The 230,686-nt window shown below is 68.4% G+C and carries 194 protein-coding genes and 10 pseudogenes (2 of these 204 running past the window's edge); 103 read left to right on the plus strand and 101 right to left on the minus strand.

Annotation, left to right across the window (positions count from 1 at the left end):
• The 5 genes from ACLJQF_RS21500 to ACLJQF_RS21520 all read right to left on the minus strand — a co-directional run.
• Positions 1–1,402, minus strand: the 5' portion of a protein-coding gene (locus ACLJQF_RS21500) for a VirB4 family type IV secretion system protein (protein WP_410611057.1). The gene continues 425 nt to the left of window position 1, outside the view; 1,402 of the gene's 1,827 nt are visible here — the first part of the coding sequence; its start codon is at positions 1,400–1,402; its stop codon lies beyond the left edge, outside the window.
• 5 nt (positions 1,403–1,407) lie between these two features.
• On the minus strand, positions 1,408–2,454 hold the full coding sequence (locus ACLJQF_RS21505; RefSeq protein WP_410611058.1) for a PrgI family protein: 1,047 nt from the start codon (positions 2,452–2,454) through the stop codon (positions 1,408–1,410).
• A gap of 12 nt (positions 2,455–2,466) precedes the next feature.
• Positions 2,467–4,242, minus strand: coding sequence for a hypothetical protein (locus ACLJQF_RS21510; RefSeq protein WP_410611060.1), 1,776 nt, complete (start codon positions 4,240–4,242; stop codon positions 2,467–2,469).
• Positions 4,243–4,659: 417 nt separating this feature from the next.
• Complete coding sequence (locus ACLJQF_RS21515) at positions 4,660–4,968, minus strand: pilin (RefSeq protein ID WP_410611062.1); 309 nt, start codon at positions 4,966–4,968, stop codon at positions 4,660–4,662.
• A gap of 176 nt (positions 4,969–5,144) precedes the next feature.
• Positions 5,145–6,029, minus strand: a complete 885-nt coding sequence (locus tag ACLJQF_RS21520) for a sigma-70 family RNA polymerase sigma factor (protein ID WP_410611063.1) — start codon at positions 6,027–6,029, stop codon at positions 5,145–5,147.
• A gap of 386 nt (positions 6,030–6,415) precedes the next feature.
• On the opposite strand from ACLJQF_RS21520, the gene ACLJQF_RS21525 reads away from it, so the two are divergent.
• Entirely contained in the window at positions 6,416–7,294 is an 879-nt protein-coding gene (locus ACLJQF_RS21525) for a hypothetical protein (RefSeq protein ID WP_410611065.1), read from the plus strand.
• Positions 7,291–8,406 (plus strand): TRM11 family SAM-dependent methyltransferase, encoded by a 1,116-nt coding sequence (locus ACLJQF_RS21530; protein WP_410611066.1) that lies wholly within the window; start codon positions 7,291–7,293, stop codon positions 8,404–8,406. Before ACLJQF_RS21525 ends, ACLJQF_RS21530 begins: the two co-directional genes overlap by 4 nt.
• On the opposite strand, the gene ACLJQF_RS21535 is transcribed toward ACLJQF_RS21530, so the two are convergent.
• From ACLJQF_RS21535 to ACLJQF_RS21590, 12 genes are all read right to left on the minus strand, one after another.
• The gene (locus ACLJQF_RS21535) at positions 8,322–10,010 is read right to left on the minus strand and encodes an integrase (protein ID WP_410611068.1); all 1,689 of its coding nucleotides are present in this window, start codon (positions 10,008–10,010) and stop codon (positions 8,322–8,324) included. The genes ACLJQF_RS21530 and ACLJQF_RS21535 overlap by 85 nt on opposite strands.
• 3 nt (positions 10,011–10,013) lie before the next feature.
• Positions 10,014–10,340 carry a helix-turn-helix domain-containing protein gene (locus ACLJQF_RS21540; protein ID WP_410611070.1) on the minus strand — a complete coding sequence of 109 codons (327 nt, stop codon included), beginning with the start codon at positions 10,338–10,340 and terminating at the stop codon, positions 10,014–10,016.
• Positions 10,341–11,294 (minus strand): tyrosine-type recombinase/integrase, encoded by a 954-nt coding sequence (locus ACLJQF_RS21545; protein ID WP_410611072.1) that lies wholly within the window; start codon positions 11,292–11,294, stop codon positions 10,341–10,343.
• 719 nt (positions 11,295–12,013) lie between these two features.
• Positions 12,014–13,531, minus strand: a complete 1,518-nt coding sequence (locus tag ACLJQF_RS21550) for a recombinase family protein (RefSeq protein WP_410611074.1) — start codon at positions 13,529–13,531, stop codon at positions 12,014–12,016.
• Between the two features lie 129 nt (positions 13,532–13,660).
• Positions 13,661–14,893 carry an McrC family protein gene (locus tag ACLJQF_RS21555; RefSeq protein ID WP_410611076.1) on the minus strand — a complete coding sequence of 411 codons (1,233 nt, stop codon included), beginning with the start codon at positions 14,891–14,893 and terminating at the stop codon, positions 13,661–13,663.
• Positions 14,871–17,243: an McrB family protein gene (locus tag ACLJQF_RS21560; protein ID WP_410611077.1), complete on the minus strand. Its 2,373-nt coding sequence runs from the start codon at positions 17,241–17,243 to the stop codon at positions 14,871–14,873. Before ACLJQF_RS21560 ends, ACLJQF_RS21555 begins: the two co-directional genes overlap by 23 nt.
• A gap of 63 nt (positions 17,244–17,306) precedes the next feature.
• Positions 17,307–19,058: a carbamoyltransferase C-terminal domain-containing protein gene (locus ACLJQF_RS21565; RefSeq protein ID WP_410611079.1), complete on the minus strand. Its 1,752-nt coding sequence runs from the start codon at positions 19,056–19,058 to the stop codon at positions 17,307–17,309.
• On the minus strand, positions 19,058–19,846 hold the full coding sequence (locus ACLJQF_RS21570; protein WP_410611081.1) for a hypothetical protein: 789 nt from the start codon (positions 19,844–19,846) through the stop codon (positions 19,058–19,060). Before ACLJQF_RS21570 ends, ACLJQF_RS21565 begins: the two co-directional genes overlap by 1 nt.
• 68 nt (positions 19,847–19,914) lie before the next feature.
• Positions 19,915–21,120 (minus strand): hypothetical protein, encoded by a 1,206-nt coding sequence (locus tag ACLJQF_RS21575; protein WP_410611082.1) that lies wholly within the window; start codon positions 21,118–21,120, stop codon positions 19,915–19,917.
• Positions 21,121–21,133: 13 nt separating this feature from the next.
• The gene (locus ACLJQF_RS21580; RefSeq protein WP_410611084.1) at positions 21,134–22,138 is read right to left on the minus strand and encodes a cytochrome P450; all 1,005 of its coding nucleotides are present in this window, start codon (positions 22,136–22,138) and stop codon (positions 21,134–21,136) included.
• A 3-nt stretch (positions 22,139–22,141) separates the two neighbouring features.
• Positions 22,142–22,282 (minus strand): hypothetical protein, encoded by a 141-nt coding sequence (locus tag ACLJQF_RS21585; RefSeq protein ID WP_410611086.1) that lies wholly within the window; start codon positions 22,280–22,282, stop codon positions 22,142–22,144.
• 186 nt (positions 22,283–22,468) lie between these two features.
• Positions 22,469–23,548 (minus strand): hypothetical protein, encoded by a 1,080-nt coding sequence (locus ACLJQF_RS21590; protein WP_410611087.1) that lies wholly within the window; start codon positions 23,546–23,548, stop codon positions 22,469–22,471.
• 126 nt (positions 23,549–23,674) lie between these two features.
• Here ACLJQF_RS21590 and ACLJQF_RS21595 point away from each other — a divergent pair, with 126 nt between their 5' ends.
• The 4 genes from ACLJQF_RS21595 (at position 23,675) to ACLJQF_RS21610 (ending at position 31,633) form a co-directional block, all read left to right on the plus strand.
• Positions 23,675–24,256 carry a hypothetical protein gene (locus tag ACLJQF_RS21595; RefSeq protein ID WP_410611088.1) on the plus strand — a complete coding sequence of 194 codons (582 nt, stop codon included), beginning with the start codon at positions 23,675–23,677 and terminating at the stop codon, positions 24,254–24,256.
• A gap of 95 nt (positions 24,257–24,351) precedes the next feature.
• Positions 24,352–25,791, plus strand: a complete 1,440-nt coding sequence (locus tag ACLJQF_RS21600; RefSeq protein ID WP_410611089.1) for a hypothetical protein — start codon at positions 24,352–24,354, stop codon at positions 25,789–25,791.
• On the plus strand, positions 25,788–26,915 hold the full coding sequence (locus tag ACLJQF_RS21605; RefSeq protein WP_410611091.1) for a hypothetical protein: 1,128 nt from the start codon (positions 25,788–25,790) through the stop codon (positions 26,913–26,915). Before ACLJQF_RS21600 ends, ACLJQF_RS21605 begins: the two co-directional genes overlap by 4 nt.
• Positions 26,916–27,061: 146 nt before the next feature.
• Entirely contained in the window at positions 27,062–31,633 is a 4,572-nt protein-coding gene (locus tag ACLJQF_RS21610) for a S1 RNA-binding domain-containing protein (RefSeq protein ID WP_410611092.1), read from the plus strand.
• Positions 31,634–31,697: 64 nt separating this feature from the next.
• Here ACLJQF_RS21610 and ACLJQF_RS21615 read toward each other — a convergent pair whose 3' ends face one another.
• A complete protein-coding gene (locus ACLJQF_RS21615) occupies positions 31,698–33,989 on the minus strand; it encodes an ATP-binding cassette domain-containing protein (RefSeq protein WP_410611093.1) in 2,292 nt (763 codons plus the stop codon).
• A gap of 109 nt (positions 33,990–34,098) precedes the next feature.
• Here ACLJQF_RS21615 and ACLJQF_RS21620 point away from each other — a divergent pair, with 109 nt between their 5' ends.
• Positions 34,099–34,239 carry a hypothetical protein gene (locus tag ACLJQF_RS21620; protein ID WP_410611095.1) on the plus strand — a complete coding sequence of 47 codons (141 nt, stop codon included), beginning with the start codon at positions 34,099–34,101 and terminating at the stop codon, positions 34,237–34,239.
• 927 nt (positions 34,240–35,166) lie between these two features.
• Here ACLJQF_RS21620 and ACLJQF_RS21625 read toward each other — a convergent pair.
• Together ACLJQF_RS21625 and ACLJQF_RS21630 are read right to left on the minus strand one after the other, a co-directional pair.
• On the minus strand, positions 35,167–36,174 hold the full coding sequence (locus ACLJQF_RS21625; RefSeq protein ID WP_410611097.1) for a protein phosphatase 2C domain-containing protein: 1,008 nt from the start codon (positions 36,172–36,174) through the stop codon (positions 35,167–35,169).
• Between the two features lie 3 nt (positions 36,175–36,177).
• Entirely contained in the window at positions 36,178–36,876 is a 699-nt protein-coding gene (locus ACLJQF_RS21630; RefSeq protein ID WP_410611098.1) for a vWA domain-containing protein, read from the minus strand.
• A 236-nt stretch (positions 36,877–37,112) separates the two neighbouring features.
• Here ACLJQF_RS21630 and ACLJQF_RS21635 point away from each other — a divergent pair, with 236 nt between their 5' ends.
• Positions 37,113–37,826, plus strand: coding sequence for a hypothetical protein (locus ACLJQF_RS21635; protein WP_410611100.1), 714 nt, complete (start codon positions 37,113–37,115; stop codon positions 37,824–37,826).
• A 41-nt stretch (positions 37,827–37,867) separates the two neighbouring features.
• Here ACLJQF_RS21635 and ACLJQF_RS21640 read toward each other — a convergent pair whose 3' ends face one another.
• Genes ACLJQF_RS21640 through ACLJQF_RS21650 form a run of 3 tightly spaced genes read right to left on the minus strand, consistent with a single transcriptional unit; the run spans position 37,868 to position 39,869 of the window.
• Positions 37,868–39,229: a ThiF family adenylyltransferase gene (locus tag ACLJQF_RS21640; protein ID WP_410611101.1), complete on the minus strand. Its 1,362-nt coding sequence runs from the start codon at positions 39,227–39,229 to the stop codon at positions 37,868–37,870.
• The gene (locus ACLJQF_RS21645) at positions 39,211–39,597 is read right to left on the minus strand and encodes a hypothetical protein (protein ID WP_410611103.1); all 387 of its coding nucleotides are present in this window, start codon (positions 39,595–39,597) and stop codon (positions 39,211–39,213) included. The genes ACLJQF_RS21640 and ACLJQF_RS21645 overlap by 19 nt, the downstream gene beginning before the upstream one ends.
• A complete protein-coding gene (locus ACLJQF_RS21650) occupies positions 39,594–39,869 on the minus strand; it encodes a multiubiquitin domain-containing protein (RefSeq protein WP_410611104.1) in 276 nt (91 codons plus the stop codon). Before ACLJQF_RS21650 ends, ACLJQF_RS21645 begins: the two co-directional genes overlap by 4 nt.
• 167 nt (positions 39,870–40,036) lie before the next feature.
• Here ACLJQF_RS21650 and ACLJQF_RS21655 point away from each other — a divergent pair, with 167 nt between their 5' ends.
• The 3 genes and pseudogenes from ACLJQF_RS21655 to ACLJQF_RS21665 all read left to right on the plus strand — a co-directional run.
• On the plus strand, positions 40,037–40,420 hold the full coding sequence (locus ACLJQF_RS21655; RefSeq protein WP_410611105.1) for a helix-turn-helix domain-containing protein: 384 nt from the start codon (positions 40,037–40,039) through the stop codon (positions 40,418–40,420).
• A 30-nt stretch (positions 40,421–40,450) separates the two neighbouring features.
• Complete coding sequence (locus ACLJQF_RS21660) at positions 40,451–40,996, plus strand: ImmA/IrrE family metallo-endopeptidase (protein WP_410611107.1); 546 nt, start codon at positions 40,451–40,453, stop codon at positions 40,994–40,996.
• A 219-nt stretch (positions 40,997–41,215) separates the two neighbouring features.
• Positions 41,216–41,358 (plus strand): annotated as a pseudogene (locus tag ACLJQF_RS21665) (IS256 family transposase); the annotation flags it as partial.
• A 57-nt stretch (positions 41,359–41,415) separates the two neighbouring features.
• Here the strand turns inward: ACLJQF_RS21665 and ACLJQF_RS21670 are convergent.
• A complete protein-coding gene (locus ACLJQF_RS21670) occupies positions 41,416–42,639 on the minus strand; it encodes a helix-turn-helix domain-containing protein (protein WP_410611108.1) in 1,224 nt (407 codons plus the stop codon).
• Positions 42,640–43,208: 569 nt separating this feature from the next.
• Between ACLJQF_RS21670 and ACLJQF_RS21675 the strand changes: the two genes are divergently transcribed.
• The 3 genes from ACLJQF_RS21675 to ACLJQF_RS21685 all read left to right on the plus strand — a co-directional run bounded on the left by ACLJQF_RS21675 (position 43,209) and on the right by ACLJQF_RS21685 (position 47,907).
• The gene (locus ACLJQF_RS21675; RefSeq protein ID WP_410611109.1) at positions 43,209–43,487 is read left to right on the plus strand and encodes a hypothetical protein; all 279 of its coding nucleotides are present in this window, start codon (positions 43,209–43,211) and stop codon (positions 43,485–43,487) included.
• A gap of 504 nt (positions 43,488–43,991) precedes the next feature.
• Positions 43,992–44,249, plus strand: a complete 258-nt coding sequence (locus ACLJQF_RS21680; protein WP_410611110.1) for a hypothetical protein — start codon at positions 43,992–43,994, stop codon at positions 44,247–44,249.
• An 817-nt stretch (positions 44,250–45,066) separates the two neighbouring features.
• On the plus strand, positions 45,067–47,907 hold the full coding sequence (locus tag ACLJQF_RS21685; RefSeq protein ID WP_410611112.1) for a CHAT domain-containing protein: 2,841 nt from the start codon (positions 45,067–45,069) through the stop codon (positions 47,905–47,907).
• A 284-nt stretch (positions 47,908–48,191) separates the two neighbouring features.
• Here ACLJQF_RS21685 and ACLJQF_RS21690 read toward each other — a convergent pair whose 3' ends face one another.
• Positions 48,192–48,524 carry a CHAT domain-containing protein gene (locus ACLJQF_RS21690; RefSeq protein WP_410611114.1) on the minus strand — a complete coding sequence of 111 codons (333 nt, stop codon included), beginning with the start codon at positions 48,522–48,524 and terminating at the stop codon, positions 48,192–48,194.
• 257 nt (positions 48,525–48,781) lie between these two features.
• Here ACLJQF_RS21690 and ACLJQF_RS21695 point away from each other — a divergent pair, with 257 nt between their 5' ends.
• Positions 48,782–51,514, plus strand: a complete 2,733-nt coding sequence (locus ACLJQF_RS21695; protein ID WP_410611115.1) for a CHAT domain-containing protein — start codon at positions 48,782–48,784, stop codon at positions 51,512–51,514.
• A 23-nt stretch (positions 51,515–51,537) separates the two neighbouring features.
• Here the strand turns inward: ACLJQF_RS21695 and ACLJQF_RS21700 are convergent, their stop codons facing one another.
• Positions 51,538–53,970 carry a CHAT domain-containing protein gene (locus ACLJQF_RS21700; RefSeq protein WP_410611117.1) on the minus strand — a complete coding sequence of 811 codons (2,433 nt, stop codon included), beginning with the start codon at positions 53,968–53,970 and terminating at the stop codon, positions 51,538–51,540.
• Between the two features lie 95 nt (positions 53,971–54,065).
• Entirely contained in the window at positions 54,066–54,983 is a 918-nt protein-coding gene (locus ACLJQF_RS21705) for a hypothetical protein (protein WP_410611118.1), read from the minus strand.
• Between the two features lie 726 nt (positions 54,984–55,709).
• Here ACLJQF_RS21705 and ACLJQF_RS21710 point away from each other — a divergent pair.
• On the plus strand, positions 55,710–58,661 hold the full coding sequence (locus ACLJQF_RS21710; RefSeq protein WP_410611119.1) for a CHAT domain-containing protein: 2,952 nt from the start codon (positions 55,710–55,712) through the stop codon (positions 58,659–58,661).
• 42 nt (positions 58,662–58,703) lie between these two features.
• Here the strand turns inward: ACLJQF_RS21710 and ACLJQF_RS21715 are convergent, their stop codons facing one another.
• From ACLJQF_RS21715 to ACLJQF_RS21725, 3 genes are read right to left on the minus strand one after another with little or no spacing between them, the layout of a single operon-like run.
• Positions 58,704–61,877 (minus strand): CHAT domain-containing protein, encoded by a 3,174-nt coding sequence (locus tag ACLJQF_RS21715; protein WP_410611121.1) that lies wholly within the window; start codon positions 61,875–61,877, stop codon positions 58,704–58,706.
• A gap of 1 nt (position 61,878) precedes the next feature.
• Positions 61,879–62,718 (minus strand): hypothetical protein, encoded by an 840-nt coding sequence (locus tag ACLJQF_RS21720; protein WP_410611123.1) that lies wholly within the window; start codon positions 62,716–62,718, stop codon positions 61,879–61,881.
• Positions 62,715–63,875 carry a hypothetical protein gene (locus ACLJQF_RS21725; RefSeq protein ID WP_410611125.1) on the minus strand — a complete coding sequence of 387 codons (1,161 nt, stop codon included), beginning with the start codon at positions 63,873–63,875 and terminating at the stop codon, positions 62,715–62,717. Before ACLJQF_RS21725 ends, ACLJQF_RS21720 begins: the two co-directional genes overlap by 4 nt.
• 339 nt (positions 63,876–64,214) lie before the next feature.
• On the opposite strand from ACLJQF_RS21725, the gene ACLJQF_RS21730 reads away from it, so the two are divergent.
• The 3 genes from ACLJQF_RS21730 (at position 64,215) to ACLJQF_RS21740 (ending at position 68,820) form a co-directional block, all read left to right on the plus strand.
• The gene (locus tag ACLJQF_RS21730) at positions 64,215–64,610 is read left to right on the plus strand and encodes a CATRA system-associated protein (RefSeq protein ID WP_410611127.1); all 396 of its coding nucleotides are present in this window, start codon (positions 64,215–64,217) and stop codon (positions 64,608–64,610) included.
• Positions 64,594–66,312 (plus strand): CATRA conflict system CASPASE/TPR repeat-associated protein, encoded by a 1,719-nt coding sequence (locus ACLJQF_RS21735; RefSeq protein ID WP_410611128.1) that lies wholly within the window; start codon positions 64,594–64,596, stop codon positions 66,310–66,312. The genes ACLJQF_RS21730 and ACLJQF_RS21735 overlap by 17 nt, the downstream gene beginning before the upstream one ends.
• A gap of 177 nt (positions 66,313–66,489) precedes the next feature.
• Positions 66,490–68,820 carry an ATP-binding protein gene (locus tag ACLJQF_RS21740; protein WP_410611129.1) on the plus strand — a complete coding sequence of 777 codons (2,331 nt, stop codon included), beginning with the start codon at positions 66,490–66,492 and terminating at the stop codon, positions 68,818–68,820.
• Between the two features lie 551 nt (positions 68,821–69,371).
• Here the strand turns inward: ACLJQF_RS21740 and ACLJQF_RS21745 are convergent.
• Positions 69,372–70,007 (minus strand): hypothetical protein, encoded by a 636-nt coding sequence (locus tag ACLJQF_RS21745; protein ID WP_410611130.1) that lies wholly within the window; start codon positions 70,005–70,007, stop codon positions 69,372–69,374.
• 158 nt (positions 70,008–70,165) lie between these two features.
• Entirely contained in the window at positions 70,166–70,741 is a 576-nt protein-coding gene (locus ACLJQF_RS21750; protein ID WP_410611131.1) for a hypothetical protein, read from the minus strand.
• Positions 70,742–70,810: 69 nt separating this feature from the next.
• Between ACLJQF_RS21750 and ACLJQF_RS21755 the strand changes: the two genes are divergently transcribed.
• Complete coding sequence (locus ACLJQF_RS21755; protein ID WP_410611132.1) at positions 70,811–73,969, plus strand: CHAT domain-containing protein; 3,159 nt, start codon at positions 70,811–70,813, stop codon at positions 73,967–73,969.
• Positions 73,970–74,240: 271 nt separating this feature from the next.
• Here the strand turns inward: ACLJQF_RS21755 and ACLJQF_RS21760 are convergent, their stop codons facing one another.
• Positions 74,241–74,612, minus strand: coding sequence for a zinc ribbon domain-containing protein (locus ACLJQF_RS21760; protein ID WP_410611388.1), 372 nt, complete (start codon positions 74,610–74,612; stop codon positions 74,241–74,243).
• Entirely contained in the window at positions 74,552–75,061 is a 510-nt protein-coding gene (locus tag ACLJQF_RS21765; protein ID WP_410611133.1) for a recombinase family protein, read from the minus strand. The genes ACLJQF_RS21760 and ACLJQF_RS21765 overlap by 61 nt, the downstream gene beginning before the upstream one ends.
• On the opposite strand from ACLJQF_RS21765, the pseudogene ACLJQF_RS21770 reads away from it, so the two are divergent.
• The 5 genes and pseudogenes from ACLJQF_RS21770 to ACLJQF_RS21790 all read left to right on the plus strand — a co-directional run.
• Positions 75,021–75,506 (plus strand): annotated as a pseudogene (locus ACLJQF_RS21770) (LLM class flavin-dependent oxidoreductase); the annotation flags it as partial. The gene ACLJQF_RS21765 and the pseudogene ACLJQF_RS21770 sit on opposite strands and share 41 nt — an antisense overlap.
• 568 nt (positions 75,507–76,074) lie before the next feature.
• Complete coding sequence (locus ACLJQF_RS21775; RefSeq protein WP_410611134.1) at positions 76,075–76,704, plus strand: (2Fe-2S)-binding protein; 630 nt, start codon at positions 76,075–76,077, stop codon at positions 76,702–76,704.
• Positions 76,705–76,713: 9 nt separating this feature from the next.
• Entirely contained in the window at positions 76,714–77,694 is a 981-nt protein-coding gene (locus ACLJQF_RS21780; protein WP_410611136.1) for an FAD binding domain-containing protein, read from the plus strand.
• Between the two features lie 32 nt (positions 77,695–77,726).
• Positions 77,727–79,883 carry a xanthine dehydrogenase family protein molybdopterin-binding subunit gene (locus tag ACLJQF_RS21785; RefSeq protein WP_410611138.1) on the plus strand — a complete coding sequence of 719 codons (2,157 nt, stop codon included), beginning with the start codon at positions 77,727–77,729 and terminating at the stop codon, positions 79,881–79,883.
• A gap of 240 nt (positions 79,884–80,123) precedes the next feature.
• Complete coding sequence (locus ACLJQF_RS21790; protein ID WP_410611140.1) at positions 80,124–80,837, plus strand: SDR family NAD(P)-dependent oxidoreductase; 714 nt, start codon at positions 80,124–80,126, stop codon at positions 80,835–80,837.
• Positions 80,838–80,929: 92 nt separating this feature from the next.
• Here the strand turns inward: ACLJQF_RS21790 and ACLJQF_RS21795 are convergent, their stop codons facing one another.
• The 3 genes from ACLJQF_RS21795 to ACLJQF_RS21805 form a co-directional block, all read right to left on the minus strand.
• Entirely contained in the window at positions 80,930–81,817 is an 888-nt protein-coding gene (locus ACLJQF_RS21795; protein ID WP_410611142.1) for a helix-turn-helix transcriptional regulator, read from the minus strand.
• A 28-nt stretch (positions 81,818–81,845) separates the two neighbouring features.
• Positions 81,846–82,853 carry a zinc-dependent alcohol dehydrogenase family protein gene (locus tag ACLJQF_RS21800; protein WP_410611144.1) on the minus strand — a complete coding sequence of 336 codons (1,008 nt, stop codon included), beginning with the start codon at positions 82,851–82,853 and terminating at the stop codon, positions 81,846–81,848.
• Positions 82,854–83,106: 253 nt separating this feature from the next.
• The gene (locus ACLJQF_RS21805) at positions 83,107–84,030 is read right to left on the minus strand and encodes an LLM class flavin-dependent oxidoreductase (protein WP_410611146.1); all 924 of its coding nucleotides are present in this window, start codon (positions 84,028–84,030) and stop codon (positions 83,107–83,109) included.
• 46 nt (positions 84,031–84,076) lie between these two features.
• Between ACLJQF_RS21805 and ACLJQF_RS21810 the strand changes: the two genes are divergently transcribed.
• Positions 84,077–84,907 carry a LysR family transcriptional regulator gene (locus ACLJQF_RS21810; protein WP_410611148.1) on the plus strand — a complete coding sequence of 277 codons (831 nt, stop codon included), beginning with the start codon at positions 84,077–84,079 and terminating at the stop codon, positions 84,905–84,907.
• Here the strand turns inward: ACLJQF_RS21810 and ACLJQF_RS21815 are convergent.
• The 6 genes and pseudogenes from ACLJQF_RS21815 to ACLJQF_RS21840 form a co-directional block, all read right to left on the minus strand.
• Positions 84,890–85,642 (minus strand): SDR family NAD(P)-dependent oxidoreductase, encoded by a 753-nt coding sequence (locus tag ACLJQF_RS21815; RefSeq protein WP_410611150.1) that lies wholly within the window; start codon positions 85,640–85,642, stop codon positions 84,890–84,892. The genes ACLJQF_RS21810 and ACLJQF_RS21815 overlap by 18 nt on opposite strands.
• Positions 85,643–85,787: 145 nt before the next feature.
• A complete protein-coding gene (locus ACLJQF_RS21820) occupies positions 85,788–86,474 on the minus strand; it encodes an SDR family NAD(P)-dependent oxidoreductase (RefSeq protein ID WP_410611152.1) in 687 nt (228 codons plus the stop codon).
• A gap of 42 nt (positions 86,475–86,516) precedes the next feature.
• The gene (locus tag ACLJQF_RS21825; protein WP_410611153.1) at positions 86,517–86,957 is read right to left on the minus strand and encodes a nuclear transport factor 2 family protein; all 441 of its coding nucleotides are present in this window, start codon (positions 86,955–86,957) and stop codon (positions 86,517–86,519) included.
• The gene (locus ACLJQF_RS21830) at positions 86,947–87,849 is read right to left on the minus strand and encodes a hypothetical protein (protein ID WP_410611155.1); all 903 of its coding nucleotides are present in this window, start codon (positions 87,847–87,849) and stop codon (positions 86,947–86,949) included. The genes ACLJQF_RS21825 and ACLJQF_RS21830 overlap by 11 nt, the downstream gene beginning before the upstream one ends.
• 24 nt (positions 87,850–87,873) lie before the next feature.
• Positions 87,874–88,419: a zinc-binding dehydrogenase gene (locus tag ACLJQF_RS21835; protein WP_410611156.1), complete on the minus strand. Its 546-nt coding sequence runs from the start codon at positions 88,417–88,419 to the stop codon at positions 87,874–87,876.
• Between the two features lie 103 nt (positions 88,420–88,522).
• A pseudogene (locus ACLJQF_RS21840) lies at positions 88,523–88,849 on the minus strand (alcohol dehydrogenase catalytic domain-containing protein); the annotation flags it as partial.
• Positions 88,850–88,899: 50 nt separating this feature from the next.
• On the opposite strand from ACLJQF_RS21840, the gene ACLJQF_RS21845 reads away from it, so the two are divergent.
• Positions 88,900–89,562 (plus strand): TetR/AcrR family transcriptional regulator, encoded by a 663-nt coding sequence (locus ACLJQF_RS21845; RefSeq protein WP_410611157.1) that lies wholly within the window; start codon positions 88,900–88,902, stop codon positions 89,560–89,562.
• A gap of 108 nt (positions 89,563–89,670) precedes the next feature.
• Here ACLJQF_RS21845 and ACLJQF_RS21850 read toward each other — a convergent pair whose 3' ends face one another.
• The 3 genes from ACLJQF_RS21850 to ACLJQF_RS21860 all read right to left on the minus strand — a co-directional run bounded on the left by ACLJQF_RS21850 (position 89,671) and on the right by ACLJQF_RS21860 (position 92,391).
• On the minus strand, positions 89,671–90,525 hold the full coding sequence (locus tag ACLJQF_RS21850) for an LLM class flavin-dependent oxidoreductase (protein WP_410611158.1): 855 nt from the start codon (positions 90,523–90,525) through the stop codon (positions 89,671–89,673).
• 466 nt (positions 90,526–90,991) lie between these two features.
• Positions 90,992–91,630 carry a TetR family transcriptional regulator gene (locus ACLJQF_RS21855; RefSeq protein WP_410611160.1) on the minus strand — a complete coding sequence of 213 codons (639 nt, stop codon included), beginning with the start codon at positions 91,628–91,630 and terminating at the stop codon, positions 90,992–90,994.
• Positions 91,631–91,986: 356 nt separating this feature from the next.
• Positions 91,987–92,391, minus strand: coding sequence for a RidA family protein (locus tag ACLJQF_RS21860; protein ID WP_410611162.1), 405 nt, complete (start codon positions 92,389–92,391; stop codon positions 91,987–91,989).
• A gap of 426 nt (positions 92,392–92,817) precedes the next feature.
• Between ACLJQF_RS21860 and ACLJQF_RS21865 the strand changes: the two genes are divergently transcribed.
• The 4 genes from ACLJQF_RS21865 (at position 92,818) to ACLJQF_RS21880 (ending at position 95,277) form a co-directional block, all read left to right on the plus strand.
• Positions 92,818–93,468, plus strand: a complete 651-nt coding sequence (locus tag ACLJQF_RS21865) for a TetR/AcrR family transcriptional regulator (protein WP_410611163.1) — start codon at positions 92,818–92,820, stop codon at positions 93,466–93,468.
• 17 nt (positions 93,469–93,485) lie between these two features.
• Positions 93,486–94,019, plus strand: coding sequence for a pyridoxamine 5'-phosphate oxidase family protein (locus ACLJQF_RS21870; RefSeq protein WP_410611165.1), 534 nt, complete (start codon positions 93,486–93,488; stop codon positions 94,017–94,019).
• The gene (locus tag ACLJQF_RS21875) at positions 94,016–94,510 is read left to right on the plus strand and encodes a nitroreductase family deazaflavin-dependent oxidoreductase (RefSeq protein ID WP_410611166.1); all 495 of its coding nucleotides are present in this window, start codon (positions 94,016–94,018) and stop codon (positions 94,508–94,510) included. Before ACLJQF_RS21870 ends, ACLJQF_RS21875 begins: the two co-directional genes overlap by 4 nt.
• Positions 94,511–94,878: 368 nt before the next feature.
• Positions 94,879–95,277, plus strand: a complete 399-nt coding sequence (locus tag ACLJQF_RS21880) for a TetR/AcrR family transcriptional regulator C-terminal ligand-binding domain-containing protein (protein WP_410611167.1) — start codon at positions 94,879–94,881, stop codon at positions 95,275–95,277.
• On the opposite strand, the gene ACLJQF_RS21885 is transcribed toward ACLJQF_RS21880, so the two are convergent.
• The 3 genes from ACLJQF_RS21885 to ACLJQF_RS21895 are packed head-to-tail and all read right to left on the minus strand — an operon-like array spanning position 95,262 to position 97,168.
• Entirely contained in the window at positions 95,262–96,029 is a 768-nt protein-coding gene (locus tag ACLJQF_RS21885; RefSeq protein ID WP_410611169.1) for an SDR family NAD(P)-dependent oxidoreductase, read from the minus strand. The genes ACLJQF_RS21880 and ACLJQF_RS21885 overlap by 16 nt on opposite strands.
• Before the next feature lie 15 nt (positions 96,030–96,044).
• Positions 96,045–96,512: a cyclophilin-like fold protein gene (locus ACLJQF_RS21890; RefSeq protein ID WP_410611170.1), complete on the minus strand. Its 468-nt coding sequence runs from the start codon at positions 96,510–96,512 to the stop codon at positions 96,045–96,047.
• The gene (locus tag ACLJQF_RS21895) at positions 96,509–97,168 is read right to left on the minus strand and encodes an SDR family oxidoreductase (protein ID WP_410611171.1); all 660 of its coding nucleotides are present in this window, start codon (positions 97,166–97,168) and stop codon (positions 96,509–96,511) included. Before ACLJQF_RS21895 ends, ACLJQF_RS21890 begins: the two co-directional genes overlap by 4 nt.
• A gap of 128 nt (positions 97,169–97,296) precedes the next feature.
• Here ACLJQF_RS21895 and ACLJQF_RS21900 point away from each other — a divergent pair, with 128 nt between their 5' ends.
• Positions 97,297–98,265 (plus strand): helix-turn-helix transcriptional regulator, encoded by a 969-nt coding sequence (locus tag ACLJQF_RS21900; RefSeq protein WP_410611173.1) that lies wholly within the window; start codon positions 97,297–97,299, stop codon positions 98,263–98,265.
• On the opposite strand, the gene ACLJQF_RS21905 is transcribed toward ACLJQF_RS21900, so the two are convergent.
• Positions 98,178–99,047, minus strand: coding sequence for a helix-turn-helix domain-containing protein (locus tag ACLJQF_RS21905; protein ID WP_410611175.1), 870 nt, complete (start codon positions 99,045–99,047; stop codon positions 98,178–98,180). The two genes, ACLJQF_RS21900 and ACLJQF_RS21905, sit on opposite strands and share 88 nt — an antisense overlap.
• A gap of 143 nt (positions 99,048–99,190) precedes the next feature.
• Here ACLJQF_RS21905 and ACLJQF_RS21910 point away from each other — a divergent pair, with 143 nt between their 5' ends.
• The 5 genes from ACLJQF_RS21910 to ACLJQF_RS21930 all read left to right on the plus strand — a co-directional run bounded on the left by ACLJQF_RS21910 (position 99,191) and on the right by ACLJQF_RS21930 (position 105,251).
• Positions 99,191–100,207, plus strand: a complete 1,017-nt coding sequence (locus ACLJQF_RS21910) for a zinc-dependent alcohol dehydrogenase family protein (RefSeq protein ID WP_410611177.1) — start codon at positions 99,191–99,193, stop codon at positions 100,205–100,207.
• Between the two features lie 145 nt (positions 100,208–100,352).
• Positions 100,353–100,976: a (2Fe-2S)-binding protein gene (locus tag ACLJQF_RS21915; protein WP_410611178.1), complete on the plus strand. Its 624-nt coding sequence runs from the start codon at positions 100,353–100,355 to the stop codon at positions 100,974–100,976.
• Positions 100,977–100,981: 5 nt separating this feature from the next.
• A complete protein-coding gene (locus ACLJQF_RS21920; RefSeq protein WP_410611179.1) occupies positions 100,982–101,962 on the plus strand; it encodes an FAD binding domain-containing protein in 981 nt (326 codons plus the stop codon).
• Complete coding sequence (locus ACLJQF_RS21925; RefSeq protein ID WP_410611181.1) at positions 101,959–104,154, plus strand: xanthine dehydrogenase family protein molybdopterin-binding subunit; 2,196 nt, start codon at positions 101,959–101,961, stop codon at positions 104,152–104,154. Before ACLJQF_RS21920 ends, ACLJQF_RS21925 begins: the two co-directional genes overlap by 4 nt.
• Before the next feature lie 143 nt (positions 104,155–104,297).
• Complete coding sequence (locus ACLJQF_RS21930) at positions 104,298–105,251, plus strand: alpha/beta hydrolase (RefSeq protein WP_410611182.1); 954 nt, start codon at positions 104,298–104,300, stop codon at positions 105,249–105,251.
• Between the two features lie 244 nt (positions 105,252–105,495).
• On the opposite strand, the gene ACLJQF_RS21935 is transcribed toward ACLJQF_RS21930, so the two are convergent.
• Positions 105,496–106,389, minus strand: coding sequence for a helix-turn-helix transcriptional regulator (locus ACLJQF_RS21935; protein ID WP_410611184.1), 894 nt, complete (start codon positions 106,387–106,389; stop codon positions 105,496–105,498).
• Between the two features lie 347 nt (positions 106,390–106,736).
• Between ACLJQF_RS21935 and ACLJQF_RS21940 the strand changes: the two genes are divergently transcribed.
• From ACLJQF_RS21940 to ACLJQF_RS21950, 3 genes are all read left to right on the plus strand, one after another.
• A complete protein-coding gene (locus ACLJQF_RS21940) occupies positions 106,737–107,063 on the plus strand; it encodes an MFS transporter (RefSeq protein WP_410611185.1) in 327 nt (108 codons plus the stop codon).
• A 72-nt stretch (positions 107,064–107,135) separates the two neighbouring features.
• Positions 107,136–107,546: a cupin domain-containing protein gene (locus tag ACLJQF_RS21945; protein ID WP_410611187.1), complete on the plus strand. Its 411-nt coding sequence runs from the start codon at positions 107,136–107,138 to the stop codon at positions 107,544–107,546.
• Positions 107,547–107,591: 45 nt separating this feature from the next.
• Positions 107,592–108,359, plus strand: a complete 768-nt coding sequence (locus tag ACLJQF_RS21950; RefSeq protein WP_410611188.1) for an SDR family oxidoreductase — start codon at positions 107,592–107,594, stop codon at positions 108,357–108,359.
• 537 nt (positions 108,360–108,896) lie between these two features.
• Here the strand turns inward: ACLJQF_RS21950 and ACLJQF_RS21955 are convergent.
• The 4 genes from ACLJQF_RS21955 to ACLJQF_RS21970 form a co-directional block, all read right to left on the minus strand.
• Complete coding sequence (locus tag ACLJQF_RS21955; RefSeq protein WP_410611190.1) at positions 108,897–110,345, minus strand: recombinase family protein; 1,449 nt, start codon at positions 110,343–110,345, stop codon at positions 108,897–108,899.
• 610 nt (positions 110,346–110,955) lie between these two features.
• Positions 110,956–112,164: a tetratricopeptide repeat protein gene (locus ACLJQF_RS21960; protein WP_410611191.1), complete on the minus strand. Its 1,209-nt coding sequence runs from the start codon at positions 112,162–112,164 to the stop codon at positions 110,956–110,958.
• Positions 112,165–112,919: 755 nt separating this feature from the next.
• Positions 112,920–113,366, minus strand: coding sequence for a hypothetical protein (locus tag ACLJQF_RS21965; protein WP_410611192.1), 447 nt, complete (start codon positions 113,364–113,366; stop codon positions 112,920–112,922).
• 36 nt (positions 113,367–113,402) lie between these two features.
• Complete coding sequence (locus tag ACLJQF_RS21970; RefSeq protein ID WP_410611194.1) at positions 113,403–113,849, minus strand: DUF2690 domain-containing protein; 447 nt, start codon at positions 113,847–113,849, stop codon at positions 113,403–113,405.
• 291 nt (positions 113,850–114,140) lie between these two features.
• Between ACLJQF_RS21970 and ACLJQF_RS21975 the strand changes: the two genes are divergently transcribed.
• A complete protein-coding gene (locus ACLJQF_RS21975) occupies positions 114,141–116,792 on the plus strand; it encodes a BTAD domain-containing putative transcriptional regulator (RefSeq protein WP_410611196.1) in 2,652 nt (883 codons plus the stop codon).
• Positions 116,793–117,112: 320 nt separating this feature from the next.
• Here ACLJQF_RS21975 and ltrA read toward each other — a convergent pair whose 3' ends face one another.
• Both ltrA and ACLJQF_RS21985 read right to left on the minus strand, forming a co-directional pair.
• The gene (ltrA, locus tag ACLJQF_RS21980) at positions 117,113–118,834 is read right to left on the minus strand and encodes a group II intron reverse transcriptase/maturase (protein WP_410611197.1); all 1,722 of its coding nucleotides are present in this window, start codon (positions 118,832–118,834) and stop codon (positions 117,113–117,115) included.
• Positions 118,835–119,620: 786 nt separating this feature from the next.
• Positions 119,621–120,478, minus strand: coding sequence for a helix-turn-helix domain-containing protein (locus ACLJQF_RS21985; protein WP_410611199.1), 858 nt, complete (start codon positions 120,476–120,478; stop codon positions 119,621–119,623).
• A 145-nt stretch (positions 120,479–120,623) separates the two neighbouring features.
• On the opposite strand from ACLJQF_RS21985, the gene ACLJQF_RS21990 reads away from it, so the two are divergent.
• The 4 genes from ACLJQF_RS21990 to ACLJQF_RS22005 all read left to right on the plus strand — a co-directional run bounded on the left by ACLJQF_RS21990 (position 120,624) and on the right by ACLJQF_RS22005 (position 123,387).
• Positions 120,624–121,220 (plus strand): NADPH-dependent FMN reductase, encoded by a 597-nt coding sequence (locus tag ACLJQF_RS21990; RefSeq protein ID WP_410611201.1) that lies wholly within the window; start codon positions 120,624–120,626, stop codon positions 121,218–121,220.
• The gene (locus ACLJQF_RS21995; protein ID WP_410611202.1) at positions 121,217–122,086 is read left to right on the plus strand and encodes an aldo/keto reductase; all 870 of its coding nucleotides are present in this window, start codon (positions 121,217–121,219) and stop codon (positions 122,084–122,086) included. The genes ACLJQF_RS21990 and ACLJQF_RS21995 overlap by 4 nt, the downstream gene beginning before the upstream one ends.
• A gap of 92 nt (positions 122,087–122,178) precedes the next feature.
• On the plus strand, positions 122,179–123,177 hold the full coding sequence (locus tag ACLJQF_RS22000) for an RHS repeat-associated core domain-containing protein (RefSeq protein ID WP_410611204.1): 999 nt from the start codon (positions 122,179–122,181) through the stop codon (positions 123,175–123,177).
• Positions 123,178–123,180: 3 nt separating this feature from the next.
• Positions 123,181–123,387 carry a hypothetical protein gene (locus ACLJQF_RS22005; RefSeq protein WP_410611205.1) on the plus strand — a complete coding sequence of 69 codons (207 nt, stop codon included), beginning with the start codon at positions 123,181–123,183 and terminating at the stop codon, positions 123,385–123,387.
• A gap of 1,094 nt (positions 123,388–124,481) precedes the next feature.
• On the opposite strand, the gene ACLJQF_RS22010 is transcribed toward ACLJQF_RS22005, so the two are convergent.
• Positions 124,482–125,879: an FAD-dependent monooxygenase gene (locus ACLJQF_RS22010; RefSeq protein ID WP_410611207.1), complete on the minus strand. Its 1,398-nt coding sequence runs from the start codon at positions 125,877–125,879 to the stop codon at positions 124,482–124,484.
• Positions 125,880–126,230: 351 nt separating this feature from the next.
• On the opposite strand from ACLJQF_RS22010, the gene ACLJQF_RS22015 reads away from it, so the two are divergent.
• The 6 genes from ACLJQF_RS22015 to ACLJQF_RS22040 all read left to right on the plus strand — a co-directional run bounded on the left by ACLJQF_RS22015 (position 126,231) and on the right by ACLJQF_RS22040 (position 132,341).
• Positions 126,231–128,339: a LuxR C-terminal-related transcriptional regulator gene (locus ACLJQF_RS22015; protein ID WP_410611209.1), complete on the plus strand. Its 2,109-nt coding sequence runs from the start codon at positions 126,231–126,233 to the stop codon at positions 128,337–128,339.
• 66 nt (positions 128,340–128,405) lie between these two features.
• Positions 128,406–128,624: a hypothetical protein gene (locus tag ACLJQF_RS22020; RefSeq protein WP_410611211.1), complete on the plus strand. Its 219-nt coding sequence runs from the start codon at positions 128,406–128,408 to the stop codon at positions 128,622–128,624.
• Positions 128,625–129,017: 393 nt separating this feature from the next.
• Positions 129,018–130,241, plus strand: coding sequence for an Acg family FMN-binding oxidoreductase (locus ACLJQF_RS22025; RefSeq protein ID WP_410611212.1), 1,224 nt, complete (start codon positions 129,018–129,020; stop codon positions 130,239–130,241).
• Positions 130,238–130,897: a hypothetical protein gene (locus ACLJQF_RS22030; protein ID WP_410611213.1), complete on the plus strand. Its 660-nt coding sequence runs from the start codon at positions 130,238–130,240 to the stop codon at positions 130,895–130,897. The genes ACLJQF_RS22025 and ACLJQF_RS22030 overlap by 4 nt, the downstream gene beginning before the upstream one ends.
• On the plus strand, positions 130,894–131,667 hold the full coding sequence (locus ACLJQF_RS22035; RefSeq protein ID WP_410611215.1) for a CPBP family intramembrane glutamic endopeptidase: 774 nt from the start codon (positions 130,894–130,896) through the stop codon (positions 131,665–131,667). The genes ACLJQF_RS22030 and ACLJQF_RS22035 overlap by 4 nt, the downstream gene beginning before the upstream one ends.
• 11 nt (positions 131,668–131,678) lie before the next feature.
• A complete protein-coding gene (locus tag ACLJQF_RS22040) occupies positions 131,679–132,341 on the plus strand; it encodes a hypothetical protein (protein WP_410611216.1) in 663 nt (220 codons plus the stop codon).
• A 274-nt stretch (positions 132,342–132,615) separates the two neighbouring features.
• On the opposite strand, the gene ACLJQF_RS22045 is transcribed toward ACLJQF_RS22040, so the two are convergent.
• Entirely contained in the window at positions 132,616–133,185 is a 570-nt protein-coding gene (locus ACLJQF_RS22045; protein ID WP_410611217.1) for a hypothetical protein, read from the minus strand.
• 487 nt (positions 133,186–133,672) lie between these two features.
• Between ACLJQF_RS22045 and ACLJQF_RS22050 the strand changes: the two genes are divergently transcribed.
• Positions 133,673–134,461: a maleylpyruvate isomerase family mycothiol-dependent enzyme gene (locus ACLJQF_RS22050; RefSeq protein WP_410611219.1), complete on the plus strand. Its 789-nt coding sequence runs from the start codon at positions 133,673–133,675 to the stop codon at positions 134,459–134,461.
• 204 nt (positions 134,462–134,665) lie between these two features.
• Here the strand turns inward: ACLJQF_RS22050 and ACLJQF_RS22055 are convergent, their stop codons facing one another.
• Positions 134,666–135,427 (minus strand): TSUP family transporter, encoded by a 762-nt coding sequence (locus tag ACLJQF_RS22055; protein ID WP_410611220.1) that lies wholly within the window; start codon positions 135,425–135,427, stop codon positions 134,666–134,668.
• 188 nt (positions 135,428–135,615) lie between these two features.
• Here ACLJQF_RS22055 and ACLJQF_RS22060 point away from each other — a divergent pair, with 188 nt between their 5' ends.
• Both ACLJQF_RS22060 and ACLJQF_RS22065 read left to right on the plus strand, forming a co-directional pair.
• Positions 135,616–135,840: a DUF6545 domain-containing protein gene (locus ACLJQF_RS22060; protein ID WP_410611221.1), complete on the plus strand. Its 225-nt coding sequence runs from the start codon at positions 135,616–135,618 to the stop codon at positions 135,838–135,840.
• Between the two features lie 59 nt (positions 135,841–135,899).
• Positions 135,900–136,097 (plus strand): hypothetical protein, encoded by a 198-nt coding sequence (locus ACLJQF_RS22065; RefSeq protein ID WP_410611223.1) that lies wholly within the window; start codon positions 135,900–135,902, stop codon positions 136,095–136,097.
• Here ACLJQF_RS22065 and ACLJQF_RS22070 read toward each other — a convergent pair.
• The 7 genes and pseudogenes from ACLJQF_RS22070 to ACLJQF_RS22100 form a co-directional block, all read right to left on the minus strand.
• The gene (locus tag ACLJQF_RS22070) at positions 136,078–136,398 is read right to left on the minus strand and encodes a hypothetical protein (protein ID WP_410611224.1); all 321 of its coding nucleotides are present in this window, start codon (positions 136,396–136,398) and stop codon (positions 136,078–136,080) included. The two genes, ACLJQF_RS22065 and ACLJQF_RS22070, sit on opposite strands and share 20 nt — an antisense overlap.
• A gap of 64 nt (positions 136,399–136,462) precedes the next feature.
• Positions 136,463–136,600 carry a hypothetical protein gene (locus ACLJQF_RS22075; protein WP_410611226.1) on the minus strand — a complete coding sequence of 46 codons (138 nt, stop codon included), beginning with the start codon at positions 136,598–136,600 and terminating at the stop codon, positions 136,463–136,465.
• Positions 136,575–136,724, minus strand: a pseudogene (locus ACLJQF_RS22080) (23S rRNA (adenine(2503)-C(2))-methyltransferase RlmN); the annotation flags it as partial. The pseudogene ACLJQF_RS22080 and the gene ACLJQF_RS22075, both read right to left, overlap by 26 nt.
• A gap of 264 nt (positions 136,725–136,988) precedes the next feature.
• Complete coding sequence (locus ACLJQF_RS22085; RefSeq protein WP_410611228.1) at positions 136,989–137,582, minus strand: AAA family ATPase; 594 nt, start codon at positions 137,580–137,582, stop codon at positions 136,989–136,991.
• A gap of 102 nt (positions 137,583–137,684) precedes the next feature.
• A complete protein-coding gene (locus ACLJQF_RS22090; protein ID WP_410611229.1) occupies positions 137,685–138,053 on the minus strand; it encodes an MmcQ/YjbR family DNA-binding protein in 369 nt (122 codons plus the stop codon).
• A complete protein-coding gene (locus ACLJQF_RS22095) occupies positions 138,050–138,445 on the minus strand; it encodes an MmcQ/YjbR family DNA-binding protein (protein WP_410611231.1) in 396 nt (131 codons plus the stop codon). The genes ACLJQF_RS22090 and ACLJQF_RS22095 overlap by 4 nt, the downstream gene beginning before the upstream one ends.
• Before the next feature lie 94 nt (positions 138,446–138,539).
• On the minus strand, positions 138,540–139,007 hold the full coding sequence (locus ACLJQF_RS22100) for a cyclophilin-like fold protein (protein WP_410611233.1): 468 nt from the start codon (positions 139,005–139,007) through the stop codon (positions 138,540–138,542).
• Between the two features lie 53 nt (positions 139,008–139,060).
• Between ACLJQF_RS22100 and ACLJQF_RS22105 the strand changes: the two genes are divergently transcribed.
• Positions 139,061–139,981, plus strand: a complete 921-nt coding sequence (locus tag ACLJQF_RS22105; protein WP_410611234.1) for a helix-turn-helix domain-containing protein — start codon at positions 139,061–139,063, stop codon at positions 139,979–139,981.
• Positions 139,982–140,036: 55 nt separating this feature from the next.
• Here ACLJQF_RS22105 and ACLJQF_RS22110 read toward each other — a convergent pair whose 3' ends face one another.
• The 8 genes and pseudogenes from ACLJQF_RS22110 to ACLJQF_RS22145 all read right to left on the minus strand — a co-directional run bounded on the left by ACLJQF_RS22110 (position 140,037) and on the right by ACLJQF_RS22145 (position 147,529).
• Complete coding sequence (locus ACLJQF_RS22110; RefSeq protein ID WP_410611235.1) at positions 140,037–141,041, minus strand: alpha/beta hydrolase fold domain-containing protein; 1,005 nt, start codon at positions 141,039–141,041, stop codon at positions 140,037–140,039.
• 36 nt (positions 141,042–141,077) lie between these two features.
• Entirely contained in the window at positions 141,078–142,100 is a 1,023-nt protein-coding gene (locus ACLJQF_RS22115; protein WP_410611237.1) for an alcohol dehydrogenase catalytic domain-containing protein, read from the minus strand.
• A gap of 49 nt (positions 142,101–142,149) precedes the next feature.
• Positions 142,150–143,577, minus strand: a complete 1,428-nt coding sequence (locus ACLJQF_RS22120; protein ID WP_410611239.1) for a carboxylesterase family protein — start codon at positions 143,575–143,577, stop codon at positions 142,150–142,152.
• Between the two features lie 256 nt (positions 143,578–143,833).
• Positions 143,834–144,406 (minus strand): TetR/AcrR family transcriptional regulator, encoded by a 573-nt coding sequence (locus tag ACLJQF_RS22125; protein WP_410611241.1) that lies wholly within the window; start codon positions 144,404–144,406, stop codon positions 143,834–143,836.
• Positions 144,403–144,672 (minus strand): annotated as a pseudogene (locus ACLJQF_RS22130) (hypothetical protein); the annotation flags it as partial. The pseudogene ACLJQF_RS22130 and the gene ACLJQF_RS22125, both read right to left, overlap by 4 nt.
• Before the next feature lie 621 nt (positions 144,673–145,293).
• Positions 145,294–145,932 (minus strand): TetR/AcrR family transcriptional regulator, encoded by a 639-nt coding sequence (locus ACLJQF_RS22135; RefSeq protein WP_410611243.1) that lies wholly within the window; start codon positions 145,930–145,932, stop codon positions 145,294–145,296.
• Between the two features lie 76 nt (positions 145,933–146,008).
• Complete coding sequence (locus ACLJQF_RS22140) at positions 146,009–147,022, minus strand: hypothetical protein (protein ID WP_410611244.1); 1,014 nt, start codon at positions 147,020–147,022, stop codon at positions 146,009–146,011.
• 15 nt (positions 147,023–147,037) lie between these two features.
• Positions 147,038–147,529 carry a hypothetical protein gene (locus ACLJQF_RS22145; protein WP_410611245.1) on the minus strand — a complete coding sequence of 164 codons (492 nt, stop codon included), beginning with the start codon at positions 147,527–147,529 and terminating at the stop codon, positions 147,038–147,040.
• 296 nt (positions 147,530–147,825) lie between these two features.
• Here ACLJQF_RS22145 and ACLJQF_RS22150 point away from each other — a divergent pair, with 296 nt between their 5' ends.
• Positions 147,826–148,713 (plus strand): helix-turn-helix transcriptional regulator, encoded by an 888-nt coding sequence (locus ACLJQF_RS22150; protein WP_410611247.1) that lies wholly within the window; start codon positions 147,826–147,828, stop codon positions 148,711–148,713.
• Positions 148,714–148,724: 11 nt separating this feature from the next.
• Here ACLJQF_RS22150 and ACLJQF_RS22155 read toward each other — a convergent pair whose 3' ends face one another.
• Positions 148,725–148,910: a hypothetical protein gene (locus tag ACLJQF_RS22155; RefSeq protein WP_410611248.1), complete on the minus strand. Its 186-nt coding sequence runs from the start codon at positions 148,908–148,910 to the stop codon at positions 148,725–148,727.
• A gap of 281 nt (positions 148,911–149,191) precedes the next feature.
• Here ACLJQF_RS22155 and ACLJQF_RS22160 point away from each other — a divergent pair, with 281 nt between their 5' ends.
• From ACLJQF_RS22160 to ACLJQF_RS22185, 6 genes are all read left to right on the plus strand, one after another.
• Positions 149,192–150,673, plus strand: coding sequence for an MFS transporter (locus tag ACLJQF_RS22160; RefSeq protein WP_410611250.1), 1,482 nt, complete (start codon positions 149,192–149,194; stop codon positions 150,671–150,673).
• A complete protein-coding gene (locus tag ACLJQF_RS22165; protein WP_410611251.1) occupies positions 150,670–151,056 on the plus strand; it encodes a DUF2255 family protein in 387 nt (128 codons plus the stop codon). The genes ACLJQF_RS22160 and ACLJQF_RS22165 overlap by 4 nt, the downstream gene beginning before the upstream one ends.
• A complete protein-coding gene (locus ACLJQF_RS22170) occupies positions 151,053–151,727 on the plus strand; it encodes a flavodoxin (protein ID WP_410611252.1) in 675 nt (224 codons plus the stop codon). The genes ACLJQF_RS22165 and ACLJQF_RS22170 overlap by 4 nt, the downstream gene beginning before the upstream one ends.
• A 97-nt stretch (positions 151,728–151,824) precedes the next feature.
• Positions 151,825–152,025, plus strand: coding sequence for an alcohol dehydrogenase catalytic domain-containing protein (locus tag ACLJQF_RS22175; RefSeq protein ID WP_410611390.1), 201 nt, complete (start codon positions 151,825–151,827; stop codon positions 152,023–152,025).
• 175 nt (positions 152,026–152,200) lie between these two features.
• Positions 152,201–153,235: a zinc-binding dehydrogenase gene (locus ACLJQF_RS22180; protein ID WP_410611253.1), complete on the plus strand. Its 1,035-nt coding sequence runs from the start codon at positions 152,201–152,203 to the stop codon at positions 153,233–153,235.
• Positions 153,236–153,251: 16 nt separating this feature from the next.
• Positions 153,252–154,235: an aldo/keto reductase gene (locus ACLJQF_RS22185; protein WP_410611254.1), complete on the plus strand. Its 984-nt coding sequence runs from the start codon at positions 153,252–153,254 to the stop codon at positions 154,233–154,235.
• A 57-nt stretch (positions 154,236–154,292) separates the two neighbouring features.
• Here ACLJQF_RS22185 and ACLJQF_RS22190 read toward each other — a convergent pair whose 3' ends face one another.
• The 5 genes and pseudogenes from ACLJQF_RS22190 to ACLJQF_RS22210 form a co-directional block, all read right to left on the minus strand.
• Positions 154,293–155,279 carry a quinone oxidoreductase family protein gene (locus ACLJQF_RS22190; RefSeq protein WP_410611256.1) on the minus strand — a complete coding sequence of 329 codons (987 nt, stop codon included), beginning with the start codon at positions 155,277–155,279 and terminating at the stop codon, positions 154,293–154,295.
• A gap of 10 nt (positions 155,280–155,289) precedes the next feature.
• On the minus strand, positions 155,290–155,703 hold the full coding sequence (locus ACLJQF_RS22195) for a cupin domain-containing protein (protein WP_410611257.1): 414 nt from the start codon (positions 155,701–155,703) through the stop codon (positions 155,290–155,292).
• 29 nt (positions 155,704–155,732) lie between these two features.
• On the minus strand, positions 155,733–155,933 hold the full coding sequence (locus ACLJQF_RS22200) for a hypothetical protein (protein WP_410611258.1): 201 nt from the start codon (positions 155,931–155,933) through the stop codon (positions 155,733–155,735).
• A gap of 6 nt (positions 155,934–155,939) precedes the next feature.
• Positions 155,940–156,574: pseudogene (locus ACLJQF_RS22205) on the minus strand (SDR family NAD(P)-dependent oxidoreductase).
• Between the two features lie 64 nt (positions 156,575–156,638).
• Positions 156,639–156,962 carry a carboxymuconolactone decarboxylase family protein gene (locus ACLJQF_RS22210; RefSeq protein WP_410611259.1) on the minus strand — a complete coding sequence of 108 codons (324 nt, stop codon included), beginning with the start codon at positions 156,960–156,962 and terminating at the stop codon, positions 156,639–156,641.
• Positions 156,963–157,148: 186 nt separating this feature from the next.
• Here ACLJQF_RS22210 and ACLJQF_RS22215 point away from each other — a divergent pair, with 186 nt between their 5' ends.
• Complete coding sequence (locus tag ACLJQF_RS22215) at positions 157,149–158,036, plus strand: helix-turn-helix domain-containing protein (protein ID WP_410611260.1); 888 nt, start codon at positions 157,149–157,151, stop codon at positions 158,034–158,036.
• Between the two features lie 171 nt (positions 158,037–158,207).
• Here the strand turns inward: ACLJQF_RS22215 and ACLJQF_RS22220 are convergent, their stop codons facing one another.
• Positions 158,208–158,654, minus strand: a complete 447-nt coding sequence (locus tag ACLJQF_RS22220; protein ID WP_410611392.1) for a substrate-binding domain-containing protein — start codon at positions 158,652–158,654, stop codon at positions 158,208–158,210.
• A gap of 74 nt (positions 158,655–158,728) precedes the next feature.
• Here ACLJQF_RS22220 and ACLJQF_RS22225 point away from each other — a divergent pair, with 74 nt between their 5' ends.
• Positions 158,729–158,932 (plus strand): hypothetical protein, encoded by a 204-nt coding sequence (locus tag ACLJQF_RS22225; protein WP_410611261.1) that lies wholly within the window; start codon positions 158,729–158,731, stop codon positions 158,930–158,932.
• A 43-nt stretch (positions 158,933–158,975) separates the two neighbouring features.
• On the opposite strand, the gene ACLJQF_RS22230 is transcribed toward ACLJQF_RS22225, so the two are convergent.
• The gene (locus tag ACLJQF_RS22230) at positions 158,976–160,202 is read right to left on the minus strand and encodes a TRADD-N-associated membrane domain-containing protein (RefSeq protein ID WP_410611262.1); all 1,227 of its coding nucleotides are present in this window, start codon (positions 160,200–160,202) and stop codon (positions 158,976–158,978) included.
• Between the two features lie 616 nt (positions 160,203–160,818).
• Between ACLJQF_RS22230 and ACLJQF_RS22235 the strand changes: the two genes are divergently transcribed.
• Positions 160,819–161,655: an SDR family oxidoreductase gene (locus tag ACLJQF_RS22235; protein ID WP_410611263.1), complete on the plus strand. Its 837-nt coding sequence runs from the start codon at positions 160,819–160,821 to the stop codon at positions 161,653–161,655.
• Here the strand turns inward: ACLJQF_RS22235 and ACLJQF_RS22240 are convergent, their stop codons facing one another.
• Positions 161,656–162,261, minus strand: coding sequence for a TetR/AcrR family transcriptional regulator (locus ACLJQF_RS22240; RefSeq protein ID WP_410611264.1), 606 nt, complete (start codon positions 162,259–162,261; stop codon positions 161,656–161,658). It lies immediately after the preceding gene.
• Between the two features lie 88 nt (positions 162,262–162,349).
• Between ACLJQF_RS22240 and ACLJQF_RS22245 the strand changes: the two genes are divergently transcribed.
• Both ACLJQF_RS22245 and ACLJQF_RS22250 read left to right on the plus strand, forming a co-directional pair.
• A complete protein-coding gene (locus ACLJQF_RS22245) occupies positions 162,350–163,102 on the plus strand; it encodes an NADPH-dependent F420 reductase (RefSeq protein WP_410611265.1) in 753 nt (250 codons plus the stop codon).
• Between the two features lie 34 nt (positions 163,103–163,136).
• Positions 163,137–164,021: an SDR family NAD(P)-dependent oxidoreductase gene (locus ACLJQF_RS22250; protein ID WP_410611267.1), complete on the plus strand. Its 885-nt coding sequence runs from the start codon at positions 163,137–163,139 to the stop codon at positions 164,019–164,021.
• Between the two features lie 13 nt (positions 164,022–164,034).
• Here the strand turns inward: ACLJQF_RS22250 and ACLJQF_RS22255 are convergent, their stop codons facing one another.
• The 5 genes from ACLJQF_RS22255 to ACLJQF_RS22275 form a co-directional block, all read right to left on the minus strand.
• The gene (locus ACLJQF_RS22255; protein ID WP_410611268.1) at positions 164,035–165,630 is read right to left on the minus strand and encodes a Na+/H+ antiporter; all 1,596 of its coding nucleotides are present in this window, start codon (positions 165,628–165,630) and stop codon (positions 164,035–164,037) included.
• A 47-nt stretch (positions 165,631–165,677) separates the two neighbouring features.
• Complete coding sequence (locus ACLJQF_RS22260; protein WP_410611269.1) at positions 165,678–166,667, minus strand: SMP-30/gluconolactonase/LRE family protein; 990 nt, start codon at positions 166,665–166,667, stop codon at positions 165,678–165,680.
• A 197-nt stretch (positions 166,668–166,864) separates the two neighbouring features.
• Positions 166,865–167,758 (minus strand): helix-turn-helix transcriptional regulator, encoded by an 894-nt coding sequence (locus ACLJQF_RS22265; protein ID WP_410611271.1) that lies wholly within the window; start codon positions 167,756–167,758, stop codon positions 166,865–166,867.
• A gap of 136 nt (positions 167,759–167,894) precedes the next feature.
• Complete coding sequence (locus ACLJQF_RS22270) at positions 167,895–168,776, minus strand: aldo/keto reductase (RefSeq protein ID WP_410611273.1); 882 nt, start codon at positions 168,774–168,776, stop codon at positions 167,895–167,897.
• Positions 168,777–168,881: 105 nt separating this feature from the next.
• Positions 168,882–169,862 carry an aldo/keto reductase gene (locus ACLJQF_RS22275; protein WP_410611274.1) on the minus strand — a complete coding sequence of 327 codons (981 nt, stop codon included), beginning with the start codon at positions 169,860–169,862 and terminating at the stop codon, positions 168,882–168,884.
• Between the two features lie 128 nt (positions 169,863–169,990).
• Between ACLJQF_RS22275 and ACLJQF_RS22280 the strand changes: the two genes are divergently transcribed.
• From ACLJQF_RS22280 to ACLJQF_RS22290, 3 genes are read left to right on the plus strand one after another with little or no spacing between them, the layout of a single operon-like run.
• On the plus strand, positions 169,991–170,887 hold the full coding sequence (locus ACLJQF_RS22280; protein WP_410611276.1) for a helix-turn-helix transcriptional regulator: 897 nt from the start codon (positions 169,991–169,993) through the stop codon (positions 170,885–170,887).
• Positions 170,888–170,890: 3 nt separating this feature from the next.
• On the plus strand, positions 170,891–171,871 hold the full coding sequence (locus ACLJQF_RS22285; protein WP_410611278.1) for an aldo/keto reductase: 981 nt from the start codon (positions 170,891–170,893) through the stop codon (positions 171,869–171,871).
• Between the two features lie 16 nt (positions 171,872–171,887).
• Positions 171,888–172,868: an aldo/keto reductase gene (locus ACLJQF_RS22290; RefSeq protein WP_410611279.1), complete on the plus strand. Its 981-nt coding sequence runs from the start codon at positions 171,888–171,890 to the stop codon at positions 172,866–172,868.
• Here ACLJQF_RS22290 and ACLJQF_RS22295 read toward each other — a convergent pair.
• The 3 genes and pseudogenes from ACLJQF_RS22295 to ACLJQF_RS22305 all read right to left on the minus strand — a co-directional run bounded on the left by ACLJQF_RS22295 (position 172,842) and on the right by ACLJQF_RS22305 (position 176,410).
• Complete coding sequence (locus ACLJQF_RS22295; RefSeq protein WP_410611280.1) at positions 172,842–173,765, minus strand: helix-turn-helix transcriptional regulator; 924 nt, start codon at positions 173,763–173,765, stop codon at positions 172,842–172,844. The two genes, ACLJQF_RS22290 and ACLJQF_RS22295, sit on opposite strands and share 27 nt — an antisense overlap.
• A gap of 82 nt (positions 173,766–173,847) precedes the next feature.
• Positions 173,848–174,892: pseudogene (locus tag ACLJQF_RS22300) on the minus strand (NAD(P)-dependent alcohol dehydrogenase).
• Positions 174,893–174,916: 24 nt separating this feature from the next.
• Positions 174,917–176,410: an MFS transporter gene (locus ACLJQF_RS22305; RefSeq protein ID WP_410611281.1), complete on the minus strand. Its 1,494-nt coding sequence runs from the start codon at positions 176,408–176,410 to the stop codon at positions 174,917–174,919.
• Positions 176,411–176,696: 286 nt separating this feature from the next.
• On the opposite strand from ACLJQF_RS22305, the gene ACLJQF_RS22310 reads away from it, so the two are divergent.
• From ACLJQF_RS22310 to ACLJQF_RS22330, 5 genes are read left to right on the plus strand one after another with little or no spacing between them, the layout of a single operon-like run.
• Positions 176,697–177,302, plus strand: coding sequence for a (2Fe-2S)-binding protein (locus ACLJQF_RS22310; protein WP_410611283.1), 606 nt, complete (start codon positions 176,697–176,699; stop codon positions 177,300–177,302).
• 7 nt (positions 177,303–177,309) lie between these two features.
• Positions 177,310–178,287: an FAD binding domain-containing protein gene (locus tag ACLJQF_RS22315; protein WP_410611284.1), complete on the plus strand. Its 978-nt coding sequence runs from the start codon at positions 177,310–177,312 to the stop codon at positions 178,285–178,287.
• Positions 178,284–180,434 (plus strand): xanthine dehydrogenase family protein molybdopterin-binding subunit, encoded by a 2,151-nt coding sequence (locus ACLJQF_RS22320; RefSeq protein ID WP_410611285.1) that lies wholly within the window; start codon positions 178,284–178,286, stop codon positions 180,432–180,434. The genes ACLJQF_RS22315 and ACLJQF_RS22320 overlap by 4 nt, the downstream gene beginning before the upstream one ends.
• Positions 180,435–180,477: 43 nt before the next feature.
• On the plus strand, positions 180,478–181,257 hold the full coding sequence (locus ACLJQF_RS22325; RefSeq protein ID WP_410611286.1) for an aldo/keto reductase: 780 nt from the start codon (positions 180,478–180,480) through the stop codon (positions 181,255–181,257).
• Between the two features lie 59 nt (positions 181,258–181,316).
• A complete protein-coding gene (locus ACLJQF_RS22330; protein ID WP_410611393.1) occupies positions 181,317–181,475 on the plus strand; it encodes a helix-turn-helix domain-containing protein in 159 nt (52 codons plus the stop codon).
• A 164-nt stretch (positions 181,476–181,639) separates the two neighbouring features.
• Here the strand turns inward: ACLJQF_RS22330 and ACLJQF_RS22335 are convergent, their stop codons facing one another.
• The 3 genes from ACLJQF_RS22335 to larB form a co-directional block, all read right to left on the minus strand.
• Positions 181,640–181,843, minus strand: coding sequence for a hypothetical protein (locus ACLJQF_RS22335; RefSeq protein WP_410611288.1), 204 nt, complete (start codon positions 181,841–181,843; stop codon positions 181,640–181,642).
• A gap of 252 nt (positions 181,844–182,095) precedes the next feature.
• Positions 182,096–183,280 (minus strand): nickel pincer cofactor biosynthesis protein LarC, encoded by a 1,185-nt coding sequence (gene larC / locus ACLJQF_RS22340; RefSeq protein ID WP_410611289.1) that lies wholly within the window; start codon positions 183,278–183,280, stop codon positions 182,096–182,098.
• Positions 183,277–183,969, minus strand: a complete 693-nt coding sequence (gene larB, locus ACLJQF_RS22345; protein ID WP_410611290.1) for a nickel pincer cofactor biosynthesis protein LarB — start codon at positions 183,967–183,969, stop codon at positions 183,277–183,279. The genes larC and larB overlap by 4 nt, the downstream gene beginning before the upstream one ends.
• A 186-nt stretch (positions 183,970–184,155) precedes the next feature.
• On the opposite strand from larB, the gene ACLJQF_RS22350 reads away from it, so the two are divergent.
• From ACLJQF_RS22350 to ACLJQF_RS22425, 16 genes are all read left to right on the plus strand, one after another.
• Complete coding sequence (locus ACLJQF_RS22350) at positions 184,156–184,980, plus strand: asparagine synthase-related protein (protein ID WP_410611292.1); 825 nt, start codon at positions 184,156–184,158, stop codon at positions 184,978–184,980.
• A 275-nt stretch (positions 184,981–185,255) separates the two neighbouring features.
• Complete coding sequence (locus ACLJQF_RS22355; RefSeq protein ID WP_410611293.1) at positions 185,256–187,085, plus strand: BTAD domain-containing putative transcriptional regulator; 1,830 nt, start codon at positions 185,256–185,258, stop codon at positions 187,083–187,085.
• 215 nt (positions 187,086–187,300) lie between these two features.
• Entirely contained in the window at positions 187,301–188,965 is a 1,665-nt protein-coding gene (locus ACLJQF_RS22360; RefSeq protein WP_410611295.1) for a class I adenylate-forming enzyme family protein, read from the plus strand.
• Positions 188,966–188,988: 23 nt separating this feature from the next.
• Positions 188,989–190,041, plus strand: coding sequence for a 3-deoxy-7-phosphoheptulonate synthase (aroF, locus tag ACLJQF_RS22365; RefSeq protein WP_410611296.1), 1,053 nt, complete (start codon positions 188,989–188,991; stop codon positions 190,039–190,041).
• Positions 190,042–190,100: 59 nt separating this feature from the next.
• Positions 190,101–192,032, plus strand: coding sequence for an FAD/NAD(P)-binding protein (locus ACLJQF_RS22370; RefSeq protein WP_410611298.1), 1,932 nt, complete (start codon positions 190,101–190,103; stop codon positions 192,030–192,032).
• Positions 192,029–193,345, plus strand: coding sequence for an adenylosuccinate lyase family protein (locus tag ACLJQF_RS22375; protein WP_410611299.1), 1,317 nt, complete (start codon positions 192,029–192,031; stop codon positions 193,343–193,345). The genes ACLJQF_RS22370 and ACLJQF_RS22375 overlap by 4 nt, the downstream gene beginning before the upstream one ends.
• Positions 193,345–194,436 carry a branched-chain amino acid aminotransferase gene (locus tag ACLJQF_RS22380; protein WP_410611301.1) on the plus strand — a complete coding sequence of 364 codons (1,092 nt, stop codon included), beginning with the start codon at positions 193,345–193,347 and terminating at the stop codon, positions 194,434–194,436. The genes ACLJQF_RS22375 and ACLJQF_RS22380 overlap by 1 nt, the downstream gene beginning before the upstream one ends.
• Complete coding sequence (locus ACLJQF_RS22385) at positions 194,433–195,029, plus strand: disulfide bond formation protein DsbA (protein WP_410611302.1); 597 nt, start codon at positions 194,433–194,435, stop codon at positions 195,027–195,029. Before ACLJQF_RS22380 ends, ACLJQF_RS22385 begins: the two co-directional genes overlap by 4 nt.
• A 10-nt stretch (positions 195,030–195,039) precedes the next feature.
• Complete coding sequence (locus tag ACLJQF_RS22390; protein ID WP_410611304.1) at positions 195,040–196,308, plus strand: ATP-grasp domain-containing protein; 1,269 nt, start codon at positions 195,040–195,042, stop codon at positions 196,306–196,308.
• A gap of 49 nt (positions 196,309–196,357) precedes the next feature.
• A complete protein-coding gene (locus tag ACLJQF_RS22395) occupies positions 196,358–197,575 on the plus strand; it encodes an ATP-grasp domain-containing protein (protein WP_410611306.1) in 1,218 nt (405 codons plus the stop codon).
• Positions 197,572–198,813: an MFS transporter gene (locus tag ACLJQF_RS22400; RefSeq protein WP_410611308.1), complete on the plus strand. Its 1,242-nt coding sequence runs from the start codon at positions 197,572–197,574 to the stop codon at positions 198,811–198,813. Before ACLJQF_RS22395 ends, ACLJQF_RS22400 begins: the two co-directional genes overlap by 4 nt.
• A gap of 16 nt (positions 198,814–198,829) precedes the next feature.
• Complete coding sequence (locus tag ACLJQF_RS22405) at positions 198,830–200,164, plus strand: hypothetical protein (protein WP_410611310.1); 1,335 nt, start codon at positions 198,830–198,832, stop codon at positions 200,162–200,164.
• A 16-nt stretch (positions 200,165–200,180) separates the two neighbouring features.
• Positions 200,181–200,855 (plus strand): cyclase family protein, encoded by a 675-nt coding sequence (locus tag ACLJQF_RS22410; protein WP_410611311.1) that lies wholly within the window; start codon positions 200,181–200,183, stop codon positions 200,853–200,855.
• Positions 200,848–202,005: a DUF362 domain-containing protein gene (locus tag ACLJQF_RS22415; protein WP_410611312.1), complete on the plus strand. Its 1,158-nt coding sequence runs from the start codon at positions 200,848–200,850 to the stop codon at positions 202,003–202,005. Before ACLJQF_RS22410 ends, ACLJQF_RS22415 begins: the two co-directional genes overlap by 8 nt.
• Positions 202,002–203,342, plus strand: a complete 1,341-nt coding sequence (locus ACLJQF_RS22420; RefSeq protein WP_410611314.1) for an anthranilate synthase component I family protein — start codon at positions 202,002–202,004, stop codon at positions 203,340–203,342. Before ACLJQF_RS22415 ends, ACLJQF_RS22420 begins: the two co-directional genes overlap by 4 nt.
• Positions 203,339–203,920, plus strand: a complete 582-nt coding sequence (locus ACLJQF_RS22425) for an anthranilate synthase component II (RefSeq protein WP_410611316.1) — start codon at positions 203,339–203,341, stop codon at positions 203,918–203,920. The genes ACLJQF_RS22420 and ACLJQF_RS22425 overlap by 4 nt, the downstream gene beginning before the upstream one ends.
• Positions 203,921–203,924: 4 nt before the next feature.
• Here ACLJQF_RS22425 and ACLJQF_RS22430 read toward each other — a convergent pair.
• Both ACLJQF_RS22430 and ACLJQF_RS22435 read right to left on the minus strand, forming a co-directional pair.
• Positions 203,925–204,137, minus strand: a pseudogene (locus tag ACLJQF_RS22430) (IS5/IS1182 family transposase); the annotation flags it as partial.
• Positions 204,117–205,556: pseudogene (locus ACLJQF_RS22435) on the minus strand (IS1634 family transposase); the annotation flags it as partial. The pseudogenes ACLJQF_RS22430 and ACLJQF_RS22435, both read right to left, overlap by 21 nt.
• Positions 205,557–205,729: 173 nt before the next feature.
• Between ACLJQF_RS22435 and ACLJQF_RS22440 the strand changes: the two are divergent.
• Positions 205,730–206,086 (plus strand): VOC family protein, encoded by a 357-nt coding sequence (locus tag ACLJQF_RS22440; RefSeq protein WP_410611318.1) that lies wholly within the window; start codon positions 205,730–205,732, stop codon positions 206,084–206,086.
• Between the two features lie 3 nt (positions 206,087–206,089).
• Here ACLJQF_RS22440 and ACLJQF_RS22445 read toward each other — a convergent pair whose 3' ends face one another.
• On the minus strand, positions 206,090–206,923 hold the full coding sequence (locus ACLJQF_RS22445; RefSeq protein ID WP_410611319.1) for an alpha/beta fold hydrolase: 834 nt from the start codon (positions 206,921–206,923) through the stop codon (positions 206,090–206,092).
• 1 nt (position 206,924) lies between these two features.
• The gene (locus ACLJQF_RS22450; RefSeq protein WP_410611320.1) at positions 206,925–207,125 is read right to left on the minus strand and encodes a DNA cytosine methyltransferase; all 201 of its coding nucleotides are present in this window, start codon (positions 207,123–207,125) and stop codon (positions 206,925–206,927) included.
• Here ACLJQF_RS22450 and ACLJQF_RS22455 point away from each other — a divergent pair.
• From ACLJQF_RS22455 to ACLJQF_RS22485, 7 genes are all read left to right on the plus strand, one after another.
• Positions 207,069–207,239 carry a hypothetical protein gene (locus ACLJQF_RS22455; protein ID WP_410611396.1) on the plus strand — a complete coding sequence of 57 codons (171 nt, stop codon included), beginning with the start codon at positions 207,069–207,071 and terminating at the stop codon, positions 207,237–207,239. The genes ACLJQF_RS22450 and ACLJQF_RS22455 overlap by 57 nt on opposite strands.
• Positions 207,240–207,416: 177 nt before the next feature.
• The gene (locus ACLJQF_RS22460) at positions 207,417–208,025 is read left to right on the plus strand and encodes a DUF4436 family protein (protein WP_410611394.1); all 609 of its coding nucleotides are present in this window, start codon (positions 207,417–207,419) and stop codon (positions 208,023–208,025) included.
• Between the two features lie 311 nt (positions 208,026–208,336).
• Positions 208,337–208,642, plus strand: a complete 306-nt coding sequence (locus ACLJQF_RS22465; RefSeq protein ID WP_410611321.1) for a DUF6924 domain-containing protein — start codon at positions 208,337–208,339, stop codon at positions 208,640–208,642.
• A 172-nt stretch (positions 208,643–208,814) separates the two neighbouring features.
• A complete protein-coding gene (locus tag ACLJQF_RS22470) occupies positions 208,815–209,282 on the plus strand; it encodes a YbaB/EbfC family DNA-binding protein (RefSeq protein ID WP_410611323.1) in 468 nt (155 codons plus the stop codon).
• Positions 209,275–209,619 (plus strand): type VII secretion target, encoded by a 345-nt coding sequence (locus ACLJQF_RS22475; protein WP_410611325.1) that lies wholly within the window; start codon positions 209,275–209,277, stop codon positions 209,617–209,619. The genes ACLJQF_RS22470 and ACLJQF_RS22475 overlap by 8 nt, the downstream gene beginning before the upstream one ends.
• 60 nt (positions 209,620–209,679) lie before the next feature.
• Positions 209,680–225,975, plus strand: a complete 16,296-nt coding sequence (locus ACLJQF_RS22480) for a hypothetical protein (RefSeq protein WP_410611326.1) — start codon at positions 209,680–209,682, stop codon at positions 225,973–225,975.
• 34 nt (positions 225,976–226,009) lie between these two features.
• Entirely contained in the window at positions 226,010–226,201 is a 192-nt protein-coding gene (locus ACLJQF_RS22485; RefSeq protein WP_410611328.1) for a hypothetical protein, read from the plus strand.
• A gap of 129 nt (positions 226,202–226,330) precedes the next feature.
• Here ACLJQF_RS22485 and ACLJQF_RS22490 read toward each other — a convergent pair whose 3' ends face one another.
• On the minus strand, positions 226,331–226,966 hold the full coding sequence (locus ACLJQF_RS22490; RefSeq protein WP_410611330.1) for a type VII secretion system-associated protein: 636 nt from the start codon (positions 226,964–226,966) through the stop codon (positions 226,331–226,333).
• 266 nt (positions 226,967–227,232) lie between these two features.
• Here ACLJQF_RS22490 and ACLJQF_RS22495 point away from each other — a divergent pair, with 266 nt between their 5' ends.
• On the plus strand, positions 227,233–227,715 hold the full coding sequence (locus ACLJQF_RS22495; protein WP_410611331.1) for an SMI1/KNR4 family protein: 483 nt from the start codon (positions 227,233–227,235) through the stop codon (positions 227,713–227,715).
• On the opposite strand, the gene ACLJQF_RS22500 is transcribed toward ACLJQF_RS22495, so the two are convergent.
• Positions 227,645–228,268 (minus strand): response regulator transcription factor, encoded by a 624-nt coding sequence (locus ACLJQF_RS22500; protein ID WP_410611333.1) that lies wholly within the window; start codon positions 228,266–228,268, stop codon positions 227,645–227,647. The two genes, ACLJQF_RS22495 and ACLJQF_RS22500, sit on opposite strands and share 71 nt — an antisense overlap.
• Positions 228,269–228,472: 204 nt before the next feature.
• Between ACLJQF_RS22500 and ACLJQF_RS22505 the strand changes: the two genes are divergently transcribed.
• From ACLJQF_RS22505 to ACLJQF_RS22515, 3 genes and pseudogenes are all read left to right on the plus strand, one after another.
• Positions 228,473–228,622 carry a hypothetical protein gene (locus ACLJQF_RS22505; protein ID WP_410611335.1) on the plus strand — a complete coding sequence of 50 codons (150 nt, stop codon included), beginning with the start codon at positions 228,473–228,475 and terminating at the stop codon, positions 228,620–228,622.
• A gap of 199 nt (positions 228,623–228,821) precedes the next feature.
• Positions 228,822–229,506, plus strand: a pseudogene (locus ACLJQF_RS22510) (transposase); the annotation flags it as partial.
• Positions 229,507–229,926: 420 nt separating this feature from the next.
• Positions 229,927–230,686, plus strand: partial view of a BTAD domain-containing putative transcriptional regulator gene (locus ACLJQF_RS22515; protein ID WP_410611336.1) — the start only. 2,408 nt of this gene lie beyond the right edge of the window; only the first 760 of its 3,168 coding nucleotides appear in the window; the start codon lies at positions 229,927–229,929; its stop codon lies beyond the right edge, outside the window.

The following is a 230,686-nucleotide window of genomic DNA, read 5'->3' on the forward strand; positions in this document are numbered from 1 at the left end:
GCATTAGCAGCCACGCCTCGTCGACGACCACCAGCCGCCGGCGCCGGTCGGCCGGATTGGAGACCCGCCGCCAGACCGCGTCGAGGGTCAGCAGCGTTCCGATCGCTTTGAGCTCGTCGGGCAGGTCCCGCAGGGAGAACACGACGAGGTGGCCGTCCGGTGTGGTGGTCGTGGAGCCGGAGAAGAGGTCGGCGAAGGCGCCGTCGACGAACGGGTGCAGCCGAGCGGCGAGGTCCGCGGCCACGGCATCGTCGGCGGCTGCGAGGACGTCGCGCAGGTCTCGCATCAACGGCGCTGGCCGGGTCCAAGTGCGCGGATCGTTCGTGATGCCGGTGTTGGCGTAGGTGGTGATGAGGGCGGTGTCGAGGACGGCGCGTTCGCCGGCGGTCAGCTCGGCGCCGAGGCACACTGCGAGGACGGTGTGCAGGAACAGGGCGCGCCGGGTCAGCGCGTCGTGCGGTGCGGTTCGGCGTCCGGTCGCGGTGGTGTGGATGGGCAGGTCGAAGGGGTTGAGCCGGACGCCTCCGCCGCCGAGGTGGACGTAGGCGCCGCCGACCTGGTCGGCGAGGCGGGCGTATTCGTCTTCGGGGTCGATGACGAATGCCTGGATGTCCCGGTACAGGCTGCGCAGGGTCTCGAGCTTGACCAGGTAGGACTTGCCGGAGCCGGATCGGCCGAGGACGACGGCGTTGTGGTTGTCGCAGGCGAAGCGGTCCCAGTGCACGAGGCCTTGGGAGCCGACGTTGTAGCCGTAGAGCACGCCGCTGGGCGAGGTCGACGTCGGATCGGCGGCGGGCAGGTCAGGTGATGTGAAAGGGAATGCGGCGGACGCGGCGGCAGTGTCGAACGTCCTTTTCAGACCGAGGGAGTCCAGCCCGAGCGGCAGCGTGGTGACCCAGCCTTGCAGCGACCGGTAGGTGGCGGGTTTGGCGTCCAGCAGCAGCGAGGCGCACAGCGACCGCAGGGCGGACACCTCCTCGGCCAGCGCTTGCTCGTCGCGGGCGTGGATGGTCAGGTAGAGGCCGAACTTGAACAGCCGTCCTTCGCCGCGGGCGATGCGGCGGGACAGGTCGGCGGCGTCGTCGGCCGCGGCGTCGAGGTCCGGGTCGTCGAGCTGGTCATGCCGGGCGTGGTGGCGGCGGGAGGACTCCAGCCGGGCCCGTTGCTTCTTCAGGCCGCTGGCGGCGGTGACCGGGTCGACGGGCTGGATGTGGACGGCGACGTCGAGGCGGGCGGGGTAGGTCAGCAGCGGGGCGAGCCAGCCGGGGTAGACCTCCTGCGGGTATCCGGTGACGCCGAAGGAGGCGACCCATTCGTTGCCGACCTCGAGATGCCGTGCGCCGATCGACAGCGAGTCCGGTGTGAACGTCGCCGCGGCCGAGCCGGGGTGCCGACGGGTCATCGTGTTCACCGCCCTTCGAGCTCGTCGTAGAGGTCGGCGGCGGGGGCGGCGGTCACGATGTCGCCGGCCCCGGCGAGAGCGGCCGAGGGCGGGAGGAAGGTGTCGGGGTTGCATGCCGCGGCCAGCACGCCGGTCGCGGTCGCGGCGTCCAGCGCGGTGACGACGATCCCGGCCGCGGTGAGCAGCTCGACCGCCTCGTTGAGCCGCCGAACCAGACGCTGCTCGCCGGCCTGCCGCACGGGTCCGTCAGCCGCGGCTGCTGCGGATCGTCGTCGGAGGTGTCCCAGCGTTGAGCTGACGCTGTCGACGACGGCGGGACGCGTGGGCTCGCGGAGAACGAGCAGCACTTGGCGGCGCAGTAAGTCGGCGTGCTGGCCGAGCTGGGCGAGGTAGTCCGCGTGGTCGAGCGCGGCGGCTTCGAGGGCGGGGTGGGGGAGCCCGCCGGCGCGGTCGCGCAGCTGGTCGACCTGCGGGGCGAGGTCGAGTCGCTCGGCGCGCACGAGGATTTGCACGGGCGCGGTCAGCGAGTGCAGGTAGCGGGCGAACGAGCTGACGAGCGCCTCCTGCTCGGCGGGCGTGCGCAGCGAGAAATTGACCGTCGAGCACGCGGCGATCACCGCGAGACCGTCGTCGCCGAGGTCGACGACCCCAGCTGTGGTTCCGTCGTGGACGCCGCGCGCGGGCAGCTCCAGCGGCGTCGGTGCCACGTCGTCCTCCTTGGACTCGGCGGCCAGCCAGGCCGGCACCGGCCCGACGCCCTCCGGGGCGGAGACTTGGCGGCGGGGGGTGAAGCGCTGACGGACCGCGGCCACCAGCAGCCGGTCGAGGGGGACACCGTCCCGGCGGCCGAGCGCGACCACCGTGACTGCGAGCCCGACGGGGACCGCGACGAGGAGGAACAGCGGCAGCGGTAGGAAGCTGCGGGTGGCGTTGTAGAGGGCGTAGAGCAGCAGGCCGGTGACGCCGAGGATCGTCAGCTGCCGGGCGGTGAGCGGGCCGAGCACGCGGTCGGGGCGGTCGACGTCGGCGGGAATGCGCACGGGACGGGACATGATCTCGCTACCTCACTTCTTGGGACGACGCCGCGGCGGCAGATTCAGCGGCAGGGGCAGCTGGTTCCCGGTGCGCTTGCGCACTGGTGCCGGTGCTGCTGGCGATTCGGGTTTCGGCTGGCGGCGGAGACCGAGGGGGAGTGGGTACTGCCCGGACGCGAGTGGCCGGTTCCCGCTGAAGGCATCGGGCGCAGGACGACGGTGGGCGCGTGCCGCACGGTTGATCTGACCGGAGGGTGTGATCAGGCCGGGCCCGGTCTGCGGTACGCGGTTGGTTCGGCCTGGGTTGCCGAGTTCGTCGGCGAGGCTGCGTCGTGCGGGCCGCGGTGTTTGCGGCGGGAGGTGGATCGGCAGCATGCCCGCGCTCAGTGCGATCAGCGCGTTCGGCAGTTTCGCCGGCGGGCGCGCGTTGCGGCTGATCCGCCCGTCCGGCGTGAGCAGGCCCGGCTGCCGCGCTGGCCGAGCGGTGGGCGTCGGCGCGGCGAGGTCGTCGGCGAGCGTGCGTCGCGGGGTTCGGTCGGGGTCGCGGCGCACGGTGATCGGCAACCCGTGCTGGTCGGCGGGCAGCGCGTTCGGCAGGTCCTTCAGCGGCAGTGCGCGAGGGTTGGTCCGGACCGTCGAGTCGCCGGTGCGCGTCGTGAACAACGACAGCTGACCCGGCCCGGGTACTCCGTCGAGCGCACTGGCGCTGGGCAGTTCGTCCCACCCGCGGCGCGGGTTTAGGCGCGAGCGGGTGGAGCGGCGCAGTTTCATCGGCAGCATGAACTGCCCGGACCGCGTCGCCGGCGGATCCGGCGGCGCGCTCGGTCCGCCGACGCGAGCCCGCGAGGTGGCGCGGCCGGCTGCTGCGCCGGAGAGCAGGCCCATCGTCTTGTAGGCGATGACGCTGCGCGCGATCCGTCCGAGCAGGGAGGGGCGGCCGGAGCGGAGCGGGGCGAGGAACCAGAACGGGATTTTGATGAGCACGTACATCAGCGCGATGCACAGCAGCAGGTTCATCAGCGAGGAGAGCGACGGCCCGAAGATGGTGAACCCGCCGGGTGCGAAGAACACCCGCACGGTGACCACGAGCGTCAACGACTGACCAACTTGGATGGCCAGCACGCCGCCGGAGCCTTTCCACCAGAGGTAGGCGATGCCTTCGGTGTGGGGGAGGGCGTGGAACATCAGCGCGATCGGCGCGGCGGCGACCAGCAGGATCGTCACCATCACCCGCACGACGAAGACGACCAGCAGGACCAGCAGCATGGCCACCAGGACCAGCCCGAGAATGCCGAGGAAGATGCCGCCGCCGTGCAGGGAGCCCTGCACCATCGTGATCAAGCTGCGCGTCATCTGCGCCTGGTCGACGCCCTCGCCGAGCACCGCGGCCGACAACGCGTTGGCGACCTGGACGCCCTTGGTCATCAGGAACAGCGACAGCGTCCCGGCGAGAAAGCCCACGACCAGGCGTGGGGCGAGTTCCTTGACGGTGTAGCGGGCCTGCAGCGTCTGGTAGCCCATGATGATCAGCCCGGCCAGCAGCACGAGGATCACGTAGGCGGTGAGCAGGATGTGCCACGAGCCGACCCATACGGCGCCGAGGCCGGGCAGCTGATCCGGCTCCGGCGTGGTGAGCAGCGTCTTGCCGAGCAGGTCCAGCAGCGGGTTCATCCCCGCGGCGACGACCGCGGCGAGCAACGTGCTCGCGGCGACGACCATGCAGCCGGTGAGGTCGGTCAGGCCGCATTCCGCGGCGTCGCCGCCGGCGCCGTCCGGCGCCGGGGCCGACGGTGGCGTGCTTGGCACGAGCGTGGAGGGCTGCGGGATGCAGTTCGGTCCCTGACACGGCGAGCTGGTGGCCGGCGCGCAGCCGGGATCCAACGCGCCCGGGAAGCACAACGGCGGAGCGGGCAGCGCAGTGATCGGCGGCAGGGGAGTCGCCGGAATCGCCGGGGGCGAACTTGTGCTCGGAAGGTGGCATGCCGGTTCCGCAGAACCTGGCTCGCACCCCGGGTTGGGTGGCAGCGGCAACGGTGGCTGTGCCGGAGCGAGCTGGGCGGTGCCGATGTGCCGTGGGCCGGCGCTGGCTGCGCTGGACGCGATGCCGCCGAGCACGACCGCGAGCAACGCCGCCAGGGCGATGAGCCAGAACGAGCGGCGGCGACGCGACCGGACGGCGTTCCCCGGTGTGACCATGCGGCGGGAGGCGCGGGAAGACATCGTCTACACCCCGCCGACGATCGTCTTGAGGATTTCGACGACGAGCGGCGCGAGGGCGGCGAGACCGAACCCGATCCCGGCGGCCTTGAACGCGCCTTTCGCCTTCTCGATTTCGCCAGGGTCGTTGGACGCCATGAGGTAGCGGAGCCCGCCGATGGTCAGGAAGACCAGCGCGACGCCGGCAAGAATGCCCATGATCCACGACCGGATGTTCGACAGGACCTGATCGACGGACTGGGCGAGCGCGACGTACTGCACGGTCTCCGCATGCGCCGCGGAACCACCGAGGAGCAGCGCGGCGGCGGCCAGCATGCAGCCGAGCACGACGACCGGGCGACGACGCGATCGCGTTGGAGAGGTCGGAGCTTTCGGCACAGAACCGGGCTGACGGCAGCTCGTCGCGCGAGCTGAAACCCGAGCCGTCGTGCGGTGGTCGCGCCAGGTCGGCGGCTGGCGGACGGGTGTGTGGTGACCGGGGCGGTGCGAGATCAGTCGCATGAGGACGCCTCCTGAACGGCGCCCGGTTCCGACGTGGACCGGGATGGGCGAGGGCGGGCGGGCACTCGCGTCCCGCGGTCACCAACTCCGGAATTCGGCGGCCGGGGAGACACCGGACGCCGCGTCTTCTCGGATTCGCGGGCGAGGTTGCGCCGCCGCCTCGGGCGCGTTACCGCGTCGCTCTCGCTCAGGGCGTGCAGGTATTCGGCGAGCTTGCGCTCGGCACGGTGCCGGGCCTGCTGCGTCGCCTTGTACCTCTGGCCGCGGATCTGCGCCGCCTCGGCGAGTGACAGCTCACCGAACCTGGTCTCGCCGATCAGCGCGGCGTCGGCGGCAGTCAGGACACCGGCGTCGACGGCGGCGAGCAGAACGAAATCGGGATGTCCGCCGACGTGCTCCGGCCCGGGCGCGCGTGCGCCGAGGTCGGCGACCGGGGCCGCGGCGTCGAGCGCCTCCCGCAGGGCGCGGTGGCCGGCGCGGTAGGCGGCCCAGCGCAGCCGGACGAGAATGGCGGGCCGGGTGAGGTCGACGTCGACCAGGGCTTCGAGGAAGCCGGTCAGCACCGCGGCGTGGATGTCGTGGACCTCGCCGCGGAACCGGTTGGTCAGCTTGGCCGCGACCGGCAGCAGCACCGGCAGCGCCAGCCCGACGCACGCGACCGTCCACGTGCCACCCTCCGCACGAGACCGCGTCACGAGTGCCGTCCACACCGCGTCCCGCGTCTGCTGTGGACATCCTTTCGCGACGGTCAGCCGCCCGACTTCGTCCAGCGGCACCAGCCGCGGCGGTAGCCCGCGGACTTGGCGGCCGTCGAGGGCGACCGGGTGCGGTCCGGTGACCAGCCAGGCGAACGCGGTGCGGGCGGTGTCGAACACGCCGGGCGCGCCACGCGGACGCGTCGTCGGACTTGCTGCGGGGTGATTTGGTGACGAGGGCTGGTCCATGGCGGCACTCCTGAGCGAGCGGAAAGTGACGTCGCCAGGAAGCACGCCGGGGCGCCTCAAAACCGCTTCAAGCCCAGGTCAGAGGCGTGCCAAAGCCGCCTCAAAGCCGTTTCACGCCTGCACCGCGACCTCGAAATCGCAGAAGCGATCCGGCAGCCGACCAGCTCGAAATCCGCCACGGAGGTTCGGCCCCCGGACGGAAAACGCGGACTCGGCGTGATGGTGTCTCTTGCGGACCTCGTTGCCGGAGTTAGCTGGCGACCGCGCAGAAGCCACCCGACTCGATCGGTCGGTGGCCCGCCCCGGAGGTTCCGCTCGTGACTCGACGCCCGCCGTCCTCGGCCAACCGGCCGTCCAATCGAGACGACTCGACCCGCCCGCAACGCACCCGGCCCGTCAACGGCATCCCGTACCCCGGCGCTCCGGATCCCGTCGGCTCGAGCGCTCGCACTCGCCGGTTCCCGAAGCGAGCGGCCACCAGCCGCGAGCTGGCGCCGATTCCGCCGACGGTGTGGACGGCCGGGCCCGACCCGACCGACCCGGCAGCCGCCTGGCCGGTGCCGATCATCGAAACCATCACGACCAGCGTTTCGGCACCCGGCGCTCGGGTCCTGCTCGCACCATGGCCGACCGCTGAAGAGGCCGCGGACCGCGCCACCGGCCCCGGCGAACTGGACGCCGCGCTCGACGCCGTGCACGCGCTCGGTCGCCACCCCGCGATCACGAAACTCGAACCGCTGACTGCAAACGAGGTGCCCACCAGCGGCGAGGCGGCGTCGGCGTGGTTGCCGACCGACGACCGAGTCGACTTGGTCATCACGTCGCTACCGCCGGAACGCGGAACCGACCGCTCGGTCGAGGCGGTGGCGATCGCAGCAGCTCGTGCGCTCGCGTTCGGCGGAATCCTCGCGGTCTACACCCACAGCGACTGGTCGAGCGGCCGGCTGACCGACCCGTCCGGTCCGATGATCGCGGCCGCGCAAAACGCCGACCTGCTCTACCTCCAGCACATCGTCACCCTCCACACTCCGATCCGGAACGGTCGCCTACAGACGCCGACCGCGACGGATCGAACTGCCCTCGCGCTCGGCGGCCGAGAACTCGCCGCGCCGATGACGCACACGCGGGCGCACGGCGACGTCCTCGTCTTCGCCCAAGCCCACGCCGACGCCGCACAGCCGGAAGACCTCCGATGACCAGCCGACCGAAAGGCAGGTGCACCGCTGTGACCACCACACCGCCGACCACCCCGACGTCAACGGCCGACGAGCCGACCATGCCGCTGTCCCGGGCGTTCATCGACGCCCTCGACACCATCCCGCCCGCCGACGCGCCGACGGACTTCGGTGAGCTGCCGGTGTCGGTGTGGGCGACCGCGCAGACCTCGCCGGCCGCGCAACGCAAGGGCCGGTACGTGCCGGAATCGACCGCGCACCCAGCCAAGATGTTGCCCGCCGTCGCCGCGCACGCCATCGAGCACTACACCAAGCCGGGTGACGTGGTGCTGGACCCGATGTGCGGGATCGGCACCACTCTCGTCGAGGCGATCGACCTCGGCCGCCGCGCAGTCGGCGTCGAGTACGAGCCGCACTGGGCCGACATCGCCCGAGCCAACCTCCGCCTCGCGCGCAAACGCGGCCACGACCACGACGGCCAAATCGTCCGCGGCGACGCCCGCCAGCTCGACACTCTCCTGCCCGCCAAGTACGCCGGCAAGGTCGCACTGGTCGTCACCTCACCGCCGTACGGGCCGTCGGTGCACGGCCTCGTCAGCACGAACCGGGAGACGGGTGTCGACAAGGTCAGCAAGCGCCACTACCGCTACGGCAGCGCACTCGACCGCGGCAACCTCGCCAACATCGGCCACCACCGCCTGCTGGTCGGCTTCATTCGCATCCTCACCGCCTGCGCCCGGTTCTTGCGCCCGGGCGGCCACGTCGTGATCACGGTCCGGCCGTGGCGCGAGCACGCGGAATTGATCGACCTGCCCTCCCAGGTTATTGCCTGCGGCGCCGCGGCTGGCCTCGTGCCGGTCGAGCGATGCGTCGCCCTGCTCGCCCGCGTAGCCAACACCGAGCTGGTCGCGCGCGGCAGCTTCTTCCAGCGCGACTTCATCCGCAAACAACGTGACGGAGGACTGCCGCTGCACCTCATCGCTCATGAGGACGTCGTGGTTCTCCGTGCGCCAGCGTCCCGCTCGAGTTCAGAAAAACTGAAGCAGGTTCAGGCCGAACCCGAGCACGCACCTGGGTCATTGTCAGGGTTGGATGCTCGGGTTCGCAAGGGATCCGAGGGCGTGGCGGCATGATCGTCCTCGAGCAGTCGCAGGGCGTTCACGGCGTAGCGCACCGCGGCGGTGTGGGAGATCCCGAAAACGGTCGCCAGGCGAAGCGGGTCGCCGCCGCTGGCGAGTGCTTCCTCGAGTTGCCGGTCGATGCGCAGCTGTTCCAGGGTTGCGCGAAGGCCGCGAAGGTCGAGGATCCAGGTGGCGCTGACCGGACCGTGGTGCAGGGCGGTTTCCTTGCTGACCAACAGATGCGGGTTGGCGGTGCGCGGCCAACGGCCGCGCCGGTGATCGAGCCAGTCGACCAGGACGCGGTAGGTCAGCTCGTCGAGTGGCCGGGTGGTTCCGGCGATGGTGAGTCGCCGGTCGCCGAGGCGGACGTCGTCGAGTTGCAGTGCGCGGATCTGGCCCGGCCGAGCGGCGTGCACGGCGGCAAGGACAACACACAGCCGTGCGTGTGGTGTCGTGGCCGCCGCGACCGCGTCGGCCAGGTCGGCGTCGGTCAGAGGCTGCCAGATCCGGTGCGCGCGTTTTCGAAGTCGGATGTGGGTGGCGGGATTGCGGAAGATCACCCCGTTTCGCCGCGCCCAGGTGAACACGGAACGGAGTGCGGTCACGGTGCTGTCCCGGGCACTGCCCTGCAGCGGATCAAGGTAGGCGAGCACGTCGTCGTGGGTCACTTCACGCAGGTGGTCGTAGCGGGTGGTCCAGTCCCGCAAGGCGGGCAGCACACTGCGCAGGTAGGCGCACACGGTGCCCGGGTGTCGGGCACGGCTGCGCGGGCCGCCGTCGCGCAGAACGCGCACCCAGTCGCGGACCGGCGCGTCGATCCCCGGGGCGAGGCCCTCGAGTTTCGCCTCCAACCACAGCTCGAAGGTGGGCGTGCGATCCTCGATCAGGATGCCCATGCGGTCGAGGATGTCTGTCGCGTTGTCGACGTTCACGCAAAAGCGCAACGCGATCGCCCGCACCTCGGACGCCTTGACGAGATCACCGTCGTCGTAGTCGGCAAGCAGACGCACCAGCGTGCGCTGCATCGCCCGGCGCGCGATCGGCGACCAGCCGCGCGCCTCGGCGGTGGCATGCGCGAGGTAGAGCGCCCAGGCCAGCCACGGATTATCCGGTGCGGGCGCCGAGCGCAGGTCGAACCGCACGGCCGCAAAGCTGCGCGGAAGGTCCTCGGCGGACACCAGCGCCAGTTGCGTTCCGGTGCTGACCGGACGCACCTGCGGAGTCGGCGGAGGTTTGCGGGGTCGGCCCTTCTCGCCGTAACGGCGGGGCGTGGTGCGCGGGCGGCCGCGGCGTTTGGTCATCCCGGCGAAGAACAGTTGCTGGCAGCGCACGCGGGGGAGGTAAGGGGCGAGTACGACGCGGGAGCGCGCGTCTTCGGCGGCGACGGCGCGATCCTCCCGAGCCTGGAACCAGCACAGCCGGCAGTACCCCTGCTTCAGCGGCACCCGGCGGCCGCACGCGCCGCAATCACCGACGTGGTGCCCGAAGTGCGGCGCGGAGAAGTTGTAGCAGGCCAGGCACACGCCCTGGGCATGGGTTTCGCCCCACGCGAAGCACTCCGCGCAGCTGGTCACCGCACGAGAGATCTTCCGGCCGCAGCCGTCGCGGGCGACCACCGGTCACGTCGGGGGAAGCGATCGGCCATCTCGTCGCCGCGGCACCACACGCGGCGTCGGGCGTTCGCCTGCGACCGACTGATCGGACTCGGCAGTCTCGGGCTGCGGCACGGTTTCCGGTTCCGGGATCAGCAGTTCGCCGACCTCGCAGCCCAGCACCGCGCAGATCACCTCCAGATCGGCGAGCTTGATCGACGCCGGCTGTCCGGACCACAGATTCGACATCTTGCCCAGCGAGACCACCAGGCCGCGTTCGGCCAGCAGGCGTTGCAGGTCGGATGCCTGCCAGATGCCGCGATTCGCGGCGGCCAGCCGCAGGTTCCACCGCATTCACATCAGCCCTTCCAGCCGCGCGGCAGCGCGTTTCTGCCCGGCGATCCAGGCGTCCTCGATCCGGCTGCGCTGCACATGGACGTACTTCATCGTGGTGGCAACCCAAGCGTGGCCGTACATCTCCTGAATGGAGATCAGATCGACGCCGCCCAAGTAGAGCTGCGAAGCGCAATAGTGCCGCAGCACATGTGGCGTCAGCCGCCCCGCCCACGACGGCAGATGCTCGGCGGTTGCCTCGACCAGCCCGACCCGCAGCGCGTTGTAGCTGACCCGGCAACGCGACCGGTCCGTGTGGCGGCGCTCGGAGGGAAACAGCGGCGCGCCGTGACGGGTGTGATCGTCGTCGAACTGGCCCCACACGTCCTCGATGTACCAGCGCAAGGTGCGGCCGGCGTCGTTGAGCAGCGGCACCATCCGCTCCCGCGGCCCGGAACCTCGCGCGCCCTTGCCGACGCGGACGTGCAGCTTCCCGAATCGGCCCAATTCCCACCGAATGTCGTCCAGATCGAGGTGGCGGGCCTCGTTGATGCGCAGCCCGACATCGGCCATCAACCGCGCCGCCGCGTAGTTGCGGGCCGTCGGGGCGTACTTCCGGCAGTCCGCGAGACTTTTTGCCCACCCCGTGAACAAGGTGCGGACTTCGGACTCCAGCGGCGGGATACGCAGCTTCGCGTTCTTGTTGCCGCGGGGCCGGTTCACCTCGTCGAGCGGACACTCCACGACCCGGCCGGTCATCGCGTGCAGCTCGACCTTGTGCCGCAACTCCAGGAACTCGAAGTACAGGGACAGCGCGCTCGCCCGCGCCAGCCGGCTCCCGCTCGGCGCCTTCCGCAGCTCTCGTCCGAAGTAGACGTCCGCATCGGACGGTTCCATCTCCCACAGCGGCCGTCCGAACCAGTCCCGGATCTGCTCCAGGTTGCTCAACTCGCCACGGATGGTCTTGTCCGCCATCCCGGCCGAAGACCGGGCCAGCACCAACCCGGCCATCACGTCGACCTCGAACTGCTCGAGCTCATCTGCCGAGGGCGACGGCCGATGTGACCGCAGGTCCCGCACTGCCGCGACCGCCAACTCACACCACCTGTCTTCACTCAACCTGGAATGAGATCACACGCCATGAAACCACTTCAGAAATCCCGAAGCAACTTCAACACGTCGACAGTCGCGGCGGAGGACGCAAAGTCGCTGATCAGCAGCCGGTCGGCATCAAGGACGCGAACGAACTCGGGTGATGTCGTACTAAATCGTGGGCAGGTCACTGACGTCGGCTTGAGGCGCGAGGTGAACGTGCATGACGAGTATGGCTTGATTGGGCCGGGGCACTGGGCCGCATAACCACGGGAGAAGCTCAATCTACGAATTCCCATGAGGCTGTCTCCGCAGGTCCCGTGATGCTCGCGTAGTGGTGGCAGAGGTCCTTTGTGGCGTCAAGCCCGGTCAGCGGGTGAATGCTCTCCGTCAGTTCGTCGCGTTCTGCGACGTCACCGAACGGGTCCAATGCGTCACCGCTGAGCTGAAAACCGGCCGCACGGCACAGCGCAGACATGGCGCCTTGGTAGTCCGAGGGACGTATGCCGGCTCAGCGACCTGCCTGTCGGCCGCAAGCTCGGCGAGCACCATCAGTTAGCCGGGGCAGCAGGGTGGGACGGACCAGCGTCGTCTCGGATCCGTTACAGCTGTATGCGGTTGTGCAACCACGTACGAACGCCGGGGGGCTGGAGAGACATCGCCAATATCGCGGTGCTGTAGTCGTAAACAAGTACAAGGTGCAAGTCACGGTACGTACTCGCCAGATCGTCGCTGGGCAACAGTGCCCCGCCGACTCGGTCGGATCCCGCCTTACTTGGTGGGCCAGTGGCATCGAGTCCTGCCAGCCACGTGCTGACTGCTCGGTACACGTGATCTTCCCTGACCGAGATCGAGTAGAGATGCGTCACTGACTTGGATGCGTCGCGTGCTATGCAGCGGTAGTAGTGGTGCGGGCCAGTCGTTGAGCTGTCCATCTTGCGGTCACAGGTGGCGCAGCGAATCAGCCCCTGGAACAGATAATTGTGAAGCGTGCGACGACCGTGGCGTTCGGCCCTGCTACGTCCGGCGAGGGTCTTCGCGCGCCGGAGAAGCTGCACCTGCGTGAATTGCTGAACAGTGACGATCTGGGGATGTGCTGGCATCCGGGAGCGGACGACGCGGTCGGGTGATGCTCGCCGGAATCGCACGATGTGGCCGGCGGAGACATCGTCGGGGTCGAGGAGGACTTCGGTCTTGGTCCAGCGGCCGAAGACCGCGTAGCCGGTGTACCGCGGGTTCTGCAGGATCGAGCGGATGGTGCTTCCGAGCCAGCCATCGCCGCGGCGGTGCGGGTTCTGCTCGGGGCGGCGGGCGGAGGGGCAAGGGATGCCGTCGCAGTTGAGGCTGTTGGCGATGGCTTGGTCGCCGTAGCCGCGGAGGTAGTCGGCGAAGATGCGGCGGACGACGGCGGCTGCTTCGTCGTCGATGTGGAGGATGCGGAGCTGGAGGCCGTCGGCGGCTTTGCGGGGGTGTGGGTGTGGCCCGCCGTCGATGACGATGTAGCCGTAGGGTGCTCGTCCGCCTTCGTGGCGTCCTTCGCTGATGACTTGGGCGTCCATGGAGGCGCGGACGCGGGCTTGGACGTGTTGGCGTTCGGATTCGCTGATACCGCCAAGGAGGCTCATCAGCATGGTGTGGGAGGGGTTGCGGGGTTGGTAGGGGCCGCCGAGTTCGGGGACCCAGAGTTCGACGTTGTAGGCGGCCACGCGGGGTGCGGTGAGGGAGAACTGGTTACCGAACCAGCACCGGGTGCCTTCGCCGACGACGACCGCTGTCCATTCGCGGGACGTGGCCTTCAGGGCGTTCAAGAGGCGGCTAGCCTCGGGCCGGCGGTGCCAAGGGACAGATCGTGACTGGCCGATGTCGAAGTACTCCTCGACGACCTGGCCGCCGAGGGGCTCCACGAACCGGGATGCGTTACGCAGCTGCCAGCTACGGGAGGTCGCTGGGTCCTGTTGGTCTTCGGTCGAGCACCTGCCGTAGAACGCGAAGCGTTGAACGCTCGTCTCCGTTGCCGAGGCTTGAGTGGTCCCCCAGAGGGCGTCTAGCTCAGCCCAGGGATCAGCCAAGGCGCACACGTTGCTGCGCCCTTGCAGAGCAGCTACGGCTTTGCCCGCCATAGTTATTAGGGTCCTTGACGCGAGCTCTCCGGGCTAGGAGGCTACCTCGTTCGAGGCGGTAAGCGGTCGAAAGGTCAATTCATACGCAATATCAGCGCTGATCTCGCCATCATGAACGGTTACCGCCAATCAGGTGGAGCGATTGGTTCGGCTCGGGAAATGGCGGAAGTCGTCGGATCGGGTTGCGGTGTGCTTGATGTGTTGGGCAAGTCCGTTGATCTGTCTGAGGATCTCCTCGGTACGTGCGGTGAGGTCGAGGTGTCGCACGTGGATTCTGGTGCCGGCGCCTGGAAGGTTGTGGATGCTGCCGGTCGGTGGGCCGTCGGCGTAGATGAGAGTTGCTTCGGGTAGGCCGGTGGCGGTTGCGTAGGCGAGAGTTTGGTAGAGGTGCTGGGCGTCGCCGGTGCCGGTGTCCATTCGGTATTTGAGTTCGCCGACGAACCGGCACCGGCCGTCTACCCAGTAGCTGAGGTCCGGCTGAACATTCAGTTTCCGCTGGTCGTCCAGGTGCAGCGCTGGCGCGTGCTTGCCGGCGGGGAATTCGTGTTCGGTGAGGCCGAGGGCGCGTCGGGTGGCGGTGCGGACGAACCTCTCGAAGACGTGGTGCATGGCGACGACGAAGCCGGGCGTGTCTACTCGCCTGGCGCCGAGGTCTGCTTCGGTCTCGGTGAGGATGAGTCGGGCGAGTTCGACGGGTGGCCGGTAGTGCTCGTTGAGCCGGGTCCAGCGGATCTCAGGCAGGCGATTCCGCCGCAGCGGGGGAGGGGTGACGCCTTCGAACAGGCGTCGCAGGCGCGCCAAAGACCGCTGAGTCGCGATCCGGTGCACCTGAACTTCGGCGAGCTTCTCCAGTGCGGCCGCCAGCAGCTGGTTCTCGAGGATGTTCTCGTCGTGCGACTGGTAGGACACCGCAAGCGGCAAGTCCCGGCCGGGGGAGTGGCGTAGCTGCCGTGCGAAGTCGATCCGGCCGCGGACGGTGTGGAGCCGGTCGTGGCGGCCGCGGTAGCCGCGCAGGACGCCGGTTCGGGTGGCGCGGTCACACAGCTGGGTGAAAAGGGCGGCGACGGCTTCGGTCAGGGACTCCGTCTCGTCGAGGACAGCATCGTCGGTCCATACGGGGTCGAGGGCGTGGGCGATGAGGAAGAGAACACGAGAAATCGCCAGCTTCGGTGCGACGACGATCGAGGTGTCGTCGACCAGGACGGTGCCGACCCTGTCGGCGGCGCGGACGTTGTAGAGGCCGTCGCCAGTGTCCGCGCGGGTGACGGTGCACTGGAATCTGTCCCTGAGGACTTTGACTTCGGTTTGGGTGAGGCGATGCGCCTCGGCCTGCTCGTATTCACGGAAGTTGAGTATCTTCATCGGTGCTTCCGGTCACCTCCGCCCGGAGCTGCGCCAGGGAAAGTCCCGCGAGTTCACCTTCGCGGCCGTGGAAGTGGTCGCGCAAAGTGGGGAGCACCGCGTGGTCCCAGACCAGCTCGAGCCAGTTGTCGTCGATGGCGGTCGGGCGGAAGAAGTGGCTGGGACCGATGGCGGCGTCCGGGTCGTTGATCTTCTCGTTGGCTTTTGCCACGGCGTCGGCGAGCCACTCGAAGCCCGGCTGGTGCTCGCGGAGGTACTTGCGGAGCACACCGGCGACTGGATCGGTCTGGGGGGTGAAGTCGACGAAGTAGAAGCGTCGCCGCAGCGCGCTGTCGAGGAGGGCTATCGACCGGTCCGCGGTGTTCATCGTCGCGATCAGCAGCAGGTTCGACGGCAACTGCACCGGCTGTTGCCGGTAAAGTAGCTGTACGGACTCTTTGCGGTACTCGAGAAGGAAGTAGAGCTCCCCGAAGACCTGGGCGACGTTCGCCCGGTTCAGCTCGTCGATAACAAGCACGAACTGGAGGTCCGGGTGCGCGGCGGCCTCCTCGGCGATACGCAGCAGCGGTCCTTTCCTGAGATCGAACCCGCTGCCCTCCTGCCGCGGTCGATAGCCGTCGACGAAGTCTTCGTAGGAGTAAGTCGGGTGGAACTGCACGAGGTGAACCCGCTCGGCCGACCCCGCGATCCAGTCGGCCAGCTTCCGGCCGATGTAGGTCTTGCCGGTTCCGGGCGACCCTTGGAAGATCACCTGCTTCTTTTCGTTGAGCAGCTGGATCACGCGCTCGAGGAACAGCTCGTCCAGGTAGAGCTCGCCGGCCAGGTCACTGAGGGACTGTTCGACAGCCTCGGGTACAGAGGAGCCGGCAGTGGTGTCCGCGGGAGCTTCCGGTGCAGATCGCACGGGCAGTGCACCGCTGCCTCGGCGCCACCCGCGGAAGGCGTCGGCTTCGGCCTCGGTCCAGCCGACCGGAGGATCGTACGTCATCAGGGTCCAAAGCAACGACTGCGCTTCAAGCCGGTCGGCGAGGGGCTTGCCGTGCCGGCGGAACGCGTCGATCACTTGGTCGAGGAAAACGAGGAACACCTCGTAGCGTTCGCCCTCGGTCGCGGAGGGCTCCGGCTTCGTGTGACCGGTCAGTCGGTAAGCGAGATCGACCGGGGTTGCCCGCCACGGTGGATAGGCGACCACATCGACGGCGCCGAGCAGCGCCGAGGCGAGACTGAGCCGAGCTCCGATACCGGACACCGCTGTGGTGGGCACTTGGTCGAGGAACCGGTCGATGGAGGCTGGCCCCGCCTCGGTCCAGAGGTCGGCGAGTATCCGCTGGTTGTCCTCAGCTTCGTCTAGCCAGGTGAGGAAGCTATCGACAACGCGCCAGTCGACGAGGTTCGACCGACGCAGCACCTGCAGGTCGGTGCCGAGGCCCGACTCCCGGGCAGCGCGCAGCGCGGCCGCGCCTTCGAGCTTGTACTGCTGCTCGTTCACCGCGAGATCGACGGACTCCCGGATTCGTTCACCCCACTGGATCAGCGAGTTCCAACGGCTGTTCTCCTCTTGCCATTCCCACAGCAAGGGTGCTCGGTAGAAGTTGACGAACTCCTCCGACTCCCATCGGCCGTTCGGCGCCAAGCCGTTCGCCACGGCCGCGATCCGGAACGACGGGTGCTCGTCGGCCCCGCCGGCGAGCACGGGCCAAGTCTTGACGATCTGCTGACGGTGGTCCCGGCTGACGACCGGGGCGAACACATCCGGGAACAACAAGTGCTCGAGCGAAAACCGCTGGATCGCTGCGCCGTTGTCCACCAGCCCGTCCAGAAGTTCGATAAAGGCCTGTGGCTCGGTTAACGCCCGACGCCGTTCGGCCTCAGGAAGGCGCTTCAGGGCTGCGACCGTCTTGATCAAGTACGCGTACTGGCGCCACCGGTAGTTGTTGTAGCCCTGACCGGGGTTGATCAGGCCGGACTCCAGCGCATGGGCCAGCCGCCCGGGAACCTCGTGGTGACCGTCGGCGAACCCGAGCACGGTCCGCACCTGTTGCATCTTCTTCGCTCCGCCGATCGTGCTGCTGCGGGCGATCAGCAGGTGCACGTAGAGCAGTTCGGCCGCCATCTGCACAGCGCCCGGGGACGCGTCCGCCAGCTGACCGCGGAGCTTGCCGAGGAAGGTGCCCTCCCCAAGGTCCGGTTGCTCCACGAAGTCACGCACCAGGACCTCGGCGTTCCCCAGCGTGGAGATCCGGTTGTCGTCGAACAGCCCCAGATCCTCGAGCAGGCAGCGGTCTCGCCACAGCGCGGCCGCCGCGTAGACCGGTTGGGCCGAGGGGTACGGGATTCGGGTACGGGTCATGGGAGCATGACACCAGAAATCGCGCTCGGCTGCGACTGTTGGCGACGTTGTTGCCCTGGATCCTCAGAGATCACAGCCTTCTCCTATGAGCACTCGGTTGCCTACCTGGACGATGCCGAGGCCTGCTTGGCACGCGCTGCGCGCGGCATCCTCAGGTGAACACACGATCGGCTCATCGTGCATATTAAAGGAAGTATTGATGAGCGCCGGCCGTCCCGAAAGCCTGCGGAACTCCCGGAGGAGTGCACCTAAATCGGGACTACGGTGAGGGTCGACCAACTGTGGGCGCGCGGTGCCGTCTTGATGAACTGCCGCGGGAAGGTAGCGTTGAGCCTTATCGTTGCACAGCACCGAAGTCGTCATATATTGGGTCGGACCGACGACCTTGGACAGTCCTGAGAAGAGGTCCGGTCCGTCTTCGGCGAGGACGATTGGGGCGAAAGGCATCACGTGCGAACGGCGAAGTCGCTCATTGAGCTCGCTTGCGGTTCGGACGTCGCTGGCGGGGGCGAGGACTGATCGGTGGCCGAGCGCCCTGGGACCGTACTCGCAGCCACCCACGAATCTCGCCGCAATGTGTCCTTCGGCCAGCGCAGCCGCGATTTGGGACTCAGCGGGAAGGTTACTGTCGCTGAGTCGATAGCCGCGGCCGATGAAAGTGCCTACGGCCTCGTCCTCGGAGTATGCAGGACCGAGAGCGATGTTATGCAGTGGCATGGGGCGACGGTGGTGAACCGCGGCGTATGCCGCCGCGGCGGCACCCATGGCGACTCCCGCGTCGGTCATTCCAGGATGGACGTGCAGTTCGTCGACGCATGGAAGATCGGCAACTCGACGGTTCAGGCTGACATTGGCGAACACGCCGCCCGAAGCGACGAGAACGCCGATTCCTTCCTTGTTGAGATGATGCGTGACCAAGGCCAGGACCGTTTCCTCCAAGACCAGTTGGACTGTCGCCGCAACGTCGTCTCGCTCGATCCCTTCGATCATGGCGGTCATTGCCTCGTTGTGGAACGCGGGAACCCGGTCCGGGTAGGGGCCTTGCACGATTCCACGGCTCAGGGAGCTGTGCAGCCGGCCGTCAGTGCAAGACACCAGCTCCCGCAAACGCGTCAGGAGACGAGCGTGCGGGCGTCCCGTTGCTGCCATCGCAGTCAGCTTGCCTTCGTCGCGTTGGGGGCGCAGGCCACACGCGACTGTGGCGGCGGAATACAGGTGCCCCAGGGATGCTTCGGTCGGGATCTCCAAAATAGAATGCAGCCGGTGCCCGCGGCCATGGTGGACGGAACCACTCAAGTCGTCACCTTTCCCGTCGAGGGTTACGACGACGGCGGTTTCAACGGGGGAGAGCAGAAACGCTGCCGCGTGGCAGGTGTGATGGGGAACGTGCACGGTCTTGGCGCGGACCAGGTCGACCCCAGCTTCCGCGGCGGTGCGCGTCGCCTTCGCGATCCTCGCGCGCTGAGTTTCGAACGGCATCATGAGTAGGCCCGCAGTGTCCATGCCGAGTTCGGCCGCTCGGTCCAATCTTTGTACTTCTCCCGACCGGACGGCATCGAGGAAGCTGTTGATCGATCGTCGATGCAGCGCACCGGGCTCCTCCAACCCGATCGCCACCGTGGTGATCTCCTCGGTGGATGCGGTGACGCACCATTGGGTGGAGTGCACCGGACCTAGTGTGCCGTCGGGGCGACAGTCGTGGTTCTTGACGCGCGAGAAGCGCTCTTCTTCTACCGCGGCGATGACTGCACCGTCGACTTCGGAGATGAGGGCGGCGCCGGCGTTGTGTCCTTCGTAGATACCGAGGATTGCCATCAGGCGACTGCCCTTCCGCCGATTTTGATGCGGAGAAGTTCCCGGCCATAGGAGTGCTCGAGCAACGGCCCACGGTGTAGCACCCGGTGGTTGTCGAACATCACCAACCGTCCGTCGGCGGCGACAGGGCCATACCACTCGAGCTGGTCTGATGCAAGCGCCTCTTCGATGTGCCGCACGCCCCTAGCAAGGGCAGGGGACATTCGGTCTCGGAGTGGGTCGACGGCGGGCAACACCCAGCGAGGGACCGCCGGATCCAGGATCGCGCCCCACAGCTGCGGAAGGTCGGGGAAGTTGTTCCGCCACGGCAGGACTTCGCCCCGGAGCGCTGAGAGGGCTTGTTGGTCGGACACCAGCACATCGTGCAGGTATCTTAGCGGGAGAACGCCGGTCGGCTTCATGTCCACGTCCCGGCTGGAAAGGTTGCCGAGCAGTGTATAGCGGTTCGGCAGGAGCCATGGCGTGCTGTCGGTATGCCATGCTTGGTCGTGTCGGTGCCCCACACCGGACACGACATGGCTGACCGACCCCCCGACGTCGTCATGAACCGTCTCGGGTGCCATCCCGAGCCACACGGCGAACAGCGCACCCGCGAGAGGGGTGGTTATCGTGTCCGGAAATGAGATCGTGGCGTGGGCAGCGTCGCTTGTGAGAGCGGTGAAGAGCTGGTCCTGGAATTCGCGCACCGCGAGTTCGCCCGCGCGTGTGACGACGTCGACCAAGTCCCGCCACTTGGAGGGAGATCGCAGTGCGCTTGTGACATCCCGCACGGAGCGGAGCTCGAACATCGGGCGGCTGAACCACCCTTCCGGCATTGGCACCGTGGCTGGGCTCGTGAGCATCAGGTACTCCCTGGTCAGCGGGACGGCCTGTCCGAGTGGAAATGACGATCGAGGATCTTGCGCACCACCGCCCGGCGTTCGGGCGTGGCTTGCATCGTGACGTGGACGTCCATTGCCTCGTCGTAGAGCAAGTCGCCGAACCGCCCGGCGAACGTTCGGCGGAATCCGTCGAGGAGACTCAATCCGAAGGACGGGTATGTGGAGTCCAGGGAGTGCGCCAGGTAGAAAGCGAGACTGCGCTGGCGCGTGGTGTGCGGATCACGTTCGCGGTAGTTCTCCAGGCTGAAGGCGGGGTGGCATGCATCGAGCAGGAGCTTGGGTACCTGCCAAACCGGCATGACCAGTCTCTGCTCTCCCATGCGGCGAATGGGGTACTCCAGCGGTTGCTGGCCGTTCATCACCATGAACAGCAGTTCTGCGAGCAGATCTTCACGGTTGTACCCGAACGCGAGATCGGTGAAGCCGCGTGCCCGGCCGAGGGTCCGCGCTGTCTTGAGGATGAGGAACGTACCGAAGAAGTGGATCGCTTCATGCCCGAAGGCTCGTTCGAAGTCGGCGAAGAACGCGTCTAGCGAGGTCGTCATTTCCAATAGCGCGGCCAAACGCTGCGGCGTGTAGACGGTGTGCTCGATACCCAGCTCCTGACAGAGCACGGATGCTCGGTCCGCCGCCGCATCGGTCATGACGTCCCGAAATGTCAATGTGAACGCCGTCAGCCGGTCGGCAGGCAAAGAATTATGTAACCCATACGCCAGCGCGTTGCTGTCGCCACCCCCGGAGACGCCGAAGACGCATCCGCTTTCCGCGATGCTGTTCTCACGCACAAAGGACGTCACCTGGTCGCTGACGAGTCGCCGAGCTTGATCGGGGGTCACGGTGCTGCGGTTCAGCTCGGCTAGCCCCGTTCGTTCCGCCACAATGGATTCGAACCCAGCCCCTACCTCGGCGGCGTCCCCACCGGTGGCCCGTGGCGGCGGAAGAATCGTGTCGAACAAGGTATTGCGCAGGGCTCGAATGACGATGCGGTCGGCCGAATTGATGAGAGCTTCGTAGGAGCTCCATGGAGGAATCGGAGTGAGGCCGGTACCGGTGACGGCATAGGCCTGGAACAGCGTCGTGGGCAGCTGCAGTGCTCGAAGAGTGTGGGCGACCGTCGGTCCGATGGGGTCGATCGCCATTTCTCCGGTGACGTGCTCGATCGTCAAAAAGCTTTCTGACATGGGGCTCCTCGGCTCAGGCGGGTAACAAGCACGCGGATCGACTGCCGAGCAAACTCGGTCGAGCGTCGTCGGCGGCCGGCTGATCGGGCAGTCGGGAAAGCGTGGCCTGGAGGAAGGCGCGCGAGTAGAGTTCGGCCGGGCAGCTGCGCTTGCCCAGGCTGAATGGCAAGTACCAAGGGTTGGTGCGAGTCCCACGACGTGCTGGCCCGAACTCGGTGGGTTGCGACCACCCGCGGTGATCGCGATGGAGCAGCCATGGGCTGGTCAATAGCAGGGTGCCCACCGAAACTCGTGTTGCGCCCAAGTCCAGGGAATCGGTGCACTCACGAACGATCAGCCAGGCTGGCGGGGCGATGCGCAGGAGCTCACTGATCGCTGAGCTGCTGACGGTCGGCCCTGTCACGCTGAGGGTTTGCGCTGATCGGATCGCTGCGGCGAGGCTGGACCAGCCCGCGAAGGACAGCGCGACGATTTCCGAGGCGATCGCCTCCCCCGGCCAGCCGCGAGTGGTGAGTTCGCGCACGAACGGTGAGGTGGAGGACAGGGTCGCGGTAAGTTGGTCGACCAGGTCTCTCCGCTGGTCTGTCTCGACATGCGGGCGCACGGTCAGCTCGTGTACTACTGCGCTGAGCAACTCGGCGAACGCTTCGTCGGGAAGCGTGCCCGCGAGGTGTGCCACCAGAGCGAGGCAGGTGTCCGGATACGCCTGACTGCTGATCAGGCCCTCCTGGTCACTTGCGCTCCGGCGCAAAGCAGCCAGTACATCGGTTCTGGCCGGAATGAAACGGTCGCCACCCAGAGACACATAACCACCGACACCCCGAGCCGACGCAGGTGACCGGCCCTTGCGAACGAATGCGGACGATAAGGCCTTCCGCGCGGTCGTCGGCTCGCGAAGCAACAAAGTCGCTCGGCCATCGAGGCTGAGTTCGGGCACGTCGACTTTGGTCTCCAGAGACACCAGGTGGTCGAATAGTGCCGGGCGATCGGTGAACTGGAATCCGGGCAGCGACCGCATTGATCACATCTGGGCAGTCAGCGCCGAGGCGCATAGGACGAACTCGACGCCGCCCTCGGTCATCGTCTCGAATCCGGTCTCGGGCAGGGTTGAGAAGACGATCGACTCGGCGACGGTGACATCATCGGCAAGTTGTGTGGACATTTGTCTACCTCCATCGAAACGGGTGAGAACGGATCGTAAGCTGAACCGTCATGATTGAGCAATGGGCCAACTGGTCGGAGAAGACTTGCCTTGTGTGGGGTTGACAAAAACAGGGCATTTTCGGGCGAATGACATCGCCCATCGGTATGCGGCGTGTCCACCTGAGTTTCCATTGAGGGACTGCTACTAGTGTCGGATGTTCCAGTAGATTTCCGGGTAGCATACGCCGGTGGTGCTGCCTCGTTGGCCGGCAGCTGTGAACTCGACCGCGGTGACATTCTCGAGTGGGAGATCGATGTCGACGTACTGACTGCTTTCACCACCGGGATTCGGTATCGCACCGGACTTCCAAGGGTGCCCGTTTACGGAAATCGTCCACATAATCGACAGGTCGCACAGTGGGAACACCCCGATCCGGCTGTGAAAGACGTCGTATGCAGAGTTGTTCACGGTGAAGGTGGCGTGAACATTTTCCAGCTTCCAATAGAACCCGTGATCGACTTCGCATGATGCGGCGGTGCATGGTTTGTCGTCGGGCATGTCGCCGCTCTCATAGCGAAGTGGCGCCTTTGGTATGACGAATGCCGCGACTGTGTAAAAGGCGAGGTGGAGACAGATGCTGAGAACGATAGGTGACCATCGGAAGGCGTTTCGCTCGGCTGGCAGGAAGGCGATGAGCGATAAGGTGAGTGAGCTTCCGGCACCGATCCATAAGGCAGTGGACAGCCAGTGGCTCCGTTCGATGTTCGCGAATGTACCGATCATCGCGAACAGGGCTAAGCTGACGGCGAAGGTGATGACCAGGTAGACGGCGAAGAATATGACCGGCGAGCTGCTGGTCGGCTGGGTCGCATCGGGAAGGGGAAAGCTCAGCTCCTCGTAATCGCGGGTAGGACGTGGGAGCCGCGGTGCAGCGGGCAGTGGCGCGGGCGTCCTGTAGGCCGGCGGTGAAGGTGTTGCGACGATGGGGGGTGGAGTTTCCACGGCCGACCAAACCGGAGTGCCGGCGACCGGCGGGACCGGGGAAGATGGATAAGGGTCCGGGGGCAGCAGAGGTGGCGGCATCGGCGGAGCCGGCGGCTGGAACATCGCCCGCGCGACCGGATCGTAAGCGGGATCGAACCGGTGAGCGATTCCTTCACGGATCTCCCACGCTCCGTGGTAGTTCTGGACGTCGCCGAACGGCAGCCCTGTGACATGGTCGGGTGTGAAAGCACCGCGTGGGTCCTCGGGAAACCCGTTCCCTCCGGGAATGAAGTTCTCCATCGATCTCCCCCTTGGATGGAACGCCGAATCCAGGGCTGGCATGGTTTAGTCGGAAACCACTCGCGGTCTGTTACGTGTGTCGGTGTGCGTAACGGCGACAGGTCCCTACGCGACCACAGGGTGTTCATGGCAACAGCGGCAACGCTCGCGCAACGGCAGCGGACGATCGGCGAAGGAAGTTCGATGGGCTGCAACAACCTTGTCGAGCAACTCGACGAAGTCCGCACCAACCCCGGCAACCGAGCGATGCTCGGTGAGTTCGGTGAAGCGGTGGCCGAAGTCTTCTTGAACGAGGTGCTCGGCCACGAGGTCGTGTTCGACGCCGCGACCCGCTCAGGTCCGCAGGGAATCGACCTGGTGACGTTCGACGGCGAGCGCATCGTGGTCGTGGAGGTAAAGGCGACAGCCAGTGGCCGAAGCCTCGGGCCACGAATGACATCGACCACGACGACCCGGCAGATGAGCGATGAGTGGGCAGGCGGAGGCGGCCGTCCGGCAGCGGCGAACATCGATCAGGTTACCGTCGCGGACGTGGCCGAGCACTACGTCGACAAGATGGTGGTGCACGTCGACGTCCAGCAGGACCGAGTTGCGATCCATGACGTCGATTCGGCGGGCCGCGTGACGAGGGAAGCGCACACCACGATCGGGCTGTCGGATCTAGTCAGGTTCGTCGATGCGATCAACGCGGATGCGGGGCACCGGTGAGCCCGCGAGCTGTGCATCCCTCATCGGCTGTCGAACGCGGGCCCACCGTGGCGGCGTCGCGGATCGATGACTTCTCTGTTCGGTACGGATTGACCGTGCCCCGGTCATGGCGGCGATGGGCCGGACGACAGGCCTGGGAGCGGCAGCCGGACACCGGCTGGGAGCTCCTGGGCCTGAAGCCGGGGCCTTCCGGGCTCGACGCGGCCGCGGTGCTGGCCGGGACGCGGTTCGCGCGTCCGGACTTTCCGGCCTACCTGCTGCCCGTCGAGCAGTTGCCGGAAAGTCAGCTGGCGTGCGTCCGACTCGATGGCAGTGACGACCCGCCGGTCGTCATCGTCGATCTCGAAGACTCCGCCACTTGGCACGAGACCCGGTTCCCCGTGTTCGAGCGGTTTTCGCACTACGTGACGGACTTCGAGGATCAGGCCCACGCGTGGCGCCGGATCAGCAACTTCCTGCGCGCTCTGCAGACCGGCTCGGCTCACGGGCGCAGGACGCCTGGACAGGCGCCCCGTCCTGATGACTGGCGGGTGTACCGCTTCTGTTCGCAGAACGTAGTCGTGGCCATGGTGCTGCTGCGCTTCAACCGCGACGACAATATTCTGGACGTCGGCGCTTGTCTCATCACGGCCTTGTCGTCCCTCGATCCGGACGCGCCCGCCCGCGCGTTATGCACGCTCCTGCTCGCCGAAGCTCACCGATCAGGTGGCGACCTTACGGTGCGCTTTGTGCGCGGTACTGGCAACAACGCCGCTTCGGTTCCGATACCCGGGGCCGTGTGCCGCTGGTCCGATCGCGTGGGCGTCGTACTCGACCGCCGCGGTGGTCTCGTCGACAGGGATGCCGGCTGCCGCCTGTTCGTCGAGTCGGTGAACATCGGCGAAGCTCTGCGAACGCTTTTGCGCGAAGCTGACGCAGCAACCGCCGCGGCAACGTGTTACGGGGTCGCCAGCGGGTTGTGGGCCGCCTCGGAGGTGGAAACGCTGCTCGCCTGGTCACCCAGTGCGGGATTCGTTTTGCGCGGTCTGACCGACCCAATGGACCGGGCACACTATGCATGTGACGTCTCGGACGTCCGGGTCGCGATGCTGGTCGCGGCGGCACACCGCAAGATGAGCGCCGGCGTCGGAGATGCGCTGCTCGATGCCGAAGACGTCGGGCAGCGAATCGGGTTCACTGCGAACAACGACCTGACCTGTGATTTCACCGCTGACCGGATCGATCTCACCGAATGGATGTTCGGTGGCTACCCGGCATTCGCCGTGACCGAGCTGCGGCTCGCGGTCGCAGACGCCGAACCGGATCAGCTCGCCTCCGCAGTCTACGCCTCGATCCACCGGGTGAGCGGAGCCGATGGATCCGCAGCTGTTCTGTGCCCCCGCGACATCGTGAGTCTCGCCGAGGCCGACCGCGAGCGGCTCGTGGTGGCGGCCGAGGAGGCCGGCGTGGTGATCCTTGCCGCGCCGGAGTACACGCCCGGGCTCACGATCCAGGCTGTCGACAAGCTGACGCGAGCCAGAACGGCCCGCCAATGAACGACCACTTCCTGGTGATCTGGACCGTGCCGGGGCCCTGGCCCGGGACGACCATGCCCGATCCCGACGGTTTTGCCGACTTGGTGCGGTCGGCGATGACCATTGAACGTCGGGTCGCGGGTGGACACGCCGGCCAGGAGGACTCCCGCAGGTTCACCGCGACGAGTGCGGCCATCGAGCGCATCGCCAGGCGCCGGGGAACTCCGATCGCCACGATCACCAGAGCGACCCTGCGGCGGTGGGCGGCAGCTGAGACGTCGGCCAGGGCGCTCGCCGGCTTCCACCTGCCGCAGGACGCCGAGGCATGGCTGCGCGAGCTCGCGAACGAGGTCGGCCTGGATGAGAATGGTGTGCTCACGAGTGCTCTCGGCCCGGTGCGGGACGAAAGGCGTGGCATCGTCCTGTCCACCGCGCCGGCGCCGGTCGGTCCACTGCTGCACGGTCCTCAGGTGGTGGAACCCCCTCCGGCAAGTCCCCGGAAGCCGGACCCGTCGACCGCGAGCCGTCTTGCCGCGGCTGAGCCGATCTGGAAGCCGTTCAGCGATTCACCGCCGAGGCTTCGGTCCGCCGCGCGGCTTTGGAGCCAGCTCGTCCGTGCAGTAGCGGAGGGTGAGGTGGTGCAAATCGGCGCCGGTGCTCGGCACGACGTCCTCACCGAAGCACTGCGTCACATGGCGTCGGTGATCGGACGACCACACGACCTACGGCTGACGTATGTCGACGGCTCCGAGGCAGAACCGTTTCCGATCATCGCCCTTCCACATCGGCCGGCGAATACGGGCCGGACCGTGCGGGTCGGCCTGATGTCCATGCGGCACACTCAGCTAGACTCGAAGGTAGAGGGTTACTGGTTCCGCAATCGGCTGGTTTCGACCAGCCGGACGTTATCCGACACAGACCGCTTCTGTGCCGCCGCCACGACAGCGAAGCTGACCGAACTGAGCAGCGCCGGCATCACGCAGGTCGAGCTGATACAAACCGGTTTCGAGCCGGCAGTGATCGGATTCTACCGGGGACTGTCGACATGGCTGGCCAAAGGCGGTCGGATCGAAGTACGTCCCCTGTACCTCATCCATGACCTCGTCCAAGGGAGCCCGTGGGTGACGGAAGGTGACGGCCGGTGATCCGTGACTGGACAGTGCGCTGCAAAGACTGTGGCGAGAGCTTTTCTTATTCTGATCGATCGGTGCAAGAGGCCGTAGAACGTGGCGAATCACGTCCTGAGCGTTGCACCGCGTGTCGGTCAAAGCACAATCGAGATACCTCGCGCATGGGCGCCGCGTACGTCGACCTGGACCCCGGGCTTCGGCCCGTTGAGGCCGGCCGACTCAAGGCCGGCCGGCTCGGACGGCTCGATCGCGGCGAGCGCCCACACGTAGCCGGCGACGACGACCCTCCGTCGATCGAAGCGACGACCTTCGGTATCACCGACGATCATATCAGGCAGCTCCTCGTGGCCATGGACAATCATCAGGTGATCGTGGTGGCGGCGCCGACCGGCTCGGGGAAGTCGACGTTCCTGCCTTGGCGGCTCCTGAATCCACCGGCGCCACATCCGAAGGACGCCGTCACGCGGCACGGAACGATCGTAGTGACGCAGCCGAGAATCGAGGCTACTCAGGGGATCCCGCGCTACATCGGGGAGAAGCTCCACGGCGCTCGGGTAGGAGCGGGACTCGACATCGGGTTCCGACACTCGTCGGCCCGCGACCAAGCCGACTCCCGCAACCGGCTGGTCTACGCAACCGACGGGACCTTGGTGAATATGGTCCGTCGAGGTGAATTGGCGGGCTGCTCGGTGATCATCATCGACGAGGCGCACGAGCGCAGCCTGAACATCGACCTCATCTTGGCGCTGATGCGACGGGAACTGATCGCATTGCCGCAGCTGCGGCTGCTGATCGTCTCCGCGACAATCGACGCCGCAGCATTCGCCCGCTTCTTCCAGCCGGAAATCCGCACGACGGCCATGGCCTTCCCGGGCAAGGAAGGAATGCCCGTCCACGATCGGTGGCGCCCAGACTCGCCCCTCCCCGAAAGCCAATGGCCTGCCCGCATGCCGGGCGAGGTTGCGCGGGTGACACACGAGGTGCTTCGGTGGATGGCGAGTGGCGAACGACCGGGAGACATTCCCGGCGACGTTCCGCTCCACGACGGGGACATCCTGGCCTTCCTGCCGGGGAAACGGGCGATCAACGCCGCGATCGACGAACTCGACAGCCTGGTAGATGAGGACAGCGACCTGGCCGGTCAGGTCGAGGTCCTGCCGCTGTACGCGGAGCTCTCGGAGACCGAGCGGGCCCGCGCGCTGAAGCGCGCCCGGAAACGCAAGGGCACCCGATGGAGGGTGATCGTCGCGACCAACATCGCGGAGACATCCCTGACCGTTGACGGCGTGCGGCACGTGATCGATTCCGGCTTGATCAACACCACCGAATGGGACGTGTCGACCTTGACGACGGTGGTGCGTCCCCGGCCGCACTCGAAGTCCGGCCTCAGGCAACGTCGAGGACGTGCAGGGCGGACCGCTCCGGGTGTGTGGCACTGCTTGTTTACCAAAGCGCAGTTCGACGCGCTCGAGTTCGAGACGCCGCCCGAGATCGTACGCGCACCACTGGAGAACATCGTCCTCGCCGCTGCGGCCGCCGGCGTAAGCGACCCGGCGTCCCTGCGCTGGATGCCGCCTGGTCCGCCGGAGGAGGAGATGCGTCGTGCCGCCGCAACCCTGCGTGGCATGGGCGCGCTGACCGAGCACGGCGACCCGACCGTGCTGGGGAACGAGCTGGCTTCGTCTCGCGAGTCGTTCAGCGCCGCGAGCGTCCTCTTGTGCGCCGATGAGGCCGGCGTCGCCATCGAAGCCGCGACGGTACTCGCGGCGATGCAGGACCAACGCTGGACTAAGCTGTTGCGCTGGAGTTCGGCCTGGTCGGCAGCCACCCGAGTGCGCGCCGACCGCTTGCTGGCCGCCCTTTGCGCCGGCTGCGCCGACGACCTGGACGTCACCCTGCTGCTCGTGCACGAGTGGGAGGCCGCCGAGGCGCGACGACGCCCTGCGTTGGCCGATCGGTATCTGCTGTCCGGGGTCGTCCTGGACTCCATTCTGCGCCGGCGGGCTGAACTGCTGCAGTCGCTGCAGTCGCGAACCAAGACGTGCGAAGTGCGGGACATCGATCTCCGATTGGGCGATCGGCTGCGGCGGGTCATCGCGTGGACCAGTCCCAACGCCATCTACCGGGATGCCGAAGGGGAATGGCAGCCCGCCTTGGTGCCCCGAGCAGATCCGGATGTCGTTGCTCGCCTGCACGATGGCGCCCGGCCGGCGATCGGATCCGGAAGTCTGCTGTCCCGGCGTCCTTCGCCTCCCTTCGTCGTCGCTCCTGTGCGGGACCGCAGGCGACACTGGGTTTCACCCTTGCAGGAGCCAGTCGACCGCGTGACCTTGGCATTCTGCGTCGCCCTCGAGGAACATCATCTCGCAGGCAACGTTCCCCTGCTTGCTCATGTCGCCGGTCACCAGCACGGGGCGGTGATTCGTACTCCGGTTGTCCTACCCGGCGATCGTCTGCTGGTCGAGCCGGTCGGGCCGAGAAAAGATGGCCTTCAAGTACGGGCGCTGACCGCACAGCCTCCATTGCGACTGTCCGACGTCGACTTTGTCGACGAAGGACCGCGCGGTGACGAGAGTGGCGACCTGGCTCAGCGAGAAGCGTCGGGGAAGGACACGACCGGCTTGGAAGAGGATCCGGTGAATCCTGGGGACTTTCTGCTCCCCGAAGAACCGGCCTCTTGGTTGGTGCGCCCCGACGATGAGGGAGAACCCGGTCATCCGGTGAACCCGTATGCCGAGGTGGAGATCGTGACACAGGACTACGATCCGGACCACCCGGTGGTCATGGTCACTGAATTCGCCAGGGGGACGGTGTTCGCCCAAGCGGATCCCGCGGCAGTCGCTGAACACTTCGCCCGACGTTTCGGCCCCGGAGATCGGTGCACTGTAGAGGTACGCGATATACGTGTCCTGCACCGTGACCGTCGCAGCGTCCTCATCGCCCGGGAGCAGGAGACCGGGGCCGAGATAGCGTTGACCGCCCGGGACCTTGGATTCGGGATGCGCGATGTTTCCTTGGGGAAGATTCCTCCAGGGATGAGCCGGAACCTAGGTGTTCTCGTGGTCGACGCCGATACCGGCCTGATCCAACTTTCGGCGTTGCCGGACATCGCGGCGACGCTCACCAGGCTGGCGAACACGACACCAGAGCCGTTCACCGGGACAGTGGTCGATGCCTACAGCGAGTCCCTGCACGTCACGCTGACCCCCGACGGAAGCCGTCTGAGGGACGACGACCCGCCGATAACGCTGGAGATACGGGCAAGTGACCTACCTCGCAGACCGGTCGAAATGGCAGTCGGTCGTCAAGTGCGGGTCCGCCTTAACAACCGGGCACGGCCAGAGGTCTCCGTGGACTTGGATGCGCCGAACCTGAAGGTCCCGACAGGACCATTCCAACAGGTCGGTGCCACCCTGGTCCTGCGTGACACGGTGACCGCTCAAGACGTTCTTGGGCTCTACCGCGCGGCGCGCGACCTACCGGTGGCGGAGCTCGTGGCGCTCCATCGGGCGGTGGAGACGCTTCTGATCAGAAAGCTCAGGCCACGAGGCCGGATTATCGACGTCACCGGGTATGCAGGGCTGCAGGACCAGAAGCGGGTCAGCGCACGGGTGGCCAACGTGAAGGAACGAAGCGTCACCATCGAAATCGAAGGCGGGATATGGGCGACCATCCCGCGAAGCCAGCTTGCCTGGCCTGGACAACAGCCTCCGAGCCTGTCCGCCGACGACCGAATTGACGTGGTGGTCACCGAGGTGGTACCCGAGCAAGGCAAGGTCTCTGTGACGTTGCGTGATCCACGGACGGATCCGCTCGCCCGGCTGGCCGTCGGTGATGTTCTGAGCGGGGCAGTCATCCGGAGCGACCGGAATGGTGTGATCATGACCGTCGCCGATCCAGGGATTGACGTTTTTGTGCCCGCTCGTGAAATCGAGCTCAGCGGGGATGAGATCGGGGAGACGTTCGGTCACGGATCCACGCTGATGGCGCGAGTGATCGAAGTGCACCGCGACCAACGGCGCGTGATCGGGAGCCGGTGGCTTCGCCGGGTACGGCTGGAGCTGCCGGCCGAAGTCTCCACGATAGTGGATGGCCCCCGGGGCCCGGCGGGGAAGCGGCTCGTTCACCTGGTCGGTGGAGGTGCGAATCTCCGGTTGGAGGGCGGTTCGCTGGAAGTCCGGTGGACCGATGAGCTGAGCGACTTCGAGATCCACCAGGCGCTCCGTCCGCTTCGAGAGGTACTGCACGGAAGCGTCGCGAAGATCCGGGTGCCGTACGCCGGCCCGCTCGGCGCCCAGGGCCGTGACGATCTTGCGGTGCGGTTCGGGAGTCTCGCCCGACTCGATCGCGAAGAAGAGGACGGACGATCGGCCTGGCTGCTGACGATCATCCACCCGCAGGCGCTACCGGTCGAGGAAATCATCTCCGACATCGCCCGGAGGTTTCCGAATCGTGTTCGCGCGACAGGTCTTCACGCGGTCGACGGGGTTCGGTTCCAGGATGCACGGAGGGCCTTCGTGCAGGGAGAACGAGAGCGCCGCGGGCGAAATGAGTCGGCCTCGGTTCTGTCGTTCGTGCGTCCCTGGAACTATCTGGACATCGGAGCCGGGGATACGTTCGATGACGTAGCGCGCCGGCTTTGGGAGTGCGGGCTCTGGCTGCAAGAACCCGTCTGGATAGCTGAAGACCGGGTGGTCGAGGTGTCGCGCCGAGGAGTCGGCATGGCGCCGTGACGTAACTCGTAACCTTTCCGACAGTAGCGGGCGCCGCCGTCATGTCGAGGTAGCAGCCGAGTAGCTATTGGCTGATGCGCTTCGACAAGAAGAGCGTTGCGGCCATGGAGTAGACGACCATCAGAACGGCGAGCGATCCGACGTCCAGAAGGAGGTGAGAAGGTGTGGACGACCAAAGCCATTCTCGGGCAGGGCTGGCCGGGGGCAGTTTGATCGAACTGGCCAGCGCCGCCAGTCCCCACCGGGTCGGCAGGATCATGCTGATTACGTTCAGCGCGTCCATGCCCGGCAGACTGAAGGTGGCACCATTGAGCGCCACGGCCAGGACGGCGGTGGCCGTGGCCCAGCCGACAGACTGCTCGATCTTGACCGCGGCGGCGGAGATGACCAGACCGAGCACCATCGCAGCGGCCGCAGTCGCGGCTACGGCCAGCCAAAGTTCGACAAACGGCGGCAATCCCGTTAGCGAAATGTCCAAGCCCGGACGAAACACGAGATAGCCACCGACGAGGATGACTGATTGCAGGAGAGAAATTATACCGAAGAACAGGAGCTTCGACAAGATAACCGCGGCGGGCGCCACGCCGGCCAGAAAGTCGCGACGGAGTATATCCACAGTGGGAACTATGTCGTTATAGGTGAGTGCCTGGCCCGTGAGCATGGCAACCGTGATCAGGAGGCTGCACACACTGATGGCCTCGAGATTTTCGGTTTGAGCAGTGTATAAACCCGCAGAATTCGAGACGGCCGCCGCTAAGACTGCGCCGCCCAGTGGGACTACGAGCAGCTGAAGCAAGCCGATGAACCCGCGTGCGTGTAGCAGAAGCTGCTGCCGGTACATGAGCAAGCGGATTTGCTGGCCCAGGCTCGGGCGATGGCGCCGGGGTTGCAGCGTGGGCGTCTCCGAATTGGACACGTGCGGTTGTGGCCTGGCGTCGGGAAGGGACGGAGCTGGGGCGAGAGCCGCAGGATCAGCCAGCTTGTTCATCAGCTCCGGAGAATTCTTACTACCAGTCGCGGTTAGGATCGCCTGTGGCCTGCCGTCGAAACACAACCGGCCGCCGCTGCCGAGTGCGACAACCCGGTCCACCTGCTCGAGTGCATTCGTCGAATGCGTGACGACCAGAACTGTTCGGCCTTCGCCGGCGATCGCGCCGAGTTGGTCGAAGATTGCTGCCTCCCAGCCCGGGTCGAGCGCCGACGTCGGTTCGTCGAGAAGTAGGAGCAAGGGCCCGGCGAGCAGCTCAACAGCCAGCGAGACGCGCTTGCGCTCACCGCCCGAAAGCGAGTGTAGCGGCTTGTCGAGCACCCCGACGATGCCGAGACTAGCGGCGAGCTCGCCGATCTTCTTTCCGCGCTGGTCTGCGGTGAGCCCGCGGGGGAGTCGAAGTCGCGCTGTGAATGTGAGAGTCTGCCGCGCGGTCAGCGAGAGATAGAGGTGGTCGTCTTGCGGTACATAGCCGAGCAGGTGACGGAATTCGGAGCCGCGGGTCACCAGGTCCAAATCGCGGAACCGCACGCTGCCGTGGGTGATCAAGCGACGGTCGAGGAGCGTGCGCAGCAGCGAAGACTTTCCGGAACCGGACGGACCGATGATGGCCGTAACGTGACCGCTTTCGGCGGTGAAGCCTACGTTCCTGATGGCTTGGCCACCCGCTCCGTTGCGTGCACTAACGCCGTCGACGACAAGGCCGGGTATGCGAGGGGTGAGCCGCGTCACCGATCCGCCGTCGACTTTGAACTCTTCTTCACCAATGGTGAACCTGTCGCCGCTTCGTAACATCGCCCAGAGAATGGCGTGGCCGTTGACGAACGTGCCGTCGCCGTGACCGTGGTCAAGCAGCCGGAACTTGTCTCTGATGGGCGACAGTACGGCGTGCTCGGGCGCGACACCGTCACCCCGGACCACGACGCGGCCGTCTCCTTCGTCAGTGCCGAAGATCAGCCGGTCCCGAATTTGGTAACCCGCCTCTGCGGCAACGGAGAATTGCCCTGGCCTTGCAGGGAGCGAGGCGACCGACTGGACCGTGTGGACCTCCGGGGTCGCCTTCCCATGGACCTCTAGAACGATTTGTGTGCCGTGTGTGGCGAAGCGCACCACGCCGGAAGTGGGGACGTCCCCGAGATAGACATACCGGTTCGCGTCCACGATCGCGCCGGTCGCTGTGACTTGCACGTCCGGAAGCAGCACGCGGATCAGCCATTGGCCCTGGTAGAGAACTTCCGCGAGGGGCAGGATGCCAAGCTCGGAGATTGTGACCCCGTCGCTGCCTGTGCCACCTAGCCGAAACCGCTCGCCCGGTGCCAAGCGCCAGCGGCGATCCAGAAGGCTGAACTCGAGTTCGTGGACGGTCAAGGATTCCTCCATTATCAATTGAAGAGAACCAAGAGCACGACTGCCAGCACCGGCACGGCCAGGAACAGCAGCACAGCCCACGGCCAAACTCTGCGAGGTGACGGCCGCGGTGGCTGTGAAGGTGGCAACGGCGGCCGGGGGCCCGGTGTCCGAGACGGCGGCGGCCGGCGGCGTGACCGTGCGGAAGAAGGAAGTCCGCCAAGCGTGGGAACCGGAGCAGGAGCAGGAGCAGGAGCGGCAGCGGAAGTAGGAGAGGGGGTCAGAGGCCACGGCACGTACAAGCTTCCGTCAACGCGCACGTAATCTCGGTTCTCGCGCACTAAGGACTGCCAAGTCGTTGCGAGTTCGTCCCATCGGGCACTCCGGTCGCCCGACACATCCGGACCTGACCAGCTCTCGCGCAGGAGGTTGATCGCTGCCGTGTGGATGAAACTCTTCAGCTGGGGGTTGTCGAAGTCCACCGGTTGCGTAGTTTCTAGCAGACTCTGAGTGGTGATTAAGGAAAGCTTGGCGTAGTCCGTCGAGGGAGTAAAGCTGTCCGCCCACGCTACTCGGTAGTCCAATGGGTCGGCCGGGCGGAAGGGGCTGGGCCCGGTCAGGCATGCGAAGGAATCACAGTCGAGGAAATATACGTGGCCTGCGCGGGAGAGCTCGAATACAGTGTTCCGTGGTTGAAGATCGCCGATGGCGTAGCCATGCGTATGCATCCAGAGCATGACCTTGGCGACGTCGGCGAGAATCGCCAGTTTTCGAGGTATTGAGACATACTCTTCGGCTGGTTCACATCGATGCTCGCGCACCATGAGTCGATCGATGAAACGCAACTTTCGCGGCATTGTCGCCGACTGGGGCCGCCACATTACTCGCTCTGCGGGCTGCATGATGAATCCACGCGTTCGGTTCTCTTCGGTCACCAAGCTGATTGGCCAGGCGCACACCGAGTCAAGCTTAACCCGTTCTTCAGGCGGCAACTCACGGCGCCAGCAGACGTAGTCGGCCAGCGCGCTACCATCGACCTTGCCTCTATTGTCTTCGTCATAGGACTTGAAGACGTACTGTGTGTTCGCATCGTTCTTAAGAGAGATAAGCCGAACGGAATCCGCCTGCCCTCCCATCCCCAGTGACGGCACGTTCGCCGACACGAGCTCTTCTATCCCGAGCGACTCCGGAGGATCCGTCATCCGAGGTACGTCTGATCGCGCGAGTGGTGCCAGATGCCGATCGCGGTGCTGTCGTCGTCGTAGGTGGAGAGTTCGTACGAGACGTCGCGAAGAAAGCACATTCTGCTCGGCGGCGTTCGCCACTCAGCCGTCAGTGCCGCAGCGAAGGGGCTGGTGCCCCCGCCTAATGCGTCGGCGAACCCGTCGCTGGTGAGGACAATGGCTTCATCTGGACCCCAAGCGAAGTTGCGGTACTGAACGCGTTCCGGATGCTTTGGAAGGCTGTCGACCGCGTTCTCGCCGGTCAGGGTAACCGGGGTGTTCATCGCGCTGGGTAGAAGCTGGTCCCACCGGTCTGAGCGCAGCAGCCAGGCCGGTGAGTCGCCGATCGTGACGACACAGGCCTCGTGACCGTTGCCCGCGTAGCTCGGTACGATGGCGATCGTCAGAGTAGTCGAGGGCGTCCCGTTCGCTGAGACTATACGCTGCTTTGCCTGAGGATGACTGCGCTCCGGCGTATCGATGCTGATGCCCGTCACGATACGGGCCACCTCGGTCATGACGGCTGTCCAATCAATGCGCAAGGTCCCCTGTCTCAGGTGGTCTTGGCAGATTTCGGTGCCGGCTCGCACTGCTGCTGCGGCGGCTTGGCGCGCGTGCGGCGAGCCGCCGACACCGTCGGCGAGCGCGGCAATCACCCAGGCGCCGTCTTCGGTCGCAGTGACAGCGAACGCGTCCTCCCGTTGCTTGGCCACGTGTGCGTGAGCACGTCCCTGGCGGCTGGCGGCCACGACGACGACCTCAGCGAATACGCCGCCGTCCGCGATTAACGAGCCGGTCGCCGAGCTGGCGCCCAGCGGCAGGAGCGGGCACGTCTGCTTTGGCGGCATCCCGATGACCCGGGGGGAGGGGTCGAGCTGATCCCGTTGATTATCTCGGCGGCGGTGCCTACCGCCGCCTGCGTGCTGCGGTTCGTATTTGACAGATCCGCGACCCTTGGTGAGGTTCTTCTTTCCGCGGGACACGACTCACGCCTTTCGTTGTAGTTGACGCATTCCCTCGGGCGCGCGGACGACAAGTTCATCTTTCTGGACAGACTGGGAAACGGTGAAGACGATGACCTTGAATAGACTGTCGAGCATCGTGCTGACTGGCGCAGACGAGTTGGAGGCAAAGGCAAGCGGCCTATCATGATAGGCGGTAGCCGCCGCGGTGAGAGTGTCTTCGTCGATGTCGCCGAAGCCGAACGCGATGATGTTTACTTGGTGGTCGAGGCCCTCAGTTAGCTGGTTACGCGCCGGAAGCCAGGTAGTCTTTGGTTGTCGCTGGTTTCCCACAAATGGTTCGCCGTCGGTCAGGATGAAGATGTTGACCGGTCGTACTTCGTATGTCTCCTTTAGTCTCTTGATGTCGTTTCTTATTACTTCACCAAGAAAGGAGAACAGCTTTAAGTAATCTGTCTGGATTCCCTTGTTTAAATGACTGACTGTCAGGTCGTAGGCGCGGGTAAGTGGACGTGCCACGGCGGCTCGATCTGCGAACTCAATTATCGCGATATGCGCTTTCTCGCTGGTGGGCTCATCGGATAGCTCCAATGTGAGCGCTGATAACGAATTTGTCACGAGGTCGTGCGGGGTCGGACTGGGCAGGTTGTCCGACCACATTGATTTGGATATGTCGCAGGCTATGTAGAAGGGGTAAGCGCGAGGTTGTCCCGTGCTGGTCAAGGTTGCCTGCTTTCTGCTGCGCTATCGCGACCGTGACAGTTGGGTTGGCTGTGCCACCTTGATCCCGCTCGGGCCGGGCGCTGTTACGCGCCTTAGCCAGTTTTCACCCTGGGTTCACTCGAAAGGAGTAGTTGGCGATTTGCCTCCTGAATGCGACGTATGGTTATCGCTTGCGAAGCCAGGCGTGATCCGCGAAACCGGTGGCGAGTCAGTCTTTCTTGCAGGACACTCTTGGCGTGATCGAACGCGACCGCGAGTCCAAGGGGTGGACCGGCCTAGGGCGTACTGCTGATATCCTGGGGATACTGGGGTTTTTCGGTATCTCGATGGCGGCTATCGTCGGCTGGCTAAGTGGCGGAGAGGATGGTCCAGTGACTCCGTCGACGTCGAGTTCGCCATCTTCGGTCGATGTGACAGCCTCACCTGGTCCTTCTCCGTCGGGTACGCCGACGCTCACCGCGACCACACCCTTGCCTACGCCGCCTCCGGAGGCCCTGCGTACTCCGCTGTCTGAGTTTGCTCCGGTTTCCGGAAGCAACAACATTGACCTAAAGTTTGACGATGTCACAATGCGTGGAGCGGCTTTCGGGCAAAGCTTGCACTACTCTTGCAGTCTGTACTGCAACAGTCAGTCTCCGGCGACGTATGTGGCCGATCTAGGTGGAAAGTACACGAAGTTCGAGGCGACCGCGGGAATTCCTTCGACAGGAAGAGACGTGCCAACCAAGATAGAGATTGACATGGACGGTCGGCTTAAAGGGACGTATGTCGTGTCCGTGGCGAAGCCCACGGCAATATCGATCAGTGTAGCGAAGGTGCAGCGTTTGCGTATCACCTTTTATCCGCCCGAGAAGCTACGCACTCCGCTGCAGTCGGGCGCCGACATCGCCGGCGGTGACGAACATGTTCTGCCCGACGTTGCTTTGGGTACGCCGACCTTGCAACCATGAGGTTGTAGCGCGTCATCGAGGAACTGTCGGAGGACCGAGGGCTATGCTGCCGTGCCTCGCGCGAGGACGCCGTGGTCGGAGCACGTGCCACACGTCGGGTCACGGCGCGACTGTTGGCATATTTGCCGGCCGCTGCGGGGGAAGCGCAGGAGGGAGTGCTCGCCGCTGTCGGTGTGGAGGTTGGTGACGGCGAGCATGAAGTGGTTGACGGCTTCGCTGGCGGCGAGGCTGTTGAGCGCGATGACGCTGGGCGCCGGGATGTCGTCGACGTAGCGGGCTTGCTGGCGGACGTGGCTCGGCAGCATGTCGAGTGCGAGCTCGGTCGGGTTGATCAGGCCGTTGCACCACATGCAGCCGCTGCCGGGGATGAGCTGGCGGATTGCGACGTGGATGCGGCCGATCACGCCCGCTTCGTCGACGGGGATCTTCACGCCAGCCTGGGTGGCCGGGATCAGGTATTGGTGGACGGTGCGGTCGACCCAGTGTCGGGCGGCGTTGGTGTCGGCGGCGAGAAAGATCCAGTCGCACGTTGCGATCGCCTGTCGGGCGTCCGGGTGCTGCGCTTCTTCGTTGATGACGGTGAGTTTAGTGCCGGGGTTGGCCCGGCGGGCGTTTCGGACGGCGAGCTCGGTCTTGCGCGCGTCGACATCGTCCAGGTCCGCCGCGATGAGCCGCGGTAGGTTGGTCTCGTCGATGGTGTCGGCGTCGATGAGGACGAGGTGGCCGACGCCGAGCCGCGCGAGCAACTCGGTGACGATGGATCCGACGCCGCCGAGTCCGACGACGGCGACCCGCATTCGCGTGAACGCCTGCTGGCCTCGGTCGCCGAACAGTCGGGCCTGGCGGTCGTGCCGGGCGTCGCTAGCCTCGACCGGGACCGGTGACGGGGCGAGTCGGAGGAGGTTCCCGCCGGGGATGACGACCTCCGCGAGGGTGTCGCGGGTGCCGTCGGGTAGCCACAGGTCACCGGCCCCGGCCCGGGGAGTGAAGACCAGCCCGCCGACGATTTGCTTGGTGATCTTGCGCAGGGCGGGGTAGCCGCGTTCGTGGCTGGCGAGGTCGATGGGGGAGAAGCTGACCGAGGTGGTGCCGAAGTGGCTGTGCACCGCGAGGTACGCGAGTTGCTCGGCCCGGGCGCGCAGAGCCGCGTCGCGCACGAACTCGGGTCGGAGGGCGCGGTAGCCGATGGTGCCGGCCACGTAGTCGACGTTGTCTTCGGCGATCAGGAGCTCGCGGGCGAGCAGGCGGTGCCCGCGAGGGCCATCGGCCTGTCCGGCGAGGATGACAGCGCCGTGTTCGTCACGGTCGTCTTGGAACAGGTGCTGCTGGAGGTCGGCCCAGAGCCGGGGTGGGGCAGTGACGCTCCATCCCGACGCGCGCGGATTCACGCCTTGGTGAACCACGAGATCACCTTCTCCGCTTTGAGGGCGGCGCTGTCGAGGCGCGGCGCCACGGTAGGAGAGCGGCGTGAGAGCTGGAGGGCCTGTCGGCCGTTCCAGTCGACCGGCTGGACGGCTTGTCCGTGGGGCTGGCCGTCCGTGCGGCTGACCCGTGCGATGTAGTGCGGGTAGATGTCGGCTTGGGGGTAGGCCGAGCTGACGTGGAAGCCGAGCCAGCTGGTGCGGGGTGTGTAGCGGTCGCCGAGGTGGACGTCGGATACGACGAGGGTGGCGCCGCCGGCGCCGTCCGGAAGGACCTCGACCGGTTTCCCGGCGAAGTGTGCTCGGACGGCGGCGACGGCGGCCTCGACTTCGCGAGTCAGTGCGGTCACGAGTTGTCGTCCGCGGCGACGGCGACGAACTCGTCGTCCTCGTGGACGGTGATCACCTCGTCGTCGTCGACGACGTGGAAGTGGTCACCGCGCTTGACCGACAGCTGGAAGCCGATCCGCAGGTCGGCACCCTGCTCGACGGCGGCGGTCTTGATCTGCGCGCCGTTGAGTCGGTGTTCGGTGAGGATCACCCGGTCGTCGTTGACGATGACGGAGATCCGAACCGGGGGCCGGTCGTGCTGGTCGGAAGCGCGCTCGGTGGTGGCGGACATGGCGTCTCCTTCGGGTCGGGGCCTGTGTTCACACCTTCGGGGTCAGGTGTGCCTAACGTCTCGCAGTGTTCGACATGTCAAACACTACGAATGGAGGGTACCATGGATGCTCGACTTGTCGAACAATGAGCGACGGACGAATTCGAACGGCAGGAAGGTGAGTGCGGGTGGCCAACGCGAGCATCGACGTGATCGCTCTACACGGGGCGTTGGATGCTGCCCGAGAGGCCAGGGAGCTGTCATGGCGCCAGCTGGCCAAGCTGCTCGATGTCAGTCCGTCGACGATGTCAAGGTTGGCGAATGGGAAGAACCCGGATGTCGACGCCTTCGCGGCGATGGTCCGGTGGCTCGATGTGCCCGCCGAGAAGTTCATGATCGACGCCGCCGAGCTTGAAAGGCGCACCGCGGAGCCGCCTGACTTGGTGGCCGAGCTGGCGCCTCTGCTGCGTGCTCGCCCGGACCTGCAGCCGGAGGACGTCGAACATCTGGAGGTGCTCATCGGCTCCGCGGTGCGCCGCTTCAACGCCGACCGGCAGGCGAAGGCGGACTGAGCCATGGGGACGCGGTGGACCCAAGTAGAGATGCGCAAGGTCGCCGCGGAAGAACGAGCGGGCCTGGGGTTGTCCCGGTTCGCGCCTTTGAACCCGTACCTGCTCGCCGAGGAGCACGGCATTCGCGTGTACCCCATCGACGAGCTCGCCGACTGCCCTCAGGCTGACATTGCTGTCCGCTACTTCACGTGCCTGCGCTCGCCCGTCTGGTCAGCCGCCATCATCCCCGTCGGCACCAGCCGTCTCATCGAGAACACCGCCCATTCCGAGGTCCGGCGACGAGCCAGCCTGGCTCACGAGCTCGGACACCACTTGCTCGAGCATGAGTTCACCGAGCTGTTGATGGGAGAGGACGGCTGTCGGCGCTTCGACCTCGCGAAGGAGAAAGAGGCCAAGTTCATCTCGGCGCAGTTGCTGATTCCTGACGACGCTGCCAAGCGCGCCGCGTTCGACGGCAAGACCAACGGCGAGGTCGCTGCCGCCTACGGGGTGAGCGAGCAGTTCGCCCAGATGTGCATGGCCGGCCCGCGCGTGATGGCCCAGCGTGCCTTGGCCAAGCAGACACGCGCTCGATGAGGGGTGTGTGGCGGGCTCGCTGTCCTGGCAGCGTTGAGCTGGTGGCCGCGAAGTCGTCGACTTTGGATACTGCCGGCGTCGGCTGTGCTGGCTAACTTGCACCGTTCACTCACTTGACGGAAACGAGGCTCGAAATGCCTGCCTCGCTCACGACATCCAGGGCTACGCGCCGGACCTGGTCGAGGGTAACCTTCGTCAGGTGCAGAGGTCGTGATGGTGGCGATGAAGTGCCTGTACCTTGTTACCCGCAGCCTGGACCCGACCGGCGCAGGCCGCGCCCGATGGACGATGCGCTGGAAACTGTGATCAACGCCTTCGCCTTCGCCATCGGTGAATGCTGGCCGGGAGCCGAGACCTACTGATCAACAACGCCGGAAACATCGATCACGGGATATACTCGCATACTGCCGATTCGACCTTCATCTGGGCTGCCGGATGATCATGACGAGCTCGTCAATTCCGGCCTGGTTGAGTACATCCAGGGCGATCTGGCGGAGTTGTGCCAGGAAGTTTTCTTGTGAAACGTCGGCTTGCACTGTTGCATCGACCGGTATGAAGCGGCGGATGGGAAGGACGTGGTCCTCGCCATAGCCGAAGCTGTCCACGCTGGTCACGCTGAGCGGTCCGACCGCCGAGTGTTCGATCCCGACCCTGAGCTCGTACTCGGAGATGCCGAAGTTCGTACCTGTCGTTCTCACTAGAGCGAGCAGGTCGGCGACAAACCACTCGATGCGGTTCGAGTTGGCGACGTTGGGTCCAGCGACGCTCTCCCTTGTCCGGGCGCCGCCGACGGCGGCGCGGAGAGAGACCGAGCCGTCGTGGTGGACACTTACCCAAGTTTCTTTCCATGGCTGGGCAGGGTTTCTCGGCGGGACGACCCAGCGACGGAGGCCCGGCCGTGGGTTGCTGTCGATCGATGCAAGGGGATGCGCCGATTGTGGTTTGGTGAGCTTTTGGCTCAGCTTGGACGCCTCGGTGATGACCTGCCGGGCGTCGTACGTTGACATGGGCTCGGTGACCGGGGGAAGCAGCCGGGGGCGCGCAACCCCGATGATCCACGCGAGATCGGGTTCGAACTGTTGGCTCTCGTAGTCGTACTCGTCCTGCAGGCGTGAGGCCGCGTTCCGGCGGTCGTCGAGTCGTGCTCGGTACAGGCGTTCGAGCTGTGGCTCCCGCATCCAGACGGTGTCAGCGTTGTTGCGGATGGGCGCGCCGAAGTAGTCGTTCCGGTAGATTAGGTGTGGCACGTCGATGCTCGGCGGGACCACGACCGCCAGGGCGCGCGGGGAGTTGCCGAGCTGGTGGAAGCGTACGTTGAACACAGGTGGGTGAATGCCACTGATCGCGACTTGGCTGAACGTGCGCTCGTACCGTTCGTCCACGTCTCCGACGTCGAATCGCTCGGTCGCTTTTTTCTCCTGCTCGCTGACTCCGTAGACGATCATGCCGCCGCCGTTGTTGGCCATCGCCGCGATGTCCTTCAGCGCGTCGCTGGTTGAGAGGTCCTTGGCGTTGGGAACCGACCTCTTCCAGTCCAAGTCGTCCGTTTCGGCGACGCCTTCCGCCACGGCGACGTCCACCATCTCGTCGGTCAGCGGGCCTCGCGGACGACCGAGTTCCCGGTGCAGCGCGGTGAACAACATGACGCAAATGTACGCGGCCAGGAACCGCTTCGCTCGTCGATTTTGACCCGCCCCACTAAGGATTGAGTTCCTGACGAGGCAGGGCCTGTACCCGGCGGGCGGCCCGGACGAGGCCGCCGAGGCTGTCCGGTCGGCCTGACCGCCTCGGCCTGCCTCGCGATAGACTTTGCTCGGGATCGATCCGCGCTCAGGTGCGCATGACGAACGGATCGGGGATCCGGTCTTCGCTGATGTTGACCCAGACGCTCTTGAGATGCGTGGACTCCTCGATCGCGCTCAGGGCGCCGAAGACGTTGGTCTCGATCTGCGCGGGCCTCTGCCGGTGATCTCCTCGACGAGGCCGAAGGGGGCATAGTCGGCGTTGTTCACCACGACGTCGAGGCGGCCGAAGTGGCTTGCGCTACCTCGGCGCCGGCACGGCGCTCGCTGCGGCTCGCGGACGCGGATGAGCTCTATGCCCGATACGGCATCCTGGTACTGCAGGCGTACGGCGCCACCGAGTTTGCGCGCGGGATCAGCAGCTTTACCGCGATGGACTTCCGCAAGTGGGCGACGCGAAGCACGGCAGCGTGGGACGCGTACACCCCGGCGTCGACCTCAAGGTCGTCGACCTGGAGAGCTGCGAGGAGCTGCAGGTGCGGGAGCAGGGCAGGCTGCTGGCCCGCGCCAGCCACTCGGTCACGGGCGACGCGACGGCGTGGATCTCGACGAACGACATCGCGAGCATCGACGCGGACGGCTACTTGTTCATCCACAGCCGCCTGGACGACGTGATCGTCCGTGGCGGCTTCGCGATCAACCCGGCCGAGGTCCGCGGAGCGCTGCTCGAGTGGCCCGGCGGCGAGTGAGCACCAGGGACGTCGCAGCGGCCGCCTGACCTCCGGTCAGCTACTTGCAGCTCGGCGACTTCTCGCCGTCAGGCTGCCGGTCGAGAGGACAGCAGACGTGGAAGAGCGTCTTCGAGACCACTCAGGCGACTCAGTACGACCGTGCGGTGCCTGGTGACCGCAGGCGACTTCGTCAGTGGGCGGCGACGTACTTGTCCGTCATCAGCACGTCGCAGTACGGGATTGCAGCTGACACGGCATCGGCGTGCTTTCGTATCATCGGATTCTGTCGCTGGCCGCTCAAATAGGGGACGACATTCGGTCGGGCGCGGCAGCCGAACCCCGTCGGCTTCCGACGTGCCCGCCGAACAGGTGCACTGCGACTGAGTGTGGCCCGGGCGGAGACCGGCGTCGACCTAGCGTGCTCGATGCGGTCTCTAGATTCAGGGGCCCCCAACAGTGTGAAGCTCGTGGATGCGGCCCGGCAGACACAGGATGCGCCTGTGAAGAGGCTAGGTTGTCCAGATGAATGCTGATCGCGCAGCGGAATGGTCGGCGATCGCGGGCATCGCGGGCGCTGTCGCCGCGATCGCCGGCGTCGTCGTCGCGTTGCTGGCGTACCTCATCGGTCGGCACGCCCGGGACGCGAGCCGAACTTCGGCGGTTGCATCGAAGGACGCCGCTGCTGCGGCTGACGCGATGCTGAAAATTGAACAGAGCCGCCGCTACGGCGAACTCGCGCCGCAGCTGTCAGTTGCTCCTGACGGCGTATTCGCCAGATGAAGCCAACGACCTCTCGAGATTGACTTTGACGGTCACAGGCACGATCGAACTGCCGATGTTGGACAGCATCGAAATCCGGGTCCGCGACGATTACCCGCACGCGGCAGGCATCGCAGGCGGTCCCACTGAGGAAGAGTTGGCATCGGTGATCTGGGGACCGCTGCGATTCCGCCCGCACATAGACGACGCCGACTCCCTCGGGCGGGCAACTCCGGGTGTGCCAGCCGTCAAAGGCACTCCAATCGTCCGGATACTTGAGCCGTCTCTGCCACCGCGCTGGACCGACCTCAGGTCATGGCGTCAGCGGTACCGAACGAGCCCCTTGCAGCTGTCTGTCATCTGTCGGTTTGGGACATACACCTGGACCCACGTCATCGATCTTGACCTGCCCGCGACAGTCGCAGACAGACCGGAGATCTGACAGCAACGTTCCCTCAACAGACGATCGCCGGAGACGACCGCCCACAGTTTCACTCAGTCGTAGGTTGCGACAGCTGCAGGTCGGTGGCGAATCTCAGGTTGGGGTTGTACATCAACTCGGTCCTCGGACGCTGGGTTCGTGTCCCCTAGGGACACGAACCTTAGCGTTCAGCTGAAGGGTGATCACTTCCCGCGATGTCAGTACCCTCTGGTATGCCTTGAGCATGTTTGTCCATAGGGGGACTGTCACCGAACTGGCTGATCAGCTTGAGGTTGCGCCGCCAGGGTTCGTCGCTCGTTGCGCTGAGCGTTTCATCCAGTTGTACGGTCGGCCACCTGGTGACTCTGAGAAGGTGAGCTGGCACAACAGCCCAGCTGATTCTGCTTGTGTTGTACGGTGCTGTTCGTGTTTTGTTCTGAGCGGGAAAAAGTGCGACTTCTGGACCTGGTATGCGCGCGGTTGCAGGAGGTGATGCGAGCCAACAGCTACGCACCGGTACTCGATCCGGATGCGGTCGCAGAAGCGCACCTTCTTGCGCGGCACATGACCGCCTTCGACCCGGACATGTCGGCGTGGCATGCGCTCGGCTGGTTCCACTGGCTCCGCTACGAGGCACTCGGTGAGGAGCGCGGTGGGACGGACCGGGTCACCGCTGTGGAGAATTTCCTGCCCTGCTTCCTCTTTGGTGAGGACAACATTCCGGGGTCTTTGTTGACCGAACTGGCCGAGCAAGCCGCGCCGGGGGCTGCCCGATCGCTCGGTCGGGCGATCGACTCCGATGACGCCGAACTCGTCGCGCGATGCGTCGTGCTGTGGGGCGCCATCGCTGACGCCCTCCCGGACGGGCATCGGCTGCGTGGAATCGCGTGGTCCAGCCTCGGCCACTCCTTGCTGCTTAGACACGGCCACACGCGCGAGCCCGGAGACCTGGATGAAGCGATCGCGTCAGGTCGGAAAGCTCTGATGTGTCAGGCCGGCGCCGAGGAGCGCAGTGGGTTTCTCCACAACCTCGGCCTGGCCTTCCAGGTGCGGTTCGAGGAGACCCGCGATGTGGCGAGCCTGGTCGAAGCCGTCACCGCCCATCTGGACGCGGTGGCCGTCGCGCCGCCCGACAGTCCGATCCTGACCACACTGATTTCCGGACTCGCCACGGCACAGATGGTGGCCCATGACCGCGCCGGGGAAAACCCCGCTCACCTGGACGCAACGATCGACGTGCTGCGCGCCGTGCTCGACCGCACCGCACCGGACGACCCGCACCGCGCGGGACGGCTGTCCAACTTGTCGACGATGCTGCAGCTGCGCTATGACCTCCTGGCGAAGCTTGCGGACCTCGACGAGGCGGTCGTCACAGCGTCCACCGCAGTGGAGATCACGCCCCAAGATCACGCCAGGCTTCCGGTGTACTTGACGAGGCTGGCCGACGTCCTGCATGCCAGGTTCGAGCACGCGCGGGACGCTGCGGATCTCGGCGACTCCATTCGCACCGGCCGGCGCGCTGTGGAGCTCACCCCGGCGGATCACCCGCATTCGGTCGTGCGCGTCCTCAGCCTCGCCGCCGCGCTGCGCTGCGAGGGCAGCTCCTCGGGGAGCGAAGAAGCGGTGATGGAAGCGGCGCGGCTGTACGCCTCCGCGGCGCGGGATGAGATCGGACGTCCGGCAGACCGCGTTGCGGCCGCACGTTGCGGCGCGGCGCTGCTGGCCCGATCGGACCCGTCACAGGCCAGAGAGCTGCTGGAAGCCGCCGTGCACCTCCTTCCGGAGGTTGTGCCGCTCGAGTTGACGCGAGCCGACCACGTGCACGTCTTCGGCGGCCTCACGAACTTGGCGGGCGACGCCGCCGCGTTGACCCTCGCCGATCACAGCATCCCGGAGGAATTCCGCGGGTTGAGGGCTCTCGGCTTGCTGGATGAGGGCCGCGCAGTTGTGTCAGGCGCGCGATTTGACCTCCGGGGTGGGTTGGTCGACCTGCGCCGTCGCCATCCGGAGCTTGCGGCCCGGTTCACCGCGGCACGGGATTCGCTGGACCGTCAGGATCGGCCGTCCGTCACGGTCGATCGGCACCAGCTCGTCGACGAGCTGAGGGCCGCGTTGACCGCAATCCGCGCGCAAACCGGCTTCGAGTCGTTCGGTCGTCCTCCGGAGCTGTCTGAGTTGGTGCACGAGGGCGCTGAGGGGCCGGTCGTGGTCTTCAACGTGAGCAAGTACCGCTGCGATGCGCTGGTCGTGACGGCCGGCGGAGTGCGCGTCGTGGCTCTCCCGGAGGTGACACTCGAGGCGCTGATCCGGGAATTCAAGGCCTTCTACGAAGCCCTGCACACCCCTGAAGAGCCGGTAGTGCTACCCGAGGTACTGGAGTGGCTGTGGGACAAGGTGGTCGAGCCTGTTTTCACCGCCTTGGGGTACAGCAGTGGCTCGGAAGAGGCGAGACGCGTGTGGTGGGCGCCGGGCGGGGTGCTCGGTTTGCTGCCGCTGCACGCGGCGGGACACCACGACGATCCGCTGGACGCCCCGGACAGACGCACGACGCTCGATCGCGTGGTGTCGTCTTACACGCCCAGTGTCCGCGCTCTGCGCCATGCGCGCAGGCGAACCGCTGCACGCCCTCCGGTCGAGCGAGCGTTGATCGTGGCCATGCCCACGACGCCGGGAAAGCTCGGTGATCCGCTTCCGTCCGCCGCAGCCGAAGCAGAACTGGTGCGGCGGTTGGTGCCGGGATCCGTTCTCCTTTCCGGGGATCTCGGCAGCGGGATCTCGTCGGGGCCGCCGACGAAGGCCGCCGTACTCGAGAACCTGGCGGAGTGCTCTATCGCCCACTTCATCTGCCACGCCAGACCCGACCCGGTCGAGCCTTCCCGCAGCTTGTTGGTGCTCTACGACAGTCCGGTCGACCCGCTCACGGTGGCAGCCCTGGACGAGGTCGAGTTCGACCACGCCCACCTCGCCTACCTATCGGCGTGCACCACAGCGTCCACGCACAACGTCGCGTTGATCGAGGAGTCGACGCACCTGGCCGCAGCCTTCCAGTTGGCGGGGTTCCCAAACGTGATCGGCACCCTCTGGGGGGTGGGAGACCGCGTCGGCGTGCGGATAGCCGAGCAGTTCTACGAGGCGCTGATGGCGCAGCCGGACCGCGCCGATCCGGCCCTCGCGCTGCACCGAGCCGTGCACCTGGCCCGCGCGCGGTATCCGGGGCGTCCTTCGGCGTGGGCTCCTCACCAGCATTTCGGCGCGTGACACGACAACGCCGAGCAGAACGCGCCCGTGGGGCAGGAGACGTGCTGACCTGTCACGTGGGAGGGCAGGTGAAGGCACGGTGACGGCTGCCGTCGCGGGCGTCACTCGTACTGCATGGTGAAGGGTGGAGCGGCCGATCTGGGATGAGCACCGGGACGCCCGCGGCGGTGGACATGGCGGTGAAGGAATACACCGCGTCCGCGTGGCTGTGGTCAGCGATGCGGGACGGGGGACACGCTCAGGCGAACGTGCCGATGAGGAAGAACGGCGCCCATGTGGCGGGGTCAGCAAGGCAACCGGCCCATCTCGAACACCTGGAGCAGGTCGGCGTCCTCGTCGTCGGCCGGGGCGGCCAGCACGAGCCCGCCGAACAGCGGCTCCTCGTCGTCGAGCACCAGGTGCGTGGTCAGGTGGACCACGTCCCGGCCGCGCACGGCCTCGGCCAGGTTCGCCTCGGTCGCGTCCGCACCGAACAGCACGGTCGCGCCCGCCGCGAAGCAGGCCGCTGCAGAGAGCACCTCGCGACGGGTGGCGGGCAGCGGCGGTGGCTCGCCTCCATACCAGGCCGCCGCGGTGAGCCGATCAGCTGTGCCCGAAGGGGGCGAACGCGGGGTCACTCAACCCGAGAAAGGCGCGCAACGGCGATGCGGCGGACGGTAACTGAGCGAACACGGTCGCCGAGGGACAGTGCACGATCGTTCCAGTTGACCGGCTTTGACTCAGCAGCACGAAGATTCCTTTCGAAATCCGGAGGTTGTCAGTGAAATACCCGCAACTTGAACCGATCGGCACCGGATCGTCCCATCCGGCCTGGCGGTCAGCGGGCACGGACCTCGCGAGCGCCGAGCGATTGTCCCGAGGGCCGGATGACGTCGTGTCGGTGGTCCGGTACGTCGAGATCCTGCGGCGGATCGGTGAGAGCACGCGGGCACGCGAGGTGCTGCGTTCGCTGCTCCCCGAGAGTTGGGACGAGCCTCTGGCCGCGCTGGCCGTAGGCAATACGTACTGGACGCAGGGCTACACCTCCGAAGCGGATGACCACTACGAGAACGCCGAACGCGGCTATGCTGTCGCGGACGACCGCGACGGTGTCTTCGCCGCGCGGATCGGCTTGGCGCGCTCGGCCCGGATCGCCTACACCGCCGGCAAACAGGCCGTGCTCGAGGCGGCGATCGCGGCCGGGGCGGATAGCACGGACACCCATCTGCACGCCGATCTGGACCGCGAACGCTCGGGGTGGTGCCTGCTCGTCGGCGACCACGAGACGGCGGCGGCGCTGGCCAGCCGGGCCGCGGACGTGCACCGCGACGCCGGGGATCGGTACCTGCTCAGCCTCGCCGACGTGCTCAGGGCGCGGGCGCTCAACGCTGCCGGCGACCGGACGGCGGCCGTCGACCTCGTCCAGGCCCAGGTCGCCATCGCCACCGAGATCGGCTCGAACGAGCTCAAGATGGTCGCCGTCGTCTTCTTGGCCCAATTCCTGCAGCGCGGAGTGGCCGTCGGCGGGCCCGAATGGGAGGCCGCCAAGGGCACCATCGCCGACGCCCTCGAAGTGGCGGATGATCCGTTCACGGTGGCTGAGCTCAGCCTGCCGCTGGCCCACCTGCACACCACTGCCGGCGAATTCGCCGAAGCCGAACGCTATCTGGAGTCCTACAGCCGGTACTACGAGTCGGTGGGCGGCAACGCCGTCGGTGAGGCGAACCTGCTGAAGGCCAGAGCCAGGGTGGAACTGGCCCGCAACGGCGGCCGGTCCGTCCGAGGGTTTCTCCGCCTGCCTCGGTCGGCTTCCACGCTGTGGCGGGCTCGCAAGGCGTTTCTCGACTCGGCTCGGATCTACGAGGAAGCGGGCCTGACGGCGGGTGCCGAAGGCATCCACCGTCACCTCGAACTGGTCGACATCCTCGGCTCCGGGCACTCCCGAGGCGCCCGGAAGCTGCCGGGCGCCGCCCGCAACGCCCTCGATCGCGCCCGCGAGCACTTGTTCTTCGCGGAGCAGCAGAACATCGTCGGTGATCCCGCTTCGGCTCGGGAGTCCTATCGGCTCGCCGAAACTGAGGCCGTCGAGTCGGGCGCAACGATGTTCGCGATCGCCGCCGCAACCGGGAGCGCGATGATGGCGCACGCCCTCGGCGACAGGACCGGAACCGCGATGCACATCCGTTCCGCGATCCGCTATTCCGAGACGATCCGCGGCGCCGTGGCCTCCGGCAGCGCGCGGCGATACATCGCCGACACCGTCCGCTCGCAATACGAGCACGCGATGTTGCTGGCCGTCGTGATCGGCGACGGCCCTCTGGTCATGGAACTCGCCGAACGCCTGCGCACCGACCGGCTGGCCGGCCTGCTGCGTCGCAGCGCGGCTGATCTACCGGTCCAGCTGGCCGGGTTACTGGCCGAAATCGCCCGCGTGGGGGCGGCCGTGGCCGAGCGCGACCCCAGCCGGCGGGGCGTCCGCGCCGCCGCGGCCATCGACGACCTCGGTGACCTCGACGACCAGAGCCCGGCCGAGCTGCGACGGCGGCTGGACGGGCTCTACACCCGGCTCAGCGAGCAGACCAGTGATTTGTTCGCCGACGTCTATGGCGCCGAGCCGCTCCGGATGGACCGGCTGGCCGACGTGCGGGTCGACGTCCTCATCGCGATACCCGTGCAGTCGGTCGAGGGTGACCAGCACATCGTCTCGGTGTGGCGCTCTCCCGATGGCACCTGTGTGGCCAAGGACGTTCCCGTGACCGGCGAAATCACCCGGCTCAGGGAGTCCCTGACTGGTGATCGCCACGAAGACCGGCTCAGGCTGCGGGCCGGCGACCTGACCACGTTGAGCGCGATCCTGCCGGATCCCTTCGAACGGCGGCTGCGCGCCGCGGCCGGTCCCGTGCCCGTGGTGGTCATCCCGACCGGGTGGTTGTGGGCGGTTCCGTTCGCGGCGCTGCCCCTGTCCCCAACGGACGGCGGTCTGCTCGTGGACCACGCCGACGTGGTCCTGACCCCGTCCCTGCGGTTCCTGACCGCGCTGCAGGACCGGCCCCCTTCTGAAGCGCCACCGCCGGCGGCGGTGTCCTGGCACGATCCGCACTCGGGCATCGCGGCGGCCGAACTCGACGGCCTGGCGGCCCATCCGGCCGGGCACGACCGGATCACCGAACCCGCGCACGTGACGTCGGCCTTCGTCCGCGGCGGTGACCGCTGGCGCACTGCCGTGCTGGCCGCGCACGGCAACCGCGAGCCCGGTCTGGCGCACGCCGTTTTAGCGGGACCGGCGGTGGTGCTCTCGGCCGCCGACTTCCTCGACGGGACGACGACCCCGCCTCCCTACCTGTCCTTCGCCTCTTGCCACAGCGGCTTCCCCAGCGGGGACGACCAGTACGAACCGCTCGGCCTCGCGCTGGCCGCGCTGGCCGCGGGCGCCACCCACGTGGTCTCCACGCACTTCGAGATCGGCAGCCAGGATCGCATCGTGAGCAGTTGCTTGGCCCAGCTCTACCAGGCACTGCACGCGACTCGTTCCCCCGCCGCCGCGCTGGCCACCATCCTGCGGGCGCCTTCGCTCCGGCGGCTTCCCCTGTACCGATGGGCGGCCGTGACGGTCATCGGGACGCTCTGAGCGCGGGCCGCGGACCGCCGCAATCAGCGGCCGGTGTGCACATGCGCGGCCCACCGGAGCACGTGCGCGGGCCGGGATTCCCGGTAGTTGCGCACCGCGTGGTGGAGAGCGAGCGCGGCCAGCGAAGGATCGGGGTCCGTCCTGCCGCCGCGGGTCAGGAAGCCGTAGGTGTCCCGGGCGATGGCCCGCGCGGTGAGATCGCCGACCGGCCAGAGGGTTCCGATGACCGTGCAGTACCCCGCGAGGGAGAACGCCGACGTGAGGTGCGTCGCCTCGTCGACGTGCCGGGGACTCGTGTCTGCGGTGCTGCATGCGGAAAGGTAAGCCATCCGGGCACCAGTCAGGTTCAGGGCGGTAATCTGGGAGACCGTCAACTGCTGCCCGCGGTCGTCCAGTTCGAGGTGGCTCGCCGTGGGATCACGCCAGTCGCTGACCCCGTGGCAGGCGAAGTGGGCGATGGCGTGCGCGGGAAGCGCGTCCAGCACGGCGGCGCGGGCGGCCTCGCCGCCGGGGCCGGGCAGCACGGTGGCCGTGGGTATCAGGCTGCGGAGCAGCTCGATCTCTTTGGCGACGCCCGGTAGCGCTGCGGATTCCGGTGCGCCAGCCGCTGCCACGACGAGCACGTCCTGCGAGCCGGCCGAATCGGTGGCCGCGGCGTGCAGGAGCGCCCGGGCGGTCGGTGTGTAGGAGGAAACAACCCGGTCCAAGACGGTGTCCACGCTGTGCTCGACTTCTGCCCGGGTTCCCGGGTGGTGTCCCGCCGCGTGCAGGGGCAGATAGGTGGCGATGCCGACCGGGCACCACCGGACGCGCGGCCACTGCGTGCCGGGCGGTGGCGGTGCGGTGTGGCCGAGGTGCTCGAGCACCGGCCGGGTCACGGCGTCCCAAGTCCAGGAGAACACCTGCTGTGCCTGCTGCCCGGCGGTTTTCTGTTGTTCTACTGCGCCTTCCTCGCCGGAAGTCGTCCGGATGGCTTCGCGGAACAGATCGGCGTGGTCGTACACCGCGTCCTCGGTGGCATCGGGAAGGGCGATCACGTCCACGCAATCGCGTGTCGAATCGTGCAGCGCCAAGGCGAAGGAGCGGTGCTCGTGGACCACCAGGTAGACCACCGGGCCTTCGGCCGCGGCATGGCGGAGATCCCGGATCGAGAGCGGCGTGAGAAAACCCGTCAACCTCGGTGTGCCCCGGATCCGCGCGAGCAGGTCCTTCCACCGGCTCAGGACGTCGTGCCGGGCCGCCGGGTCGTTCGCGCCGATGCTGTGGTCGATCGTGTCGAGTTCCTCGCGCAGGCGGGCGAATTCGGCGGCCAAGCCAGGTGCTTGACGGCGGATGAGCGTGAGGTCGCCGCGGGTGTCGAGCGTTTCGGAGAACAGCAGACCCCGGCTTTGCTCGAGCAGTTCGACCGCACGCTCAAGGCGGCCGGCGGCGACGGCGGCGGTCGCCGCGGTCGCCGCGATCCCCATCGTGCCGGTGATCCGGTGGCCGCGGTCGTGCCGGGGCAGCTCGCGCGGCGCGAACAGGGGGAGCAGGGCGATAGCACGTTCGGCCATGGTCACGGCGTGCCCGGCGTCACCCGCGGCCAGAGCGGCATCCGCGGCACGGTGCGCGGCGGCGATGCGTAGCTCCGTCGGCGCTGTTTCCGCGGACCACGCTTCCTCGAGCAGCTTGCCGGCCAGTTCGATGTCTTCGCGATCGCTGGTGATGCCGAACCTGCTCTGCAGGGCGCACCCGAGATTGAACAGGTGACTGCCGATGACGGCGTCCTCGGCTGGAGTCCGGCGCAGGGCCTCACGGTACAACTCGATGGCCTCCTGCAGGCAAGCCGGATCGTCCGCCCGATCGAACCTGCCTCGCAGCGCGTTGGCGAGATTGGCCAGATACCTCCCGGCGAAGGGATCGCCGTCGCCGGCGGCCTCCGCCGACCGGCGCAGCACGTCTTCCGCCTCGGCCAAGACGCCGGGGTCCCGGCTTCGCGACGCTTTGAGCCGCAGCGTGATGCCGAGATTGGTCAGGTACATACCGAGCTCGGTGTGCCCGGTCGGCGTGACTTCTACGGCGCGGCGGAAGGTTTCGATTGCCTCGTCGAGCGGCCCCAGGCCCTCGGTGCGCACGAACAGGATCCGGAGTGCGTTGCCCAAGCTCGACAGGTACGCCCCGAGGCTGCTGTCTCCAGCGAGTGCAGCCACCACAGCCCGGCGGCCTGCGCTGACCGCTCCATCGAGGAGAACGGTGTCCCCGTCGTCTTCGAAGCCGGCCAACAGTACGGAGGACAAGTTCGACAGACGCCGGGCGAGGTAGGGACTGCCGGAAGGGGTGGCGTCCACCGCACGGTACAGCAGCCCAATGGCGTCGTTCAGGTACGTTTCGTCACCCGTCTTCTCGAATCCGTCCAGGAGCGCACCGCCGAGGTTCGACAAGTAGTCGCCGAGGTTGGGATCGTCGTCCTCAGCCACTTCCAACGCGTTGCGAAGAGCGGTGGTAGCTTCGTCCAGCGCGGCTGGTTCGCCGGTGTGCTGGAACGATCTCTGCAAGGCCGCGCCGAGATTCGTCAGGTAGGAGGCGAACGAGCATCGTCGATGGCGGCGACGTCGACGGCACGGCGGAAGCATTCGATCGCCTCGACCAGCCGTTCCCTGTCCCCGGACAGGCAGAACTCGACCTCGAGAGCGCTGCCCAGGTGGGAGAGGCAGCGGCTCAGGTCGGCTTCGCCGGCGTAGGACACCGCGCACCGGCACACCTCGATCGACCGGTCGAGTGCGGCTGTGTCTTCGGTGTACTCGAAGGACAGCCTTAGCGCGTCACCGAAGTGGGAAAGGTACACGGCGAATTGCGGGTCGCTTTCCTGCGCGAGCCCGACCGCATGCTCCGCCGCCGCGACAGCCTCCTGGACGTCGGCGACGTTACCGGACCGCCCGAACCGGTCGAGCAGCACATCGCCGAAGCCGTCGAGCACCAGCGGCAACCGGGTGTCTTCGGCGAGCATGGCCCCTGCCGCTTCGCGCAAGGCGCCGACTGCCTCGTCGAGCACCCCGAGGTCGCCGGTCGCCTCGAACCGGCTGCGCAGCGCGATTCCCAGGTTCGCGAGGTATCTCCCGCGGTCGGGATAGCCCTCCGGAGTGTCGCGTACGACGTCGCGAAACAGGTCGATTGCCTCGTCGAGCCCGGCTGGGTCATTGCTGACTTCGTAAGTGGCGGCGAGTTCGAGCGCGTGCCTGCTTACTTGCTCCACTGCGTATGTCTCCAGCAGTGGGAGCACCTCGGACGGCAAGGCTACCGGCGAGTTTTCGGCGACCGGCGCCCACAATTCGAGAGCTGCTCCGAGCTCGGCGTCCTCCTCCGGGGGCTTGGTGAGGAATCGCGCCCAGCGCCACGACCCGAGCACCGATCGCGCTTCCACGTCATGGGCCAGATCGGGGAGCGCGGCCGCCGCCACGGACTCGGCGAGGAGAGTGATGTCGTCGTCCATCACCCGACTGGGCGCGTCGGCACCGAGCGCCGCCAGCGCGTCGCGGAGTGCTGCGATCACCCGCGATCGCGGGCTGGTCGGGCCTGACTCCTCCACCATGCGACCAAACCTCCGCCAGCAGGTTAGCGCCCGAGTCACCTTCGACCGCGCCGAGAGCAGTTTCCCGCGGGCTCGTGGTCGGTGCAGGCCGTGCAGCGTCCGGGAGGCCGGGCGAGAGGCGAGGAGCGCGAACGGTCAGGTTCCGTTGGGTGATCCGGTGCGCAGTCGGCGGGCCTGCCGTGGCGCCGGTAGCGGGTCATGAGGTCGACGCCGAGGTTGTGCTGCAGGTCCGCTCGATAGTGCGAAGCTTCGGAGGCCAAGCCGGTCAAGCCCATCCGGCGGGTGGCGATCGCGCGGTCGAGATCGTTCGCGGCGAGCCACGCCTCCGCCAGCTGGTCGATGGCCAGCGCCGATTCCGTGCTGCCCGCAGCCGCGCGTCGGACCGCGGCCCTGTGACTGCGCCACCCGGTCGTCGTGGTCCGTGGGATTGGGCTGGGAGGTGGTCATCCACAGCCTCGGCTTCGCTGTCGTCCGGTCACCAGTGGCCGACGATACCTGAGCAGCCGGAGGAGACCCCGGCTCCAGCTGGCGGTCTCGGTGGCGGCGGGTGAGGATGGACGACGGGTCCGGGGCGGCGGAAACGGGGGACGGATGCGGCGGCGGTGGCGGCGACACGAGCCTCCGGCAGTGCCCCTGAGCCCGGCCGGTGAGCGGCTGCACTCCAAGGTGGCCGCCTACTTGAAGTCTTCCGATCCGGCGATGCTCGCCGACGCACAGACGGTGCAGGACACCGTCGAGGTCGCGCGCACGGTCACGTCCCGGTTCCGGGACCGTCCGCCGAACTACCGCGACGCCCACGCGGCCGGGCTGTTGCACTGGCTGCGGGCGGACCATGTCGACACGGCCGCCGCGGCTGTCGAACGCGGTCGAGCGTCGGCGTACTTCCTGCTGTTGCTGCGCCCGCACCGCGGCGCGATTCCCGACTCGGCGCTGGCCGAAGTCGCCGGCATGGCCGCCCGGCACGCCGGCAAACGCGACGGGGTGCCGTTCTGGAGCGCGCTCGCGGAACAGGCACTCACGTCGTTCGACGAGCAAGGCGACGACGCCTCGCTGCACTGCGCGATCCTGCTGCTGCGGTTCGTCGTCGAGGCCGTGGATCCGGCCGACCCCGCGTATTCCGTGTACCTGGCGACGTTGATCCTGACGCTGCGCCGGCAGCCGGATTGGGCGGCTGACCCCGGCATCGCCGGCGAAGTACTCGAGCTCGCCCGGCGTACGGTGGATGGGACACCACGGGACGACGCCGACCGCCCCGTGTATGTCGCGCAGCTGGTCGACGTGCTCACGAGCATGTACATGGCGAACGGTGAGCTCGCCCGGATCGACGAGGCCGTGATGACCGGCCTGAACGCTGTCGGTACGGCGGGTCCCGTGCACCAGATCGCGATCCTCACGGCCACGGCGACCGCCCTGCACAACCGTTACCTCGACACCGACGCGCTCCCCGACCTCCGCCAGGCGATCAGCCTGGAGCGTCGCGCGGCCGCGCTGGCCGACGCCATCCCCGGCTCCGAGGCGGCGCTGCTGTCCACACTGGCCGATTCATTGACCTCGCTGTACCTGCGGACAGAAGACGAGTCGGTCGGCCGCGATGCCGTCGACGTCCAGCGTCAGGCTTTGGCCGCGGCGACGCCGGGCAGCGAATTGCACACCGAAATCAGTTATGAACTGGCCTGCACGATGTTCGCGCGGTTCCGGGGAACCCGAGACCGCGGCGACTTCGACGCCGCGGTCCAGGCCGCCGAAGCCGGCATGCGGATCCGTGCCGAGGAGCGCGGCGACATCGCCCGTCGGCACGGTTTGGCCGCCCTCACGCACCAGTTGCGGCACGAACTGACCGCCGACGTGGGCGACCTGCGGCGTGCTGCCGAAGCCTATGAAGCCGGAGCGAGCGCCTGTGCGGACGACGATCCGACCCGGGCGTCCTACCTGCTGAGCTCCGCCGACATGCTGATGCGGCTCTTCGAGGCCACGGCGGATGACACCCTCGCGGACCGCGCCACCGCATTGCACCGCGAGGCCGCGGCGATCACCACTGCTCCCGTCGCCGATCGCCTGCGCGCGACCGTCGGCTGGGCCGAAGGGGAGGCCCGGCGCGGTCGCTACGACGCGGCCGTGGTTGCCTACCGGGCCGCGATCCGGCTTCTGCCGCTGACCGCATGGCACGGCCTGGACCGAGGCGACCGCGAGTACCTGCTGTCGCTGTCGGCCGGAATGGCGTCCGACGCGGCAGCCGTGGCGATCGCGCTGGACGAGCCGGAGCTGGCGCTGGAACTGCTCGAGGAAGGCCGGGGCGTGCTGCTGCGCCAGGCGTTCGACTACCGCCGGGGGCCCGCACAGCTGCGCGAGCGGCACCCCGAGCTGGCGGCCGAACTGGAAACGGTCCGCCGGAGGCTCGACGCGGCGACCGGCCGGGGAGCGGCGGACGGCCTGATCGATCGACGCGTGCTCGCGCAGCGGTGGGATGCGCTGGTTGCCGAAGCTAGGAGTCTGGCGGGTTTCGACGACTTCCTCATGCCTACGCCGTTCGAACGTCTCCGGGCGGCCGCCGGCTGCGGTCCCGTCGTGGTGGTCAACATCAGCGAACTGCGTTGTGACGCGATGGTGCTGACGAAGGCCGGCGTGAGCGTGGTGCCGCTGCCGGACGTGACACCGGAGGCCGTCAACGAGCAGGCCGGGCGGCTCGACAGCGCGCTCGACTCGGCGGCGCACGACCCGCTGGCCCCGCAGACGCAGTTGACATCGGTACTCACCTGGCTGGGCACCCACGTCGTGGCACCGCTGCTCGGCAAGGTGGCGCCGCGGCGGCGCCAGGGCGAGCCGCTTACGCGGGCATGGTGGTGCCCGACCGGCGTGCTCTCGAGCATGCCGCTGCACGCTGCGCTGCTTCCTGGCGGTGAGGTGGTGTTCGAGCGTTGCATCCCGTCCTACACCGCCACCCTGCGGACGCTCTTGAACGGCCGTGAGCCGGCCACGACCGAGGCTGCCCGGCCGCTGGTGGTCGGCGTGGCGTCGTCCGCGGAAGGGAGCACGCTGTTGCCCAGCGCGGGGGCCGAAATCGCGATCGTGGCGCCCAGCCTCGAAGGCGCCGCGGTTCTGCGGGAAGAAGCCGCGACATGCGCCGCCGTGCTGGACGGGTTGCCGGCGGCGTCTTGGTTCCATTTCGCCGGGCACGCCGAACAGCGCAGCTGGCAGGACGGCGGTCCCGTCCTGCACTGCTGGGACGGGCCGCTGGCGGCCACCGACATCGCCATGGTCGCCCTGGACCGCGCGGAAATCGCGGTGCTTTCGGCCTGCGATACGGCGTTCGGCGACGTCGAGCTCCGAGACGAGGCCGCCCATCTGTCCGGGGCGTTCCAAACCGCCGGATTCCGGCACGTCGTCGCCACTCAATGGCCGGTCAACGACCGGCGGGCGCGCGTGGCGGTCCGGACTTTCTACCGTCACGTCACCGGCGACGCGAAGACCTCGGACGCCGCCCACGCGGCAGTGGCCGTGTGGCAGGTCCTGCGGGACGAGCGAGCGGCGTATCCCGACCGGCCGGCGATCTGGGCGCCATTCGTCCACTTTGGCCCGTGAACTCCGACCTGCGCTGACGCCGGTCGGCGCGTGAACGAGCATTCACCCCGGCACGCCGACCCGGCTGAGGCAGGCGAATCCGGCCCACCGAGCCGGGCTCGGTTTTCCCCAGCGATGCAGCTCGGCCAGCTGTGCGGCTCGCAGGGCCACGGCCGGATGCACGCCGTTCGCCACCTGCCGGACGAGCTCCGCGCAGTGCCGTCCGCCGCTCACGCTGTGCACCTCGATGATCCCGCCGACCACCGCCTGGGCTCCGCCGAGCAGACAGCTGACGGGCAGCCCGAGTGGATCCATGCCGAGCTCGACGGGCACCTGCGCCACGAGGCAGGAGGCAAAGATCACCCAAGGTGGCCAAGGCAACGTGAGCGCTGAACCCGCGGAGATGGCGGGTTTGCCTTCGAAGACGACGTGCTGCGCCATACCGACGTCGTCGCCGTGCGCGGCGATGTAGACACCGCCGACCGAGCCGGACCGCATGGCTCGTGCCATCTCGGGTTCCCCGGCAACGGCCAGATGCCCGAGTGCGGTGAGTGATGCGTGTTCTTCCTCGGTGGCCAGCTCGGGATCGAGATAGCTGACGAGTGCTGTTCCCGAGCCGGCCGGCGGCCACGTCAGTTCGGGGGCCATCAGCGCGAGGGACGGTGTCAACTGGATCACCGCCGCCTCCACCAACGCCCGGCCGTCATCGAGGCGGAGCGCCGCCCACGGGAACGCCGCGAGCCGGCCCTGCGGAACGATCACGAGGCTGACCGGCCGGGCGAGGCCGGCCAGCAACGTCCGCAGGGCCGGCGGCAGGAGTCCGGCGCACAGTGTGCGCCACCGGTCGATCTCCGCGCTCGTCAGGCGGCTCCCCATCACCGTCCGGCGCTCACCGGTGCCCGTGGCCCACAGCGCCGCCAGCAACGACGGGTCGGACAGGTCGATCGGGTGAATCGACGGCGTCCCGTCCGGTTTCGACCAGATGACGTGCCCGCGGATGCGTGTGCCACCGAATTCCTGCAACTGGTAGACGAGGCAGTGGGCGCTGCCGGTGGCGGCTCGAAGCCGGTCGAGGTCGACCGGTTCGGGCAGGTACGCCTCCGCGAACTGGGCGGACACCACCTGGGTCAGTTGATCGTGATAGTGGCCGAGCCGGGCCGTCGTCGGTTCGGCCGGCACGCGCTCCTCGAGAACGGTGATCGCCTCGACCGCGGCACGCAGCTGGTCCGACAGGCCGGGGTTACGTTCACGCAGCATCTTCGCGAGCGAGCCGCGCCGCAACGATTCGGCCAGCTCGACGGCCAGGAAGCCGGCGTCCGGGTCGTGCGTGTGCAGCCTCGTCATCGCGTCCAGCGCCGCACCGTAGACGTCCCCGTGACGATTGATCAGCTGGTTGCGGTGCACGCCCGCGGCGAATTGGCCACGCATCGCTTCCAGCTGCCGCACCCCCTCGGTGAGATCGGCAAGGCCTCGGTCGGCCCTGCCGACGTTGAGTGCCGCGCCGAGCAGGATCCGGGCGATCGCCTGGTCGAACTGGTCCTCGGGCCGGACGAGTGTGTTCATGGCCTGTCTCAGGTATGACGACGCCGTCGACGGCTTGCCGTGCCGCAGTTCCATGCGTCCGAGCAGCAGGCGGATCCGCGCCATCGCGATCGCGATCTGGAGCTTGCGTTCCCGGTCGACTTGATCGTAACCGTCGGGGTCGAACTGCAGCAGCTCAAGCAGGCGCTGCTCCAGGGTCGCGAAGTCCGCGCGGCCGTCCAGCACGGACACGACCGCCACTTCGGAGTCGAGCAACTGCTGCATGTTGCCGCCCCGCAGGAGGCCGCCGGCTGCTCTGGTCAGCTCGATCAGCGCGGCGTCCGCTTGGCCGGGTTCCAGCGCCAGTGCCTGCGCACGCGCGGTCGCCACCAGCGGGTCGCGGTACCGGAGCACAGCAGGGAGGTTGAGCAGCTCTTTGGCCTTCGTTGTGTCACCCGCGGCGAGCAACACCCGGCCTGCGGTGCCGTAGACCATCCCGGCGACCGGATCCGTTTCGGTCACCATGCTCCGGGCCTTATGCGCCTGGTCCACCGCAGCCTGAAGCGAACCGGCTCTCAGGTCGACGTAAGCGCTGGCGGCGTACGCCGCCGCACGGGAGGCCGTACTCACGTTCTCGTCGGTCGCGAGGCTCGACCACAGCCGCCTGGCGACGTGGTGCCGATCCTCGTTCATGGCCCGGCGTGCTGCTTTCCAGATCTCTCGCGTCCCGGGCGCACCGATGCCCCAGGGCAGCTTGGGCGCCGATACGGGTGCGCCGAGCAGCCGGTTCTCCACCGGGTTCGCCACGCGTGGTGCCATCAGGCCGAACAGGACCGCGATGGCGAGTAGCGGTAGTGCCGCCCAGCCGTACAGCAGAAAGGACACCACGGCCGACAGAACCGGCCCGACGACAGGCGGTGTGTTGCCTCGTCGCGAAACCGACCACGTGAGCGACGCGGGCGGCAGCAACGCGACCCAGGCCGGCACCGTCCACCCGAACAGCTCACCCGGGTTCACGAGCCCGAGCAGTGCAACGGCCGCCAGGGTGACGCCAGTGGCACCCAGCCTGACCAGAACTCCGAGGACGCTCTCGGCGAACACCATCCGCAGCATCCGGACCTCGACGTTCGGCCCGGCGGTCGAATACGGCCACTCCCACAGAAACAGCCCGCGCGCCAGAATCCGCGTGGTCGCGAGCAGTTTGCGCGCGTCTGCCGTCGCCCACGCGGCGAACCATGTCTCGAACACCCGGTCCAGCAGCTCCAGAGAAAGATCAGGAGTAACCAATTCGCGCTGAAGGGCCCGCTCGGCTTGATACGGCCGGAGGTCACCGAAGAGCGCACGACGACCTCGGCGCACCGCCAACAGCCCGCGCGACCAGGTCCGTCCGGCGAGCCGAACGGCGGCGGAGCCGGCAGCGGCGCGGGCCAGTACGGCGATCCCGGCCAGCGGCGACACCAGATACACCGGCACGGCCACGAAGATTCCGAGCCACTGCCACCGGACCGGTCTCACCAAGACCACGAGGAGGAAGGCGCCCGACGCCGGCAGGAACCCCGCGCCGGTCACCCCGGCCAGCACACAACCGACGAGCGCGACGACCGTCGTGAACGGCTTGAGATACAGCCAGCACGCTTTGGCCGGCGTCGGCCACGCCTGCCGTTGCTTGCGGAGCGCATCGCGCATCGTCCGGGGTTCGGTTCGTGCTTCGGTCATGTCAGCGCCGGGCTTCTCGCATCGGTGCGCCGATGCGTCGCCACTCCTGGTCCGGGAGCGGCTCACTGTTCCGTGAGCCGGTCCGGACGGCCAGTTCCGTTCGTGCGATCAGCAGCTCCCCGCCGGGCTGTTTTCCGGCTTCCAGCAGCATTCGCGTCACCTGCTCGGCCGTCAGCCCGGCCAGCGTCAACAGGGCGTTCCCGCCGGCTCGCTCCTTCCCCAGTGCGATCCGGGCGTGGGAGTGGGGCAGCAACGCACCGACCACAGCGAGCAGGTGAACGTCCGGCGGCGTCGCCTGGTCCGGTCGCTGCGCGGCCACAAGAGCGGCCTCCGCCGCGATCACCGTCCACACCGTGCCTTCGATCAAGCCACCTTCACTGCCGTCCACGGGGAACAATGGCCCGGAATCGGCGGGCCACCGGGATGGTTCGATCCGGAGGGCGGCCGTCACCAACGTCACGGTGTCCACCCGGCCGTCGCCCAGCACCGTCAGATATCGCGTGAGCGCGGGCGGCACGTCGGCAACGGCCGCGGCCAGGGCCCGTTCGGTCAGCGGAGCGATCCGCGGGAACCGCAGCCGGATGTGGAAAGCCAGCCGTACCGCCAGCTCCAGCCCGGCGGCGACCACGGCCGGCCAAGCGCCGATCACCAACGCGCCGATCGCGCCGGCGCCCGTAAGCATCGTCGAGCTCTGCGTTCCGGCCAGCACGACGACGGAAACCACCAGCCAGGACCAGTTGCCGACCACTGCCGCGTGGACGGTGGCGCCGACAGCGATCACCGTGGCCGACAACGCCGGCCAGGCCCAGAGGCGCTTCCCCGACACGAACTGCCCCGTCATGGCTGAGCCCTCGCGACCGTCTTGGCGGCCCTGCTTTGCAGCCGCGCGGCACGCAGTGGTGCCAGGGTGACGTCGAAGCGGGCGCGGGCGGTCACAGTGCCCTTGCCACGTGTGACGAAGGCGCGGTATTCCGCGAGCGTCAGCCGTACACCCGTCCGGGCGGTCAACGCGCCGCGTTCGGCCCGCTCGCGAAGCCAGCTCACGAGCGCCTCGGCGGACAGCACGACGGCGGCGACGGGGTTGAAAACGGCGAGCCCTGCCGCGCAGGCAGCGGGGAACCACGCCGTGACGGCCGGTGGGCCCAGGAAGACGACGAGCAAGAAGCCGAGCTCCCACCAGCTGCCGCCCGACATCGCGTGCCGCACTATCAACACCGCAGTAGCCACCAGCAGAGCCAGGTTGGCGATCGACCAGAAACGGACGTCACCGTGCACGCGTTGCCGAGTCGTCTCGTCGAGCTCGGTCATGGCCCCGGCCGCCAACTGCCGTGGGGTCACACCGGCCACGCTCAGAACGGCCGTGAGCGCAGGTGAGGGGCGGTCGGCGAGAGCGAACACCACCTGGTGCGTGTTCGGAGCCATCACCCCGAACTCCTCCTGCGCAGACTCGACGACCGACGTCGCCGACCGGGTCCCGAACAGCCGCCCCTCGGCCGCGAGTTCCGCATGGGCCTGCGTGAGAAGCCGGTCGTTGCCGGCACGGCCTATCGCGCCGCTGTCGATGAGAACCGCGAGCAGGTCCAGGTCATCCGGCCGGCGGGGGCGGGACAGCCGCTCGGCTCGCTCGACCCAGCCCGCGTCCCGCCCGGGCTCTTCGAGAGGCAGCAAGCTCTCGTGCGGACGCAGCAGATCATGCTCGACGAGCGCCAGCAGCTCGTCGTGCCCGATCTCTCCGCCGGCCAGCAGAGTCCGCGCCGCGCCCGCGTTCTCATCGGCCAGCAGGGCGAACGCGAGCAGCCCGGCGGGTATCGGAGACATGCCGTGTCCGGTGGCGATCTCGGCGGCGAGGGACAACGACCGCGCGAGATCACCGGAGACGCGGACGCCGTGCCAAGTGGTCGCCTGGTGGACTCGGTCCTGGTCCTCCGCGGCCGATAGTGCCGGTGCCGTTGTTCCGGTCCGGCCCCATATGCGGTCCCAGTTTCCGTGGATGTCCATGCGGGAAAGCGTGAAAAGAACACGACCGGTGGAGAGTATTTCGTGCGGACGCAACTCCTCCGCCGCCAGCCGGCAGGCGCCGGTCGCGGTTTCGCCGAGTGGGGTCGTCTTCCACGCCCAGCTCAATGCGCCTGCCAGTCGGTGGTTCGTGCCACTTCGTCACCTGCATGGTACTGCGGATGGATCAGCGGATATTACCCGATGCGACGAGCCGCTCCATTGACAAAAACTGGACACCCCCAGCCTCATTCCGGAATTCGCCGTTGTCTTTCCGCAAGTCCGTGGAGCAGCCGGCACCCGCGCTTTTGATCAGCGTGCGCGGTGTTTAAGGTGGCACCCATGAGCAGTGACATGCCGGGGCGACCGCCGGGTGGCGTGCCGACGATGCCGGATGATCTTCGATCCGACGTTCTGGACATCTTGTCCGACGCTGTGCAGTGGCGGCTTCCGGCGGCCCGGTGGGAAGGCGTCGAGAAGCTGGTGCAGGCGCTCCACGACGCCATCAAGCAGGGGGACTCGGCGAAGCTGGAGGAGATCCTGGGCGATCTGGAGCTCGCCGCGCCCCTGCGCATCACGCCGATCGGTGGTGAGCAGACGACGCCGGCGACGTCGAAGTTGCGCAACATCGCCGCCGGCGTCGTGCACGACCTCGGCCAGGGAATCGGCTCGGATTCCCGCGCACCAGGCGACGACCGGCGCGACGAGGATGACGCGAGCGATGCCACCAGTCGTTGACCAGGAATTCGTCGCACACCTGTTCGCGTTCGAAGACGGACCTCGCGCCGACCGTGCCTATGAGCAGTTGCGTGCCCTGTGGACGGCCTGCGGCGACCAGCTTGGCATGTCGGTCCCGATCGACGGTCTCGGAGTTCCGGATCGCCTGCCCGAGAACAGAGAAGATCTGCGTCCCGGGGACTACATCGCCGCCCGGCAGCGCGCCGGCAAACCGGATCGGCAGTGCGTTCTGCGTCGCGTGGCCGGTGGGGTGCTCGCCCTGTCCGTGATGATGGTTCAGCCGCAACCGGAGCGGACCGGTGCCCGGTGGCGCCGGGGGACCGGCACCCGGCTCGGGTGGACCGACTTCGCCCAGTTGTGGTCACGAGTGACTGCCGGTGGAACGGACGCGCTGCTCGGCGAGACTGTCTTGCTGGTGGCCAGGACCCAGACGAAGCGGAATCCGTCGGCGAAGGCCACCGCACAGCTCGGGAGGTCGCTCGCGGACTTGATGCCCTACGACGAAACCCGAGATCGGGAATGGTGGCGTGCGGGCGGCACGACGGCCGGTGGCCTGGGCGTGTGGGACGTTCGTCGCAGAAACCCGGCCGGTGCGCGGGAATTGGTGGTCGTGGCTCCCCCGGCCGGGGACCGGGAGCTCAGCGAATGGGTATGGCTGAAGCCGGATGCGCTGTTGCCGCCGCTGGCCGAGTACCTCCTCGAGGCAGCAGTCGTCCGGCATCACGTACGGGTGCTCGATAGCTGGCAGGCGGCACCGCGGCTGGCGGACCTGGACAGCCTGGTCGCCGAGATCGGCGCCACGTTTGGCTCGGCACCGCCGTCCGGCGAACGGCCGGGGCTCCTGCGGAAGTACCTGAATCGACTGCAGGAGAGCGAACTGCAGCTCGGCACCCTCATCGACCGCCTGCAGGCGGTCGTCGACCAGACCGACGCGGGCACGCGCCGAATGGCGGAAACCTGGAGTGATCTCGACTCGGTGCTCCCGAACGACCGTTCGCTCGTCGCCTGGCTCGGGGACGAGGCGACGGCCGAGCTGGCACGCCAACGCAACCGGCTGACCCGTGTGACGCACACACGGCAAGTGGTCGCGGACGAACTCGATCGAGCGCCGCGCGCGGCGAACGGCGCCGAGACGACGCGGGCACCGGACGACCCTTCGCGCAAGGTGTTCGTCATACACGGCCGCGACAAGGAGGTGCGGGAAACCTTTTTCTCGTTCTTCCAGGCTCTCGATCTGCGGCCGCAGGACTTCGAACTGCTCGTCAACGCCACCGGGAGCACGTCTCCCAGCCTCTTCGACGTGGTTCGGCTTGCGCCCGAGATCACACAGGCGATCGTTGTGCTGATGACCCCGGACGACACTGTCATGCTGCACCCCGATCTGGCGAATGAGCAGGATCCGAACTCCGAGACCGGGGTGGGGAGCCAGGCGAGACCCAACGTGCTCGTGGAGCTCGGGATGGCGTTGATGGCCTACCCGGAACGTACGATCATCATCGAAATGGGCTCCCTGCGGACCGTCAGCGATCTGGCCGGCCTGCACGTCGTTCGGTTCGACGGATCCGCTCCTGCCATCGCCAAGGTGAAGTCCCGGCTGCGGGAGGCGGGGTGCCCGGTCGACGACAGTGACAGGAGCTGGACGGGTCCCGCCCGGTTCGCCCACCTCGCCGCCTTGAAAAGGAGACCCCACGAACTCGGCTGATCGGCGAAGCTTGCCACGGACTGGCTGCGCAGGCTATGCCGCGAAGGCCGCGCCACGATGCCGACGTTGCCGGAAAGTGCACCTCGGTGCCGTTCCGATCCGCACACTCGGGACTATGGGCGAAATCGGCCTACTCTGGATTACCTGCGCCCGACGACGTGAGAGAGGCAGGCCGAAGTGCCGAAAAGGCCAGGGCGGAACCAGGTTCGGTTAAGTGAGGGGCTGGCCAAAGCGGTAGGTGTGCTCGGCGGGGTTCGCGCGGCCGAGGCGGCGAGCGGTATCGGGAAGTCGACGTGGGACGACGCGCAGAAGGGGCGAGCACTGCCGAACCCGGCCACCACATGGCCGGTCATGCGCGTGGTACTGATGAAGATCCCGGTCACCGTCACCGGAGTCCGGGATTGGGACGAGCTCTACGAGGCTGCGTGCGCCGAGGCCGGCGTACGGGCCCGTCGGACCGCGCCGACGGGGGGCCCGCCCGGCGCCTCGCCCGCTCGCGGTGGCCAGGTGCCACAGCTTCTTCCGCCTGGCGTGGGTGCGTTCACCGCCCGGAGTGGCGAGCTCACCCGTCTGGACGAGTTGTTGCTGGGCGAGGGCAGCAGCTCGGTGCGGATGGTGGTGGTGACGGGTGAGCCGGGCATCGGCAAGACGGCGCTCGCGGTCACCTGGGCCTGGCGGCATGTCGGCGAGTTCGACGGCGGCGTTCTGTACCAGGACCTGCGGGGCTGGGGGCCGGACGAACCGGCGTCCGCCGAGGAGGTGCTCACCAACTGGCTCAATCAGCTGGGGCTGGACACCTCCGCCATGCCGGACGACCTAGCCAGCCGCTCGTCGGCGTTGCGGTCGACACTCGCGGGCAGGCGGGTGCTGGTCCTGCTGGACAACGCCAAGGACGAGGAGCAAGTCCGGCCCCTGCTGCCGGGGACGCCGTTGTGCCCGGTTGTGATCACCAGCCGGGAAACGTTGTCCGGCCTGGTCATTCACTACGACGCGACGGTGGTCAAACTGGACCTGTTGACGACTGCGGAGTCCGTACACCTCCTGCGCGAGCTGGCTGGCCCCCGGGTGGACGAAGAAACGACGGCGGCCGAGCGGCTCGTGGACCTGTGCGGGCGGCTCCCGCTCGCATTGCGGGTGGTCGCGGCGAACGCACGAGTACGCACGGAGGCGTCCCTCGCCTCACTTGTGGAAGAACTGGTCGATGAACACGATCGCCTGGAGGAACTCGACGGACCCGACCCGCGGTCGGCGCCACGCGGCGTGTTCTCGTGGTCGTACCGTCGGCTCCCCGCCGATGTCGCCGCGGTCTTCCGGGCAGTCGGCCTTTTCCCCGGACGGACTTTCGATGCGAACACGATCGCGGCGCTGTCCGCCCTGACACCCCGGACCGCCGCCAGGCACCTGCAGACCCTCGCACGCGTGCACCTCGCCCGGCAGGTCGCGGGACGGTTCGAAATGCACGATCTCATCCGGCTCTACGCAGCGGAGCTGGCGAACGACGACGGTGACACTCACGACGCCCGTCAGCGGGTATTTGACTACTTCGTGCACACCGCCAGGTTCGCGGACGAACTTCTGGAGCCGCAACGGTACCGGGTTCCGCTCTCCGGAGCCGCGCCGGTACCGCCGCCGTTCGACGACTATGAGGGTGCCTTCGCGTGGTTCCATGCCGAGGCCGCCAACGCCGTCGCGTTGTGCAGGCTGGACGATCCGCGGCTGGACACCGCGAGATGGCTGCTGGCGTCCTTCTTCCGCGGGTTCTTCTTCCTCACCAAGCGGACCCATGAGTGGATCGAGACCCACCGGCTCGCGCTGGCAGGAACGATCCGCTCCGGTGACCGGAAGGGCGAAGCCATCACCCGGAGCTATTTGGGAGTCGCCCTGCACGAACGTGGTGACGACGAAGCCGCGCTGGCCCAGTACGAGATCGCCAACCGGCTGTTCCACGAGGTGGGCGACGAGCACGGGGCCAGCAACACGCTCGCCCAGCAGGCAGTGGCCCACCGCCGTCGTGGTGAGTTCGACCAGGCGCTTCGGCTGACCACGAAGGCACTCGCCTTCTACCGGAAAGCGGGGTCGGCCCGCAATGTCGCCATCACGATCCGCTCGCTCGGGTGGATCGAACTGGAGCTGGGGCACCTCGCCGACGCGGAACGGCACCTCACGGAGTCGCTCACGCTCTGCCGACAGCTGGGCCGGGGGATGGTCATGGACATCGCTCGCGCGCACAACGCCCTCGGCCAGGTCCTGCTACGCCAGGGCAGGTACTGCGACGCCGAGCAGTCGCACAGGTCCGCCATGGAGGCGAGCAGCAGCTGCGGCAGCCGGTTCGAAGGGGCGTTGGCCCTGGACGGCTTGGGCAAGGTCGCCCGGGCCACCGGCGATCACACGGCCGCAGACGCGTTCTTCCAGGAGGCCGTGACCCTCTTGGACGAGATCGGATCGCCGCTGGCGAGCGAGCTGCGGGCGGATCTCCGTGCGTTCCGTGCCGGTGATCGCCGGCGATGACCTGGTCAGGCGTCCCTGGCAAAGATCCGGCCGGTTCGGCGGGCGTCGATACCCGTCACACAGAGTCCCGTCCGGTCGGACGGGCCCGCCAAGACTGTGTTCGTCATCGTCGGGCGCGTCCGAACGTCGGTGCGGGACTTGGAGCCGGGGAAGGCGAAGACCTTCAGCCTGACCACGACCGACGATGTCAGCCACCACGACGACTATCGGGTACGGATCGAAACGCTCCGGTGACCTGCCCGAGGCCGGCTTGGATCTGAGCTCGCGCGTCGACGTTCCGCCCGGGGCGAACGGTCGGCCGGCACGACAGCTCCGCGCACATCCATGGCCATGGCCTTGTGGTTCGAAGGCGGGTACTCGATGCCCGGCGAGGTAATCGACCAGGTTGAGGCCGAAGCTCGTGACGCCGCCGAACGAGGACAGGGCGGTGATCAACGCCTGCGGACCGTTTAGCCCACCCCAATGTGCGAGGAACGCTGTTGCCCCGCTGGCCACCACCGCGAGGGACATGGTGAAGACGACCCGCAGCAGTCGCCTCGAACGGTCAGCGCTCACGGTCGGCCTCCGTCGTCCGCATGCTGGCTGACGTAGACCCAACTGGTGATGGGGACGTTGCCGAGCTGATAGCACGACCGCTGGAAAGAGTCGGCGCGCACCGCGCCACGCACGTGCCGGACTACGTTTTCGTACACGTAGCTGGATACCATCGTTGCAAACTCCTGGCCGGAGCCGTCCAGCCGGTACCGAAGTTCATCGGAATCAACCATGCGTGCAGCGTGGATCACGGAGGCGTTCGGGTAGCCGGTGTCACCGAGGGCAACCGGCCCGACGTGTACGGCCGAGCGCAGCTGCAGTCGATCCGTGGCGCCGCGATTGTGCCGGCTGATGCTTTCGCCGAGCAGGGGGAGCAGCGGCTCGATGAGCAGCGACGTGGACAGCGTCGGCGGCACGACCGTGAGCAGGCCGTCACCGCGGTCATGGTGGTGGCACCTGCGCCAGTTCAGCCCGGATTCCGTGAATGCGTCGGTCAAGACACGCCACAGCGTCGTACGCAGAACCGCGCGGTCGTAGTCGTCCCGGCGGGGATCGCTGTACCCGACGATGTCGGTGATGAATATCGAACAATTCAACGGTGGGGTCAGCGCGGCGCGTGGGGGAGGCGTTGACGTCTTCGCTGTGTTGGGCATGCGGCAAGCGTGCCGGGGCGGACACCTGTCCGGCGACCGTTGTCCGGCGCCGGACAACCCCCGGACGACTCGCCGCCTCGGGGGTCCGCGGGCGAACTCGTCCGGCTCCGGACGGCGCACGCGGCCTCGTCAGGTGCGATGTGCGTCAGCTGGGCCGGTCAGCCGTCGTGACTGACCCAGTGCATTTCGTAGCCGGCCTTCTGGAGACCGATCGCGGTCTGCCGAACATCGTCCCGGCGCAGCTCACGCCAGAGTCCCAGCAGATCGGAGATCGGCTGAGGGAGCGGAACGTCCTCGAACCGGCTGGGTTCGCGCCACCGCGGGTTGATCGTCCGGAACTGGTAATCGCCGTGGTGCGCGACACCTGTCAATTCGGCTTCGAACGGATGCCAGCGCAAGGTGTGGCCGTCGGGCCGAGCATCGAGGAGCGAAAAGCCCATGGCAGCGTCGGCGCTTGCCGGCATTTCGAGTGCGGTTCGCAGGTCCCGGTCCTCCCACAGCACCAGCAAGCGGGTCAACGCCATGACCGACGGCAGCAAGCCGAGGCCGGCGATGGCGGTGGCGGCGTCTTCGCCACGGTAGAACGGCCGGCAGACGATGTAACCGATGTACGGACTCGCCATGTCCTCGGCGAACATGTGCACCTGCGGTCGCGGAAAGAAGCCGGTCTGCCGAAGTTCGGCAGCGGCGGCTTCGAGCAGGATTGCGGGTAGGTTCTCGACGATTTCAGGCATAGGGAGAGTATGACCGAGTCCAGGATGAGAGGATCGGGGCCCGCCGCATTGGGAACGAATCGAGGTCGTATGAGGGAGCAGTGGCTGTCGGCTGTCCGATCCAGGCTCGACGGTGACAACGGACCGTACGTCCTGCTCGAGGAAAAGGCGCTAGCCGAGGCTGTCGAGCTGTTCGTCAGTACCGAGCGGGTCCAGGATCTGTGGGAGACCTGCTACTTCGTCGGGTTGCTGCATTTGCGGCGTGCGGTGGCGCTCGGCGACAGGCGGTCCGAAGCCGAGATCACGACGGCGAGACCGTTACTCTCGTTCGCATATGCCGTCCGCTCGGTCAGCCGCCTGCCGGACGCGCTAGACCGCATTGTGCCGAAAGATGTCCCACCCGAGTTGATCGCGATACTCGACCAGCGCGAGACCGATTGGGACCGACTGGCCTTGCTCATGGAAGCCTGGCTGGAGATCGGTGCCGATCCGCACGCGCTCCGGCTGGCGGTCGCTTTCGCACGCAACGCGGTGAAGCCGGAGAATTCGAACCAAGCGGTGCGCGCGCAGCGTATGGCATTTTTCAGCGCGGCGCAGCGGTGTCTCTTCGAACACGGCGGGGACCTGGCGGTACTCGAAGACGCCATCGCCGCGGTGCGTGCGGAGGCAGCGCGGCTACCCTCCGACGATCCGGATCGGTTCCAGTACGACCACAGCCTGGCCGAAAGTTTGAGGATGCTATTCGAGCGCACGGGCGAGCTCGCCGCACTCCGGGAATCACTCGACCTCGGGCGGCGCGTGCTGGACGCCCGGCCGGACGGCTCTGACCAGCGCTACGTTCACCTGCTGAGCTACAGCACTTCGGCCCGTCTCCTGCACCAGTTCACGCCTGACCCGGAACTCCTGGACGAGGCAGGCAAAGCGGGAGCGGCCGCTGTGGAGCTCGTGATGTCGCAGGGAACGGCGGCGGGTTCGCTCGTCGCCGCCACGCTGGGGAACCACGCCCTGCTCCTGCAGGCACAGTTCGACCGTACCGGTGACCAGCCGACCCTCGACGAGGCAATCCTTAGTGCCCGGCGAGCAGCGCAGGCCGCGCACTCGCGCACTCCGCTGTGGATCGCCAGCCGTTACAACCTTTCGGTGCTCCTGCGCAATCAGTTCGACCGCACAGGCGACTTGGTCGCGCTTGACGAGGCGATCGGCATGGTCCGCGAGGTCCTTCAGATGACATCACCGGAGCACCCGGACGCGGTTTCGTACCAATCCGCCTACGTCGGCTATCTGCATGCCCGATTCGGCCGTACCGGCGAGGTCGGGGCTCTGGACGAGGCCATCGAACTCGGCGCGACGGCGGTCGAGGCGACCGCGGAGGACCATCCCAACCGGCCGATGTACCTGAACAATCTCGCCATCGCGATGAAGGCCAAGGCCGAACACGCCGCCGACGCCGTCCTGATCGGCAGAGCAATCGCGATCCAGCGCATGGCCGTGCAGACCACGGTCGACTCCGGTTTCCGCCGCGCCGGAATGCTCAGCACCCTGGGCAGCATGCTCGCCAGGCGATACGACTTGACAGGCGAGGACGCTGCCCTCGACCAGGCAATCGACGTCGGCCGTGAGGCCTTGGCGGCCGCCGGCGTCGACCACCCCGACCGTTCGGCGCTCGAGATGAATCTCGTGGCTTCGCTGAGCGTCCGGGAACCCTCGCACCGTGACGAGATGCTCGATCTGCTGGAAGCCGCCGCGATGCGTGATGGTGCTCGACCTGCGGTCCGAGTGGAGGCCGCAAGCACGTGGGGCCAGGTCGCGATGACCGCCGGGCGACCCGATCGCGCTGTGCGCGGGTTCGAAGTGGCCGTCGAATTATTACCGGTGCTGGCGGCACGGGGACTTACCCGCCCTGATGCGACACACTGGATGGCTCAGCACGCACAGCTGGTGTGTGATGCCGCCGCTTGCGAGCTGGAAGTGGGTCGGACGGATCGCGCCGCCGAACTGCTCGAGTCGGGTCGGGGCGTGCTCATGGCCCAGGCGCTGGAGTCCAGGACGGACCTCTCGGACCTGCGAGACGCGGACCCGACACTGGCGGACGAGTTCGGATACCTGTGCCGGCAACTCGACTCCGAGAATCCACGCGAGGAACGGCGGGTGCTGGCGAGCCGGTTCGCCGAGTTGCTGACACGTATTCGTGCGGTGCCCGGGTTCGACGCGTTCCTCCTGCCTCGAACCGCGGCGCAGCTGGCCACTGAGGCGAGTGGCGGCCCCATAGTCCTGGTCAACGTCAGCCAGTATCGCTGCGACGCCCTCGTCCTGACCGAAGCCGGCGTGACCGTGCAGCCGCTGCCGGAGCTGGAACTGTCCGCGGTGCGCGAGCGGCTGGGCGCGTTGCGCGCAGCAGTTACCGCTGGGTCAGACCCGGCTGCCCAGCACGTCATGCAAGACGTTTTGGCTTGGCTATCGGACACGGTCACCAACCCGGTGCTCCGCGGATTGGCCCCGGACGTCCGCCGGCTTTGGTGGGTGCCGTGTGGTCTGCTGGCCTATTTCCCGCTTCACGCCACTGTGCTCGACCGCGTGATGTCCTCGTACACCCCGACGATCCGGGCACTGGCGCACGCCCGGGCCCGTCAGATCTCCCGGACGGGACCGCGGGTGCCCCGGCTGCTGGCAGTCGGCATGTCGAAGACCCCCGGGGAATCCGACCTACCGGGCGCGCACAAGGAGGTGGGGTTGCTCGGCCGGCTGCTGCCGGGCGTGACCCCACTCGTCAACGAGGAAGCCACCCACGACGCAATCCTGTCGCGATTGGCGACAAGTGAATGGGCACACTTCGCCTGTCACGCCGCCGGCGACCCGGCTGACCCCGGCGAGAGCCGCCTGGTCGTTCACGACCATGTGAGTAAACCGTTGTGCGTAGCGGAGATCTCTCGGCTCGAATTGAGCGAGCCGGAATTCGCGTTCCTGTCGGCCTGTAGCACGGCGACCACGTCGCTCGATCTGGTCGACGAGTCGATTCACATCGCGTCGGCCTTTCAATTGGCCGGCTATCCACACGTCATTGGCACGTTGTGGGAGATCTCCGACTCCATCGCCACGAAGATCGCCACACGGATCTACACGGAGCTGGCCACCTGCCAGTTCGACATCCGCAACGCGGTAGGCAGCCTGCACAAAGCCATCCGCATGGTGCGGGACCTGTACCCGCAGATGCCAACCCTATGGGCCGCGCACATCCACGTCGGCCCGTGAACAACGCCGTTCACGCGCGGGGCGACAGGCGGCTGGGGACGACCATCGATCGAGTATCCCGCCGTAGCGAGGGCCCTTGGTTGTTGGGAGCCCACCACCGCGATCGGCGATGGGTTTCTGCCAGTGCAGTGTAAGTCGCTAACCGGTGCCGTCAGTCAAGCTGCAGGTCGGTGGCAAATTTCAGGTTGGGGTTATAGATCAACTCGGTCCTCGGACACAGTATTACCCCACGGATCGCGAAACGCGATCTTGAAGCTGGGTTGATCGTATCTCAGGTCGAATCGATCTCCTCCAGGCGCCATCCGACGCTGTCGAAGACGATGATCTTTCCCGCGACGCGGAGCGCCGCAGCGACGCGACTGCTTTGCGTTCGATCATGCTCCAGCTTGATGAGGCCGTCGGTTTCTTGGTCGTCGAGTCGGATGTCGATCTGGTCGGTGAGGTGGTCTTCGCGGATGTAGAGCGTCTTCGGACGCGGCGGGCCCGCACATTGGGTACTGGTGTGGTCGTGGCGGCAGCGGTAGGTCGGACGTCCGTGATTCCAGTGCGAGTCCAGTCGTCGGTCGCAGACACCGCAGTGGATCAGGTCGGCGAGCGCGAACCGGCGAGCCCGGCCGTTGCTGGCGGGGCGCGCCGCCCGGATCTACTGTGCGGCGACGAAGTCCTGCTCCGTGACAAGCGCCGGTGCGCAGTCTTGGCGGACAGTGCCGGCGTTGACGCTGGGCCTTCGGACCCGGTGGCCCGGCGATTCGAGATCTGCCGACCCGTGTAGCGCGGATTCGCGAGGATCACCGCGACGGTGCGCAGCGTCCAGGCGCCGCGGGTTCGATGGCGGTTGGGGTCCGGGTCTGCGCTGGGCGGGCAGGGGACACCGCGTTCGTTGAGGTGTCGGGCGATGCTCGCGACGCTGTGTCCGGCCAGGCGTTGCCGGAACATCCAGCTCACGTGCGGCGCGGTGCGGGGGTCGGGAGCCAGCCGTTGCAGCGCCGACTCCAGCCGGCGCCCGCCGGGTTGGGGTGGGGACCGGCGTCGACGAGACGGTAGCCGTAAGGTGGGCGGCCGCCGAGCTGGCCGGTCGGGTGAAGGGTTCATCTGAACCTCGAGCAAGGCATGGACTTCTACACCGAGACCTGATCCCGGCGGTTAAGGAAGGCTCCGAGGCGGCTTCGCGGGATGCCGAGAGCATCGACCGGACGATCGAGATCAAGCTGTCATACGACCGCGACCACGAGAAGGCGCTGGAGAACACCGGTTCTGGGCGCCGCTGTCGCTGACGCCGGAGCAGAAGCACACGGTGTCCTCAGCCGAGGAGATGGAACAGCTCGCCGACGAGCTGCGGATCAAGCAGGTCGCCAAGCGGTGGATCGTGGCGTCGGATCCGAACGAGGCCGTGGCGCAGATCAAGCCGTACCTGGACGCGGGCCGGAACCACCTCGTGTTCCACGGGCCGGGGCATGATCAGGAGCGGTTCCTGACCCAGTTCTCCGAGGACGTGCTCCCGAAACTGCGGGCGCTCGTGACCGAGACGACGACCTGAACCAGCGCGACTTCCGGAGGTACGTCTTTCGTTCTCGAGCACGAGTGAGCGGGCGCGGATCTATGGACGGGTTCGCGGCGATCTTGCCGGCGGTCCGCGCCCGTCGCCGAGGACTTGTTCCAGTTCGATGACATCGAGCCTTCGAAGACGTCGGTCGGCCTCCGAAAGCAGACTCCGCCCTCGGCATCTCGAAGCCGTCACTGCGTTTCCCGGCGACGGCGAAAGCCTCGACTCGCTCGCCGGAAACCCGGGAGGACTGTCAGCCCCCTCGATCGCCCCAGCCGCTATCAGGACATCGCCAGCCGCACGTCGGCTTCGCACACTGACCGACCCTTCTTCGCTGCCGGCCGCCCTGCTGTCGAACTTGTCGGTGCGGAGGGAGCCGTTCCAATCCGGCGACGCGGGCGCGTTCGCGCACGAATTTACCACTGCTATGTCCGTTTGTTCCGCGAAGTCGGGGGGTGCTGACAGCCCCTCCCAGACACCGGGCGAGTGTGGTTTCGTCGATCTTGATCGAAGCAGTCGACTCGCGCCCGTACGCCGCCATCACGCGACAGAGGACCCATTCATGTCGATCGACGATTCCCCTGAAGTGGCCCCATCTCCCGAAGAGGCCACACCCACGACGCTGTCGCGGCGCACGTTCGTCACGGCCACCACCCTCACCGGTGCAGTCGCTGTCGCCGGTGCACCACTCCTCGGCGCCGAGCCGGCTGCCGCCGCCGGTTCCGCCACGAGCAGCCGGGTTTCTTTGATCGTCAACGGAGTCCGCCACACGATCACCGTCGACAACCGCACGTCGCTCCTGGACCTGCTGCGTGAGCACCTCGGCCTCACCGGCTCGAAGAAGGGATGCGACGCGGGCGCCTGCGGGGCATGCACCGTGCTGGTCGACGGCCGCCGGGTGAACGGCTGCCTGACGCTCGCCGTGCGGCTCGAAGGCGCCGAGGTCACCACCATCGAAGGCCTCGCTGAAGGCGACCGGCTGCACCCACTCCAGCAGGCGTTCATCGATCAGGATGCGTTCCAGTGCGGTTATTGCACCCCGGGACAGATCATGTCCGGCGTCGGCTGCATCAAGGAAGGCCACACCGGATCCGCGGCGGAGGTTCGTGAGTGGATGAGCGGCAACATCTGCCGGTGCGGCTGCTACGTAAAGATCGTCGACGCGGTCCAGCAGGCCGCGCCGCGGAAGTGAAGACCTGACGTGGAGCCCTTCACCTACACCAAGGTCGCCGACACCCGTGCGGCCGTGGCCGCGGGGCAATGCGGCGGCCGGTACATCGCCGGCGGGACCACGATGGTCGACCTCATGCGGGAAACCGTGGAACGTCCGGCCGGCCTGGTGGACATCGCCGGGCTCCCGCTGCGCGACATCAGGGTCACACCGGGCGGCGGCCTGCGCATCGGCGCGCTGGTCACCATGGCCGACACTGCCGCCGACCCCCGGGTCCGCAGCACGTACCCGGTGATCTCACAGGCACTGGAGCTCAGCGCGTCGGCGCAGCTGCGCAACATGGCCACCATCGGCGGCAACATCATGCAGCGCACGCGGTGCACCTACTTCCGGGACATCACCGCCGCGTGCAACAAGCGCGCACCCGGCTCCGGATGCGCGGCGCTGCACGGCATCAACCGCGGCCACGCGATCCTCGGCACGTCCGACCACTGCGTCGCCACCCACCCATCGGACGTCGCCGTGGCGTTCGCAGCCCTCGAAGCCACCGTCCGGCTCCTCGGACCGGACGGCGAGCGCACCGTGGCGTTCCGCGACTTCCTGCTCATTCCGGGCACGACGCCCGACCAGGAACACGCCATCCGCCCAGGAGAACTGATCACCGCAGTGGAGGTTCCCGCTTATCCGCGTCCGTTGCGCTCGGGTTACCTCAAGGTCCGCGACCGGCAGTCCTACGAATTCGCCCTGACGTCGGCGGCGGTCGCCCTGCACGTCCAAGGCGGGGTCATCCGGACCGCCAAGGTCGCGGCCGGCGGCGTAGGCACCGTCCCGTGGAACCTGGGCGCCGTCGAGCAGCACCTCACCGGGAAAGCACCATCCGCGCAACTGTGGACAGATGCCGCCGCTCGCGCCGCGGACGGCGCACGAGCGCTGGAACACAACGCATTCAAGATCGAATTGCTCAAACGGACCGTCGAACGTCAGCTTCGCGTCGTAGGAGGAGGCCAGTGACTCCGCAGCCCCAGCGAGCCGTCGGAACCCCGGTGTCCAGGGTGGACGGCCGGCTCAAGGTGACCGGACACGCCACCTACGCCGCCGAACACAAAATCGACGGCGCGCTGCACGCCGTCGTGGTCGACGGCAGCGTCGGCGTGGGACGCATCACCGCGATCGACGACCGCGCTGCACTCGCCCACCCCGGCGTCCGGACGGTGATCAGCCACCTCAACGCCCCCAGGCTCGCCTATCGCGACAGCCCGAACGCGAACAATCCCGAAGGCAGCCGGCTGCGCGTCTTCCAGGACGACCGCATCCGGTTCTTCGGCCAGCCCGTCGCGGTCGTGGTCGCCGACACCCTCGAGGCCGCGCAGCACGCCGCCCGGCTGGTCGAAGTGCGCTACGACGCCCACCAGCCGGCCACCGACCTGCACTCGGCCCCGGCCGGCGAACCCACCACCTACGCGCGCGGCAACGCCGACACCGCGTTCGCCGGTGCCGCGGTCAAGCTGGACGTCACCTACGACGCCGCGCGCAACCACCACAACCCGATGGAACCGCACGCGACCATCGCACGCTGGGACGGCGACCGTCTCACTGTCTGGGACAAGACCCAGTGGGTCGGCGGCACCCAGCGGGAACTCGCCGCGGTGTTCGGCATTCCGGACGACCAGGTGCGCGTCCTCTCCCCGTTCGTCGGCGGCGCCTTCGGCAGCGGCCTGCGGGCCTGGCCGCACGTCACCATCGCCGCGGTCGCGGCACGCCACACCGGACGGCCGGTCAAGCTCGTGCTGGCCCGGCGCCAGCTGTACTTCGGCACCGGCTTCCGGCCCCGCTACGGCTATCGCCTGAGGATCGGCGCGGATCGACGCGGACGGTTGAGCGCGATGATCCACGACATCACGGCCGAGACGTCGTCCTACGAGAAATTCGTCGAGGCCGCAATGGCTCCCGGGCAGATGCTGTACAGCATGCCGCACGTCCGGCAGGCCTACAGCTCTGTGCCGCTCGACGTCAACACGCCCATCTGGATGCGCGGCCCCGGGTACGCCAGCGCGTCGTTCGCGATCGAATCCGCGGTCGACGAGCTCGCGCACGCGCTGAACCTGGACCCCATCGAACTGCGTCAGCGCAACGAACCCGCGAAAGACGAATCCACGGGCTTGCCGTTCTCCACGCGGCGGCTGCGTGAGTGCTACACCGTCGGCGCCCGGGAGTTCGGCTGGCACCGCCGCAATCCGGCGCCACGCTCGTCTCGCGACGGCGACTGGCTGATCGGCACCGGGATGGCCACCTCCGTCTACGACACCGCACGCGGCGCGGCCCAGGCATACGTCCGGCTCGACGCGAACGGCGCGGCACTGGTCCAGTCCGCGACCAGCGACATGGGCCCCGGCACCTACACTTCGATGACCCAGGTCGCCGCCGACGCCCTCGGCCTGACCATGGACACCGTCCGGTTCGAACTCGGCGACTCTCGCATGCCGCCCACCCCGCCGCACGGCGGTTCGCAAACGATGGCCAGCGTCGGATCCGCCGTCTTGAACGGCTGCGATCTGGTCCGGCAACAGGCCATCACCCTCGCCGTCAACGACACCCGGTCCCCGCTGCACGGAGCCGACCCCGCAGACGTCATCGTCCGCAACGGACGAATGGCGCTCAAGAACAGCCCGGCTCGCGGCGAGAGTTACCGGCAGCTGCTGTCGCGCAACGGACGAGCGCACCTGGAGGCCATCGGCGGGTTCGCCCCGCCGGAACAGGACCGGTCGTCGTTCTACACCTACGGCGCCGTCTTCGCCGAAGTCGCCGTCGACGCCCAGTTGGGGCTGGTGCGGGTGCGCCGCGTGCTCGGCGTCTACGACGCGGGCCGCATCGTCAGCCCGAAGCTCGCCGACAGCCAAGCCCTCGGCGGCATCGTCGGCGGGATCGGCTCGGCGCTGCTGGAGCACACGGTCACCGATCCGCGGGACGGCCGGGTCGTCAACGCCAATCTCGCGGACTACCTGGTCCCCGTCAACGCGGACATCCCCGTACTGCGCGCGATCTACCTCGACGGCTCCGATCCTCAGGCTGATCCCCTCGGCGTCAAAGGCGTCGGAGAGGTCGTGCACGTCGGCGTCGCGCCGGCCATCGCCAATGCTGTCTTCCACGCCACCGGAAAACGGATCAGGAACCTGCCCATCACCGCCGAGTCCCTGCTCTGACGACCACGACCGTCCAACGACACGCCCTTCATGGCGGGCGGACTGCTCGCACCGGCCGACGAGACGAACCAGGCCGCGGCCGAACTTCACGGTCACCCCGCCGCACCGGAAGTTCGCCATGATGCTTACCACTGACGCCGGCATTCAAGGATTTTGAGCCGTCGAGAAGGGACCTCAGCTCGATCGCCCGTTCGCCTGGTCGGCGTACGATCCACCACGAACCGAACGAGGGGCATTGGCGTGGCATTGGTACTCGTCACGGGAGCAGCGGCCGGGCTCGGCCTGGCGACCGCACAGGCGCTGACTTCCGGCGGTCACGACGTTGTCGCGCACGCCCGGCACCCGTCCCGCCTCGCCGAAGGGGACCTGCTCGGCCGGATCCGCGGCGCGATCTGCGGGAACCTCGCCGAGCCCGATGAGGTCATCGCACTCGCGGAGCAGGCCGACGAGTACGGCCGGTTCGACGCGGTCATCCACAATGCCGGTGTCCTCAGGGGCCCGGACGTGCTTGCCGTCAACACGTTGGCGCCGTATGTCCTGACTGCTCGCATGCGCCAACCACACCGGCTCATCTACTTGAGCAGCTCCATGCACCGATCAGGGGCGACCGACCTTCGCGGTCTCACCGCGGCTCGGGCCTCCTACGAGGACAGCAAGCTGTACGTCACAGCTCTCTCTGCGGCCGTCGCGAACCGGTGGCCGGAAGTCGGCTCGCACGCCGTCGACCCAGGCTGGGTACCGACCCGGATGGGCGGCCCCGGCGCGACCGACGACCTTCGCGCCGGGCATGAGACCCAGGTGTGGCTCGCCACCGGCGAGGACATCGAGCCACACACCGGCGGCTACTGGTATCACCGGCGTGTGCAGGAAGCCCACCCCGCCACTCAAGACCCGGCATTCCAGGCCGAGCTCATCGCTCGCCTCGAAGCACGCACCGGGGTATCCCTCGGTTGACCGGTCAGGCGCTGCGCGTTCGCTCGAAGCTCCAATAGGCAATTCCATGCCCTGGCAAGCCAATCACCACCTTGGCGTAGTGGTCTGCGGAGTCACTCTGCCGGTTCCTGACCGCGGGCGGCTCCGGTGCGATGCCGGTTCTCGAATCCTTGGGTCGCCGCCCAAGTGGCGAGGATCGCGAACTTGTCAGCGGAGGCAGAGCCTGTGTCGACGCTGTAGGTGCAGACGGACAGGCCAGGTTCGCCGGGGAGTTCGAACACGTCGAAGGTGACGTCGATCTCGCCGACTTCGGGGTGGCGGTAGACCTTCTGTCCGGTGCGGTGTTCGTGGACCTCGTGCTCGGCCCAGTCCGCGCGGAATTGCGGGCTGAGCGTGGACAGCTCCCCGATGAGTGCGGTGAGGTCGGAGTCGAGCGGGTCGCGTCCGGCTGCGAGCCTCAGCATCGCGGCGGTCATGCTGCGGGCAAGAGGCCAGTCGGCGTAGAAGTCCCGGGCGCGCGGATCGAGGAAGATGAACCGGGCGAGGTTCGGCTTCTCGGCCTCGAACTGCATGGCGAACAGGGCACGGCCCATGAGGTTGGCGGCGATGAGGTCGTGCCGCGCGTTGATCACGACCGCGGGCACGGCCAGGTTGTCGAGGACCCGTCGCACCGAGGCCCGCACCGATGTCCTGGCCGGTCTCCGGCCGCGCGACGCCTTGGCCGTTGTCCGGGCCAGGTCGAACAGGTACTCGCGTTCCACGTCGTCGAGTTGCAGCGCTCGTGCGATCGCGTTGAGCACGCTTTCCGAGGCGCCGCCGATGTCGCCGCGTTCGAGCTGTGTGTAGTAGTCGACGCTGACGCCGGCGAGGACGGCGACCTCTTCGCGACGCAGGCCGGGCACGCGCCGTTCTCCGCCGGAATCGGGCAGGCCCGCCTGTTCGGGGGTGAGGTGTGCCCGGCGGGAGATCAGGAACTCCCGCACCTTGTCCTTCCTGCTCATGTCCTCCTCCGGCTCACTGCGAGTGGCGTCAGAACGTCAGCATGACCTTGACGGCGCGACGCTCATCCATCGCCTGGTAACCCTCCGCGGCTCGATCCAGGGGCAGGGTGAGGTCGAAGACCTTGCCGGGGTCGATCTTGCGGTCCCAGATGAGCTGGATCAGCTCGGGCAGGAACCGGCGCACCGGGGCGGGCCCGCCGTGGAAGTGGATGCCGGCGAAGAACAGGTCGATGCCGGGGATCTTGACGTCGTAGTTGACGCCGACGTAGCCCACGTGGCCGCCGCCGCGGGTGGCGCCGATGGCCTGCATCGTGGCCTGCTGGGTGCCGACGGCTTCGACGACGCTGTGCGCGCCGAGCCCGTTGGTGAGTTCCTTGATCTTCGCGATGCCTTCGTCGCCGCGTTCGGTGACGATGTCGGTCGCGCCGTAGAAGCGGGCCAGCTCCTGGCGATCGGCGTGGCGGGACATCGCGATGATCCGCTCCGCGCCGAGCTGCTTGGCGGCGAGCACGGCCATCAGGCCGACCGCCCCGTCACCCACGACGGCGACGGTCTTGCCCGGGCCGGCCTCGGCCGCGACGGCCCCGAACCAGCCGGTGCCCAGCACGTCGGACGCGGCCAGCAGCGACGGGATCAGCTCCGGTTCCGGCTGTCCGGGGGTGGCGACGAGGGTGCCGTCCGCCTGGGGGATGCGGGCCCGCTCGGCCTGCGTGCCGATGCCGCCGTGCACGAACTCGGCGTGCACGCACTTGGACTGGTAGCCGGCCCGGCAGATCTCGCAGGTGTTGTCGGAGATGACGAACGACCCGACGACGAAGTCGCCGACCTTGATGGTCTTGACGTCCGCGCCGACCTCTTCGACGACGCCGACGTACTCGTGCCCCATCAGCAGGTGGTCGGCCGGTTCGACGCCGCGGTAGGGCCACAGGTCCGATCCGCAGATGCAGGTCGCCGTCAGCCGGATGACGGCGTCCGTCGATTCGATGATCTTCGGATCGTCGCGCTCCTCCACGCGCACGTCACCGGTGCTGTGCATCACCACTCCACGCACGAGATCTTCCTCCTTGGTCTGGATGTCGGCACACGCGCGCCCGAACGGCCTGCCGGCCGCGCACCGCGCACGTCTTTCACGATCCATCGAACCCGGCGAACGCGCTCACTGGGAGGGGCCGTCAGCACCCCCCGGGTGAACGGGCGTGCATACCTCGGCCCGTCCCACCGGGGTGAGCCTCCATCGGTGTAGGGGACACCGTCACCAGCGGCAACTCGGCGGACCGGATCGAGTTCGATCACTCACCCGGCCGCTCCTTGGCGACAGCTTCGCGCACGGCCGGGACGATCTCGTTGGCCCAGCGGCCGAGAATGGCCAGGTCCTCGACGGATCCGCTGGGTTCGCTGAAGTTGAAGCCGGCCGCGCCGTGGTCCAGCACGGCCCCGGTCAGCTCGTCGATCCACTGCGCGACCGACCCACCGATCCAGCGGCCATCGCCGTCGCGGGTCGTGTCCAGCGGGCGGTCGGTGATGCGGCCGGCGATGTTGTAGATCGTGCGGATGTCGCGGGGATCGCGGCCGACGGACGCCGCGGCCTTGTCGATGACCGGCCGGGACGTGCGGTACTTCTCGCTGAGCCAGTCCGCGTAGTAGGGCGGCAGCCAGCCGTCGGCCACGCGGCCGGTCGCGGCCAGGGATTTCGGGCCGCTCGATCCGGTCCAGACGAGCGGCGCGGCCACGGGTGCGGGGTCGATCTGGTTCACCTGATAGTGCTTGCCCGTGAAGGTGACCGGCGGGCCGCCCCCGGACAGTTTCTTCACCAGGACGATCGCTTCTTCGAAGGCGTCGACCGCGTCGCCGGGCGAAACCCGCGGCATGCCCATGTCGGAGATCCGGTCCGACTGCATGCCCACGCCCAGGCCGAGCACCACCCGCCCACCGGAGAGGGCCGACAGCGACGTCACCGCACGTGCCAGCATCGGGGCGGGCCGGGCCGGCAGGTGGGTGACGTTGGCGAAGCCGGCGATCCGCTGCGTCGCGCCCAGGACGAACCCGAGGAGCGCGTAGGCGTCCAGTTGATCACCGGTGTACGGGTGGTCCATCACCGAGACGAGATCGAGCCCGTCACGGTCGGCCTGCCGGACGGCGCGCAGCAGGGCAGGCTCCTTCCCGATCGTGTTGTTCGGGCAGAAACCGAAGTAAATCGTCGGCAGAGATGTCACCGGTGTTACTCCTCTTTTCGGGATAACTGACTGTTACCCTGTGGGTATGGAACGGGTGGAAACGCGTGAGCTCGAGTACTTCGTCGCGGTCGCCGAGGAACTGCATTTCGGGCGGGCCGCGGAGCGGCTGGGGATCGCGCAGCCGCCGTTGTCGAGGGCGATCGGCAAGCTGGAACGCCGGATCGGTGTGCAATTGTTCGAGCGCACCAGCCGCCGGGTCGATCTGACGGCGGCCGGTGCGGTGTTCCTGACCGAAAGCCGGAACGCGCTGGCCGCGGTGGACACCGCGGTGTTGCGCGCCCAGCGCGGCGGCCGCCCGCACCGGCTGGTGGTGGCCGCACTGCCCGGCACCGGATCGGGGTTGCTGGCCAGGGTGGTGAGTGCCTATCGTCGCCAACCCGGTGCGGCCGAGGTCGAAGTGGTGTTCACCCGGGACCACGTCGACGTCGTCCGCGCCGGTTCCGCGGACGTCTCGTTGACGTGCGGCTACGACGATCTGGGCGGGCTGGAATTCACCGATCTCGCCGAAGAAACAACAGTCGCGTTGCTCCCGCGGGACCATCCGCTCGCGAGGAAACCGGCTGTTTCGGCTGCCGATATCGCGCAGGACAGGCATTTCCGGCCGGAGTGGCCGGTGGCCACGCTCGACGAGATCATCGACCAGGTCGCCATGGGCGAACTGATCGTGACAGTCGCGTCGAGCGCGACCGACCGGCTCGGCCCCGGTGTCGTGGCCGTGCCGGTCATCGACGCACCGCCGACGTGGCTGACGCTGACCTGGCAACCGGACGTCCCCGCCGCGACGCGCGAGGCGTTCGTGCGGACCGCCAAGAGCGTGGCGTCCGGGCTCGTGGTGCTCTCAGCCCCAGGGGCCTAGCTGGGTGATGCCGCCGTCGACGACGAGTTCGAAGCCCGTGATGTAGCTGCTCTGGTCCGAGGCGAGGAACAGGATCCCGGCGGCCTGTTCCTCCGGCCGCCCCCACCGGCGCAGCGGGTTGCTCGACGAGTGGTCCGCCATCCACTCGCGCCGGCTCTTCTCGTCGAGCCAGGACCCGACCGAAGGAGTGTCCGTGGTCCCCGGCGCCAGTGCGTTGACCCGGATCATCCGTCCCTTGAGCTCGTTCGCCCACGTGCGGGCAAACGAGCGGACCGCGGCCTTCGACGCGCCGTAGAGGCTCATGCCCGGCGTCCCGGCGCTGCCCGACACCGAGGTGACCAGCACGATCGAGGCGCCGTCGGTGAGCAGTGGGAGGGCTTTCTTGACGGTGTTGAGCGTGCTTCGGACGTTGCTGTCGAAGTGCAGGTCGAAGTGCTCGTCGGTGATGTCTTCGAGCCTGGCGACTTCGGCGGTCCCGACGTTGGCGACCAGCACGTCGATCCGGCGGCCGTCGGCGCGCACGGTGTCGTACAGCCGGTCGAGGTCCGCGTGTTTCGAGGCGTCGCCTTGAACGGGAATCGCGCCGACCTTCGTCGCGGCGGCGGTCAGTTCCTGTTTCTTGCGGCCGGTCACGTAGACCACCGCGCCTTCTTCGATGAATCGCTGCGCCGTGGCGAGTCCGATACCTGAACTGCCGCCGGTGATGACCGCGACTTTGTTTTCGAGTTGACCCATGACATCGATTCCATCACCGCTTTGTCGCGGGAACAATGACAGTTCCTGCATCGCCGCGTTACCCGGCCGGTATCGGTCACGCAAGCATGCTTCAGCGCGCCGCGGCATCGTGAAGCCGCGGCGCGCCGAGGATCGACGAGGAGAGTCAGACGCGGAAAACGCGTTCGGCCTTGTCACGGTCGGTGGTGTGCAGTTCCCAGTAGACCGGCGAGATCTGTTCTGCCGGGGCAGTCGGGAATCCGGCGACGACGGCGTCGGCGTTGCTGCCGATCGCCACGTCGATGCCGACGTGGGCGGCCTGGACGCCGGTGCCGTCGAGTTCCTTGTGGAGGTTGATCACCCAGTTGCGCAGGGCCGCGGCCGCGGCGTTGACGTTGCCGACCTGCGGGACGGGGTCGATCGACCCGGCGCCGGTGGTGTAGAGCAACGTCCCTGCGCCGGCCTCCCGCATCGCGGGCAGCACGGCCCGGGTCGCGGCGATCGCCCCGTAGAGCTGGAACTCGATTTCGTGCTGCACGTGGAACGGTTCGATCTCGGTCGGGACGGTCAACGTGGTCGAGCCGGCCCCGCCGACCGGGGAGTACTCCAGGACATCGATGCCGCCGAAGTGCGTGGCGGCGTCCTTGAGCGCCTGGGTGAGCGCGTCACGGTCGAGCACGTCGGCGGGGAACGCCTCGGCGGTGATGCCCTCGGCCTTCAGCAGGCCTGCCAGCTCGTCGAGCTTGGCGCGGTTGCGGGAAATCAGCGCGACGTCGAAGCCGCGGGAGCCGAAGGTGCGGGCGACGGCCAGGCCCAAACCGGGGCCGGCTCCGACAATGGCGATGCTGGACACAGCAGTCCTTCCGATCGATTAATTCAATAGGGAAACGAAAAATCAGGCGACGGCCGCGGGGGGAACGAGAAGTTCCTCGGCCGTGCGGTGGGCGATCTTCCAGTTGCCGTCGTGCCGGGCATAGCGGTCGGTCAGCTGATGTATGTGGCCTGCGTTCGCTGCCGGGTAGCGGGCCGGGCCCGCACCAGCGGGAGCCGGGCCGGCGAACGCGGTGAGGCAGGAAACGCCGTGGGCGTCGTTGTCTCCGATGGTGTGGAAGTGCAGGTTGGTGACGAGGTGACGGACGGTCAGCTCGGGCCCGGGACGGGCGTCGAGTACCGCCTTGATGGCAGCGTGGCCGTGCAGTACCCGGCCGTGGACCTCGTAGACCGCGTCCGGGGTGAACATCGCCAGGACCTCGTCGTACTCCCGGCGGTCGTAGTGGTGGATGAACGCGGTGTTCAACCGGGCCAGGCGCCAGGCGACTGCGTCTTCAGGCGTCACGTCGCCCCCGCACACGAAAAAGGGCGGTTTCGGGACTCGTGCGGGTCCTGAGGACGAAGTCGAAGACCGCGGTGTTGAACGGGCCGTCGAAGCCGTGGGCGGCGATCTCTTCCGGGTCTTCGTGGTGCACCGTGTCGGCCTGCAGGGACGGCGCGGCGATCTTGGGACCGACGAAGTCCACGGGGATGACCGGGTCGCCGGCGAAGTAGACCTCGCCCCGGTAGGGCTTGAGCAGGTCGGGGTGGTGGATCTCGTAGTGGATGTGGGCCGGCCGGTAGAGGCTGCGGCCCAGCGCCGCGGCCGCCTTCGCCACGGTCTCGACGGCTTGGCTTGGCATGTTCGAATAGGGCACCGGGGTGATGGTGGTGAAGGCGTAGCGGCCTTCGGCGTCGGTGATCTGCCGGCAGCGCAGGTTGTCCTTGGGCTGGCCGTCGTCCCAGATGCCGGAGTAGACGCCGTCGTTGGAGGCGTGGTAGATCACCAGTTCCGCGCCGGCCAGCGGGTTGCCGTGGCCGTCGAGGACGCGGCCGGAAGCGATCAGCGGGACGCCCGGCTCGTCGGGGCGCATCGGCAGCCGCCCGGGATTGTCGATCAACGGCGAGCCGGGTACGTAGGTGGGGCTGTCCACGTCCTCGGAGATCGTGTAACCGAAGCCGCCACCCTGGAAAACTTCGCTGAACAGCGGCATGGCACACAGCGACAGCGGCACGCCGGTGGCGTCGTGCAGATCCGTCAGCAGCGTGGTGACTGTGTGCAGGTCCTCGAAGGTCAGGCCGTGCTCGTCACGCATCCGCGCGAGGGCGTCCTTGAACGCCTCGACCAGCCGCACTGCGCGCGGGTTGACCAGGGCCGGGTCGACGGTGTCCCACGGAGCAGGGGTTGTCGAAGTCATGACGGGATTCCTTCCAGTAGGGATTCAGGAACAGGTGATGGCGACCTTGCCGAGCGTGCCCGCGCCGAACGCGGCGAACGCCTCGTCGACCCGGTCCAGGGGGTAGGCGGCGGTGACCGGGACCCGCAACGTGCCGGAAGCGGCATCGGCGGCCAGCCGGGCCAGGGTCTGCGGGTTCGGATCGGCCATCACCGAGAAGGCGGTGACGCCTTCGGGGGTGACGCCGAGGGTGGAGGCGAAGCGGCCGCCCGGGCGCAGCAGGCGCGCGAGCTGGTCGCCGTCGCCGGCCAGGTGCAGCACGGCGTCCAGGCCGTCCGGGGCGAACGCCTGCACCTGAGCGTCCAGGGAGCCGGTGAAGTCGACGATCTGGACCCCGGCGATGGTGGTGAGACCGGCGATGAAGTCGGCTTCCGCGCCCGGCCGGGCGGTGGCGATGACCCGGGCGCCGCTGGCGGCCGCGAGTTGCACCGCCAGGGCGCCGACACCGCCGGTGGCGCCGGAAATCAAGACTGTCTCGCCCTTGCCCAGCTCCACCGCGTTCAGGGCGTCCAGCGCGGCCGTGCCCGCCAAGCCCAGCGCGCCGGCCTCGCGGATGCTCAGCGAGAGCGGGATGGGGGGCCACGCCGTAGGCCGCGGGGACGGTGACGTATTCGGCCAGCGAACCCGCGCCGAGGTAGGGCTTCATCACCACGCCGAAGACCGCGTCGCCGACGGCGAAGGTGTCGACGCCCTCGCCGAGCGCCTCGACCGTCCCGGCGAAGTCCTTGCCCACCACCAGCGGGAACCGGTGCTCCATCATCCCCTGCAGGTAACCGGCGGCGGTGGCGGCGTCGAAGCCGTTGACCGAGGACGCGGCCACCCGCACCAGCAGTTCTCCCGCTTCCGGACGCGGCTTCTCCACCTCGCTCACGGCCGGGCCGGCGGGGACGGACTCCAGTGTCGCAGCACGCATGGTGATCACCTTCACGATAAGTGGAACGGCCTTCCCGGTTCCTGTCATCACCGTAGCAGATAACCGGGAAGGGTGGACCACTTAGTAGAGTGGGGCGCATGACAGCACCAGAAGCACCCGGTCAGCCCCCCGAGCCGGCCCTGCGCGCCGACGCCGAACGCAACCGTGAGCGCATCATGGAGGCGGCCCGCCGCCTCTACGCCAGCGAGGGCTTAGGGGTGTCGATGGCGTCGGTGGCCCGCGAGGCCGGCGTCGGCAAGGCCACCCTCTCGCGCCGGTTCACCACTCGTGACGAGCTCGTCAACGCCGTCTTCACCGACCGCATGGAGGCCTACGCCGCGGCCACCACAACAGCGCTCGCCGACCCCGACCCCTGGCACGGCTTCACCCACTACGTCGAGACCATTTGCGCAATGCAGGCCGCCGACCGCGGCTTCGCCGCCGTGCTCACCATCAGTTTCCCCGGCGCGGCGGCCCTCGAAGCCCGGCGGGCCGAGTCCTATCAGGGCTTCCTGGAACTCATCAGCCGCGCCAAGGCCACCGGCCACCTCCGGGCCGACTTCGCCTCGGAGGACCTCGTCGTCCTTCTGATGGCCAACGCCGGCGTCATCGCCGCCACCTGCGATGCCGCGCCCGGCGCTTGGCGCCGCCTCGTCGGGCAGATGCTGCGCGCCTTCGCCACGCCCGACGCCCCGCTCCCGCCGATAGCCGACGCGCCGGATTCCGCAGACCTCTACCGGGCCATGGTCCGCATGCCCTGACGCCACCGGAAAGGATGCGCTCGCGGCGGACGCGAAAACGAGGAACTGCGGCGGGCTTTCCGCATCCGCGGGCAATACACCCATGGCCGGTGAGCACTGCCCAGACCGCTACCGCACGGCTTCGGCCAGCAGCTCGACCTCGTCGGGGTCGTCGGTGGGCGCGTTGAAGAACAGCTCGTCGATGCCCAGGTCCTCGTACTGCTTGATGACGTCGCGCACGGCGCCGGTGCCGCCGGCCACGGCTCCCGCGGTGAGCCCGGCGACCTCCGGGCCCAGGCTGCTGTAGTAGTCGTAGACGTTGGCGCGCCCCTTCTCGACGTCACCCAACGCGAAGTAAGCAGTACCGACAAGGTACTGATGATCTTCCCGGCCGGCCTCCGTCCATGCCTGGCGGGCACCATCGAACCAGGAAGCGGCCATCGACACCGGCACCGTGCCGGCGATGTACCCCTTGCCCCACTTGGCCATCCGGTTCAGCGCGGCCGGCGCCGTACCGCCGAACAGCAGCGGAATCTCGACTCGCCCGCCGGGCACGCCCGCGTACTCGCTGCCCTCGACAGGCCTGCCCGCCCAGAAATCACGGAAGACCTCGAGGGCCTCGTCCATCCGCTTGCCCAGCCCGCGTGGCCCCGCACCTTCGACGACGAAGTCCTCCTGCCGGCCGCCGACGCCGAGTCCCAAGGTGAGCCGCCCGCTCGAGACGCCCTGAATGCCGGCGATCTCCTTGGCCAGCAGAACCGGCGGCCAGACCGGCGCCACGAGGACGTTGCTGATCAGGCCGATGGTGCTGGTCGCACCGGCGGCCGCGGCGAGCGTCACGGTGTCCATGACGCCCGGGAACGCGAGCCGGCCGCCCGCACTCAGCGAGAAAAATCCGGCTGCCTCCGCGCGTCGCGCCCACTCCGGCAGTACCTCGGGCCGGACATCGCGGACAAGGTTGGGAAGCCCGATACTGATCTTCATGCTGCTCCTTGGACAATTGGCTGTAGTTCTGAGGAATTCCGTGCGGAAATGCTTCCGAAACGTCGTTCGGCTATCACTACGCAGGAAAAGCGTGACTCGCCGAAACCGACGTCGCAGGGCGCTCGTCACGTATGTTGCGGAGTGTTCTTCGAAGGTGAACGCGACCTCGTTTCCCCATGACATCGAGTACACCACCGCTCACTGACAGGAACAATGACGGCTACGGTATTGCTCCCGTACCCCACCGGTATCGGTGTGCGCGGTCATGTGCGCCTATTGCTTCGGCTTTCTCGTCGTGATCGCGCACGAGTTCGGTGATGCGCAGAATCGCGCCTGATGGCTTGACCGCGTCCGCAGGGGACTGAGTATGAGGAAGTCCCAGTTCCGATTGCCGATGACTGATGGTTCGGTAGTGGTAATCGGACCTTATCGCGATGGGAGGCTGAGGCCGGTTGCGGATGGGCGGTCACCCAGGCGGCAGCCGCCTGCCGCTTCCCGCTGGTTCGAACACGCCGGGTAAGTCGTCGGTGAGGTAGTGGTGGAGGGTGGGTCCGATGGCGGCGATCAGCTTGTCGGGTGCTGCGGAGGCGGATGGTTCGAGCTTGAGGATGTAGCGGATCACCACCAGGCCCATGATTTCGGCGATGACCATGCCAGCGCGCATCGACGTCTGTTCCCGGCCGACCTCGAGACCGGCCATCACGCGGCGAATGAGGGGGATGGCAATGAACTCGCCCGGCTGCTGGGCGTTCCACTCGTTGTTCATGCCGGAACGCAGCTGGGCCAGCACGGCCGTTCCAGCCGGGGAGTCGCAGATGTCGAGGATGACCCGGACCAGGTGGGCGCCGACTTCGGCGCGGGGAGCGTTCAGGATCTCCTGCGTCATGACGTCCAGGTCGACGGGGACGTTCATGACCGCGAGGATGAGTTGTTCCTTGCTGCCGAAGTGGTGGTACACCAGCGCCGGGTCAACCGCCGCAGCCGCGGCGATGGCCCGGATGGTGGCCCGGTCGTAACCCTTGTGGGCGAACGCTTCCCCGGCGGCGGCGAGGATCGCATCGCGGGTGTCAGTAGTGCCGGGGCGGCGCCCTCTGCGTCGCGCCACGAGCGGTTCCTCCGGAATCAGATGATGTCTGGCCTCGCCAGCGGGAAGCGGTGCTCCACCGGTCGAAATGGCGCGTTGGTTAGGAGCAGGTGATGGCGACTTTGCCGAGCGCGCCCGCGCCGAACGCCGTGTGGACCTGGGTAGGGCCGGCCGTCACCGACAAGGCTGTAACACCCTCGGCGCAGCATGCCCGCGAGCTGGACGCTGTCACCGGCCAGGTGCCGTGAAAAGCACGTTCAGGCGGTGTGACCTAAGCGCGCTTTTCACGGCATTTCGACCAAAGCGCCACCCGCGAAGTGGCTCTGTAGTAATTAGGCCTCTTGGGACTGAGCCCCTTGGGTGGCAGAAGAGACGGCCTATTCCGGCAGGTGCGCGATCGCCGCGATGTCGACCAGGGCCCCCTCCATCACCAGCTTCGGCGCCAGGATGATCGCGCTCGCCGGCGGGTTCTCCCTGTTGACGAAGCGATCGCGGATCTCACCGAAGGCGTACATGTGGGAGGTGAAGTCCTCCACCGAGAGCACCGTCAGCTTGACCACCTGGCTGAAGTCTGCGCCCACCGCATCGAGTGCCGTTTCGATGTTCTTGAACGCCTGCTCGATCTGTGCGGGCAGGTCGCCGGGCCCGACGAGGTTCCCCTCGGCGTCGCGAGCCATCTGGCCGGTGATGAAGACGAGTCGTCCACCTGTCACCTCCACGACGTTGGAGTAGCCGTACGGCGTCTGGTTGAGGAAGCGGGTAGACGTGGATTGCGTTGTCACGGGGGATGCACCCTTCGTAAGTGAAACGGTCGATCCGTTTCCTGTCGCACGCTAGCACAGAAGTGGGCAGGGTGTTCCACTTGGAGGGACTGTGGGCATGGACACGCGTAGGGGTCCGGTCGCCGCGGGACGCGAACGCACCTGGAGCCGATCCTCACGGGGGCGCCGGCTGTATGCGACCGAGGGCTTGGCATCTCAATGGCCTCGGCAGTCCAGGACTGCTGCCTCATGGCGAGATCCGGCAAACCGCGCTTCACGCTCCGCGGGGCAAGCAACTGCTGAGGCGCGCGCTGCCAGGGCGCCCAGCGTTGACGCAGCGTGAATTCTTCAGTGGGCTCCTGCCTGTTCGAGTCCAGTGGCGACTCGCGCTGAGATTTACGAGAGTAAATTCTATCGACTGATACAAACACCCGATAGAATCTCACCATGTCCTCCCGAGTGACCCGTGCGGCAGTCCGGGGAAGTCCCACGCTCGACACCGAGCAGCGGCTCATTGCCGCCGCGGAGCGCCTGTTCGCCGAGCAGGGCGTCGGGGCGGTGTCGCTGCGCACCGTGATGCAGGCGGCCGGAACGAACGTGGCGTCGGTTCACTACCACTTCGGGTCGAAAGAGCGTCTGCTCGAGGCCGTGCTGTGCAGTCGCCTTGACCAGGTGGCCGTCGAGCGCGACGCGGTGTTGCTGAAGCTTCCCGAAGGGGAGGTCGTCGCGCACGAATTGGCCCGTGCGTTCGTGCAGCCGGTGGTCGCCGTGCTCGCCTCCGGTGGCGGGCATTGGATCCGCTTGGTCGGGCACCTGCTGGCCACCGGCGACGAGGGCCTGGACACGATCTCCGCATCGTTCTTCCAGCGCAACGCCGCCTTCGTCGAGTTGCTGAGGCGCCTGTGCCCGGGCGTCGCGACCAGGACACTCAACTTCCGCTTGACCCAGGCGATGAACCTGACTCTGAACGTTCTGGGCGATGTCGAACGCGCCCGGCGTCTATTGGGCGAGGACTCGGTCACTTGGAGCGATGACGAGGTTGTCGCCGACCTCGTCGAGGTCGTGACCTCCGTTCTCGCCGGCCTGCCCAAGCGGTGACCAGCGGAGAGGAACCGATGGGGACGAACAGGCGAGCGCAGATCGAGATGACAGCCGAGGAGGTCTCGGCCTACGTGGCGACCCGGCGTACGGCGACGTTGGTCTCGCTCGGGCTGGAGGGGCATCCGCATGCGGTGGCGATGTGGTTCGCGGTCATCGACGGCGTGCTGTGGTTCGAGACGAAGGCCAAGGCGCAGAAAGCGGTCAACATCCGCCGTGACTCACGGGTGACCGTGCTGATAGAGGACGGCTTGACTTACGACGCGCTGCGCGGCGTGTCCATGGAGGGCCGGGCCGAGATCGTCGACGACCCGGCGGCGCTGTGGGCCGTGGGGGTCAATGTCTGGGAGCGCTATCACGGCCCTTACCGCGAAGAGGTCAAGCCGCTGGTGGAGTTCATGCTCCACAAGCGTGTCGCTGTCCGCGTCGACGTCGAGCGCGTTCGTTCGTGGGATCACCGCAAACTCGGCATGGCTCCGATGCCGCTGGGCGGGTCGACAGCTGCCCACTATCCGCAGTCCGCAGCCCACTCATCCGAGGAACTCTCATGACACGGTTCTCGTTGCCTGACGAAGCCCCCAACGGGCTTGGCTCGCCGGTCACCGCCAAGGTCATCAAGTACGCGGCCAAGGCGCAGGTGGCGATCTTCCGGCTGACCAACGGTCGGATCGGCAGCACGTGGCGGGTCGGGGCCGCGTTTCGCAAGCCGGTCCCGACGTTGCTGCTGGAACACCGTGGCCGCAAGTCCGGCCGGCTGTTCACCACTCCGCTGCTTTACCTGCGCTCCGGCGAGGATCTGGTCATTGTTGCCTCCCAGGGCGGCCTGCCGAAGCACCCGCAGTGGTACTTCAACCTGGTCGCGCATCCCGATACGCGGGTCCATCTCAAGGGGCGCCGGTGCGTTCCCGTTCGCGCGCGGGTCGCCTCGGTGGAGGAACGCGACGACCTCTGGCCGCGTCTGGTCGACCTGTATGCCGACTTCGCGAAATACCAGGCCTGGACGGAGCGCGAGATCCCGATCGTCGTGCTCACCCCGCGCTGACCAGGAGCGTCGATACCGGCCGGGTGCCACCGTGATGCCGGAACGGTCATTGGCTCCCGCCGAAACCGCGCTTCATCTCTTCGCCGCCCAGTGCGATCGGTAAAGACTGGGGGCTGTCGGGGAACGAGCTGCTCGCCGAGTTCGCGACCGACCCGCTGGCCGGGACGCCGTACCGCGCCCGCCGCGCTGCGACCGATGCCCGCGGACGAGACCAGGTCGTCCATCTGATCCCCCCTTGTCGATGTGGAGGGGAGAGCAGCTCGCCCTCGGGCGCGAGATCAGGTGGCGGCTGCGGTCGAGGTCGGCAAGTCCACGATCCACTTGCGGGGAAGACCGGAGCGGACCTGGTCACCGCCGCGCTCGTCGGGATGCGCATGGTCGACGTCCCGCCGTCCTCGGGCGACACCTGTGCCGACCTGGTGGCCATCCTGAAGGACTTCGCCGGCAACTTCGAGCGCGTCAACCGCATGGTCTTGATCGGCACCTGCCTGGCCGAGGAGACCCCCCACTCCCGAACTGGTCGCCCTGCTGCGCGAGCGGACCATCCTGCCCCGTGGGGGCTGGTGCGCCAGGTACTCGAAGGGGCCCGGGACACCGGGGAGATTCGCGCCGACGCTGACCTGGAAGCCGCCGTGTCCGCGCTGCTCGGCTCGTTCTTTGCCGACTACCTGGCCCGGAGTGGGCAGAGCAGGCCATGGATCTCACCTTGGCGGCACTCCGCGCATGCAGCCCGGCGACCAGGTGAAGGCGCCTATCGGGCGACGTAGCCGCCGTCGACGGGTAAGGCGACACCGACGACGAAGCCGGCTCCGGGGCTGCACAGCCACAGCACGGCCTGGGCGATCTCCTCGGCCGTTCCGAGCCGGTTGATGGGTTGGTTGGCCTCGGCTTCGGCGCGGTCGAGCTCGCCTTTGTCGATCATGTCGGTGACCATCGGGGTGTCGATGGTGCCGGGGCAGACGGCGTTGATGCGGATGCCGCGCGGGGCGTACTCGAGCGCGGCGCTGGTGGTCAGGCCGATCACCCCGTGCTTGGAAGCGTGGTAGGACGCCCGGCCCGGGATGCCGACGAGGCCGCCCAGGGAGGAGCAGTTGACGATGGCGCCGCTGCCGTGGGCGCGCATGTGGCGCAGTTCGTGCTTCATGCAGGCCCAGATGCCGCGCAGGTTGATCGCGGTGACGCGGTCGAACCGTTCGGCGGGTTCGTCGGCGGCGTCGCTGGGCGGGATCTGGATGCCCGCGTTGTTGTAGGCCAAGTCGAGGCGGCCGAAGGTCTCGACGGTGCGGTCGACAGCGGCGGCGACCTGCTCTTCGTCGGTGACGTCGCAGGTCAGTGCCAAGACGTGGTGGCCCGCGGCGGTGAGGTCCTTCGCCGCCGCGTCGAGCGCCGCTTCGTCGACGTCGGTGAGAGCGACGGCCGCGCCGGACTCGGCGAAGGCGCGGGCGGTGGCCAGGCCCATCCCGGAGCCGGCTCCGGTGACGAAGGCGACCTGGTCGGTGAAGTCGTAGGTGGGGTTCATCTCGTGGCTTCCAGTTCAGAGGGCGGGTTCGATGGTGACCCGGTCGGCAGTGGCGAGTACGTCGGCGCCGCCGTCGGCCAGGTGTCCGAGGACGACCACGCCGTTCGCGCGGGGAGCGTCGCGGTAGTAGATGGCCAGGTTGCCCCACGGGGCGTCGAAGGCGAGGTCACCGGCCTTGGGGTCGGCGCTTTCCGGGGCGCCGGCGGTGGACAGCCGCCGGGGCAGATCGGCGATCCGCTCCGTCTGGTGGAAGTCGCTCAGGTCCAGCGTGAGCGGGAGCAGGGTCGTGAAATCGCGGGCGGCGGCGCTGTCGTTCAGGGTCGCTGTCACGACGCGGCCCTCGACGGCGAGGCGGATGTTCACGGCGGCAGGCCTCCCGGTCGTGGCGGATGCGGGTGGTGGGGGAGCGGGTGAGGGCGGCCCGGCGGTGCAGGCGGTCACGGCCAGCAACGCCGCGGCCGGGATCGCGCGGGCGAGGATCACCGGTCCTCCGCCATGGGTTCGGCGTAGTGACGGAAGCCGTCGCGTCGGGTGTGGATGTCGAACAGGCGCTCGGCCAGGACGTCCGGGCTGCTGTGCTCCGCGTCGGGCCGGATGGCGCCGGGGACGATCAGCTGGGCGATGTGGATGTTCTCCGGAGCGAGCGCGTCGTGCGGTATGCGGGCGTAGGCGCTCTCCGCGGCGAAGGCGATCGACGTACCGGCGCGTTCGGGGTGCGGGCGCACGGCGCTGCCGCCGTTGACGAACAGGACAGTCCCGCGGCCGAGGGCGCGCATGCCGGGCAGCACGGCGTTCACGGCGGTGACCGGACCTTTCACGGAGAAGTTCAGGGGCGCGTCGAGGTCGTCGGCGCTCGTGTCGAGGACCGGCTTCATGAAGTCGGCGCGGGGCACCGGGCTGAACTGCAGGATTTCGACGGGTCCGGCCGCCTGGAGCGCGGTGGTGAGTGACGCGCGATCGAGCACGTCGGCGGGGAAGGCACGAGCCTGGATTCCCTCCCGCGACAGCTCGGCCGTCAGCTCCTGGAGGCGCGAAGCGCTGCGGGCGATCAGGGCGACGTCGTGACCGGCGGCCCCGAAGCGCCGCGCGGTGGCGAGCCCCAAGCCGGGGCCGGCGCCGACGAGTGCGAAGGTCGACATGGTGACTCCTTGGTCGAGATTGCTTCCGGTTCTCAGGGAACCAGCGGCGATCGCGGCCGGGAAGGTTCTCCCGAAAGGTGTACTGGCAGAGCACCCTTCGCCGGTGCTGCCCGACCTAGGCTGGTGGAGTGGACAATCGTCAGGAAGTCCGCGAGTTTCTCGTCTCGCGGAGAGCCAAGATCACCCCCGAGCAGGCCGGGCTCCCCGCCGGAACCAAGCGCCGGGTCCCGGGACTGCGCCGCAGCGAAGTCGCCACGCTGGCCGACGTGAGCGTCGAGTACTACGCCAAGCTCGAACGCGGAAACCTCGCCGGCGTCTCCGCTTCCGTGCTGGACGCCGTTGCCCGCGCACTGCAGCTCGACGACGCGGAACGGGCTCATCTGCTCGCCCTCGCCCGCACCGCGGACGGCACGAGCGCGATCCTGCGGCGGCGGGCGAAGAGCACGCAGTGGACCTCGCGCCGCAGCCTGCAGTGGGTCCTCGACGCGGTCACCGAAGGGCCCGCGTTCGTCCGCAATGGACGGATGGACCTGCTCGCCGCGAACCGCCTCGCCCGAGCCTTCTACTCCGAGGTCTACGTGAGCCCGCAGCAGCCGCCGAACCTCGCCCGGTTCCAGTTCCTCGACCCGGCCGCACACCGGTTCTATCCGGACTGGGGTTTGTTCGCCGATGTCTGCGTCGAGATCCTGCACACCGAGGCCGGGCGCAACCCGCACGACATGGAACTCCACGACCTGGTCGGCGAGCTGTCCACGCGCAGTGACGAGTTCCGCACCCGGTGGGGCGCGCACAACGTCCGCCACCACGGCACCGGCTCGAAGACCTTCCACCACCCCGTCGCCGGGACGCTCACCCTCGCCTACGAAGGCCTCGAACTGGCCGCGGAACCCGGCCTCACGCTCACCATCTACACCGCGGAGCCCGGCTCGCCGTCGGACGAGGCCCTGCGGCTCCTGGCTTCGTGGGCCGCCGGCCAGGAATATTCCACTGTGGACAGCGGACGGCCGGCTCACCCCTCGGCCGTGCGCGGGGACGCGGCCCAGGACGCCAGCAGCTCCAGCCGTTCCGCGGAAGGTGAACCGGGTTCGGCGGTGTAGACCACGAGGGCGAGTCCTGGTGCGGCAGCCATCGCCATCGACTCCCACGTGAGGGTGAGTTCGCCCACGACCGGGTGATGGAAGCGTTTCACGCCCGTGCCGTGCCGGCGGACGTTGTGCGCGCCCCAGCGGCCGCGGAACTCGTCGCTGCGGGTGCTCAGCTCCCCGACCAGGTCGTGCAGGCCCTTGTCGTGCGGGTTGCGGCTGGCCTCGGTGCGCAGGACGTCCACGGTGATGTCCGCGGCCAGGTCCCAATCGACGTAGAAGCGGCGGGCCGCGGGGGTGAGGAACTGGTGACGCGCCATGTTCGGCGGCCGCGAGCCACTGTGGTACATGTCGCTGTAGACAGCACGGGCGAGCTGGTTTTCGGCCAGCAGGTCCAGCCGGCCGTTGGTGACGAACGCGGGCCCGGCGGTGATCGCGTCCAGTGTCCACTGCAGACTCCGGTGCGGCGTCCACTGCTTACCGGAGCGCTGCCGGGGCCGGGTGAGCACGTCGGCTCCCTCGGCGGTCTGGGCCAAGTGGAGCAGGTGGGCGCGTTCGGCGTCATCGAGCTGCAGCGCGTGGGCGACGGCTTCGAGCACCGTGGGCGAGGCGCCGGCCAGGTTCCCGCGTTCCAGCTTGGCGTAGTACTCGACGCTCACGTCGGCCAGCGCGGCCACTTCACTGCGACGCAACCCCGGCACGCGACGCCGGGGGCCGCCCGGCAGCCCGGTCTGTTCGGGGGTGATCTTGGCCCGCCGCGAGACGAGGAACTCGCGGACTTCGTCACGATTGTCCACAGCCCGACCGTACGCGCGGCCACCCCACGTTGGGATGTACTGCCGGTACACCCCTCTCCAGTGACTCGCTCCCTGCGCGCAAAGGCGGTTACCTGGAAGCACAGGGGCCCTCCGGCCCACCACCCTCACGTGAGGAGCGATCCATGCGCGGAGCCGTCATCCACGCGCCCGGCGACGTCCGGTTCGAGCAGCTCGACGACCCGAAGATCGAGCGGCCGACCGACGCGATCATCCGCACCGTCGTCACCTGCGTGTGCGGGTCTGACCTGTGGCCCTACCGCGGCATCGAGCCGGTCGGCAACCCGCACCCGATGGGACACGAGTACGTCGGCGTCGTCGAAGAGGCCGGCAGTGAGGTGACCGCGGTCAAGCCCGGCCAGTTCGTGGTCGGCTCCTTCGCCACCTCGGACAACACGTGCGCGAACTGCCGCAACGGCTGGCAGTCCTCCTGCCTGCACCGCGAGTTCATGAGCACGTGCCAGGCCGACTACGTCCGCATCCCCAACGCCCAGGGCACCCTCGTCGCCACCGCCGATTACCCGGACGAGGAGTTCCTGCCGAGCCTGCTGGCCGTGTCCGACGTCATGGGCACCGGCTGGTACGCCGCCATCGCCGCCGAGGTGAAGGCCGGCTCCACCGCCGTCGTGGTCGGCGACGGCGCGGTCGGGCTGTGCGGCGTCATCGCGGCCAAGGAACTCGGCGCCGAGCGCGTCATCGCCATGAGCCGCCACGAATCCCGGCAGAAGCTCGCCACGCAGTTCGGCGCCACCGACATCGTCACCGAACGCGGCGACGACGGTGTCGCCGCCATCAAGGACCTCACCGGCGGCATCGGTGCCGACGCCGTCCTCGAGTGCGTCGGTACCGCCGAGTCCATGAAGCAGGCCCTGCACGCGACGCGGCCCGGCGGCAACGTCGGGTTCGTCGGCGTCCCGCACGATGTGCAGATCGGCGGAGAGGAGTTGTTCTTCTCCCACGTCGGCCTGCGCGGCGGCCCGGCTCCCGTGCGCCGCTTCCTGCCCGACCTGATCGACCGCGTCCTCGCCGGCCACATCAACCCCGGCCCGGTCTTCGACCTGACACTGCCCCTGGACCAGGTGGCCGAGGGCTACCGGGCCATGGACGAGCGCCGCGCCATCAAGGCTCTGCTCACCCCCTGACCGAGAAGAGGCAAGGACCGGCCCCGCTGTGTTCGCCGAGCAAACCGACCAGAATAGGCGGCATCCGCCCGCTTTACGAGGTACTGGCGGTACACCTCTTGCCAGAGACTCCCATACCGCGCAGACACCTGATGGGGTCGAACCCATGCCCCCCGAGAATCCCCTCTCGCCCGCAAGCACCGAGACGGACTCGCCGACGGCCCTTTCCCGGCGGACGTTCATCGCCGCCTCAGCCGTGAGCGGTGCCGCCGCCGTGGCAGGGCCGGCGCTGCTCGGCGCCGAGCCCGCCGCCGCGGCCGACGCGAACAGCAGCCAGGTTTCGCTGACCGTCAACGGAACCCGGCGCACCGTGACCGTGGACAACCGGACCTCGCTGCTGGACCTGCTGCGTGAGCAGTTCGGGCTGACCGGCACGAAGAAGGGGTGCGACGCCGGCGCGTGTGGTGCCTGCACGGTCCTGGTCGACGACCGCCGCGTCAATGGCTGCCTGACCCTGGCGGTGCGGCTGGACGGCGCGCGGGTCACTACCATCGAGGGGCTGTCCCCGGGCGGCGACAAGCCGTTGCACCCGCTGCAGCAGGCCTTCGTCGACCAGGACGCGTTCCAGTGCGGCTACTGCACACCGGGGCAGATCATGTCCGGCATCGGCTGCCTCAAGGAGGGCCACACCGGATCGCCGGAGGAGATCCGGGAGTGGATGAGCGGCAACATCTGCCGCTGCGGGTGCTACGTCAAGATCGTCAAAGCCATCCAACAGGCGAAGGGCTGACACCGATGGAACCCTTCTCCTACACCAAAGTCCCCGATATCCGCTCGGCCATCGCGGCCGGGCAGCGAGGCGGCCGGTACATCGCGGGCGGCACGACACTGGTCGACCTGATGCGCGAGACCGTGGAACACCCCGGCGCCCTCGTCGACATCGCCACGCTGCCGCTCACCGGCATCACTCCCACCCCGGGCGGCGGCCTGCGGATCGGCGCGCTGGTGCGGATGGCCGAGGCCGCCGCGGATCCCCGGGTCCGCAGCGCCTTCCCGGTCGTCAGCGAGGCCCTGGAGCTGAGCGCGTCCGCGCAGCTGCGGAACATGGCCACCATCGGCGGCAACATCATGCAGCGCACCCGCTGCACCTACTTCCGGGACGTGACCGCGAACTGCAACAAGCGCACCCCGGGTTCGGGCTGTGCCGCTCTCGACGGCTACAACCGCGGCCACGCCATCCTCGGTGGCTCCGAGGCGTGCGTCGCCACGCACCCGTCGGACGTCGCGGTCGCCTTCGCCGCTCTGGAAGCGATCGTGCACCTGCAGGGCCCCGCCGGCGAACGCACCATCCCCTTCGCCGGCTTCCTCCTGCAGCCGGGCAACACCCCCGACCGGGAACAAGCCCTCCGGCCGGGTGAGCTGATCACCGCCGTCGAGATCCCGGCCCTCCCGCGCCCGGCGCGGTCCGGCTACCTGAAGGTGCGGGACCGGCAGAGCTACGAGTTCGCCCTGACCTCCGCGGCCGTGGCGCTGTCGATCCAGGGCGGCGTGATCCGCGCGGCGAAGGTCGCGGCCGGCGGCGTGGGCACCGTCCCCTGGAAGCTGCCCGCCGTCGAGCGGTACCTGCTCGGCAAACGACCGTCGGATTCGCTGTGGACCGAGGCCGCGCGGCGAGCCGCGGACGGTGCCCGCCCGTTGCGGCACAACGGATTCAAGGTCGAATTGCTCAAGCGCACGGTCGAACGCCAGCTGCGCGTCGTGGGAGGCACCCGATGACACAACCCCGCATCGCCGTCGGCACCCCGCAATCCCGGGTGGACGGACGCCTCAAGGTGACCGGGCGCGCGCTCTACGCCGCCGACCACCCGGCCGACGGCGTCCTGTACGCCGCCGTCGTCGACAGCAGCGTCGGCCGCGGCCGCATCACCGGCGTCGACGACCGCGCCGCGCGCGCCCACCCTGGCGTTCAGCGGGTGATCAGCCACCTCAACGCCCCTCGGCTGCCCTATCAGGACAATCCGGGCTCGAACAACCCGGCCCCGAACTCACGCCTGCGCGTCTTCCAGGACGATCGGGTGCGCTTCTTCGGCCAGCCGGTCGCCGTCGTCATCGCCACCACCCACGAAGCCGCCCAACAGGGCGCACGTCTGGTGAAGGTGTACTACACCGCCGAGCAGCCCGTCACCGACCTGGCCACCGCACCCGCCGACGAGCCGACGACCTACGCGCGAGGCGACGCCGACCGCGCACTGGCCGCCGCGCCGGTCCGGCTGGACCTGGCCTACCGGACCGCCCGCAACCACCACAACCCGATGGAGCCGCACGCCACGATCGCCCGCTGGGACGGCGACCGGCTCACCGTGTGGGACAAGACCCAGTGGGTGGTCGGCGGCACCCAGCAGGAACTCGCCGCCGTGTTCGGCATTCCACAGACGTCGATCCGGGTGATCTCGCCGTTCGTCGGCGGCGCGTTCGGCAGCGGCCTGCGCGCCTGGCCGCACACGACCATCGCCGCTTTGGCCGCCCGCGAAACGGGGCGCCCGGTCAAGCTTGTCCTCGCCCGCCGGCAGCTGTACTTCGGGACCGGCTTCCGGCCCGCGTACTCCTACCGGCTCCGGGTGGGCAGCGACCGCACCGGGCGGCTCACCGCGATGACGCACGAGATCCGCGGTGAGACCTCCAGCTACGAGACGTTCACCGAGGCGATGCTGGCGCCGGGGCAGATGCTCTACAGCATGCCGAACGTCCGCCAGGCCTATTCGACCGTGCCGCTGGACGTGAACACCCCGATCTGGATGCGCGGGCCCGGTTACGCTTCCGCTGCGCTCGTCATCGAGTCCGCGATGGACGAGCTTGCGCACCAGCTCGGCCTCGACCCCATCGAACTGCGCAAGCGCAACGAACCCAGCGCCGACGAGTCCACCGGGCAGCCGTTCTCCACCCGCCGCCTGCGCGAGTGCTATGACGTCGGCGCGCGGGAGTTCGGCTGGCAGCGCCGCAACCCGAAGCCGGCGTCCACCAGGGACGGAGACTGGCTGGTCGGCACCGGCATGGCGGCCGCGGTGTACGACACCGCGCGTGCGCCGGCGCAGGCCCATGTCCGGCTGAACGCCGACGGCACCGCGCTGGTGCAGGCCGCGACCAGCGACATGGGCCCCGGCACCTACACCTCCATGCCCCAGGTCGCCGCCGACGCGCTCGGCCTGACCATGGACACCGTGCAGTTCCGGCTCGGCGACTCGCTCATGCCGCCGACCCCGCCGCACGGCGGCTCGATGACCATGGCCAGCGTCGGCTCCGCCGTCCTGGACGGCTGCGACAAGGTCCGCCGCCAAGCCGTCACCCTGGCGGTCAACGATCCGCGATCTCCTCTGCGCGGCGTCAATCCCGACGACGTGATCGTCCGAAAAGGACGGATGCACCTCAAGAGCGATCCGATGCGCGGCGAAACCTACCGGCAGCTGCTGGCGCGCAACGGCCGCGATCACCTCGAGGTGATCGGGTCCTGGGCGCCCTCGCCGGAGAACCGGTTCTCGATGTACGGCTACGGCGCGGTCTTCGCCGAAGTCGCCGTCGACGCGCGCCTCGGCCTGGTCCGGCTCCGGCGCATGCTCGGCGTCTACGACGCGGGCCGGATCGTCAACCCCAAGCTCGCCGACAGCCAGGCCCTCGGCGGCATGGTCGGCGGCATCGGCGCCGCCCTGCTGGAGCACACCGTCACCGACCCGCGCGACGGCCGCATCGTCAACGCCAACCTCGCCGACTACCTCGTCCCGGTCAACGCCGACATCCACGACCTGCGCGCCATCTACCTGGACGGCGAAGACCGCGAAGCCGATCCGCTCGGTGTGAAGGGCCTCGCCGAGCTGGTGCTGGTCGGCGTCGCCCCGGCGATCGCCAACGCGGTCTTCCACGCCACCGGCCGGCGCATCCGCGACTTCCCGATCACCGCCGACGCCCTGCTGTAGCCGCCGTTTCCGCTACCAGCGACGATCCGGCCGCGGGCGTGGGGGTATTGGCGTGGGGTGTACCAACAGGGACTTCTTCGTCACCGGGCCTGGTCGTTGGATGGGTACTGCCAGTGGCAAGAAGTCTTGAAAGGACACCCCTGATGACTGCGCAAGATGACGGCTACACCTTCGACCTCCTTGACGGTGTCACGCGGAGCCATGTCCGCTACACCAACCGGTACGGCATCGAGATCGCCGCGGACCTCTACCGCAGTGCGGATTTCGACGAGACCAGCGCGCACCGGGCGGTCGTCGTCGGCCCGCCGCACGGCGGTGTCAAGGAGCAGGGCCCGGGTGTCTACGCCCAGGAGCTGGCGCGGCGTGGGTTCGTCGCCCTCGGTTTCGACCCCTCCTACAACGGCGAGAGCGGCGGGCAGCCGCGGCACGTCACCTCTCCTGAGATCTTCGCCGAGGACTTCAGCGCCGGCGTGGACTTCCTCGGCAGTCTGTCGTATGTGGACCGGCAGCGGATCGGCGCGATCGGCATCTGCGGCAGCGGCGGGTTCGCCCTGAGCGCCGCTCAGGTCGACCCCCGGATCAAGGCCGTGGCCACCGCCGCCATGTACGACATCAGCCGGGTGAGCCGGCACGGCTGGCAGGACAGTACGAGCGGGGAGGAGCGGCGCCAGACGCTGGTCGACCTCGCGAAGCAGCGCTGGGCCGACGTCGACGCGGGCGAGCCGGCGCTGCAGCCGACTTTTCCGGCGGAGATGCCGGCCGAGGGCCCCGACCCGATCACCCGGGAGTTCTACGAGTACTACGTCACCGACCGGGGGCACCACCCGCGATCGATCGGCGGCTTCACCTTGACGAGCACTCCCGCGCACATCAACTTCGGGGGGCTGCGCCACCTCGAGGACATCGCGCCGCGGCCGATTCTGCTCATCACCGGCGACCAGGCGCACTCTCGCTACTTCAGCGAGACCGTCCACGAGGAGGCACCGGGACCCAAGGAGCTCGTGGTCGTCCCCGGGGCACGCCACATCGACTTCTACGACCGCACCGACCTCATCCCGTTCGACACGCTCGAGGCGTTTTTCCGCGACAACCTCTGATCCGGGGCCTTTACGGGCACCGACGCACCCAGCTGCAGGTCGTGAAATGGGCAGACCTGCTGGTCAGCTCGAGTGCGGCCGCACCAAGTGGTCCCACATCGGGCTGGCCGGCGGCAGCAGGGGAGTGGCTGATCCTCCTCCTTCGCACCAAGCACTTCCCGCCCCGGTAACCGGTGGTCGGCGAGCCCACGTTCGAGTTCGAATGGAGGGGACTGTCCGCTTACATCGGATCGCCCTCGCAAGGTCAGTCGGTCAGGTGCTGCGTGGTGGACTCCCCGTCTCGGGAGGCCGCCCAGGAGCCGAGCAGGCGCAGCGCCTCCTCGGATGGTGAGCCGGGCTCGGCGGTGTAGATGGTGAGGGCGAGGCCGGGTTCTGCGGCCAGTTCCAGGCATTCGTAGGCGATCTTGATGTCGCCGACGACAGGGTGGTGGAAGGTCTTCGAGCCGGTGCTGTGGTGGCGGACGTTGTGGGCGCCCCACCGGGTGCGGAATTCGTCGCTGCGGGTGGACAGTTCGCCGATGAGGTCGTGGAGTTCCTTGTCGTGCGGGTTGCGGCCGGCTTCGGTGCGCAGGATGGCGACGTGGATGTCGGCGAAGAAGTCCCAGTCCGGATAGAACTGGTGTGAGGCGGCGTCGAGGAACTGGAACCGGGCGAAGTTCGGGGGCTGTTGGCGGCTTGTGCAGACCGGCGAATAGAAGGCTCGCGCGAGGTGGTTCGCGGCCAGCAGGTCCATCCGGCCGTTGCTGATGAACGCGGGCGCTTCGGTGATCGCGTCCAGTGTCCACTGCAGACTGTGGCGCGGGGTCCATTGTTTGGCCTTCGGTCCCCGTCTGCGGGGGCGGACGATCGCGCTGGTGCCGTCCGCTGCTTGGGCCAGGTTGAGCAGGTAGGCGCGTTCGGCGTCGTCGAGCTGCAGCGCGCGGGCGATCGCGTCGAGCACGCCGGCCGAGACCCCGGCGAGGCTGCCGCGCTCCAGTTTCGCGTAGTACTCGATGCTGACGTCGGCCAGGGCGGCGACCTCGCTGCGGCGCAGTCCCGGCACCCGACGGGTGCCACCGGCGGGCAGTCCGGCCTGTTTCGGAGTGATCTTGGCTCGCCGCGAGACAAGGAACTCGCGGACTTCCTGGCGATTGTCCACCCCACGACGATAACTGTCTCGACGGGTGTGCGGGGTGCTCTGCCAGTACACCTATCACTGGAAACTCCCTGGTCAACGTCGGTTGCGGTGTTATGGACACGTACCGAGAGGAGACCGTGTGAGTCACTCGCACGGTGCCGCTCGGAGGGGTAGGTGAGCCGCGGTCCGGCGGTTGTGCTGTGCCTGCTGACGGTCTTGGGTTTGATCTTCATGGACCTGTGGGGTTTGGCCGGCGTCGTGGGCATCGTCGTGCGGTACTACAGCGGCTTGACCGTGATCGCCGGACTCGACGCGATCGGCGCACCATGTTGTCGACTTCGTCTACTTATGAGGAGAGCAGTACCCTTATGCCTTCCGCAGCCGCGACCGCGCCGGACAAGCTGCCCTTCGTCGTGTGGGTGCTGGCCGCCGGCACGTTCCTGATGGAGACCACCGAGTTCGTCATCGCCGGACCGCTGCCGGAGATCGCCGGCGACCTCGACGTCAGTGTCTCCCACGCCGGATTGCTGATCAGCGCGTTCGCCACAGGCATGATCGTCGGCGGCCCGGTCATGGCTCTGGCCACCCTGCGCCTGCCTCCGCGCCAGACCCTCGTCTTCGCCCTGGCCGCTTTCGCCCTCGGATCCAGAAGGCCCTGCATTCGACCCGGCCGAGGGCTACCAGGCCATGGATGAGCGCCGCGCCATCAAGGCACTCCTCAAGCCCTGACCCGTCCATTCACTTCATCACCCGCGTAAGGAGTAACCGTGCAGATCACGCGCAGCTCGATCGACACCTTCAAGGGTCCTGCCGACTGGTTCACCGGCGACGTCTACATCGACGCCGTCGCCGCTGCCCCGGCGCCGTCCCGGGTCACCGCATCCCTGGTGCACTTCATGCCTGGCGCTCGCACCCACTGGCACCGTCATCCGCTGGGCCAGACCGTCTTCGTCACCGAGGGCATCGGTCTGTGCCAGCGCCGCGGCGGCCCGGTGGAAGTCATCCGTCCCGGCGACCGCGTCCTGTTCGAGGCCGATGAGGAGCACTGGCACGGCGCCGCACCGAACCGGCTGATGGTCCACGTGGCCATCAACGAGGGCGACGCCGACCACGACGTCGTGCACTGGCTGAGCCCCGTCACCGACGAGGAGTACGCCGCGGCCCCGGCCACCAGCTGAGTCCGGCCACCGACACCAGCACACCCGGCAGGAAGCAGAACCGACGTGAATGTCACCTACGATTTCCGCGGCAGGACCGCATTCGTCACCGGAGCCGCCTCCGGCCTCGGCCGCGCCACCGCGCTCGCCTTCGCCCGCGCTGGAGCGCAGGTCGCTCTCGTCGACCTGTCCGAAGACGGGCTGAAGGAGACCGCGCGGCTGGTCACTGACAGCGGCGGCCAAGCTCTCGTGATCCCCTGCGACGTCACCAGCGAAGACGACGTTCAGGCCGCCGTCGACCACACCGTCGAGCGTTTCGGAAGCCTGGACGCCGCTTTCAACAACGCCGGCATTGAGCAACCCGTCCAGCCTGCCGCCGAGACCGCCAAGGACGACTGGGACCGCATCCTCGGCGTCAGCCTCACCGGAGCGTTCCTGTGCACCCGCGCCCAAATCCGGCACATGCTCCGCCAGGACGGCGGCGGCGCCGTCGTCAACGTCTCCTCCGGCGCCGGTGTGAAGGGCTTCAAGGGCCAAGCCGCCTACGCCGCCGCCAAGCACGGGATCATCGGCTTCACCCGCTCCGCAGCCCTCGACCACGCCGCCGCCGGCATCCGCATCAACGCCGTCTGCCCCGGCATCATCGACACCGAGATGATCCGCCGCTTCGGAGACACCCGCCCCGGCGGACGCGAAGGACTCATCGCCGACGAACCCGTCGGCCGCCTCGGCAAGCCCGAAGAGATCGCCTCCGCCGTCCTGTGGCTGTGCTCCGACGACGCCGCCTTCACCACCGGTACCGCCCTCGTCGTCGACGGCGGACAGACCGTCTGATCAGCGGGGAAACCCTCCGCCCGGCGGAGCGGAGGGCGTACTTCTACGCCGTGATGAACGTAACCGTCGGCGTCATCGCCGGACTCGGCGCCGCTCTGTTTGCTTACATCGCCACCAACGCCATCATCAACTGACGAGCTCGTGGGCTTCGGCCGGGGTGAGGCCGAGTACTCGCAGCACGTCCCCGGTCACCTGATGGTGACCGGGAACCCGGCTGGCTCCGCGCCGCCGAAGGCCGTGGAGAAGATCGCCGCGCTGCTGCCCCGGCGCTCAAGTGGAAGCTGTTCTTCAAGGGGCAGGCTAAGAATCCGAAGTCAGCCGGTTATGGCGTGAACGCGGCGTGGTCTTAGAACTTGTGGCCCTCGGTAGACGCTGACATGAGCCGGCTGGCGTACGGTCGCCGTGCAGCGCTATGGTCGGTCGCATGAACACGCATCCCGCGCAGGGGTGCTACGAACATGTGTTCGAGTCCCCCTTCGGACACAGTATTACCCCACGGATCGCGAAACGCGATCTTGGAACTGGGGTGCTCGGGGCCTAGCTCGAATCGATCTCTTTCAGGCGCCATCCGGTGCCGTTGTAGACGATGATCTTTCCTGAGTCGCGCAGTGTTGCTGCCACGTGTCTGTGTCGTGTTCGGTCAGGCTCGAGCCTGGTGCAGCCGTCGCTGATCTGGCCTCCAAGTCTGATGTTGATCTGATCGATGAGATGGTCTTCGCGGATGTAGAGCGTCTTCGGTCGCTCTTGGCTCGCGCGTTGGGTGCTGGTGTGGCCGTGGCGGCAGCGGTATGTCGGGCGTCCATGGTTCCAGTGCGAGTCCAGCCGCCGGTCGCAGACACCGCAGTGGATCAGGCCGGCCAAGGCGAACCGGCGAGCCCGGCCGTCACTGGCCGGTCGGGCCGCTCGGATCTGCTGGGCGGCGATGAAGTCCTGTTCGGTGACGAGCGCCGGATGGGCGGCCTTCGCTGGCAGGGCCGGCGTTGCGGCTGGGCCTCTGGTGTCGGTGGCGCGGCGGTTCCAGGTCTGGCGGCCGGTGTAGCGCGGGTTCGCCAGGATGACGGCGACGGTGCGCAGTGTCCAGGCGTCGCGGGTCCGATGGCGGTTGCGGTCCGGGTCGGCAATGGACGGGCAGGGGACACCGCGTTCGTTGAGATGCCGGGCGATGCTGGCGACGCTGTGCCCAGCGAGACGTTGCCGGAACATCCAGCTCACGTGCGGCGCGGTTTGGGGATCGGGAGCGAGGCGTTGCAGCCGTCGGCCCCAGCGGGCGTCGGCGGGGTTGGGATGCGGACCGGCGTCGACGAGACGGTAGCCGTAGGGTGGGCGTCCGCCGAGGTAGCGGCCCTGCTGGGTGGCTTGGTTGTGCATCGCCGCCAATACCCGGTGCCGGGCGCGGAGCACTTCGCGCTGCGACTGGGTGGCCAGCAGCGACATCAGCGCCCGATGATCGGAGTTGCCGAGATCGACCGGGCCCCCGGTTTCGGGCAGCCAGAGCTGAATACCGTGCCGGGTGCACCAGGCGTAGAGGGTGCTGAACTGGGTGCCGGTGAAGGCGCGTTCGTATTCGCCGACCACGATCGCATCGATCGCGGACTCCGGACTCGAGGTCTCGGTCATGAGCTGGGCAGCCTGTGGTCGCTGCCGCCATGGGACGCGGCGTGAGGTGCCGGCGTCGAAGTAGGTGGCGACGACCTGGCCGTGGCCCGCGATCAACTCATCGGCCATGTCGCGTTGCCAGCCCTGTGATGAGACGCTGTCTTGATGGCGGGTGGTCGAGGTGCGGCCGTAGAAGGCGAACCGCAAGCCACTGCCGTGGTCGGGGCGGGCAGTAGTGGTTGTCGGCTTCTTGCTTTTCATCCACTGCGCCAGCAGGTCGGCCGTGCCGGCGGGTGGTGCGGTCACGTAACGCGGGGGCGGGTGCGGTGGGATCACGTTGGACGGATGTCGCGGCCGTTGGGTCATGACGGCGCGCTCTGAGCGGTTCATCCGATCAGCGCAGTCAACGCGTCATTTAGCCCGCGGGGCTCCCGACGCACGCGTTTTCCGCAGCTCCGGAGGTGAGGGTGGGTCGTCGTCTCGCAGGCTCGCGGCCAGCCAGTGACAGTGAGCGCTCATGTCGTAACTCAGCTCGGGGCGACGTCCCACGTCTCCTCTTGCTCCGAACGAGTGAACTTGAAGTTTCAATTAAGAGGACAGGATCAGTCTTACCGTCGGCCCCGCCGGCAACGTCTGCTGGACGCCCTGACCACATCCTGACCGACGGCGGCATCATCGGTGGCGAAGAACGCTTCGCACGGTTCCTCGCCGCGCCCCTTCCACACCACAAATAGCCGTCTGCCCCACCGAATGGAGGCAACCCGACCCGGCAGCCTGCTCCTACCGTCGATCGCGAGCAGGCACTGGGCGGTGCCGCAACGTAGGTCCGAGGGGCGGCGGGGATGTTGGTGCGAATGCAACCGGGCACCGGCCAGCCGCGCACGGCCTCACCGGCGCCGAAGCGAAAGTGCACGATCTGTTGGCCGGCTGGGCCCACGGCACCCGCACGCGATCGACGGCCTGGCAGAGAGGCGATGCGCCTTGACTCCGCTGGCGGCATTCACGGATCAGGCCACAACCCGAGCTTGGTGAACTGTTCTCGGACGTAGTTGTTGACCTCGTCCTGGATCTCGTCAAGCAGGTCAAGCGTCCGGCGGGACTCTGCCCAGACTTCGGCTTGTTGTCTGGTTGCGGCGTGTGCTCGCACGATGGTGACGTGCGCGCGGACGGAACTGACGTGGTCTTCGCGCGATCGGCATAGGCCGACGGTTTCCCGGCCCCGCAGCACCGCCTCGGCGTAGTCGCGTCGTTCGAGGCTGACCTCGCTGAGTTCGAGAAGAACCGCCACGGTCTGGCCGTGGTTCGCTGGATGGTGGGTATGCAGCTGCGTGGCTTCCCGCAGGTACGCGGCCGCGTCGTCGGCCTGGCCTTGCCGACGGGCCAGTCGGCCGAGCTGGAGCAGGGTCTGTGCTCTTCGTCGGTGGTCGGGAAGGCGTTGGAAGGTCTGTTCGGCGGCGGTCAGGTGGCTGAGAGCCGGCGTGAGATCGTCGGCTTCGTTCAGGTCGGTTCCGAGTTGCAGGTGTATGCGTGCGGCCAGGGCGGGCTCGTCGATGTCGGTCTGGACGGTCAGCGCTTCACGGGCCCGGGCTACGGCCAGTTCGTGCTCGCCTGTCTTGCTGTATTGGGTGCCCAGAAGCAGCAAGACTTCGGCGAGGCCGCGCCGGTCGGCCGTCGTGCGGAACAGGGTGGTGGCGAGGTGGGCTGACTTCAGGGTCTCGTCGAGATCGCCGAGGTGATGGTGGAGCTGAGCGAGGCCGGCGTGCGCGACGGCTTCGCTGCTGAGGCCGTGAGCGGCGACTGCCGCGGCACGAACCGTCTCGTGGGTGTGGCGCCAGTCGCTCAGGTTATCGCCGACCATCAGATGCGGTTGGAGCGTACGCAGGATGGCGACGGCATGGGGGAGGTGGGTGCGTGCCGCGCGCCGTACGTTCGCAGCGATGCTGGCGCGCTCGCGCTCGAGCAAGGCGGTCGCGTCGGCGTAGGGATCAGCGGGTGTGTCGTCTGGGGTCGATGTGTCGATCTCGGGCCGTGGTCGTGTAGGTGCCAGTGTCTCGGCAATGTCGGTGGCGAGCTCCTGGATCCAGTCCAGCAGGCGGACCTGGGCACGGGCTCGGCTGTCGGGGTTCAGCGGCCTGGCCCCGATCGCCCTGGGCGAAGCCCCGATCAGCGCTCTGACCCGGACGCCGCCGCCCTCACCATCACGCTCCACCCGGGCACGCCCGCCGCCACGATCTGCGTGCTGCCGGTCCCGCCGGCGGCACGGCCGCGGCTGACTCTGCACCGGAGCCGAGCCGTCGCCGGCGCGGGAGGCCACCATGCGTTGGGCGACTTCACGCCCCCAGCGCACCCCCGCGTCGCGCTGGTGGCCGGGACGGAGCACGGCCAGGTCGGCCTGTAGTTGCGTGTCGTAGCCGGCGGTCCAGCCGGACGAGAATGGCGTGTGCCGCGGCGACCTCCGCGGCCTGGGGATCGGCGCCCCGCGGGCCGGGCCCGGGGATCAGCGCGGGGACGCGTGCCGGGCCGGCGAGTCCGTTGACCGCGTCGTAGACGGCAGCGTTGAGCATCGCATAAGTGCGGGCGGGCGTCGGCGTCGGCGGCGCGGGTAGCACGGACCGCGGCCAAGGCGAACTCGTTCCACCCGCACGCTGTCCAGCCGCGGCTTGGCGGCCGCGGGCGCGGGCGCGCTCAACCCGGCTCCAGTCAGACCGAGCACCAGGACCAGGAGAATCTTCTTCACGGCCTCGCCTCCCGAGTCGCCCGAGAAATCCGCAGTCTCGACGGTCCTATCGTGTCGTGATTCCGGCCGCCCTGCGACGGCCACTTGAGGGCGACCTGGCTGGTACGAATGGCTTGCCCGGCTCGGCGGCAACACGTACGTGAACCTCGTGCCCCCAGGTTCACGTACGTGTTGCCGAGCCGCAACCGCTACCTTGGCGTCTTCGGGCCCTCGTCCATCAAGCCGGGCTAGTCTCTGTCCACGCAACCGTTCGCGGTGCAGATGGCGCGGCGCAAGGGGATACCGTTCGTGTCCCACAGTTCGATGTAGACGATGGTGAACCCTCCCGGATAGTTGCACGTCTCGTCGACGACGAATCCCCGAGTCGTGCCGACTGACGCGGTTCGTGTCTGCCAAGCCGTTAAGCAGTCAGGGGACTCGGCCCGGAAGCGGGCCGTCTTTCCCGTGGAGACCGCTTTGACCGAGCCCGTGATGTGAACGTCACGGTAATGCCAGGTGATGGAGCCGGCGAGAAGGCTGGCGCCATAAGGCAAGCGGAACTCAGTAACCGGATAATCTTCCGACGTGCTCGCGTAACCAGCTGCCGGGGTCGAGAGCACTCCCAGTGCCGCGAGCATTGATGCGATCAAGAGAGTCACGAATGATCTCTTTGCGCTGATTGTGTTCTTCTGCATGGTCAGTCTCCTACATTGTATTGCCGGGCGACTCGTTCAAGCGTGGTAAGCGCAGCCGTCGTCCGTGGCCGTGTAGATGCAGAACTGCTCCCAGGGGTAGGCCTGCGAGATCATCGGCGTCCAGTCCGGCTGCCGGGTCACGGGGTTCTTGGCGTAGATGATCTTCCGGACCCGGTTGCCGTTCGCATCCCAGACCCCGCCGGCGATCGTCGGGTACTGCCCGAGACCGCCGTCTTGGGAGGCCCAGGAGATTCTGGTCCAGAAGGAGTGACAGCTCGCCGACCAGCGCAGCTCGCCGCGAATGAGTGAAGCGGTCAGCTCCTTCTTCGTGACCGCGTCCCGGCCGCACCCGGTCGCCTCCGGGTCCTTGCCGTTGCAGGCTGCATAGGTGCATGCCGGTGCCGCGTGGGCCTCGACCGCGAAGAGCCCGGTCAGCGAGACCGCCAGTGCGGCGGCCAAAGCGAAACCCCGGCTGCGTTTCATCAGTGCTTTACTCCTCTACTCGGTTTCCGGCTACCGATGGTTGACGATGCCGTGCCACCGCCAGGGAATGCTCGCAGCGACCGCTTGTCGAACGCTGTATGGCCGGAGCGGATCCACATAGCGCTGATTCACCTGGTCGGCCCTGTCATCGGCCGGTTTTTCTGCTACGGACACGGCGGCTGGTACGGTCGCGTCATGCCAGAGGGGAGCTGGGATATTCGGGTTCTCGGGCCGCTGTGGGTGGGTTGGCAAGGCGTCGAAACAGACCTGGGCTCCCCGCAGGCACGTGCCATGTTCACGGTACTGCTGCTGTCCGCGAATCAGCCGGTGACCTGGGAAAGAATCGCCGAAGAGCTGTGGGAAGAGCGCCCGCCGGCGACGGCGAAGACACAAATCCACGGTTTGATCTCGCGGGTGCGCCGCGCACTGCCGCGACCGTTGATCGCCACCCGGCGCTCGGGCTACGTACTCGAGTTGCCCCCGGAAGCACTGGACTTCCAGCGATTCACGACGCTCATCGCGACGGCGCGCGAGCTGATCGCGGAGGAGCAGCTCGAACAGGGCGCACAGCTGATGAACGAAGCGCTCGGACTGTGGCGCGGCCCGGCGCTGCCGGAGATCCCCGTGCCGTCCGCGCGGGTGGCTGCCGACCGGTGGGACGAGCTGCGGCTGGCCGCGATCGAAGACCGGGTCGAGGCGGACCTGCGGCTGGGTCGCACCCTCGGGCTCGTCGACGAGCTGACGGAGGTGATCGCCGCGCATCCGCTGCGGGAACGGCCACGTGCGCAGTTGATGACGGTGCTGGCGCGTTCCGGCCGGATACCGGAGGCGCTGGAGGTCTACCTGGATCTGCGCCGGACCATGGTCACCGAGCTCGGTGTTGAGCCCTCACCGGCGCTGCGCGCACTGCACGCCGGTGTCCTGCGTGGCGAACCGACGCTGCGGCCCGCGGTCACCGCCCCTCGCGAGGTGAACCGGCCACGGCAGCTGCCGGTGGATCTCGCCGACTTCACCGGCCGAGCCGGCCTGTTGGCCGAGCTGGCGGCCGACCTGCGCGCGCCCGACCGGCGCGAGCCGCTGGTGCTGACCGTCTCCGGCGTCGGCGGGCTGGGCAAGACGACGTTCGCGGTGCGGCTGGCACACCAAGTCCGCGACGCGTATCCCGACGGCCAGCTGTTCGCGACCCTGGGGGACTCCGATGCCGAGACGGTGCTTCCCCGTTTCCTGCGCGCGCTGGGCGTCGCGGTCGACATGGTGCCCGCCGACCAGGACGAATGCTCCGCGCTGCTGCGTGACCTGCTCGTGGACAGCAAGGTGCTGATGGTGCTGGACAACGTTCAGCACGAACGCCAGGTCCGGCCACTGCTGCCCGCCACGCCCGGCTGCGCGGTCCTCGTCACCAGCAGGCACACGCTCAGCGGGCTGGAGCACGGTAGGCGTGTCCGGCTCGACCTGCTCAGTGATGAGGACGCGGCCAGTCTGCTCAGCACGATCACCGGTGAGCGGTACGCGCCCGACGAGCCGCTGCTGGCGCACTGCGGCGGTCTGCCGCTGGCCCTGCGAGTCGCGGGCGCACTGCTCGCCGAACGCCCCCATTGGACCGCCGCGGACCTGGCCGGACGGTTGACGGACGAGCGGACCCGGCTGGACTGGCTGGCGGTCGGCGACCTCGCCGTCCGCGCCAGCTTCGCGATCAGCTATCGCCAGCTGCCCGCCACACACCAGATCCTGTTCCGCAGGCTGGGCTCGCTGTGCGTGCCGACCTTCGGCGCGTGGCTGGCCGCCGCGGTGCTGGGGATCGATGCGCGCGCGGCCGAGCGGATGCTCGAGGATCTTGTCGGCTGTCATCTCGTGGAACCGGTCGGCCGGGTGGCGGGCCTGGCCCGCTATCGGCTGCACGACCTGTTGCGGTGCTTCGCGGCCGAGAAGGCCGAGGAGGAACTGGAGCCCGAACGTCGGCAGACCATCACCAGGGCCCTCGGCGGGTGGCTTTACCTCAGCGAACAGGCGGCGAACCGGCTGCCGCGAAGCGTGCTGACGCCGGCGCCCGGCGACGCGACCCGGTGGCAGGCCGACAGCGAGCCGATCACCGACCCCACGGAGTGGTTCGAGGCCGAACTGCCCGCGTTGCAAGCCGCCATCGAGATCGCCGTAGCCGAGGGGATGACCGACCACAGCTGGGAACTGGCCGTCATGTGCCAGCAGTACTTCGACCACAGCGGCCGCAACGAGGTGTGGTTTCAGTTCACCACCGAAGCGCTCACCGGGGCTCCCGGCGGCCGCGGCCGGGCCGCGCTGCTGCTCGGGCTCGGGCAGTTGCACATTTACTGGGACCGGTTCCCGGAGGCGTTCGCCGCGCTGCGGGAGTCGTTGGCGATCAGCGAAGAGATCGGCGACGTGCCGGGGATCGCGCGTGCGCTCGGCGGCCTGGCCACCACCTACCGCGTGACCGGGCAAGCCGACGCGGCGCTGGAGTTCAATGCGCGCGCGACCGTGTTGGCGATCGAAACCGGCGATCGCCACCTCGAGATCCAGCTCCGTGCGGGCGCGGCGGCGCTGCACCTGGCCGAGGGCAGGCCCGAGCGGGCGTGGACGCTGCTGGACGAGGCGCTGGAGCGAGCTATGACGCTGGGCGACGACCACCGCACGGCCGCCGTGTTGATCCGCTGCGGTGAGTTCAACCTCAAGCAGAACGCGCCGGCCAAGGCGTTGCGGCAGTTGACGCGGGCATTGGAGATCGTGGAAGGCCAGCGCGATCGGCGCTGCACCGCGCGGGTGCGGCTCCAGCTGGGCCGGGCCCACGCGATGCTCGGTGACATCGCGACGGCGACTGACGTGCTGGCCGCCGCCTGCTCATTGTTCGTCGAACTCGGCGACGGGCAGAACGAGGCCAACTGCGCGTTCGAACTGGCTCACGCCGCCCATAGTCAGTCAGCAGGCTGAAGACCTGACCAATGTGACGACGCGACCTTCACCAGGCACGCCCATTTTTCGGAGTGACCTTCGCCCGCGACGTGCTGAGGTCTGGATACGGCGGTTCCCCCGAGTGATACTTCGGGTCAATCACCTTCACGATCATGGCCTGGATCACGTGAGAGGAGGTGATAGGGGCGCGCGAACGGCGCGTGTCCCGGTGGACAGTTCCCGCATCAACTCTGGCGTCGTCGCCGGGTAGGCGGGACGCATTGCTGCGCCCCGCCCCCCTCAGAACCGTGCGTGCATCTCGTCGATGCACACGGCTCAAGCAAGCCCCTTGGGGCGATTCAGGAATACAGAGTTGCTGGTTCCCTGTCGGCACCGGTTGCCCGGCGCTGGCAGTGGAAGTGAACGAGTCGGGTGTCGTCCGGCGTGCCGTGTGTCCCGTGGGCGACGATGTGCTGTCTGGTGATCGCCTTGCGGGTGGTGCGGTGCCACTGTTCCCATTCACGGGGACTTTGTGGTTCGCGGTCGGCGTGCAGGAGCAGGTCCCCGCAGATCGGGCAGCGTCCTTTCTGCTTGCGTAGCAGGAAAAGGGTGCTGCGATCGAGCGGAGGTATGCGCTTGCGTCGCCGTTCGGCCCAGTAGTCGGCGTGAGCGGGGTCGTCCGGGGACGCCTCGCTGCGGACCAACCGGTGCCGGACGATCTTGGTCCAGGCGAACTTGGGCAGGTAGGCGCCGCTGTCGCGGTCGCCGAAAACCCAGCGGTCCTGCCTGGCTTTGTGATACCGGCCGAAGTATCGGGTGATGACCCAGGACTTCGGCTTGTCGGGGTGGGAGTGGCAGGCCCACTTGTAAGTGAGCCGCCACAGATAGGTGTCCAAGGCCGCGAAGACCCTCGACGATGCCACCCCGCGGTAGTAGTTCGCCCATCCTCGCGTGATCGGGTTGATCGTGGCGAGGACCACCGCCGCGTTCGCGCCGCGCAGGGCACGCATTTCCGCGGCAAGGCGTTGTGTGACTCGTGTGATAGCGGCTTTGCTGGGTTTGATGATCAGCTTGCCCTGGTAGCGGCGGGCGGTGAATCCCAGAAAGTCGAATCCTTCGTCGAGGTGGACGATCCTCGTCTTGTCCTCGTTGAAGGACAGACCTCTGGGCACCAGCCAGAGGGCAAGCTTCGCCTTGACCTGTTCGGCCTCCTGCCTGGAATGGCAGAGCACCACCATGTCATCGGCATATCTGACCAGCGCGGGGGAGCCTCGTTTGGTTCGCCGTGTGTCACTGCGTTCCTGGCGGACTCCGGCCGCTTCCTCCAGCCCATGCAACGCGATGTTCAACAGCAGCGGACTGATCACCCCGCCTTGCGGAGTTCCCTGCTCGGTCGGGGTGAATCCCTTGCCCGGTTCGAACACGCCCGCCCGCAACCAGTCACGGATCATTCCCCTGCCGGGAAACGATCCGATCGCGGCAAGCAACCGGTCGTGGTCGATCCTGTCGAACGCGGCGCTGAGGTCCGCGTCCAGCACCCACAGACGTTTCGCGGTCTTGCCGCAGGCCATCACGTGGATCACTGAGATCGCGTCCTGACAGCTGCGGCTCGGCCGGAACCCATACGATCTAGGGTCGAACCGGGCCTCCCACTCGGGCTCCAACGCATTGCGGTGCCGCGCCTGGTGGACGCGGTCGGCGAGCACGGGAATTCCGAGTGGGCGCTGTTTCCCATTGGCTTTCGGTATGAACACCCGCTTCACCGCGCAGGGTTTCCAGGAACGGGCCATGCGATGCGTCCGCATCGCAAGCGCGGCCCTGGCCGGGGAGGTCAGCGCGACCTGCCCGTCGATCCCTGCGGTGTTGCGGCCAGCGTTGCGCTGCGCAACCTGCCGCACGCTCACCAGCGTGTTCGACCAGCTTCGCAGCATCATCTTCTGCAGGTTCCTGACCTTGGGCCAGTCCCCGTCTTTCGTCGCCGTGAAGATCCTGCCCCTTAACCGCCGTACGTTGTCCTCATGGTGGCGCCAGCCAATGACGTCCCAGTTGAGGATGCCGTCCTCAGGTCCGTTCACCGCCATGGGTGTCTAACTTGCCCTTCGGTTCCGGTGGGTTCGGTGCTTCGTCGTCACGGGCTCACCCGCCACATGTCGGCCTGCTTTCGCAGCCGGGCACCAGGCCCGGTATCCGGCCAGTTATGCGGAAGACAACCGGTGGAGGACCGGTCATATCGCTTCCGTTTTCCTGCTGCCTTTCGGCCGCCGGCGTTCGCTTCTTGGGCGTCCTGTTCCCGCCCGGGGACTGGGCTCTCCTTACGGTCGGCTTACCGCGACACCACGGAGGGTGCCGCGGACCTGGACGGGGTTTCCACGTTCCGCGCGTGTGAGATGCGGCCGGGTCGGGTGCCCTCTGTACCCCGGAGGCGACGGTGTTCCCACGGCCGTAGAAGCGTCCTCGGCCGTCGTCTGCCGACTCTCAGCGGCTGGCCTCTTATCTCTCCCGGCACAACAACCCGACCCGGGAGTTTGCCGTAACGAGGCATCAGCGAGGGTTCACTGACGTTCACCCTTCCGGCCTTCCCCTCACCTGTAGTCCCCGGACGGAGCAGGAACCCTTGGGCTTTCCCTGAGCTTCGCACCCAGCCATCACTGGCCACGCACGTCAAGGCGGGGACCGGTCACGAACACTGACCAGGAGCTACGTCTCCGGCACTCGACCGAACCTCCAATCGACAGAACTCACTCACCACGTGCGACCTCGTGTCGCAACGCTCGTCGGCATGTGCGTGCGTCGCGGTAGCGCGGTCGGTGGCAGGACAGTGCTTCCGGAGGATCGGATCGTCGGATCCCTTGCCCCGGCCGGGACCGTCAGCCGTTCACGGCTCGAAGGCCGCCCGGCTGTCGGCCTTCGAGACGGTTGAGCGCGGCCTCGCTGGCGGCGTCGGCCGGGAGGTGGACGATCAGGCGCTGGTCGTCGTCGGCGGACAGTTCCAGGACCTCGTAGCTGAGGCGGAGCCCGCCGGCTTCGGGGTGGTTGAGCCGGGTGATGCCGGTGGCCGCGGTCAGGCCGGGAACCGTCTCCACCCGGCGCACGAAATCCCCGCCCGCGGCGACGGTGAGCTCGTCGGCCAGCGCGGCGATGTCCGGGTCCGCGCGGAACGGGCCCTGCTTCAGTGCGGCGACCACGTCGTCGGCCCGTTCGTCCCAGTCCGGGTAGCAGCCGCGGGCTCGCGGATCGGTCAGGACGAACCGGGCGAGGTTGGCCCAGCCGTCGCCGTCGAGCAGGCCGATCGGTGCCATCAGCCGTCGATATCCACCGGTGCAGGCGAGGATCTCGCTCAGCCCGTTCAGCACGACGGCGGGTGTGGGTTCGAGCTGGTCGAGGATGGCGCGCACGGTGGGACGTACTTCGCGGTTCGGCTGGGCGCCGCCCATGCAGGTGAAGCCGCCGTCGGCGGCCTTGGTGAGACGGTACAGGTGGATGCGCTCGCTCGGCGCGAGATGCAGGGCGTCGGCCAGCGCGGACAGCACCTGCGGTGACGGCCGCCGATCCCGCCCCTGCTCGAGCCGGATGACGTACTCCACGCTTACTCCGGCCAGCGTGGCCAGCTCCGCCCGGCGCAGACGCGGGGTGCGCCGTCGCGCACCGGTGGGCAGGCCGACCTGCGCAGGAGTGACCGCCTCGCGACGGTTCCGCAGGAACAGGCCCAGTTCGTTGCCACTCACCCCGAACACGGTACCGGCGCGCGCGGGCAGCTGGGTGGCCCTGCCACTACCACCCTTCGCGCGGCCTTCCTGGCAGCCGCCCGCTCGATGCAGATTGATCCGGCGGCGGCCGACCGGTCGCCGGAACAGCACGAAGGAGAAGCGCATGCCGGACCCACGGCCGAAGCTCGCAGTGATCGTCGGCAGCGTCCGCGAGGGACGGTTCGGGCCGGTGGTGGCCCGGTGGTTCACCGAGCAGGCAGCCCGGTTCGGCGCATTCGACATCGACGTGATCGACCTGGCGGACACCCCGCTGCCGCTGGAGCTACCCGCCGTCCCCTCGGCGATGGACCCGCACCTGCCGCGCCCCGCGGAGATGACCGGCCTCACCCGGCGGCTCGACGAGGCCGACGCGTTCGTCATCGTCACGCCCGAGTACAACCGCAGCTTCCCCGCCTCGCTCAAGGCCGCCATCGATTGGCACTACACCCAGTGGGAGGCCAAGGCCATCGGCTTCGTCGGCTACAGCGGCGGGAGCGGCGGCCTGCTCGCCATCGAGGCGCTACGGCAAGTGTTCAACGAGCTCAACGCGCACACCGTGCGCAACTACGTCTCGTTCCCCCGCTACTACCTGCTCTTCGACGACGCCGGCAACCTGCACGAGCCGGCCGAGCCCGCTGCCGCCGCCGAAGCCATGCTCGACCAGCTGCACTGGTGGGCCACCGCCCTCGCCACCGCCCGCGCCATCCCCACCGCAGCATGAACCCGCTCGCGATGCGCCTGGGGCGTCAGGGATTCGGTGCGATGAGGTTGCGTGACCAGACCGGCGGCGACGCTGATCGCGACCCGGTGTCAGTGATCCATGCCGCCCTTGATGCCGGAATCACGATGGTGGACACCGCGGATGCTTACCGGAACGAGGAGCTGGTCGGCCGCGCCATCCAGGGACGTCGTGACGAGGTGCTGCTGGCCAGCAAGTTCGGGTTGGTATGGAACGACGAGGTGGCAGGGGGATTCGACGTACGGGCCGATCCGGTATACGTGCGACAGGCGAGCGAGGCGAGCCTGCGCCGGCTCGGCGTGGATGTGATCGACCTCTATTACCTCCATCATCGCAGCTCGGCAATTCCGATCGAGGAAACCGTCGGAGCCATGGCCGAACTGGTCGACCAGGGCAAGGTACGCGGCTTGGGCCTGTCCAATGTGAGCGCGGAGGACCTCCGCCGGGCGCACGCCGTTCACCCGATCGTCGCACTGCAGGAGCAGTGGTCGCTGGTCCAGCGCGACGTCGAGCAGGAACTGCTGCCGGCCGCGGCCGACCTGGGGGTGACCATCGTGGCTCACTCCCCGACGGGCCACGGACTTCTGCACCTGACCCACGCGGCCGGCAAACAGGTAGCCGACGGTCCGCGCGCCATCTTGGACAAGATCGCCCGCGCGCACAAAGCCATGGCCGGACAGGTGGCATTGGCCTGGGTGCAACACCGGCAGCACGCGCACGACTTGCTGGTCGTGCCGCTTCCCGGAACGACTCGGGTGAGCCACCTCCGCTCCAACGTCGCTGCCGGCGGCGTCTGCCTATCCGACGACGAATTGCGGCAACTCGACTCTTTCCGAGCGGCATTATGACGTAAATCGTGTTCGCGCAAACGGATCAACTACCCGAATGCGCACACCGAGAATCTGCCTCCGACGGCCCGCGCTCATCGCGGCATGTGCGGATGTTCGGCAATGTAGGGAGGGTTCGGAGCGCCGCCGACCGGATCGTCCGCCGGACAACCACGCAGGGCGACGCGGGCAGTGACGTCCTGGTCGGCTACACCGCGAGCGGCGACACCGCCGACCTCACGCTCAGCACCGACAAGCGGATCCTGACCAGGACCATCAGCCTCCCCGGCGGTGTTCTCTACACCGTGCCCGGTGGGGCGGGTGGCGCCGCGGTCTGGGATCTGCCGAACGTCCGGGGCGATATCGTGCTCATCTGTGACAGCGCGGGGAAGCAGGCTGGTCCTCTTCGCGCGTACACGCCCTACGGCGAGCCCCTCAACCCCGCCGGGACGGTCGACGTCGACGCCGTGCCGGACAACCAACCGGGCCAGTCGGACTACGGATGGCTCGGCCAGTACCAGCGCCCTTACGAACACGCGGGCGCGCTGTCGCTGGTGCAGATGGGAGCGCGGCCGTACAGCCCGCTGTTGGGGCGGTTCCTCTCGGTCGACCCGGTCGAGGGCGGTTCGGCGAATGACTACGACTACGTCCTGGCCGATCCCATCAACCGGTTGGATCTCAACGGTCAGTGGTGGTCGTGGCTCCCCAAGAAGGTCACCAACTTCGTCGACAACCATGCCTCCACCCTCATTTCGATCGGGGTCGGCATCGGCGCGGGAATCATTGCGGGCGCGGTTTGTGCCGGGACAGCAGGGTTCGGGTGCGTCGTCATCGCCGGCGCGATCATCGGTGCGGTCGGCAACGGCGCAGCCCAGACAGCTCTTGCGTCGGCACGTCACCAGCCGGTGACACCGCGTAAGATCGTCGGCTGGATGGCATCGGGTGCTGCTGGTGGTGCGCGGGCCGGTTTCCTGGGACGGCTGGGGTACTCGGGCCTGGGCGTCGCCGGCAGGCTCTGGCGGTACGGCCTTAACGGCAGCAAGTGGAGGCACCACGCCAAGGTAAGCTGGCACCTGGCCAGGACCCGGCACAACTGGAGGTTCTTCAGGTGAGTGGTGCGTGCGCTGGTGAAGCGAGCTGCGAACGTGGCCAGCGTGCTGGCCATCATCTGGGGTGCCTGTTTTCTGATGACCTTGCCGTTCGGTGTCAGTGATCTCGGGTTTTCCCTGATCTTTGCGACTGTGCTGACGGCGGCGATCGTCGTTCTCGTCGGTGTCGGAAAGCTGTTCAAGCGAGGCTGGGACGCGCTGAAGGGGCGGTAAGCAGCCATTGGGCGTTCGCCGTCGAACGCCTTGAATCGGGCAGGGGTGCCGGGGTATGCCCTGCCCGATTCATCTCGCTTGGCGTCCGGCGTGACCGCGAGGACGCCGAGCAGTGCGGCGAGACTCAGTGAGCGCCGGGAAGCACCTCGCGGATAGGCGGGCTAACGCCGAAACAGCTGGTGGATGAGCGCGCGATGGCGAATCAGCGATTCGCCGTAGCGGGTCGCCGACTGGGAGTTCCAGATTGCGACGTGCAAGAGCGGTCACTCTGCGCTACAGTGAGTGCATGATCTCCCCAAACACGGGAGATATCCCACGTATGGGGGTTCAAGTCTCGGACACAGTATTACCCCACGGATCGCGAAATGTGATCTCGAGGCTGGGTGATCGTAGCTCAGCTCGAATCGATTCCTTGCAGTCGCCATCCCGTGCTGTAGCAGAGGATGTGCATTCCTGAGTCTCTTAGCGCTGTGGCAACGCGTGAGCTTCGTGCGTTGTCGGGCGCGAGCATGACTCGCCGACCACGATCGCATCGATCGTCTTCTATGATCCGGCCAACCCGGCCGTCAGCCGTGCAGCATGCGGCCGTTGCCCCCACGGGATGCCACGCGAGGTGCCGGCATCGAAGTAAGTCTCGACGATCTGGCCATGCCCGGCGATTAGTTGGTCAGCCATGTCTCGCTGCCCTGCGATAACACGCGATCTTGATTTCGGGTGGTTGAGGTACGGCCATGGAACGCGAACCCGCAATCCACTGGTGTGTTCGGCCGGGGGGGATAGGAGGGAGGGGCTTTAGCGGTGTTCATCCACTGGGTGAGCAAGTCCACGGTCTCCGCAGAGGACGGCGCCGACTCCGAAGGTAGTCGAGGTGGGATCACGTTGGACGGATGCACCGGTCGCGAGTGCATGACTCGTGGAGCGGTACAGCGGACTGACCGTACCAGCGGCTTCGTCACCGGGCACCCGTACCGGACGTCTGCCCTCCGGTACGGGTTCGATGCGAGTTGCCTGCCCGCGCTGTGGCGTATGTGGACAAGTGGCACAGCGTCTGGTCGACCTGCTGGTGGTGTGACCGTCGGAGCGCAGAGTGTGGTCTAGCTTGAAAGCCCGTTCTGCCGGAGGGCTGTGTGGAGGGTTGATGCGTCGCCCTGCCAGGCGATGTGGGCATCGGGTCGGACCAGCGTCCACGGTGTGGTGGCGTCCGCGGGCGCGGCCAGCGTCACGCGGTCGTATGCGCCGTCGAGCGCGGGTTTGGCGTCGTCGGGCGCGACCAGGACGAACTTGCCGTCGCGGAGGGTCTCGTACAGGCGCCGGGAGTCGCGCAGAGGCAGGTCCTGCGCTCTCGGCGCTGCGGGGTAGTCGATCCCGATGCCGGAGATGGTGCCGGCGGCCTTGCGCGCCACGGGTGGGAGGCGCAGTGCGGCGCTGCCGAGGATGTCGCGGGCCAGCCGGCCGGCGCGGGACTTGATCTTCGCCATCCGGATGATGGTGCCGCTGCTGCGCAGGACGAGCCGGCCGACCGGGTGTCGCTCAGTCTGGTAGGTGTCGAGGAGTGCGTCCGGTGCCTGGCCACGGACCACGGCGGCGAGTTTCCAGCCGAGGTTGGCGGCATCCTGCAGGCCGGTGTTCATGCCTTGACCGCCGGCCGGGGAGTGCACGTGGGCCGCGTCGCCGGCCAGGAGCACGCGTCCCACCCGGTAGTGCGGGACCTGGCGCTCGTCGCTGTGGAAGCGGGAGGTCCAGCGCGCCTCCTGGAGGCCGAAGTCGGTGCCCAGCGCCCGGCGGGTCACGGCGCGGATCTCCTCGAGTGTCACCGGCGCGGTGTCGGGGACCTGGTGGCGGCGGTCCCAGGCGAAGATGCGGTGCCATCCGTCGCCGAACGGTGCCACGAAGGCGAACGCGTCGCCGACCGCGTTGACGGCGAGTACGTCCTCGGGGGGTTGGGCCAGCCGTACGTCGGCGAGCATGATCGAGGTGAGCACCGATTTTCCCGGGAAGGGCAGCCCCAGCGCGTCCCGCACGACGCTGTGCACACCGTCGGCGCCGACCGCGTAGTCCGCTCGGAGAACGCCATCGGCGAGGGTCAGTTCCACCCCGTCGGCGTTCTCATGCAGGGCGGCGACCTGAGCGTCTCGCGCGATGCGAGCTCCGGCCGCGGTGGCTCTCCGTTCCAGCAGTCGTTCCACGTTGTACTGGGGAGTGATCAGCAGGAACGGGAACCTGGTCGAGAGCCGGGTGAGGTCGATGTGGATGCGCTCGAACAGGCGCAGGCGCTCGACCCGCGCGCCGAGGGTGAGCAGTTCGTCGGCCAGGCCCCGGGCGTCGAGGTGTTCCAGCGTGCGGGCGTGCACGCCGAAGGCTCGGGTCAGGGTGGAGTCGGTGCTGCGTCGTTCGAGCACGGTCACGTCGACGCCGGCTTGCGCGAGGTCGCCGGCGAGCAGTAGCCCGGTGGGTCCGGCGCCGACGATCGCGACAGTGGTCTGTTTCGTCATTTCCCATCACATCCTTGAGGTCACGACGCGGGCTGGGACCCGCTGTGCGTTCGGCTTTGAGCGTGTCGGCGGCCATCGCGCTTTCCTGTTCGCCGGCCGGATATGACAGGAGAATCGCGGGTCAGGGGGTGCCCGCGCACCACCCCGCGGCAGGGTGTACCCGGGGTGTCCCGGCTGGCAGAATGACCATGGAGTCGCGGCGCCGGGCCGCCGGTCGGGAGCGTCATGACGTCGGACAGACCGGCGAGGCCACTGCTCACCGTGAAGCACGCGATTCCGCCACCCCGGCCGGGCATGGTCGCGCGAGAGAGGCTGGTGCGGCAGCTCTGCCGGGCCGAGACCCGGCTGACCGTGGTGGTGGCGCCCGCCGGCTGGGGCAAGACCACCCTCTTGAGCCGCTGGGCGGCCGACCCCGACGAGCAACGCCGCATCGCATGGGTCTCCCTGGACGAAGGCGACGACGAGCCGGTCCGTTTCTGGACGTACGTACTCACCGCGCTGCACGGCACCGGCGACGAGATCAGCGCGGCTGCGCTGCAGGCGCTGGACGGCGTCGGGATCTCCGCGGTCGACGTGGCGCTGCCCGTGCTGCTGAACGAGCTCGGCACGTCCTCCGTGCGGCATGTCCTGGTACTGGACGACTACCACGTGCTCGCCGATCCCCGGATCCACGAGGCCGTCGAGTATCTCGTGACGTACCTGCCCCCCTCGTTGCGGCTGGTGATCGCCGGACGGGTGGATCCGCCACTGCCGATCGCGCGACTCCGGGCCCGCGGCGAACTCACCGAGCTTCGCGCGGCGCAGTTGCGGTTCCGCCCGGACGAGGCGGCTGCCCTGGTGTCGAAGGTGGCTGGCCACGATCTCGACCATGCGGCGGCGTCGGCAGTGTGGGAACGCACCGAAGGATGGGCCGCCGGTCTGCAACTGGCCGCTCTCGCCCTGCGCGCCGACCCGGCGAGGGTCCACGCCGACGAGCGGCACCTGCTGGACTATTTCGCCACCGAGGTCCTGCCTGGGCTCGCCCCGAGCCAGCGCGATCTGCTCACACGCTGCGCCCCGCTGGAACGGCTCTCCGGCCCGCTGTGCGATGCCGCACTCCAGGTGGACGGCTCCGCCCTGGTACTCGACCAGTTGGTGCGCGCGGACCTGTTCGTCGCCGCCCTGGACGAGGAGCAGCGCTGGTACCGATGCCACCACCTGCTCCGCGACGCCATGGCGCGCGAGGCGACTACGGATTCGCGGGATGTCCTGGACCGGGCCGCGGCCTGGTTCACCACTCAGGACCACATCGACGACGCCGTGCGCCATCTGCTGCGTGCCGGCCGCGACACCGCCGCCGCGGACCTGATGGTGCGCAACGCCGAGGCATGGTTCTTCGAACGCGGAGCGGCGGCCACCTACGTTCGGCTGGGCGATGAACTGACCCGTACCGCGGTGAGCCCGGTGCTGGCCTACTCGCTGGCTTTCGCGGCGGCCCTCTGTGGTGAGCAGGCCGGGGTGAACCACTGGCTGGACGCCGCCGAGGAGGCCATCACCCCGGACACCGCCATGCCCGGCTGGCACAGCTTCCGTGCCGCCGTGCTCACCGTGCGCGCGGGTTTCGGCCTGTCGGATGCCGAGGCCGCGCAATCCGTCGCCCTGGCCCGGCAGGCTCTCGAACTGGAAACCGACGGCGGCGCCACCGCGCACCCGCACATACCCGCGACACTCGGCGCCGTGCTGGCCCGCGATGGCCGTTTCGACGAGGCAGCGTCCGTTCAGCTCGACGTGTGGCAGCGCCGCCACCACGACTCCTGGCGGCCGTGGACCGTGATCGCCGTGGCCGGCACACTGGCGGTCAGCCTGGTCGAAGCTGGCCGCGGCGAAGAGTGCGATCGGGTGCTGCGCGAAGCCGGTCCGATAGCCGAAGCCGCCGAGCGCGACGGCCGGGAGGCGAGCGCCCCCGGATTGGCCGCGCTACGCATTGCCGCGGGCCGCCGCAGCTACCTCAACGGCTACGTGGAGAAGGCGGCCGTACTGCTGCGCCGCTCGGTCGCCGTCGCCGAACTCCACCCGCGACCCACGACCCTGTTCCTCGGCCTGCTGTATCTCGCCGACGCGGAACTCGCCTCCGGCAACCGGCCCGCTGCCCGCGACGCCCTGGCACGGGCTCGCGAGGTCGTGGAGGAGGAACCGGTGAGTGCCTTCGCGGTCAAGCACCTTGAGCAAGCCGAAACGCGGTTGGGCCGGGCCGGCACCCGCACCGCCGTACGCTCGGGCGCGCTGGCGGAGGAACTGACCGATCGCGAACTGTCGATTCTGCGGGCATTGCAAGGCACGGCGACGCAGCGGGAGATCGGGTCAGCGCTGTTCCTGTCGATCAACACGGTCAAGGCGTACAACAAGAGCCTCTACCGGAAGCTTGGTGTCGCCTCCCGGCACGACGCGGTCAGGGCCGCGCGGGACCTCGGCCTGATCTGAGCACCCCGGGTGCTTTCCGCGGGTGGGTGATGCACGGGTACCCGGCCGGCGGGTTCGCTGCACGGCATGGCCACCACCCGGCACGAGCTGAGGTTGCGCGCACCGATCGCTCACACGGTTCTGGACGTGATCCGGGCCAGGTTCGACCGGGTGTCGACGCCCGGCCCGGACGGCACCGTACTGATCGTCGGGAACCTCGATCAGGCATCGGTACGCGCGCTGCTCACGCTGCTCTGGGACACCGGCCACGAGGTGCTCGCCTTCGAGGAGACGAGCCATGAGTGACCACCAGCGGCGTTCCGACCGAAAGGCAGGAAGATCATGAAGCAGTCCGATCGCGCCGACGTCCCCCTCACCGCAGGAACGGCAGCTGGGCGACCGCGGAGCCTGTGGCGCCTCCCGACGATCGCAACACTGGCCACCGCGGGACTCATCGTCTTGTCCATTGTTCTGGACGGCGGCAATGAACGCGCCCGTGACCTTGCCCTGCTCGTCGGCGCGCCGACGCTCTACCTCCTGCTCCCTGCCACGGTGGCCTGCCTCGTCGTCGCGCTGATCCGCCAGATCCGCGACAGACGCACCCCGGGTGTATCCGGCCGACGGGTGGTGCGCCGCTACCCAGATGCTGACGAGTCTGCTGTCGGCACACCCGCCTCTTTTCGCAACTGGAGGTTCACCATGCAGACCGTTCCGACCGATGTGGTTGCGGCGATCGAGTCAAATGGTGCCGGCCAAAAGCCCCGATGGAGTCGTCGACGCCTGCTGAGGGCGCTCGGGATCGGCGGGGCCACCGTGGTGGTGGCGGGCACCGGCGCGCTCAGCTACCGCGTCTACGACACCGCCGCGCTGAGCCCGGGACGTGGCGACGCCTACGACCCGTGGCAGCACTGGCGGGACACGCCTGGGCTTCCCGGCGCGGTCGCGGCGGCGGTACTGGCGGCCAGCCCGCACAACACCCAGCCGTGGGCGTTCGGGATCCGCGCCGACGCCGTCGACGTGTTCATCGACCCCACGCGTGGCACCGGCACGGTCGACGGTTTCCGCCGGGAGCAGTACATCGGCATCGGGTGCGCGCTCGAGAACCTCGTCCTGGCCTGCCGAGCACGCGGGCTGCTCCCTGAGGTGACGTTGCTGCCCGACGGCCCGACCGGTCCGCGAATGGCCGAGGTCACCGTCCGGGCGGGCGCACCGGCACCCGGCCCGCTGTACGACGCGATCGGCGATCGGCACACGAACCGCGGGCCCTTCAAGGCGACGCCGATCGCACCGGCGACACTGGCCGGGCTGGTCGACTCCAGCGGGATATCCGGGCTGGACGTCCGCTGGACCGTCGACCCGGCCCCCCGCGCGGCGCTGAGCCGGCTGCTCATCGACGCCGCGAAGGCGCTCTGTGACGACGAGCAGCAGTCGCGGGACAACTTCGCCTGGTTTCGCGGCAGCAACGACGAGATCCAGCGCCATCGCGACGGACTGACCCTGGGCGGTCAGGGGTTCAGCCCGTTGGTGCTCGCGATCTCCAAGCTGCTGCCCGCGTCGTCGCGCGCGCAAGGTGATCAGTTCTGGCTCGAGCAGACGACCACGGTGCACACGGCGACCGCCGCGGCGTACGGCGTGATCACGACGCGAACGCCCGACGACCGGGCCACCCAGCTCACCGCCGGCCGGCTGCTGGAGCGCATCCACCTCACCGCGACCAGCCGCGGCATCGCCCTGCACCACATGAACCAGATCACCGAGCGGATCGACCGTGAAGCCGGCACCGGCCGTGTGCCCACCTTCGCACCGCGGTTCGCCGAACTGCTGCCACCTGGGGAACACCCGCTGCTGACCTTCCGGGTCGGCTACCCCGTCCGCGAGGCAGCCCGCAGCCCACGCCGCGCCGCCGCACAGGTCACCCGATGAACGCCCGGACGGTCCGGCGTCACCGGCTCACGGCCGGCCTCGGCCTGGCCGGGGGCCTGCTCGGCGTCGTCGCCGGAGTGACCCAGGCGACCGTGGGCGACCAGATCCCGCAGTGGACCGGGGCCAAGCAGGCGCCGGTCGCCCTGGGCCTGCTCACGGTGGCGTTGTCACTGGTTGCCGGGATGGCCGCAGGCCGGCAGCACCGCGCCGATCTCTCCGTCGGCGCCCGCGCCGCATGTGCACTCGCGCTGGCCGGCCCGGGGCTGCTGTGCCTCAGCACGGTCGGTCGGCTGTGGTTCCCGTCAGCAGGGTTGCTGATCGTCGCCGGGGTCCTGACCATCGACAGCTGGCGCGACACGGCCGCCGCACTGTCCGCCAATTGGATGCGCGTCCTGCTCGGCGCCCTCGGTGTATGTGAGCTGGTGATGTCGGCCGGCGCCGCACCTGCGCCGATGGTGGCCGGCGCCCTCGGCGGAGCGGCGCTGGTCGCCGCGGCCTGGATGCACCACCGACCCCGGTGGCAGAGCTGGGTGCTGGTCGCCATCGGAACCGTCCCGTTCGCCGCCCTCGCCTGGACGTCGATCGTGCCCTTGCTGGTCACCGTCGAGGCGTTCGCCGTCGCCGCGGCGATCCCCGCTCGGGGGCGGACGACATGAGCACGCCCACGGGTCGAGTGGCCACGGTGCCCTTCCTCCTCGGCTTCCTGGCCCTGTACGCCGTGCTGGTCGGCCTCGCCGAGCTCGATGCCACCGGTCGCTACGGCATCGGCATCCTGACAGCCGTTGCGCTGATGGCGATCGCGGTCGAGTGGCGGCTCGACCGAACCGGACCACTCAGCGCGTTGCGAGGCCTCGGTCTGGGCCGGCCCGACGGCCGGGCCGTGCTCATTGCTGTCGGCGTGGCGGTCCTCATCCAGGGCGTGTACCCGCTGGTCGGCTTCATCACCGGCGCCACCCTCACGCTGAAACCCGGATGGCCATGGCTGCTGCTGGGCATCTTCGCCTTCCACGGCCTCGCCGAGGAACTCGTGTGGCGCGGCTACGCCTTCGGCCGGCTGCGCCGGGGACGCTCGTTCGCCAAGGCCGTAGCCGCGACGATGCCGCTGGTGGCCGCCACCCACCTGCCCGTGATCGTCACCTCGGGGCTCACCGTCGGAGTGGCCGCCATGCTGGTCGCCGCGATCACTTCGCTGCCGCTGGCCCACCTGTTCGAAAAGGGCCGGAACACCCTCTGGGCGCCCGCCATCGTCCACACAGGAATCGACACCTTCAAGCTCGTCACCATCCCCGACGAGGCACGCCAGGTCTTCTCCCTCACCCTCGCCGCCGTCAGCCTGACCATCCCGCTGCTGGCGCTCGCCTACCGCGCCCGTCCACGCCCGAACCCGACGGCCACACCCACCCAGCAACCCAGCGCCAACTCGTAAGGAGCATCGACATGACCGACCGCGATCAGACCAGCCAGACCGTGACTGTTTCGCAGGCTGCCGCCCGGCGACGGCCCGAACGGGTCACCGCAGTCGTCGTCGCGCTGCTGGTGATCGGCTTCTCCACCTGGGTCCTGCTGACCCTGCCGATCCCGGCCGCCGGCATCCTCACGGTGGCCTCGGTGGCCGCGTGGGTGGCCTGGATGAAGACCACCTACGCCTACCCCGTCCGCACTCGCAAAGTGATCGCCACCTACCTGTGCGCCATCGCTTTCCAGTTCATCCACATGTCCGAGGAGTACCTCGGCGGGTTCCCGCACGAGTTCGTCGAACTCTTCCACTCTCCCCGCCAGTGGACCGAGAAGGCGTTCCTGCTCACCTTCGTGTTCGGGTTCGGCGCGCTGTGGGTGCTGGCCGCGGCTGGGGCGCTCTACCAACTCCGGATCGCCAACTACATGCTGTGGTTCTACGCCCTGGGCGCCGGTCTGATCAACGCCATCTCCCACTTTGCCTTCCCCATCATCAAGGGTGGCTACTTCCCAGGTGTCTACACCGCCGGCGGCCATCTCATCATGAGCGTGCTGCTGGTCTACTTCCTCGTGCAGGAATCCCAGCGGCTGCGCGCCGAGTCGCACAGGGGGGTCAAGGCCGCGCCGGACCTCACCGGCCTATAGGGGCCGCAGCGTTGAGGACCTCGGCGAGGAACGACGGGCATCCGGCCCGAATCAACCCGGCTCGGAGCGGCAGCTGAGCCCATTTGGCGTACGTTCCCGGGTCGAGGCCTTTCGCGACGTCGTTCAAGCACACGCAGAGACCGTGTGACCGGTAGCGGACCGGGTGGTACCACGGGACCTTGTCGATGGCGCGATTGGCCCAGCCGGGTGTAGAAGCCGTTCTCGTCGAAGACGTAGGTCACGACGTCGCGGGCGATGTTCGAAGGATTCCGGGTCAGCGATTCTTTGGCGCGTTGACGGCGTTTGTTTTTCCGGTCGGGTTTCGGTTTGACTTCACGCGGCGTCGGCGTGGGCGGAAAGGTTGCCTCAGCTGGCGGGTGGCGTGTACTGCGAACTCGTTGGAGAGGAGGCCAGCCCGGCCGATGGACTTCGACAGGTCCTCACCCAAACGCAGGGGTGACAGGTGTCGGCGCTCTAGTCCCGAGCTTCGGCGCCGGTAGACGACGAGCAGCAGGATCAGGCCGGTGACGCTCAGGGCGTGGGTCGAGATCCGCCCGGTGATCGACAGGCCGCGGAAGAGGTCGCTCACCGAGGCGACGCCGAGCACGACGGTCAAGCCGCAGTAGAACGGCAGCCAGACACTCGACAGCCGGGGGTAAAGGGCCACGCACAGCAACCCGGCGCCCAGCGCGAGATTCCAGGAAACACCGGCGAAGCCCGGCTGGACGGGGTGCGTCATCCCGGGCATGGCCACCATGTCGGCGTGCGGGTCGGCCGACAGGAACAGCGCTCCGAACCCGAGCCCGGCCTGCACGAGGGCGATGAGCGCGAGGGCGGACCGCACTAGCCACCTCTGGGCTGCGGGCCGCCGGGTGTCCTCCGCGAGCAGTGTCGTCACACTGGGGACACGGCTCCCGGGCGGGATCGGTTGAAAGTGATCCCGAACCGCGGCGTCGGACGGCCTGACTCAGTCGCTGACGCGCGACCGCGGCTTCGACACCTCCACGGTCACCTCGGTACCGTTTCGCTGCCGAAAATGGCCGCTGTACTGCAGCGCGGCCAGGTCGACGTCGTCACCGGCAGCAACCTGGACTTCCGGTGACCGGCTACGCCGTCATCCGGTGTGGCGGTGGATTCTCAACCCCAAGTCGACTGCTTGCAGCCGGCGGCCCGAGGAACAGGCCCCCACGCGAGCCGGACGATGATCGGCGATCAGGTCGGAGGCACTGCTCCAGCCGGTTGGCCAGGGCAGGTCGATTCCCGCTACCGCCGTTCGACGCATAGCCGAGAGAGCCGCACCACCGGCCACCGAGAAACCGAGGACGAACCCCATGACCAACCTGAACCCCGAACGCGCCCGGCAAGCGATCGTCGAGCACACCCGGCGCCTGGCGGAAGCAGCCACCGCGGCCGGACCCGGTGCCACTGTGCCGACGACCCCGAAGTGGACCGCCGCCGACCTGGTCGCGCACCTCGGACAGACGCAGCACTGGGTCGCAGAGATCATCGAGCACCGCATCACCGAACCGGCCCAGCTGCCCACGGCGCTCGCCGCCGTCCCCGCCAATCCGGACAAGTGGCAAGGGTGGCTTTCGGCGTCCGCGCAGCGGGTCGCCGACGCGTGTTCCGATGACGCGCTCGACGCCCCGGTGTTCAACGCCGCAGGGGACGAGCGTTCCGGCACGCAGTTCTGGCTGACCACCATGCTGAACGAGGCCGTCGTGCACGGCTTCGACGCCGTCGACGCGGCGGGCCGTCCGGCCGGCATCGACGCTGACGTCGCCGCCGCGCTCATCACCAACCACTTCTCGATGCTGACCTCGCCCACGTGGGAGATGCAGCGCCCGGAGTCCGCGCATGCCCTCCGGGGCACCGGCCAGACCCTGCAGTGGCTGGCCACCGACGGCGCGGGCGCTTGGTTCGTCAAGCGCGGCCCCGAGGGAGCAACGTGGCAGCCCGGGAACCGGGTGGCTGATGTGACCGTGACCGGTCCGGCCGGATCGCTGCTGCTGACGTTGACCCGCCGGCTCCCTCTTGACGACGACGCCACCATCAGCGTCGACGGCGATACCGACCTGGCCCGGCACTGGCTCGACAACACCGCCCACGTCAGCGGCTGACCACCACGAAACTACAGCGCGGATCCCTGGGACGCTCGTCCCCTGCAGCCGGCTTGATGGGGCGTCGCCGACGAGCTGGTGAGCTGCGGCGCTTCCGCCGAACATCGGATGCGACAGCTGTCTGTTCCAGGTGTTCCTCCTCGGTATCCGGCGAACCCCGCCGGTCTGGCTGCCCGGGCCGTCTTGGACATCCGGGTGTGGTGCTCAGCCGCGGGTGAAGTACAGGACGGTCATGGTGATGGCGGTGGTCAGTACGACGCCGCGGAGTGCGCGGGTCGACAGCCGGCGTGCGATCCGCGCACCGGCGAACCCACCTGCGGTCGCGCCGGCGAGCATCGAGCCGACCGGTATCGGTGGTGGCGGACGTCCGATGCGATCAGGAAGAACAATGCCGCGACGGCGTAGATGGCCGTGAGCTGGGTGACCCGGGTCGGGCTCCCGGCGGCGGGGGTCCATCCCGAGTCCGACGCTCCAGAACGCCAGCATCATGATCCCGACCGCGCCGCCGAAGTAGCCACTGTACACGCCGAGCACAATCTGTCCGATCAGGACGGTGCGAGCGCTCTGGTTGACCGGGTGGCCGATCGACTTCGTGAGCAACCGGGACAGCGTCCGGCCAAAGGCCAGCACCAGGTGGCGAACGCCAGCAGCCACGGTACGGCTGCGCTGAACGCCTTCAACGGCAGGAGCAGTAGCAGCTCGGCGCCGAGGATGCCACCAAGCACGCTCGCGGTTGTCAGCAGCCGTCGTGGACGTCGGGCCGACGCGGACCAGTTGTCCACGGAAGGTCCACGCGCTGGCGAGTGCGCCAGGCAGCAGTGCCACCGTGGTCGACGCATTCGCCACCACGGGTGGGAGGCCCGCTGCGACCAGTGCGGGCAGGGCGACGAAGGTGCCGCCACCGCCCGCCGCGTTCAGAGCACCCGCCACGAATCCCACCAGGAACAGGCCGACCGTCACCAGCATCGGCCCAGCATGGGACGGATCGTGGTGGCGGACAACGGATGACGTCGGTGGCCGGCTGCACAGCGGACGGCGTTCCGGGCGGTGGTTCGCACGGCCTCGGCGTTGACCAGCGAGTTCGCCCGGGTTGATCTGTCCGAGAGCTGAATCCCAGCAAAAAGAACTCCTGGACCGAGCGTTGGCGGGGACGAATGCTCGGATTCCCGAGCGCGATCCTGCTGGTGGTCGGCCTGTCGTACCCGGGCGTCGCCACCCGCCTCGCGGCGGCGTGCGTGTGGTGGCAGCACTTGCGCACGTACCACCGCTCACGTCCATTGCGGACAAATCTGCACGAGGCCTTCCCGGAGGACGCCGTGAGCCGGACCCCCTCGGGCCGCCGGGACACGTTGAGCGTGCTGGGCGTCCACCGCCGGTAGTACCGGCGGGTCATCAGTGCCGTGATGGACTGGTCCGGGTCAGCCCGTACGTCGCCCGCTTGGACGGCCCGCTGCCGGACCGGCTGACGGAGGCGTTGCGCGCGCACGCCCGGCGTGAGAAGGTCTCGGAGGAGCCGATGCCGATAGCGATCCCGGACGGCGGCAGCCTGGACGACGACGCCCGTGAGCTGGTGGCATTGTCCGAGTCCCTTGCGAGGACCGCGCCCTCGTCCCCGCTCAGCCGCAGGGCACGGTGAGCTCCATGTCGTTGGCGGTGTAGGTGTTGATCGCCGTACCGCTGCACTGGTACTGCACGAAGCCCTTGCCACTGGCCACGACCTGCGCGGAACCGTCGGTCAGCCGCGAAATCGAGACGGGAAACAGGATAGTGGGCCCGAGCGGGAAGTAGGAATACTTATTGACCGCGGTCAGCGAGGTCCCGCTGAAGGTGAAGGTCCGGGTCGGGCCACCGACGGCGTGCGCGGGAGCAACCCCGGCACCGGTCAGCGAAACGACCCCGACGGCGATCACGGCATACCGAGCCATCCGATGCGACATGACTACCGTTCTAACACCTCGGCCGGGACGTGTCTGCCGCCATTCGTGCCGGTCAGCGGTCAAGTCAAGGAGTGAGCGCAGCGCCGCACATATCCACCAGCTTCAACGATTCCGCAGCCGGATCCAGCAGGCTGGACGCATACATCACGACGATTTCTTCATAACGGGAACGAATCTCAGCGCTCGACAGCAAGCTGCCCACAGGCGGCGGCGCTCTCCTGGCCGCGCGTGTCACGCACCGTGCACGCCAAGCCCTTGGCATCGACCAGTCGCATGAACTCCCGCTCCACCGGCTTCGACGACTCGTCCCGCTTGCTACCTATCGTTCACCGGCACCAGCGTGTCCGCAGCTCAGCCTCCTGTGAAGGGACCGAACCTGGGGGGTTCCAGAAATCGGTTCACGCGTCCGACCTGCGGAAACAGGTGCGTGACGGGCGGGGCATGATTGGCAGCCGTGACGCTGCGTCTGCTCTACCTGATCTTCCTCCGGCTGTTGAGCCTCCTGGTGTTACGCGGTCGCTCGTCGGCGTCCAAGGACATCGAGTTGCTGGTGCTTCGCCATGAGGTTGCTGTGCTGCGAGCCATCGCGATCAGGCTCGGCGGGCGTCGTCGTCCAGGGACAGCCGGTGGCCGGTGAGCTGCTCGGCGCGGTCGAGCAGCGTGGACAGCGCCGCTTCGTCGAGGCGTGCGAGGACGAGGACCTGGGTGCGGGAGAGGAGGGCGCCGTTGAGTTCGAAGCTCGGGTTCTCGGTGGTGGCGCCGATCAGGGTGATCGTGCCGTCTTCGACGTAGGGCAGGAAGCTGTCCTGCTGGCCGCGGTTGAAGCGGTGGATTTCGTCGACGAACAGCAGGGTGCCCTGGCCGATGTCCCGCCGTTTTCGTGCGGTGGTGAAGACTTTCCGCAGGTCGGCGACGCCGGAGAAGGCGGCCGACACCGGTTCGAAGGTCAGGTTGCTGGCGTCCGCGAGGAGCCGGGCGATGGTCGTTTTCCCGACGCCGGGCGGCCCCCACAGGACGGCGGAGCCGAGTCGCTGCTGGGCGACCATGCAGCCCAGCGGGGCGTCCGGGGCCAGGAGGTGGTCCTGCCCGACGACATCGTCCAGCCGCGTGGGGCGCAGGCGGTCGGCAAGGGGCCGCGCGGGCTCCGCGTCGAAGAGCGGCAGGGTCGGTTCGGTCGGTTCCATCGGACTCTCGGATCGGAGGCGGGGAGTGTGCGGGCGTGACGAGCGTTGCACGGGGCCCGGATGAGCGTGGGGCTCAGCGGGCGGCGGGGACGCTCGCGGCGCTCATCGAGCCTTGGGGCGGTCGCGTCGTGGCAGTTGCTCGACGACCAGGTCATAGGAGTTCTCGACCGCGTCGGTGACCAGTCGCTGGGTGATGCCGGGGCCCGGTCCCAGCGAGATCCAGTGCCGTTTGTCGAGATAACGGCCCGGCGTGATCGTGGCGTGGCTGCGTTCTTGTGCGCGGGCGTGTTCGGGTTCGCACTTGACCGTGATGATCGGGTCGTCCGGGTCGTCGGTGACGATCAGGAACACCTTGCCCGCCACCTTGTACACGTCCAGGTGCTCGGTGAAGGGGTAACCGTGGTCCGTCCCGGGTAGCGCGAGGGCCGTGGCGCGCGCGGTGTCGTGGAGCCGGTCGCCGGCGGCACTCACCGGGCCGCCCGTGTGCTGCTGCCGTAGGTGTGCGGGTCGACGGGCTGTTCGGCCTTGGGCAGGCCGGCGATGACGAGCAGGTAGGAGTCGGTGACGAGGTCCTCGACCAGCTTGTAGTCGACGCCTTCCCCGGCCTCCAGGGTGATCCAGTGCTTCTTGTTCATGTGGTAGCCGGGGGTGATGTGGTTGTTGTGCTCTCGCAGGGCGAGGGCCTCGCCGGGGTCCGCCTTGAGGATCACGACGGGGCGCCCCGGAACGTCGGTTATCAGCATGAACACCTTGCCGCGCACTTTGAAGACTTCCCAGTCGGGGCCGAAGGGATGCTCCAGCCGGGCTCCGGGCAGTTCCTCCGCGCGGTCGGCGGCGGTCTTCTGCAGGGTGGTTCCGTTCATGGGTGACGGGCCTTCTCGGAGGGGCGGGTGGCTGCGGACACGTGATGATCGGTACGCGCCGCCAGCCTGGGTGGACAGGCGGACCGGCCGGGCTTCAGTCGACGGCCTCGATGGTGACCTCGACCGTGTCGTCGTACTTCTTGAAGACATCGGCCCCCGAGCCGATCTCGCCGAGGATGACGATGCCGGGGTCGGGAATGGACTCGCCGTCGTGGTCGTAGAAGACAGCGATGTCGGGACCGGGTGACCAGTAGCCGATGGTGCCGATCTCGTAGCTGGACTGCGGCTCACCACCCGCAGCGAGAGACTGCGGCAGGTGACCGTATTTCTCGCGCTGGAAAAGGTCGTTCATGGGCAGCTTGAGCGGCAGCAGCGTGGCGAAGTCATGCGCCGTCGCGTTGTCGGCGAGGGTTGCGTCGAGGGCGGTGTCTGCGGTGGTCAGTCGGATTTTCATGGGTGCCGTGCTCTCTGGGGTGTTGTCGGTGCGGTCGCCGGCCGGCCGCCATGGGATTGCAGTGGCGGCGTAGGCCGCGGAGGCGCGACACTCCGGTCGCGGCGGCACGTCCCATCCTTCCCGCGAATCCGATCAAGAGGGCTGTAGGCTGCGGACACGTGATGGTCGACAAGCGACACGCTGGTCGGGATGAACCGGTCGCGGTTCGGCTGTACGGTTTCCAGCCGCCGGTCGGCACGCCGTACGGCCTCGAGGTGATCACCGTCGAGGACTTCTTCGCCCAGCACGACGCCTGGCCGTGGAACCCGCCCCGTCCGGGCCGTGCCACCTTCCACTACCTCATCCTGGTCACCGAGGGTGAGCTGTGGCACGACGTCGACCACGTCACGCGGACCGTTGCCCCCGGCCAGTGGCTGTGGGTGCGTCCCGGGCACGCGCAGTGCTGGCATCTGCCCGGTGCGGCCCGCGGCCCGTTCATCCTGTTCGAGCCGGACGTGCTGACGCCCGCCACCGCCCGCCTGCTGGCCCCGCTCACCGCGCACGACGCCCCCGCCGTGCTGAGCCCGCACCCCGACGACGTCCGCTGGCTCGAGCAGACGGCGTTCCAGCTCCTGGACGAACACCGCGCGCTCGGGCGCCGCCCGCTCGACGTCCACCACGCCCTGCGCCGCAGCCTGCTCGAATCGCTGCTGCTGCGCCTGGCCAACGCCTCCGGCCTCACACCCGCCGACACGACACGCGGTCCCGCCCGCGCCGACACCTACGGACGGTTCGTGGACGCCCTGGAACTGCACTTCCGCGAGCTGCACCGGGCCGCGGACTACGCCGAGCTGCTCGGCTGCTCGGTCCGCACCCTCAGCCGCGCCGTCCAGGACGCCACCGGCCACGGCGTGCGTGAGCTCATCAACGAGCGGCGGCTGCTCGAAGCCCGGCGCCTGCTGGGAGCCGCCCGGTGGGACGCCCGGGCCGTGGCCGTCCATCTCGGTTTCACCGATCCCGCGAACTTCGGCCGCTTCTTCCGCGACCGCACCGGTCTCACCCCGGCCGCCTTCGCGGCGCGCGAAGCGGGGATTCACCCGTGAGCAGGCGACCCGCGCACCCCTGACTGACCGCGCCCCGAGCCTCGAAGTCCGGTGATCAAGCCTGGAGAGCCCGTCGGATGAACTCCTCTCGGGTCGCATTGGCGGCGCGCGACACAGCCGCATCACCCGCCGCCATGTCGAACGAGTGGAAGCCGCCGCCCCACATGTGGAAATCGACGCTCACGCCCGCCTCGGACAGGCGGCCGGCGTAGCTCAGGATCTCGTCGCGGAACCCCTCCGCCGAGCCGGTGTCGATGTAGGTGCGCGGCAGCCGGCTCAGGTCCTCGGCGCGGGCCGGCGCGGCGTACTGCGACACATCCGGGCCGCCGCGCCGCTCGCCCAGCACGGAGGTCCACGCGTACAGGTTGCTGTAGCGGTCCCACACTCCTTCGCGGTCAACCATGCGACTGCTGTGCGTCTCGAAGCGGTCGTCGAGCATGGGGCAGATCAGAATCTGGTGGCTGAGTTCGGGAAAGGCGCGGTCGCGGGCGAGCAGCGCGGCCCCCGCCGCGAGGCCGCCCCCGCCGCTGACTCCGGCGATCAGGAGCCGCTCGGGGTCGATACCGAGCTCGGCCGCGCTCTTCGCCATCCACACCAGCCCCGCGTAACAGTCCTCGACCGGCGCGGGGTCGGGGTGGTCCGGCGCCAGCCGGTACTCGACCGACACGACGACCGCCCGCCCCTCGATCACATGGAGCAGGAGGTGGTTCACGTGGTCCCGGCGGCCTCCCATGATCATTCCGCCACCGTGGAGGCTGAGGATGCCTCCCTTGGGGCCTCGGTCCTCAACCGGGCTGAGGATCAGCACAGTGATGTCCGGCTCGCCTTCCGGGCCGGGTATCTGGCGCTCCTCCACGCGCACTCTGCCGCCTGCGGTCAGAGCGTCCGAATCCAACTCGGGGGAATACTCGGCGATCTGCCGTCGGATCTCCGGCAGGGTCTCATCCGACAGGGCCGGAAAAACAGCGCCCCGCGCCTCCTCGACCGGCGCGAGCTCCGGGTCCAACGGAGGCCGGGTGGTCAAGGCACCGAAAAAGTCTGCTGCTGTCTGGTCTGTCATCTGTTCTTTCCTTCGGAAACGACGGGGAGCGACTTCTCAGTCGTCCAGGACGACGACGTGCTTGCCCGGCGTGGTGCCGGACTCGACGTCGGCCTGGGCGTCACGGATCTGCTCCAGACCGTGGTAGACCTTCGCGACCGGGACTGTGAGGCGCCCTGCGGCGATGGCCTGGAGCTGGTGGGCGAAGACATCGGCCGGGAGGTCGGCGGCCTCACCGCCGTAGGAGGTCAGCCGCACCCCGGTGGGGATCATGAACGGGGTGAAATCGGGGATCGTCCACTGGCCCGCCAGTGCTCCGGTGAAGCAGACCGTGCCGTGCCGGCGGACGGCGCGCAGGGTGTCGGCGAGGACCGAGCAGCCCACCAGCTCCAGTGCGGCGTCGACACCGCCCGGCACCAGCTCCTTCACCTGGTCCGCGAGGGTGCCGTTGTCGACGAGGGGATGGTCGACGCCCGCGGCCCGCAGTTCCCCGGCCCGCTCCGGGCTGCGGGTCGTGGACAGCACGGTGGCCCCGAGGTCCTTCGCGATCGTGGCCGCGCTCAGCCCGACCGTCGAGGTGCCGCCACGAATCAGCAGCGTCTGCCCCGCCTGCAGGCCGAGGCCGGCAGTGAGGGAGCCGTAGGCGGTCTGGAACATCTCCGGCAGCGCACCGACGACCTCCCACGGCAGGCCGGTCTCGAACGGGATGACCTGCTCCGCGGGGACGGTCACGTACTGGGCGTACGCGCCGTCGTACGAGCGGCCCATGCCGCCCATCATCGTGGCCACCTGCTGTCCCGGCCGCAGCCCGCTGTCCGCGTCGGCCTCATCGACCACGCCGACGCCCTCGATGCCGGGCACGCGCGGGTAGGTGACCACCGCGTCCGACTCGCCCTTGCGGGTGGTGACCTCGGACTCGTTGACGCCGAACGCCTTCACCCTGATCCGCACCCAGCCAGGCTTACGTACCGGCACCGGCACATCCTTGATCTCCAGCGCGTCGAGGCCGCCGGGCCGGGTGACGACGACGGCCCGCATCGTCGCCGGTGCGGCGTCGCCGGCTGCTGTCGATGGGTTCATGCCGAACTCCTTGCTCTGTTCGTCCCCGGGCTGTGTCCAGGTGATCGCGTCAGGGGCGATCGATGTTCGCCCAGAGGTCGAGTGCCGCCTGATAGTGGGCGGCGGCCTCGAAGGGCGGGTTGCCAACGCTTTCCGCGGTGGGCCGGTCGGTGACGGCGGCCCACAGCCGGGTCTGCTCGCTGGTGGCGAAGTCGAGCACGATGTCGCGGATCCGCGTGTCACGCTCGGCCTGATCCGCGCTGCGGCCCGGCTGGTCCTGGCCGACCAGGGCATACATCTCGGTGCCGTGAACGGCGGGTGCACCCTCGGCCGGCCCGATCAGGAGGAGATGGGCGTTGCCGCCCGCAGCGGCGTGGGCCAGGGCGCCACGGGCCGCGGGGAGCGCGAAGAGGTAGTCCGCCATGACCGCGGCACGGACCTCGGCTGGGGTACGGCCGTCCTGGTCGTAGGTGCCGATGATCTTCTGCGCGCGGGAGCGGGGAATGCGCCACCCCGCGACTTCGTCGGTGACGCGGTCGAGCGTGTGCGGGTCGAACCGGTCGAGGTCGTTCGCCACCCACCAGCCCATGTCGTCGCTGGCCATGCTCAGCAGCACGTCGACATCGCGGTGCGAACCCGAGGCCAGGACGTCCATGGGATGGGCGTGCACCGCCGCGCCGGGTTGTCCGGCGTCCAGGACGACGCCGGTGGCCTGGTTGTCCACCCCGCCGCGGACGCCGAGGTCCGTCGGGCAGACCTTGCGCAGGGCGGCCACCAGGGAGGGCGCGTCGAGGTCGATCAGCTTGTCGGGGTTGTCCGCGACGCCGAGTTCGGTGACGAACCGGTGAGCGAGCTCCTCCGCCCACCAGGGTGGGACGATCCGAGCGGGCCCACCGGAGAATCCCGCCAGCCGCCGGTACAGGCCGTCCGCGGAGGACGCGCCGAGCAGCCCGAAGGTGGAGTAGGCGCCGGCGCTGTGGCCGAAGACGGTGACGTTGTCGGGGTCGCCGCCGAAGTGGGTGATGTTCTGCTTGATCCAGGTGAGCGCGGCGATGATGTCCTGCAGGCCGAGGTTGCTGGCCTCGGCGAGCCGCCCGCCGTACTGCGAGAGCGAGACCGCACCCAGCGCACCGAGCCGGTAGTTGACCGACACGCTCACCACGCGCCCCGACGCGGCGAGACCAGAGGCGTTCGAGGTGATCTGCGTGTTCGCGCCGAACTCGAATCCGCCGCCGTGGATGTACACGGCAACCGGAAGCGCCTTCCCGGCCGGCTGCTCGGGAGCCCACACGTTCAGGTTCAGGCAGTCCTCGCCGGTCCCGCTGTCGGCTTCGAGCCAGTCACCGGTGTCGGGCTGGACGGGGGCGACGCCCTTGCGGTCGTAGGGGCGGTCCGGATCGAAATCCGCGAGCACGGGGCGGCGGTATCGCTCGGCGGTGGCGAACGGGATTCCCCACCAGGACCGCACCCCTGGTGCAGTGGGTGCTGTGGCGGTCATGACGTGTCCTTCCGGCGCGGTTCAGGTGTTCCCGCGGCGTGTCGGCGGCTGGTTGCTTGTTCTCGATCATTTCCCGAGATTCGACACATCGCCCGGTGAGCAGCGGTCACCTGGTGGTCATCTGGTGACACTCTTCGCGCTGCTCCTCGTCTTCTCGTGGTCCGAGCTCGGTCGGTTCACCCGTTCGAGCCGGCCTGACCGGGCCGCGCATCGGGTATTCGGGCGGAGAACCGGATTTCTCGGTGACGGATTCCCTTCAAGGTTTCTTGCCCATCCCGCGCCAGAGCAGATCGGTCAGCGCGACGGTCTGCTCCCGCCAGTCCTCCCCGGGGTTGAGGTAGAGCAGCCCGGCCAGCCCCCGCAGGACTGTCTCCGGGTTCAGGTCGTCGCGGACGGTCCCCGCCTCGGCGTTCGCCTTCAGCAGGGTCGAGACCGCGCCGGCCACCGCGCGGGAGGTGCTCGCGGGCAGCCCCTCGCGGGCGGATGTCTCGACGCGCAGGGCGTCGGCCAGGCCGCGCTTGGTCATCACGTAGTGCGCGAGGTGGTCGGTGGTCCAGATCCGGAATGCTGCTTCGGGCGGGTGCGCGGCGAGCAGCTGTGGCACGACGTCCACCAGGTGCCGGACTTCGCGCTGGTAGGCCGCCACGATGAGCGCTTCGGGAGTCGGGAAGTGGCGGTAGACCGTACCGACCCCGACCCCGGCCTGCTTCGCGATGGCGTTGAACGACAGCTCGGCCGAGCCAGACAGTAATTCCGCCGCCACGGCGAGGATGCGTTCGTGGTTGCGCCGGGTGTCCGCCCGCCGTGGGCTGACCGATCCCGTCGTCATCGTGCCTCCGGTCGTCGAGGGAGCTGGAATAGCTCCAGGGGTGCGGAGCGGGGTGTTCGCCCCGCGACTTCGTCGGTGGTGCGGTCGACGGTGTGCGGGTCGAACCGGTACTGCGAGAGCGAGACGGCACGCAGCGCGCCGAGCTGGTAGTTGACCGACACGCTCAGCACACGCCCCGAGGCGGCGAGAACGGCGGCGTTCGAGGTGATCTGCGTGTTCGCGCCGTACTCGAATCCGCCGCCGTGGATGTACACGGCCGCTGGGAGCGCCTTTCCCGCCGGCTGGGAGGGCTGGTTACTCGCTCGCGATCATCTCCCGGGATTCGACACATCGCCCCGCGAACAGCGGTCACCTGGTGGTCACCAGGTGACACTTCTCTGCCCCTCTTCTTCTCGTAGCCCGAACTCGGTTGACAGCGTTGAACTGGCGGTCGCGGCACGTGCGGCCGAGAGCTACTCGAAGATGGTCTTCACGGTCACGCGGCGGTCTCGATCGCCGCGGCGGAGTGGGTCGTGGTCATCGATCCGGTGGGCGGTTCATCTGCGGAAGCCGCGTTGCGGGCGTTGCCTTCGGGCGGTCGGTTCTGCGTGGTCCGGGGTTCGCTTCCGGCAAGATTCCCAGGTTGCCGCCAATATCGTCCTGCTCCGCAACACAGTGTGATCGGCGTGGACGGGGCGACTGGGTGCGCGCTGATGGGGGAACGACAGCAGGTCGGGACCTGCTGACCGACGTCTTGGGTCGGATCCGTGCGGGAACGATCAACCCGCCCCTGCCGGAGCCTGTTCCGTTCACCGGCGCCGACCAGCTCCTGCGCCGCTTCGCTGAGCGACGCGCCACTCGATCGACCGTCCGACCGAGTGAAAGGTCGTGAACTCGTAGTCCGGGGTTCAGGATCGGGCGAGATAGCGGGTGAGCATGAGTTCGACGGCTTCGTCCACGACTGTGCTGTCGACGGGGTCGGGCGGGACGAAGTCGGTCCGGACGAACTGTTCGGCCACGGCGGACGCCGGCTGTGTCTGGCCGTCGGTCGAACGGAAGACGAGGGTGCCGGCGTGCGCTTCGGCCTCCAGGTAGTCGCGGAGCCGCTCGAAGAAGGGCCCGCGATCGATGGCGAAGCCGGTGCCGACGCTGTCGGCGAGTTCCGGCATCTGCGGAAGTTCGGTGACGATGAGGCGGCACAGCGCCGCCGTGCCGGGCCGCGAGAGCAGGCAGGCGTAGTCGCGGCCGATGTGGGTCAGCCCGTACCGGGGATCGCCTGGCGCGGGCGGCTCGGCGTACTGCACGTCCAGCTGCCACTGCTCGGCGGTGACAGCTGCGAACAGCGCGGCCTTGGTGGGGTATCGCTTGAACAAGGTTCCGGTGGAGACGCAGGCCTCCTTGGCGATCTGGGCCAGGGAGGCCTTGTCGTAGCCCCGGGCGAGGAAGAGGTCGCGGGCGGCGCGGATGATGCGGGCGCGGTTCTCCGCTTTGATCTGCGCGTGATACCCCACCTGGCACGTGCCGTCACCAGCTTCCGCTGCCGTCACACCCGCGCCCCCTTTCCCGTCTCCCGGACAGGCCCTCGCAGGTCAGAGCATGGTCTGGCCTCCGTCCAGGATAAGGTCACTGAAGCCCGTTGGTAGAGAGCTTCTCGTGGAGGAGTTCGCGGAACAGGCCAAGTGCTGGCATGGCACCTACGTCTTCCTCCCCGTCCTTGAGGAACCAGTGGGAAAATTCCTCGGTCGTGATGCCGCACCGAGTGGCCGCTTCGGCGAGTTCCCCGCGAGTATCAGCCATGAACTTCGCGTATGTCCGTCGTCGCTTCAGTTCCCTCTCGCTCGGATTGTGAAAGAGAAAATCAGCGAATTCCTGGAAGTGCGTTGCCCAGCGGGGTACTGGGTTCATCATTACGTGGTCGTCGTCCAGCATGGTGTCAACGATGCCGCCGATACATCGAATCGCGTGGACAGCCCACCGCGCTTCCGCCGGCAGGTCCGGAGTCACCTCTCGCAAACCAGTCTCGTGGTCTGAATGCACGGCGTTGGGCTCGAGCGTGACCGCTGCCGGAGGGAGGAGGCAGCGACTGCGGAATCGGGTCATCATGGCTTGCTGAAGCTCGAAGCGACGAAGATCCAGTGGGTCGCGGAGCTGCCAGCCGGCGGAGAGTTGCAGGATCGTCAGTGCGCGCCAGTACCGCTGCTCCAGGTCGACCTGCTTGCACGTCTCAGCCATGTGCGCCGAGGACATCGGTAGCACGACTTGCCGGTCGGACGCTAACGCGATGAGCCGTTTCGCGGCGGCTCGCTCCCGCTCGTTGCTCACGCGGTCTGGCGAGTGCCGCGCTTTGGCAAGCGTGCTCCAGTGGTTCTGGTCGAGGTAGATCGTGGGGCGTCCGTTCACCGGGGAAAGATTGTCTGGTTGAGGCAGTTCGACGACGACGTTGTGACCACGTGTGGTTTGAAGGTGCAGTAGTCGCGAGTGGGGGTGATGCGTGGACGAGGCAATGGCACTGGTGGATTCGAACACCTCGCGTCCGATGGCGGCTGTCACGACTTGGCCGTCCTTGAAGACGATCGACATCGTTCCGTCCCGATCGAGTCGCATCGCCGAGATCCGGTCGAAGAGCGACGAACTCACGGGACTTCGACCCTTTCAGCCTGATCTACGAGGTGTGCAACGTAGCTCAACGTTGCCAGCATCTCGAGCGGCTCGCGCGGGTTCGGATCTGGCCACCCCGGATGGGAGACGAGCAGCAGCTCCCCAGATGATCGGATGCAGCTCGGAGGCCGACAAGCGCGGGCCGACGGGGCCGACGATCTCGGCCAGTTCCTCACGCTGGGTCAGAATAGCGATCGCCTCGACTATCGCGATGCGGGCTCGGGTGAACGGGTGCCCGCCAGCCATTCCTTCTTCGTGCTCGGCCACTTTGGCTGCAAGGCTCGCCTCGCCCATTGCCGCGATCACGTCCTGCGCGAGCTTCGTTCGTGCCCGGACCTTGTCAACGAGTTTGTCGACTTGTGAATCAATTTCAGGTTGCTCTTGATATGGGGGACGGTTTCCCCGTCGGCGGTTGTACAGGTCTCCCCACGTGTCGATGAGTTCTAGGACCTCGTCGAGGCGTTCATGGGCGAGAGCATCGTTCATAGCGGAAACCGTACCTTGGGTCACCGACAATTCCGGGCCACGAAGGTCGAAGGCGACATGTCATCACTACGGGCTACTCGAACCTGAACTCGTTCGCAAGCGTGGTTACGATCGCGGAGCGCGGTGCTTTGCTGGTGGCCTGCGTGCTGATCGTTGTGGCGTAAATGACGTACACCCGGTCCTCGAATCTCAGCGCCTCGGCCATGTGCTGGTCGACGACCGCTGGAAGATGATCGCCCCGATCCAGGGAACGGCAGTACCTCCCACGGTCGTCACGGCCGGTCTAACGTGGGGGTATGGGAGAAATCGACCACCGCGCCGAGGTCCGCGAGTTTCTCAGCTCGCGCCGCGCGCGCATCACTCCTGAGCAGGCGGGGCTGCCGGCCTACGGCGGCAACCGCCGGGTCAAAGGGCTGCGCCGTGAAGAGGTCGCCATGCTCGCCGGCGTCTCCATCGACTACTACGTCCGTATGGAGCGCGGCAATCTCTCCGGTGCCTCCGAAGGCGTGCTGGACGCACTGGCCCAGGCACTGCAGCTGGACGAGGCCGAGCGTGACCACCTCTTCGCGCTCGCCCGGACCGCGGGGGAGCGCCGTTCTCGGCGTCGTACGTCGCCGACCAGCGTGCGCCCCGCCATCCAGGAGGTACTCGACGCCATCACGGACGCGCCGGCCTGGGTCCGCAACGGACGCCACGACATCGTAGCGATGAACTGTCTCGCTCGCGCCCTCTACGCTCCGGTGCTGGCGGATCCACGCCGCCCGGCGAACACCAGCCGGTTCCTTTACCTCAATCCGGATGCTCCCGAATTCTTCGTCGACTGGGAACGAGTCGCCAATGACGCGGCCGCGATGCTTCGCTTGGAGGCGGGCCGCAATCCTCACGATCCTGCGCTGATCAACTTGATTGGTGAACTGTCGACCCAGAGCGAATTCTTCCGCAAGCGCTGGGCATCCCACGACGTGCAGTTCCACCGCGGCGGACGCAAGCGCCTGCGCCACCCGGTCGTCGGCGAACTCGACCTCAACTTCGAAACGATGGAACTGCCGTCCCAGCCGGGCCTGATCCTCAACGTCTACACCGCTCCCGCAGACAGCCCCACCGCCGACGCGCTCAGGATGCTTGCCAGCTGGGCCGCCACCCAGGAGCTGACGGAAGAGTCTCCGGCGGCGAGCCTGACCTGATCCGCGAGTGGTCAACCGCCCGGCAGGAAGTCAGTTGACGCGGCCAGGTCGCGCTGCTCTTCGAATGCGGCAATCCGCTCCTGCAAGGTCGAAATGGTGCTGTCGAGCGCATGCGAACCGAGCATCATCCGCAGCGGCGCTGGCTCGCGGTCGACGCATCTCGATGATGCGGGCGGCCATGCGCGCGGGATCGCCATGGGCCAGGCCGTTCGCCGGATCGATCATCTTGAGGAAGCTGTGCGTCGGCGTCTCGTCATACGCGGGCAAGAGGTCGGCCACTTGGGCGCTGCCGTAGCGGAACTCGGTGCGAGCGCCGCCGCGAGCCGGCGCTCGGGTCCACTGGGGACGGATTTTCGGGTGCGAGGCCGTGCGCCGCTCGGATCGGAGGGAGGTAATGCCAGTCCCTGGAAAGGGCGTGACTCCCAGGCCGGCCCGGGGTGCCGTTGACTCGAGGCATCGACCAACGAAGAGAGGCACGATGAGAACCCTCGAGTCCGGAACCACCGGCAGCGCCGCGCGACCCGCGGCACGCTCGGTCCCCGGCGCCGCGAGCCCGGCCGCGATCCTGGCGATCATCCTGATCAGCTACTTCATGATCTTGCTCGACAACTCGGTCATCTTCACCGGGCTGCCGAGCATCCGCGCCGGCCTGGACCTGAGCCCGGCCACGCTCTCGTGGGTGCAGGACGCCTACACCCTCGTCTTCGGCGGCTTGCTGCTGCTCGGTGCGCGCGCCGGTGACCTCGTGGGCCGGCGGCGGCTGTTCGTCATCGGGTTGGCGATCTTCGGTGCGGCGTCGCTGCTGATCGGACTCGCGCCCACCGGCTGGTGGGTCGTGGCCGCCCGGGCCCTGCAGGGGATCGGTGCCGCCATCGTCGCCCCGACGTCGCTGGCTCTGCTCACTGCCCACTTCGACGGAAAGGCCCGTGCCCGCGCTGTCGCCTGGTACGGCGCCACCGCCGGCATCGGTGCCAGCCTCGGCCTGGTGGTCGGCGGCGCGCTGGCGGCTTGGGTGTCCTGGCGCGCGGCCTTCCTCGTCAACGTGCCGATCGCCGTCGTGATGGTCGTGGCCGCCCGCAAGGTCTTGGCTGGGACCGAGCGGCGCCGCGGACGGTTCGACGCCCTCGGTGCCGTGTGCGCGACGCTCGGCATGGGCGCGCTCGTCTTCGGGATCATCTCCTCCGCCGAGGGCGGCTGGACCTCGCCGGCCACCGTGGCAGGACTGGTCGTCGGCGTGGTGCTGTTGGTGACCCTGGTCATCCACGAGTCGCGGGCCGCACAGCCGATCATGCCGCTGCGTCTGTTCGGCAGCCGTGAGCGGAGCGGCGCGTACGCCACTCGCATGCTCTACATGGGCGCGATGATCGGTTTCTTCTACTTCACCACCCAGTACCTCCAGGATGCGCTCGGTTTCAGTGCGCTGCAGGCCGGCCTGGGCTTTCTCCCGATGACGGCGGTCAACTTCGCCGTCGCGATGCTGATCCCGCGACTGACCACCCGCTTTTCCGGTGCGGTGCTGCTCACGGCAGGCGTCGCGGCGACGCTCGCCGGGATGGCCTGGTTGAGCCGGCTGGCTCCCGGTGACACCTACCTCGTGGCGATCGCGCTGCCGATGCTGCTCATCGGGGCCGGCCAGGGGCTCGCCTTCGCGCCGCTGACCAGCGCGGGGATCGCGCGGGTCCCGCCCGAGGACGCCGGAGCGGCCTCCGGTCTGGTCAACACCGCCCACCAGCTGGGCATGGCGCTCGGCCTGGGCATCCTCGTCACCGTCTCCGTGCATGCCGGGGCAGGCAGCCTCGATGGCGCCGCTGCCGCCACCGCACACGTGGGCGCGGCGCTCACCGGCTCCTCCGTCCTGCTCGTGCTGGCCCTGCTCGTCGTCGCGATCGTCATCGTCCCGGCCGGACGCCCGGCCGCCAAATCCGTCACTGACAACCTCTCCGAGGAGACAGCAGCATGAGCACCACCGAGTGGACCTCCGACGAACTCCGCCGGATCGGCGGCGCGACCGAGCTGCAGATCGCGTCCTACCGTCCGGACGGCACCCTGCGGCCCTACGTCACCATCTGGGCCGTCGCCGCGGCCGGCGGGATCGAGGTCCGGTCCGCGCACGGGGCGGACAACCCGTGGTTCCGGCGCGCGCTGGTCAGCGGTCGTGGCCGCATCCAGGCCGGTGGGGTCGAGCGCGACGTCACCTTCGCCCGCTTGGACGCCGGTGACGCAGCGCAGGCCGACGTCGACGCGGCCTACCACGCGAAGTACGACCGGTACGGGCCGGCCATCGTCGGCGCTGTCACCGGTGAGCATGCAACTCACGTCACGTTGCGGCTGGACCTCGCGTGACCGACCGTCTGGACCGGCGCGGATTCCTCCGAGCCGGAGCTGCGACCGCGTTGGGAGGTGCCTGGCTGATGGGCTGCGGCAGCGAAACCTCGAATCCGGTCGGCTTGAGTCCCACCTCGGCAGCGCGCTCCACCACGCCGGCCGGGCCCGGAGCGCGGGTCCTGCTCGCCTGCTTCTCGCGCGCTGGTGAGAACTACCACTACGGCGGCCGGAAGTTCCTGCAGGTCGGCAACACGGAGGTCCTCGCCGGCTTGATCCGCGAGCGCATCGCCTGCGACGTCCACCGCATCGAAGCCGCCGAGCCCTACTCCGACGGCTACGACGACACGGTGGCCCGCAACGTGCGTGAACAGAACGCCGATGCCCGCCCGGCCATCGCCGGCGCGCTCCCCGCGATCGACGGCTACGACGTCGTAATGCTGGGCAGCGGCCTCTGGAACGTCCGCCCGCCCATGATCATGCGCAGTTTCGCCGAGAAGCTCGACTTCTCCGGCAAGACCGTCCTGCCGGTCGTCACCTATGCCGTGAGCGGACTGGGCCGGGCGGCGGAGGAGTACGCGAGGGCATGCCCTGGCGCGACCGTCGGCGAGGGCCTCGCGGTGCGCGGCGAAGAAGTCGCCCAAGCCGGCGACGCAGTCTCGTCGTGGCTCAAGCGCGTCGCTTTGGTCTGACCAGTCAAGAACACCACGTCGAACCACCAGAGGAGAGGAATCGTGACGACCACGGTCGACGCCTACGGAGTGGTCGAAGCCGCTGGACGCTGGTCCGCTGCCGGTCGGCCCGCTCGTCCCTGGCCACGAGATCGTTGGCGTCGTCATCGAAATCAGCAGCGAGGTGACCGAGCACCGGATCGGCATCGGCTGCATGTTCGACGCCTGCCGCGAATGCTCGAACTGCTGGAAGGGGAGCAGTACTCCCCACGAAAGAGTGAGATCTTCGGCTGCGGAGGCTACGAGCACTCACCCGTAAGTGGGGGGTCTGTCATTACCCCGGTGAGCAGACCCTCCCACGGCTGCAGCGTGCGGTGTTTCCTTGCTAGCACACGGGGTAGGCCGTAGGTCGTCGGCGACGGTATCGGACATGAATGCCGCTCACGAACGGCCGGCCGTTCCGGCTCCGAAACACTCACGAAGGAAGGAAACTCATGCGGGCAACCATCATGTACGGCGCCGGTGACGTGCGGGTGGAGAACGTACCCGACGCCAAGCTGATCGAGGACACCGATGCGGTGGTGCGGGTGCTGCGTTCCTGCGTTTGCGGCAGCGACTTGTGGCCGTACGGATCCATGCCCGCCTCAACCGAAGGCAGGCGCATGGGGCACGAGTTCCTCGGTGTCGTGGAGAGCGTCGGCGCGGACGTGTCCGGACTGAAGTCAGGGGACGTGGTGGTCGCGCCGTTCGTGTGGGCCGACAACACCTGCGACTTCTGCTCCGAGGGCCTGCACACATCCTGCCGCCACGGCGGCCAGTGGGGTGCGTCCGATGTGGATGGTGGCCAGGGCGAAGCGGTGCGGGTGCCGCAGGCCCAGGGCACGCTGGTGAAGCTGCCCGTCGGCGAGGACTCCGAGCTGCTGCCGTCGCTGCTGACGCTGTCGGACGTCTTCTGCACCGGCCACCACGGTGTGGTGACCTCCCGGGTCGGCCCGGGCAAGTCGGTGACGGTGGTCGGTGACGGCGCGGTGGGGCTTTCGGCGGTGCTGGCCGCGAAGCGCCTCGGTGCCGAGCGCATCGTGCTCATGGGCCGCCACAAGGTGCGCACCGACCTCGGCCGTGAGTTCGGTGCCACCGACGTCGTGGCCGAGCGCGGCGAAGAGGGCATCGAGAAGGTGCGAGAGCTGACTCGCGGAGACGGTACGCACGCGGTCGTCGAATGTGTCGGCACCGAACAGTCGCTGGGGATGGCGCTGGGTGTCGTCCGCGACGGCGGCGTCGTCAGCAGGCTCGGCGTGTCGCAGTACACGCACGTCCCGATGGGCTTCGACTCGATGATGAAGAACCTCACCGTGACCGGTGGGGCGGCGCCGGCCCGCGCCTACATCGAGGAGCTGCTGCCCGACATCCTCGACGGCAAGATCGAGCCGGGCAAGGTGTTCGACCGGACCGTGAGCATCGAAGAGGTGCCCGAGGGTTACCGCGCGATGGCCGACCGCGAAGCGCTGAAGGTCCTCATCCGACCCTGAACGCGAAGGAGCAATCGTGAAGCACAGCAAACTGAGGGATCTCGATGTTTCCCGCATCGGCCTGGGCGCGATGGGCATGTCCCACGGGTACACCGGAGCCGGCAGCGACGACGCCGAGTCCATTCGCACGATCCACCGCGCGCTCGAACTGGGTGTCACCCTCATCGACACGGCCGAGATCTACGGGCCCTACGTCAACGAGGAACTCGTCGGACGCGCGCTCAAGGGCCACCGCGACGAGGTGGTGCTGGCCACCAAGTACGGCCTGGTCTCCCACACCGGTGACGGTCCGTGGAAGCTCGACAGCAGCCCGGCCAACATCCGCACCGCCGTCGAAGGATCGCTGCGGCGCTTGGGCACCGACCACATCGACCTGTACTACCAGCACCGCGTCGATCCGAACACGCCCATCGAGGACACCATCGGCGCGGTGGCCGAGCTGGTGGCCGAGGGCAAGGTCCGGCACATCGGGCTCTCCGAGGCCGGGGTCGACACGATCCGCCGGGCCCACGCCGTGCACCCCATCACCGCGCTGCAGTCGGAGTACTCGCTGTGGACCCGTGACCCGGAGCCGGAGCCGGAGGTGCTGCCGCTGCTTCGCGAGCTGCGCATCGGGTTCGTGCCGTATTCGCCGCTGGGACACGGCTTCCTGACCGGGACGATCCGCTCGACCGATCAGTTCGACGCCGACGACTTCCGTGCGACCAACCCGCGTTTCACCGGTGAAAACTTCGAGCGCAACCTGGCTATCGCCGATGAGGTCCAGGCCGTCGCCGCCGAGGTCGGTGCCACGCCGGCACAGGTCGCCCTGGCCTGGCTGCTGGCGCAGGGTGACGACATCGCCCCGATCCCCGGCACGAAACGGGTTTCCCGCGTCGAGGAGAACACTGCCGCCGATCGCGTCGAGCTGACCGCCGGACAGCTCGAAAAGCTCAACAATCTGACCCCGCCCGCGGGGGAGCACCACAACGAAGCCCAGATGCAGATGATCGACCGATGATCCGCGGCTGCTCGCCCGTGCCACCAGGCGCGGGCGAGCGAGCAGGGTCGGTGCCGCTCAGGGCACGGACAGGACGATCTTGCCGTGAGCTCGGTGGGAACGGAGTCGCTCGGCTGCCTCGTCGGCGGCATCGAAGGACAGGGTGGTGTCGATGAGCGGCCGGATGCGGCCGTCGGCGACCGCGGGGAGCAGTTGGTCGCCGGCGTTCGCGATGACCGCGCCGAGTTCCGCGGCCCGGGTGAAGCCGAAGGACACCCCGCGCAGCCGCAGGTGCCGATAGGACAGCGCATCCAGATCGATGGACGACCGCGCGGTATCCAGCCGGCCGATGTTGACCACCGCACCGTCGATGCGCGTGGCGCGCAGGCAATCGGCGAAGGTCTGCCCGCCGACGTGGTCCAGGACCACGTCGGCGCCCTGACCACCGGTCGCGTCCAGCACCGCCGCGGTCAAGTCGTTCCCGCCGGTGATGACGACCGTGTCTGCTCCGGCTCGCTTCAACAGGTCTCGTTTGCCGGTGGACCGCGTCGTGGCGATGATCCCTGCCGCGCCGAGGGTCTTGGCGATCTGGACGCCGATCAAGCCGATGCTGGACGTGGCGCCGGTGATCAGTACCGACATCCCGGGCGTGAAACCGCCGGCCATGAGCGCGCCGTGCTCGGTGAGCAGGCCGGTGGGCAACGCACACGCCTCCTCGAGCGCGAGGCCGTCGGGCACCGGCAGCACGTGCCGGTGGTCGGTGAGAACGTACTGGGCAAAGTTGCCGGGCGTCGTGCCCATCACCCGTTGCCCAGTCACGAGGCCGCGCACGCCCGCACCGACGCCCGCGACCTCGCCGGCGAACTCGAAACCGGCCTGATACGTCTCGCCCGTGCCGCCGGTCGTCGGGTCGGCTGCGGCCAACATCGACGCGTCGGCGTTGTTCAGGGCTCCGGCGCGGGCTCTTACCAGCACCTCACCGGGACCCGGTTCCGGCACGGGCACCTCACGTCGCACCCAGCCGGGGCCGGAACCACCGAACAATGCCGTCATCGTCGCGGGCATGGTGTTCCTCTCAGTGGTTGCGGGTGCGCGGGCCGGTGTACTGCTCGTCGGTCACGTGCTCCAGCCACGTCGTCTCGGGCGCGTCGGTGCCGCTGCCTTCCCACAGGGCCAGGTGCTGCATGAACCGGTCGGGGGTCGCCCCGTGCCAGTGCTCCTCGCCGGGCGGGCAGGTGACCGTCTCGCCCGGGTGGGCCTCGAAGATCGTGCCGTCGCGGGTGCCGATCAGTGCGGTGCCCGACACGACGTGCAGGGTCTGCCCCAGGACGTGGTGGTGCCAGGCGGTCCGCGCGCCGGGGGCGAAGCGGACCATGTTGGTACGCATGCGGGAAGGCTCCTGGCCGGCGTAGATCACGTCGAACCAGACGTCACCGGTGAACCAGTCGGCCGGGGCCTTGGTGGTGCCGGGGGGCCGGACGAACTCCATGCGGATTGCTCCTTGTCGGTAGTGGTGGGTCAGGCGTCGTCGTCGTGCGCCAGGTCCATGCCGAGTTCACGCGAGGCACGAGCCTGTTCGGTGATCTCCTGGCCCTTGGCTTCGGCGGTCGGGATGGCGTCGGAGCCGGCGACGAACCGCCGCGGCGGTTCCGCCTGGTCGGCGACTCTGAGCAGGGCATCGGCCAGCTTGGCCGGGTCGCCCGCCTGCTTGCCGTTCATCGACTGCTACATCTGCCTGGTGGTGGCGGTGCGCTCGGCGTAGTCGTCGATCGAGCTCTCGGCCCAGCTGGTGGACGCTTCCACCAGCAGTTCGGTGCGGAAGAATCCGGGTTCCACGATCGTGGTGCGGATGCCGTAGGGATCGACGTCGTAGCGCAGGGACTCCATCCAGCCTTCGACACCGAACTTGGCGGTGGCGTAGGCGACGCAGAACTCCTGGCCCACCAGCCCGGCGATCGACGAGATCGTCATGACGTGACCGGACCGCTGTGCACGCAGGACGGGCAGGACCGCTCGCGTGACGTTCATCGGACCGAAGAGGTTCGTCTCGATCTGCCGGCGCATCTGCTGAGGGGAGATCTCCTCGAAGTAGCCGGCCTGGAACGTGGAGCGTTGTTGATCAGGACGTCGATGCGGCCGAACCGCGCCACGGCGGCGTCGACGGAGGTGTAGGCGGCGTCCAGGTCGGTGATGTCCAGGGCGGCGGCCAGCAGGTTGTCCTGCTCGCCGCCCAACGCCTCGAGGACGTTCGCCGGATTGCGCCCGGTGGCCACGACCTGGTGGCCGGCGGCCAGCGCCGCTCGGGCGATGTCAGTGCCCAGGCCACGCCCAGCGCCGGTGATGAAGAAGACCTTGCTCATGAAATGTGCAGCTCCTCGGGGTGACAGGCCTTGGTGCGGGCCGGTCGGTGTACGGATTCGGTGGTCAGTCGGTGCCGGCGAGGATGTTCTTGAGCTGACCCGCCGCACCCATCGCGTTGGGCCAGCCCGCGTAGAAGGCCAGGTGGGTGATCGCTTCGCTCAGCTCGTCTTCGGTCAGCCCGTTGTCCAGCGCCAGCTTCAGGTGGAAGCCGAGCTGCTCGCTGCGGTACAGGGCGACCAGAGCGGTCACCGTGATCAGGCTGCGGTCGCGCGGGGAGAGCCCGGGGCGCTCCCAGACGTCACCGAAGAGCACCTGATCGGTGAGGTCGGCGAGCTTGGGCGCCACGTCGCCGATGGCCTTCTGCGCGGCGGACTGTTCTTCGGCCATGACGTGCTCCCTTGTTCATTCACCAGGTAGATGAGGGTGATTCCGGTTTTGCCCTGACCACCACGCTTCGAGCGTGACACTCCTGCGGGTGAGCCGCAAAGGGAGAATTCATTCCCGGGAGAACGACATCCTGGGAGAAAACTCTCCTCCCCTCCTGCGGGCGGCGAAGGGGGGAGAATGAAGCTCATGAGCAGCAACGCCCACATGAATGAACTCGGGGAGTTCCTCAAGGCCCGCCGGGCCGAGCTCAGCCCCCGCGACGTCGGCTTGGCCGAGACGGGCAAGCGGCGTGTCCGGGGGCTGCGGCGGGAGGAAGTCGCCCAGCTCACCTCGATCAGCACCGACTACTACACCCGACTGGAACAAGGTCGCATGCAGGCATCGGCTCCCGTCCTGTCGACCCTCGCGCGAGTCCTGCAGCTGGATGACGACCAGAAGAAGTACCTCTTCAGCCTGGCCGGTAAAACTCCCACCCGATCACCGAGGCGTACCCGGCAGAAAGTCCAGCCGCCGTTGAGGCGGCTCATGGAGGACCTCACCGCCACCCCGGCCATCGTGATGGGGCGCCGGATGGACGTCATCGCCTGGAATTCCCTGGCTGCCGCCCTGGTCACCGATTTCGGCCGGATTCCTGAGAAGCACCGGAATTACGTGCGCATCGTGTTCACCGATCCGGCCATGCGGACGTTGTACCAGCACTGGGAGACCGTTGCCCGCACCTGCGTCGCGCAGCTCCGGATGGAGGCGGCCAAGTACCCCGACGACCCTCGGCTGGCGGCTCTCGTCGGCGAGCTGTCAGTGCAGGACGAGCAGTTCCGCGAGTGGTGGGCCGCCCGCCACGTCGCGACCCTCGGCGTCGGCACCAAGACCCTCCACCACCCCGTTGCGGGCGCGCTGACCCTGGACTGGGACACCCTCACCGCGAGCACCGACCCCGACCAGCAACTCGTCGTCTGGACCGCCGAAGCCGGCACTCCCTCCCACGACGGCTTGCGCCTGCTCGCCTCCTGGGCGGCTGACCAGAAACTGTCGCCCTGGCGAAGTGACGACGCCGGGGCAGACCGGAAGCGGTGACCGCTCACGACTTGCCCGCTTCGGCACCCAGGCCGTCGTCCGCGGCCAGATCGCGGCTGCGGGTCTCCTGGTAGGTGCCGACCGGGACGATGGACAGCACGGTGAGCCCGAAGCTCCGTGTGTCTAGCAGGGCGAAGACGAACGCCCAGGCCGCGACGCCGAATGCGCCGATCAGGGCGGGTGAGGAAGCCGATGGCGGACGTGCCGAAGGGCGGCGTTGTGCAGGAGAGCGGGTCCGCCGCGGTGGTGTGTGCGGGCTGGGCCGGGCTCGCGGCGGTGACCAGGCGCTTTGCCCGACAGGCGGGCCACGACGGCTTCGGCCCGTTGCCGGCCCGCTTCGTCGAGATCGAAGCAGACGGTCGTGAGCGGTGGGGCCGTCAACCGGGCGGTGGGGATGTCGTCGGCGCCGATGATGGCGAGGTTCTCGGGCGCGGTGAGGCCGAGTTCGCGCATGCCTGCCAGCACCGCGATCGCGGTCTCGTCGTTGAAGGCGCACACGGCGGTCACCGACTGCGCCGCCCACTGCGTGACAGCCTTGGCCGCGTGGGCGATCTCCAGGTCCGTGCTGAGAAGCCGGCCCGGGAACGCATTCCTGGCGTTATCCCCTCCCCGCGGGATACGGCAGGCCGGCCGAGCTCACGATGGACACACCGTTGCGGGAGCTTCGCCGTGACCCAGCCGTATGGGCCGCCGTGACCAAGGTGCTGCGGACGTACTTCCCCGGCGTCCCGCTCGACGCCGGGGACGCGCAGCGCGCCGCTATGTCGCTCCACGCCGTCTTGCAGCGCCTCCCCGGCTCGGTCGCCGACCTCGGCCGCGACCTGCGGCACGCGCTCACCCACGTCCGCGAAGCGCCGCCGCGCTCGGGTACGACGTCCGAGGACCCGGGGATGTGACCGAGACCGTGGTCGACCGTCGTCGCCCATGGGTGACCGGGTCTCAACGTTGGGCCGGGACGACGACCTCGGGAGTGCTTCCGTTGCCACTGGTACCGGCGCCGGAGACGTTCCCGGCCAGCACCTCCTGGGCGGCCAGTCGCGAGAGCAGGCTAAGGGCGGCGTCGCGATCGGTGTCGAGTTTGACCTTCGAGATCAGGAAATTGGCGAAATGCAGGTGGTGGGTTGCCACCAAGCGGTCGTGGAAGGTGCCGATCGACTTGATGGTCTCCGTGAACATTCGAAGGTACACCACCGCGATGAAGTTTCCGAGAATCCCGCCGATCGCGCCCAGCGTCGCGATGAGGATCTTCTCCAACGAGCTTGCCGGAGTCGCCGACTTCAGCAAGGCGAACGCGACACCGACCACCGCGAAACCGGCCAAAATGCAGAATATCCCGGTGAGGAAGATGATGCCGCGCTGTCGCAGCGCCTGGTCGTAATAGCGTCTCAGTTGCTGGCTGTGTACCTGGAAGAGCTTCATCGCTCGCCGCTCGAGAACGGCAGTGGACAGCATCTGTTCCAGGTCTTGCTGTCCCCGCACGGCCTCGATGTCCTTGAAGGCATCGACCGCCTCGAACCGCGCCCACGCCCCCATTCCCGCGAAGATCACCGAGTACAACAGGCTCAGCAGCCACGTGCTGTCCAAATGGTACCGAACGAACAGAAGGACGCTGAAAGCGAACGACATGAGACTCGTGAGAGCTAGAATCCCTGCCGCCTTCCGCATCAACTTCCGCCGTTTGTCGAGCCGTCGAACCCGACGGTCGATCGCCGCCACGTCCGTGGAAATCACCGGATCGACCTCGCCCATTTCCAGCCCGGCCCCCGGCTCCCAGCAGGCAGTGGCTCCGATCGGATTCTTCAGCTCCTCCAAGCCGGCCCGCTCGATCTCCTCGACCAGCGAACGCACCAGGTCGAGCATCTTCACCTCGAACTGGCCACCGCTCGGACGCCCCCGCACGGAAGTGAAGTCCAGCCGTCCGTAGGCGTACACCCTCAAAGTCATTTCGCCATCTGCAGCGATGACGTCGATGGTCACGTTCTGGGCTTCTTTCAGTTGATGTCGAGCCAGGGAAACCATCGGCTTCGCCAATGGCCCCCGCAATGCGGCGAGCTTGGCGCGGGATACGGGGGAGCCGTCGGTGTCGCACACCGCCAGCCGGATCTTGGCAATCTCTCCCGACGCGACCAGAAACTCGGTCGCCGCACGCAGTTCCTTGAGCTTCACCGTGAGGCCTCCCTGTTCCGGCTATGGCCGCATAGGACAATGTCAGGGTCGCGGGCACAAAGGTGGGTGTTACGTCCACTGTGTTTCGCAACCCGGCTGTGACCTGCGAAAAGGGGGCGAGAGTGAGACGCTTGCGACGGGGATGACGACCGCGTAACGGTGCCGAAATGAGCTAAACGGCACGCGGTGTCGATCACGAACCGATAGCGCACATCCGGGCGAAGTGACCGATCGCGCATGGGGCGCTGGCCAGTGGGGACGAGGCCGCCCTGATCACCCGCTACGACGACGTCAAGAGCGTCCTGTCCGCTCCGCGGTTCGGCAAGTGGTTCACCGCCAAGCGGAGGAATGCGTTGCGGCCGGGCATGGCGGCGATGGCCGAGCAGCTCGTCGACGAGACGGTGGCGAAGGGTACACCTGGAGATCTGAAGGCGGGACTGAACGCCGATCCGTTTGCCTGGGGTGCCCCGTCACTCCGTGGAACGTTGTGCCCTGGCACAGCTCGTCCTGCCACGTCCGGCACTCTGCCGCGAAGCTGGATTAGCACGGCCTCAATCAGGCTATCCGCCGCGCGTGCAGGTTGCCGGCGCAGTACGTTCGAGATCAGGGAGAACGAATGAACAACGGCGTAACGGTCGTCATCGGCGCGGGCAGCATCGGTTTGGCGATCGCCCGTCACGTGGGCAGCGGCCAGACCGTACTTCTGGCCGATCTCAATGACAAGACACTGGAGACCGCCGCCGAGCAGCTTCGCGACCAGGGCCACGAGGTGGTCACCCGGACCACCGATGTGTCCGACCACGGCTCGGTCGCCGCCCTCGCCGACGGCGCCGCCGAACTCGGTCCGGTCACCCATGTGGTGCACACGGCCGGGGTGTCGCCGGTGCAGGCGAGCACTGAGCGGATCCTGCACGTCGACCTGCTCGGCACCGCGCTGGTGCTGGACGAGTTCGCCCGGGTCGTCGCGCCCGGTGGTGCCGGAGTGGTGATTTCGAGCATGGCGGGACACATGTTCTCCCCGTACGCACCCGATGTCGAGCAGGCGCTCGCGAACACCCCGGCGGGTGACCTGCTGGCACTGCCGGCCCTCGCACCGGAGACGGTGGGTGACAGCGGTGCTGCCTACGGCCTGTCGAAGCGGGCGAACGCGCTGCGGGTGCAGGCGGAAGCGGTGGCGTGGGGCAAGCGCGGCGCCCGGATCAACTGCATCAGCCCCGGCATCATCCTGACTCCGCTGGCCCGGGATGAGATGTCCGGTCCCGCTGCGGAGGGGTATCGGCGGATGGTCGAGACGTGCGCTGCCCAGCGGGTCGGCACTCCCGACGAAGTCGCTCACCTGGCGGCGTTCCTGCTCGGTCCGAATGCCGGTTTCATCACCGGTGCGGATGTCCTGGCCGACGGTGGCGTGATCGCGGCCCTGCGTGCGGGACAGCTCTCGCTCACGGGTGGCTGATCAGCTGGTCCAGCTGCAGGGCCGCGGCGCCTCGTCGAGGGGCCAGGCGGCAGGGAGGGGGCTCGCTCCGACGGGGGACAGGGCGTCCAGGATGAGCGCGACGTAGCGCCGCCAGCTGTCTTCCTCCGGATCCATGCTCCAGAGCACGCCGGAGAGCATTCCCATGATCCGGTGGAGGTCCCCGGGGACGAGATCGTCCCGGATGAGGCCGGCTTGCTGGCCCCGGCTGGCGAGCAAGGTCAACGAGTCGAGGAACGGGACGGCAACTTCGGCGGTGAGGGCGCCGGAGTCCTTGGCCGCGGCCAGGGTGTTGCGCTCGCGGACCATCATGGACAACGTCGTCTCCATGACGACCCGAAGGCCGTTCCTGGGGTCGTCATCGCTGAGCGCCTGCTTGATGGTGGGGCCGAGCTCTTCGGCGAAGCCCTGTTCGAGCGCGGCCCGGACGAGGTCTCCCTTGTTCGGGAAGTGGCGGTAGAGCGTTCTGATGCCGACGTCGGCGCGGCGGGCGATGTCCGTGAGCGGCGCGTCCGGCCCGAGGTCGGCGAAGACCTCGCGCGCGGCACGCAGGATGCGCTCGACGTTGCCCGCGGCGTCTGCGCGCAACTGCCGCTCGTTGTCGTTGGCTACGTTCGCGACCGAACATAAGTGACAGTCAGCTGTCACTTAACGGATGATCAGAAGGAGCGCGTCCATGACCGCAAGCCTGGGCCTGCTCGGCTCCGGCCGGATCGGCGGCACGCTGGCCCGCCTTGCGGTGGCCGCCGGTCTGGAGGTCGTGCTGAGCAATTCCCGCGGCCCGGAAACCCTCGCCGATCTCGTCGCCGAACTCGGTCCGAGGGCCCGTGCGGCAACCCCCGCCGAGGCGGCCGAGGCCGGCGACCTGGTCGTGGCCACCATTCCGCTGCACGCCTACGGCGAGCTTCCCGCGTCCGCGCTGGCGGGAAAGACCGTGCTCGACACGATGAACTACTACCCGCAGCGCGACGGCCGCATCGCCGAGCTGGACACGAACGAGCTGACCTCCAGCGCGTTGGTGCAGCGGCACCTGGCCGGCTCCCGGGTCATCAAGGCGTTCAACAACATCAGCTACTTCCACCTGCTCGACCTGGCCAGGTCCGCCGGGGCTCCGGACCGCAGCGCGCTGCCCATCGCGGGCGACGACCCGGTCGCGAAGGCCGAAGCGACTCGGCTACTGGACGCCCTCGGCTATGACGCGGTGGACATCGGCACCCTCGCCGAGAGCTGGCGGAGCGAACCGGATGCCCCGGGCTACGTCCAGCCGTACTTCCCGGCGGGTCGGCCCGAGGGGATGAGCGGCGAAGAGACCTTCCGCTGGTTGCTGGCAACCCCGGGAACGACGGTGCCCGCCGACCGGGTGCGGGAACTCGTCGACAGCGCTGTCCGTGGCCCCGCGGGCGGATTCGTCGACGCGCCCGGCCTGTGACCCGCGAACCTGACAGAAACGGAGAGAGAAGATCATGACCCACGATTCGGTGCGGGACCTGCGTGGCAAGACAGTGGTGATCACCGGCGCCAGCGCCGGAATCGGCGAAGCGGCAGCACATCGGTTCGCCGAGCTGGGCGCCACCGTGGCGGTGGTGGGCCGCTCGCCCGAGAAGACGGCGGCGGTCGCGGCCGCGGTCGGCGGCCGGGCACACCTGGTGGACTACGGATCGCTGGACGACGTGCGCCGGCTCGCCGCGGACCTGCTGACGGCCTACGAGCGGATCGACGTCCTGGCCAACAACGCGGGCGCCATCTTCGGCAGCCGCAAGACCAGCGCCGACGGCCACGAAATGACGTTCCAGGTCAACCACCTGGCGCCGTTCCTGCTGACCAATCTCCTGCTCGACCGGCTGGCCGAGGCCACGGACGCGCGGGTGATCAACACCGGCAGTTCGCAGTACCGCAAGCGGCACCTCGACCTGGATGATCTGGATAGCGCCGAGGGCAACTATCACAACCTCCGGGTGTACGGGACCTCGAAACTCGCCACTATTCTGTTCACGCGGGAACTCGCGCACCGCGTGCGAGGCACGGCCATCACCACGGCGGCTTTCCATCCCGGAGCAGTCGCCACCGAGGTGACCCGGGACAACGCGTGGCAACAGAAGTTGATGAAGTCCCCGTTGGGCAAGGCTTTCCAGGTTGCCCTGCGAACGCCGGCGCAGGGAGCCGATCCGCTGCTGTGGCTGGCCACCAGCGCCGACCCACGTCCGGCGAACGGTGCCTACTTCCACCGGCTCAAGCACGAGGACCCCCGCAACCCCCAGGCCCGTGACCAGCACCTGGCCCGGCAACTGTGGGAACGTTCGGCCGAGCTGACCGGCCTGGAGGCGTTTTCTCCCCCGTCTCCGCAGTAAGGGCCCGCTCTGTTCACTCGACAGTCTCGCGATGGGACAGGCGAACCTCCTCGATGTCGAGTCTGGTTTGGATCTGGCGGAGCACGGTGTCGTCGATGCGGTTCTCGTCGCGCAGCCGGGTCACGGTGGCCCGCTTGCGGGCGAGCAGTGCGAGGCGAAGCGCGGCGTAGTGCTGGTCGTGCCGCAGCGCCGGCTCGTCCACCATGCCGTCGGCTTCGGGCGCCCGGGCGCGGAGCACCCGCAACCGTTCCTCGAACTCGTCGCGGAGCCGGTCCGTCACCTCCTGGTCGGTGCCCAGCTCGGCGCTGACGTGGGGGAGCGCGGTGAGTGCATCTTCGGTGGCGAGGGTTTCGGCGAGGTGGCGTTCCCGCTCGACCCCGGTGTCGTGGGGGAGCCGTGCCCACCGCAGCACGCCGGGCAGAACCAGCGCCTGCACGACGAGGGTGACCAGGATGACCCCGGACGTGACGAAGATGATCATTTCACGGCCGGGGAACGCCGCACCGGAACCGAGCACCTCCGGCACCGCGAGAGCCAGCGCGAGCGAGACCGCGCCCCGGAAACCGGACAGCGCGCCTGCCACCCGGGCTCGGTGGCTCATCCGCCGCAGGCGCTGCTGGGGTCGCCGGTCGATCAGCCGGATCAGGTACACCGCGGTGAACTGGAACACCAGGCGCACGACGACGAGGACCGCACAGACGACGCCGACGGCGATCAGGGCATCGGTGCGATCGGTACCGGTCAAGCCGCGGAACGCCGACTGGGATTCCAGCCCGACCAGAACGAACAAGGCGCCGTTGAGCAGGAACGTGGCCAGCGACCAGAACGCCTGCGTCTGCTGGCGCGCATGGGCGTTTCCGACGCGCGGGCCGGCCTGGCTCATGATCAGCCCGCACACCACGACCGCCAGCACACCGGAGGCGTGGACGGCCTCGGCGAGCAGGAACGCGCTGAACGGGATCAGCACGATGGCCACGTTCTCCAGCAGTGGGTCGTCCAGGCGGCGGCGTACCCACGCACCCAGCCACGCGATCACCACTCCGGCCAGCGCTCCGGCGCCGTAGGAAAGCAGGAACTGCCCGCCGACGTGCGGCAGGCTGAAGTGTTCGTCGCCGAGGGTGATGCCAACGGCGAGGCTGTAGACGACCAGCGCGGTGCCGTCGTTGATCAGGCTCTCGGCGCGCAGCAGGGTGAGGGCGCGGCGTGGCAGCAGCCGTGCCACCACCCCCACCGCCGTCGCATCGGTCGGCGCGACGGCGGCGCCGAGCACCCACGCCGGTCCCCACGGCATCCCCAGAGCGTGCACGGCCGCGGCCACGGCTCCCGCCGTGACGATCACCAGCACGGTGCTCATGAGGACGACGCCACGCAGGTCCCGGCGCAGCTCCCGTAGCGAGGTGGTCAGGCTCTCCCAGTACAGCAGCGCCGGGAGGAACAGCAGCAGCACCGTCTCGGGCGGCAGGTGCACCTGCCGCAACGCCGGGACCAACCCCAGCAGCACCCCCGCGACCAGCAACAGGACATGCGGCGCGATCCGGAGACGTTGGCCCGCGAGGTGGCACAGCAGCACCGCGGCCCCCAGGATCACGACGAGTTCGAGACCGAGCAAGGGTTCATCTCCTGGAGGTGCGGTGCCGAGGTGTTCACGACGAGCGGTCAGTTCGGTGGGGTGAGCAGGGCGGCGATGTCGATGGTTCCGCGCAGCAGTTTCGCGTCGTGGGGTTCGGCCAGCCCGCCGTTGGTGATGTACAGCGATCGGCCCCTGACCGCGGTGGCGGTGGGCGAGGCGAGGCCGTCCGAAGCGGTCAGCACCGTGCTGCGTGTTCCGTCGGGGTGGACGACGACGATCTGGTTCGGCCCGTTCAACGCAGCGAACACCACGTCAGATCGGCTGTTGAGGAAGTTGAAGTCGTCGATGCCCTCCACGTCGTCGCTGACGACGTGGATCGGTCCGGCTGTCCCGGCCGTGGTGACCGGAATCCGCAGCAAGGTGCCCTGGCTCAGGTTGGCGACCCACACGGCACCTGCGTGGAAGCGGAGCCCGTTGGCACCGAAGGACGTGGACGGCGTCGGCGCGAGCGCCCGATCAGCCAGCCAGCTGCTCGCTGGTCCGCCGCTCGCGGGAGCGGTCCACACAATGGCCTTCGTGCTGTCACTGACGTAGAGGGTGCGTCCGGCGGGATCGATCGCCAGGCCGTTGGGCAGTCCGTCGGCGGGCAGCGCGACGATACGGCGTGGGGGATGGTCGCCCGTGATCCGCCAGATGCCGGTGCGGGACGGGTCCGGGGACCACACGTTGTAGTAGACGGTCCCGTCGTCACCGCGCGTGTTACCGGTGATAGTGTCGCCTTGCTGCCCGGTCACGAGCACCGTGCGCCGGGCACCCGGACCGATCCTCAGCAGCTGCGGCCGTTGACCGGCCGGGCTGCCCAGCATCGAGACGGTCAGTGAGCCGTCCGGATCGACGGTGATGTTCTCGGGGGACTGGCCCGCGCTGAAGTCGAACGCCTGGACAGTCCGGACATCGGTCACGATCGGGCGCTGGACGGCCAGAGCGGTTCCCGGGCCGGCCGTGGATGTCGACGCGATCAGCACTGCTGCGGCGAACACCTTTCCCCATCGGCGTCTCGTGGTCGCGCCAGTCACGACGTTCCTCCTCAGTGGACGATAGGTCGGCGAATCGTTGTGGACCGCCGCTGCGGCCTCGGTGGCCGGGCACACCGAGCCTGGCGGTCCCGCGAGCCGCGTGACAGGCCGCGTTGTACAAGGGAGCGACGTTCAGTTGTGCGACAGGGCACCTCACGGCGAACAAGAAGCAAATCTTGACGTAAAGCCCGGAGCGGTCAGAACCGGTCGGTCGGCGCGGGTGACTCCTGGGCCAGTTCCTGGGTCGCGGCCCAGCTGGCCAGCATCTTCAGCCCGTCCGCCGTCGGGCTGTCCGCGGGTGCGGTGTAGACGTTGAGGCGCAGGCCGGGTTCGGAGGGCAGGTCCATGGATTCGAAGTCCAGGTCGAGCTGGCCCACGACGGGGTGCCGGAGCCGTTTCCGGCCGCTGCGGTGAAACTGGACGTCGTGGGAGGCCCACCGTTGCCGGAACAACTCGCTGCGGGTCGAGAGCTCGCCGATGAGTTCGACCAGCGCCGAGTCGTGCGGGTTGCGGCCCGCTTCCAGGCGGAGCATCGCGGCCGCGTCGGCGGCGACGCGGTCCCAGTCGACGAAGAAGTCCGGTGCCGCGGGGTCGAGGTAGATGAACCGCGTGGTGTTCGCGGGCCGGCGTGGGTCGGCGAGGATGGGCGCGTAAAGCGCGCGGGCGAGGCGGTTCATGGCGATGATGTCGTGGCGTCCATTGCGGACCCAGGCGGGAGCGTCGCCGATCGCGTCGAGGACCTGGTGGATGGCGGGCCGCACGGTGGTCGGCGACCCCCCTCGGCGCCGGCGCCGAGGGGGGTCGGCGGCGCGGGCGAGGGCGTAGAGGTGATCACGTTCGGCCTCGTCGAGCCGCAGCGCGGTGGAGAGCGCGTCGAGCACGCTCTCGGAGGTGCCGGAGAGGTTGCCGCGTTCCATGCGGACGTAGTAGTCCACGGACACGCCGGCGAGCATCGCGACTTCTTCGCGGCGTAGTCCCTTGACCCGGCGGTTCCCGCCGTACGCGGGGAGCCCGGCCTGGTCGGGTGTGATCCGTGCCCGCCGCGAGCTGAGGAACTCGCGGACCTCGGCGCGGTGGTCGAGCTGCGTCATGAGACCAGCGTAAGTGCTTGCGGCGGATGAAGGAGGCCCTGTCATTACCCTGAAGAGCCGGGCCTCCCCGGACGCTCCGGATCGTCGTCGGCGGCGACGACGGTGCTGGGGAGACGCGGCTCCCCAGCACCGTCGCTCAGGCTTCGGGGATGTTCAGCCCGAACGTTTCCAGCGTGACGGCTTCGGGGTCGGGGCCGCCGCGCACCCCCGTGTCGAGGGCGTCGATCGCGGCGAGCTCTTCGGTGGTCAGCTCGAAGTCGAAGACGTCGAAGTTCTCGGCGATCCGCTGGGGGTTCGTCGACTTCGGGATCAGCGAGCGTCCGTGCTGCATGCCCCAGCGGAGCATCACCTGGGCCGGGGACTTGCCGTGTTCCTGGGCGATCCGGGCGATGGTCGCGTCCTCGAGGGTGCTGGTGTGCCCGCTGTCGCGGTAGAAGGTGATGCCGCCGATCGGTGACCACGCCTGCGACAGGATCCCGTGCTCGGCGTCGGCGGCCAGCACGTCGGGCTGGGTGAAGTACGGGTGGATCTCGATCTGGTTGACGGCCGGGACCACCGACGTTTCCTTGCGCAGCTTGTCCAGGTGCTCGCGCATGAAGTTGCTGACGCCGATGGCGCGCACCCGCCCGTCGCCGAGGAGGGTTTCCAGCGCGCGGTACGCGTCGACGGTGAGCTCGAAGCGGCCGGGCAGTGCCTGGTGCAGGATCAGCAGGTCGATCTGCTCGACGCCCAGCTTGCCCGCGCTCTTGTCGAAGGCGTGCAGGGTGGCGTCGTAGCCGTAGTCGCTGATCCAGATCTTGGTTTCGAGGAAGATTTCGGACCGGGCGAGCCCGGACCGGCGGACGGCTTCCCCGACCTGACGTTCGTTGCCGTAGGCGGCAGCGGTGTCGATGTGCCGGTAGCCGGTCCGCAGCGCGGTCTCGACGGCCGCGACCGTTTCGTCGGGCGGGGTCTGGAAGACGCCGAAGCCCAGCGCCGGCATCGTGACCCCGTTGTTCAGCGTGAATGTCATGGCCATGCCTTCAGGCTAGGAAACCGCGGAGCGGGGAGGGAGGGCCTGGCATTACTCCGATGGTCGTCCGATCGAGTGGTCGGCTCGGAATTCCGCCTGGTCGAGTGAATGTCAGCGGTTGATGAGTCGCTGAAGGTGCTCGGGGTACCGGGCACCTTGCACCTCGATCTTCGCCGCGGCGCTCTCGATCTCACGAAGGTCGTCAGCTGTGAGATCGGCCGCCGCCGCGGCGACGTTCTCTTCGACGCGCGCCACCCGCCGGGTGCCTGGGATCGGGACGATCCACGGCTTCTGGGCCAGCAGCCAAGCGAGCGCGACCTGAGCAGGGGTGACGTTCTTGCGCCTCGCAACCGTCTGCAGCAGTTCGACCAGGGCCAGGTTGTTCTCGAGCGCTTCCGGCGCGAAACGCGGGAAGGTGTTGCGGAAGTCCGAGCTGTCCAGCGGCGCGTTGATGCTGCCGGTGAGGAATCCCTTGCCGAGCGGGCTGAACGGGACGAAGCCGATGCCGAGTTCTTCCAGGGTCGGGAGGATCTCGGCTTCCGGCTCGCGCCACCACAGTGAGTACTCGCTCTGCAGGGCCGTGACCGGCTGGACGGCGTGCGCGCGGCGGATCGTGCCGGTTCCTGCTTCGGACAGCCCGAAGTGCTTCACCTTGCCCGCCTGGATGAGGTCCTTGACCGCTCCGGCGACGTCCTCGATCGGCACATCCGGATCGACCCGGTGCTGGTAGAACAGGTCGATAGCGTCGATGCCGAGCCGTCGCAGTGACGCGTCGGCGACCTGCTCGATGTGCTCCGGGCGACTGGACAGGCCCGCGGGTCCGCCGTCCGGGTCGAACCGGAACCCGAATTTGGTGGCGATGACGACGCTCTCCCGCAACGGTGCCAGGGCTTCGCCGACGAGCTCTTCGTTGCTGAAGGGGCCGTACGCCTCGGCGGTGTCGAAGAATGTGACGCCGCGCTCCACCGCCGCACGGATCACCGAGATCATTTCCTGCCGGTCGGCGGATCCACGACGGCCGGTCATGCCCATGCAGCCGAGCCCGACGGCCGAGACTTCCAGTCCACTGTTGCCCAGTATGCGTTTCTCCACGGTCGCCAGCGTGCCGCCCGCCCGCGCCCGGTGGAAGGCCGCGCTGTGGCGGGTATCGGTGTTCAGTGCTGCGATGGGGCACCCCACGTGCCTTCCACGCAGGTCAAAGCGCCGCCACACTCGAAGGTATGAACCCTTCCGAGCGCGTCAGCGGCACTGAGCTGGGGTGCTTCCTGCGCGCCTGCCGTAACCGCCTGACCCCTGCCGAGGTCGGCCTTACCGCGGGCTCGGGCCTGCGCCGCACACCTGGGCTACGCCGTGAGGAACTGGCCACCCTGGCCGGAATCAGTATGGACTACTACAACCGTCTCGAGCGCGGGAAGGAGACCCGGCCCAGTCCGTCCGTTGTGGATGCTCTCGCCGCGGCCCTCCGGCTGGAGGAGACGGAAAGTGAGCACCTGCGCATTCTGGCCGTGCGTGCCGCCCGGACCTCGCCCGAGCCTCCGGCTGCGCCCGGCCGCGTGGTGCGACCCGGTGTCGAGCTCCTGCTGGAGAGCATGCGGCCGCACCCCGCGCACGTCGTCAGCCGTACGGGTGACCTGCTGGCGCACAACCCCGGGGGCCTGCGCTTGCTCGCCGGTATCGAGAGCTGGCCGGTCAAGCAGCGCAACGTCGCCCGCTACCTGTTTCTGCACCCCTCGGCCCGCGAGGTGTTCGCAGACTGGGGCAACCAGCTTCGCGGTTGCGTCGCCTTTCTCCGCGCTCTGGCGGGCACCGACCCCGATGCCCCCGATCTGACCACTCTTGTGGGCGAACTGTTGCTCAAGAGCCCGGAGTTCGCCCGCCTGTGGGCGCGTTACGATGTGAAGGGCCACTCCCACGGCCGCAAGACGTTCCGCCATCCCGACGTCGGCGAATTCACTCTCGGATTCCAGTCCATGCGTCTGCCGGACACCCAGGGCCAGAATGTCGTCGTCTACCACGCCGAGCCCGATACTCCCGAGTACGACGCGATGGTGCTGCTCGACATGGCCGCATCCGAGCCCCCGGCCACTGTCGACAATGGATTCACGAAGAAGGAGTAGTTCATGGAGTACACGCGTCTGGGCACGTCCGGACTGAAAGTCAGCCGGATCGCGCTCGGCTGCATGAGTTTCGGCGTCCCTTCGGAAAGGATGGCCTGGACGCTCGACGACGAGGGCGCCGAGCCGATCTTCCAGCAGGCCGTCGAGCTCGGCGTCACCTTCTGGGACACCGCGAACGTGTACGGCGCGGGTAGTTCGGAGGAGATCGTCGGACGCGCGCTGAAGAAGTACACCCGGCGCGAGGAAGTCGTGCTCGCGACCAAGGTGTTCTGGCCCATGCGCCAGGGACCGGGCGGGTCGGGTCTGTCCCGGAAGGCAATCCTCGAGCAGGTCGACGCATCACTGTCGCGGTTGGATACCGACTACATCGATCTCTACCAGATCCACCGCTTCGATCCCGGAACTCCCATCGAGGAGACGATGGAGACCCTGCACGACGTGGTCAAGGCGGGCAAGGCCCGTTACCTCGGTGCTTCGTCGATGTGGGCGTGGCAGTTCGCCAGGATGCAGCACGTCGCCCAGGCGCGTGGGTGGACCCGGTTCGTGTCCATGCAGGACCAGTACAGCCTGATCCACCGCGAGGAGGAGCGGGAGATGTTCGGCCTGCTCGCCGACCAGGGGGTGGGAAGCATCCCCTGGAGTCCTCTCGGAGCGGGAAGGGTGACCCGGCCGTGGGGGGAGCAGTCGTCCCGCCGTTCCGAGGGCAATCCCAGCGTCGATTTCCAGGGCCGGCCCCTCTTCCTCGACACCGACCAGGGCATCGTCGAGGCCGTGCAGCGGATCGCGGAGGCCCGCGGCGTTCCCATGGCGCGCGTCGCGATGGCATGGGTGCTGAAGAACCCCGTGGTCACCGCGCCGATCGTGGGCTCGACCAAGCCGCACCACTTGGCCGACGCCGTCGCCGCGCTCGACATCCGGCTCACCGACGACGAGGTCCGTTCCCTCGAGGAACCCTACGTGCCGCGCCTGCCCACGTTCTTCTGACAAGAACAGGACTTTCATGGAGTACACGAAACTCGGCTCGAGCGGTCTCACGGTGTCCCGCATCTGCCTCGGCTGCATGAGCTACGGGGACCCGGCCTCCGGCGACGGCCAGCACCCGTGGTCGCTCGACGAAACCGCCAGCCAGCCGTTCTTCCGGCAGGCACTCGACGCGGGTATCACCTTCTTCGACACGGCGAACATGTACTCGGAGGGTACGAGCGAGGAGATCGTCGGCCGCACGCTGCTGTCGATGGTCCCGCGGGACCGGGTCGTCATCGCGACCAAGGTGTTCGCCCGGATGGGCCCCGGCCCCAACGGCAGCGGGCTCTCGCGGGGAGCGATCATGACGCAGGTCGACGCGAGCCTGCGACGGCTGGGCACCGACTACATCGATCTGTACCAGATTCACCGGGTCGATCCGGAGACGCCGTGGGAGGAGACCCTCGAAGCGCTCCACGATCTGGTCAAGGCCGGCAAGGTGCGCTACCTCGGGGCGTCGTCGATGTGGGCCTGGCAGTTCGCCAAGGCGCTCCACCTCGCAGACCTGCACGGCTGGACACGTTTTGTGTCCATGCAGGACCAGTACAACCTTCTCTACCGAGAGGAGGAGCGCGAGATGCTGCCCCTGTGCCGTGATCAGGGCATCGGAGTGGTCCCGTGGAGCCCGCTCGCCCGTGGCAGGCTCACTCGGTCCGCGGACGAGGTGACCGACCGGTCGAGGGCGGACGACATCGCCCGCAAGTGGTACCAGGGCGAGTCCGGCCGGCAGATCATCGATGCGGTGGCGACCATCGCCGAGCAGCGGGGTGTGCCCCGTGCCCAGGTCGCGCTGGCCTGGCTGCTGTCCCGGCCCGGGCTCACGGCCCCCATCGTCGGTGCGACGAAGCCGAATCACCTCGACGATGCCGTCGCGGCGCTCGACGTCCGGCTCTCCGAGGACGAGATCACCGCTCTCGAGAAGCCGTACGTGTCACAGCCCACCGTCGGCTACGCCTGACCCGAGTGTGGACGTGGCCGGTTCGGCAGTCTGTGCCCGTTTTGTGCTGTCGAGCCGGACCATCGCGTCGTAGTCGGGGCTACCCGGCTCGCTGTAGTACACGACCAGGTGCTGACCGGGGGCGCCGCTGAGTGTCATGCCGTGGTACCCGAGGGTGAGATCGCCGGCCTCGGGGTGGTGGAAAGTCTTGTGGCCATGAGTGTTGCCCTTGACGTCGTACCGGTCCCACAAGCGCGCGAACTCGGGGCTCTTGCGCAGGAGTTCCTCGACGAGGACGGTGAGGTCGGGATTGTCCGGCTCGACGCCGGCGAGGGCTCGCAACCACGCGACACTGCCACGGACCTCGTTGTCCCAGTTGTCGAACGCGTCGCGGGCGGCAGGGTGGAGGAAGACGTAGCGGACGATGTTGCGCTGCTCGGCCGGCCAGTCCTCGAGCCCGGGGAAGAGACCCAGGCCGCCGGGGTTGGCGGCCAGCACCGCGAACGTGCCGGTGACGACGTGCGCCGGGTTGGGTCGCAAGCTGTCCAAGAGCAGTTCGATGCCGGGAAGCACGGTCTGGCCGGCGGCGATCGTCGATGTGGTGGCGGGCCGGTCCGCACCGGCGGCGAGGTCCCGCAGGTGCTTGTGCTCGACCTCTCCCAGCCGCAATGCGTGGGCGAGCGCATCGATGACGGAGGAGCTGGGGCGCGTTTCCGTCCCGCGCTCGAGGCGTGCGTAGTAGTCGATGCTGACGCCGGCGAGGGTGGCCAGTTCCTCGCGGCGCAGCCCGGGCGTGCGGCGCAGCCCGGACGCGGCCGGGAGGCCGACGTCCTCCGGTGTCACCTGGGCGCGGCGGGCACGCAGGAAGCGCCCCAGCTCGGTGCGACCGTTGCCGCTGCGGTGCTGCTCAGGTGCCATGCTGTCCAGTGTGACAGGTGGCCGGGAGGAGCGCGGCGCAGCGGCGGCCAGGCCATTTCACTCGTCTGGGTGACGCGTGCGTTCAGGCCAGCGTCGAGGTGTCGAGGACGAACCGATACCGGACGTCGGACGCGACCAGGCGGTCGTAGGCCTCGTTGATCTTCCCAGCGGGGATGACCTCGACCTCGGTACCGACGCCGTGTTCGGCGCAGAAGTCCAGCATTTCCTGCGTCTCCCGGACGCCGCCGAGCGAGTAGGTGTAGACGCGACGGGCCGCGGCGATGGCCGGAACCGGGAACGAGATGGCGGGCTCGCCCGAGGTGCCCACGGTGACGAAGACGCCGTCGAGCCGCAGCAGGTTCAGGAACGCGCCCAAGTCGAGATTCGCACTCACCGTGTTGATGATGAGGTCGAAGGTTCCGGCCAGCTTCTCGAAGGTCGTCGGGTCGCTCGTCGCGTAGTAGTGGTCGGCGCCGAACCGCACGCCGTCGTCCTGCTTGCTCAGGGTCTGCGACAGGACGGTGACTTCGGCGCCCATCGCGTGCGCCAGCTTGACGGCGACGTGGCCGAGCCCGCCGAACCCGACCACGGCGACCTTCTTGCCGGGACCGGTACCCCACCGGTGCAGCGGCGAGTAGGTCGTGATTCCCGCGCACAGCAGGGGCGCTGCCTCCTCGAGCGTGAGCGCCTCGGGAATCCTGAGGACGAAGTCCTCGGTCACGACGACGTGAGTGGCGTCGCCGCCCTGAGTGGTCGTGCCGTCCTTGTCGGTGGCGCCGTAGGTCAGCACGTTGCCGTTGAGGCAGTACCGTTCTTCACCTTTCCGGCAGTTCCCGCATTCCTGGCACGAGTCGACAATGCAGCCGACCCCGACCCGGTCACCGGGAGCGTGCTGGGTGACGGCCGAGCCGACCGCCGTGACGACGCCGGCGATCTCGTGGCCGGGCACCACGGGGTAGGGGCTGAGGTCCCCACTCGCCGCGCACGGCGTGCACGTCGGAGTGGCAGATGCCGCAGTACTGAATCTCGATGAGGACATCACTCGGCCGGAGTTCGCGGCGCTCGATGGTGGCCGGGCCGAGCGGCTCGGTGGCGGACGCGGCGGCGTAGGCGTTGACGGACTGCACGTTCCTCTCCTGGAAGGTGGCTGGTCAGACGTGGACCGCGGGCCGGCCGGGCCTGGCAGCCTGGTTGTCGTCGGAGAGCTTGGCGTTGACGGCGATCGCGGAGATCAGTGCCGCGAGCGCCAGGATGCCGGCGCACCAGGCGAAAGCCACGGTGTAGCCGTGCACGGCCCCCTGCAGGGTGACGCCGGCGGAAGCCGTCGTCCGCCCCGCGAGCCACGCAGTGGTGGCGCCGGCGGCGACGGTGTTCAGCAGCGCGGTGCCGATGGAGCCGCCGACCTGCTGGGAGGTGTTCAGCATCGCCGACGCGACGCCGGCGTCCTGCGGCCGGACACCGCGGGTGGCGAGGTTCATCCCGGGTGCGAAGGCGGTGCCCATCCCGAGGCCGAGCAGGACCTCGGCGGGCAGGATCAGGGCCCAGTAGGACGTGTCCGTGCCGAGCTGGGTGAGCAGCAGCATCGCGACGGTGCTGGCGAGGAAGCCGGTGACCATGAGGACCCGCGCCGGAACGCGCGTCACCAGCCGGGCGCCGATCTGGGTCGACCCGATGATCAGGCACACCGTCAAGGGCAGGAACGCGAACCCGCTCGCCAGCGGCGAGAACCCGATGACGAGCTGCAGCTGGTAGGTCAGGAACAGGAACTGCGCGAACATCGCCATCATCCCGAGCGCCACGGCCAGGTAGGCACCGCCGCGGTTGCGGTCGGCAACCACCCGCAGCGGGAGCAGCGCCGCACGCGTGCGCGACTCGACGAGCACGAACGCGGCCAGGAGCACGGCGGCAACGGCGAAGAGGCCGATCGTGAGCCCGGCACCCCAGCCGCCCTCTTCGGCCTTGGTGAACCCGTAGACCAGTGCGACGATCCCGGCGGAGCCCAGCAAGGTCCCCGGCAGGTCCAGCCGGTCCCGATTGCGCTCGGCCTCACGGTCACGAAGGTAGATCGCCGCCCCGGCGATGGCGACCACGGCGAAGATGATGTTGACGAACAGGCACCACCGCCAGTCGACGAACTGGGTCAGGACGCCCCCGAGAATCAGCCCGACCGCGCCACCGCCGCCGGCGATGGCGCTGAAGATGCCGAACGCCTTGGCGCGTTCCCGTGCTTCGGTGAAGGTCACCGTGACCAGCGACAGTGCCGCGGGCGCGAGCACCGCGCCGAAGACGCCCTGCAGCGCCCGTGCGCCGAGCAGCATGCCGGTGTTAACCGCGGCACCGCCCAGCGCCGAGGCGAGCGCGAAGCCGATCAGGCCGATGATGAACGCCCGTTTGCGCCCCCACAGGTCGGACAGCCGGCCGCCGAGCAGCAGCAGCCCGCCGAAGGCGAGGCTGTAGGCGGTGACCACCCACTGCCGGTTGGCGTCGGAGAAGTGCAGCTCGTCCTGCACGTGGGGGAGCGCGATGTTGACGATGGTGGCGTCCAGGATCACCATCAGCTGGGCGACCCCGACGAACAGCAGTGCCGTCCACCGCCGGGGGTCCGGCGCCGCGGGGCCCGCGGCGTCAGAAATGCGTTGAGTCATCGGATACTTTCGTCGTGAGAATGGCGTGAAGCCCTGCTGGACCACCTTCCCTCGTGACACGTCCGCGCGGGAGACCGCGCTGTTCCAGGGTCGCGCGTTCAGTGCTGTGACAGGGCACCCCACGGGCGGACGAAACGGACAGAGTACTCCTGTTCGCGGAAAGGTGGGGGGCTCTGTCATTACCCTGAACAGCGCGCCCTTCTCGGGCAGTGACGGGGCCGGTTACCTGGGGCCATGCAGACGTATTCCAGCTGCGCCGTCGATCGGGGACAGAATGACTTCCACAGTGGACGATGAAACGGACGAGCCGGGAAACTTGACCCGGCGGCAGTTCGTCGGGACCTCAGCCGCGCTCGGCGGCATCATCGCCGTCGAGCCGTTGCTGGGCGCGAGCGCGGCGACCGCAGCGGGCAGCGAGCAGGTCACCAGGGAGGTCGAAGTCACGCTGAGCGTCAACGGGCGGCGGGAGACCGTCCGGGTGGACAACCGGACTTCCCTCCTGGACATGCTCCGGGAACGAATGCAGCTGACCGGCGCGAAGAAGGGCTGCAACCAAGGTGCCTGCGGGGCCTGCACGATCCTGCTCGACGGCAAGCGGGTGAATTCCTGCTTGACGCTGGCCGTGATGCACGAAGGCGCGGAGATCACCACCATCGAAGGCATCGCCGACCGCGACCGGCTGCACCCGCTGCAGCAGGCGTTCATCGACCACGACGGATTCCAGTGCGGCTACTGCACACCGGGGCAGATCGTGTCCGGAGTGGGGTGCATCAGGGAAGGCCACACCGGCTCGCGCGCCGAAATTCGGGAGTGGATGAGCGGCAACATCTGCCGGTGCGGGGCCTACACCAACATCGTCAGCGCGATCGAGCAAGCGGCCGGGGAAAGGTGATCGTCCCATGTTTCCCTTCGCTTTCAGCAAGGCAGGTTCGGAGCGCGAGGCGTTGACGGCGGGCGCGGCCGGCGGGCGCTACATCGCGGGCGGCACGACGCTGGTCGACCTGATGCGCGAGACCGTCGAGCGTCCCCCCGCTGTCGTCGACATCAATGCGCTGCCCTATCGAGACATCGAGGCCCGGCCTTCGGGGCTGCGGATCGGCGCGCTGGTGCGGATGACCGACCTGGCCGCCCATCCGCACGTCCGCGCCCAGTACCCGGTCATCTCGGAGGCGCTGGAACTCAGTGCGTCGGCGCAGTTGCGCAACATGGCCTCCATCGGCGGCAACCTCATGCAGCGGCCGCGCTGCCTGTACTTCCGCGACGTGACCGCGGCGTGCAACCGGCGTCAGCCCGGGTCGGGGTGCGGCGCGATCGGCGGGGAGAACCGGACGCACGCGATCCTGGGCACCAGTGACGCGTGCGTGGCGACCCATCCCTCCGATCTGGCCGTCGCACTGGTGGCCCTGGACGCCACCGTCCGGCTGCGATCGCACCAGGGCGAGCGAGTGATACCGGCAGCCCGGTTCTTCCGGCAGCCGGGGCAGACCCCGGACCAGGAGCACGACCTGCGGCCGGGCGAGCTGATCGTGTCGCTGGAGGTGCCCGCCGGGACGTACACGCGCAGGTCGGGGTACCTGAAGGTGCGGGACAGGCAGTCGTACGAGTTCGCGTTGGCCTCGGCGGCGGTGGCCCTGGACATCCGGCGCGGCGTGGTCAACGCGGCGAGGGTGGCGGTCGGCGGGGTGGCCACCGTGCCGTGGCGGTTGACGGCGGTGGAACAGGCTCTGGTCGGACGGCGGGCCGGCGAGCAGCTGTGGACGGACGCCGCGTCTCTGGCTGCCGATGGCGCAAAACCCCTGGCGGACAACGGGTTCAAGGTGGAGCTGATCAAGCGCACGGTCGCCCGCCAGCTCGCCGCGATCGGAGGACTGCGATGACCGGCAATTCCGTGGGCACGCCGACGTCCCGGGTGGACGGGCGGCTGAAGGTCACCGGTGGCGCCACCTACGCCGCCGAGCACGCCATTCCCGGCGTGGTGTACGGGGTGATCGTGAACAGCACGGTGGGCCGGGGCGTGATCACGGCGATCGACACGGGCAAAGCGGAAGCCCTGTCCGGTGTGCTGCGGGTGCTGACCGATTTCAGCGGCGTGCAGCTGGGGTTCGACACCAGCCGGGTGAACTTCTTCGGCCAGGCGGTGGCGGTCGTGGTGGCCACCAGCCTGGAGCAGGCGGAGCACGGCGCGTCGCTGGTGGCGGTGAGCTACGCGCCGCAGCCGGTGCTGATCGACATGGAATCACCGGAGACCGTTCCGAAGCCCGCGCCCCGAAGCGCGCCGTACAGCCGAGGCGACGCGGACGGTGCACTGCGCACGGCACACGCCGTGGTGGACAACACCTTCACGATCGAACGGGAACACCACAACCCGATGGAACTGGCGTCGACCATCGCCCGCTGGGACGGCGGCAAGCTCACGCTCTGGGACAAGACCCAGTGGGTGCAGGGCACGGCGCGCTTCGTGGCCACCTCGCTGGGCATCGACGCCGCGGACGTGCGGGTGCTCTCGCCGTTCGTCGGCGGCGCGTTCGGCAACGCCGCCTTCACCTGGGAACACCAGTACCTGGCCGCCTTCGCCGCCCGCGAGCTGCGGCGCCCGGTCAAGATCGTGCTGACCCGCAAGCAGATGTACACCGGCGTCGGATACCGCCCGGCCAGCAGGCAGCGGCTCGCGATCGGCGCCGGCGCCGACGGCCGGATCAGCGCGATCGTGCAAGAAGTGCGCAGCGAGACCGCCCGCTACACCGATTGGGCGGAAGCCATCACCACCCTCGCCCAGTTCATGTACGGCGGCCCGAACGTGCGCACCCGGTACGACATCGTGCCGGTGGACCTGAGTGCTCCGACCGCTATGCGGGGACCGGGCCAGGTCACCGGCGCGTTCGCGCTGGAGTCCAGCATGGACCAGCTGGCACACGAGCTGGGCGTCGATCCGATCGAGCTGCGGCTGCGCAACGAGCCGGCCACCGACCAGGCACTGAACCTGCCGTTCTCCTCCCGCCGGCTGGCGGACTGCTACCGAGCGGGGGCGCAGCGGTTCGGGTGGCAGCACCGCAATCCGGTGCCCCGCTCCCGCAAGGAAGGCAACCTGCTGATCGGCACGGGCATGGCCGCCGCCGGGTACCACGCGCACGGCTCGGCCACGAACGTGCTGGCCCGGATCAACGACGACGGCACCGCCGAGGTGTTCACCGCCACGAGCGACTGCGGTCCGGGTACCTACACCTCGGTCACCCAGGTCGCCGCCGACGCGCTCGGGCTGCCGCTGGAGCGGGTCCGGTTCGCCCTCGGCGACTCGTCCTTCCCGCTGGCGCCCTACCAGGCCGGTTCGATGACCATGGTCAGCGTGGGATCGGCCATGTTCAACGCCTGCAACGCACTGCGGGACAGCTTCGTGCGCACCGCCGTCGTCGATCCGGCTTCGCCGCTGCACGGGCTCCGCCCCGAGGACGTCTCGGCTCGCAACGGCCGCCTGGTCGCGACCGCGGACCCCGCGCGCGGGGAGACCTACCAGCAGATCCTCCGGCGTCGTGGCCGGCGCAGCATGGACACCACCCAGGGTTGGGAACCAGGCGACGCGCCCACCCGGTTCTCCTCCTATTCCTACGGGGCCGTGTTCGCCGAGGTGTCGGTCGACGAGTCGCTGGGCCTGGTGCGCATCCGCCGGTTGTTCGGCGCCTACGACGGCGGCCGGGTGGTCAACCCCAAGCTGGCCCACAGCCAGGCGCTGGGCGGCATGGTCGCGGGCATCGGGATGGCACTGCTCGAAGGAACCACCGTCGACCACCGCGACGGCCGGGTGATGAACGCCAACCTGGCCGACTACCTGGTGCCGGTCAACGCCGACGTGCCCGAGCTCGACGCGATGTTCGTGACGAGCGAGGACACCGAACTGGACCCCATCGGGGTGAAGGGGCTCGGCGAAGTCGTGATCGTCGGCGTGCCCGCGGCGATCGCCAACGCCGTGTTCAACGCCACCGGCCGCCGCGTCACGAGCCTGCCCATCACCTTGGACAAGCTGATGTAGCGCGCGACCTGCCATGACATCGAACGACAAGGGAGTGACTGGAGTGAAGCACGTAAAGCTCGGAGACCTGGAGGTTTCGCGGATCGGCCTGGGCGCGATGGGAATGTCCTTCGGCTACACCGGTGCGGGTCAGGACGACGCCGAGTCCATTCGCACCATTCACCGCGCGCTGGACCTCGGCGTCACCTTCATCGACACCGCGGAGATCTACGGTCCTTACACGAACGAGGAGCTCGTCGGCCGGGCGCTCAAGGGCCGCCGTGACCAGGTGGTGGTGGCGACCAAGTTCGGCTTCGTGTCGCACGTCGGCGCCGGTCCGGGCAGCCTCGACTCGAGCCCGGCGAACGTCCGCGCCGCCGTCGAGGGTTCGTTGCGGCGGCTCGGTACCGACTACATCGACCTGTACTACCAGCACCGCGTCGACCCGGACACGCCGATCGAGGACACGATCGGCGCGGTGGCCGAGCTGGTCGGGCAGGGCAAGGTGCGTCACATCGGGCTGTCCGAGGCATTCTTCCTCCAGCACAGCGTCGTGCTCCTGCTCGCCTACACCGAGAGCCTGCCCGGCGCCACGATCAACGCGGTGAACACCAACGGGCACGCTGAGGGGGGCCCGGCTACCGCTCTGCGCGCGCACGAAAGCAATCCGGCCAGCCTCAACGCCGACCAGGTAGCGGAGTACGTCTGGGCCCTGCTCGACATCAGGTCGGTAAGCGCTGAAAATCAGCGGGAGGCGCTGCGGGCAAACCACAGGCGGGTCGTCAGGCGGGCCTACCCGGAGGCCGCGCGAAAACTGGACGCGGCACGCGGGCCGGACTGGTAGCAGGAAAGGGCCCTCATTCTCAGCGACCTCCGAAGACCGGCCGCGGCATCAAATGCCACCTGGACGAGTCGACGGTCGTTGCCCAGTACGACAGCGGCCTCACAGTGCGCGCGGTCGCCGAGCTGAACGGCGTCTCCTACGGCAAGATTTACCGCCTGCTCCAGGACACTGACGTCCAGCTCCGCCCTCGCGGCGGGAAACCCTCAAGGGAAGCCTGAAGCTGGCACGCTGCCCCAGCGTTGCATGGGTGATACAGAACCGACCTGCGTGTCGGTCAACGAGTGCGCTCCGACGAGGCGCAGGATCTAGCCGCGCCGGGTGCGGGTGCGAGCGCCTCAGCACCTCATGGACGCAACTGTGGCCACGACCTCGACGCTCTACTTCACTTTCCGCCGCCGGCCGCGCCGAACCGACGGGGACTGCCCGCGGTGTAGGCGTCCAGCGCGGCCCCGAGTTGCGGCTCACCGATGACGACGGCGTCGAATCCGCGATCTGCACTGCGCATCGCCGCCAGCAGCCGGGTCGCCTCGGGCCGCCGTTTCCAGGGGATCGAGCGGGACTGCCCGACGTCGAAGTACTCGGTCACGATCTCACGATGCTTGTCGACCGCCTTGTCCGCGCGTCGAGCAGCAGCCGCAGCAGAGCGCCCGCAGCGCCGTGCGACAACTGCGGCGGGGATGCCGGAAGCACGGGCGCAACCCCGAAGAGTAGTACCCGACCGCGAGGTGGACCAGGGTTGTGCAGCACCGACACGTGAACACGCCGAACAGGCGCGCCCCCCCCGGATCCGCATGTCCCGAGCCGGTCGGCTACCCGGCCCGGGGCGTGGACACACCGGTCACGATCCCGCGGCCGCGCGGACCTCCTCCAGCACCCGGCGCAGCGGCTGCCCTGTGGCGACCGCGGCGGCCTTCACTTCCTCGTACTCCGGCTGCGCGGTCACGACGACCCCGTCGAGGTACCCGCGCTTCACGCTCACCGGGCGCCCGCGGTAGTCCACGGTCACGCTGTCGCGCGGCAGCGACCGCCGCTCGACGGGGGACAGCCGCACGCCCAGCGTCGACGTGTGGGCGAACACCGCCGCGCAGACACCGTCGACGCGGTCGTCCGCCGCCAGCGCCGTCAGGACCATGCCCGGCCGGCCCTTCGGCGCGGTCACCGGCGCGCACCACGCGTCGGCCGCGCCCGCGGCGCGCAGGGCCGCCAGGACGTCGGGCCACAGCCGGGGATCGAGGTCGTCCACCGTCGTCTCGACGACGGTCATCTTCGCCCGCACCCATGTCCGGTCCGGCTCCGCGGCCGACCCGACGACCACCCGGACGATGTTCGCGTGCCCCGGCGGATCGGCCGTTCCCGCGCCGACGCCGACCTCGACCGGCACGCAGGCCGGCATCGGGCCGTACGCGTCGGCCAGCGTGACGAGCAGCGCGGCCCCCGTCGGCGTGCACAGCTCCCGTGCGGCGGGGTGCGCGGCGACCGGTGCGCCCGCCGCGGTGAGCAGCGAGAGCACCGCCGGTGGCGGCACGGTGAGCCGGCCGTGCGCCGCGGTCACCGTGCCGCCGCCGACGGCGATCGGCGACACCGTCACGGTCGCCTCGAGCAGGCCCAGCGCGTCCAAGCCGAGCGCACAGCCCACGATGTCGACGATCGCGTCCAGCGCGCCGACTTCGTGGAAGTGCACGTGGTCCCGCTCGATGCCGTGCACGGCGGCTTCCGCGTCGGCCAGCGTGTCGAACACCCGGGTGGCGAAGCGTTCCGCGGCACCGGTCAGCGCGGCGGACGCGATCAGGTCGAGGATCTCCGGGAGGTGGCGGGCGTGCCGCGTCTCGGGCGCCTCGACCACGACCTGCCGCGCCCGCAGCCCGTGCCGCCGCACCACCTGCTCGGTCAGCCGGACGTCGTCGACGCGCAGCCGGGCCAGGCCATCGACGATCCCGGCGAAGTCCGCGCCCGCGTCGACCAGCGCGGCCAGCAGCATGTCGCCGGCGCAGCCGTTCCCGGCGTCGATCCACGCGACGGTCACGGCGTCACCGACTGCCGCGCGACGCGGGCCGCGGCGACGCCCGCGCCGAAGCCGTTGTCGATGTTGACCGTCACCACGCCGGGGGCGCAGCTGTTCAGCATGGTCAGGAACGCGGTCAGGCCGTCGAGGTGCCAGCCGTAGCCGACGCTCGTGGGCACGGCGATCAGCGGCGTGCCGCACAGCCCACCGAGGACAGTGGGCAGCGCCGCCTCCATCCCGGCGATCGCCACTACGGCGTCGGCGCCGGCGATCCGGTCGCGTTCGCCCAGCAGGCGGTGCAGACCGGCCACGCCGACGTCGACGACGAGATCCGGCTCCGCGCCGAACACGGCCACCGTCGTGGCGCATTCGCGGGCGACGGGCAGGTCCGACGTTCCCGCGCAGACCACGGCCACCCGGCCGCGCGGTGCCGGGACGGTCCCGAGCGTCACCGTCCGTCCGGCGTCGTCGACGCCGGCCTCCGGCAGGCGTTCCCGGCACAGCGCCCGCGCTTCCTCCCCGACCCGCGTGGCGAGCACCGCGCGTCCGGGATGGGCCTCGTGCAGCCGAGCCAGCGCGGCCGTGATCTGCTCCGGCGTCTTTCCCGCACCGAACACGACTTCCGGATCCCCCGTGCGGGCGGCCCGGTCGAGATCCAATCGCGCGAAGCCCAGATCGGCGGTTGCCGCCGTAACCCCAGTCGTTACCACCTTCGAGACGTTAGCGTTCCGGCGCGCTGTATGTAAACTGTTTCGGGGGATGCCGTACGAATCCGGCAATGGAGTCGACCTATTGTGATCGGCTCGTCACGCGCAAGGCGCATCGAGTGGGGGGAAAGTGCTGTTCCTTGGTCGAAGAATGATCACCGCGAACGCGCGACCAGCGGGGAAAGAGTAATGGGCGCCGGAATCGAAGATCGGCTGCTGGGCCGCGTCCGCGAGCTCGGGAGCGTCGCGGTGGCGTTCTCCGGCGGCGTCGACTCGGCGCTCGTGCTGGCCGCGGCCGCGCGGGCCCTGCCGGCCGGACGCGCACTGGCGGTGATCGCCGACTCGCCCAGCCTCGCGCGGGCGGAACTCGATGCCGCGCGGGGGATCGCGGCCGGTCTCGGCGTCGAACTGGCCGAGGTCGCGACCGCCGAGCTGGCCGTGCCCGGGTACCGGGACAACGCCGGCGACCGCTGCTACTTCTGCAAACAGGCGGTGCTCGGCGCGGTCGGCGACCTCGCGTTCCGGCGCGGGTTCGCGCACGTCGCGACCGGGACGCACGCCGACGACCACCGCGCCCTGCACCGCCCAGGCCTGCGCGCGGCCCGTGAGCTGCACGTCGTCGAGCCGCTGGCCGAAGCCGGGCTGGGCAAGGACGACGTCCGCGCGCTGGCCGCCGCGTGGTCGCTGCCCGTCGCCGGCAAGTCGTCGACGCCCTGCCTTGCGTCACGTATCTCCGTGGGGGTACCCGTCTCCTTAGGAAGGTTGGGACTGGTGGAACGCGCCGAGATCGCGGTGGGCGCGCGGCTGGCCGAGGCGGGGATCCGCCCTCGGGACCTGCGCGTCCGCCTGCTCGGTGGAGGATTTCGGGTGGAGGTGGATGGTCCTGCGCACGCGGCCGTCGAAGCGCGGCCGGGGCTCGCGGCCGCGGTGATCAGCGAGCTCGGTGGCCTCGGACTGAGCGGCCCGGGTGCGGTCACGGCCTATCGTGCGCCCGCACTCGCACCGCCACCCTAGGTGCTATTCGCCCGCGCATTCGTCGTAGTCATTTGTGCCGTCACCGAACGAGTAGGAAAATCAACCTACCGAATCCGCCGCTATCGTGTTTGGTTCGTTCATTGACTCATTGTTGCGATTCGAGTGCGGTCCGTGTTGATCATTCACCGGCGTACCGTGATGAAAGCACCGTGTCGATTGTCGCGTCTCGCCAAGTGCTTTCTTCGCTAAGTTTTACGGGTTCAGCGTGCGCCGCCGCGTACGGTGGCCGCACGCGTACGGTGGGGGAGGATCGGATGTACTTCGAGTTGCTCGGCACCCTGCGGGTCCAGCGCGACGGGGAGCGGGTGGACCTCGGCGGCCCGCGCCAGCAGCGGCTCCTGGTGATGCTGCTGCTCAGCGCGAACAAGGCGGTCGGCGCCGACCGGCTGCTGGAGGCCATGTGGGACGGTGAGCCGCCGGTGACGGCGCGAAGACAGCTGCACAACGCCGTCGCCGCACTGAGACGCAGCTTCGGGACCGCCAAGCACCTCGTCGTCAAGGACGGTCCCGGCTACCGCATCACCGTCGACCCGCACGGCGTCGACGCGCACCGGTTCACCGCGATGGTCGCGTCGGCCTCCGCGGCGGCCGCCGCCGGGCGTGCCGCCGCGGCCGTCGAGCTCTTGGAGGCGGCGCTCGCGCTCTGGAACGGGCCCGCGCTGTCGGGGCTGGACAACCCCGTGTTCGAGATCGCCGCCGCGCGGTTCGAGGAGAACCGGCTGACCGCGACCGAACGGCTCGCCGCGCTGCGCCTGGACGGCGGAGAGGCGTCGGCGCTCGTGCCGCAGCTGGGCGAGCTCGTCTCGGGACACCCGCTGCGGGAGGAGTCCCGCAAGCTGCTGATGCTGGCCTTGCACCGGTGCGGGCGCACGGCCGACGCGCTCAACGCGTACGAACAGGGCCGCCGGATGCTGCGCGACGAGCTGGGCGTCGACCCGGGCGCGAGCATCCGCGAGCTGTACGAGCGGATCCTGCGCGACGACCGGCCGAAGCGGCGGCCCGAGCCCGCCGCGGGCCGGTCGTTCCTGCCGTACGACAGCGCGCACTTCACCGGTCGCGCCGAGGAGCTGCGGGCCCTGTCGGTGAGCCGGTCGGCGGGAACCTCGCTGAGCATCCTCGCCATCGACGGCATGCCCGGCGTCGGCAAGACGACACTGGCCGTCCGGCTCGCCCACCAGCTGGCGCACCGGTTTCCGGAGGGGCACCTCTACCTCGACCTGCACGGGCACACGGCCGGCCGGGAGCCGCTCGAACCGGAGGCGGCGCTGGAGCGGCTGCTGCTCGACTTCGGGCTCGCGCCGGACCGGATCCCCCGCGGCTGTGGTCAGCGCGCGGCGCGCTGGCGCGCGGAGCTCGCCGAGCGGCGGGTCCTCGTGGTGCTGGACAACGCCCTCGACGCCCGGCAGGTCCGTCCGCTGCTGCCCGGAACGGGAAAGGCGCAGGTGATCGTCACCAGCCGCCGACGGCTGGCCGGCCTCGATGGGGTGACGGCCCGTTCGCTGGACGTGTTCGGTCCGCCCGACGCGGCGGCGCTGTTCACCCGGATCGCCGGCGCGGACCGCACGGCGGGCCGGGCGGACGCGGTCGCGGAGGTGGTGGCGCTCTGCGGGTACCTGCCCCTGGCGGTGGCGATCGCGGCGTGCCGGTTCCACAACCGGCCGGCGTGGTCCCTCGACGATCTGGTGTTCCGGCTGCGCGACCGCGTCACGCGCCTCGCCGAGCTGAGCCTGGAGGATCGCAGCGTGGCGTCGCGGCTCGAGGTGTCCTACGGGAGGCTGCCGGCCGGGCAGCGCCGGCTGTTCCGGGTCCTGGGCGCGACCATGCGCCCGGGCGAGGATTTCGACGCCGCCGACGCGGCGCGGCTGGTGGGCCGGCCGGTGCCGGAGGCGGAGCGGTCGCTGGAGGCGCTGTTCGACGCCCACCTGCTGCGCCAGCGCGCGGCGGGGCGGTACCACTTCCACGACCTGGTCCAGGAGCACGCGCGGACGAAGGTGGACGAACCGGATCTGGGCGACGGGCTGCTGACCACGTTCGGCCGGACGACGCTGGCTTCGGTCGGCGAACTGGAGCGCAGCATCGGCTGAACCGCTTGGGCCACAACGATCCGTCCGTAGCCGACCGGCTCCGGACGGTTTTCTTTTGCCCGCCGGTGATCGGGCGAACTCGCTGTGCGACTCCGATATCTGTTGTCCCGCAACGCCGTCGCCGCCGATGCAGCACTGATGCGTCGCCGATGGACGCACCCGGCATCCTCGGTGGTGGAGTCGAAAGCCGCGGTCCCGCAGCAGAAAGTGATGCCATGGAGTTCACGCACAAGACCGTACTGAGCCCGGAACTGCGGGCTCAGGTCCTCGCCGACCCGACCATCGGCGGCGGCAACCTGCTGCCCGCCATGCTCGAGCTCAACCCCTTCCCGGACGAGCCCTTCATCCACTCGCTCACGCCGATCCCGTACACCGACGGGGACACGAAGCACTGGTTCAGCCTCCGCGACCTCGACCACCTCGTGCAGAGCTGGTCGGTCTGGTACCTCGAACGGGGTGTCCGGCCGCACGACCGGGTCGCCGTCTTCCCGCCCGACTCCCTTCAGTACTTCCTGCACCTTTCGGCGCTCGCGCGGATCGGCGCGATCTCCATGCTCATCAACAGCAACGCGAAGCGCGACAGCGCCGTCGCCCTGATCGAGCGCAGCGGGGCCGTCGGCCTCTACACCGACTCCGAGCGGCTCGCCCGGATCGCCCCGGACCTCGACCGGCTGCACTTGAAGTGGGTCCACACCGAGCATGACGGGCCGCCGTCGGCCGTCCTGCCGGACGCGGACCACTTCCGGCACCACCCGGACGACCCCGTCGGCCTCATGCACTCCTCCGGCACCACCGGTCTGCCGAAGCCCGTCATCCACACGCACAAGACCATTTTGGACGGTCCGAAGTGGCGTGCGGTGAACTACCGGGAAGAGCCCGACGCGCTCATCCTGAACGCGCTTCCGCAGTCGCACCAGGGTTGTGTGTCGTTCAACGCCTACGCGGTGCTGGGCGGCCAGCCGATGGTCGTCTGGCGCGACGTCTCCGGAACCGAACTCGCCGAGGCCGTCGAGACGCACAAGCCGACCATGGTGATGGCGTTCGGCCACGCCTACCCGGAGCTCGCGGCCGTCGAGACGCGGAAGGGCGCGCTCGACTCGGTCAACATCTGGGTGTCCATGGCGGACGCCATCCACGAGCGGCACCTGAAGAACATCCTCGGCCGCCGTTCGCCGGAGCTGCCACCGGCGGCGTTCCTCGACCGGCTCGGCACCACCGAGCTCGGCTGGGGCGTGCTCATGCAGCCGCGCACGCTCGCGACCGAGCGCAACGACCGCTGCGTCGGCAAGCCGGTCGGGTTCGCCGACGTCGCGATCGTGCGGGAGAACGGCACACTCGCCGAGCCCGGCGAGTACGGCTTCCTCGGCGCCAAACCGCCGTCGATGACCGTGGGCTACTGGGGGAACCAGGACACCTACTACCGCAGCAAGCTCGCCGGCTACTGGCTGACCGGCGACATCGCGTACCGCGACGAGGACGGCAACTTCTACCAGGTGGACCGCGCGGTCGACGTCGTGCACACGGCCGCCGGGCCCGGCTACTCGGTGCTGATGGAGGAGCTCATCCTCAACGAGGTCGCCGGGGTCGAGGACTGCACCGTCGTGGCCGGCGGCCACCGCGGGGAACAGGTGGCCGTGGCCGTCGTGACCGGCCGGGACGTGGACGCGGAGAAGGTGCTGTTCGCGGCCAACGAAGCCCTGCGCGCCAACGGGAAACCCGAGCTGTCCGTCGTCGAGGTCGCCACCGGCGACGACGACTTCCCGCTCGGTGTGACCGGCAAGTCGCTCAAGCGCTTCCTCCGGGACAAGTACAAGGACCTCGCCGTCCACGTCCGGGACCGCCGGGGCAAAAACCTCGCGACGAGCGACGCGCTCGCGTGACCTTCCGAGAAGAGACGATCGCCGTGACCCACCAAGACCAACTGCTCGTGTTCGACGAGACCGTGACCCGCGCCCGGGTCGACGGCTGGCTGCGGTACCTGGAGTCCGCCGGCTCGCCGACGCAGGTGTACCGCCTCGGCGCGAGCCACGTCCTCCCGGTGTCCGGAGTGGACAACGCGGAGCTGCTCGCCGCGGCGGCGGACCTGCCCTCGCCGACCCGGCGCGTGCCGCGGGGCGGCGAGGCGTGGCTGGGCCGCCGGGAGCTCCGCCCGGCCGGCACCGCGGTGTCCCTCGGCCCGACCACGATCGGGGACGGCTCGGTGGCGGTGATCGCCGGCCCGTGCGCGGTCGAGACACCGGAGCAGATGCTGGCGACGGCGGCGCTCGTCGCGGAGCACGGCGCCGTCGCGTTGCGGGGCGGGGTCTTCAAGCCACGGACGTCGCCGCATTCGTTCCAGGGGCTCGGGTTCGGCGGTCTCGAGCTGCTCGTCGAGGCGCGGAAGCAGACGGGTTTGCCGTTCGTCACCGAGGTCGTCGACGCGGAGCACGTCAAGCGGCTGGCCGAGGTGGTGGACGGGTTCCAGATCGGTGCGCGGAACATGCAGAACTTCGCGCTGCTGAGCGCGGTGGGTCAGAGCGGCCTGCCGGTGGTGCTCAAACGCGGGTTCGGCTGCACCGTCGAGGAGACGCTCGCCGCCGGGGAGTACCTGCTGCTCGAAGGCAACGACCAGGTGGTGCTGTGCGAGCGCGGCATCCGCACGTTCGAGCCGTCGTCGCGGTTCACGCTCGACCTGACGGCGGTGGCGCTGTGGAAGCAGCGCACCCACCTGCCGGTCATCGTGGACCCGAGCCACTCGGGCGGACGGCCGGAGCTGGTGGAGCCGCTGTCGCTCGCCGCGGTCGCGGCCGGGGCGGACGCGCTGCTGATCGACGTCCACGTCCAGCCGGAAGAGGCCCTGTGCGACGCGAAGCAGGCGCTGCGGCCGGAGCAGTTCGCCGGGCTGATGACCCGGCTCGCCGGCGTCGCGGCCGGCCTGGGCCGGAGCGTGCAGAAAACGCTGACCAAGACGTCGTGAGTGGTAATTCGGGTCAGAACCCCAAATACCACTCACGACCTGTACGGGAGTGGGAGACAGTGTTCGGGGAGACGTCGGAGATCGCGGTGGTCGGACTCGGCCCGCGCGGGTTGTCGGTCGCGGAACGGTTGAGCGCGAACGCCGGCGCGCTCGTGCCACGCGGCCACCGGCTCGTGGTGCACCTCGTCGACCCGCGGCTGGCCGACGGCGGCCAGGTCTGGCGCAGCACGCAGGACCGCCTGCTGCTGATGAACACCGTCGCCGGCCAGGTGACCATGTTCGTCGACGAGACGGTCGACTGCGCGGGCCCGGTCGTGCGCGGTCCCAGCCTGTACGAGTGGGCGCGTTCGATCGCGCTGCTCGGCAGCCCGGACGTGCCGGACGCCGTCCGGGCCGAAGCCGAGGCGCTCGGCCCGGACGACTACCCGTCACGGGCGTTCTACGGCAGCTACCTGCGTTGGACGCGGCGGCGGATCACGCGGACCGCGCCGCCCGCGTTGCGGTTCGTGACCCATCAGGCGCGGGCGGTCGACGTCCGGGACGGCCACGCCGGCCGCCAGGACGTCGTGCTGGACGACGGCACGATTGTCGCCGGTCTGGCCGCCGTCGTGCTCGCGCTGGGGCACCAGCCGCACGAGCTCACCCCGGCCGAAGCGGAGCTGAGCCGGTACGCCGGGCGCTACGGCCTGCGCTACTTCGGGCCGGGCAACCCGGCCGACGAGCCGACGGACGGCGTGCCGGCGGGGGAGCCGGTGCTCCTGCGCGGGATGGGCCTGAACTTCTTCGACCACCTGGCCCTGCTCACGCTCGGGCGCGGCGGCCGATTCACCCGCGAGCCGGGTGGCGCGCTGACGTACGTGCCGTCCGGACGGGAACCGCGGCTGGTCGCCGGATCGCGGCGCGGTGTCCCGTACCAGGCGCGCGCCCGCAACGAGAAGGGCGCATCGGGCCGGCACGAACCGCGGTTCCTCACACCGGCGGTGATCGGGCGGCTGCGGGACGGCGCCGACTTCCGCCGTGATGTCTGGCCGCTGATCGACCAGGAGGTGCGCACGGTCTTCCACGCGGCCCAGGTGCGGCAGCGGGGGTGCGCCTGCGACGTCGAGGAGTTCACGGAAGCCTTCGCCGCGGCCGGCCCCGCCGAGGTGCCGCTCGACGGCGATCCCCTGGCGGTGCGGGAGACCGGGGCGCAGCGGATCGTCCTGGCCAAGTTCGGTCTCGACCGGAGCTGGGACTGGCGGCACGTCGCGGTGCCCTACTCGGCCGCCGACCTCGCCTCGACGGCGACCTTCCGCGCGTGGCTGCGGTCCGCTGTGGACACCGAGCTGGCCGAGGCGCGCACGGGCAACGTGACCGGCCCGCTCAAGGCGGCGACGGACGTCCTGCGCGATCTGCGCAACGAGATCCGGCTGGTCGTCGACCACGGCGGGATCTCCGGCGCCTCCTACCGCGACGACCTGCGGCGCTGGTACATGCCGCTCAACGCGTACCTGTCGATCGGGCCACCCGCCGAACGCGTCGAGCAGTTCGGCGCGCTGCTGGACGCGGGCGTGCTCGAGGTGCTCGGCCCGGACCTGCGGATCGAAGGCGCCGGCGGCCGGTTCGTTGCGCGGTCCGCCGCGTGCCCCGACGTCGTGGTCCGCGCGAAGACGCTGATCGAGGCGCGCCTGCCGGACACCGACGTGCGGCGCACGACGGACCCGCTGCTGCGGACGTTGCTCGCCCGCGGGGAGTGCCGCCCGTACCGCATCGGCGAGTTCGAGACGGGCGGCCTGGCGGTCACGCGGCGGCCGTACCACGTGGTGGACGCGGAAGACCGGCCCCACCCGCGGCGGTTCGCGTTCGGGGTACCGACCGAGGCGGTGCACTGGGTGACCGCGGCGGGGATCCGGCCGGGCGTCAACTCGGTGATCCTCGGCGACTCGGACGCCATTGCGCGGTCGTGCCTGGGGATCGCGGTGGAACACGATGAACTGGGGAGGACCGCATGAGTGAGCTGCTCGCTCCCGCGTGGGCCGCGACCGGCGCCGGCGCGCTCGTCGACGACCACGCGCTGCTGATCGCGATGCTCGACGTCGAGGTCGCCCTCGCCGAGTCCCAAGCCGAACTGGGCGTGATCCCCGAGGAGGCGGCGAAGGCCATCCGGGCCGCCGCGATCCCCGGAAACCTGGACCTCGCGGCCATCGCCGAGGGCGTTCGCGAGACCGCGAACCCCGTGGTCGCCTTCGTCGCCGGGCTCACCGCCGCGGTCGATCCGGCCGCCGCCGAGTACGTGCACCGGGGCAGCACCAGCCAGGACATCCTCGACACCGCCCTGATGCTCCTCTGCGCGGCCACGCTGGGCCGCGTCGAGCGGGACCTGCTGGCCACCGCCGGGACCATGGCCGGGCACGTCCGCGCGCACCGGGACACGCCGATGGCCGGGCGCACCCTGACCCAGCACGCCGTGCCGGTCACGTTCGGGCTCAAGGCCGCGACCTGGCTGCACCTCGTGCTCGACGCCGTCGAGCGGATCCGGCGGGCCCGCGCCGGACTGCCGGTGTCGATCGGCGGTGCGGCGGGAACCCTCGCCGCCTACGCGGAGTACGGTCCCGGCGCGCCGGAGCTGCCGGACCGGGTGGCCCGGAAACTCGGCCTGGCCCGGCAAGTACTGCCGTGGCACGGGATCCGGACGCCGATCGCCGACGTCACGTCGGCTTTGCTCGTCACCACTGGCGCGCTCGGCAAGATCGCCGCGGACGTCCTCGTGCTGTCGCGCACCGAAATCGGCGAGGTCACCGAAGAGCGGGCGCCGGGCCGCGGGGCGTCCTCGGCCATGCCGCAGAAGCACAACCCGGTGTTCGCGACGCTGGTGGCGACCGCGGCCCGGCAGCTGCCGCCGCTCGCCGTCGTCCTCTTCCAGTCGATGACGGCCGAGGACGAACGGTCTTCGGGCGGCTGGCACGCGGAGTGGCAGCCGCTGCGGGACGCCCTGCGCACCACGGCCGGCGCCGCCGCGAACGCCGTCTGCCTGGCCGAGACGCTGCGGGTGCGACCCGAGGCGATGGCGGCGAACCTGCGGCTCACCCGGGGCGCGATCGTCTCCGAACGCGTCAACGCCTTCCTGGCCCCGAAGCTCGGCAAGGCCGTGGCCAAGCGCCTGCTGGCCGAGGCGGCCGCCGAAGCCGAGCGCAGCGGGTCGGACCTGGCCGACGTGCTCGGCGCGGACGTTCCTCCTGGCCTGCTGGACCCGGCGGGCTACACCGGGCTCGCCGGTCCACTGGCCGACCGGGCCCTGGCCCGCTTCGAACGCGAGGAGTACTGATGACCACCCTGGAGTTCGCGCCCGAGCGCGTCGAGCCGATGCCCGCCGAGCAGCGCGAAGAACTGCTGCGCATGCCCGGATTCGGCTCGCTCTACTCCGACCACATGGTGACCGCGCGGTGGACCGCCGTCCGCGGCTGGCACGACGCCCGGACCGGTCCGCTGGCCGCGTTCACCCTGCACCCGGCCACCATGGCGCTCCACTACGGACAGACCGTCTTCGAAGGGCTGAAGGCGTTCTGGCGCCCGGCCGGGCAGCGCGTGCTCTTCCGGCCCCGCGACCACGCCGCCCGGTTCGCGCGCTCGGCCCGCCGGATGGCCATGCCCGAGCTGGCGGAGGCCGACTTCGTCGCGGCGGTGGAGGCGCTGCTGCGCGTCGACGGCGACTGGGTGCCGAGCGCGCGCGGCCACAGCTTCTACCTGCGGCCTTTCCTCATCGCCGCCGAGACGCACCTGTCCAACCGGCCCGCCGAGGAGTACCTGTTCGCCGTCATCGGCAGCCCCGCCCGGCCCGCCACGGCCGAGCCGGCGCCGATCCGGCTGTGGGCGTCCCCCGAATACGTCCGCGCGGCCGACGGCGGCACGGGCACGATCAAGTGCGGCGGCAACTACGGCGGGTCGTACATCGCGCAGCGCGAGGCCGTGGCGCACGGGTGCGACCAGGTCGTCTGGCTGGACGCGCGCGAACGCCGGTACGTCGAAGAGGTCGGCGGCTCCAACCTGTTCTTCGTCGAGGGCGACCGGCTCGTCACCCCGCCGCTGAGCGGAACACTGCTGGCCGGCATCACCCGGGACTCGATCCTGCGGCTGGCCGGGCGGCTCGGCCTGAGCGTCTCCGAAGAGCCGGTCACCCTCGACGGCTGGGAACGCGGCTGCCGGGAGGGACGCATCACGGAGACGTTCGCGTGCGGCACGGCGCGTGCCGTGGCGCCGGTCGGGCACGCGGTGACACCGGACGGCGAGTGGCCGATCGGCGACGGCGCCACGGGCCCGGTCACCCGCCGCTTGCTGAACGCCCTGCTGGACGTCCAGTACGGCCAGGCACCCGACGAGTTCGGCTGGCTGCACGCCGTGACCGGGGGCCGTCCGTGAACGTCGACTTCTACTTCGACCCGGCCTGCCCGTTCGCCTGGATCACTTCGCGGTGGATCCTCGAGGTGGACCGGCACCGCGACCTCACCCTGCGGTTCCGGGTGATGAGCCTCGGCGTCCTCAACGAAGACCGTGAGATCGAGCCGTGGTACCGCGAGTTCTGCGACCGTTCGTGGGGCCCGGTCCGCGTCTGCGTCGCCGCCGCGCAGCACCACGGCGAGGAGGTCCTCCGCGACCTCTACACGGCGCTGGGCACGCGGATCCACAACGGACGGAACAAGGACTTCCCCGACGTCGTCGCGCAGGCGCTGGCCGAGGTCGGCCTGCCGCCCGCACTCGCCGAGGCCGCGGACAGCACCGACTACGACGAAGCTCTGCGCAAAAGCCACGCCGAGGCGCTGGCGCCGGTCGGCGCGGACCTCGGCACGCCGGCGATCCACGTCGACGGCACCGGCTTCTTCGGCCCGGTGCTCAACGCCATCCCGCGCGGCGATGAGGCGGTGAGCCTCTTCGACGGCGTCGTGGCGCTCTCCCGCAACCCGCACTTCTTCGAGCTGAAGCGCGCCCGTACGCCGGGCCTGGACTACGAATGAGGGAACGGACATGAGACGCATCGGGTTCGTCGAGTCGAATCGGTCCGGGTCCGGGTTCGACGCCCTGCGGGCGGCACGCGGGCTGGGTCTGCACGTCACCTTCTTCAGTTGCGGCCTGGACCGCTACCACGCGACGCCGGGCGGCACCGAAGTGCTCGAAACGTGCGTCGACGAGGTCGTGACCTGTCCGACTCACGAGCTGGAACCGCTGCTGGAGGCGGTGAAGGCGGTCGACGCCGCGAAGCCGCTCGACGCGCTGCTCTCGGTGGCCGAATACGAGGTCATCCAGGCCGCCGAAGCGGCCCGCCAACTCGGCCTGCCCGGCCCCGACCCGGCCGCCATCCGGATCGCGCGGGACAAGGCCGCGCAACGGCGGCGGTGGGCCGCGCGCGGCGTGCCCGTCCCGGAGTTCCGCGTCGTCACCACCCTCGAACACGCCGTGCGGGCCGCCGAAGAGATCGGGCTGCCGTGCGTGGTCAAAGCCGTGGACGAGACCAGCGGTGCGCACGTCGTCCGCTGCACCACCCCGGACGAGGTCACCGCGACCTTCACCGCGATCCGGTCCGCCGCGACCAACCGCCGCGGCCAGGCCCGCTCGCCCGAGGTGCTCGTCGAAGAATGCCTCGTCGGGTTCGAGGTCAGCGTGGAGATCCTGGCCGAGGCCGGTGCCGTCCGCGTGCTCGGGGTGACCGACAAGATCCTCGGCGGGCGCAACCGGTTCATCGAGCTCGGGCACGGCTTCCCGACGGCGCTGCCGGACCCGGTCCGGCGCGAGCTGGAGTCGGCCGCCGTGGCCGCGACGACGGCCGTCGGCTTCGACCTCGGCATCGCGCACGTCGAAATCAAGTACACCGGCGCGGGCCCGAAGCTCATCGAGATCAACCCGCGCCCGGCGGGCGACCGGATCACCGAGCTGATGGACCGCAGTTTCGGGCGGTCCACGATGGAGTTGCTGATCCGCCAGTACCTCGGCGAGTCCGTCGGCGACGTCGTCACCGAACCGGGGGGCGGCGCGGCGATCCGTTATCTCACCGCCGATCCCGGCGTCGTGACGGAGGTTACCGGCCTGGCCATCGCCGCCGCGCTGCCCGGGGTCCGCGAGGCCGTCGTGTCCGTCGGGCCCGGTGAGCGGGTGGAGGCGTTGCGGGTGAACGAAGACCGGGTCGGTCACGTCCTGGCGACGGCCGGTGACGCCTACCTGGCGGGCCGGATCGCCGAAGCCGCCGCCCAGCAGATCGTGGTCGGCACCCGCGCCGATGCGTCGCCGATGGTCCGCTGATGGCCGCGTCGGCGAGGCTGGACCCATTGGAGCCCGGACAGGAGAAGAGATGCCGAACCTCGTGATGGTCATGCCGTACAAGGCATACCTCGGCAAGGCGCGGGCGGAGGGTTTCCGGATCACCGCGATCTGGGACCCGGCCGAGGCCGCGCGGCTGTTCGGCGCGGACGCCCCCGGGTACCTGAAGGAGGTCGAGACGCTCGCCGACGGCCTCCGGCTGGTGGACTTCACCGACCGCGTCGCCTACGCCGACGCGATCCGCGCCGCCGTCCGGGAAACCGGCGCCGAGCAGGTCTGGCACGTCGGCAGCGAGGAGAGCATGCAGCTCGCCTACGAAGTCGCCGACGAGCTCGGCAAGGCCGTCAACTCGCCGCACTCGGTGCTCCTGCTCAACGACAAGCTCGCCATGCGCACGCTGCTGCGCGACAAGGGCATCTCGACGGTCCGGTTCGCCACTGCGGACCGCTGGCAGGACGTCGAACCCCTGCTGGCGGGCTTCACGCTGCCGGTCGTGGTGAAGCCGGCCGCGCTGTCGGCCAGCCGGGGGACGCGGCTGCTCACCGATCCCGGCGATCTCCCCGCCTGGGGCGACGAACTGGCCGCACTGGCCTACTCCGGGCCCCTGCTCGTCGAGGAGTACCTGCGCGGCCCGGAGTTCAGCGTCGAGACGATGACCGTGCGCGGGGAGCACCACGTGCTCGGCGTGACGCGCAAGCTGCTCGGCCCGCTGCCGCACTTCGTCGAGCGCGGCCACCTCTTCGGCGAGCCGGAGACGGCCGGGACAAGGCAGGTGGCGGCCCTCGCGGTCGAACTCCTCGACGCCGTCGGCTACCAGTGCGGGCCGGCCCACACGGAGGTCATCCTCACCGCGGACGGCCCGCGGATCGTGGAGTCCCAGGCGCGGCTGGGCGGGGACAAGATCCCGGACATCATCGGGCACGCCCGCGGGTTCGACGTCAAACGGGCGATGTTCGCGGCCCTCGCCGGACGCGTGTCCCTGCCGGAACCCGGCGGAGCAGTGGGCCACATCGCCTACTTCACCTTCCCCACCGGGATCCTCCGGAACGTGTCGGGCCTCGACGAGGCACGGGCGCTGGACTACGTGGACACCCTGAGTTTCCCGTTCGTCCCCGGTGACGTCCTGCCGGAGACGGTCAGCTCGAAGACCCGCCACGGGTTCGTCATCCTCACCGGCTCCGCGGACGCGGCGGAGGCCCAAGCCCGCGCGGACCACGTCCGCGCCCTGATCGAAGTGGAAGTCCGATGAGGGCCTTCTTCGCCCTGCACCGCAACGTCCGGGTCCGGATCGGCCTCGCGTTCGTGCACAAGCTGATCGACGCGATGATCCTCACCTTCATCGCGATCTACCTCGCCGCGCACGTCGGCGTCGCGGTCGCCGGCGCGCTGATCCTGGTGTTCGCCGCGTTCGCGGTGGTCGGCATGCTCGCCGGCGGGCACCTGTCCGAACGCTGGGGACGCCGTCCCGTGCTCATCGTCGGCGACGTCGTCGGTACCGGGTTCCTCGCGCTGATGGCGGTCGCCTATTACTCCGGCTGGGGCGCGCTCGCCGTCTACTTCAGCTACGCCATCGTGAAGTTCGGGTCGAACCTCGCCCTGCCCGCCAACGACGCGACGATCATCGACGTGACTCCGCCGGACGAGCGCAAGTTCGTCTACACGGTCAACTACTGGGTCATCAACCTCGCGCTCGGCACCGGCGCGCTGCTCGGTGCTTTCCTGTACAGCGCCCACTTCGGCGCGGTGATCCTCGGCGGCGCGATCGGCATGGCGGTCGCCCTCACCATCACCGTCACGCTGGTGGCGGAGACCAAGCCGGACACGCCGCGGCCGGCCACCAAGCTCACCGGGGTCGCCCAGTTCGTCCAGGGGTACCGGGTGGTGCTGGCCGACTCGACGTTCCGCCGGTTGATCATCGCCGCCACGCTGATCCTGACGCTCGAAGGCCAGCTGAGCACCGCGATCGGGATCCGGCTGGCGACGGACTTCCCCACGCAGCCCGTGTTCCCGTTCGGCGCGGTGACCGGCGTGGAGATGCTCGGCGTGCTCAAGGCGGTCAACACCGTGCTGGTCGTCGCGTTCGCGCTGGTCGTCAACACCCTCCTGAAGCGGATGCCCGACCGCGCCCGGCTCTACGCGGGCATCACGCTGTACGCGGGCGGGTTCGCGGTGCTCGCCGTCACCGACGACGCGTGGCTGCTCCTCGTCGCCGTCGTGGTGCTGACCGCCGGCGAGCTGATGAACCTGCCGGTGCAGCAGGCACTGCTGGCCGAGCTGGCCCCGGACGACGGCCGGCCGCGGTACCTGGCCGCGTACTACCTGCACATCCGGTTCGGCCAGATCGTCAACTCGATCCTGATCAGCCTGAGCGCGATTGTCAGCACGCAGGGCATGGCCGGGATCTACCTGCTCTTCGGCGTCGTGATCATCCTGCAGTACCGCGTGATCCTGGCCCGCCGCGAGACACCCGTCCCGGTCTCCGCCTGAACCCTGGAAGGTAACCATGTCGGCACGGTCCGATCGGATCACCGAGTCCTACCTCGCCGCGTGCGCGGAACCGGAGAACCCGCTGCGCCACGCCCGGGCGAGCCTGGAGCTGTCGGAGACCAAACGGCTCTCCTGGCCCCGGTTGCTGCCGCGGCCGGTCGTGGTCGACGAGGCGGAGTACCGCGCGTTCGGCCGGGACCTCGTCACGGTCTACGAGCTCGTCGGCACCTTGCCGCGGCGCCTGTTCGACGGCGACTTCACGCGGTTCCGCACCGCGCTGGGGATCGACGACCGGCACGCCGCGCTGATGACCCGGCTGCTCGGCGAGGGGCCGCCGCCGCTCTACGGCCGCGCCGACGTCTACTACGACGGCACGGCGTTCAAGCTGCTGGAGTACAACATCGGCAGCGCGCTCGGCGGCCTGGATATGGTGGGCACGCTGCCCAAGGCGTACCTGCGGGTCCCGGCGGTCGCCGAGTTCGCCGCCGAGCACGGCCTCGGGTTCCTGGACATGGGCTCCGACCTCGCCGAGGCGCTGCGCACCGCGGGCAAGTCGATCGGCGCCGCCGAGCCGGTGGTCGCGATCGTCGAAGGCCCCGGCGGGATGACGACCTACGGCCACCAGCGCCGTGCCATCGCGGAGCTGCTGGCGGAGAACGAAGTCGAGTGCCGCGTCGGGGAGATCGGCGACCTGGCGTACCGCGCCGGAAAGCCGTACCTCGACGACACGCCGGTCGATGTCATCCTGCGGTACTACGGCCTCGAGGAGATGCTGGCGCACCCGGACTGCGACGCGCTGCTGGAGCCGGTCTTCCGCGCCCACGAAGCCGGCCAGGTGGTGGTCTGGACGCCGACGAACGTCTTCGGCAACAAGGGAACCCTGGCGATGCTCTCGGAGTTCGCCCCGCTCTTTTCGGCCGAAGAGCAGGCCGTGATCGAACGCGTGCTGCCGTGGTGCCGGATGCTCGGGCGTCCCGGCGCCGGCCCGGACGCGGGCCGCATCGAAGAGTGCGTCAAGCGACAGCAGCAGCTGGTCTTCAAGCCGACCGGGCTCTACGGCGGCCAAGGTGTCGTCATCGGCCAGGAGGTCGACGCGCGGACCTGGCGCGAGACCCTCGACGCCGGTTCGCGGACCGGCTCGCTCGTCCAGGAGATCGTGCGGCCGAACCTGGAGACCGTGATCGACCCCGACACCGGCGCCCGTTCCGAGTGGTACGCGCTGTGGGCGGCGTTCATGACGCCGGCCGGGTTGTCTGGCGGCGGCGTGCGCGCGATCCCGCCCGGCGGCACCACCGTCATCACCATGATCAACAACCCCGACGTCCGCAACACCTGCCTCTTCACCTGCTGAACAAGGAGAAAACCCGGTGCCCCGACTCGTCGACCTCACCCACGGCTTTTACGACGGAATGCCGTCCTACCCCGCCGACTGGTTCCCGAAGTTCGTCAGCGAACGCTCGATGACGCCGGAGACCGACCCGTACGGCACCAAGCGCACCTTCTCCTACCTGCACGTGTTCCCGCACAACGGCACGCACATGGAGTACAAGCTGCACTTCTTCCCCGGCACCGAAGGCATCGACGAGGTTCCCCTCGAGACGCTGATCGGCCGCGCCTGCGTCGCCGACCTGTCCGACAAAGGCGAACTGGACGAAGTGACCGGCGAAGACCTCGAGAAGGCGCTGCGACCCGTGTGGCAGCCCGGCGACCGGCTCCTCATCCGCACCGACTACCTGCGGCACAACTGGGGCCGGCCCGACTACTGGGACCGCCCGCCCTACCTGACGCCGTCGGCCGCGCGGTGGGCCATCGACAACGGCGCCTGCCTCATCGGCTTCGACTGCCTCACCGAACGGCCCGGCGACGCGGAGTCCCCGGTGCACCACGCGCTGCTCGCCGCCGGCATCCCGCTGCTGGAGTACGTCACCAACATGCACGAGCTGACCCGGCAGGTCGTCCAACTGATCGCGTTGCCGACCAAGGTGGCCGGTGCCGAGGCCGCCCCGGCGCGCGTCATCGCGGTGGAGGACACCGATGACTGAGACGGTCGCCCTCACGGCCGTCGGTGGTGACGCCGACGTGCCGGCCGGCCTGGACCGGCTCCTCGCCCTGCTCGGCGGCCCGCTGTCCGGGCTGCCGGCCGGCGCGGAGGTGCTGATCAAGCCGAACCTGTTCCAGACGGCACCCGGGTTCCACGTGCGACCGGCGCTGCTGGCCGCGATCGCCCGCGTGGTCGCCGAGCACGGGGCGCGTCCGGTGATCGCCGAGCGCACGCACGCCATCTACGAAATCCTGCGCGACCACGAGGCCGCGAAGTACGCCCGGGTCGTCAGCTTCGACGACCTGCCGTTGCGCATCACCGGCATCCCGGAGGCGACGTCGCTGCGGGTGCCGATCGCCGTCCCCGAGCTGATCCTGGACTGCGACTACTTCATCGGCGTCCCGCAGCTGCGCACGCACGCGAGCGTCGTCTACTCGAACGCGATGAAGAACCTGGTGGGGCTGTTGCCCGGGTACACGACCCGGATCGTGCACATGGCGGGCGTCGACGAGTCCACAGTGGACCTGAACCTGATGCGCCCGCAGGACCTGGTGGTGTGCGACGGGACCACGGTGATCGAGGGCAACTACCCGATGGACGGGCAGGCCCGCGAGGCCGGGTTCCTGGCCGCAAGCCGCAACGCCGTCGCGCTCGACGTCGCCGTCGGCACGCTGGCCGGCTTCGACCCGGACACCGTCGCCTACCTGCGGGACGCGCACGAGCGGGGGATGGGACCGCTTTCCCTGGACGACATCGAGCTGTTCGGGACCCCGCTCGAAGACCTGGCGTTCGACATGGTGAAGGCGCCGGTCGAGATCGTCGTGCCGCGCGAGGGGATTCACGTCTACGCCGAGAATGCCTGCCCGGCGTGCAGCCGGTTCGTCGCCGGGGCGATGAAGGCGCTGGCCGGGGAACTGTGCGAGTGGGACGGGGAAATGACGGTCATTTCGGGGCCGCAGGTCGAGGTGCCGCCCCTGCGCGGGGAAGTGGTGCTCGTCGGCAACTGCCTGTACGAAAGCCGAGACCTGGGCATCTTCGTCGAAGGCTGCCCGCCGCGGGCGATCCAGCTCGCCGCGTTCCGCTACGCCATGGGCAAGCCCGTCGGCGCGCACGAGCGGACGCAGTTCCGGGTGCCGGCGGGCGCGCGATGATCGCGTCCGCGCTGTCGCCCGGAGCCCGGCTGCACCGCCACGTAGTCCCGCTGGCCACGGCGGTCGACCCGGTGGCGGCGGCCGCGGCCCTGCGCCCCGCCGGGCGCGTCATGCTCACCGCTGGGCCGGGTGGCCTGGACCCGGTGCTGGCCGCAGGCGAGCTGGCCGTCCTCTCGCACCCCGGCGGCGACGGCCCCGCCCCGCTCACCGCGGCGGTGGACCTGCTGGCCGGGCTGGATCTCCCGCCGGACACCACCGACGCCGAGGCTGCCTGGTACGGGTTCCTCGCATACGATGCCGCGCGCGACTTCGAGCGGCTGCCCAGCCGCCACCCGTCGGGCGGGCGTCCGGTGTACGAGTTCTTCCTGCCGGAGGTCCTGGTCTCCGGCAGTCGAGTGATCGGCCGCGGCCCGACCCCCGCGGCCGCCCGCACGGCAGCCACCCAGGTCGCCCGGACGCTCGACCGGCTCGCCGTCGCACCGCTCGGAACCGTCGCGGTGGGCGCCGGGACGTTCGGCTTCGGCTACGACGAGTACGTCGACGCCCTGCGGCGCGCGCAGCGGCACATTCTCGACGGTGACGTCTTCCAGCTCGTGCTGTCCAACGCCTGGACCGCACCGGCCACCGTGGACGGGTTGCGTGTCTACGACCGGCTGACGGAGATCAACCCGTCGCCGTACCACTTCTGGTACGGCGGCCCCGAGTTCGAGGCCGTCGGAGCGTCTCCGGAGCCGTGCCTGACGCTCTCGGGCGGCCGGGCGCTGATCCGTCCGCTGGCCGGAACCCGGCCGCGGGGCCGCGACGGCCGCGCCGACCGGCTCGCCGAGGACGACCTGCGCTCGTCGGTGAAGGAGCTGGCCGAGCACCGGATGCTGGTCGACCTCGCCCGCAACGACCTCGGCCGGGTCTGCCGCCCCGGCAGCGTGTCGGTGGAGCGGCTGCTGGCCGTCGAGCGGTACTCGCACGTCATGCACTTGACGTCGGACGTGTGGGGCGAGCCGTCGGCGGAGCGGGGCACAGCCGAGCTGATCCGGGCGACGTTCCCGGCGGGGACCATGACCGGGACGCCGAAGGTGCGCGCGATGGAGATCATCGATGCCTTGGAGCCGGCTCGGCGTTGGCTGTATTCGGGTGCGGTCGGCTCGTTCGGGGTGTCCCACGTGGATCTCTACCTGACGATCCGCAGCATGGTGTGGTGCGACGGCGAAATCCGGCTGCAGGCCGGCGGCGGTATCGTCCACGACTCCGACCCGGCCGAGGAGTACGCGGAGTGCCTCGCGAAGCTCGGGTCCGGGGCCCGGGCCCTCGGCGTGACGGTGGAAGGGGCGGCCGCATGATCTGCGTGCTCGACAACTACGACTCGTTCGTCTACAACCTGGTGCAGTACTTGGAAAACCTCGGCGCGAAGTGCAAGGTCTACCGCAACGACGAGGTCTCTATAGCCGATGTCGCCGCGCTCGAGCCGGAGCTGGTGCTGATCTCACCCGGCCCCGGCGACCCGGCGGACGCGGGCATTTCGGTGGACCTGGTCCGCGGCCTGGCCGGGCGTGTGCCGATCCTCGGGGTGTGCTTGGGGCACCAGGCGATCGGCGCGGCGTTCGGTGCCCGGATCGTGCACGCGGCCGAGCCGATGCACGGCAAGTGCTCGCCGCTGACGCACGACGGCCGTGGTGTCTTCGCGGGCCTGCGCAACCCGCTGACCGTGGCGCGGTACCACTCCCTGGTGATCGACCCGGCTTCGCTGCCGGCCGACCTGGTCGTCACGGCCTGGTCGGCGGCAGGGGAGGTCATGGGCATCCGGCACCGCGAGTTCCCGATCGAAGGCGTGCAGTTCCACCCGGAGTCGCTGTTCACCGAGGAGGGCGTGGCGATGGTCGCGAACGCGATGCGCTCGCGGACCCTCGTGGGCGGTTAAGAGGTCAGTTCAGAATGAGTTTGCGGAGGCAGATGATCGAGCAGGCCAGGCTGAGGATGGCTTGGTGGACGTCGCGGGCACGTAGTCGTCGGAAGCCTTTGAGCCAGGCGAAGGTTCGTTCGACCGGCCAGCGGACTGTGCCCAGGCCAGAGCCGTGCTCGACGCCGCGGCGAGCGATGACCGGGGTGATGCGGCGGGCGCGGGCCAAGCGGCGGTACGGGTCGACGGCGGTGAGGGTGTGCTCGCCGGCCTGGATGTTGATGGTGCGGTAGCGGCGGGTGGTGCGCACGAACTTCTTGATCGACCAGCCGGTGGTCTGCTCGATCCACCTGCTGACGGCCAGGGCGGCGAACACGACCGTCAGGTGCGCGTCGATCGACTCGCGCTGGTGGTAGATCGGCCGCGCACGTAGGTCGTGTTTAGACATTCGGAACGACTTCTCGATGTGGAACAGTCGGTGGTAGGCGTCGATCACGAACTCGGCGGTGACGTCCGGGAGGTTGGTGACGTAGCCTTTGAGGCCGGCAAGGGCGCGTGCCTTGGCTTCCAGGGTCCGGTTGACACTCTTGGTGGCGCCGGTGAGCTGGATGAACCGGTTGCGTTTGACCGCGGTCTTGCCGGCGACGGCCTGTTCGGCCTTGGCGACCTGTTCGTCGATGCCGTGCAGGGTGCGCCGAGCCCGGTCCGCCCGGTACTGGTAGTAGATGATCTGGTCGCGGCGCTGGTTCTTGGGGCCGGCAGGCCAGGGCTGGGTGAAGATGTGCCCGTCGGGGATCTGCTCATCCGGGTGCTCGTGGCGCCACGCCTGGACTACGCACGGCACGTCGGGTATCCTCGCGCCGAGGATGAACGACAACCCCGCGGCCTCGATGGCCTGCTGGTTGGCCGCAGAGATCATGCCAGCGTCGGCCACGACCGTGACATCAGCCAGCTGGTGGGCATCCATGAACGCACGGATGGTCCGCAGCATCGTAGTGTTCTCGCCCCGGTTGCCCTCGAACGCGTTAACCATCAACGGAAACCCGCTTGCGTCGGTGAGCAGCCTGATCGTGATCTGCGGCTCCAGGCGGCGTTCTTTGGAGAACCCGGGCTCACGGAACCCGTCCCCGGCATCGGTCTCGAAGTACAAGGTGGACACATCGTAGAGAACCAGTGACGCCGGCCCCAGATCAGCGGTGCGGGCGCACGCCGCGGCCAACTTCTGCCGCCAGGACTCTTTCGCGAACGCGGGCAGACGCCGCTTGAGGGTCGCGTACGCCGGCGGGTCGAAACCTGCCTCCTCGACCACCCGCAGACTGTCCAGCTTGCTGGTCGGCTCGACGATCCGTGCCAGCACCAGTAATCGGAACACCTCGTCACCACCAGCGGCCTCCTCGAACCCCAACAGCTGGTAGGCGTGGCCGAGCGCGTCCCACAGGTACCCCATCCGCGGCGACGTGATCGCAAGCGGCCCACCACCAGCACCGCTGCCGGCCTGCAACGCCGCGAAGTCCGGGCCAAAGTCGAGCTCGGGCTGCCCCACAGCCAGACGCTGCCTCGCCACCGCCTTGAGCGCCTCCAACGCCGCATCGTCATGCGCCGAGCCGATGTGCTCGATGTCCCGCGACTCGCGACGCGAGGAGTGCACGATCTGCACCGCCCTGGCCCCCGACGCCGTCTTCACCGTGCGCACATACGCCACGAGAGACAGCCTAGAACCGGCCGCTTAGTGCGCAGATTTTCGCCGTTCACACGACGAAACCGCAGCTCAACAGCCAGCACCCTGCCCAAGATCAGCGATCTTGAGCCAAAGTCAGGTAAGGTGACGGAATGGTCATGCGAGTGGCGGTTCCCGTGCTGCCGTGCCGAGATGTGCAGGCAGCGCGGTCGTACTTTACGGACGCGCTCGGATTCAACACCATATTCACCTGGGAGACCCCACCTAGCTACGCGGCCGTGATCCGCGACACCGCCGAGTTCCACCTGTACGCCGAAAGCAGCGTCGGCCCGGCCAGGGTGACGGTTGTCGTCGACGACGTCGATTCCTGCCACGACGAGCTGCGCGCCCGCGGCGCCGACATCGTCGAGCCACTGGCTGACCGGCCCTACGGGATGCGCGACTTCAACGTACGGACACCCGATGGGCACTTGTTGATCTTTAGCCAGCCGCTTACCGAATACGGGTGACCATCAGCGGACCAGCCGGAAGAATGACCGGACCTCGTCGACGAACAACGCCGGCTGCTCGAACGCCGCGACGTGGCCGCCCTTGCCGGGCTCGTTCCAGTACCGGATGTTCGGGAACCGGCGCTCCGCCCACCGCCGAGACGGGCGCTGCAGCTCCTTGGGGAAGACCGAACAGCCGGTGGGTACGGTCACCGGCGCGCCGGCCGACCCGGAGATCCATTCGTTGACCTGCCGGAGGCTTTCCCAGTACAGCCGGGCGGATGAGGCACCGGTGCCGGGCAGCCAGTAGAGCATCAGGTTGTCGAGCAGCTCATCCCGGGTAATAACCCGATGCAGGTCGCCACCGGAGTCGGTCCACGACCAGAACTTCTCGACGATCCAGGCGCAGAGGGCGGCCGGCGAGTCGACCAGCCCGTAGCCGACCGTCTGCGGCCGGGTCGACTGCTGCGCCGAGTATCCGGAGCCCCATTCGTCCGCCTCCCGCAGTGTCGCGAGCGCCGTCCGCTCGGCACCGGTGAGGTCGTCCAACGTGGCCGGATCGGGCGGTGCGAGCGGCGGCATGAGATGGATGCCGGCGACCCGATCGGGTTGCCGTTGACCGATGCTCGTGGCGATGCTGGTGCCCCAGTCGCTGCCCTGGGCGCCGAACCGCCGGTAGCCGAGCCGGGCCATCAGCTCGCACCACTCGTCGGATATCCGCTCGATCCCCCACCCCGGCGCGGCCGGCTTGTCGCTGAAGCCGTAACCGGGAAGCGATGGGCAGACCCCTAGAACCGGCCGCTTAGTGCGCAGATTTTCGCCGTTCACACGACGAAACCGCAGCTCAACAGCCAGCACCCTACCCAAGATCAGCGATCTTGAGCCAAGTCAGGGTAGACGGTGTCGAGCGCCGCGCGGCCAGGCCCGCACTCGTCCCCGCCGCGGAGAAGGTCTGGCAGGGCGGGGACGCGATGAAGCCGGGGACGCGTTCGAAGTCGAGCGGGTGATAGTCGCGGACGTCACCCTCGACTGTGAGGAGCCCGGCCGCTCGGCGCGTCATGCACGCGGCGGCGTCCTATTCGACGCCGAGCGCGGCGAGGCCGAGCTGCCGGGCTGCTATGTCCCATCCTCCGGCGCCACCGAAGACGTCGGTGGCGTGGGTTCTTCGCTGTGAAGTCAGGCATTCCCGGGAGGTCTGCGCGACTTCCCGGGAATGCTCATCTCGCGCGTTAAGGCCCAGCGCTCGGCGGCGGGTCCGTGGCGCCATCCTCTAGCTCGCCGGTTGGGGACTCGACAGGCAATCTAGTGTTGGTCGTCTCCGAAGTTTCAACGGAGGGACTGGCGTCGTTGCATCGTCACCGACTACCCGTTCGACAGCTACAAGATCGACGTCGGGGTCTCGGTGCAGACCGCGACGGGGGCCGTGCCCGCGAGTGTGACCCTCGTCAACACCGACGCGTTCTTCAAGCTCGAGACCCACGACGCGAAAGCCGAGGGTAGTGCGCTGATCTTCACCGTGGACGCGGAGCGATCGACCGGCACCTGGGCCTTCGCCCTGTTCATGATGCTGTTCATGTGGCTGCTGAGCCTGGCGGCGGTGACTGCGGCCTGGTTTGTGGTGGGCAACCGCCGTGGCCTGCTCTGGCCGCCGATGAGTTTCATGGGTGCTCTGCTGTTCGCACTCGTCCCCCTGCGCAACGCTGCGCCGGGTCAACCGCCCATCGGCTCGGTCATCGACTTCGGATCGTTCTTCATCGCTGAAGGGCTGATCTCCCTGTCGCTGATCGTCACGGTGATCGTCGGTTACCGGGTCGAGCGGGCGAACGAACGGGAAGAGGCCGCGAAGTCCGCCGCCGAGACGCCGGCCCCACCGCCACCCCCGGCGTCGATCCCGGAGGAGCCCGTTCACCCGCAGGGAGTACCGGTGGGCGCGCGGCCCTGGCAGGACGTTCGACGCTGATCCGAAGCCGCAGACCGGACCGTGCGACCGTTCTCGGTCGCACGGTCTCGGGGGAGGAAGAGGCAGTGGCGAAACACGGCCGAACCACCAGGACTCCGTGCCGGTTCGGGCAGATTCCGCCTCCGGCCTCTGGGAGCCTCGAATGTTCCGTGCCATATTTGTCCCATGCATGGTCGAGTATCCAAATTATTTGAACTCGCGTAAAAATCCTGTCCATGGGTGCCCGGAGACGCTCAAGTGGGCTTTTTGGTTATTTGTTCTTTCCGCGCTAGTCGGCGCGCTGAATATCACACTACTTTTCGTGAGGCGAGGTGGCCTGGGAACAGGTGAAGGTCGGGATCGGCTGGATCACGCCGGATGACTTCATGGCCGACGTGACCTACGTCGACGATCGAGCGTTCACCGGCCTGACGCCCGACGACCTGCTGGAGCGGCGTCCGGCTGGCGACCACCACGCGGTGCTCCTGATCGTCGACCTCACGATCGCCAACACGGACTGGGAGGACTTCGCGGACAACGTCGACTCCGACGGCTGTCTGGCGAGCCCCTGGCCGTCCGAGGCCGGCCCCTGCCCACTCCTGGCGCGCCGGAAGGTCACGCCTCGGGTACGGACTTGAGCGGGGCCTGGCCTCAGCTGGCCGTTCGGGCACTTTCGGCCCGGGAAAGTCTCCGGATTCCCGGCAGCAGGGTGCGACCGGGTAACCCGGTCGCACCCTGGAACCCAGGAATCTTGGAACCTGTGGGTAGCCGTGCGTGGCGGTGCAGGCGGCTGTGAGTGAGGAAACGAAGATGACGAACTCGGACTTTGCCGAATCCGATCCGGCCCGCGCCATGAACAACGCGTGGGCGACGTTCGAGACCGAGATGGGGAAGCTCGACGAGCTGGGCAAGCACTGGGACGAGGCCCGCTCGACCGTGCATCCGAAGGACCGGTCGCTGACCATGACCCTGGACGGCCGTGGTGAGTTGGTGGAGCTGGTTTTCAACGGCTCCAAGTACCGGACCCTGCCGCCGGCCCAGCTCGCCCAGATCATCGTCGAGACCCTGCAGAAGGGGAGAGTCGAAGCTCAGCAGAAGATGTCCGACCTGATGGGCGAGACCAGCGTGCCGGGGCTGGACCTGGCAGGGATGGCCGCCGGCGAGGTCCGGCCGGACGAAATGATCAAGTCGATGTTCGGGCAGATGCTCGATGGCTTCGGCCTTGACATCGACCTGTCGGACCGACGGCCGCGGAAGGACGGTGAGGTCGATGGCTGACAAGCTGTTCATCGACCCGGAGGGGATGAGGTCGGCCACTCAGCAGCTGACGCATCTTGCGGCGGACCTGAAGACCGCGCAGCAGAAGCTCTCGAACGTGCTGGGGCAGTACGAGGGGGCATGGGGGACCGACGAGCCCGGCCAAGCGTTCGAAAAAAATTACTACCAGAAAGCCGAGGAGGACCGGAAGGGTCTCGGCGAAGCTGCAGAGGGAATGTCGGCCTCGTCCGACAACATGCAGAAGAGCGCGGAGTTCATGGAGAGCTTGGATTCATCCGCGGCCCAGGCATTCGATGAGTTGCCGCCACCTCCGCCACCGCCCGACGGCGGTCACTGACGTCCTGTTTTTCAGCGGGTTTCCGGTCTGATCGGCAACAGTCCGGGGGAGGTGTGTTCGGTGGTCACGAAGGAAACGGGCGGTAGCGCACACGGTGGCGGCGAGGCCAGCTCTGCTCACGGCAAGGGTGCGGCGCTCAGTCATCACGTTTCGGAGCAACTGCAGACCTTCTGCAAGGTCATCGTGGGCATGGCTTTTCCGGAAGGTGACCACAACGCGCTGTACGCGATGGCGGACGCGTGGGAGGATTTCCGCCACTCTCTCGAGGCGATCAACGCCGGGATGGAAAAGCTGGTCCCCCAGTTCGAGCGTTCCATGCACGGTGCCACCGCCGAGCGGAACTTGAAATACCTGACGACCGTTCGTGACGGTCTCAGGGCCGAACAGGACAAAGCTCAAGAATACGCGAAGATGTGCCGGACCGCGGCCGCGGACATCGTGAAGACGATCATCATGTTCGCCGTGATGCTGGCGATGGTGCTGGCGACCATCATCGCGCTGGCCATCTCGGTGTTCGGGTCGTTCGCGATCCCCGGCACGGTGGCCGCGGGCCGCGTCGCGCTGACACAGATGTGGAACGCCCTGGTGCGGTCGATCTCCCAGCTGACGCTGCGGCAGGTCGGGATGGCGGTGGGAAAGATCGCCTGGACCATGGGCAAGTACGCGGCCATCAACGCCGGGCTGATGACCGGCTTGGACATCACCATCCAAGGATTCCAGAAGCTCGACCACAAGCGCGACGACATCGACTTGGATTCGCTGAAGAACTCGGCCATCGGCGGGGCGATCGGCGGCGCGGCGTTCGGCGCGGTCCGCGGGGCCGCGAAAGTCGGCCTGGGGATGATCGGTGAGGACGTGGGGAAGCGCGCCCCGGGCTGGGTGCGAGGGACGGGGCAAATCGGCTACGCGGCGACGCAGGTCCTTGGCGTGATGCCGAGCAACGCCCTCGTGAACCTCGCGACCGGCGGCCACGGCGAGTTCTGGGCAGGTGCGTTGGGTGCCGCTGCGCACTACAACACGGTCAAGCCCACCAGCCTGTCGGCCAAGCTTGACGACGCCATGTGGAAGAGCGTGCACGGCGACTTCAGCTGGGTCCCCAGGCCGGGCGACGCCCGGGGCCCGGCGCTGGATGCGGACCTGGCCGGTGGCTCTCATAGTGTGTCTCCGGAGATCTCGGAGGTCGAGCGGACGGGCCTCCAACAGGCGTTCTCCGACGTTCATGCGGCTGTTTCGTCGGCGCTGGACGCACCCTTGTTCCCCGGCGCGAACGCGCGGGCGATGCGCGGCGAAACAGCCGGCGAAGGCTCGGCGGAAATCGGTGGTGAGACCGGCAAGGGCGCCCCGGAGGTCATGACCGGGGACGGAGCCAAGCTGGGACGGCTGTTCGTCGGCCAAGACAAGACCTCCGTCGAACCGAACTCGACGGGCGATCAGCGCTCCGGTACGACGAACTCCGGCGAGTCGCGGTCGTCGGATACCGGGACCAGCTCCGGCCTGAACACCGGCCGGCCCGCTGAAGCGGGACTCACTCAAGACCGCACGGTTGCTGCGTCAGCCGACGACGGTGGCACGGCGTCGTCGTCGGCCGACGGCACAACCTCCGGGCGGCCGCAGCTGTCGGTCGACACTTCCTCGGCCGAACGGTTCCTGACCGGAACGTCCGCAGATTCGACGAGCTCCGTGACGACCTCAAACAGTGGGTCGGCCCGAAGCAGCTGGGCCGGGTCGGCTACGGACACACCCAGCTCGCCGGCCAGTACGGTGGATTCTCTGCAGGACTCGGCGGCCATGCACCCCCTTGCTGGGCACCGGCCAGGTGCCACCACTTTGAATCCGGTCGCCGAAGGTTCGCGGGCGGACAACGGCGCGAGCGCGAGCGTTCCGCCGAAGGCGACGTCGTCCGCGTCGCCGGCGCGGGAAATTCCGGCGACCACGGAGGGCACTCGTACCACGTCGGCGTCACCGTCCGGCGGAGAGCCGACCGGGACCCGGACGCAGCCGAAGATCGACGCGACCGGGCCGGACAGCACGTCGCGAACCGTTCCGGAGCCCGAGGTCCGGCAGCCGGCTACAGCCGCGAAGACGAGTGCCGGTCCTGCCGTCGCGCAGCCGTCGGCGGCTGGTTCCGCGCCCGCACGGCCCTTGTCCGGGGGCGAGCCAGCGAGCCGGACTCCCGCGTCGTCCCGGGTCGACGCGGAGCAGGTGGGCTCCGGTCGCGCCGCTTCACCGGTGGAGCCTCGCCCGGTCTCCGGCCGGCCCCTGCCGGTGTCTGACACGCCCGGTCCACGGCCGGCCGAGACCTCTGCTCCGCGTTCCACGGAGCCCGGACCGGCAAGGTCGGCACCCCAGCCGGACACCGAGGGCAAGTCCGGCGTCCGGGCTCCTGATCCGGCGGCGGTCAAGGCGGCCGCGTCCGGCGTCACCTCGGCTCCAGCACCTCGGGCCGCGACCGGAGAGGGAACACGTGCGAGTGGTACCGATCCGGTGGTTACCGGGGCGCCGGCCGATCGTGGTGGGCCGACATCAGGGCCGCACCGGTCCGGGACGCCCACGCCGCTGCACGACGGTCCGACGCAGAAGCCGGCCGCGGGTGGGCGGCCGGAGAAGCTGATGGTGAGCCCACCGGACCGACTGGCGGGCTCGAGCGGACCGGATCGACCGCAGCCGGAGCAGTCTCCCCGGACGGACAAGTTTTCGCCGAGCCGGTCGCGGACGGCCGACGACGCGGCGGCGGCCACGGTGGCTGCCGCCTACCTTGCCCCGATGCACGAAACCGAAGCTGCGCGGGTCGCCCAGCCGGTGGCCGGGCCGGACGTGCCCGGAATGCTGCCGAAGGACGGGGGATGGCAGCAGCAGCGGGACGCGTCGACGCCGACCAGGTTCAGCAGCCGGCAGCTTGAGCGTGCCCCGGGGAGCGATTCCGCGACGATCGTGCAGGTCCGGTACGACGTGCGGCACTTCGAGGTACGACCGGGGAAGTGGGTGCTGGAGTTCTCCGTGCCGCTGGACGTCGTGTCACGGGGCGAGGCGGTGCCCGCGGCAGCCCGGCGGGACGGTGCCCAGCGGCTGCAGCGTCACCTGGACTCGGAGTTCAACCACCGCTTCCACTGGGAAGCGGCCGGCCGGTGGAACGGCAGCCAGGTCCACTTCACCGTCGAGGCCGACACCCCGAGCAGGGTCGAACCCGGGTGGGACAGCAGCCCGGACCGGAACGTGCCGGTCGAAATGCATGTACCGGATTCGCCAGACCGAGACGGCGGCAAGGGTGGTTCGAAGCCGGCTCAGACCCGGTGGAACCTGTACGACCCCGTCACGGTTCACACCGACCAGTACTTGCGGTTTCTCGGCCTGCCGACGCAGGAGCCCGACGGCTCCCCCCGCAGTCGCCGCGCGGTCGAGCAGCTGGCCGGCCGAGAGGTTGAGCTGGGCGGAGCGGTGCTGTCGCACTCGCTGCACGACACCGGCCGGGACGTGTCCCAGGCCCAGGAGTACGACGGATCCCGGAACTCCGGAACCGACACCTACTCGGATGGGCCGAAGCCGCGAAACCCGACGCCCATCGATCCGCCCCCGGGCGCCGACGGTACACCTCCGAGTCCAGGAGGCAAGGGCAAAGCAATTGCTGACCAGAAGACGCTTCTCGGCGGCTCGGGATCCAAACATGATCGAATTCTATCGACGCCTGAACACGAGATGCTCTATCACAACGTGCGACGCAAGTTGCGTGATCTAACTTACTCAGGAGTTGATCCAGACTTTATTTCTCTTGTTGTCACCAGAGAATCAGTGTTGCGGGCGTACAAACAGCTTGACGGCGGAGGTTGGAATAATCTCCACGATGCCGCCGAGTTGATTGCCGGAATTCTGGCCGGCACAAAAGCAAAACTGCGCGGTGGTGCGGTTGGGTTTGAAGCCGAACTCCACGGCGTGGGCATCCACCTTGACTCGGGGATGACGTCAGGAGAGGCTGGAAACCTGGTAGAACATGCAGTCTTCGACATTGCAGCAGACAATGGCATAAATAATGCAGACATTATTGAGTACGTGAGCAAGCCCATCTATGCTGTCGAGGGTGATGAGGGCCGCGTAGATTTCGATACTGCACTGAACGTCTTCGATCAAGTTCTTCGGCGATTGAAAAAATGGGGTCGACTCGAGTCTGTATTTTCGGACGAAGGCTTACCGGGATCTAAGGTCGATCCTCTTGCTGATGACTATCGTACCTACAGTATTCCTGAGACGGATCACATATATCCACAGTACACCGTAGGCGTTCCGGTGCTCGGATTGCGCCGGTTTCTCGGTGAGCTTGTCGACCGGAATCGTGTAGGTGCAGGCCCGATTCGCGCAGCACATGATCACCTGGTGGCTGCGTTGCGGGTCGCGGACAGTTTCGCCGAGGGTCAACTTTTATCTGAGGTAGATAAAGCCGCCTTTTCGGGAGTTGTGACACTTTCCTTGATTCAAGCCGCAGCGATGGCGCATCAGGTCGCATTCGGTGCAGCTAACGGGATGACAAAAAATAATGTTGCGGCAGCGTCGCGCGTTTCCCTTGATGCGGTAAGGAGGGAGCTGACCAATCAAAGCGCGTTCGTATCCGAGGTGCTGGACCGTGAAGCGGACGCAATAGTGCAAAGGTTTACTGACCTCACCAACCTGGACTTCGACAAGAAGATCCCTCCTCCGTGGCGAGGAGCGGAGCCGGCAGAGGGCAAGATTCTGGATTATGTCAATAGCGGGCTTCAATCCAAGCCAGGGCGTCGCTATAATCAATCTGAAACTTTGGGGGTGCGAACTAATTTTGACGAGCTGGACACGAACCCGGATCCGTCGGGAAGGGCTCGCCTGACACTTCCTTTGGTGCTGCTTGAACTTCGACTCTTCGGCCAAGAAGCACCCGCCGGACCCCGATATATACGCGACCGACTGAAAGAGCTGGTGGACCTTTCCCGTGAAATATACGCCATGGCTCGCAGTCTTGCCGGTATTCCGGAGTCCAGTTCGACGTCTGCCGTCAACAGATCGACCGGTCGAGCAGTAAGTGCGCCAGCGAAGCCCGAACTTACAGCGGGCCGCTTTCAGGAGCTTCCAACTATTCGCGAAGTGGACGAGCCTGCTGGTGATGCGCCGGCTGATGCCGGGCGTGAGCGTGAAGGCCGTGGCGATCTTCGGGAAGAGGGTGACTCCATCGGTCGTGAGTCGAGTGAGCTGGCAACTCCCGATTCGATCATGAAGCGCGCTGCCGATATCCGTGAGTCCGGTATGACTGAGTCCCCCGCCTTTGCCAGGGTTCTGGGTCGAGCTCAGACGATGATCCTCCGTGAGCATGATCCTGTTCTTCTGCACGAGAAATCCGCTCGGTACGCAGATGGTTTGCCGGAGAGCGAGAGACGACTGCCGGGTGTGCGGCGGGGTTTGCTGGACGCGGTAAGTGTGGTGGTGGCCGAGGATTTTCTGCGACATGGTGAGTTGTCTCGGGCACGAGAACTGGTGCGGGACATTGCGGAGGAGCTGGGCACAGCCCGGAGCGAGGCGATGTTGCGTGGGGCTGCGGGGCCGGCGCCGGATTCGCGACCAGGGGTTGGGTACAGCTCCGGGCACACTCCCGGCGATACTGGGGGTGAGGCGCTTACCCGCGACTCGATCATCGAGCGTGCTTCCGGTATTCGTGATGGCGCGGCGCGGGCGCGTGATTCGGGTGCGGAGCGGTCTGATGGCTGGTCTGGAGCGCATTCTCGGGCGGAGGAAATCGCTGTCGTCCGTGGGCGTGCCGCTTTGGTTCGCGCGTCGGCCAGAGAGACGTCGGCGGGTTGGGAACCCGCGGAACTCCGCGTTCGTTCGCTGCTGCGCGAGGCCGGTGGCGAGGTGGCAGCAACTGGAAGTGACCTCTGGGGCGACGTGCTGCTCGTCTTAACCGCGGAACTTTTCGACCACGGTGACCTCGACAGTACGAGGGCGATGGTACGGGGATTCGTCAATACGCTGGGCGTGCAGGGCGCCGAACGAGGGCTATCCACGGATGCGGGACAACGCGGGCTCGTGCCAATCCGGCGTCACGAGGACGCCGCGACCGCGGCAGACGACGCATCGTTAGTGCAGCCTGCGGTCTTTACAGACACTGGAAGTCGTTTATCGGAGATGCCCGACGCCCGCGTCGCCGAACAGCCGCGTCCATCCAATGCCGGAGCGTCTGGGGAACTGGTCGGCCAGGCGAAGACCGGTGACGATGGCGGCACCCCACAGGCACGTGACGACGACCCGGCCCGAGAGCCGAGCCAGGCCACTCCGGACGACCGCGGCGACATCTTGGCCGACCGGGGGGCCGGTTCGCGACCGGGTGCCGCCGGCGAGCTGCCGGAAGTCCCCGTGCTGTCCGAGAGCCTGCTGCCGGAGATGCTGTCGGAGGTCAACGCCCGGCTTTCCGGCCCCGAAGAACAGGTGACGGACGGCGAGGCTCCGCAGACGCAGCCGGAGGTGTATTCCGGTGTAACCCGGACCGGGCGCGGTTCCGCCTGGAAGCCGTCGCTCGCCGCCATTCCGGAAGGCGGGGAGCCCGGCCGGCGGACAGAAGACGAGGGAAACACCCCGGCCACCGACGGCTTGCCGTCCGAGCACCGGGACGGGACATTCGGCGCGGCCAGGCAACTCTACCGCACGCAGGGCTTTGAAGAGATCTGGCGCCGGCTCAGGTCGATGAGCGAGCGCGCGGCCAGCCAGGCCGAACTGGAGAAGTTCAGCTACGAGGTCGGCAACGACCTGCGCTCCTTCCAGGGCGGCAGCAAGGTGGTGGATTTCGCGGGGAAGCAGTTCATCCTCGAACCCGAACTCGACTGGTCGCGCCAGTCGCCGGTCCCCGGCACCGCAGCAGTGCACTCGGCCGAGCACTCGTCCTCGAGCGGGTCGGCGGCCCGGACCCTGGGTGGACGGGCACCGAAGATGACATGGAAGGTCTTCAACCCGATGGTGCCGGGGCTGTTCGGCACCGGCGGGATCACCGTGCCCACCGGACCGGCGACGAGCCGTTCGCACGGTCACGAAGTCTCTCGCACCTCGCAGCTCAAGCTGTCCCTGGACGGAGCGGTGGACGCGGAAGCGGTCAGCGTTCCGGTTTCCGTGCGGATCACCGAGCTCGACGACCACGGGTACCCGACCGGCCGGACCGAACAAGTCGGCGGTGACGTCACCACGGCCAACCCGCTCGCCGTCGTCGTGAGCATGCCCGTCGGCCTGCGTTCCACCGGTGAGGGAGTGCCGGTTCCGCGATCTCTGCCGCCGGCGTTCGTCGAGCAGGCGACGGTCCAGACCACTCCGGGTTACCGCCGGGGTAAGCCGTCTGCCCTCGAGCGAGTGCACGGCTGGGGCGTGTCCGAGCAGGTGCTCGGCCTGGTCGGCAAGCTGGGCACGGAATCGCAGAAAGAGCTACGCGCGTTCGTGTCCGACGCGAACATCGAGGCCAAGCTGCCGGAAATGGCCGTCTCTCCGGAGGACGCGGCCAGGGGCAAGGGCTGGGTCACCTCCGAGGCGCTGAGCCGGGGTGGCAACCCGGTCAAGCACTTGCTTTCCACCCGGGTGCGCAAGGTGGAGATGCGCGCGGTCGCCCGCGAGGTCACCTACCTGGAGCACGTCGGCAAGGCGAAATTCGAAGAAGAACGGAGTGAGTCGGCCGGCCGGAGCGCGTCGGCGACGGTCGACCGGTCGGTGAACGCCGCGTACGCCGCCGGGCCGGGCTACGACGTCGGTGCCATGTCGGCCGGGGCCGGACCGCACGCGGAAGGCGAGCGGGGCCGGAGCCACACCCAGACCTACGAGCGCGCCGATGCCGGGACCTCTTCCCGCACCTACGAAGGCACCGTGGTGCGCTACCGCACCGTCTACGACCTGGAGGTCCGCCCTTCGGGCCAGCCGCCGATGACCTTCTCCCACGCACTCGACGCCGTCCACTGGGCGAAATCCGAGGACGCGGAACGCGCGGGAATCCACCCCGGGAACGAGGGAGCGTCGCCGGCCGGGACCACACCGGAAGTGCTGTCGCCGGTCAAGGCCGCGGAGTCGGCGGCTCCCGGAGCCGCGCTGGCCCTGGCCGACGCCAGTGACCTGCTGAGCGGTGTCCTGCGGGATTCGGCGAAGGAAATCCCGGGCCACCACCGCTGGGCATGGCGCGACAGCACGTTCATCGGCGACTTCGGCGACTCGAAGCTGGCCCGTGGTCTCAGCAGCCGTCACGAGCGGCAGCTCGGCCGCGGCGAGGAGATCGACCGGGCCCTGTCGCCGGAGAGCCTGGCCCAGCGTGCGCCGAACCTGCTCACGGATCAGCCACTGACCGTCGAACTGACCCCGGAACACGGCCGGGCACACGACTACCACGCGGCCTTCCGGATCGACGCGAGCCTGGAAGGCGGTCTCGTCGACCTCGGCCTGGCGGACGGCGAGACCGGGCCGGCGAAGCTCAGCTCGGACGAAGCCGGCGGCCGGCAGCAGGCGACGCACTGGTCGTTGGGCGTCGGCGTGCTGGCGCGGGTTTACACCAGCCTAACTGGCAGTTCCGGGATCCTGACTTCCGCGCACAAGGTGACGCGCTCGCGATCGCGGGGCGCCGGGTACGAAGAGGGCACGACGCTCACAGCGGGCGGGACCCGGGGAACGGGGCTCGACGAAACGGGCAAGGTGCGTCCCGAACGCGTCCGCCGCTACGAGGCGACGGTCAAGCTGACCGTGACCGGCACGCACTGGTCCAGGCACAACGAATTGGTGCGGGGTGTCACCGTCGGCCGCCGGGGGCTGGACGTCCCGCCCGAGCACCAGCTGAAGATCGTGGACGAATCCGCCGAGGCGCAGGGCCGCGAACCGGGCACGGTGCGGGTGAAGGTCGTGCTGGAACTCCCGGAGAGCCATCCGCTGCCCGGCTTCGAAGTCAAGCCGGCTCGCACGACGGAGCTGCCGGAGGTCTCGCCGAACACCATCCGGAACGCCGGCGGTACCAGCTCGCGCGTATCCGACGGTATTCGCCTGGTCGGGATGAGCGGGCTCGGTTTCGTTCGTCAGTCGATCCGGTCGATGCTGGTGAAGGCCTCGGGTGACCCGATCTTCGCCTCCCGTGACGGCAGCAACTCCGCGCTGATCGACCAGACGATCTCGGTGGAGAGCGCGCGGAATGACCTGCGGCTGTTCAACCGCCCGATCCAGGTGAGGGGGCTGCAGTGGAAGGAACGACGGCGGGCCAACGTGGTCGCCAACGTCGTCGTCACCCACCAGTTGCGCGATCCCGTCGTGCTCGCGACGGTGTGGGAGGAACCCGAAATCGGGATCACCAGCAGCAGCCGCGCCTCGCACGACATCTCCAGCTCCTGGACGGTGACGAACAGCGTCGAAGCCGTCTACCTTCCGATCAGCGCGGGCAGCCTGCACGGACCGGGTACCAAGATCCACGGGATGGGTGCGCTCCTGCACGAGCTGAGCTACTGGGTGAGCACGTTCGGCCGCAAGGCCGGGCACAGCACGACCGTGTCGAACACCCAGACCGTCAAGGGCGAGCCTCGCAAGCTGTACCTGGTGCAGGCGAACGTGGAGACGACGGTCGCGGTCGAGACGCGGCGCCACGGCAACATCGACCGCTGGCAGCTGGCCGAGCTCTTCCCGCGGGTCGTCCCGGACCGGTGGCGGTCGGCGGGCGAGGTCCGGCGGGCCGCCGAACGCCTGGAGCTGCCCGAAGCCGCACGAGTCCTGGTGACCGAAGCGCAGCTGCGTGACATCGAGATCCAGCAGGCCAAGGTGGACGCCGAGCGAGCGTCGGCTCCCCCGCACGAACCCGGCCCGGAGGAACCGAGCGGCCCCACGGACCTCGTGCCGATCCCGCCTGGACGGGAACTGGGCGGCGGGCCGTGGAGTGACGGCGTCATCGAGCCCGTCGACCTCATCGACGCGGCTGCCGAGAAGGGGCGCGATCTCTTCGCGGAGCTGCACGCCCGGGTGACCCAAAGGCTGGGCAAAGACGTGGCAGACCGTCTTCTCCCGGACTCGTCCCTGGCCACCGAACACGACAACCTCCAGGAAGTTCAGCGGTACCTGTCCAACTTCCAAGGCTTCCTGCCGGACCTGGCGAACGGGGGCACCAGGACCACGCTCCGGCTGGAAGACCGGCTGCGCGGGAAGACCTACGAGCTGCGGGTGGACGCGAAGGCCCCGGAGACGCCGCGGCCGGCCGGGATCCGGCACGGCGAGCTGACGAAGACCTCGAAGGTCGCGGTGACGACGACCGAGGCCCGGGGGGTCAAGCGGGTACTCGCCGAGTTCACGACGTTGCTCATACCCGCCATCATGCTCCAGTCGGCCGCGGCCGAGGAAACGTCGCACACGCCTGGACAGCGCCACGGCGCACCGTACGCCGCCCTCGGCCTGGGACCGACCCACGTCTTCGAGTGGCTCCAGCAATCCCGGGAGACCGGGAACGCCGAAGCGAACGAACGCGAACACCGCGAGACCGTGCGTGGCGCGCTGGCCGAACGGCACCTCGACGTGGACTTCGACGTGGCGATCGAACGTCACGGTGAGCGCATCGCCGAAACCAAGGTCACGGCCCGGGTGACCGGCACCTCCATCGTCGAAGACCGTGCCGCGGCACCGGAGGGGCCGGTTCGCGGGGAGGTCGTGAAACACGAAGCCGCGGACGCGACCGACGCCGGGATGGCGGACTGGTACGAAGCTCGCGACGCGGAAGCACTCCCGGCCGACCCGGCCCAGTACCGGATCACCGGGTTCGACGGAAGCCGGGACGACCTCGTCGAAGGAGCACGCCAGGCACTCGTCGAAAGCGGCTTCAAACCGGACCACCGAACGCTGGGCTTGCTGCGGGACCTGCTCGCGCCCAGCAGGATCGAGAAACTGGGCGGACTGCCCGGCCGAGCCGGCGTCGAGCTCGAACTGCCGCCGGAACTCGGCGCGAAGCTGAAGCTCCACAGCACGACCCGCGGGACCGGCCAGCTCACCGGCGCGAGCGCGCGGATCGCGCTGGGCGGCGGCACCGAAGCGACCAGATCGACGCACGTCGAAAACGGGCATGACAGTGCCAACACGGTGTTCGCGACGCCGCTGATCGCCGCCGGCGTCCCGCAGGCCCCCGAGCACGCCACCTATGCCCAGGGCCGGGAGCCCTTCGGCACCATCGCGCACTGGGGCATCCCGATGGAGGTGCTCGGCGCCCGGGCCGACGGCCACGAACACGGTCACAGCACGAAGTCGGGAGGCGCGGAACTCCCGGAAGGCAAGAAACCCGAAAGGACGGAAAATGCGGCACCGGCCGAGGCGCTCACCGGCACCTGGTCGTACCCGACCGATTTCCGGTTCGTCGCCGAGCCAACGTCGAAGCTCTCGCTGAAGAGCCCGGCCGTGGTTGACGTCAGCTTCCCGAAGGGTTACCACATCCGCCGGGCGGACCGGACCGACCTGATTCCCGATGAGGTGGCGCACCGGGCCCGCGACCTCGCTCAGCGCGACCGCGAATGGTCGGCCGCCCGTGACCTGGTGCGCGCGGAAGAAGCCGCGGCGAGGAACAAGACCCCGGCGAGCGAGGAAAGTGGCCTCAGCGGGGACCGTCTGGACGAGGTCCGCGACGCCGCCGCGCACGCCGAGGCGAACTGGTGGCGAGCCGCCGAGGCCTACCAGGCCGCGTGGACCGGCGCGGGGCCCAACGTTCGCGTGGTCTTCGGCGCCGACGCGAAAACGGCATCGCCGGCCCAGCGCGTGGACCTGCGCCGATTCGCCAAGAACATCATGCGTGAGCACCTGCGGGGAACGGATCCGAAGATCCGCTACCGGGTGACGGGAAAACACGAGCCGAGCGCCGAGCAGCTGACATCGATCGGCACGGAACTGTCCACCGCACTCAACCGCATTCAGCTCCACGTGCCGGTTCAAGACCGGCTCGACCTGGAGCAGTTCGGTGGTACGCGAGACGCTTCGTTCATCGATTCCGCCGAGCCCACGGTGGTCGACATCTGGCTCGAGAAGTCACTGGACACGCCGGAGCAGCACGGAACACCGGAACCGAGCCGCTCAACCGGTGAACCGGCGGCCGGAAGGGACAGCGGTGCCGGTACTGACACCGGCCGGTCCGGGGAGCCGGCCGCTCAGGCGAGGACCGGCGACGACGGCGGCACCCCGCGTACACGCGACGACAGCCTGAGTACTCCCGACCACCGCGGCGCGCTGGTCGAACGGCATCAGGTGACGCCCGCGCCCCGCCGAGTCGAGGTGCTCAACGATGACGATCCGTCGTCGTCGGCGACGGACGTCGTCCGGACATCCGACGTCGTTTTCGTGCCGCTAACCCACAAAGGGGCCATCAGCGGCGTGTTGTTCCCCCGTCCTGGCGAGGCTTCGGTGGTGCAGAAGGCCTTCAAACGCACTGAGGAAGACCTTGACGCGTACGCCACCGTTCTGCACCACGACGAGAACGGGTTCTCGGTCTGGCTGCGGTCCGGCGAACAGGTGGTGATCTCGGAGAAGAGCGTCTTCCGCCTGATGACCGGTGGTGGGTTGCTGGGAGGAGACCTGTGGCGTCAGTGGCGGCGCCAGCTGCTCCTGGCCTGTCTGGTGGACGATCCGTCGCTCGCGGACTCCGCCGGCCGGACTCCCCTCGACCGGTTCCGGGGGTTGCTACGAGACGATGGTTACGCCGGAGATGTCCAGGGACCATCAGTTCACGTGTCGGTGCGGGAAGACGGCCGGTTCACCCAGCACGTCGGGAAAACGCCGGACTGGGGGAACGACGAACTTCGCCTCGCTGAACTGTTCGACGGCGTGCGGCGGGCTGGAGACGGCCGGGATGCCCGCCACCCGGTAGAACCGGCCACCAAGATCGTCCACCGCGGGGACCGCACCGACACCGCCGGCAAGCTTCGCGACGAGGCCGCCGACCCGGTGCTGAGGTCGGTGACGCTCAGGCCGCCACGACGGGAGGAGGCCGCCGAGTTCACGGAGACGAGCGGAGAAGTACCGGGCGTGGGTCGAACTTCTGAGCCTCGAACGGCACCTGAGTCCCCGCGGCCGGCGACCTCCGGGCTGGTGGACATTGGTGCGCACGAGGGGCGCGAGAGCACCACATCGGGTCCGTTCTTCCTCCGTGAGACGGAGACCTTGGCCGGGGGCATCGTTTTCGCGGATGGCAGCGGAGCCGTCGACATGGAACAGGTGAGCCGCGTTCATGCCGGCATGCCTGCGGGGACGGACGGTGAGAAATCGATGAACGTCTACGTCATGAGCCGATCGGGCCGGTTTCTGGTCGACGGATCACTGATCGATGGTCCTGAGTTGGCGAACCGTGTTCGCGGCCGTTCCGAGTTCGCGGCCTTGCCTGCCGGCACGCTGATGACGCTCGTGCTGCTCGGAAAGGACTCTGACCCGGCGTTCGAGCGCGGTCTGATCGACGAAGCGGGAAAGTTCGCCGGGGAACTTCGCGACGACGGTCCGCGACGATCGGTTCGGATGACGACTACCGCTGTGCTGGACACCGCGAATGAGTCGGACGCCGGTCACGCCCGGGAATTCCGGATGCTGCCGGATGTGATGCCCGAAGATGTCGACTGGATTGCATTGATCGGCAGCAATGGCCGGTTCGGCATGGGTTTCGGCACCCTTAAGCCGTTGGTCACCGATAAGTCGTTCCGGCGGTGGCACAAGCTGATCGACGACCACACCTTGCGTATAGTCGCCGAATCGATGACCTTGGCAAACGGTGAGACAATTCGCCATTATGCGGTCCAGGACTGGGCCGCGGCGACGGATGGGGACCGGACGCGACCGTTCAGGATGATGCTGACCGCGGATGGGAAAGAGTTTCATGTACCTCTCAAGAATGGAAAGTCGATTGCGGTCTCGCCCGAGGAAATGGCGGCACTGATCGCCGGGTCGGCGTCCTTCCGGCATGCGTTCGGCGGTCCGGTCCGGCCGGAACTGATCGTGATCACTCACGACCCGGAAAACCCGGACAAAGAAGCGAACTTGCGAATGCTGACGAAACTGCAGGATTTGATGGGACCATTTGTCTCGTACAGCTACTCTGGAAAGATTTCGTTCGACGAACACGGCGTGCTGGAAATTCCACGTGGCGACCGGTTCGTCGAGGGGCCGTCGCCTCGGCTGGGGTTCATCCGCCACCAGAGGTCGGGGCTGGCTTTCGATTTCACCGCGAAAGGCTCCGATTCGGGGATCCTGACTGCGGCCGGCGCGATACAGGTCGCGACCAGGAGCGGAGACGATCCGCCCACGCTCCGGTTCGCCGACGTGTCCGAGCACCGTGACCCGTTGGTCTTCAAGGTTGATTCGCCGGACGGAAAGCATGTGACGGTTACCGTGTGGGGATTCTCCGACGAGATGTCACCGGCGTTCGAGCAGCGGCTGGAACTCGGGGGGCGGCAACTCGGTGAGATGCTGCTCGCCGATCCGGAGATTCTCCGGCTGCTGCGGGAGGATCCGCAGCGTCCGGTGGTCCTGGTGGCCGCCAAAGGTGGTGAGCGCGTCAACTTCGGCGGTCTTGGCTTCGATGTCGCCGGAGCACTACGCCGGGAAACGATCTTCAACGATGTCTATGCGCAGACCGACGATGGGGGAGTAACAGGTTCGCCGCGTTTTGAACTGGTTTCGGTGCTGCGTGCCGGAGACCTTCAGATAGAGCTGTTGAAAGGCCGCCATGGAATTCCGATCGCGTTGTGGGTCGGACATCACGGGGACGGCGAGCACTTCCTGAACGCCTCTTCCTGGGCCAGGAACGCCGACGAGAGCCAGGAGCGATCGGCCTACGTGTTCGTTAGCCCGGAATATGCGGCGATCCGGAGCGATGGCGTCGACCTGCGGCTCACAGTGCCCGAGCTCGGGCAGGTCCTGCGCAACGAGCCTGCGCTGCAGAGGCTGCTCGGCGACGACCGGGACAGGCCACTGGCGATCTTTCCCACGGACGGGAAGCTGTCCTACGTCTTGAGTGAGATGTCCCCGGAACTGCTGCGCGGTGGGTACTCGAGGCTACTGGCCCAGCCGAAGGGCGTGGTTTCGTTCAAGGGCGGCCGGTTGAACTTCGAGGTTCCCGGTCTCGAGATCAAATCGCCGCCCCTGCCGTCACCCGGACGGGTCTTCAGTTTCGCCTACCGGAACCCCGAACTCGGCGACTTCGGGCAGCTGTTCCCGCGAGACCTCGCCGACAGTGTGGGACGCTCCGCGTTCGGGCGCAATCTGACCCCGATCTCCCAGCGCGTTTACTTCCGGCGGTTGGAGGGGCTCACCAAGTCAGGCAAGCCGGTGACGCGGCTGATACCCGCGCTGGTACCGAAGTCCGGTCCCGGCATCACCTCGCTCAAGCAGCAGTGGTTGGTCGAGGGTCACGGGAACGAGCGCGGCCTCACCTTCGGACTGGGAGGTGACCGGCCGTTCCACATCGGAGACAGCGTGAAGCTGTCCGGGGCGGACAGTGCCGTGATCGTCAAGGGAAGCGAAGCCTACCGGCGGGCTGCGAAATCGACCGGCGTGGTCAGGCTGATCAACTGCAAGGTGAACACCGCCATTGACGACGAAGCCGAGCCGCCGGCAACGGCGTTTCGCGAGGCGTGGAACGAAGAAGGCAAATCCATCCAAGTGATCGGCAGTACTGAGATCGTTCAGCCGGGCATGTTCGACGACAAGTCGGTCATCATGGTCAAGAACGGCGGGGTGTTCGCCGAGGCTCGGAGCGCCGGCGAGGGTGTGGATTGGGCTAATGTCGTCCACCTGCAGGATCTGGCGGCGGAGCAGATCGAGCCGGTCATTGTGTCCTTCGCACGCGACGGCGAGAGGGACGTGACGATCCTGGGTGACGCGGGTGAACAGGTGACGGACCTGGTCCGCCAAACCGTCCGCGCGGCCGCGTGGCGCCACCGGATAGGTGCGCCGCTGCCAGAGGTCTGGGTCGGTGTCGAGTTCGGCGGCGGCCACGATGTCGAAGGACGGCGTCTGGAAGAGGTACTGGCGCTCGTCGAACGAGAAGTGGCCGCCGAATCACGGCTGATGGCGGAGCTGGGCTTGGCCATCGGCCCGGAGGAGATCAGCGTTCTGCCCATCGAACTGGAGAGCTCACCGGCAGAATCCGCTCCGGAGAACGGACTTCCTCCCGTTAGGTTGCTGGTCGAATTGCCGAAGTCGCCGGAGATCGAGGAGGCCCAAGCCGTGCTGCAGTACGCTCGCAACTTCAGCCGCCACAACGACTCGTCGGTGTTCGAAAAGGTCTTCGACGCGTTCGCAGCCCTGGAGGCCGGACCAGCGATGCGTGCCGGCTCGGAAGATCGACTCGAACCGCGTGCCGTCGCCGATGGGGACGAGCCGGTCACGAGAGGGTGAACGTGCTGGTGATCGAGAGGCGAGGAGGGGATGGATGACTCACGTGCCCGGCACGCTGAAGGTGTGCACCCGCCCGCGTGGGGTGATTGTGACGATGATGGCCGGAAGACGTCCCCGCCAGGGCGATTACGCCTCCGGCTACCCGGGGGTGGAAGTCCGCCGGGAAACATTCCTGGTCGAGGCGAGCCGCCGCGTGGAGGCATTGCTGATGGTTCCGCTCACCTGACGTCACCCCCGCTCGGCGTCGAACTTCGGACCGCCGCCACGAAGAGATGGCTGACCTACGTGTCACCGACGCCGCAGGCCATTCCGGGCTTCGGCCAGCCGGTGTGCCGACCCCACCGCCAAACCCAGCTCAGGACCGCGCGGGGCCGGTGTCGTAGGAGCTGATCCGCAGATCGCGCAGTTCCGGCCGCGCGGAGTAGAGGGCCTCGACTTGGTCGTCGTCCAGGAGCACGGTCAACCGGAGAAAGTCGCCGGTCAGCCGGACCGAGGCCGCACCGCCCGGGTTGAACAGCACGTCCACGTCGTCGTCGAGGAGTTCGACCAGCTCCATCAGGTCGGCCCGTTGCCAGTCCGGCGAGTTCACTCGCCTCCGGTGCACTTCGGCGGTGGCGACCACCACGCACGGCACGTCGTCCGGCGACGTCGCAGCGACCGGGCGGCCTTCATCGTTCATCGCCACGTCGAACACAGTTTCGCGCAGCATCAGCTGGAGGAGTTCGGCTTCGGCTTCCCCGCGCATCGCGAGGTGGAGCACGGCGTCCAGCGGGTCCGCGGGCGAATTCTCGTCGGAGGGCTCGTAGTCGGGGTTCGGGTGGAACTTCCCGACCGTGCCGGCGCTGTCCAGCGGCCAGACTCCCACCACCGCGCTGAGAGGAGGCGTGTCGTTCTCAGCTTCCGGCTGCCAGGCCGGGTCCATCAGCAGGAACCAGTTCTCCCGTTGATCCGTCGTGCCGGCCGTACCTGCCGGTTCCGTCTCCTCGGCCACAGTCGCCCTTCCCACAGCAGTTCGTCACCGGTCACGGCCGCCGGACATGACGACACGCCTCGATTCTGCCTCGTACCAACTGATGCTGTGCCGGTGTCAATCGACAGGCTGGCGATTTCTGCCCGTGTGGGCACGACCGGCGCCGACAGCTCACTGGAGGGGAACCTGCCGCGGGCCGTTCGGGCCGGGCGCGAGCGAAGTTCGCGCAGACGCCGAACCATCGGAAGATCCCGGACCATACTGACAGAATGCGGACTGCTCCTCCTGTGACCGTCGCCGGATGGCGGGAATTCCTGTTGTCGCACAGCATCGAGTTCTTGAACTCGGACACGCTGCGAGAGGCCGAAGCGGACGGTCGTGCGGAGTGGATGCTGACCGATGCCCAACGCGAAGCTGGCTGGCTCGGGTTCGAGCCGGCCGGCGAGGAGTCGTTGCTGGTCGCGGAACGGCGTCTCGGGGTGAACTTGCCGACCACGTACCGGAACTTTCTGTCCGCCAGCAACGGCTGGAGCTCGATGGCCGGCGAGGTGGATCTGCTGGCTGTGGAACAGGTCGACTGGTTCACCAAGCTGAATCCAGGTCTGCTGGAGCGCTGGTCCGGGCCGGTACGCGTCCTTCGCGACTCTCGTGACGTCCCGGTCCGCGAGGGGGTGCTGAGCCGCCGGCCCGGGCCCGGCGTCAGATCACGCCCGCTCGCATCGCGAAGGCCACGGCGTGGGACCGGTTGCGCAGCTGGAGTCGGCTGGTGACGGTGTAGATGATGTTTTTGACGGTTCGCTCCGAGTACCGCAGGGCGCGGGCGATCTCGACAGTGTCCAGGCCGTCGGCCATCAGGCGGAGTACGTCGATCTCGCGGCTGGACAAGCTCGACGCGGTCAGGTTGCTCGGTTCGAGCACTTCGCGGTGCAGGCGTTCCATGTGACCGACCAGCTTGCCCAACAGATCCGGAGGCAAGTCCGCGGCTCCGGCCGCTGCGGCGTGGACGCCGGCGATAAGGCGTCCGTCGGCCGCCGCGCTGCGAGAGACGATTGCCATCACCCGGCACTCGACCGCGACCAGGAGGTCCGCTTCGGTGATATTCCGCACGGCGAGCACGATAGGGCGTCCCAGTTCGGCGGCCGTACCGCGCAGAAGGTCTATCCCCCGGGACGAAATCTCGTCGAACGCCGCGACCACGACATCCACGTGCTCGCGCCCGGGGCTCGCGACGACCGTGACGCCGGGGGACGAGCCGAGGATGGCGGTGAGCCCAGCGACGGTGATGGGATCCAGGGCGCGGACCGCCACGTTGACCTTTTCCACGTGCTCCTCCGGGTTGGTTGAGGTCGGAGTTCTCAGCGTGGCCGGAGACTCTTCACGCGTTCTCCATGCGCTCTGTACGTCCATCCCGGGTCACCCCAGCTGATGGAAAATAGGGCAGAACGATGCGCGAGAACAGTCACTCCCGCGCTCCTGGCAGGCCTCCGGCTTAACGTGTGACGCGGATACCGTGTGAGAGGAACCGTGATGGAAATCTTCTTCGAAGACATTGTCGAGCGTATCGTCGCCGAGCAAGAAGAAGAGATCGCCAGGGCGCATTGGTCAAGCACGAGTGCTCCGCCGCGGCGTCAGGGTCAACACATGTCCGGCGGCCGGGAAGTCCGCGAGGTGGAGTGAATCCGCTCGTAAGTGCATAGAATTCTCGAACCGCCGCCGCGCACGTGGTGGCCGTTCGGTGTGACGGCGCGGACCGGAAGGCCTGGCATCCGCCTGCGTCCGGCGACGGTCCGGCCTCTCATCGCGTCGCACGCGGCCGATTGGGCTTGAAGCGTGTCTCACTTGGATCTTCGCTGCGGTGCGGGCAAGATCATGACTTGTGATGGACGAGTTGTCGCGGCGTCTGGTGCCGGATGAGTTGTGGGCGCTGGTCGAGCCGCTCATTCCGCCGGGCAAGACGCGCCCGCAGGGTGGTGGGATGTCGCGGGTAGATGATCGGGCGGTGTTCACCGCGATCGTGTTCGTGCTGACCAGCGGGTGCGCCTGGCGTCATCTGCCGCCCGGTTTCGGGGTCACCGTACCGACGGCGCATCGCCGGTTCACCGAGTGGACGAGCGCCGGACTGTGGCGTGACGTGCACCGGGCGGTGCTGGACGAACTGGGCGGCCGCGGCATGATCGACTGGTCCCGCGCGGTCCTGGACGGAGCATCCGTCAGGGCCAAAAGGGGGGCGGACTGACCGGCCCGAACCCGGTCGACCGCGGCAAACCCGGTTCGAAGATCCACGCTCTGTCCGACCGGGCCGGCCTGCCCTTGACCGTCGGTATCTCCGCGGCCAACACCCACGACAGCCACGCGCTCAAGCCCTTGGTCAACGCGATTCCGGCGATCCGCTCCCGTCGCGGACCCCGGCGCCGCAAGCCGGCCGAGCTGCATGCCGACAAGGCCTACGACATCCTCGCCCTGCGGCGCCTGACCATCCGTTACGAGCGCAACCCAGCCACTACCTCGCCTTCCTCACCCTCGGCGCCGCCATCACCTGCTACAAGAAACTCGCCAAATGAGACACACTCTAAGTCGAGGAGAAACGAGCGCTACCTGGTTGGTTCCCGATGGGAATCAATATCCCTTGTAGGTAAGTGAGTCTGAGCGATTACACTTGGTTGACCATCGGTACTCTGTTCGGGAGCGCTTGTGGTAAGGTGATCGTCTGTTCGAGTGAATTTGTTGACAGCATCAGTTTCATCGACTCACGAAGAACTTCTGACGATGGCGGTTGGAGAGGGGTTTACGGCAGGTTTGCGATAGTCTACCGGGATTTGTCGTGTCCTGTTCCGATTGTGCGCCATTCTGCTGCCATTTTTAGAACTTATAGCGATCTGGGGGATCTGCATAGTTCGTGCCTGAAAGTGTGGAGGAGGCTGCCCTGATGCGCAATCGCGATTTCATGCTCACCAGGGGCGAGCCTGAGGAGGAGATCAATGATGGACAGCGACTGCGGCCTGCGCTTGGAGGTCCTCGGGCCGGTACGTGCCTGGAACGGCGATCAGGAACTCGATCTGGGTTCCGCTCACCGGCGTACGGTCGTCGCTGTGCTCGGTATATCCGCCGGCCACACCGTTTCTCGCCGGATGCTAACCGACGCGCTGTGGGGCGACGAGCCGCCGTCGAGCGCGGACGGCGGCATCTACTCCTACATCTCCGCACTCCGGAAGGTGCTCGAGCCTGAACGCCGTCCCCGGTCCGGTGACGGGCTGCTGGCGTCGGTGGGCGCCGGCTACTCGCTCCGCGTCGACGAAAACCGGATCGACGTCAACCGGTTCCACGCGCTGCGGGCCTCGGCGGCGAAACACCGCAGGGCGGGCCAGGCCGAGCACGCGCTGCAGGATCTGGAGCAGGCGCTCGGCCTGTGGCGAGGTGAGGCCCTGGCCGGCCTGCCCGGCCGGTTCGCCGACGCGCAGCGCGCCAAGTTCGGCGAGCTCCGGCTGGCGACGCTGGAGAGCCGGGCCGAGATCCTGCTCGACCTCGGCGACGCGGGTGAACTGGTCGACGGGCTGATCGCGCTGCGCCGGGACAACCCCCTCCGGGAGCCGGTGGCTGGCCTCCTGATGCAGGCCCTGGCGAAGGACGGCCGGGTAGCCGAGGCGATCGCGGTGTTCGATGACGTACAGGCCCAGCTGCTCGAGGCATCGGGCATCGAGCCTGGCCCCCAGCTGCACGAGCTGCACCGACAATTGCGCGCGG

The sequence above is a fragment of the Amycolatopsis sp. lyj-109 genome (genome assembly GCF_046548995.1).
Classification (GTDB): Bacteria; Actinomycetota; Actinomycetes; order Mycobacteriales; family Pseudonocardiaceae; genus Amycolatopsis.

Excerpts from the sequence above, each read along its gene's own strand:
- ACLJQF_RS22200 (WP_410611258.1), bottom strand. The coding sequence starts at position 155,933 with ATGAACGGCAAGCAGGCGGGCGACCCGGCCAAGCTGGCCGATGCCCTG.
- ACLJQF_RS22400 (WP_410611308.1), top strand. The coding sequence starts at position 197,572 with ATGAGGGCCTTCTTCGCCCTGCACCGCAACGTCCGGGTCCGGATCGGC.
- ACLJQF_RS21915 (WP_410611178.1), top strand. The coding sequence starts at position 100,353 with ATGCCCCCCGAGAATCCCCTCTCGCCCGCAAGCACCGAGACGGACTCG.
- ACLJQF_RS21605 (WP_410611091.1), top strand. The coding sequence starts at position 25,788 with ATGAACGACCACTTCCTGGTGATCTGGACCGTGCCGGGGCCCTGGCCC.
- ACLJQF_RS21560 (WP_410611077.1), bottom strand. The coding sequence starts at position 17,243 with ATGACCCGTACCCGAATCCCGTACCCCTCGGCCCAACCGGTCTACGCG.
- ACLJQF_RS21830 (WP_410611155.1), bottom strand. The coding sequence starts at position 87,849 with ATGACTTCGACAACCCCTGCTCCGTGGGACACCGTCGACCCGGCCCTG.
- ACLJQF_RS22360 (WP_410611295.1), top strand. The coding sequence starts at position 187,301 with ATGGAGTTCACGCACAAGACCGTACTGAGCCCGGAACTGCGGGCTCAG.
- ACLJQF_RS21800 (WP_410611144.1), bottom strand. The coding sequence starts at position 82,853 with ATGCACAGCACCGGTGACGTGCGCGTGGAGGAGCGCGACGATCCGAAG.
- ACLJQF_RS22085 (WP_410611228.1), bottom strand. The coding sequence starts at position 137,582 with ATGGAACCGACCGAACCGACCCTGCCGCTCTTCGACGCGGAGCCCGCG.
- ACLJQF_RS21940 (WP_410611185.1), top strand. The coding sequence starts at position 106,737 with ATGCCTTCCGCAGCCGCGACCGCGCCGGACAAGCTGCCCTTCGTCGTG.
- ACLJQF_RS21705 (WP_410611118.1), bottom strand. The coding sequence starts at position 54,983 with ATGGACGACGACATCACTCTCCTCGCCGAGTCCGTGGCGGCGGCCGCG.
- ACLJQF_RS22305 (WP_410611281.1), bottom strand. The coding sequence starts at position 176,410 with ATGACTCAACGCATTTCTGACGCCGCGGGCCCCGCGGCGCCGGACCCC.
- ACLJQF_RS21845 (WP_410611157.1), top strand. The coding sequence starts at position 88,900 with ATGACAGCACCAGAAGCACCCGGTCAGCCCCCCGAGCCGGCCCTGCGC.
- ACLJQF_RS21550 (WP_410611074.1), bottom strand. The coding sequence starts at position 13,531 with ATGGCGGGCAAAGCCGTAGCTGCTCTGCAAGGGCGCAGCAACGTGTGC.
- ACLJQF_RS21670 (WP_410611108.1), bottom strand. The coding sequence starts at position 42,639 with ATGTTGTTCACCGCGCTGCACCGGGAACTCGGTCGTCCGCGAGGCCCG.
- ACLJQF_RS21720 (WP_410611123.1), bottom strand. The coding sequence starts at position 62,718 with ATGACGGGGCAGTTCGTGTCGGGGAAGCGCCTCTGGGCCTGGCCGGCG.
- ACLJQF_RS21725 (WP_410611125.1), bottom strand. The coding sequence starts at position 63,875 with ATGGACATCCACGGAAACTGGGACCGCATATGGGGCCGGACCGGAACA.
- ACLJQF_RS22095 (WP_410611231.1), bottom strand. The coding sequence starts at position 138,445 with ATGAACGGAACCACCCTGCAGAAGACCGCCGCCGACCGCGCGGAGGAA.
- ACLJQF_RS22215 (WP_410611260.1), top strand. The coding sequence starts at position 157,149 with ATGAGCAGCAACGCCCACATGAATGAACTCGGGGAGTTCCTCAAGGCC.
- ACLJQF_RS22210 (WP_410611259.1), bottom strand. The coding sequence starts at position 156,962 with ATGGCCGAAGAACAGTCCGCCGCGCAGAAGGCCATCGGCGACGTGGCG.
- ACLJQF_RS22440 (WP_410611318.1), top strand. The coding sequence starts at position 205,730 with ATGGTCATGCGAGTGGCGGTTCCCGTGCTGCCGTGCCGAGATGTGCAG.
- ACLJQF_RS22285 (WP_410611278.1), top strand. The coding sequence starts at position 170,891 with ATGGAGTACACGCGTCTGGGCACGTCCGGACTGAAAGTCAGCCGGATC.
- ACLJQF_RS22035 (WP_410611215.1), top strand. The coding sequence starts at position 130,894 with ATGAGCACGCCCACGGGTCGAGTGGCCACGGTGCCCTTCCTCCTCGGC.
- ACLJQF_RS21555 (WP_410611076.1), bottom strand. The coding sequence starts at position 14,893 with ATGAAGATACTCAACTTCCGTGAATACGAGCAGGCCGAGGCGCATCGC.
- ACLJQF_RS22025 (WP_410611212.1), top strand. The coding sequence starts at position 129,018 with ATGCAGACCGTTCCGACCGATGTGGTTGCGGCGATCGAGTCAAATGGT.
- ACLJQF_RS22505 (WP_410611335.1), top strand. The coding sequence starts at position 228,473 with ATGGAAATCTTCTTCGAAGACATTGTCGAGCGTATCGTCGCCGAGCAA.
- ACLJQF_RS21920 (WP_410611179.1), top strand. The coding sequence starts at position 100,982 with ATGGAACCCTTCTCCTACACCAAAGTCCCCGATATCCGCTCGGCCATC.
- ACLJQF_RS22000 (WP_410611204.1), top strand. The coding sequence starts at position 122,179 with ATGTTCGGCAATGTAGGGAGGGTTCGGAGCGCCGCCGACCGGATCGTC.
- ACLJQF_RS22020 (WP_410611211.1), top strand. The coding sequence starts at position 128,406 with ATGGCCACCACCCGGCACGAGCTGAGGTTGCGCGCACCGATCGCTCAC.
- ACLJQF_RS22145 (WP_410611245.1), bottom strand. The coding sequence starts at position 147,529 with ATGAACGATGCTCTCGCCCATGAACGCCTCGACGAGGTCCTAGAACTC.
- ACLJQF_RS22425 (WP_410611316.1), top strand. The coding sequence starts at position 203,339 with ATGATCTGCGTGCTCGACAACTACGACTCGTTCGTCTACAACCTGGTG.
- ACLJQF_RS21730 (WP_410611127.1), top strand. The coding sequence starts at position 64,215 with ATGAGCAGTGACATGCCGGGGCGACCGCCGGGTGGCGTGCCGACGATG.
- ACLJQF_RS22165 (WP_410611251.1), top strand. The coding sequence starts at position 150,670 with ATGAGCACCACCGAGTGGACCTCCGACGAACTCCGCCGGATCGGCGGC.
- ACLJQF_RS21575 (WP_410611082.1), bottom strand. The coding sequence starts at position 21,120 with ATGTCAGAAAGCTTTTTGACGATCGAGCACGTCACCGGAGAAATGGCG.
- ACLJQF_RS22055 (WP_410611220.1), bottom strand. The coding sequence starts at position 135,427 with ATGCTGGTGACGGTCGGCCTGTTCCTGGTGGGATTCGTGGCGGGTGCT.
- ACLJQF_RS21810 (WP_410611148.1), top strand. The coding sequence starts at position 84,077 with ATGGAACGGGTGGAAACGCGTGAGCTCGAGTACTTCGTCGCGGTCGCC.
- ACLJQF_RS21775 (WP_410611134.1), top strand. The coding sequence starts at position 76,075 with ATGTCGATCGACGATTCCCCTGAAGTGGCCCCATCTCCCGAAGAGGCC.
- ACLJQF_RS22485 (WP_410611328.1), top strand. The coding sequence starts at position 226,010 with ATGACTCACGTGCCCGGCACGCTGAAGGTGTGCACCCGCCCGCGTGGG.
- ACLJQF_RS21650 (WP_410611104.1), bottom strand. The coding sequence starts at position 39,869 with ATGTCCGCCACCACCGAGCGCGCTTCCGACCAGCACGACCGGCCCCCG.
- ACLJQF_RS21540 (WP_410611070.1), bottom strand. The coding sequence starts at position 10,340 with ATGCGGTGGAACCTGCGGCTGGCCGCCGCGAATCGCGGCATCTGGCAG.
- ACLJQF_RS21765 (WP_410611133.1), bottom strand. The coding sequence starts at position 75,061 with ATGAACCCTTCACCCGACCGGCCAGCTCGGCGGCCGCCCACCTTACGG.
- ACLJQF_RS21965 (WP_410611192.1), bottom strand. The coding sequence starts at position 113,366 with ATGCAGAAGAACACAATCAGCGCAAAGAGATCATTCGTGACTCTCTTG.
- ACLJQF_RS21750 (WP_410611131.1), bottom strand. The coding sequence starts at position 70,741 with ATGCCTGAAATCGTCGAGAACCTACCCGCAATCCTGCTCGAAGCCGCC.
- ACLJQF_RS21885 (WP_410611169.1), bottom strand. The coding sequence starts at position 96,029 with ATGAACCCCACCTACGACTTCACCGACCAGGTCGCCTTCGTCACCGGA.
- ACLJQF_RS21745 (WP_410611130.1), bottom strand. The coding sequence starts at position 70,007 with ATGCCCAACACAGCGAAGACGTCAACGCCTCCCCCACGCGCCGCGCTG.
- ACLJQF_RS21850 (WP_410611158.1), bottom strand. The coding sequence starts at position 90,525 with ATGAAGATCAGTATCGGGCTTCCCAACCTTGTCCGCGATGTCCGGCCC.
- ACLJQF_RS21970 (WP_410611194.1), bottom strand. The coding sequence starts at position 113,849 with ATGAAACGCAGCCGGGGTTTCGCTTTGGCCGCCGCACTGGCGGTCTCG.
- ACLJQF_RS22060 (WP_410611221.1), top strand. The coding sequence starts at position 135,616 with ATGCTCGGATTCCCGAGCGCGATCCTGCTGGTGGTCGGCCTGTCGTAC.
- ACLJQF_RS21975 (WP_410611196.1), top strand. The coding sequence starts at position 114,141 with ATGTTCACGGTACTGCTGCTGTCCGCGAATCAGCCGGTGACCTGGGAA.
- ACLJQF_RS22050 (WP_410611219.1), top strand. The coding sequence starts at position 133,673 with ATGACCAACCTGAACCCCGAACGCGCCCGGCAAGCGATCGTCGAGCAC.
- ACLJQF_RS22375 (WP_410611299.1), top strand. The coding sequence starts at position 192,029 with ATGAGTGAGCTGCTCGCTCCCGCGTGGGCCGCGACCGGCGCCGGCGCG.
- ACLJQF_RS22070 (WP_410611224.1), bottom strand. The coding sequence starts at position 136,398 with ATGTCGCATCGGATGGCTCGGTATGCCGTGATCGCCGTCGGGGTCGTT.
- ACLJQF_RS22350 (WP_410611292.1), top strand. The coding sequence starts at position 184,156 with ATGGGCGCCGGAATCGAAGATCGGCTGCTGGGCCGCGTCCGCGAGCTC.
- ACLJQF_RS21955 (WP_410611190.1), bottom strand. The coding sequence starts at position 110,345 with ATGAACCGCTCAGAGCGCGCCGTCATGACCCAACGGCCGCGACATCCG.
- ACLJQF_RS21660 (WP_410611107.1), top strand. The coding sequence starts at position 40,451 with ATGCGCAAGGTCGCCGCGGAAGAACGAGCGGGCCTGGGGTTGTCCCGG.
- ACLJQF_RS22125 (WP_410611241.1), bottom strand. The coding sequence starts at position 144,406 with ATGACGACGGGATCGGTCAGCCCACGGCGGGCGGACACCCGGCGCAAC.
- ACLJQF_RS21995 (WP_410611202.1), top strand. The coding sequence starts at position 121,217 with ATGAACCCGCTCGCGATGCGCCTGGGGCGTCAGGGATTCGGTGCGATG.
- ACLJQF_RS21610 (WP_410611092.1), top strand. The coding sequence starts at position 27,062 with ATGGGCGCCGCGTACGTCGACCTGGACCCCGGGCTTCGGCCCGTTGAG.
- ACLJQF_RS22295 (WP_410611280.1), bottom strand. The coding sequence starts at position 173,765 with ATGGCACCTGAGCAGCACCGCAGCGGCAACGGTCGCACCGAGCTGGGG.
- ACLJQF_RS22380 (WP_410611301.1), top strand. The coding sequence starts at position 193,345 with ATGACCACCCTGGAGTTCGCGCCCGAGCGCGTCGAGCCGATGCCCGCC.
- ltrA (WP_410611197.1), bottom strand. The coding sequence starts at position 118,834 with ATGGCGGTGAACGGACCTGAGGACGGCATCCTCAACTGGGACGTCATT.
- ACLJQF_RS22235 (WP_410611263.1), top strand. The coding sequence starts at position 160,819 with ATGAACAACGGCGTAACGGTCGTCATCGGCGCGGGCAGCATCGGTTTG.
- ACLJQF_RS21815 (WP_410611150.1), bottom strand. The coding sequence starts at position 85,642 with ATGGGTCAACTCGAAAACAAAGTCGCGGTCATCACCGGCGGCAGTTCA.
- ACLJQF_RS22190 (WP_410611256.1), bottom strand. The coding sequence starts at position 155,279 with ATGCCCGCGACGATGACGGCATTGTTCGGTGGTTCCGGCCCCGGCTGG.
- ACLJQF_RS22280 (WP_410611276.1), top strand. The coding sequence starts at position 169,991 with ATGAACCCTTCCGAGCGCGTCAGCGGCACTGAGCTGGGGTGCTTCCTG.
- ACLJQF_RS22270 (WP_410611273.1), bottom strand. The coding sequence starts at position 168,776 with ATGGCCATGACATTCACGCTGAACAACGGGGTCACGATGCCGGCGCTG.
- ACLJQF_RS22180 (WP_410611253.1), top strand. The coding sequence starts at position 152,201 with ATGCGGGCAACCATCATGTACGGCGCCGGTGACGTGCGGGTGGAGAAC.
- ACLJQF_RS21585 (WP_410611086.1), bottom strand. The coding sequence starts at position 22,282 with ATGTCCACACAACTTGCCGATGATGTCACCGTCGCCGAGTCGATCGTC.
- ACLJQF_RS21925 (WP_410611181.1), top strand. The coding sequence starts at position 101,959 with ATGACACAACCCCGCATCGCCGTCGGCACCCCGCAATCCCGGGTGGAC.
- ACLJQF_RS22390 (WP_410611304.1), top strand. The coding sequence starts at position 195,040 with ATGAGACGCATCGGGTTCGTCGAGTCGAATCGGTCCGGGTCCGGGTTC.
- ACLJQF_RS21505 (WP_410611058.1), bottom strand. The coding sequence starts at position 2,454 with ATGTCCCGTCCCGTGCGCATTCCCGCCGACGTCGACCGCCCCGACCGC.
- ACLJQF_RS22395 (WP_410611306.1), top strand. The coding sequence starts at position 196,358 with ATGCCGAACCTCGTGATGGTCATGCCGTACAAGGCATACCTCGGCAAG.
- ACLJQF_RS21990 (WP_410611201.1), top strand. The coding sequence starts at position 120,624 with ATGCCGGACCCACGGCCGAAGCTCGCAGTGATCGTCGGCAGCGTCCGC.
- ACLJQF_RS21515 (WP_410611062.1), bottom strand. The coding sequence starts at position 4,968 with ATGCTGGCCGCCGCCGCGCTGCTCCTCGGTGGTTCCGCGGCGCATGCG.
- ACLJQF_RS22250 (WP_410611267.1), top strand. The coding sequence starts at position 163,137 with ATGACCCACGATTCGGTGCGGGACCTGCGTGGCAAGACAGTGGTGATC.
- ACLJQF_RS22150 (WP_410611247.1), top strand. The coding sequence starts at position 147,826 with ATGGGAGAAATCGACCACCGCGCCGAGGTCCGCGAGTTTCTCAGCTCG.
- ACLJQF_RS21865 (WP_410611163.1), top strand. The coding sequence starts at position 92,818 with ATGTCCTCCCGAGTGACCCGTGCGGCAGTCCGGGGAAGTCCCACGCTC.
- ACLJQF_RS21565 (WP_410611079.1), bottom strand. The coding sequence starts at position 19,058 with ATGGCAATCCTCGGTATCTACGAAGGACACAACGCCGGCGCCGCCCTC.
- ACLJQF_RS21910 (WP_410611177.1), top strand. The coding sequence starts at position 99,191 with ATGCGCGGAGCCGTCATCCACGCGCCCGGCGACGTCCGGTTCGAGCAG.
- ACLJQF_RS22115 (WP_410611237.1), bottom strand. The coding sequence starts at position 142,100 with ATGAACCCATCGACAGCAGCCGGCGACGCCGCACCGGCGACGATGCGG.
- ACLJQF_RS22160 (WP_410611250.1), top strand. The coding sequence starts at position 149,192 with ATGAGAACCCTCGAGTCCGGAACCACCGGCAGCGCCGCGCGACCCGCG.
- ACLJQF_RS22155 (WP_410611248.1), bottom strand. The coding sequence starts at position 148,910 with ATGGCGATCCCGCGCGCATGGCCGCCCGCATCATCGAGATGCGTCGAC.
- ACLJQF_RS22110 (WP_410611235.1), bottom strand. The coding sequence starts at position 141,041 with ATGACAGACCAGACAGCAGCAGACTTTTTCGGTGCCTTGACCACCCGG.
- ACLJQF_RS22265 (WP_410611271.1), bottom strand. The coding sequence starts at position 167,758 with ATGACGCAGCTCGACCACCGCGCCGAGGTCCGCGAGTTCCTCAGCTCG.
- ACLJQF_RS21735 (WP_410611128.1), top strand. The coding sequence starts at position 64,594 with ATGCCACCAGTCGTTGACCAGGAATTCGTCGCACACCTGTTCGCGTTC.
- ACLJQF_RS22420 (WP_410611314.1), top strand. The coding sequence starts at position 202,002 with ATGATCGCGTCCGCGCTGTCGCCCGGAGCCCGGCTGCACCGCCACGTA.
- ACLJQF_RS21755 (WP_410611132.1), top strand. The coding sequence starts at position 70,811 with ATGAGGGAGCAGTGGCTGTCGGCTGTCCGATCCAGGCTCGACGGTGAC.
- ACLJQF_RS21680 (WP_410611110.1), top strand. The coding sequence starts at position 43,992 with ATGAATGCTGATCGCGCAGCGGAATGGTCGGCGATCGCGGGCATCGCG.
- ACLJQF_RS21715 (WP_410611121.1), bottom strand. The coding sequence starts at position 61,877 with ATGACCGAAGCACGAACCGAACCCCGGACGATGCGCGATGCGCTCCGC.
- ACLJQF_RS21795 (WP_410611142.1), bottom strand. The coding sequence starts at position 81,817 with ATGAGCAGGAAGGACAAGGTGCGGGAGTTCCTGATCTCCCGCCGGGCA.
- ACLJQF_RS22120 (WP_410611239.1), bottom strand. The coding sequence starts at position 143,577 with ATGACCGCCACAGCACCCACTGCACCAGGGGTGCGGTCCTGGTGGGGA.
- ACLJQF_RS21595 (WP_410611088.1), top strand. The coding sequence starts at position 23,675 with ATGGCAACAGCGGCAACGCTCGCGCAACGGCAGCGGACGATCGGCGAA.
- ACLJQF_RS21930 (WP_410611182.1), top strand. The coding sequence starts at position 104,298 with ATGACTGCGCAAGATGACGGCTACACCTTCGACCTCCTTGACGGTGTC.
- ACLJQF_RS21895 (WP_410611171.1), bottom strand. The coding sequence starts at position 97,168 with ATGTCGACCTTCGCACTCGTCGGCGCCGGCCCCGGCTTGGGGCTCGCC.
- ACLJQF_RS22415 (WP_410611312.1), top strand. The coding sequence starts at position 200,848 with ATGACTGAGACGGTCGCCCTCACGGCCGTCGGTGGTGACGCCGACGTG.
- ACLJQF_RS21580 (WP_410611084.1), bottom strand. The coding sequence starts at position 22,138 with ATGCGGTCGCTGCCCGGATTCCAGTTCACCGATCGCCCGGCACTATTC.
- ACLJQF_RS22010 (WP_410611207.1), bottom strand. The coding sequence starts at position 125,879 with ATGACGAAACAGACCACTGTCGCGATCGTCGGCGCCGGACCCACCGGG.
- ACLJQF_RS22475 (WP_410611325.1), top strand. The coding sequence starts at position 209,275 with ATGGCTGACAAGCTGTTCATCGACCCGGAGGGGATGAGGTCGGCCACT.
- ACLJQF_RS21875 (WP_410611166.1), top strand. The coding sequence starts at position 94,016 with ATGACACGGTTCTCGTTGCCTGACGAAGCCCCCAACGGGCTTGGCTCG.
- ACLJQF_RS21870 (WP_410611165.1), top strand. The coding sequence starts at position 93,486 with ATGGGGACGAACAGGCGAGCGCAGATCGAGATGACAGCCGAGGAGGTC.
- ACLJQF_RS22320 (WP_410611285.1), top strand. The coding sequence starts at position 178,284 with ATGACCGGCAATTCCGTGGGCACGCCGACGTCCCGGGTGGACGGGCGG.
- ACLJQF_RS22315 (WP_410611284.1), top strand. The coding sequence starts at position 177,310 with ATGTTTCCCTTCGCTTTCAGCAAGGCAGGTTCGGAGCGCGAGGCGTTG.
- ACLJQF_RS22470 (WP_410611323.1), top strand. The coding sequence starts at position 208,815 with ATGACGAACTCGGACTTTGCCGAATCCGATCCGGCCCGCGCCATGAAC.
- ACLJQF_RS21570 (WP_410611081.1), bottom strand. The coding sequence starts at position 19,846 with ATGTTCGAGCTCCGCTCCGTGCGGGATGTCACAAGCGCACTGCGATCT.
- ACLJQF_RS22405 (WP_410611310.1), top strand. The coding sequence starts at position 198,830 with ATGTCGGCACGGTCCGATCGGATCACCGAGTCCTACCTCGCCGCGTGC.
- ACLJQF_RS21590 (WP_410611087.1), bottom strand. The coding sequence starts at position 23,548 with ATGGAGAACTTCATTCCCGGAGGGAACGGGTTTCCCGAGGACCCACGC.
- ACLJQF_RS21530 (WP_410611066.1), top strand. The coding sequence starts at position 7,291 with ATGACCAGCCGACCGAAAGGCAGGTGCACCGCTGTGACCACCACACCG.
- ACLJQF_RS21880 (WP_410611167.1), top strand. The coding sequence starts at position 94,879 with ATGCGCATGGTCGACGTCCCGCCGTCCTCGGGCGACACCTGTGCCGAC.
- ACLJQF_RS21545 (WP_410611072.1), bottom strand. The coding sequence starts at position 11,294 with ATGGCGGACAAGACCATCCGTGGCGAGTTGAGCAACCTGGAGCAGATC.
- ACLJQF_RS22105 (WP_410611234.1), top strand. The coding sequence starts at position 139,061 with ATGGTCGACAAGCGACACGCTGGTCGGGATGAACCGGTCGCGGTTCGG.
- ACLJQF_RS22290 (WP_410611279.1), top strand. The coding sequence starts at position 171,888 with ATGGAGTACACGAAACTCGGCTCGAGCGGTCTCACGGTGTCCCGCATC.
- ACLJQF_RS22040 (WP_410611216.1), top strand. The coding sequence starts at position 131,679 with ATGACCGACCGCGATCAGACCAGCCAGACCGTGACTGTTTCGCAGGCT.
- ACLJQF_RS22030 (WP_410611213.1), top strand. The coding sequence starts at position 130,238 with ATGAACGCCCGGACGGTCCGGCGTCACCGGCTCACGGCCGGCCTCGGC.
- ACLJQF_RS22195 (WP_410611257.1), bottom strand. The coding sequence starts at position 155,703 with ATGGAGTTCGTCCGGCCCCCCGGCACCACCAAGGCCCCGGCCGACTGG.
- ACLJQF_RS22450 (WP_410611320.1), bottom strand. The coding sequence starts at position 207,125 with ATGACGCGCCGAGCGGCCGGGCTCCTCACAGTCGAGGGTGACGTCCGC.
- ACLJQF_RS22245 (WP_410611265.1), top strand. The coding sequence starts at position 162,350 with ATGACCGCAAGCCTGGGCCTGCTCGGCTCCGGCCGGATCGGCGGCACG.
- ACLJQF_RS22355 (WP_410611293.1), top strand. The coding sequence starts at position 185,256 with ATGTACTTCGAGTTGCTCGGCACCCTGCGGGTCCAGCGCGACGGGGAG.